Origin of the sequence: Prochlorococcus sp. MIT 1306 (assembly GCF_047304515.1) — a bacterium.
GTDB lineage: Bacteria > Cyanobacteriota > Cyanobacteriia > PCC-6307 > Cyanobiaceae > Prochlorococcus > Prochlorococcus marinus_D.
Genome location: NZ_CP138959.1, coordinates 115343 through 343012, shown reverse-complemented (window position 1 = coordinate 343012; position 227670 = coordinate 115343). Strand labels below are relative to the sequence as shown.

Sequence of the window (227670 nt, the reverse complement as noted above, 5' to 3'; positions counted from 1 at the left end):
GTCCTTCTCTCCCTTGCTCTTATCCCAAACCACATAGGGTCCGAAGCGACCCAAACCCGCCTGAATTCGTCCACCATCAGGATGATCTCCCAGTAAGCGCGGCAGACGCAGTAAGCCCAGTGCCTCATCAAGGCTGAGCTCATCAGGCTTCTTGCCTTTGGGCAAGGATGCCCGCTTCGGCTTGGGGTTGTCCTCACCCACCTGACCTCGTTGCACATAAGGCCCGTACTGACCAAAAAGGAGGTAAACCTGATCACCGGTTTCCGGGTCTTCCCCAATCGATTCCGGGCCATCAGCTTTCTGCTTGAGAATCAGCTCAGCTTTCTCTGCATCAAGATCAGCAGGGGTGATCTCTTGAGGGAGGGTGGCCTTAAGCGATTCCTCCTCGCCGTCATCACCCACTCGTTTGGCTTCCAGATAGGCCCCAAAACGACCGATGCGCACCACACAGGGCAATCCCTCCAGATCAACAGTGCGAGACACACTGGAGTCGATGTCACCTTCACGCTGCTGAACCTGACTCTCAAGGCCCTTTTCGCCCTTGTAGAACCCTTCGAGATAAGGCAACCACTGCACCTTACCCGTGGAAATCTCATCAAGCGTGAATTCCATCCGAGCCGTAAAGCTGGTATCGACAAGATCTGGGAAATGCTCCTCTAGAAGAGCGGTTACAGCAAAAGCAGTGAAACTGGGAGTAAGGGAGTTGTTTTGCAATGCTGCATAACCTCGATCAACGATGGTGCCGATGATGCTGGCGTAGGTGGAAGGCCTGCCAATGCCCTCCTTCTCGAGCATCTTCACCAGTGAAGCCTCGCTATAGCGAGCCGGCGGCTGAGTCTGGTGACCGAGGGCATCCACATCCTGCAGCGTGGGCGAATCGTCAACCGCTAAATCAGGCAGCAAAACTTCCTGGCCTTCCAAGGCAGCGTCTGGATCATCACTGCCCTCCACGTAAGCGCGAAAGAAACCTGGGAAATCAATGCGCTTTCCCGTGGCCCGAAATTTGGCATCAGCCACACGAAGATCAACAGCCAGCATGGTGAGTCGAGCCTCGGCCATCTGGCTGGCCACTGTTCGCTTCCAAATCAACTCATATAGGGCCATGTCGCGCCCTTCAAGTCCAGATTCACTTGGGGAACGGAAGCTTTCACCCGCTGGTCGTATCGCTTCGTGAGCCTCCTGGGCATTGCGTGACTTAGTACTGAACTGACGTGGAGTTTTGCTCAGATAATCATCGCCATAGCGTGACCCCACGCAGCTCCGAGCAGCCTGAATAGCCTGCTCGGATAGATGAACAGAGTCAGTTCGCATATAGGTGATGAAGCCACGCTCATAAAGCCCCTGGGCACACCGCATCGTTTCCCTGGCCGAAAACCGCAACTTGCGATTTGCCTCCTGCTGCAAAGTGCTTGTCGTGAAAGGAGGCACCGGTTTACGTACCGTTGGCTTCTCTTCCACCGCCTCAACCCGCCACTGACTGCTGCGCACGGCCTCGGAAAGAGTGAGCGCATCTGATTCGCCAAGCAGTCGAACATTTCTGCCAGCCTTTAAAGCGCCTGTCGCTTCATCGAAATCACTGCCGGTAGCAATCTTCTGGCCGTCCAGGCTGGTGAGCTTTGCCTCAAATTGACCACCACCCTTTTCAAGTTTGGCCTTTAGGTCCCAATAGCTGCCGCTACGGAAAGCCCTACGGGCACGTTCACGCTGCACAAGCAACCGCACAGAAACTGACTGCACCCGACCGGCGGAGAGTCCCCATGCAACCTTCTTCCACAACAGAGGCGAAAGCGTGTATCCCACCAAACGGTCAAGAATCCGTCGCGTTTCCTGGGCATGGACCAGCTCCATGTCGAGATCTCTGGGCTGCTCAAGAGCCTTAGCAATGGCTTCTTTGGTGATCTCGTGAAACACCATCCGCTTGACAGGCACTTTGGGAGCCAACAGCTGCAGCAAATGCCAGCTGATGCTTTCGCCCTCTCGATCTTCGTCAGTTGCCAACAACAGCTGATCAGCCTCCTTCAAAGCTGCCTTCAGCTCCTTGACCACCTTCTTTTTGTCCTTCGGAACCACATAAAGAGGTTCGAAATCCGCGGTGGTGTTTACGCCGAGGTTGGCCCATTTCTGCCCCTTCTGGGCCGCAGGGATCTCACTGGCGTTGTTGGGCAGGTCGCGCACATGGCCCATGGAGGCCTCCACACGGAAGTCCTTGGGCAGAAACCCTCGAATGGTTCTCGCCTTGGTAGGGCTTTCGACAATGACCAGAGTGTTCGCCACAGACGATATGTAACCGTTCCAATCTTTATCGCACCGGCAAGCAAGCTGCATGATGCGATGTTCTCAATAAGGTATAGCAAGGCAGCACAGCTACAGTCACGCAAATTGGTCTGATCGTGCACGCGTCATGCCCGAAATGGGTGTATTTCTTCTCGCCACCCAGGCCATGGCAGCTCCAGGGGAGCTGCTCAACCTTGCACTGAATGCTGGTGCGATTGCCCCTGAAGGGGCTGTTCTCGTCGCAATGCTGGCGACCCTACTTGTGGACTTGGCCGGTGAGCAGGCTGCAGCCCGCTGGGTCCCCCCCATTTGTTATGCCGGCCTTGGCACAGCACTCGTGCTCCTCGCCCAGCAATGGAATGCCCCTCTGGAACCCTCGTTCCTTGGAGCTTTTCTGGCTGACAACCTGGCCATTGCCTTTCGGGCCGTGGTGGCGCTCTCTACCTTGCTGTCACTACTGATCAGCTGGCGCTACGCGGAACAGAGCGGCGCGCCAATTGGTGAATATGCTGCCATCCTTCTGGCCGCAACCCTCGGGGCAATGCTCCTTTGCGGCTCAACTGATCTTGTGAGCGTGTTCGTCTCCCTCGAGACCCTCTCCGTGGCGAGCTACCTACTGGCTGGCTACATGAAACGAGATGCCCGTAGTTCCGAAGCAGCACTCAAATATCTGCTGGTGGGCTCCGCCGCGGCAGCAGTATTTCTCTACGGCGCCTCTCTTCTCTACGGGCTCAGCGGCACCACCAGCTTGCAGGCTATTGGCATTGCTTTACTCACCAGCCCGACTCCACTGGCCGCACTATCACTGGTCTTCGTACTTGCCACGGTGGCCTTCAAAATTGCTGCGGTGCCTTTCCACCAATGGACCCCGGATGTCTATGAAGGATCGCCAACTCCAGTGGTCGCATTCCTCTCAGTGGGGTCTAAAGCTGCTGGCTTTGCTCTTGCACTGAGGTTGTTGGTTGGTTGCTTCGGTGCCTTCGACAACCAATGGAAATTGCTTTTCACCGTGCTGGCTGTATTGAGCATGACCCTGGGCAACGTCGTCGCGCTGGCGCAGACATCAATGAAGCGAATGCTGGCCTACAGCTCCATCGGCCAGGCAGGATTCGTGATGATTGGCCTGGTGTGCGGAACCGAAGACGGCTTCGCTGCAATGGTTCTCTATATGGCGGCCTATCTATTCATGAACCTGGGAGCCTTTGCCTGCATCATCCTCTTCTCGATCCGCACGGGAAGTGATCGAATTTCTGACTATGCAGGTCTCTATCAGAAGGATCCGTTGATAACGCTGGGACTCAGCCTCTGCCTTCTTTCCTTGGGTGGCATACCTCCGATGCTCGGATTTTTTGGCAAGATCTATCTTTTCTTTGCTGGCTGGGCCGACCATCAATACCTCCTCGTCGTTGTTGGCCTAGTGACCTCCGTAGTGTCGATTTATTACTACATCTCTGTCATCAAAATGATGGTGGTCAAAGAACCAAAAGAAGCTTCCGATGTCGTGAAGTCCTATCCATCGATCCAGTGGTCAACGATTGGCATGCCTCCACTTCGAATAGCACTAGTGGGTTGCGTTGTTGTAACAGCCGTTGGGGGGATCCTTTCAAATCCTCTCTTTCAATGGGCGAATAATGCCGTAGCCGGCACGCCGCTTCTCCAGGAAGCCATTGCTCTAGGCAGCCAACGATCCATTGGCTAATCCAACGGCAAGCAGCACACCCGTCGCCGTGCTAAGCGATGTCAGCAAGCTCTACGGACAAGGAGCTGGAACAGTAAAAGCTCTAGATCATCTCAATCTGATCGTGTATCAAGGGGATTATTTAGCCGTGATGGGTGCCAGCGGCTCGGGCAAGAGCACAGCCATGAACATTCTCGGTTGCCTGGATCGTCCCACCAGCGGCAGCTATCGGCTCAACGGGGTAGCCGTCGAAGATCTCGATGATGACGCTCTGGCGAATCTGCGTAATCAAGAACTGGGCTTTGTTTTTCAGCAGTTTCACCTACTCCCTCAGGCCACAGCCCTGGAGAATGTAATGCTGCCAATGATCTATGCCGGGGTGCCTGCTGTCCAGCGAAGAGAACAAGCTGAACAAGCTCTCGAGCGAGTAGGTCTCAGCAAACAAATGGGAAACCGCCCCAATCAACTCTCGGGAGGTCAGCAGCAGCGTGTTGCAATTGCCCGAGCAATTATCAACCAACCAGCTCTACTGCTGGCTGATGAACCCACGGGTGCTCTCGACTCAAGAACCACAGAAGATGTTCTCAACCTTTTCGATGAGTTGCATCATCAGGGGATCACTCTGGTCTTGGTCACCCACGAAAACGATGTTTCCGAAAGGGCCGACCGAATGGCGCGCTTCCACGATGGTCAAGTCGTTCGGGACTGGAGCGCTGAGCTCGCTGCTACTGATATCAGATCAATCAAAGAATGAACCAAACCGATTCCCCTAATCGCATCGAAAAATCTGGTGAGACCCAGCCTCTTACCGTGGCGATAGTGGATGACGATCCCAGAGTTCGTGAATTGCTCAAGGAGGAAATTCAAGACGAAGGTCATCACGTCTTGAGCTTTGAATCGGCCGAAACCTTTCTTGACAAAAGCTCTTTGGAGAGCATTGATTTAGTTCTGCTGGACCTGATGATGCCAGGAATGAATGGGCTGGAATGCCTGCAGCAACTACATCGACAAGCTTGTCATGACAAATTGCCGAGGATTGTTGTTGTATCCGCCCTCAGTGACCCAAGCAAGCAGCGCCAGGTACTCGAGGCCGGTGCTGAAAGCTATGTCATCAAACCAGACCTCTTCGAGAGACTTCCCACCCTCCTAAATGGATCCACACCCTGAAGGAGGGGCCCACGCATAACCATTGATTGCACAAGGTCTCGATCCAGACAAACTGCTTAAGTATTCACCAGGTTTATTGCATGAATGACTAACGCATCATCACCTAGAACCAGAGTCCTATTGGTGGATGATGAACCGAGGCTGACAGAACTTCTACGCCTAGAGCTTGATGTTGAGGGTTATGAGGTCAGCGTGGCGGAGGATGGCGCCTCAGGGTTGATCAAAGCTCGAAGTGATCCATCACCAAACCTAATCATTCTTGATTGGAACCTTCCTGATTTCACAGGTGTCGATATCTGTCAACGTATTCGTTCTAGTGGCATTAAGACACCGATCTTGATGCTCACAGGTCATGACGATGTCACCGATCGCGTCAAGGCACTGGATGCTGGAGTTGATGACTATCTAACCAAACCCTTCTCCATTGAAGAGCTCATGGCCAGATTACGAGCCATGCAACGCAGAGCAGAGCAATTCTCAGAAGACTCTGGCATCGAGCATCAACCAGAGACCATACAAGTGGCGGACTTAAAGATGAACACCAGCACAAGGGATGTAACGCGCGACAATCGCACGATTCAACTTTCCGTAAAAGAATATGAGTTACTACATTTCCTAATGGTTGGCGCAGGAAAAGTTCACGAGCGTGACGCCATTATGAAAGCTGTATGGGGAGAGGACTTCTTCGGAGATGACAATCTTCTAGACGTTTACATCCGCTATCTGCGCCAAAAGATTGAACAAAAAGGTGTTGCTACTTTGATTCACACAATTCGCGGGGTTGGCTTCATCCTTCGAGCAGAGTAATACATACAAATTACCTTTGGCTTTTATAATGAAAATGCCTGAAGCTATATTCACATGAAGAAGGACTTCTTCCCCCAGCGCATTTCCACAAAGGCATTTTTCTTTATAGACGACTTAGAAACTGTATCCGCAGAATAAATCTTCCCGCTTCCAGACAGTATTCCCTGAGGCTGATTGGCATGAACAGCTTTCAATCGTTTACATTAAAATGCACATCTTAAGAGGTGCATAAAGCTCAATCTTATTCTTTATTAAAACGTCTTGAATATCAAATTCTCGAGCTTGATTTAGAGACGGAAGCAAAGGCCAGCCTCAGCTCCAAACGGACCCGAAGCATCAGTATTAACATTATCAATTGTTTGGAGAGGAGCCCAACCGTAACTAACTTGCCCAAGCACATCAACTTCTTCAGAAGCTGCGTAAGTAACACCAATACCTCCACCGTAAACCCACGCTGCGTCGTTAGTCTTATCTCCCCAAATTGGACCTCCACCAGCGTGAAGGCAAGGCGTACAATTCGAATTAGTGGGAATATCTAGAGCCAAGCCTAAGCCGACTCTCCAAAATAAATTATTCATATTAGGGTCATATTTATAGCCGCCTCCGCTGAAGCTGCCTATATCATGCCATCTATGCGCAGACATGTCAGCCCGGATAGACCCAAAATCGTATCCAATGCCTATACCACCAACCAAGACATTACGTTCATCAGCAGATACACTTTGACCGTGAAGATCTCCATCCACTGTTTCACCTCATCCTATTCCAATCCCTATTTAGATGTAAGGAGCTAATTGAGATTCACTTGCCTATTTCTCCTATGCACTAACCGGCTGAACCGAGCCTATTAGAAGAGAGAGTCCAATTGCCGATGATGGCACTGAAGCTTTGATTATGTTTTTCAATTTAGAATGAATGAATTTTCAATTATAAGCGCTCATCTTGCACTCTTCTCATGCCTCCAATTTATTATATAAAAGTGTAGCCTATGTGGGCTCTTGAATGGTATTTGACTGTTGAGTTTTGCGCAAATTGTATTCTCAATACTCAGAGTTCTTCCATTGGGAGAGATCAAAAGATTTCTTTATCCTTCGCGAAGAAAGGTATTCATTGATTAAGGCCGTTCGAGGCTCTCGATCAACTGACCGACCAACAGCGAAACCGGGTCGACACCTGAAGCCATGAGTGGATTGAGATCCAACTCACCGGGATCCATCGGAACCCAACCGCCACCCTGAGGGCGTCTCAATTCGAAATGGAGATGTGGACCAGTGCTTAAGCCGGTACTACCAACCCTACCAATCACCTCCCCTTGACGAACCCGCTGACCCGGCCGCAGATAAATCTCTGAAAGATGCCCATAAAGCGTGCGCCTGCGAGGAGCATCATGTTCCAGTTCAACAGCAATGCCATAGCCCCCAGCTAGGCCGCTACTGACAACAGTTCCCGTTAATGCAGCCACCACCGGAGCACCTTCTGGTGCGGCTAGGTCTTTACCCGCATGCATCAACCAACTGCCAATCACAGGATGCAAACGCATGCCGAATTCACTACTGGTAAAAGCCCCACCAATGATCGGGAAAAGAAGCTGACGATCTCCATTCCCTCGCAGGGGCTTGGGCCTCGGAGTCACCGCAAACACTGAAGCCAAGCTGAAGCCACTCCCAGAGCCTGCCAACAATGCCGAAACCGGAACCGTAAGCGGCGGCAATAGCCGACCGCCAGGGCCACGGCGCAGCAAGCTGAACTGGGAACGACCTCGACGCCCCCTGGAGCGAAGAGCAACGCCACTGGCACATTCCTTGGCTGAAAGAGCACCACTACGACAGGCCTGCTGCATCCGAGGCACATCGATCGTCAAACCCACCGCATGCCCCTCCAACTGTCGGCGTTCCGCTGAAGTGATCACCTTGTTGCGCTCCAGCTCTTCAAGAGATTGATCAAACCTTTGCGGCCGCTCAAGCTGACTAGCCTCACGCGCAGGCAATAACGGTGCTTGCCGAACCGCTGGAGTAACAGGATCCATTGGCTTGGCAAGGACAGGCACTGAAAGCAGCCATGCAGCAGCGAACCAGCGAAACGGCACCCGATCGGATCCTCAGACGAGAAAAACTATAGAAAAAGTCCAACTCAGTTATCACCAACGTGTCCAGCGCATGGTCCGAGAACCCTGGCTCAGCAAAAGCGACCCATCCAGTCCAAGTCCGATCACGTCCCAGAGTTCACCACCCTTCGGATCACGAACCTGCTTTGTCCAGAGGCGTCGCTCAGCTTCGGCGCAAACCCAATCCGCTCGACCAGCCAAATCCATGGTTCGATCAAGAGCGCATAGCACTTCTGCCATCCAGACCAAAGGCTGACACTGGCCTGATCGAAGCAACTCATCTAAGGCAATCCCTTCTCTGGGCACACGGTTGCAAACATTCAGGCCAAGTCCAATGCGTGCCAGCCTGACGCGACTGCCACGGTGCACCAATCTCGGCAAGAGACCAGCCAATTTACGGTTCCCCACCATCAAATCGTTAGGCCACTTGATACTCACGGGCACTCCCCGCCGCTCGAGCCTTTCAGCCAGCGCCACAGCCACTGCTACTCCAAAAATACCGGCAGAGCACTGAGCATCAAACCAGGGCAAAGCGGCACTGATCCAAACCCCACCGATCGGTGACTGCCAGACCCGACCACGCTGTCCCCTCCCATGGGTCTGGCGATCAGCAAACAAGGCCCGAGGCTGCTGAGCTGAACAAGGCTGCTGCTTCAGCCAATCAGACAACATCAACTCAGTACTCGCACAGACCGGCTGCCATCGCAACTGCCATGGCCTAGCCCCGCAAGACTGCCTACGCCACAAACGGGCAACCGCAGCAGCACCAGTCCATGACTCAGATGTGCGCATGCCACCAAGCCCACATCCGGGCAACTGCCGCCTCCAAATCTTCCACCGGATGGACCAGGGCCAGGCGCAGCCAACCATCCCCGCCGGAACCAAAACCTGATCCAGGCGTCAAGGCAACTCCAGTCTGATCCAAAAGATCTGCCGCCAAAGTCTCATCGTTGTAGTTCTGCTGTTTTGCCCAGGCTGGAATCGGCAACCAAAGATAAAGCGCCATTGATGGACAAGGAGCATGCCAACCCAATGCTTGTAGAGCTGCCAGGGTCCTGTCTCTGCGCTCCCGGTAAACCCCAAGAATCTCTTGAGGCCAATCTTGGGCATCGGTAAGGGCGGCTATGGCGCCTCTCTGTAACGCCAAGGATTGGTTGAAATCCACGACACCCTTGAGCTCACGTAGGGCTGTAATCAAATGTTCAGCACCAATCGCAAAGGCCAATCGGAACCCCCCCAAGCACCAGGCCTTGGAGAAGGAGAAAAACTCAATCCCGCATTCCCTCCAACCAGGACAACGCAACAGAGCTGGCGCCTCACCGTCCAGTGCCAAATCCACATAAGGATTGTCGTGAGCAACCACCACTTGATGACGGATGCCCAGATCCATGGCTTCCGCCAACCAGCTCTGTTCTCCTACCTGGGCTGTGGGGTTATGAGGAAACCCAAAAACCATCATCCGCAACTGGTCCCACTGGCTGTTGCTTAAAGCCTGGAAGTCAGGTCGCCATTCCTGCTCCGGTCGTAGCAGCAGTCGTTCAATACGGGCATCGGCCAAAATCAACCCACCCCGGTGTGAAGGATAAGCAGGATCCAGAATCAAGGCAGAATCCCCAGGATCCAAAACTGCCAAAGGCAGGTGGGCCGTTCCCTCCTGTGAACCGACCAACAACAACACTTCCCGATCTGGATCAACGCTGACACCGAAGCGCCTCTGACTCCACGCAGCGACCGCCTCCCGAAAGGGCCTCGTCGAAGCATGCAAGCAATAGGAAGAGCTCTCAGGTGCCCGTAGAGCAACTTCAATAGCCTCAAGTGCCACCGCTGGCGGTGATAAGTCTGTGGACCCCAGTGACAAATCCAGCAGAGGCAAACTTTGAGGGCCTGCGTTAGCCAGGCGATAAGCCTGCTTACGGCGGTCATTGCGGTCAAAAACGCCACGACCCAATCTGCCTAGACGCCTTGAAGTCGCCATCAACGGAAAGCTAAAACTGTGTTTTGGTGATCGGTTACTACATCCAATAAGCAGCCGTTAAGAACTCCGCAAAGGAGGCAAGACATCTTGCAGCACAATGATCTGCCGATGAAATCCATCCCCTTTCAGAGCTTGTCGATGGCGCGCTTCAGTTCGTCCAACTCAGCATCCACCTCAGCCACCTTGACAGCCTCTACCTCTGGGCCATTGGCATCCTTACTCTCCTCAAGTGAAGACGTCTCCGCGGCGGGCAAAGCCACTGCCTCAGCCCCCCCCTCAAGACGCTGACGAAGAGCAGATAGTTCATCCTCGACATCATTTCCACCTTCCAAAGCAGCAAACTGACTCTCAAGATCAGCACCGGCGAGCTCAGCGGCAGCCTGACTACTGGCTTCCAAGGCCTGGACCTTGTCTTCCATACGATCAAAGGCCGCCATTGCAGAGTTAGTGCCAAGATTGCCCACAGCGCTCTGTAATTGCTGCTGGGCCTTTGCCGCCTGTGCTCTGGCCTTGAGCATGTCCTTCTTGGTTCTGGCCTCGGCGATCTTGCCCTCAAGAGCCACTAGGCTCCGCTTGAGAGTCTCCACCTGCCCTTCCTGCCCTTTGAGCTGGTTGGTGAGCGCCGTAGAAGATTCCTGGAAACCCTTACGACGAGTAAGGGCTTCCTTCGCGAGATCCTCCTCACCCTTCTTAAGAGCCAGCTCAGCACGTTCGTACCAGGTTCTAACTTGACCCTCAGCCTGATCAGCCTGATTGCGAAGCCGCTTCTGACTGGCGATGGCCATAGCAACAGCCTGTCGCAACTTGACCAAATCGGCTTGCATGTCCGCAACCGATTGATCAAGGATCTTGACGGGATCCTCGGCCTTACTCACGAGATCGTTGAGATTGGCACGTAATAAGCGACTTAACCGGTCAAAGAAGCCCATCGAGGCATTGAAAAGACCTCTCGGAGGCTAGCGAGCTGGAGCCAAGACTCCACTTAGGCTTTTGAGATGGCCATAGCTCCCGATCAGCAACGCAAACGGCTTGGTCGAGGAGAAGTGCTGCAAGAAGCGCCTCCCGCCCCAGTCACAGCCCTCTGCAACTGCCTTGAATCCATTAAGCGTGACTGGAAGCGACAAGGCTCCATGTCTGGTCTCTGGCAAGAATGGCCCCGACTGGCAGGTCCCCTGCTTGCCCCTCACTGCCGCCCACTCAACGTTCGCCAAGGGGTTTTGATCATCGGTGCCAGCCATCCTCAGTGGAGGCAGGCCCTGCTCTATAACCGCCCCCAACTCTTGGCAGCCCTGCGTGCCGCGGGCCATGACATCAAAGATCTCCGCATTCAACAACACCACCCCGGGAGCACCCCAAAGCTGGAAAGTGAAGCCAGCATCTGGGCACGACATCCAAGCAGAATTGATGTTCATGGAATGGCCGCCTGTCAGGCCTGCGGTAGTCCTGCCCCAGCTGGAGAAATGGCCCTCTGGGGACGATGTGGTTTCTGTAGAAGACTTCAACTTGCTGACCCGCCCCAATCGGAGACCAACGCTTAAATCCTGCTCACGCACCATGCAAGACGTCTTGCTCGCATGGTGGTCCAAAAACAAATGACAAGAGCAGGCCGAAGCACCCACTTCATCAAGCAATTAAAACAACCAAAACATCAGAAACGCTCAGGTCGTGGTTGCCGCCAATCAGTTTGGAAACCTTCAGCTTTGAGCTGATTCGCTCGCTTCTCAAGAGTCCGACGATCCAACCGCCAAACCCTATAGATCCCGAACTTGCCAAGCAGCTCAGGTGGAAGGTCCTGCCAATGCCTCCGCTGCGTTGTGCCCTGATCAATCACCACGAGAGCGGTTGAAGATCCCTCAAAGCAAGTCATTTAAGGGAAAGCAAGAGTAAAAGGTATTACTTGAGGATTTTTGATGTAGACAAAAAGAAAGATTTTTTCAAGGTACTTTGCACTGCAGAAAGAGTGAAGGCATTAGAGAATGCTAGGACTATCTATCAGCAGGTCAAAGGCAAAAGCCAAGGAGGAGAAAGGATAAAATCCATTGCCAAATTAGAGCCAATGAAATTCTATTTTGGCCACGAAAAACATCCTAAAACAGACATGCTTGGAGGAAGGATTACGTCAAGTAAATTTAGGAATAAAGTCTATTATTCAAGGTGTTGATTTGGTGCATATTATGTCAATAATAGCATTGCGAAAATAGAATCAAGGAGTGGCTAGATAGCGAGTGAGCAGGATCACAGGATGACTTGATCTAGATCAATACCTAGGCGATTGAATTCGGCGATGGTGTGTTCAACAGGGGCAAACAAGCCACTGCTTCGTTTTTCACAACAAACCAATTTCAGAGGTATTCACCATGGTTCTCTTCAGTCAAGAATCCCACCAATATTTGGTTGGTGATGATCAAAAAGCCTATTTCTCAGAAAGTGACGATTGGGTTGATGCTAATGCTGGTTATGAGCTGATTCGCGGCAAAGAAACCTTTCTGCACAGCGGTAATGACTTTTACCAGGGCACCAATTTTGATTCCCTTGGTTGGGACAATATGGTGAGGGGTAACCGTGGTAGCGATTCCCTATGGGGTAGCTGGGACAGTCGTGATCACTTACGCGGCGGAAAGGATTCAGACAGCTTGGATGGTGGTATTGGAGGCAATGATTTCTTGCATGCCGCCTGGGGTGATGACTGGATCTGGGGGTCCGATGACAGCTCGATTTTACGGGGGGGCAAAGGCTCAGATCACATCTTTGGCGGCAACAGCCGCGATGTGCTGCTCGGTGCCGTTGGTAAGGATTTTCTTGAAGGGGGCGGTGGCAGCGACCTGTTCATGCTGCGCACCAATTTGACGCATGATGGTTATATGAGTGCCTCCACCAACATTGCTGAAGCAGATCGGATCACTGATTTCAATGTTGCCGATGATTATGTGATTTTGCCGGGTGTAGTTTCACACAATGATGTGTGGGTAACAGTGGACGGAGCTGATGCGGTGATAAATGTTTGGGACGGGGAAAAGCAACTGATCGCAGGCGTGATCGAAGGCATTGCTGTCGGCTTCGATCCTGGTATCAGTGACGCCAGGATCATTGCGGGAGGTCTTGCTGATCAGATCAATGTCGAGACCGAAAGCAGTGATGCTTTCTTAGCCAACCCTTTTCTACTGGATAGTTTCGGCATCTGAGGTTTGAGCTCAAGCGCATGATCGACCCCCGGTCAATTCGGCCGGGGGGTTTCTTTGCGCTTGCCGTAGCTTTGCTCCTCGACCGAGAAGAGCCGGAGCAGAAGTTGCTCTTCTCTTTGCTCGCATGGTGGTCCAAAAGCAAATGACAAGAGCAGGCCGAAGCACCCACTTCATCAAGCAATTAAAACAACCAAAACATCAGAAACGCTCAGGTCGTGGTTGCCGCCAATCAGTTTGGAAACCTTCAGCTTTGAGCTGATTCGCTCGCTTCTCAAGAGTCCGACGATCCAACCGCCAAACCCTATAGATCCCGAACTTGCCAAGCAGCTCAGGTTGAAGGTCCTGCCAATGCCTCCGCTGCGTTGTGCCCTGATCAATCACCACGAGAGCGGTTGAAGATCCCATGAATCCCTCAATAGGCAGACCTGACCATCCCCTGCGCTCTTCTTCTCGTAATCGATCATCCAGGTTCACTAACGCCCCCGCAGAGCGCCCCTCATAAACCACCACCTGATCGGTATAGAAGTGAAGTGAAGGTTTGATTGCCCCAACCATCACCAAGGGTTCGCGAGACTTCTGAGAAGCGACCAACAGATGAGCAACTTGCCTTACAGGCAACTGGCGCACCTTGTCACCCAACGCCCACATCGGTAAGAACGAAAACAATTGGAAAGCAACCAATGGCCCTTGAAGGGCCAGCAATCGCCCAGGCCGTGGCCGCCAAGCCAACCAGATCCCAAGTAGCACCGAAAGACTGAAAAAAACTGCTGCCCTAAGTACAAGACGACTAGCCAGCAGTTCTGCCGCAAGGGTGGGCATCTCCGGGTCATAAATCCATTTAACCCAGAACGGTGAAGCCCACAGCCCTGCCGCTAAAAATCCCGCCAAAACAACTGATCCGCCCCATGCCCAAACAAGACCTAGTCGCTGTTGAGGGGAAACACTTGCGGCCAATCCAATCAACAACGCGGCCGCCGGTGTCGCAGGCAACCAATAACTTGGCAACTTTGTGGCAGCGCAAGTGAATAGCAGCAACACAGCTAGCAGCCAACAGGCCGCAAAACTCTGCAGAGATCCCTCAGGCTCTGTCTGGCAAAGCGCGCCGCCCTTCCTGACTGGAACGAAGGCCTGCAACAGCCCAAGGATCAGCAAGGGAGTAAATGGCAGGGACGCAACCACCAAGACAGGCCCGAAAAACCACCAAGGCTGCAGGTGACTATTGACTACTGATGTGAAGCGTTGAAGGTTGTGATAGCCGAAGAAGCTATCCCAAAAAGGTTGTCCCTCCACAAGCAATTCCGCCACATACCAAGGCAGGCTGATCAGGGCAGTAATCAACAAACCAGGCAGAGGGCGCAACCGCTGCCAAAGGCTGGTCAGATTCCACTGCAGCAAAGCAAATAGAACAAGCACCAAGCCAGTCAGCACGACGGCCGCTGGTCCTTTGGTCAGCACTGCTAAACCCAAAACAAGCCAGGCCAACCACCATGGCTGGGTACTCGGGGCAGCAAAGCGGCGCCACTGCAGAAGCAAACTCACCCCCAAGGTGCTGCAAAACAAGGCATCGCTAACAGCAACCCGACTCCAGACCATGACCAGTGGCGAAAGAGCAAAGGCCAAGGCCACCGCAACACCTGTTCGGCGTGGACAAGCGTCATCCTTCTGGGGCCAACACATCACAGTGTCACCAAGGGCCAGCATCATCACGACAGATGCAAGCGCAGAAGGAAGACGTGCCGCCCATGTCCCTAATGGGTCCCAAACCTCATGGCCGGGCAAGGCATAAACCAACCCCATTAGCCAATACACCAGAGGAGGCTTGTCGAAGCGAGGCAGACCATTAACCCTCGGCGTCAGCCAATCTCCTGTAGTACTCATGGCACGACCTGCCGCGGCAAAGAGAGGCGGGGTTTCATCAACCAAACCAGATTCTCCTAACTGCCAAAGGCAGAGCGCTACCCCAAACGCCAGGATCAGCAGCAGGCCTCGACGCCGTTGAAGAGGAGACAGCAACACCGTCGCAGCAAACGTCAGCACCATCTAGTGATGGTGGCATCCCTGGCTATGTTCCTGAGCAGACCCAATATCTTCTGAAGTGCCATAGGGGCAGGCCAGCAGAGTGGACCATCTCCATCCAAGCGCAAGGAACGAAATAAAATCAACCGATTTCCCCCGGCAACACATCCGAGTCAACTTCAACCGGTTCCCATAGTCGACGACGCTGACTCACAACAAGCACAGAAAACAGGACCAAAGCCACCCCGAACCATTGCAGAGGCTGAAGCCGTTCTCCTAGCCAAACGCCACCAGCAGCAAGGGCAAACACCGGTGTAAGGAATGCCAGGGTGCTAAAGCTTGTGAGCTCCTCCCGATTGACGAGCCAAAAGAACAATCCATAGGCCAGGGCACTGCCAAACAAGCTGGCGTAAGCCATCAATCCCCAATCAAAGCCAGTCCAATCAGGCCACAAAGGCCATGTGCGATCAAAACTGTGCCAGAGCAGTAACGGCAAGCTGCCCAACACCATGTGCCAACCAGTGACCGCAACGGGATCACTGCTCCGGCAGGCATACCTGCTCAGCACTGTGCCTAAGGCCATGGCGATGGCTGCTGCGAGCATCCAGCCTTCACCTTGCTCCAACAAACTGGAACCAGACGCCTGTTCGCCTAGCAACCACCAATGGCGCAACAAATCCGGCGGGGCACCAAGGCAGATAATCCCGACCAAACCGAACATCAAACCCATCCAGCCAACTGGGTTAATGGACTCTCCAAAGAGGCTGCGTGCCAGCAGAGCTACCAGCAATGGCTGGGAGTCAATCAGCACCGATCCCATCCCTGCTCCGGTATAGGCCAAGCCCTTGACCAGGAACATTTGGAAAAGACATGCATCAACAACCGTAAAGACCAGGAACCAAATCCTGTCAGTTGAGGCGATAGCCCAGTGACGTCCCAACGACGGCAAGGCCAGCAGGATGACAACTCCTGCTGGCAAAAGGCGCAGACAAGCAACCAGAAGCGGTCCGCCCGAAATCACCAGAGGTGTCATCGCAGCCATGGCCGTACCCCAAAGGGCAAAGGGCAGGACCATCAACAGCCAGTGCCGTATTGACAACATGAAGGCAACAAGCAGGTTCCTTTTTAAGATCCAATCCTCTACGAAGAAATTGAATGGGCTGGCTCTGGCGACGCAAATCTCGCCGAAGGATCGCACACATCACCATTGACGGAGCAATCAGCGGTGCAACGCGCGAGCGGATGCTGAAAGCGATCAAGGAAGTTGAAGAGAGAGAGTTTCCCGCTCTTCTGCTGCGCATCGACAGCCCAGGAGGAACTGTCGGTGACAGTCAGGAAATCCATGCGGCCCTGCTCAGGCTTAGAGAAAAGGGTTGTCATGTCGTAGCGAGCTTCGGCAATGTATCCGCCTCCGGCGGTGTGTATGTCGGGGTAGCTGCAGAAAAAATTGTTGCCAATCCGGGCACAATCACTGGCTCAATCGGGGTCATCTTGCGGGGCAACAACCTCTCCAAATTGCTGGAGCGAATCGGCATCCGCTTTGAGACAGTAAAAAGCGGCACCTACAAGGACATTCTCTCGCCTGATCGCGCACTCACAGCAGAGGAGCGTCAGCTACTGCAATCACTGATCGATAGCAGCTATGAGCAATTTGTGAACGCGGTAGCAGAAGGCCGCCATCTCAGTGCCGAAGAGGTGCGCAACTTCGCCGACGGCCGCGTGTTCAGCGGAGCTCAGGCCCATGAACTCGGACTCGTCGATGAGCTGGGAGATGAAGAACATGCCCGAAAACTTGCGGCCAAGCTGGCGGACCTTGATGAAGCCAACACCCAAACGCTCAAACTGGGACGCCCCAAAAAACGGCTAGCGGGATTTCTACCAGGCAGCAAACTCCTATCCAAACTTGCAGAGCTTCTCAACCTTGAGCTTGGCAACAGTGGTCAGGTGCTCTGGCTCTTTCTGCCATGACCACTGCCATCCCTTATGGAGGTCTCCACTTACACGGGCTCAGAGGTGCCACAACAAGCTCTGCCAACACGACCAAAGCCATCGAGGCAGCAGTCAGCGAGCTCGTGAAAGCGCTAATGCAACGCAATCAACTCAACCCTGCAGAAATCGTGTCCATCACGTTCTCTGTAACGGCAGACCTAAACGCCTGTTTCCCTGCAGCGATCGCGCGCCGACAAGCAGGATGGGAGTCGATAGCACTGCTGGACTGCCAGCAAATGTATGTCGAGGGAGATCTGAAACGCTGCATCCGCATGCTTGCCCATGCCTGGCTGCCCTCAGATCAGCCCCCTCAACATCCCTACCTTGGCGAAACCTCGCTACTGCGTCCAGATCGATGCTGAATCACTTGCCGCACCAAAAGCTGCCAACTACTAGGCCGTCCTAGTCGTTGTGATTCATCGAGGAGAGCAAAGGAGAATCCATGTACTTTTTAGTGCTGGTGGTTACCAACACACCCGCTTTGATCTCATGGTTAAGCAGCTCTTCAGGTTTTGTATTCCAGGCACCCTTGCGTTAGGAGGCCTCACTGCAGGTTTGATCGGTTCCAGTGTGATGCTTGAAAGCATCACACCACCAAAGGCTCGAGCCCAGGCAACACCAGCGCTACTTGAATTTCGCTGGGAGAACTCTAAAGACTATAAAAAGCTCTATTACTGGCAAAGCTCAACCATCAGGCGTGACAGAGCAACCTATTACCTGATGCTGAAACCCAAGGACCGCAAAACTGCGATCCTCAAGCTAAGCATCTCTGTCCCTGATTATTTCGATGCAAAGATCAAAACGAACAAGCTGAACCTTTGCCTTGTCCATCTAGGGGGCATGCTGTCACGCACCCGCTGCAAAGAAGAGGTTCCTGCGATTTTCGAAGTCTCTGAAGACCAAACAAGCATTGAAGTCTTCCCGGACACCCCCATCCCTACAGAAGGCACCTATGCGGTGGTCATGAAAATCTTTAACCCCGACCAACGTGGGATGTTCCAGTTCAATGCCCTTGCCCAAGCTCCTGGAGATGTGCCAATGGGCGGCTACCTTGGCAGCTGGCTAATTGACATCAACTGAACTGATAAGTTGGTCGACTGACAAAAGGCTGTACGCCGTTCTCCTTCGATGACAAAAAGAACCTTTGGTGGAACCAGCCGCAAGCGAAAGCGCGTCTCGGGATTTCGTGTCCGCATGCGTACTCACACTGGTCGAAGAGTGATCCGCAGTCGCCGAAAACGTGGCCGCACACGTCTCGCTGTCTAATCGATAACACTGCGGGGCAATCACTCAAATCACGCCACTTCCTCAGGAAGCCAGCCTCCAATGGTGCTGCCAGCATCAATGCGATTAAGGGGAAGTCGATGTTTTGAGCGCCTTCAGAAGTGGGGCTATCGCTTTTATGGAACTTCAATGGTGCTCCGTGTCATCGAAGCAGATCCCCAACTGCTCAAAGCACCCCATCGGCATCACAACTCCACGGCATGCCGTTGTGCCGTTGTGATCAGCAGCAAAGTGAGCAAAAGGGCCGTCATTCGCAACCGTCTGCGTCGACGTCTGCACGATCACCTAAGGAGCAGGCTTGAGGTTGCACCCGAGCATTGCAATCACTGGGTGCTGATCAGCCTCAAGCCAGTCGCATCCGCAATAGAGGCGTCTCCATTGCTAGAAGAATGCGACAGATTGCTCCATCAAGCAGGTTTGTTGTCATGATCACAACCTCAGAAGAGGTCTTCTATGAGGGAGGCCCCGCTCAAAGCGATCTCATCATCAACCTATTGATGGGGCTAACACTGATTGGCCTTCCTTTTACCATTGGAGCTGTGATTCGAGCGTTGTGGCTGCGCTTTCGCATTACCAATCGACGCGTTTCGGTCACTGGGGGATGGCTGGGACGCGATAAGACCCAAGTTGTGTATAGCCAAATCAAGGAGGTGCGCTCAGTGCCCCGTGGCCTGGGATCCTGGGGCGACATGGTACTGGTACTCAACGATGGTTCAAGACTTGAGATGCGCTCTTTGCCTAGCTTCAGAGAAACCGAGAAATACATCAATGCGCGGATTAGCGCCCGCAGGGCCAAAGGTTCACCCCAGGATCTAAAAGGCTTTGCGGCTTAAATAGACCCCAGCCTGTAACTCAGCCATATAGGTGCTGATGCACACTGGCATCACAGTTCCATCCACCCTCAGCAATCGATCGTGATCGGGTACATCTCCGACAACATTCTGCTCCCGATCCTGGATTTCTTCTACGGATTAGTGCCGAGCTATGGCCTCGCCATCGTCGCCCTCACAGTGGTCATCCGATTGGCACTGTTCCCCTTAAGTGCTGGATCCATTCGTAGCGCTCGTCGCATGCGGATCGCCCAGCCGGCCATGAAGAAGCGCCAGGATGAAATCAAGAGCCGTTATGCCAAAGACCCTCAGAAGCAACAGGAGGAACTAGGGAAAGTCATGAAGGAGTTCGGCAACCCTCTCTCAGGGTGCCTACCCCTATTGGTACAGATGCCAATTCTCTTCGCCCTGTTTGCAACTCTTAGAGGATCACCTTTTGCTGATGTGCCTTACTTGGTGAACCTCAAGGTGCTGCCTAGCGACCAAATTGCAGCCATTGAGCCCAAGCCATTTACCAGTAGCAAGCATTCAATTTTTATCAGTGAAACCAAACATTTCCCAGTCATTGCGTCTCTGCCAAGCGGCACAAAATTAGGAGTTGGAGACAAGGCCCAAATCAAGCTGCAAACGCTCACTGGCGAAAGCTTCACAAGCAGGCTTTCTGGCGTAGAAGGTGGAACCAAGTTCACGCCAACCTGGAGCGTCACCAAGGGAGATGATCTTGTCAAGGTGTCTGCCGATGGCACTGTCCAGGCTTTGGCTGAAGGCGATGCCACCGTTCAAGGCAAAATTCCTGGCCTTGCTGCCCAAAGTGGCTTTCTATTCATTAAGGCCCTTGGTCAAGTTGGTTTCTACGTCGATGGGGAAATCAACTGGGATATTGCAATTCTGGTTGGTGGTTTCGGCTTGACGCTTTTGGTCTCGCAGATCCTGTCCGGCAGAGGGCTACCTGCGAACCCTCAACAATCAACAGCCAACAAGATCACGCCAGTGATGATCACTGGCATGTTTTTGTTCTTTCCACTACCAGCAGGTGTATTGCTGTATATGGTGATCGCAAACATCTTTCAAGCAGGTCAAACTTTTCTGCTTAGTCGTGAAGCCCTACCTGAGAACCTGCAGAAAATCCTCAATGACCAGCTATCCAAACCTGCTTTAGCAACAGAAGCCATCGGTGGATCAGATCGTCTTCCCTTTGAACCTAAAAAACGTAGTAAATGATCCCAGGGCTCCAACCCATTTCATTGCAAGACCTAAAAGCCTTGGCTGCTCCTCGGCACTGGTCTATCGAGGGACATCTGGACGAGATGGCCTCTCTCACCCCATTGAGAGGCAGCATCAGTGCCGAGCATCAAGGCAGCATTCTTGAAGTGAAAGGACAATTCCAAACCATCGTCACCCTCTGCTGTGATCGATGCCTAAGCGAATTCAATCAAACTCTCGCCTGTAATACCGAAGAACTGATCTGGCTGAAGGGCAATGGTCCAAAACCAAACGAACTCAATGGCTCGAGCCATTCCGAGGATATGGATGCACTGATGGAGTGCCTTGACCCTCTTGGCAGCTTTGACCCAGAACGTTGGGTTTTCGAACAACTGAGTCTGCAGATGCCTTTAGTCAAGCGTTGTGGGGCCGATTGTCCCGGTCCAGCTCAACTGCAGCCCTCAGCCCAAACCACTGACGTAAAACCTGAGGGAACTGATCTCGATCCACGCTGGGCAGCATTACACAAACTCACCTCGCCATGACGAGCTGGGATAACCACCTGGATCTGCTAATCAGAGCCAGAACACCTCTCCTTTGGATTCGCAGCAGCGAAGAGGAGCGTGTTGAAGTGCTGCTTGAGCAAGCCGCAAAACGACTACAGCCCCGTCGCCTTGCCAGCTGGGATTTTATTGGCGGCCTTAAAGGCGTACTTAACGAAGAAGGGCTTGGGGCACGTCAACCGATGGCCGTCCTGCAATGGCTGCAACAACTTGATGCCAGTAGTCCAACCCTATTGCTAGTCAAAGATTTTTATCACTTCTGCGAAGACGCTGGTATCGCACGCATGTTGCGCAACTTATCGGTTCACTTGCGCCATCAACCCCACACTGTGGTTCTCTGCTCAGGGCCATGGACTCCGCCCAGCGATCTTGATGATTCCCTGACCATTCTCGATCTCCCGCTACCTCAGGAACCAGAACTGCGAACACTGCTGGAGAACATTGCCCAAGCAAGCGGCTCCCCCCTTTCAGCAGACGTTTTAGAAGAGCTCACCCACGCTTGCAGCGGCCTCAGCGAAATGAGGGTGCGTCAAGTAGCAGCCCGTGCCCTAGCCCAGCGGGGCAAACTAGGTTGGGCAGATCTCGCCGAAGTTCTTGAGGAAAAGCGCCAGACCGTAGCCCGCAGCGAGGTTCTTGAGTACTGCGTTACAGAGGCCTCGCTTGCCGACATAGGCGGCCTCGATAGCCTTAAAGGCTGGCTGGAGCAACGCCATCAGGCATTCTCCGACGAAGCTCGTCACTTTGGCTTGCCACTGCCCCGCGGCGTTCTACTGATCGGCCCCCAAGGCACAGGCAAATCGCTCACCGCCAAGGCCATCGCCCACAACTGGTCGATGCCACTGCTTCGCCTCGATGTAGGCCGCCTATTTGCCGGGCTAGTTGGTGCTAGCGAGGCACGTACCAGAGAGACGATCCAGCGGGCAGAAGCCATGTCTCCATGCGTTCTCTGGATCGATGAGATCGACAAAGGTTTTGGTGGTGATGCCCGAAGTGATGGCGGCACCAGTCAACGTGTCCTTGCCAACGTGCTCACCTGGATGGCGGAGAAAACCTCCGCGGTGTTTGTCGTCGCTACGGCTAATGGCGTAGAACGCCTACCTGGAGAGCTCCTGCGCAAAGGTCGTTTCGACGAAATCTTTTTGCTGGACCTGCCATTCAGCGAGGAACGCCGCAACATCCTTGAGCTCCATATTCAGCGACGAAGACCGAACTTAAACCTGCCCCTGGCTGCGGTTATCGATCGCAGCGAAGGCTTCTCAGGTGCCGAACTCGAACAAACTGTGATTGAGGCCATGCACTTGGCCTTCGCCGAACGCCGAGAACTTGGAGAGACCGACCTGATTCTTGCTGCCAGCCAACTGGTGCCGCTCTCCCGCACAGCCCGAGAACAACTCAACGCCCTTAAGGAATGGGCCGCTAGCGGAAGAGCCCGAGCAGCATCTTCTGTTGCTTCCAATCTCGCAAGCTGAATAGGAGTAACCAAACAGGATTCATTTGCAGGGCCAACAACACTTAGGCTGCCCGCGCTTACTTCAAAACCCTCGTGCTTGACCAGCGCCTGGTGCGGGACAACCCCGACCTGATTGCCAACGAACTGGGCCGAAGGGGCATGACGTTAGATCTAACGGGCCTACAACTGATCGCCCAGCAACAAAGAAATCTCGAGGAACAGCGCAGCAGCCTCCAAGCAGAAGGAAATCGGATCGGCAAGGAAGTCGGTCAACGGATCCAGCAGGGAAGCGACCCAAAAGCCAGCGACGTGGCAGAACTACGACATCAAGGCAACCTAATCAAGCAAAAGGTGGCCGTTTTAGAAGACGAGGAGAAACAACTATCAGCGCGATTGCGAGAGCAACTGCTGAGCTTGCCAAACCTGCCCTCCCCTGATTGTCCTGAAGGACGCGACGAGAACGACAACCAGGAAAGACACTCTTGGGGCAAGCCACGTGAAGGGAAAGACCTTCTGGAGCACTGGTCAATTGCCGAGCGGCTCAAACTTTTCGAAACAGAACGCTCTGTACGGATTGCCCAAAGTCGCTTCGTCACCCTGATGGGTCAGGGTGCGCGGCTGGAACGAGCACTCATCAACTTCATGCTCGACCTCCACACCTCAAAGGGATATCGAGAAGTGATGCCTCCCGTACTGGTGAATACCGCCAGCCTTACGGGCTCTGGTCAGCTGCCAAAATTCGCCGAAGAAAGCTTCCGCTGCGCGGAAGACGACCTCTGGCTAACACCAACTGCAGAGGTGCCGGTGACATCTCTGCACCGCGATGAAATCATCCCCGCTGACCAACTGCCACTGCGATACGCCGCTTACAGTCCATGCTTTCGCCGCGAAGCTGGCAGCTATGGACGAGACACCCGTGGCCTGATCCGGCTGCATCAATTCAACAAGGTGGAGCTCTATTGGTTCGTCCATCCAGACCATTCGCAGGCTGCCCACGCTCAGATCACAGCCGATGCCGAAGCCGTGCTGCAGGCCTTGGAATTGCCCTACCGCGTCATTGAACTTTGCACAGGTGATCTAGGGTTTTCTTCCTCACGCACCTACGACCTCGAAGTCTGGCTACCAGGAGCAGGCGCCTTCAGAGAAATTTCAAGTTGCAGTATCTGTGGAGACTTCCAAGCACGGCGATCTGCTATTCGCACCAAAGACCAAAAAGGTACCCGACTCATCCACACCCTCAATGGCAGTGGCCTGGCGGTAGGACGCACCATGGCTGCCCTTCTCGAAACAGGCCAACAATCTGATGGGAGTGTCCTCCTCCCCAAGGCACTTGTGCCTTATTTCGGCAAAGATCGACTAGAGCCAGAATGAACCAATTACTAGAAGCTGAATGAACGTTTTTGCGGCGCTGACGGTTCTAGCCCTGCTGATCATCATTCATGAAGCTGGGCACTTTCTGGCTGCCACTGCTCAGGGAATCCGTGTGAATGGATTTTCGATCGGGTTTGGACCGGCGCTGATCAAACGGCAACGAAGGGGTGTCACATATGCGCTGCGAGTTCTGCCTTTAGGGGGCTTCGTTTCATTTCCGGATGACGATGAAAACAGCGAAATCCCCCCTGATGATCCCGACCTGCTACGCAACCGGCCGATCAGACAAAGAGCCCTGGTGATCTGTGCAGGGGTCATGGCCAATCTTCTGCTGGCATGGCTGGTGCTGATGGGCCAAGCGGTCATGATCGGGCTTCCAAGCCAACCCGATCCAGGTGTCATCGTTGTAGCCGTTCAACCCGGAGAAGCCGCTGCTGCTGCAGGGCTAGCCGCTGGCGATCGAATTCTCAGCGTGGATGGCAACGAGCTAGGGCGAGGTCAAGAAGCGATCCAGGCCCTGGTGAGTCAAATCAAAGGCTCACCAGGCAGCAAACTCCACCTGGACAGAGTCCGTTCGGGTCAACGCAGCAAGATTGTGCTCACCCCCACTGAGCAACAAGGCAATGGCAGGGTGGGCGCCCAATTGCAGGCCAACGTCACAGGCAAAACCCGCCGGGCCCACGGCCCCGGAGAGGTTCTGAACCATGTTGACAGCCAATTCATTTCCCTACTCAGTCGAACCGTTAAGGGCTATTCAGGACTCATCACCGATTTCGCAACCACAGCCCAACAAGTCAGTGGCCCTGTGAAGATTGTAGAAATGGGCTCCCAGCTAGCCAGCCAGGGTAGTTCTGGCCTAGCGCTCTTCGCGGCATTGCTTTCGATCAATCTCGCCGTACTCAATGCCATTCCGCTACCCCTACTTGATGGCGGCCAACTGTTGCTACTCCTATTAGAAGGCGTGCGTGGGCGACCAATTCCGGAGCGCATCCAGATGGCTTTCATGCAATCAGGCTTTTTTTTATTGGTAGGTCTCAGTGTGGTGCTGATCGTTCGCGACACCACTCAACTATCGGTGGTGCAACAGCTTATCGGTCATTGATCTGCCCTATTTGCAAGAGCCTGAGCAGCTGAAAACTGGGCAAGCAAAACAATTGCAGCAGTTGGAAGGTAAAGTTCGTTATCGACCCTCGCGCTTCAAAACTGCCGCATGGCTAAAAAGTCAATGATCGCCCGTGATGTAAAGCGCAAGAAGATTGTTGAGCGCTACGCAGCCAAGAGAGCGGCTCTAATGGCAGCATTCGATGCAGCCAAGGATCCAATGCAACGTCTTGAGATCCACCGCAAGATTCAAGCTCTCCCGCGCAACAGTGCTCCAACACGCATCCGCAATCGTTGCTGGGCCACAGGAAAGCCAAGAGGGGTCTATCGCGACTTCGGGCTATGCCGCAACCAGCTCAGAGAACGAGCTCACAAAGGCGAACTTCCTGGAGTCGTCAAGTCCAGCTGGTAACTCTCAACCCATTTCTGCATCTATAGGAGTTGAGAGCTCTTACTAATTCACAAGATGGATTGAAGTCATCCATCCCTCTTTTTTATTGCTTAGCAACTGAACCAACAGGAATCAATTCCAAAATTCCACGAAAGTTGACTCGGCAAAGTGCCAGTATGGTGCTTGACAAAAAAAACATAAGAGAACGTGCAAGGTCAGACACAGTCGATCTCCTTTGATGGTCGGGAGATTCGGCTGACCACAGGGCGATATGCCCCCCAGGCCGGTGGTTCCGTGATGATGGAATGTGGCGACACCTCCGTCCTGGTAACCGCCACCAGATCGACAGGCCGCGAAGGCATCGATTTTCTTCCCCTGATTTGCGACTACGAGGAGCGGCTCTATGCAGCTGGCCGCATTCCTGGCAGTTTCATGCGACGTGAAGGACGCCCGCCAGAGAGAGCCACACTGATCGCTCGTCTAATCGACCGCCCCATGAGGCCCTTATTCCCTAGCTGGATGAGGGACGACCTTCAGATCGTGGCAACATGCCTCTCTCTCGATGAACGGGTTCCAGCAGATGTGCTGGCCGTTACGGGAGCTTCCATGGCCACCTTGCTAGCAGGCATCCCCTTCCAGGGGCCAATGGCTGCAGTAAGGGTAGGGCTTCTCGGTGATGATTTCGTTCTAAATCCCAGCTATCGAGAAATCGAACGTGGCGATCTCGATCTCGTGGTAGCTGGCACCCCAGATGGGGTTGTCATGGTTGAAGCCGGTGCAAACCAGCTGCCAGAAGGGGACGTCATCGAAGCCATCGACTTTGGCTATGAAGCCGTCTGCGAATTAATCAAGGCACAGCAATCCATCCTCAAGGATGCAGGGATTAAGCAGGTACAGCCGGAACCCCCCACTCAAGACATCAAGCTTTCGACTTATCTGGAAAAAAATTGCAGCAAGAGCATCGGGGAAGTGCTGAAGCAATTTGAGCAGACCAAAGCTGAACGCGATAGCAAGTTGGATGCCATCAAAGCGAAAACAGCTGAAGCCATTGACAGCCTCAAAGAAGACGATGCCGTTCGCAAGTCAGTGAATGCCAACAGCAAAGTCTTGAGCAACAACTTCAAGGCGCTCACCAAAAAATTGATGCGTGAGCAGATCATCAAACAAGGCAAACGCGTCGATGGTCGCAAGCTTGATGAGGTCCGCACCATCACTTCCGCCGCAGGTGTTCTGCCAAAACGCGTGCACGGATCCGGACTCTTCCAACGCGGACTCACCCAGGTGCTGTCCACCGCCACCCTGGGCACACCCAGCGATGCCCAGGAGATGGATGACCTCAACCCTGGACCTGAGAAGACCTATCTACACCACTACAACTTCCCCCCCTATTCCGTTGGCGAGACACGTCCAATGCGATCACCCGGGCGCCGTGAGGTAGGCCATGGTTCCCTCGCTGAACGCGCCATCATTCCAGTACTGCCTCCCAAGGACACCTTCCCTTACGTGCTCAGGGTGGTGAGCGAAGTCCTCAGCTCCAATGGGTCCACCTCGATGGGCTCGGTCTGCGGCAGCACCCTGGCCCTCATGGATGCAGGTGTTCCACTGAAGGCTCCAGTCAGCGGAGCCGCCATGGGCTTGATCAAGGAAGATGCTGAGATTCGCATCCTCACTGACATCCAGGGAATCGAGGACTTCCTCGGTGATATGGACTTCAAGGTGGCTGGAACAAAAGATGGCATCACAGCCCTGCAGATGGACATGAAGATCACCGGCCTTCCTGTAAAAACCATTGCAGAAGCTGTCAATCAGGCCCGCCCTGCCAGGATCCATATCCTCGAGAAGATGCTGGAAGCCATTGACGCTCCTAGGACTAGCCTCTCTCCCCATGCCCCGCGCCTGCTGAGCTTCAGAATCGATCCAGAACTGATCGGCACAGTGATTGGACCGGGTGGTCGCACAATCAAGGGCATCACAGAACGCACGAACACCAAGATCGACATTGAAGACGGTGGCATCGTCACGATTGCTTCTCATGACGGGGCTGCTGCAGAGGCAGCCCAACGCATCATCGAAGGACTCACCCGCAAAGTAAACGAGGGGGAAGTGTTCAGCGGAACCATCACAAGGATCATTCCGATCGGGGCTTTCGTAGAGATCCTGCCCGGCAAAGAGGGCATGATCCACATCTCCCAGCTGTCAGAGGCTCGCGTGGAGAAGGTCGACGACGTCGTGAAAGTAGGTGATGAGGTGACAGTACGGATAAGAGAGATTGACAATCGTGGCCGTATCAACCTCACACTCAGAGGCGTCCCTCAGAACGGCGAAGAGACTCAATCAGAGCCAGCTCCAACTCCTGTAGCCCCTCTCAACTGAGGGGCTACAGGTCAATTCAAACCTGAAAGCCTGGGTCGATCTCTTGCATAGCCCGCGCCGCTGCTTCACAAAGCTGGGCGTGGGCGAGGCCATGGCTGGCGATCAAACATCCGGCCTGACGCACATCACCACTGTTGTAAGCAAGCTGGCGTCCATCAGCATGAGTGAAACATCCCCCTGCAGCCATCAGCACCGCCTCTGGAGCAGCCATATCCCAGTCTTTTGGAGCACTACGGCCTGAAAGAGAGACATACAGATCTGTTTCTCCACGCAGAATCGTGGTTACCTTGCAACCAACACTGCCCACAGCCTTGCTACCACCAAGAGCAAGACTCGCTAGCAGCTGTTCAAGCCTGTTGTCGCGGTGGTTGCGACTCGCTACCAGCATCAACTCACCAAAAGCCTTGCGCTGACTAAAACGCACCGGCGAACGTTGTCCCTGCCGGTCTTCGCACCAGGCACCAGAACCGATCACACCGAACCAAAGCTCCTCGGCTTCTGGCAGGAGTACCACGCCAAGCACTGGTCGTTGACCATGCACCAAGGCAAGATGCACGGCGTATTCACCTGTGCCCTGCAAGAAGTCCTTTGTGCCATCCAAGGGGTCAAGGATCCACAACCATTCCGCCGCTAAGGGTTCGCCTGCAGTGAGTTGCTCCTTTGCCGACTCCTCACTCAATAGAGTCCAATCTGCCAAGGGGAAATTCGCTTCTAAGCCATCCAGAAGCCAACGGTTCACCGCAAGGTCAGCGGCAGAGACAGGCCCCTCACCACCATCGTCAACACTCAGAGCCTTAGAAAATCCATGCGGTGGCTGTTCTCCCCGGGCATAGGCCAGCAGGATGTCTGCAGCACCCCAGCTCAATCGCCTCAATTGCTGCAACAAAACCTCCAGGTCCACACCAACAGGGAGAAGAGGTGCGTTCGGCATCATGAATAGACACGTGCAAGCCTCATTTTGAGCCAGCGAGAGGAACCAGCACCAGGGGTGCTCTATGTGGTTGGGACGCCCATTGGTCACCTCGGAGATCTCTCCCCCAGAGCACGCTCTGTGCTCACGAATGTCTCAACCATCGCCTGTGAAGACACACGCCATAGCGGCCATCTACTCAACAGCCTGGGCGCGCAGAGTCAACGTTTCAGCTTCCACCAACACAACACCAAAGCTCGCCTCCCCCAACTGCTTCAACTGCTCAACGAAGGGCAAAGCCTGGCTTTAATCAGTGATGCCGGACTGCCGGGCATCAGCGATCCCGGCGAACAACTCGTCGCAGCCGCTAGGGCAGCTGGGCACCAGGTGATCTGTATTCCCGGCCCCTGTGCAGCAACAACAGCCTTAGTGAGCAGCGGACTTCCATCTGGCCGCTTTTGTTTTGAAGGCTTTCTAGCCTCCAGAGGCAAAGAAAGGCGGCAGCAGCTGGCAGCGGTCGCCAGCGAGACCCGAACAACCATTCTTTACGAAGCGCCACACCGGCTGGTACAACTGCTGAAAGAATTGGAGCAACTATGCGGGGATGAGCGGCCCTTACAGGTGGCCAGGGAACTCACCAAACGCCATGAACAACAAATAGGGCCAACGATCGCAGCAGCCCTACAGCATTTTCTTGAACACAAGCCTCTAGGGGAATGCACTCTTGTCCTAGGAGGTGCTCCAATTTCCGGACCAGATCAGCAAAGTGACGCGCATTGGCGAGCGGAATTGGCAGCGTTGATGGCCAGTGGAGCAAGTGCAAGCGATGCCGCTCGACAACTCGCTCAACAATCAGGGCAATCCAGAAGGGCTCTTTATGCCCTGGTACACCAAATGGTAGAAAACGAGAGCGAGTGAACTCCTAGGAAGGGCAAACTAAGGGAACCATCGAAAACACATCATGCTGCTGCGGCTGCGGCTGCTAACAACCAGTCTTGTCAGCGGCGGATTACTCCTGGTCGTGCTCTGCCTGGGAGCCCAAAATCTCAGTGATCGCCACAGTCTCAGGCTGGGTGATGCCAAAAGCGCAGAGCTCCCCACAGGTTTTCTGGTAGGGATGTCAATCGTCGCAGGTGTCATTAGTGGCGGCAGTACAGCCGCTCTGCTGCTGCCCAAGCCAAGAACATGAACGACTACGACTGTGCAGCGAATCAAGAACCGTTCAGATCGATGGGACTTGAGCATCAAGAGCAATCAGTGAACCCTCCAGCACCAAACGGGTGATACCGCGAGCCAACAGATGGGAGGTGGTGAGCTCAAAAACACTTGTATCAGGCACCTTGATCACCCTTTGACTTCGTCCACATTGACGTTTGGCAGAACGGGGATTCGCGAATAAGCAAAGAGCCCGTCTGTCTTGATCATCATCGGCTAGCAAACCCAACTCTGAGAACTCCTTCAGCGGGCGTGCATCAAGTTCAACTGTCTTGTCGACAAGCATATAAACGCTACTAGGTAACAAACCAGGCAAGAGAGGCTCACATTGAACCGTTGGACGATCACTGAAAACAACAGAATCTGCGACTAAAGGAACCAGCTCGCGAAACACCTCGGACTCAGGGAGATCCCCCATGTCCGCCTCGAGGTGATCATCTTCGCTGGAGTCCTCTTCCGGATCATGACCAAAGTCATCGGCATCATCGAGAGCAAGAACACCTGCAGCTTCGTCGTCCAACGCGAGCTCATCCACCTTCCCCTCTTCAAGCTTCACCTCATCAAGCGAATTCAGGGTCGATGAGCTCGACTCTGATGGATCCTGATCCTTAACGGTTGCTTCTCCAACAGCAGAGAGAGTCTTAGAGATGGCACCACGCTGGGCACGAGAGGCCTTAACCGCGACGTAGTCCTTCTCTGAAAGCAGTGTTTTAACGGTGCGATTGACAGTATTAGGACTGCAGCCGTAAGCCTTAGCAAGACTTGCTGTGGCATCACCTGCCCTGTAACGCTCCACAAGCTCAGATTTCTGGCTGTCGCTGAGCCGGCTGGCCGCCATCGCATGCAAGTTCGCAGCCTCTAACCATAGGAGGCCAACTCAATGTTGACTGCCACAATGCTGTAGTGCTCCCTTAGCTCAGCTGGATAGAGCAACTGCCTTCTAAGCAGTCGGTCGATGGTTCGAATCCATCAGGGGGCGTGCATTTACTGCAAGGCTTCTCAGTCAAAGTTCACCCGCCACTCGGCGGGTTTTTTATTTGCGGGACCACTACGGGACCACTTTCTGTAGCAGCATGTGGGGAATGGTCCCGCTAAGCAGTAAGTCATGGCACTCGATTTCCGCCCCGTCCTCAAGGAATCCATCAAAAATTCCGGTGTTCCTCGTGGATGGTCCGTCAGTGAGCACCGCGGGAAGGTGAAGCTGCGCGTTCGTGCCGGTGCTGGTGGTGCTGTCGCGTCATGGACCAAAACCCTGCCCATCCAATGGGAGGTGGGCTGCATCGGGCCCGTCACCGAAACCCTGTCGGCTCTGTACGAAGCAACCAAGGGTGATCAGCCCAAGCCATTGGCTGAAGCATGGGCTGAGCTGCACCCAGAAGAAGAAGACAGCGACCCTGCCCCAGGTGTCCCCTCCGTAATAGGTGGCATCAACTGGAAGGCCATCGCCGCGGCCCACTATCGGGACAGGCAACAGAACGGCAAGCAGGTCAGCGACAAGACGATGGCTCTTGAGCGCACCTACTGCGACAAGGCGATGGAGCTACTGACCGGCCCTAAGCCACCGGTCACCCCGTACAAGCTGATTGATGCAGCGATCACCCTGGGCGGCTGGACGGACAAACCCCGCGCCAGACAGCAATGCGTTGGAGCGCTCACCAGGCTGCTCACCTATGGCGTCGCCCACGAAGGTCTGAGCGCTGAATGGATCATTCCGCAGCATCAGAAGGTGATGCTGGCTGGCAATGGCAAGGCAAAGGAAGAGCGGGAAATCGCGATCCTGAGTGACGTTCAAATCCTGGAGCTGCTGGCTTCAGTTCCCACGGCGGAATGGCGCAACGTGCTGCTGGTGATGGCCGTTTATGGGCTGAGGCCAGAGGAGCTGATGCACCTAACGCCAAAGGCGAACCCCACCACCAGGAAGCTGCAGCTGTGGTGTTCGTATCGCAAGGCAGCAGGGGGCCGCACGACCAAGACCGAAACCAAGCCGCGTTGGTTGCAGGCGATCCCGTTGCGTGGACCTGATGGTGAGAACTACCCCGCAGGTGACCTTGCGGCACAGATCAATGCAGGGCTGATGCCATTCCCACCGTTGAAGGACCGTGGCGCTGCAGTGGCGCAGTACGTCAAACGCTTGCGGCTGTGGAAGGAAATAGCCGCGACATTCGACCAGCAGGGCAAATGGCTGCGGCCCTATTCATTCCGGAACACCTATTCAGTGCGTGGGCACCTCCGGGGGATCCCTGGGGCATCAATGGCGCTGGCAATGGGGCACAGCGACAAAACACATTCGGCGCACTATGTGACGGCGTCAGAGGAGAGCACTGCAGAGCTGTTTGAGCGCCTGCTGGGTCAATGACACCGGCACCATTGGTGGTGTCCGGTGTAGTGAATACCGCCCCAGATAGTGGCAGGGCGGTCAAGGGCGGTTACTATTCATGTCATCAGTTGTCGGTGCCACTCCATGGGAGCGTCCCGGCCTCGCCTGAACCCTTGGGATGGCTTCCAGCGGGCATCGGAACTGTGACCAGCCGCTTTCTCTGTTTCCCCGAGACAGCCTTGTCACGTCGTCGTCAGGCCAAACAACTACTGCTGCCCAAGGGTGCTGCTTATTCGTCATCCCTTGTCAGGGAGATGATCGAAGCGGATGCCTCTGTTGGCTTCGATGTTCCTATTCCTGATGGCGCCAACTTCGTCGAGGTCTCCATGCCTCCCGCAGTGATGCACGTCTACAAGCAAGCCCGACAGGATCACCCGAATGCCATCAACCTTCCGCCCATGCGGATCGTTGAACGCAACTCGGCTGATCACACCATTGCCCTTCTCCAGGGCGGCGTGATCTACATCAAGGAAGATCCTCAACAGAGCTAGCGACTGATCGGCCACATCCCATTGATGTGACCTTCACATGCCTTTCACCGCATCAACGCGGGACATGATGCAGACCCTTGGCGTCCTGGATGCCAAGACGCTTCATCGTCGCCGCGAGGATTACAACGACAAGAGCGTTCACCCTGACTCTCAGTTCTTCAAGGTGGGTGTTCACTATCTCCGCAAGTCTCCAACCAGCAAGCAGCTGGTGTGGGATCCAGAGACCACCGTCCGCGCATGGATTGAAGCCACCAAGGCTCAACCCCAGCCCGTTGCGGAGGTGCCGCAATGACAGTTGCACCGTCCCCCGCCAACCCAGAACTGCTGCGGAAAGTCTCTGAGGTGATCTACGAGGAAATTTTCAACGAGTTCAACCCGCCTGAGCAGTCCACAACCCTGGAAGGACTTAAGGAACACCGCGTTTGGGAAAACCGACAGCACCTGCCGGAGGGTCTGACCGCTCGTGATTTCCAAGTGCTGGTGGATAAATGCCTGGATGTGGAAACCGCTGCACTGTTCCACGCCTATGGGCGCATCCAAGAACTGCTGGCCGCTGCTCACCCCAGGAAAAAGGAGGCCAGCTGATGGCCTTCCTCTCCCAATCCGGCAGGGGGCCGGTGCGGCAACTCGCTGAACACCTGAACGACAACCAATCCGGCAGAGAAGATATGGCCTGGGATGACGACATCGAACTTCGTCCAGAACACCTTCGCGAATGGGTTGAAGGGTCTGGCATTGATCAAGAAATCGCCGCACGCAACATCGTCTCCCTCGACGGTGAAGCCGCGATTGAAACCCTCTGTGGTGATCGGCTCGAAGCAGCCGGCGGTCACGGCCAGCAATACGCCACCAGACCTGTTGCCAACCTGCTCAATCGATATGAACACGCCGCTGATGGTGGCTGGTGGTGCTCACCGCTAATCCCCAATGACAGTTGGGTAACTCAATCCAACTGGGGTTGCTTCAAACCTGATCACCCTCGCCTCAACGACAAAGGCAAACTCATCAAATACGAGCACCCGCTCGATCAGCAGTGTGGTGTCTTCTGGCTGCAGAACAAGCAAGACAGCTTCTGGCCCTGGGTGCTCAGCAACCCCGGCAGCCTCATCATCGTCATCACTGAAGGCGCCAAGAAAGCTGGGGCACTCCTGACCGCAGGCATCCCCGCAGTAGCCCTCTCCGGCATTTGGAACGGCACCCCGTTGGTTGAGCCGAAGGGCGACCCCAAAGGAGCCCGCCGGCTCCATCCAGACCTTCTCCCACTGGTCAAACATCGCATTGTTATTGCCTTCGATTTCAGCAGCAACAAAGGCAAATCAGCCGTTAAATCTGCTGCGCATCGCCTCGCGCAATACCTCTACGCCAGCGGTTGCCCTTGGGTTGGTTCAGCTACTTGCCCCGGTCCCACTCACAAAGGCGTTGACGACATCCTCGTAAATGAGGGTTCAGAAGCCCTCCATCAGCTCATCGCTAGAGCTGTTCACATCGACATCCCCAAAGAACAAGACAACGCCACGCGCATCAAATCCTTAGAACGGGCCGCGGCCTCATTTATCGACAGCGACAGCGCAGCAGAGCAAGCCGTTATTCGATCCAGCACCTACTCGCAGATGCACATCAGCCGCACCGACTTCATGGAGCTTGTTGCCGGTGAGATGGAACGCCGCAACCCACTGCGCAGCCTTGAATCCAAAAGCCTTTCCCTTGATGAAATTGAGGCCGAGAAGGTCGATAAACCTCGGCCCTTCATCCACGAGCTACTCATTGAGCGTCAATCAACCCTGATCGGTGGAAACCGTGGGGCCACCAAATCCCTCCTGGCCCTCACCATGCTCGTCAACCTCTGCGGTGAACAAAAGGGTTCAGTCATTGGCTTGCCCTGCGAAGAAAGCAACCTCAGGGCGCTTTACGTCTGCTCTGACATGCCGTCAGAACGAATCAGCAACTACCTCCACGAAATGGGCCGCGGCAACGATCCAACCCTCAAACGCAACCTAAGGGTCTGGGGCATGTCGAAAACCACCCGCGGTTGGGACATTCGCGACCTTGATGGACTTCAACGCGAAATCGACGCCCATCACCCGCACATCATTGTGTTCGATTCCCTCAAGGCAGCCATGGGCCATTTGCTTGAAGACATCAGTAAGCCCATCGTTCGCCATTACATAAACGCAGTTCATGAAGTCGTCCTTCGGTCGTCCGCATGTCTCTGGATTCATCACGCCAATAAGACGGGAACCATCGCTGATAACGAGGCCCTTCAAGAGGCGCCCGACATGGTGTACCTGCTCAGCAAGGACGACAACGAAGTGTGCAACCTCAAGCCCATCAAATGCCGCAACGGCAAGGGCATAAGAGCCCAATACGTTTTCGATGGTGATTTTCTCGACCTATCCCCAGTCGAACAAAAACCACAGGTGGACATGGGCCAGGTGCTCACCGATGTCCTCTCCTATATCCGCACGCAAAACAAAGCGGGCCTCAAGCCCGCGATTAGCACCGTTTGTGCCGGCCTTGCTCATAAAGGTCATGCCGCAGAAAACATCAAGTCCTGCATCAGGCGAAATTCTGGAAGGGGTGGCTGCATTCAGAAGGATCGAGATCCACAAGATCTCCGCAAAGCGTTGCTCACCGCAGAGCCAGAAACCTTCCCGCTCTAGGTCGTCGTACATACCCCCCCTAGTAAAAGACCAAAACCGTGACCCATATCTCCTGATTTAGGTGAAACGGGTCAAAAAAACGGGTCAGCCATAAAGTCAGTGCTCAACTGGATAAATGGCATTTATGGGTCTCTATAGGGAGAAGAGAGGAGGGGGGTGGGGGCTGGGTATAGGAGAGAAGGGGAAACAGACTATTTCGAGCCCCTGAACTAATTCTTGCCAGAATCAACAGCATGGGTAAGAAATGCACCAAGTACGAAAAAGAAAAGCGCATCCTGCAATTTGTACAGATGCTCTCTAAAGGTGCAGTCAACTCAGAGTTGATTCGATATGCCGCGGATGAATGGGGTATCGGAAAACGACAAGCTGAGGACTATCTCGCAGAAGCACGTCAGGTTGTCATTGATGACGTCAACCATGACCGCAAGGTTGTTGTCGCTGAGATGGTTCACATGATGAAGGCCGTCATGAAGGAAGGCTTTCGTACAGGTCAGCTGAATTCAGTCATCGGAGCAGCCAATACGTTGTCGCGTGTGGCCAAGCTCTAAGAACGATCAGACGGCTCAGATGAAATGAGCCGCAGCGTCCCGCAGTTGGTATTTGCGTGTGTGCAAAGAAAAGCATTAAGGCCAAAAAGAGCGTTTTGATAAGGGAGCTTCAGAAATTTATGGCGAGCACTTTTTATTCCGTGTCATGGATAAGTTCTGTGTGGCAATGGGTGACTTTGAAGAGGAGTATGTCTCAGTCAAAGTGATTCAAGGAATGCTCATTGAGCAAATGCTTGTGATCGCTTGACTTCAGTTAGGTCGTGATTTAATTCTCTTCTGGACCGATTCTCAGGGCCTCCCCAAAATGGGGGAAATTGAGCGGGCCTCAATGGCAGTTGCCTGAGCCAAAGTTTTTGGCGCTGGTTAGTTAAGCGAGGCCGTCTCCGCGATTGTTTTATGCCACGCTTTGCATCTCAGCTCTTTCTGGTAGACCTGCGCCCTCTCGTTCTGAAACGCTCTGCCTGTACTGCTCAGCTTCTGCGAATAATGTCCACCTGACTTCTGCTGTCACACCTATCTCTCTGGCTGCAGCCTCTGCTTCTTCTTGAAGCTCAGCGAGCGTGATGGAGAAAAACTCTCGTCGGAGGTTTACCAGATTCAGACGGTGTTCATCAATGCGCTTGTGTATGGCTTTCTCGAGTCCAGGGGCATCTTCTGTGAAGATCATTGCGTGCACATCGAATGGGAAGGGCACAGATGCATCACCTAGTTCTCTGACGCGATCTATGGGTTCAAGGCGTCTAGTCATTCCGACTTTGTAGATGTTTTGCCCGAAGGATCCAATGTTGCTGATCACATAGACGTGACCACTTCGGGTCAACTGAGCCCGGCTCATTGCACGCTGATGATTTTCCTCTGCTTCGGTGAGTCGTCTCTCGAGTTCGGCGATCTTGTCGAGATGGGCACCCTCCTCAGATTCCGAATACGCCTCTTTGCGAGCTTTCTCTAAGAGGTCTGCATATTTAGCCGCTTCCCGCTCTGCCTCTTCTTGTACTTTCTCCATCTCGCGTTGTGCTCTTTCCTCTTCACGCATCTGGCGTCTGATCTCTGCCTGCTCTTGCTTCTCGGCATGTTTTGCAAGTTCGTTGTCATGAACGATGTGGGCCTCGTCCTCTTTCAATTGCCAGAGGTGAGATGACCAAGGAATATGCTGCTGCTCGGCTTTTTTCTCATAGAAGTTGTAAACCTTCTCTAGCTTCCCAAGCACCGTGGAATCGTTTGAGTGTTTGAGCGTGGAAATGGCGGCATCACATTCGCCGTTGAAGCCACGGAGTAAAGCCGTCATTGTTTGCTTCACGTGCGCTTTGCCTTTAACTACTGAACCATCAACTGTCCAAGTCGTGCGCTTGCATTCCTCAAGCAATTCCTTCCCGAGATCTTTTTGTTGCTCGCGATTTGATTTGAGCTTGATGGTTAATGCTGTTGAGTCCATGCCGATGTATCTGCGAGCAGCGAATCCTGCTTCATTGAGACTGTTCTCCAGCTTTATCAACTGAGTGAGTTCGTCCAGCGTGTCCTGCGCCTCTTGTATCTGGAACTGCACGGCTTCACGCTCTTGCTCAAGTGCCGCAGCCTTGGAAGTCCGCTCTTTGAATTTTCGGTTTGCATTGTCGAGTGATCTTTCGATATGAGCCAGCTGCCTGTGAAGACCATCGACCCTGCTTTGCGCTTCTTTTACAAGTCGCTTGGCCTCGGCTTCAGCATCGATGATTTTGCTGTATTTGCGATCCGTTGCTGTGCTGGCCACTAGAGCTGAAACAGCTGAACCAAAACCGCTGATACCGCCAAGAACTCCAAGGTTTTTGTTCACACGCCCATCTACAACCGCAGCAGAAATGGTGAGAGCTGCGGATGCAGTCAGACCGGCTATGGAGATTGCCTTCAACATAAATACGACTGCGATTCAAATAATCATCCATTCCGCATTGGGCTTGGCGGAACCCCCATTTGGGGGAATTAAGAAGATCATGAAACCCCTTCATCAGATGAAAATGGTCAAGACCAGAAAGAACGACGATGCGGAGCATGACCTCCGAGATTGCGCCGCCTGTTGTGGTTGACGTCATCTAGCTCAGGCTCGGCCCGCTTCAGTAGATGTTCCATCCCTTGGTCAACAAGGGATCCACCTCTGAAGCGTTTTCGCGCTGCCCATTTTTGGACATAAAGAGGTGCGCGGCAATCACGACGTGCTGGAAGGACAAGAGCAACAATCTCTGCAGGAGGTGATTGTTGGAAAAAATCAGCGACCTTCGAGAATAATGTGGAAAGAAAAGTCATTGGTTTAATTAAGTGTTGACTAGGGGTCTCCCTTGATCTTTTCAGTCTCTAGTCATTGCTTAAAAAACTCATCACCCAATCCAGTGATTTATCTGCTTCTGCTAGCCCCCCAATAGGGGGAATGGAATGCATCCTCGTATCACGAAGACTTCGGCTTCATCTGCAGGATCGTGTGTAAATGTCATTGGTTTTGATGTAAGTCAGTTAGGAACCCGCGAAGGGTCAGACGGTCAGCAGACGGACGGCCAATCAATCAGTCATTCGAGAGACTGTTCAAGGTATGCAGAGCCTCGTCGATTTGACGTTGCTCTAATTGGAAGTATTCACTTTGAGGAAGCCGATAATCGGCGTATTGCGCATGAAGTGCTTTCACTACCCCTGCAGGATCAGAGACCTTCTGCAGTCCTAACACTTGAGGGTTGTCCAATTCCTCCATCCGGATGGATGGATTGCCCCGTTTAGTAAGCCCAATCTTGACGTGAGAGCGAAGATGAGTTGAACGAATGATGTAAACCCATCCCTCGTTAGAAGGAGAGCGAGCCTTATTGAAGGCTTCTTTGTTTACGAAAGTGCTCCCTTCCCGAGAAATCCTCTCCTGTTCTTTACTCAAGGCGAGCTTTTCCTTCAACTCTTCCAGTTCACTATCAACATCTCTGATTGGCAACAACTCCTTAGACTTAGTATCTGGATCCTCGACGTTGAGTTGCGTTCTCAGGCTTTCGAGAGCTATTTTATCTTCCAGCTCATCTTTCAGGCGTTCGAGTTCTGCCTCTTCGCGTTCTTCTGCCTCTTTGAAGACGGGCCGATACTCGTCTATGAAATGACGCCTATCGCGTTTTGCCGGAAGTTCTAATCTGTTCACGAGTTCATCTATAAGTGGTTGGACTCCACGAGCCGGGTGCGCAAAAACGCTGGCTCGTCCAATTCAACTGAAGCCAAATGGCTCTGGGATGTGATAAGAGGGTAGTCATTGCAGATATTCTCTACAAGGCGCATAGTGAAAGGTGGTCCTACCAAAAAGCGTGTTAACTTCGGTGGGCACGAAGTCACAAATCAGAACCCAAATAGCAGTAGCAAGAAAATAATTTCTCATTGTGTAAGTGGTGCTCAGGGAAAGGTTGGGTTAAATGAGTCATCAGCTGCTGATCATTCTCCGTCGCAAGGCAGTACTGCATCTAGGCGAGTAAACTTTGGCTCTGTTTTGCTCGAGGAAGTCAATAGCTTGATTGCCCAAGGGCTGGTGAATAATGACGAAATGTTTATCGTATCTCGCTAGTGTGAATAAGCTGCAATGCTACAAATCCATACACTTAAAGAATATTTTGTTTGCAGAAACCCTATTGTTTTAGCTCACTAATTGACATAATAGATGTGTGGTCTTGTAGGAAGCCAGCCAACTGAAGGAAATCTGTTCTGGGATAATTTCTTCCTGCCACTTCCCTGAAGGCTAAAGCAGGTGGTGAACCATCGATAATATGCATACCCCAATACTGCAACAACTTGCTCTGTCTTATTTTTGCGTATGATGGATGTATTAGTTGGCATTTTGGATCTGTCTGACTGTATTGACTGATTGATTTTTCTAGCATTGAAAGCAAGGTGCTATTTTGTCTTTCATAGGATTGCGCAGAGTTGTAGGAATTCACAACAGCGAACATCTCCGCTTTCTTGTTTTTCTTTCTGATATGAGCAAAAGTTCTTGTTATAACATCTCCTCCTTTGGCTATTCCCAGCGGATTCAACGTTGTCGGCAATACACAATAATCAAACTTTTCAACAAGGTGATCTGGATTTTGATTTAACACTGGCGAGCAGTCACATATAACAACTTTCACTTCAGGGTAGGCTCGTTCATTCCATTGATCAGCATTAAGCACAGTTATTGTTGATCCCATTTTGTCTCTTTTATGAGGCGGCACGTAAAGAGAAGCAGGACCCTCGTTATCATCTGAACTTGGATCTTCTAGAAAAAGCTTTCTAAGGTTTTTGTCTGGGTCCAGGTCCAGAAGAATCACATCAAAACCCATAAGAGCAAATGCGCCGGCTAAATGTGCTGCAACAGTGGTTTTCCCTACTCCTCCCTTACATGTGAAAACACCAAAATACTTGGTACCACCATCTTCTTCCTTTGCGTGAGATGGTTCCTCATCAGATTCATTATTGTGTGACAACTTGCCTTCTGGATCGTACTTCCAATTAATAGTTTTCCCTGTCGATACACCAAGCATCAGATTGCTCGGACGCTCTGTCTCTACAAGAGTCATGGAAGGTTTGCCAAAACCACTCTGAGTAATTAACCATCCGCTCGTAAATGATGCTGCAATTGGCAGTTCAAGAAAGTCCATAAACCTATTCAAAACGGCGATTGGACTTTTTGCCTTGTAACACTTTACTTGAACAGCTATTCTTTCTTTGCCTTTAATGATTTCAATATCATATCCTGGCTGGTTTTTTGGAGGCATTACTACTTCATAGCCAAGTTCCTCGCATTGACGAGCTACATGTTTTTCGAATTCATATGAATCTTCAAATTCAAGATGAGCCATTTTTAACAGAATCAACTAAATCCATCATGGAAGATTTCGCCGTCTTTTAAAATCACCCATTTGGGTGGTCTTTTGTTTTGTGTTCCCCCATTTAGGGGATGGATGAAAAGCGACAAATCCGTAATCTGCTAGTAAGCTTTTCTAGACAAAAATGAGTAAGGAACGAACAATAATCAACTACTTTGATAAATTCAGGTATGAAATTCTTGCAAAACTAAACTGCTCTCCGACAGATGAGGTTTTCTCTGAGCAGGAGAAGATACGTCTTGCTAAAGCCTATCTAGATATTGTCTCTGAGGGTTGATCAATTGGATATAGGAGGCAAATCCTTAAGTTTGCTCATTCGACGATGCAATGTCTGATCGCAAAGACTGCCGCTTGAGTTCGATCACGCACCCCCAGCTTGCTGATGATCGTGCTCACATGGCTTTTGACGGTTTCAGTCGAGACAAAAAGGGATTCTGAGATTTCCTTATTGGAAAGCCCTCCGACAATTGCATTGAGGACCTCTATCTCCCTTTCGGTGAGTTGACAGTCGATAACAGGGGCATCGTTGAGCTGTTGGGTATCTCGCGCCAGATCACGAATATCAGCTGGGTAGTAGATCCCGCCTTTGAGGGTCGTCAGTAGTGAATTAATGAAGTCGCCATTGCCAGTGCCGACAGAAGAGACAAACATCACGCCATCAGCACCAGCATCTAAGGCTTCATTGACGACTTCCTTTGTTTCACGTCTAAGAAAGATCAGTGCCTTGATCTCAGCGCAGACAAGCTTTGCTTCTTTAACAAGGTCGATCCCATATCCCTGCTCTAGGTCATCAGAGGTGAAAAGGATGTCAGGGCGATGCTTGCTAATGGCTTTTATGCCTTCTGCTTGTGTTGTCGATGCAGCGGCAATGGAGTCATAGATCGGCTTGACGAGGCAAAAGCTATTGAGAGCTAAGCGATCCCCCATGCAGGCAACAGAAGTTTTGCCGGCTAAGGCTTCGCGGCACTTCCTGCGAGCAGTCTCTAAAGCTTCTGAGTGGTGGTCGAACTCCATAGACCAAACGCTACAGGGCTAGAGACATACCCCCCAAATGGGGGATAGCAGAAGCAGATAAATCACTGGATTGGGGGATGAGCTTATTAGGCAATTCGAAGAGAGTGAAGAGATCAAGGCTGGTTGAGCGTGTCTTTCGAGGACCTCGCTGTATTCCCCACGACTCGCCCCAATAACAACCACGCACAAACCAATGAACATCACTATCCATCCACCTGCAGAAGAGGTCGACTTGGCCGAATTAGCGGCTGAGCAACGAGCACGTATTACTCGAAACACAGACACGACCAACGACATCTATCACAACCGTCAAACCGGCCATAAACACCGAGTCAATCGTGCTGGTGTCTTCTGGGGATGCCTTTTAGCTGGTCCCTTCTTCTTCGGAATCATCGGCGAATGGGACCATGCCCTTTCCTCCGTTGGCTTTGCCGTCATAACTATTGGCGCCTTACGGCTGCAGGCTGAACTGAAGCGGTTGCTTGATAGGGGATCTCGATAAGTGAGTCTGAAGCCATCAAACAGCCCCCGCCGAAGCAGGGGCTGTTGCAAAACAATTAAAAATTGATCAATAGTTTGTTTGCAAATTTTTTTTCAACTCACATAAATGGAATGTCTCCACCAGTACTTGTTCCGCCCATGCTGTCTGATAACGTCCCATACATATCAGCGATAAATTCTGTGATTCCACCACCTGAATCACCCCATGTGCCAGTGCTTCTTCCTCCTGAGCTGCCAATGTAGTTCCCCATGGATGGTCCGGTATATGGACCACCTGCATGGTTGTCTTCTGCAGGTATAATCCGAATCATGCCCAAATTATCGATAATTGTATCCATTTTGATATCATCATAATTAGTCACTGCATCCACTATACGTTCATCTAATTCAACAGGAATATATCCATTCTCAGGGTCTTCAATCTTCGTTATCTTATCCACTACATAAGCAATTGCATCTCCCACTCTGCAGATTGATTCCGAAGCTACATAGCCTAAGGCTCCCCCTACAGCGGCTCCTGGAAGGTCGGCAACGGTACCACCAGCTGTAGAAGTCACTGAAACCACTGCCGTTTGAAACATTAACTCTCCTTTAGAATCGCAACCATCAATCTCCGTATAAATTTCCTGAATGATGCTTTGAGCATCATCATTACTATCCTGAGTTTGTCCCTCGGTCGCCAGGAATGCGTCTTCTTCTGAGTGTGGCACAGCATAACCTTCGTCATCCACATACCAACTTTCATATTCTCCATTTTCATCCAACTGGAATACATAATCATCCCCATAGAATGGACCATTATGTTTTGTTGATGTATGACTACCTACTTTATTTGACGAAGATGCAGAGTCTGCCATTTCCTTTATACTGGAGCCTTCCATGTTCCAATCATCTCGGTTCCCGCGGCCAGATGCTTCAAATCCTAATTGTTCGAAAATAGATTCATTAGTGTTCATCCCCAGTTGACGCTCCATATTCTCAATATTGATCAACTCTTTCTCTATTTGTAAATTCTCTATCGTATTGATTAGTTCTGAGCCAATAGAATCGGTTGAGATCTGATTAAGTTCTTTTGCTTGAGAGGCTAGTTCGACTTCGAATTGATTTGCCTTCAAAGCATCTTTTGATGTTTCCTTCTCTAGTGAAAGCTTTTGCTGAATGTTCTGCGTTAGTGCTTTGGCTGAGTAGTTAGTGAACATTGGTTTGCAGTGGTTGGTTGATTGCCTCTTCAGGGCTTCCCCCTCAGAGGCACACACCATCTGCGGAATCAACGGTCCAAGCGCTGACCCGCCTCACCAGCAGCTGTGAGGTTGCTCACAGGGATTAAAAAGCACTGGCAGCACTGGCTTTAACGGCGCTGCAGGTCAGCTAGCAGAAGGCTTGCCCGTGTCGCTGCGCTTTTGTCCCATGGGTTCGTAGCGCTGCCTCTGCCAGACGAACTGCTTGAGGACGCGATCAGAGATGCGCCCACCAAAGCGGAGATATGAAGCCACTCCCTCCGCGGTAGTCCTGTCAGCAGGAATGCCAACCCGACCCACGTCAGATAGTCATCCTCTGGCGGGTTCCTTTCGCCCTCGTATTGGGCCTCGGCGAACTGCTTGCTCATGGCGCCACCTGGGCCTCAAGCTTCCGCCTCTGCGTTGCTGCCTTCGCCTTGTCCAACGCTCTGGCGGCTGCGCATCCAGCGGGCCGTGGACCTGCGCTCCGGCAAAAGCGCTCCGGTTGACGAGAATCCAGTCCATCACTCAAAAATGCCCATCACCACTGGGCTTAATTACTGCCTCACAGGCAGTCGGTCGATTCAAAAGTGGTCCCACCCCCTAAAACGGGACCACTATCGGCCTTTTTGGGGGATACCAAGGGCGCCCCTGACATCCAAGAGTCCATTCATAGCTTCAAAAACCCTTGGTATAACTGTGAATTTTTCTGCCTTCTAAGCAGTCGGTCGATGGTTCGAGTCCATCAGGGGGCGTGCAGCCAGAGAAAACGAGTTGAAGAATTCTCCAGCCGTACCTCGGCTTTTTTGCAATGAACACGCTTAATTTTCCCTTTAGGTAAAAGCCATGCATCATTGAGCGGATAACTTTTGCTATATCGGTTCAGCACTAGTTAGCCCCCCGCAGCAGTGCAATGTGAAGATGTTCTGTACTTCAGCGGAAAATAGCTAAAGGAGCTGTTCTTTTAAGTCAGGGAAAGTCTTGCGTGCATGTTCCTTGACTCTGTTCGCAACACTTACAATTACTTGGCCAAACAAATTCATTCATCCACTTACGCTCGCCAAGGATGTTAGCCATCAATCCAAAATCAAAGAATCAATAGTAAGTCAAATAAAAGTATTCCAGCAAGTGATTTCAAAGACAGAAGGTATCTCAAAAAACCACAAAGATCCACCAATAAAAGGCCAAGACATTTTCGCAGAGATCAATATGAAATTGTTGCTGATTCGATTAAGGAGTAGCTGATTGAGTATGAGCATGGATTGCAATCTATATACGAATAGCGATCTATTCTTAAACCCATTGACTTGCCTGTCCAGGCCTAAGAGTGATCATTATTGACTTTCTCTTCAACAATAATTTCATTAACTGCGGATTCATCCATGTTGCTGACTACCTCAACAGAAGTGAGTTCTTCAGCTTTTACAACTTCATCAATTCCCTCTGATTCACGCTGAATGAGCTCTTTAACAAATGCCTCAAGAAGATTATATAATTTTACAAATCTAACGAAAAGATCTTTAAGGTCAATCCACATGCCCTCAAGGAGGGCTTTTATCTCCTCAGCCTTTGCACCTTTATTAAGCAGCAGGATTAAAGCCCCAACTCCTAAAACAATGCCCCCAAAAGAAAGAAGAGTAAGCACAAAAACAACTAGAGCAGCCATGGACCTCCTTTTGACGCACTTAGACGATCACGCACACATCCATTAACGACAAGCAGCCTTCAATAAACTTCAGGAATCAAAAGCACCCATCATTAATGGAGAAAAGACTGTGCCATTCGATTGACTCGGCTTGGGCACGTAATGATGGCTCATTGAAGAGTCCTCAAAGCTGTGTCCATAGTTCACAAGCCAGCGGTGATCGCAAAGACTGACTGGCATATGAACCAATATTCAGCGACAAAATAGCTATACAACTAATTTCATCACTTACGAGGTTTGGCCCCATGCCTACTGATGAGATCAACACTCTCAAGCTGAATAAGGGTCTGATCACGGTGATGACCGAAGGACCATTGGCCTTTCATCGCATCAGCGAGCCCCTGCAGCAACTTATCGAGAAACACGGTTACAGAGAGGGTGCTCTGGTAATGGCCGGTCTGCACACCACCACAGCCCTGATCGTGAATGAATGGGAAGAACGCCTGCTTGAAGACATCAAGCATTGGCTCAATCAATTGGCCCCAGCAAATCTGACCTAGAAACACAACGACCTTCATCTTCGCCCCAATATCCCTGAGGATGAACCACGAAATGCCCATGCACACTTACAGGCGTTACTGCTCGGGAATCACCTCACGGTTTCTGTCCAGGATGCCCAACTCGTGCTAGGTCGATATCAAGATGTCATCCTGGTGGAGTTAGACGGTCCACGACGACGACAGGTTGGCGTGAGCTTTCTGGGTGCTTAAAAACTTAAAACGATCCCTCAAAATCAACCAATTCCCCAAAGTTTTTACACCATCCTGATCAACACCAACGTGATGAGCTAATCGCCATGAGTTGCTCCCGACCAGTGCCTAACGAATGCAAGGCAAAGCATGTCAACAGGCCAATCACCTAGCCAAGACAAAAATCAGATAGGTGCTCCAATGAAAGCGCTGCTGGAATACCACCACAGTTTTTTATCGAGGCCAATCACACTCATCACTCGGGCTAATTCTGAACACCCCTGATATCCAGAAGCTGAACAACTTGGCACACTTGATTTAGCAGATTTACTGTCAGCATGAATTGGTTAGTACTTAAAGCCAAACACTACGGCATACAGACCTATCGACGATGGGTTATTTCTAAAAACAAGTCGCTACTGGTGACTACTGCTCAACCAAAACTACTAGAAGATGGCCATTAACATGTTGAGCAGTTAAATCAACATTGTAGAAATAGACTCGCCATCGTAAATCCCCTATCTACTATCACGAATCAACTTAATCGGGCGATAGTGAAGCTCAACAACTCCCTAACTATTGAAGAAGAAAGCCCTAACAGGCAGGGTTAAGAATTTGCATCCCTCTTACGGATCGTGTTGACGCGAATATTCCATCACTGGCAATGGAGTTTGACACCCCTATTAAGAATAGGTGCCTAGGAAGTATTCCCCCCTGCGCAAGGTGCCACCTGTATTCCTATAGCATATGGGTTTAAATTGTTTCACGACTACCATGAAGAGTTTCATGTCTACGTAATATTGATTATCTAGGTCGCCATCTGATTGGGAGCAGCCTTGCTAACTCAACCCAGGAAAATAAACACAACTGAACTGTATCCAAGAGGATATTTGCTCTAATGTCTTTTTACTGTCAACACTCATTATGAACTTGCTCGCCACTGCAGGGCCTTTCGGCATCTCGCCTTCAGCTGATCAACTCATGGTGATCAACCTTTCCGCAATCCTGGTGGGCACCACATTCAATGCTCCCCAGAAGGTCATCAAATGGGGCGGGCTGGTCATCGCTGTCGTGACTGCAACCTGTGCACTCTGGTGCGGACACTAAGAAATTGGCAGCTGTTCAGCTTGAGGTCAGCATTGACTTCTCTGCAAAACTCAGTTATCAGGCAAGGCCCCAAGCTCATGAAGGCGCCTCAAGGTGCACATCGATCTCTTCTGACCCATCGCAGCAGCGACGATGGCAAGAAGAAAAACTGCTTTGTGTGAGCATCTGAATACCACCCTGCTTAACCAGAACGGCCAAGACTGTGAATGCTCGTGGTGATCCCTAAAGGTTGGTTTGATCTGGTGCTGATAGCACACCTGCTATTAAAGCCCCAGGTGTAACTGACATCAGCCTGAAGACAGTGAAAGCACTATAAGCATGCCGAGCAATCTAGCCATGTGATCAAACTAACGACTGGCATGAAGCCAGTCCACTGCCTCTCAGATGAAGATGCAAGAAACTGCCAAAAGCGGTGGATCACGAAAACAAAAAGTAGACACCGCTATAGGGAAAAAACAATAAAAAAAGCCCCACTTTAAAAGCGGGGCTTTTTAGTGATATCAACGCTAACTAAATCAACTGATGATACTTCTGAAAGATTGGTTGAGCCAATAAGCACAAATGAAAACTGCCAATCAATTAGATCTAACTGCTCATGCGAGCAGCCAAAAGGAATAATGGCTAGCAATCAACCACCAGACCTAGAGAGTTGCCGACCCAACTGGTCTAGGACGAGCAATCCAAGGATGAGCATAAATAGGCCAACAGCCAACGAGGGACCAACCAGGCCGCGAGCCACCTCTACCACCGTCACAACGCTAGCCAGTAGCACAATGCCCACCAGCCATGGAGTCCCTGTGCCCCAGCCTCTCAGAGAGCCATACACCCCGGAAGAGGGCAAGATATAACCAGTGAGGATAAGGCCAACGATCACGATGACACATACCAAATAGAACTGCCAACCGAGAGTCCCGGTAAGGACGATGACAGGGGAGCCGAAACTGCCAAGAACTGGAGGCATAATTTTTTAGCAGCCTTTACTTGAAGACGCCGAACCTTACCACATTTAGAAAGAATGAAGCTGGGCTCCGCTAAAAATTACAACAGGCGCCATTCCTGACGGAATTCGCGATCGGACAATCTGATCAGTTTGATGTGATAGCAATAGATCTACCCAGATTTTCGTTCGCCATCTCTACATCAAAGCAAAAGCCTGCAAATGCTTGACTTCGAATTTAGCATGCATTGTATATCATCATTTCACAAGATTTGCAGATCAAAAGATTTCTCTAAATAACCAAGAGAATGAAGCTGGATCTGCGGCATCCTAGGGAGGATAGATGAATTTAGCAAGAGCAATAAATCAAACAATCATCACAATTTCAAGCCAATCTCTACTAGCTTATTAATACTTTTTTTATTTTCCAGCCACCTTGAAAAGGCTCTTAATGAGTCGCCTAAATATTCGACTTCCGAAGAAGATGTCTCGCCAATCGATTAAGTTGGGATGGTCGTCTTTAGTTGTGAGGGCAGGCGTTATCAATGGATGAAAGTTCATTGAGAAAGAGACCTGCACCAAAATTTGATTGTTCTAAGGCAGAGCTCGCATGCCTAGCTCTATCAATGACAGATCACGACTCAACAGCATGCGACTTGAACCTGATCGCCATGCAGAGCATGATCTCTTTAAAAGGAGATGGCAGCTGCCAGTTAAAAGAATTCCTACCTGCAAGACGGGTGCATCCAGCAATCGATACCAGATCCCCGATAGGGTCAGATCTCAGAGCCTGAGCAGATCATGAACCTGGCAGCGACCTATTTTGGTGCCAACGGTTGGTTGCTGGAGTTTGGTGCGTGCAGGGTATTAGTAGATCCCTGGCTCACCGGCCAACTCTCCTTCCCACCAGGCCCCTGGTTGCTGAATGGCCGGCTGCCCCGCGACTGGGCTGTGCCTGACAACCTTGATCTGCTGCTTTTAAGCCAGGGTTTACCAGATCATGCCCACCCAGAAACACTGCAACTTCTTCCCAGGGATCTCAAGATCGTTGGCTCCCCCTCGGCCGCAAAACTAGTTGGGCGCTTGGGGTTTACACAAGTAACGCCATTGCATCCTGGAGAGAGCACCGACATCGCTGGACTCACCATCCGCGCGACCGCTGGAGCCATGGTGCCCTCGATCGAAAACGGTTATTTCATCAGCCATGCTGATGGCAAGATCTACCTTGAACCTCATGGTTTTCTCGACAGCAAAATCGAATCACAATCCGTTGATGCGGTGATCACCCCGGTGGTTGATCTTGGTCTGCCTCTTGCAGGGGCTTTTGTGAAAGGCCGTCAAGTCCTGCCTGAATTGCTCAAAAGATTTGAGCCAAGCACCGTCCTTGCTAGCACTGCTGGAGGGAATGTTCGCTTCGAGGGGCTGCTGAGCAGCTTTATGCAGATGGAGGGATCAGCAAAAGACGTTGCAGAAATGATGCCTGCTCAGGTCAAGTTCATTGACCCAGAACCCGGCAAACGCTACGCCCTTACCTCCAAACAATCTCTGGTTTAACCATCTAGCTCATGAGCCCCGTCAGCAAGCTCAAGAGAATCTCAAACTGACGAGATTGAGGCCATGACAAAGACAAAAGAAGGTGATGTTGGCAATCAATCGTTCTTTCAGGCCAAAGGCTTCTGAAAGCTGTCTCGACTCCAGCTAAGCAAAGCAGGAATCTCTTGAGCGTGTCCTGAAAACGAAGGGGTTATTTTGATCTGAGCTTTAACGCTGCGAAAACTGGCTGAAGCTGAGATTGAGCCTCTTCACAGGGATAGACATGATTCATCTCATGCAAATTTCCTTGATCTGAAGAGCACAATCCACATCAGGATTATGGTGTTAATAGCAAACTATTTTCTAAAAGGATCATCTGCTGTTCCTTGAACGTCAACGCAATTTTGATAGCCCATTTTGATTTTTTTTGCCCGCAAAAAAAAAGACCCGGATCAAAAATCCGGGTCTTTGAATACAAATTGACTATTCAAACTAGAGACTCAGCCACCGTGGCAGGAGAAGGCACCCATCAAGAAGTTGTGAACGCCTGGTAATGTGCGATCCAAGCCATAAATGAAGAGAGTCGACGCAAACAGAGTGGCCAATGTCTTCTGAGCCCAGTTGAGGCCTGAACTTCTTGAGAGTGCAGAATTCATTGATCGCAAAAGCACGCGTGTATCAAGAATAGCGCCTTTTCATGCTTTCGCTGTTGCAAACATGAATTGAAGTAAAAGCCTCATTGATGAGCCCAGCCCAACAAAGCGCCCAGAAACCGCAAGGGAACAGCTCGACTCAAGCCAGGCAAAGCATGGTTGGCGCGATTAGCAAGCAGCGAAGGCTCACAAGGCTTGAACGGAAACAAACTCAGAACTTATCTACAAGTGCATCGCCTGTGGCTTGTTCAAGCGGATTGAAAGACCAATGTGTTCTCCTCAAGCCTCTATCTATAAGGAGAATTGAGCTGCTTGCCATTCCGAAAAATTCCAGCTAATCAGCCCAATCGCTGTCAAGAACCAAAGCGCTACTACAAATGCACCAAAAGCCCAACTTCCTCCCCTGCCAACGGCCCACAGCCAAACAAATAGGCCGACGAACGCCAACACAATTTGAATCAAAATGTCTTGCTCAACAGGCAACGTAAGTAGCAGGTCTCTGAACATGAATCAGCAAGTAAATCACTGCTTCCAGCATCAACAAGTGTAGACAATGGAAGGAGGCAGGAGAAGAGTTTTTAGCCCTTATAAACAATTATAGCATCAGCTAGCCAAGCTTGAAAGGTCAGAACATTAAGGGGGCTAATGATTATCAGCGCCCCCGTATGCAAATACCTTGGGGTTTGCACGCATACTTTAAGTCATTAATCAACAAAATTATAGTTTTTCATAGAGCCAATCGCGAGCAAGAGGCTCAATACTGAAAGTCAATAGACAAGCAGGAAAGGTTCTTTAGAGCCACTGGCAAACTAGATTAAATGCTGTGAACCATTGCATTGTCTCAATACAGGTCGATTAAAGTTAACAAACTTAGACATTGGTCAAGCAGCAGCAAAAGATGTGATTACTCCAAAAGCTGTGTATGAACTGCTTCCTATCTGCAACGAAATAAAAAACAAAGACTCCTGAATTATAGCTCCAAGAATAGGAATCCCAATATTTCTCTGGCCAGCTTTGCCAAGCCCTTCTGCAAGGATCAGTGAGCAAGGCTTGTGCTGCATCCTCCCTGGGCTATCAAGAAGCGCACGAGGGTCAAGACAATATTTACTCTGAAGGTCAGGGTTGACGGGGCAACAATAAAGAAGATTAAAAGCAATTCAAGAGATCACTAGTTCTGCTCTCTTAGATCACAAACCTCGACAACTGTTGCTGACTTCCTCCAGCATGATCAAAGCATCATCACCACGTCCAGCTCGAAGTTGACTCATGATCACATCGGCTTGCAAGCCAAGCAGCAAGGTCTGACAGGGATAGTTGCTCTGAGCTCCTGCACGTCTCTGCAGGGCTTCCGCCCGCAATAAAGCGGCTTGGCATGCGTTGAGCTGACCAGACTGAAAGCATGCGAGTGCTAGCGGCGTGAGGCCTTGAAGCTGAGTCGCTCTTACAGGAATTATCCCTAGTAGTGGAAGAAAACCACAGAGCAGGAGCTGCAGCAACAGGCACCATCTCTGCGACTCCTGCCCTGAAAGCATCATGATTCCTTCGCAAGAACGGTGCTTATTTCAACGCAAATGAATGGGTCTATCGCAAATGCTCAAAAGTAATTTGCATGCCGCTAATCAAGAAAGTGCCTTTTTCTTCAGTTGATGTAACCAAAGCACAGCCTGATGCAAAGGCGGTGTCTGCATCGTAGAGATGAGGGCCAGCAGTGCCAACCAAAAGACTGCCTCAAGCTCTGCTCTGCAAGCCAGTCTTCAAATCACTATGGCCTGAAATTTTAAGCGTTCAATCCCAGTGCAGCGTTCCATTCGCCTTCCTTTATCCGTCGCTGGTGCTGCTGCTCTTGCTTTGGCTGGTTCTCCCATCCAACCAGTAGCTGCTCAAGACGATGGCAGTGCAGCAGATCTTGGGGGGGGATGGAGATCAACCTTAAGGATGCGGTTAAATTCAACTGGGGTTTTCAAGGCGCACTCCAGGGTGCAGGTACACCCAATCAGGCAGGTATTGGTGGGTTCTTGCCACTGTCTGTTGGTGAGAACAGCGTTTGGTTCCTTGATGCACTGGTCAACGCAAACTTTGCTGATCGCGAGAACTACAGCAGCATCATCAATACAGAGGTTGCTGGCACCACGATCAACACTTCAACAAGGCTTGGTTACCGCTGGCTCAATGGTGATCGCTCTTGGATGTATGGAGTGAATGCTGGCTATGACAGCCGGCCGATGAATACAGGAGATGCGGATACAGGCGTGACTGTCTGGAACAAAGACGATGTCTTCTTCCAGCAGATAGCAGCAGGTCTAGAAGCCGTCTCTGATAGCTGGAACTTCAATGCCTATGGCCTCTTCCCTATTGGTGATACAGAACAACGCCTGAATAGCCAATACCGCGGTGGTGCTCTAAACACCTACGGCTTAGATGTTGGCTATTCCATTACCCCGCAGTGGAATGCCTCAGTTGGTTATTACTACCAACATGGTGATGATCTGACAGAAGACGATGGCTCTGGCATTAAAGGAAGGCTTGCCTACAACATCAGCAATGGCTTAACTCTTGGTGCGAATCTTTCTTATGATGAAGCCTTTGATACTCGCTTTACAGCAGACATTAAATATCGCTTTGGAAGCAATGGCTATGGAGCACCAAGTAGTAAGAAAAAATGGAAGACTCCTGCTATAGAAGCGTTATCTGCAACACCAGCTAATCGGGATGTGAGGGTGCACGATTCAACTACGACACTACACCAGCTACATATGGATGCGATGCATTCTCTGAGGGTACAAACAAATATCTTCTGAATGTTGACGCCGAGCTAAGTACATTGCCTTTGACGATACGAGAGCTGCCTATATAATAATAATTAAGCCATCAAGAGCTGCCATGCTCAATGCCCGTGCATGAGCATTCCTGTAATTACCGCACTAAGCCATATTTATGCCGCATCCGATACCTGGCACCATTGGCATGCAAAAAGTTGCTGTGATGCCTTATTTGGCAGGCACTGATCAGAAATAGTTTTTCGTATTCACAACAAATCTACCCTTCACTTAATCTGCTCTAAAGCTATTTATATCCATAACTTAATCACCACAACCTGAGAGTTTGATCACCATCTCTGATTCCATTGGCTTTTCTAAATCTCACAGCAACTTGATGCCAATCCTCAGGGATTTGATTGAGGCGAACATCCCAATCCCATGGCAATCGTTGTTGGCCTGGTGAGAACTTTTTTTCTTGCTTCTAGATCTTCTTGCACTGCTCACCAGTCGCTTGAGCATGCGGCTACCCCAATGGCACTTTGGAGCAGCTTTACTGTGATGGCGATAGCGCTGGCAGAAACGCTCATAGCGCTTGGAACATCAATCCAATATTGACGAAAGATTTAAGAAGACTGAGCAACATTAACTGATTCTATCTGTTTTCAGCCTGACGCATCAGCTTTATTTAATTCAGTCGATTCTTAAACTCATCAGCTTTAGATTGAACTATAGAAGATTTACGAGTCAAAATATGATAACAAAAAATGAACATGCTTCATACAATCTATTTCTCATTGATTAAGGCCCCAATAGAGGAGTAGCATCGAGACACGACACTCCTCACACAAGTTTGTCGTTATAGGGCGCTGCTCGATGAGGGCGCCTTTTTCATGGTTTTGACGTGCCTAGCCATGTGCCTTAGACGAGGGAGTGGCGTCAGCTGTGTGTTTAGTCTTGCTCTTCCTCTACAGCATCAAGTACACGCGATGCCCATATCGCATCAATGATCGCTAGCAGGGAACCGGATGCATAGAACACACGCCAGAACTGTTCATCAGACATGACCGAGAGGGTGAGCATGAGCACGCACAGCACGACATCGATCACAACCGCACGCCAGATCATCCTTGGTTCCCAAAAGGGCTTTTTGTCCACTTAGTTCCTGTATTTGTTATCTGGGCTTACGGGGTTAACCACCTTGGTGTCACAGGTGAAACCTCCATCTGCGTTGGCAGTGCAGTTCTCTGCATCAATGCTGGTCTGTTCATTCACCAGCGGCTGGTTGCTCTTGCGCCGGAAGTACACGTCACTCTCTTGAGACTGTGAAACCAATTGCTCAGACTGATTGCTGCATGCCATCGCAGGGGTGCACATCAGAACTGCTGCCGCTGCAGCGGTTGTCAACGAGCGAACCATGTCTTGGTGATTGCGTCAGGCGCAGCCTAGTGACGATTCAACGGAGACGGAAAGGGGTCACAGTGTCAATTTTGGTCAGACAAAAGAACCAAAATCCTGTTAAAGGTCGTGAACCAACAGGCTGGCCCCTTGTTAACGGTGGAGTGCACCCCCCTAATCGCTACGCATCTCAGGGAAACAGCTGGTAATTCGGATCAGTTCCCTTACTTGCTCTTGATCGTATGAAGACAAGGTTGTCCCAGGTACCCCACTGCCTTCTACTAGCCCTGCCGCTTTCATTTTTTTCCTGATCAGAGCTTTCCTCTCAGAACTCGTCATCGCTTTGAAGCGTGCTCTTCTCTCTTGTTTACCCATAGGGTGTAGACCTCAGCAGTAACGGGAGACAGGTCTTCTCTCTGTATACGGTGGCATTCAAATCAAAAGGCTTCTCCTTCAGGCATCCCACACCAAACCATTACCCCCGATAACGAATCGAGCGGGTAAGGGCTGGATTCAGCAGCCAGGATGGCATTGCATTGCTATATCTAGAAGTGCTGTTTAAGCATGGGTGAGCTGGATGATTCTCCACTACCTTCTTTTTGATATCCCTCCTTTCTTTTGGAACGTTCTTCTTGCAGGCTCAATAGTGTTATTTGGTGCAACGTGTTCCCGCATCCTTTATGTGAAGACAGCACACCTCTACCCACCAAAAAAGCAAAGGGCTTAAAGCCATTAGAAGAGTAATCGTTGAATACTAAGGTGGGTTGATGCCTAGATCAGGCTTAGCAGCCCACTGCAGCAAAACGAATTTCAAGAAAACACACTAGAGAAGTTCCTTAGACTCAACGTTTTTGCTTATACACTGGTGTTCAAAATACATAGAGGACCGTTGGCGAACCTCCTAAGTCACTTTTAACAAGAATGTCGCATCCATCTGAATCATCTGCTTCTCGCTGGGTAACGACAGTCGATGAGTTTGAGAAGCTGGCGGATTATTCTCTGATGGATAGCTTAAATACTGACCCTGATTCCACGGTAGATGGTGATGATCACCTTGCCCGACAAGTTTTTTCTGGTCATTTCGTACCTGTAACACCCACGCCGCTTAAAAACCCAGAATATGTAACTCATAGCAGCACATTTTTTAATGAACTTGGCTTGAGCAACGAGCTGGCATTTAATGAAAAATTTTGCAAGTTATTTTCAGGTGATCTCTCTGCTACGCGTGAGCCTATGCGACAGGTTGGCTGGGCAACTGGTTATGCACTATCGATTTATGGCAGAGAATACACCCAACAATGTCCATTTGGCACTGGTAATGGATATGGCGATGGCCGAGCGATATCTGTATTTGAAGGAATCATTAATGGCAAACGCTGGGAAATGCAATTAAAAGGTGGTGGTCCAACGCCTTACTGCCGTGGTGCCGACGGACGCGCAGTACTACGTTCAAGTGTGCGTGAATTTCTAGCGCAAGAATATATGCAGGCTTTAGGTGTTCCAACATCGCGTTCGTTAACACTCTATGTTTCTAAATCTGAGACAATCACCCGCCCTTGGTATTCTCAAAACTCTCAATCCACCGACCCTGATATTTTGGTGGAGAATCCTGTAGCAATTTCAACTCGCGTCGCACCATCCTTTTTGCGAGTTGGTCAACTAGAATTATTTGCGCGTCGCGCTCGCAGCAATACTCATCCAAGAGCATTAGAAGAGTTGCGCATGATTGTGTCGCATTTAATTGAACGAGAATACAAAAATAACATTAATCAAACCCTTTCTTTTACAGTTCAATTGGTGGAGTTGGCGCGGCTATTTCGTGATCGCCTTACTTTATTGGTAGCAAATTGGCTCCGCATTGGCTACTGCCAAGGCAATTTCAACAGTGACAATTGCGCCGCGGGTGGCTTCACCCTCGACTATGGGCCATTTGGATTTTGTGAAATCTTTGATCCTAAATTTCAGCCTTGGACTGGCGGCGGCAAACACTTTTCATACTTCAATCAACCAATCGCGGCGGAAGCAAATTATCATATGTTTTGGAAAGCTTTAAGGCCGCTACTTGAAGAAGATGCTAAAGCCCTAAAAGAGTTTGGCCAAGTTCGTGATGGCTTTGAACAAGCCATGGATAAACAAATCCAAAAAATGTGGGCAGCTAAACTTGGCTTGAAAGAATATAACTCCAAGCTCTTAGAGAAATTATCGCAGTTAATGCTCGAGTCACATGTTGATTACACGATCTTCTTTCGCGAGCTATCTCATATACCAAACGATTTATCAGCATTAAAAAATAGCTTCTACATCCAAACTTCACAACAAATCGATGAGCAATGGAAATCTTGGCTGCAAAGCTGGCGCGACCTCGTACTTAGCAGCGGCAATTCAACGGAGACATCAAAAATCATGAAACTGACCAATCCAAAATATACATGGCGAGAGTGGTTAATTGCCCCTGCCTATCAGCAGGCCGAAGAGGGCAACTATTCCTTAGTGAAAGAGCTACAAGAAGTGCTAAGCCATCCATATGATGAGCAATCAAAAGAGATAGAAGATAAATACTATCGCCTAAAACCTAAGGCATTCTTTAATGCTGGTGGCATATCGCACTATAGCTGTTCATCTTGAGGCCGAAAAAAGCTGAACCATTGGAATAATAAATATTAGCCAAAAAGCTTTAGTCGTTGACTCACAAAAAAGCAGTGACTTCATTATCAGTGCGCTGATGGATCTCGACCCAGAATTGAAAGTCTATTCAAGTCATTGATAGGTAGCCGCCCACAAGCAGAAAATGAAATCACCTGATCAGCTGAATCATCTAGCAGTAATCGGGCCAATCACGTTGCTATTAGTTCGCTTCACATTTCCATCACTTGTAGAAACAGTCAGGACGGCCATCAGAGAACGTCCTAGATCGTCGCTTCCAAGCTGATAGGTGGTTTCAGAAGCGTTCGCTACAAGCTGCCAATGTCCGTTACCTTTGCGGCGATACCAGTGAATTTGAACCGATTCAATGGCGTCACCATCCAGCATCAGGTCCGCCTTCAGCAGTTGCCCTTCAAAAGCATCTCCTTCCAAAACAAAACGACTTAAACCTTCGATGTTTTGCTCGACCTGCTCTTCAGACTTTTGATCCTCTGAAATGCGGCCTTCTAAAACATGAATCTGTTCCTGAGGGGAAGCAGTTAGCCCAGGAACGCACTGAAGATTGCCATTCTCAAGTCGGCATCCGGGCAGCATGCCTTGTGCCTGAGCTCCCTGCCATCCCAGGCTTAAAGCCACCGCAGACATAAGGGAAACGCACTTTATCCGAGAGGTGGGGCTCATTGATTCCAACTGAATGTCACTTCACGTTGGCAACCCCAAGCCGATGGTCAATGCCTTCTCATCAACTGATGCCAGATGATTGCCCCGCAACCACATCACACCAACCAGCGCCCTCTGATTGAGCGAAGATCGAGAATCCAATGCCATCGCGACTCACCTGGCGAGGCACTCTTCTTCTTGCTTCTAGTTCTTTCTTGCAGTTGCTCACAAGCGTTTTGAAAATCCGGCCAACCTAGTGGCAATTAGAAACACCCTTGGCGTGCATAGAGATACCACTGGCGAAAGCGTTTAAAGCGCTTGATCACGCCACTGAGCGTTGTCAATAGCATCAAGGAACTAGAGCTCAATTGACCGAAGCTCTCAACTCATACTTGTCTTAATGCACAACATTGATGTATTGATCAACCTTCCCCTTTCTTAAGGGAGCTGCATAGTCTTAATCGCTTGCAAAAACTTAAATAATCTCAATCAGCTCACCACAGAAGCAGCCATAGGAGTCTTGATCGTCTGTTCTGCTTGAAGATCTCCACCTGGAGACTGCAGCGCGTAACCAGTGTTCAGCTCTTCTATGACGCTCCCCTGGCCAAGACAGTCCAAGCAGGTACGAAACCTCAGGTGACTGATGCGTTGAATGCCACTACCTCCGCAGTTAGGGCAGATCGACATTGATTGTGTGCATTAAGTGGCTATTTATTTTCATACATTTTTGCGCTTGTGATCCCGAAGGCTTCGTTAAGAATTGGAGCCGTTTCGCCTTTAAGGTTTCAGCACGCTTTTCAATCCCCCCTTCTTCTTCTTCAACTCACTCAATAACTCCCCTACCGTGAGTTCAGCACCAAAAGGGACAAGGCTCTGGCTAGCAGCAAGCCAGCCCACCACATGAGAAGGCCCTAGTCCCTCGGAACGCAGGCTGTCCAAACCAGCATGTCCCTCTCGCTTGGCCAACTTTCGGCCTTGGTCATCACACAACAACGGCACGTGGCGATAGATCACAGGCCGCTCTGAAATCGCATTGATCAAAGCGAGCTGTGCATTCATGGCCTCAAGCAAGTCTTCACCGCGTACCACCTCGCTAATCCCGAGAGTCAGTTCATCAACAACCGTCGCCAAGTGATAAGCGATAAAACCATCAGCGCGCCGCAAAATCACGTCCCCACTGGTATGGGAGAACTCTTTGCACACCCTTAAACGCCAACTGGGCAGCCTGCCCTCATGCCACCCCCAAAACAGCTCCAGATCTCGACACGTGCCTGGGTAAACCAAGTGCCGCCCAGCTGGTGCTGAGATATCAGCCAACATTCGCCGGCTACATCGACAGGCATACAACTTCCCCTGGCGCCGCAGAGCCGAGAGGAAAGAGTTGTAAAGCCCACGGCGGCGGCTCTGAAACACCACGGGGCCATCCCAATCAAGGCCTAGCCAGTGCAAATCCTGCTGCAGGCTCTCAACCGCTCCCTCACGATTGCGAGGCTGATCCAGGTCATCCACCCGCAACAGCCAAGCCCCATTAGCCAAGCGCGCTTGCAACCAAGAGACCAGAGCAGTGCACAGATTGCCCAGGTGTAATGGTCCCGTCGGAGATGGGGCAAACCGGCCCCGATAGCCCTGATTCCGAAGGCGCTGCCCCGCTTCCATCTGCTCATACAGATGATCAGGCAGTTCAGAGGACGTGACCATTGAATCAATGGAAGGAGCCTGACTCAGTAGGCCCACAAATAAAAGACGGCCGTGACGACCGCCCGTCTGCAAACAAGGGCTAAAAAATCAGCCCTGAACGCGATCTTTGAACATCTTTCCTGCAGTAAAGGCAGGAACACGCTTGGCAGGGATCTTGATCTTCTGCCCTGTCTTGGGGTTCAGACCCTGACGAGCGGAACGATCACGAGGCTCGAAGGATCCGAAGCCAAGGATGGAGACCTTCTTCCCCTCCACTACGGAATCGATGATGGTATCGATGGCAGCATCCACCACCAAGGAGACATCTGTTTTCGTTAGCTCAGTGCGGGCTGCGACGAGGTTGACCAGGTCAGCTTTGTTCATAGGAAAGGGGTGATGGTACGGAAACTGTTCAGTGACAGAGCAGAAGACGAAATCCGTCCCTGCTATCCCGATTCGCGCTAATCGTATGGACTCAAGCCGCTGCCGGCAACCGAAAGGGACCGTGGCGCAACGCTTTATACGAAAATTGAACAATTTGATTCACTGATTTGCCTGCAATTTCCAGCCATCCCATGGGGCCAATTCCCCTCCTCGGAGGGCCCAAAGGGGAGCACTAGAAGCCAGTGCAGGCCTTGAATCTGAAGGAATCCATAGGCGCAATTTTTGCAAGCTTCTGAGCTGGCGAGGCCAATGAAAAGTCCGCCGATGTGCCAATAGAGCCAATTGAACAAACGCGACAGGAATCAACAAACGTCCACAGAAAAGTACGTTCCAAGGGTCAGGAGCAAAAACCACACAGCGCCCTGGTGTTGGCCCAGGCGTCCAAAGCAGCCGCAGCCCCGCAGCGGCTGCTTTGTTGATCAACAAAGCTGTCCAGCGAAGTCAGCCCGGGCAGGAGATAAGCCTCCTGTTCCTGCACCAACACAGGCCATCCGAGGGCATCCTGAAGTGCACGCACCCTGCAATGCCCCTCTCGACTGGTCAGCAAGATCAGGGCCGTGCGCCTCGAGGAGAGCTGTTTTAGGGCTTCAATTAGGGCCTCAAGAGTGGTTGTCGTTAAAGGCGGACAGTCGATTAAGACGGGTTCGGGGTCGCATCCCAGCCACCAGCTGTCCCCCCGTCACAGTCTCGATTGGGTGGGAAAACCCAGAGGGGCCCGCTCAGCTGCTCTGGAGAATTGCCCGACTCCAAGGCTTGGGACAACGTCATGACATTGTGAAACGGGCTGAACTTCTTCGCTTTTGCCCAATGCTTTCTGCCTCGCCGCAGACACAGCTGTAAGCAAGATGCATCTCGGCACTCCTTGGCCCCTGGGCAGCACGATCACAACAAGAGGCGTCAATTTCTCTGTGGCCGCCCCAACTGCAAAGCGCGTGGAGCTGCTGCTTTTTGCCGATGCAAATGCCACTCAGCCAGAGCACATCCTCGAGCTCCAGCCTTGCCATCGATCCGGCGACTACTGGCATGTTGAGGTGGAAGGATTGCAACCTGGCTGCTGTTATGGCTATCGGATCTTCGGCCCCCACAACCCTGGCAGCGATAGCTTTCCAGCCTCCAAGGTGCTGCTTGATCCCTGCACAAGAGCCATCAGTGGCTGGGATATCTATCAAAGAGAACAGGCCAAGGGATCGTCGCCAAATATCCAAGCCTGCCTAAAGGGAGTGGTGTGCGAACGAGAACATTTTGACTTCGCATCCCATCCACGCCCCAGGACCCCATGGAACCGCAGCGTGATCTACGAACTGCATGTAGGGGGGTTCAGCAGCGGCCAGAAGTCAGAGGTAACACCTCAGCGCCAAGGCACCTTCCTGGGACTCATTGACAAACTTCCCTATCTGCGAAAACTGGGCATCACGGCCATAGAACTGCTACCTATTTTTGCTTTCGATCCCTCTGATGCGCCAACGGGGCGGGACAACTACTGGGGCTACAGCCCTCTGAACTGGTTCACTCCCCATCCCAAATATGTTCATGGTGACGATCCATTGCAGGCTCGCCAACAAGTCCGCGAGCTGGTTGCGGCCTGTCATGACGAGGGTATTGAAGTCATCCTTGACGTGGTCTACAACCACACCACAGAAGGCAGCCTTTATGGCCCCACACTCAGCTGGCGAGGCTTCAGCGATGCTCTCTATTACCACCAAAACGACAGTGGCGAATACCTGGATGTAAGTGGTTGCGGCAACAGCATCACCGCCAATCGTCCAATCGTGAGGCAGCTGATTCTCGAATCGATGCGTTGCTGGGCCATCGAACTAGGAGTCGATGGCTTCCGCTTCGATCTAGGGATCGCCCTGAGCCGAGGCGAAGGCCTAAAGCCGCTCGAACACCCTCCCCTATTTGAAGAGATTGAAGCTGATCCAGAGCTCAGCGATTTAAAACTGTTTAGCGAACCATGGGATTGCGGTGGCCTCTATCGACTCAGCGATTTCCCAGCACAACGAATCGGAACATGGAATGGCCATTACCGAGATGATCTACGTGCCTTCTGGAAAGGAGACGAAGACAGCGCCTGGAGGATGGGACAACGCCTAAGCGGAAGTGCTGATCTCTACAAAGGTGAACCAGCTCCGCTGGGACGTTCCCTGAACTTCATCACTGCACACGATGGATTCACCCTCAATGACCTGGTGAGTTTCAACCGCAAACACAACCTCGCCAATGGAGAGAGCAACCGCGACGGTGAAAATCACAACAACAGCTGGAACAACGGCATTGAAGGCCCCTGCAGTGACCATGCCGTGCAGGCCCTACGCCATCGCCAGATGCGCAATCTGATCGCCACCCTGCTGCTTTCAAGAGGAGTGCCAATGCTGTTGATGGGAGATGAAGTGGGCCGCAGCCAGGGGGGTAACAACAACAGCTGGTGTCAGGACAACCCTCTCGGCTGGATGCTCTGGAACCCTGAACAATGCGATATGGATTTGCACCTCTTCGTCAGCAGGCTGCTCATGATTCGCCAGCAACTTTCGGAACTCTTCTGTCCCATCAATCCCCCCCCTGAAGAGATACCCGTAAGTCTTCAGCAGAGTCCAGACGATCTCTGGCTGCAATGGCATGGAGTTGAGATCGACAAGCCCGACTGGGGCAGCTGGTCCCATACCATCTGCTACAGCCTGAATCGAGGCTCCAGCGGTGCCGTGATGTGGATGGGCTTCAACGCCTACAGCAAAGCCATGCACTTTGATCTGCCTGAACCGACTTCTGCGTGGCATCTCCTCCTGGACACAGCATGTCCCAGCCCAGATGATCTACCCGCAAGACCTAATGCATGGACTTCAGGGGACATTGATCTGCAGAACCGCAGCATGTTGATCTTGCTGGCAGAGGAATACGCCTCAAAAGTCAAGCTCTAAAAGGCAAAATCAAAAAAGCGGGCGGCGGGAATCGAACCCGCGTCATCAGCTTGGAAGGCTGAGGTCTTACCACTACACAACGCCCGCACTAGCACAGCAGAACCATCGCGATAGACGAAGTGGGTCTGCGGTTCAGTGCCCCTTCATTATGACCTTGCGCATCCCCCTTTTTGCAGCTTGACGACATCCACAGCGCTTCAGGGGGGATCACGCCGCCGGCTGATGATCTCCTATGGCCTTGGCGATGCAGGAACCGGGCTGGCAGCAACTCTGCTCGGGTTCTACCTCTTCGTGTTCTTCACCGGGACCGCCGGGCTGCCTGCAATTGTTGCTGGCTCACTGCTGATGGTGATCAAGCTCTGGGATGGGATCAATGACCCAATGATCGGTTGGCTGAGCGATCACACCCAAACTCGTTGGGGCCCAAGGATTCCCTGGATGCTTGGCGCAGCACTCCCCCTAGGCATCAGCTTGGCTGCCATGTGGTGGGTTCCTCCCGGAGACGTTGCCCAGAAAACGACGTACTACATCGTGATGGCGATTCTGCTGATGACCGCCTACACCAGCGTCAATCTGCCTTACTCCGCCCTCTCCACAGAGCTCACAGAAGACACATCTGTGCGCAACCGTCTCAACGCCGCCAGATTCACTGGATCAATCATCGCTGGTGCAGGCGGCTTGATTGTGACTCCCCTACTGCTGATCAACGGTGCCAATGGTTACTTGGCCATGGGCCGCATCACCGGCACAATCGCAGCATTAGCCACCCTCGCCTGCTGCTGGGGGCTTGCCCCTTTCGCAAAAACCGCCCGGCACCCCCGCTGCAACAACGAACCTCTAAGTCGACAGCTTGTGAGGATCATCAGCAATAGACGCTTCCTCAAAGTTCTGGGGCTTTACCTGTTGCTCTGGTGCGCTTTGCAGTTGATGCAGCCAGTTGCTCTGATCTACCTGGTCCAGTTGATGCGCGTACCCGCAGAACTGGCCACCTGGATGTTGCTGCCCTTCCAGCTCTGCGCCCTGATCGGCCTCCAGGTCTGGAGCATGTATGCCAATCGCCATGGGCGTATCCGGGCACTTCTCTGGGGTGGGTGTCTATGGATCGCTGCTTGTGTTGTTTCGATGCTGCTCCCCCCCCTCTCTGCTGATGCATCCCTCGCCAACCTCTGGCCTACAGCAGGCACTGATGGTCTGAGACTGATGGCTTTGTTGGCGACCATTGGCACGGTGGGGTTTGGAGCCGCAACTGCTTATCTGATCCCTTGGTGTCTGCTACCAGATGCAATTGATGCTGACCCTGACAAGCCAGCAGGCCTCTACACCGCCTGGATGGTGCTGGTTCAGAAAATCGGTATTGGTGTGAGCATCCAACTGCTCGGCATCCTGCTTTCAATGTCTGGCTATCGCTCAGTAGCAGAAGCAGGCGGAGCACTGAGCTACACGCTTCAACCAGAATCCGCTCTGATCGCCATTCGCATGTGCATGGGATTCATTCCCGCCGTGCTTGTGGCGCTGGGTCTTGTGGTGATGCGAGGCTGGCCCGAAAGGAACTCTCACAACCAGGCAGCCACGTCATGACGACTCCTCGCTGGCTGAAGCGACTGGGCAGCAGCCTCATCATCGGAGGCCAGGCAGTGGCAGCCACCGCCAGAGGTCGTATCAACAAGGTCGACCTGTTCGATCAGCTGATGGAGGCCGGTCCAGGCAGCTTCCTGATTGTGCTGATCACAGGCTTAGCCGCAGGAACGGTCTTCAACATCCAGGTCGCCGCGGAACTGAGCAGACAAGGGGCTGGATCCACGGTGGGAGGGATTCTCGCCATTGGTATGGCAAGAGAAATCGCCCCTCTCCTCACCGCCACGCTGCTGACCGGCAAGGTAGCCACGGCCTATGCAGCTCAGCTGGGCACCATGAAGGTCACCGAACAGATCGATGCCATCACCATGCTGCGAACCGAACCGGTTGAGTACTTGGTGGTGCCAAGAGTGATCGCCATGGTTGTCATGGCACCGGTGCAATGCCTTCTGTTCTTCGGCATAGCCCTCTGGAGCGGCCAGGTCAGCAGCACCAATCTTTATCAAATTCCACCAGAGGTCTTCTGGACTTCCGTGCGCACCTGGCTGACTCCGGATGACATGCCATTCATGCTGGTCAAATCATTGGTGTTCGGCCTCCAGATTGCTGTTCTCTCCTGCGGATGGGGTCTCACAACGCGTGGTGGCCCAAAAGAAGTTGGCACCAGCACCACTGGCGCCGTTGTGATGACCCTGGTCACAGTGTCTTTGATGGATGTGTTGCTCACCCAGATTCTTTTCAGCTGATGTCATCAAGGCCCACAAACAAACGCGCAGCTATTGACAAATCCTGCTTGCCCACATATCGGTCCTAAATCAGTGATGGGTCCAGATCGGCCCTCTCTCATCAACTCCCAAAACAGACCCAACATCTCTCCTGAGAGCAATACCACCACTGCCTGCCTGGTTCATGCCTGAAGCCGACCTCCCCCTCCGCAAACAGCCTCCCCCTGGGCAGACTTCGCCTGAAGAGCTATCGCCTCAACAGCCCTCAAATAACTCAGCGGACTCTCAATCCGATCTCCTAGCTGCTCCTCAAGACAAACCAGATCTTGATCCACTCCTGCAAGTGGCCTTGACGGAGCTGCATCAACGTCGCGATCAACTCGAAACAGAAATCAAAGACCTCTCCAACCGCAAATCCCAACTAGAGAAGGAGCTCAGCAGTTCCTTCGCTGGCCAGTCCGATGCTATTGCCAGACGGGTCAAAGGCTTCCAGGACTACCTCACAGGCGCTCTGCAAGACCTGGCCCAATCAGTGGAGCAACTTGAACTGGTTGTGCAGCCTGTTGTGGTCCAACCTTCTCCCCTAGACCAACCCAATTCAACGCCCGAGGCCGCCGCTCAGGACAACGCCCTAGCTGTTGCTGACACCTTTAAACCAGACGAAAGCCTGATCCGTGAATGTCTGGAGCAATTTCTAAGTCAGCCAGACTTCTACGCCGATCCTTGGAAACTGCGACGCAGCCTTGATCCCAGGGACAAAGAACTTCTAGAAGACTGGTTTTTCAATCAAGGTGGACGAGGAGCACAGCCAAGCCGGAACAGCCGAACACGCAACATCCTTGTGGCTGCAGCCCTGATTGCCATCCTCGGTGAACTCTATGGCGACCGATTCCAAAGCCTGGTGCTTGCCGGCGAACCAGAGCGGCTTGGCGAATGGCGACGTGGCCTTCAAGATGCCCTAGGCCTCGCTCGAGAAGACTTCGGCCCAAGCAGCGGCATTGTTCTTTTTGAACGCGGCGAAGCTCTTGTAGAACGCGCCGACCGACTTGAGGAACGAGGGGAAGTCCCCCTCATCCTGATTGATGCAGCCCAACGCAGCGTAGAGATCCCCGTGCTTCAGTTCCCGCTCTGGCTAGCCTTTGCAGCTGGGCCGCAAGAACGGTTCGAAGACGAAGAACTGCTCTGATGATGTTCAACTCTCTATTTGGAAGTCTTCTCTCCCTAGTGATGGGATATCTGCTGGGTTCACTGCCCAGCGGATATCTTGCAGCCCAATGGTTGGCAGGAATCGACCTGCGTGAGAAGGGTTCTGGATCAACCGGGGCCACCAATGTGCTGCGCCAGGTGGGTAAAGGTCCTGCCCTGGCCGTTTTCCTTATCGATGTTGGCAAAGGCACAACCGCCGTACTGGTTGCCAGGGCACTTGAGCTTGATGATGGCTGGCAAGTTGCGGCAGGTCTAGCAGCCTTGGCAGGTCACATCTGGCCTGTGTGGCTGGGATGGAAAGGTGGCAAAGCTGTCGCCACAGGTCTAGGGATGCTGCTAGGCATCTCCTGGCCTGTAGGGCTGGCCTGTTTCGGCATCTTCCTCACTGTGCTGAGCTTCAGCAGGATCGTGTCGTTATCGAGCATCATCGCCGCCCTCAGCTTGCCATTGCTGATGATCTTGCGCTTTCAAGGCAACTCACCGCCGGCTTACCTGGCGGTGGCCTTTGCAGCCATGGCCATGGTGGTGTGGCGACACCGCTCCAATCTGCAACGCTTACTGGCAGGCACCGAACCTCGCCTCGGTCAGTCCAGCTGACGCTGTTCAATCTCAAAGCAGCAGCGTGCAAACGCCTCTGCCGGATCAACAGCACGGGTAATCGGCCTGCCAATCACCAAACGCGAAGCCCCTGCATTCAGCGCCGCTGCAGGACTCATGACCCTGACCTGATCTGCCAATTCAGCCCCCGAGGGGCGAATACCAGGAGTCACCAACTCAAATGGCGAGGGATGAAGTCGGCGTAAGCCGCTGACTTCCCAGGGAGAACAGACGCAGCCGCCCAAGCCTGACTCCGCTGCCAACTCAGCCAACCACTCCACCCTAGCGTGAAGAGACTGAGGAATGCACAGCTCATTCGCTAGACGCTTCTCATCCCAACTGGTGAGCACAGTGACGGCCAACAGCCTGGGTGCTGACAAGCCAACCTCCGCAGCCCCGTCGCAAGCAGCAGCCTGAGCTTCAGCGAGGGCAGCACGGCCAGCACAGGCATGCACCGTGATCAACTCTGCGCCAAAGCTCGCCGCTCGGCGACAAGCTCCTGCCATGGTGGCAGGGATATCGTGAAACTTGAGATCAAGAAAAATCCGCAACCCTTGCTCCCTTAGATCAGCCAAAACCTCTGGCCCCGCACTAACAAACAGTTCCAGGCCCACCTTGACCCAACTGACCTCTGGCAACTTTGAGCTGAATGCAAGGGCCTCAGCTCGCTCCATGCCATCAAGAGCAATGATTAGTTGATCGGCAGGAGTCAATGGCGAGGTCATCACAGCAGGGGTTGGTCCTTCACTCAACGCGTCAAACGACGAAAGGTTTTCTTGCCCACTTGCAGCACCTTGCCCATCAGCAGGCTGGAGTCAGTGAATTCCAAATTGGGATCGGTAATTTTTTTGCCATCCAGGCGTACCGCACCACCCTTGATTTGACGCCGAGCCTCGCTACTGCTCGCACAAAGGCCAATCGCACTGAGCAAATAAAAGGCCTTGGCCGGAAAATTCACATCCGAAAGCAACGCTTCTGGCACAGATGCCGCGTCATCTTGAGAGCCGAAAACCAATCTGGCTGCATCATTCTGGGCTGCTTCAGCCGCCGCGATGCCATGACGGCTGGCCGTGACCGCAAGGGCCATGGCCTGCTGCCGTTCACGCGGATTGACAGGTAAAGCTTCAGGGTCGAGATCGGTAAGCAAAACCACGTAACTGCTTACAAGGGCATCAGGAACCTTCTCCAACTTGGAATACATGGAAAGGGGGTCCTCATTCAGTCCCACAGTGTTAGAGAGACTCTTGCTCATCTTTTGAACCCCATCCAAGCCAGCCAGAATTGGGAGTAGGAGCCCAAACTGAGGGCGCTGATCGAAATGACGCTGAAGATCCCGCCCCATGGCGACATTGAATTTCTGATCAGTCCCCCCAAGTTCAACATCTGCCTGCACCGCTACCGAGTCGTAACCCTGCAAGAGGGGATAAAGAAACTCATGCAGAGCTATCGGAACACCTGAGCCATAACGATTGCCAAAGTCTTCTTTAGCCAGCATTTGCCCAACCGTGGCAGTGCCCAACAAACCAATCACCTCGGGCAAATCCAAGTCAGCCAACCACTCAGTATTACGTCGCACTTCCAGGCGCCCAGGGGTTGTGAAATCGAGCAGCGCTTTTTCCGCTGACTGCCCCTGACCCAGTTGGGCAAGATAGGTCTTTGCATTGGCCTCAATCTGCTCAGAGGTGAGCTGCACTCTGGTGCTGCTCTTGCCGGTTGGGTCACCGATTCGTGCAGTGAAATCGCCAATAATCAACACTGCTGTATGCCCCGCATCCTGAAAAGCTCTGAGTTTGCGAAACAGGATGCTGTGTCCCAGATGGATATCACGACCAGTGGGATCAATACCAAGCTTGACCCTCAGGGGTCGGTTTTGTTCTCGAGCCTCATCAAGACGAGTCGCCAGTTGCTGATCAGCATCCCCCCATTGGCCTGAAGGGAACAAGTCAACCATGCCCCGCTCTAACCAGGCCGGCATGGTGATAGGCGTCTCCGGCATCGTTAGAGGATCTCTAGCTGAGCGGATCGTACGGGTAGCGAGTCAGCCAGTCATCACTTTCAGCCAGAGTCCTGCTCAAGCTCTGTCTTCATCCGGGTCAAGGTTTGATTCATCTGCTCAAACATCTGTTCAGGCGTAATCCCGAACTGGCCCAACTGAGTGCGTAGCTGTTCAACAGTCATCTTTGCTTGAAAATCCTCGGAGAGCTCAAAACGCTTCATAAACACGCGATAGCGCTGCATCAACTCCTCCATGGTGTCGATGAACTTTTTTTTACCCTCCCGATCAAACTTTCCATATTCAGAACCGAGTTGCATCAGCTGTTGATAGTCGGTGAACAGCCGCTTGGCCTCCTCCTGAACAATCTCCGATTCAAAGAAGGCCATGAACGCCCTGGGCTTGTTGGTTGGAATTGTGCAAAATTCTCGCCGTCAGAAACAGTGCGGATCAACGTAATCTCCACAATGAGGCTCTAACCGCTCCTGTTACCTGGTTGCAACCAGTGGACATCACTCCCCGGATCTCTTCTCTCCAGGAAACAAGTCAACAAAGCCATCCCCTACTACGTCGCAGTCGCACTGTTGTCGCCACAGCCGATCGCGTCTTAATCACAAGTTGGGTGGGCTGGTTTGATTGTCTTGGTCCCCTAGTGGGCGCTGCAACCGGTGAGGACGAGACCCTCAGTTGCCTGAAAAGCTCTAATGCAGATCTCCTGATCTGCACCGATCTACTGGAGAGCGGGAATGGCCCAAGCCTGGTCCGTAAAGCAAAACAGCTCAAGCCTGATCTCAAGGCCCTGATGCTGATTCAACGACCTGTATTACGCACCCTGCTGGATGCAATCGAAGCCCATTGCGATGGCCTCTGTGCCCATGAGCTCGTCGGCAGTGGCACCCTTCTGGCGGCTCTAAGCGCAATCGAAAGCGATGGAACCTACTTAGACAGTGTGGTTGCAGGAGTTTTACGTCACGGTCGTCTCGGCAATGGCAAGACCAGCAGCCAAATCGACAACCTCAGCTTGCGAGAGGGAGATGTGCTTCGAGGAATCTGTAAAGGGATGAGCAATCAGAACATTGCCGATGAGCTCTATCTCTCGATCGATACGGTCAAGAGCCATGTGCACAACCTGCTGCAAAAATTGCCAGCACGAGATCGCACCCATGCTGTGGTGGTGGCTTTTCGTGATGGGCTGGTGGAGTTACCTCAAAGACTGCCACGTTGGCAATAACGCTGCCTTCACTGACTCGGTAACGTCCGCCTGAATGAGCGATCCCCAAAGGGTGATTGGCATCTTGCACTTTGAGCCAACAAGCACAGCTCCAAAGCTTCCGCAAAGGTGATCAATCGATGGAAACCGCGCGTGGTCAGGGCCACCTATTCCCAAACCAAGTTCTATCCGCAGGGCTCGCCCCCCGCCAAGAGCTCATTCTTAGCCGCGACCTTTTACAAAGCTGGCAGAGGCGCATTCAAGGCCATCAAACCGATCTATTCCAAGGAGAGCCAGACATCGCTCGGCAGAGCTCGCTGTTTGGTAGCGATCACGAAACAGTCACCGACCAATTGAAGCCCCTGCAGCTCACCCCTCTCCCCCTGAGCTTCTGGCGCTGGCCCAACAGCCCTCACCATGGCCCAGCCGTTTATCTGGTGATGGACCGCCCAGCAGACCTCAACACTCCTTTATTGCTTTATGTGGGCGAAACGATTGCTGCAGATCGCCGCTGGAAGGGTGAGCATGATTGCAAGGCCTACCTGGCGGCCTATGCCGAAGCCCTTGCCAAGGCAGGACTACCAAGCCAGCTCAGCATCCGTTTTTGGAGCGATGTTCCCGAGAGCACCAAAGCCCGTCGACAGCTCGAGCAACAACTGATCCAGCGCTGGCTGCCACCGTTCAACAAAGAAACAAGAGCTCGCTGGAGCACCCCGTTCACAGCTGAATGCAGCTAAACGGCACGGCTAACATCGCGCCACCTCATCAACATCCCATGGAGATTTGCCTTTTTCCAGCAACCTTGCAGAGCTGGACTGGCGATGTGCTCATGGTGGGCATGTTTGAGGGAAAGATGGAGGAACGTTTAAACGAGCTGGAAACAGTCTGCAAAGGCTCTCTGATGCAGAGCCTCGAGAAGCAGATGTTCAAAGGCAAATCCGGAGAAATCGCCACCGTTCAACTGCTCCAAAACAAGCCAAGCCTGATGGTGCTCGTAGGGCTCGGAGAACCCCAGAAGATGAGGCTTGACGACCTTCGCAAGGCCGCTGCCCTGGGAGCGAAAGCAAGCCTCGGATGCAGTGGAACCCTGGGGATGATGCTCCCCTGGGAGCCCTTGGATGCGGCCTCTGCCGCAAGGGCCGTCGCAGAAGCCGTTCGCCTTTCCCTCTATAAAGACCTCCGTTTTCGCAGTGCTCCTGAGCCCCGCTCTACGCCAACAAAACTGGAGCTCATTGGTCTGCCCGACTCAGCCGGCAAAGATCTTCAAGCCGTTCACCCCACCTGTGCGGGAGTGGAGCTAGCAAGGCAGCTGGTTGCGGCGCCTGCCAACAGTCTTACCCCTGCGGCCCTCGCCCAAACAGCGATTCAACTTGCCCACGAACACGGCCTCGAGTGCACTGTGATGGAGCGGTCTGACTGCGCCGAACGGGAAATGGGTGCCTACCTAGCAGTCTCTCAAGGTTCTGATCTGGAGCCAAAATTCATTCACCTCACCTATCGCCCTCAAGGACCAGTTCAACGACGACTGGCCCTTGTAGGCAAGGGACTGACCTTCGATTCCGGGGGATACAACCTCAAGGTTGGAGCTGCCCAGATCGATCTGATGAAGTTCGACATGGGCGGCAGCGCAGCTGTACTTGGGGCCGCCCGAGCGATTGCAGAACTGCGACCCAAGGGAGTGGAAGTGCATGTGATCGTGGCAGCCTGCGAAAACATGGTGAATGGATCCGCTGTCCATCCAGGAGACATCGTGCGGGCCTCAAACGGCACGACCATCGAGATCAACAACACCGATGCCGAAGGGCGTCTGACCCTTGCCGATGCACTGGTATACACCTGCGGACTCGAACCAGACGCAATCGTGGATTTAGCAACCCTTACAGGGGCTTGCGTTATCGCACTTGGCGACGAGATCGCTGGCCTTTGGACAGGTCATGATCCCCTGGCTGAGGGCCTAACCGCTGCCGCCGAGGCGGCCGGCGAAGGCCTTTGGCGCATGCCATTGCAAAGCTCCTATCGAGAGGGTCTCAAATCCAACCTCGCTGACCTCAAGAACACAGGGCCTCGTCCTGGCGGATCCATTACCGCGGCCCTTTTCCTCAAAGAGTTTGTTGAGGCCTCCATCCCATGGGCCCACATCGACATCGCCGGAACGGTCTGGTCTGAAAAGGGCCGTGGCCTCAATCCATCTGGTGCCACCGGCTACGGAGTTCGCACTTTGGTGAATTGGATTTGTAGTCAGTCTTGAGTCACGAGGCTTTGCATTCAACTCAGCAACAAATGAGCTGAAGAAGGAATCACAACACGAGTACAACGTTGATCGCTAAAGGTCGCGCAGGGTTGGCAATGCTCATGCCTGTAGCTAGCAACCTATGCAAAAAATTGATCAGCAAAGATTTTTCGCTTGCTTGATCAGAATCGGGACCCTGAATTTTGATGCGGGATATTGAACTGGCTTGAATGACAACAGACCTTGACCTGGTATTCGATAGCGATCTCATCAAAGAAGCTTTAAGCATCAAAGCCAGAGGGAGAGGGAAAGACCGCCTAACTCATGAGGCTGCAACATTCATCGCTCCATTCCTGGCATGAATCCGCTCTGAAAGCGAAAGGGTCTTGGGGCATTCCAAGGCATGAATCTGCCAACGTGCTCGTTCAGAAAAAGACTCCAAAACCCTTTCCAAGTCATCAGAAGCCTGCTTCGGAGAAGGATACGGGCCTACATGCCGAGTCACTAGTCCATCCTTAACGGTCAGCAGATACATACATCTCCTACTTAAATCTCCAGTAGATGTTAAGCAGCTTTTTCAGCAGGAGGGATGGGTGGAAACCCGCATCTTCACTGCGAACTACCCGATTTCAAAGGTCATCCTGATTTTATGTTTTCCTTAGATTTGCTTGATCTGGGCGCTGCCAGGGCAAGCCAGTTCGTGCTTTGTCACCCCATAGCTGATCTAGCCGACGGTCGCGGCCACAGCTGTATCGATAGAAGTTGTATTTGATGCTATTGAGCTCAGCGTAATTCTGGTGGTAATCCTCAGCCAGCCAGAATTCGCTTAAAGGTTTGATCTCAACCCTCAGATTGCTCATGGGCTCGGCCAGCTCCAAAGCCGCAGCATCAGCACTCTCACGAGCCTCGCTGGCCTGCTGATCATCTCGGGTGAAGATCACAGGTCGATAGGAGTCGCCTTGATCACAAAATTGGCCATCACCATCAAGAGGGTCAACATTGCGCCAATAGCTGCGTAGTAGCTCTGCATAGCTGATTTGAGCAGCATCAAATCGCACCCGTACAGCCTCTTGATGACCTGTGGTCTTAGAGCTCACCTGGCGATAGGTGGGGCGAGGCAAATCACCACCTGTATAACCACTCTCAGCAGAAGTCACACCGGTTAATCCCTCCAGATCATGCTCAAGACACCAAAAGCAGCCCCCGGCAAAAACGGCTTCCTCGACTGACGCCAAAACTTGAAGCGGCAAGCCAAGTAAGGCAACACAGAGAAAGATGGCAATCCACCCTCTCCGCAAAGGTCGAAACGTTGTCTTCATATCTTGGTTAAATCAAGGATTTCCTTGGCTGCCCTATCGGTAACACCTGGAACGCCAAGCGTCTGCCGCAATCGCCGATAGCCCTCGAGCATCTCATGACGCTGGGCAGGATCCTCCAATAAAGGGATAGCTGCCTGCAAAAGTGCTTCTGCAGTGAACTCATCCTGTAGTAATTCCGGCACAAGCCGTTCCTTCAGCAACAGATTCACCGGCGAGATATGGTCCACCCGAAAGCGCAAAAAGTGTCGAGCCACAAATGCTGTGATCCGACTCACCTTGTAGCCCACCACCTGGGGAACGCCACGCAAGGCCAGCTCCATATTGACGGTGCCTGATTTGCCGAGGGCAAGATCAGCCGCCGCATAAAGCATTGGTTTGAGTTCATCGGCCTGCTGAGCCGAAAGGACTCGCCCTCGAACTGCCGCTGCCTCAAGAGCCTCCTGCAAAGACGTCTCAAAACTTGCTAATCCTGCAGGAACAATTACCTCAAGGGATGGGTCACGCTGCTGAAGCAAAGCTGCTGCCTTGGCGAGAGTGGGCATCAAGTAACGAAGTTCCTGTTGCCGGGAAGCCGGTAAAAGCAACAACAATCTTTGGCCAGACTTCAAGCCAAGCCGCTCACGCGCCAGCTGACGATCAGGCAGCACACTCACCGTATCAAGCAATGGATGACCGACCCAAGTCACCTTGGCCCCCCGCTGGGCATAGAACTCAGCTTCAACGGGAAAGATTGCCAAAATTCTGTCGGTGAAACTCAGCAGCTGAGTGGTGCCGCCATCGCCAAAACGCCAAGCCCATTCCTGAGGAGCGATGTAGTAAATGATCGGCACCTTGGGAAACCAGCGCCGTAACTTGTGCCCCAAACGCACGTTGGCCCCCATGTAATCGATCAGTACCACGGCATCGGGTGGTCGCTGCTTGAGCACGTGATCCACCCGAGACTGAAGTCGCAAAGTGGGAAGCACCAGAGGCAGGGCCTCCCAAAGTCCAATCGCACCCATCGGAGCCGTATCAGCAAGCAGTTCTGCACCAGAAGCCTGCATGCGGGGACCTCCAAGGGCCATCAACTCAAGCGGTAAGTCTCTTGATTCAACCTCCCTTTGGAGAGCTTGAATCAAGAGACTTCCCTGCAAATCACCAGAGACCTCGCCAGTGCTGATCAGCAGGCGCACCATCAGTGACTCAAAGACGTCGCAGGCATAGGACCGCGACGTCCCTTCTCAATCGAGGCCTCCAGAAAGGCACAGAGGTGTGCAGCCGCTGGCATCAACTGCTCTTGTCGAGCAAGCCGCAACCCCTCAACAAAGACATGGTCAGATCGAAACAGCAGATTCCAAATCTCCTGCAACTGGCCAAGCTCTCCTCCCTCTTGAGTCTTCAGACCACTGCGCCGCAGGCCAACACGATTAAGCCCCCTCAATCGACCTGGATGCCCTTCGGCGAGGCAGTACGGGGGTACATCGCGATCAACCCTTGTCATGCCTCCAACCATGGCAAGACTGCCAATGTGAACGAATTGGTGAATTCCTAAGCAGCCGCCGATCACGGCCCGGTCTTCAACCACGACATGACCAGCCACTTGAATTCCATTCGACATCACAATCCCATTGCCCAGCTCACAGTTGTGACCAAGGTGGCAATAGGCCATCAACAAGTTGTGATCACCGATCTTGGTCTGTTCACCTTCCTCCGTGGCCCGGTTGATGGTGACGGATTCTCTAATTGTGTTGGCATCGCCAATCACGACCTCTGTGGGTGCGCCGCGATACTTGAGGTCCTGTGGCTCAAGACCAAGGCAGGCACCGGGGAAGATCCGGTTCTTGGCGCCAAGGGTCAAACGGCCATCGAGCACCACATGGGGACCAATCCAGGTATCAGGACCAATCTTCACGTCAGGTCCAATCACTGCTCCCGGCCCAACAATGACACCGGAAGCGAGCTCAGCACGAGGATCCACCACTGCCGCAGGGTGAACCTGAGCCTTTTTTTCGGCAGTGATCGCTGAGAGTTTGCTCACCTCGCTCATGATCCTCAGTCCACCAAGGAAAACATCAACTCACCAGAGCAAACCAGCTGGCCCTCCACCCTGGCTTCCCCCCTGACCTTGCCAAAGCGCTGCCGCTTCAAGCTAAGCAGCTCGCAGCTAATTATGAGCTGATCTCCTGGCACCACCGGACGGCGAAAACGAACTGCATCGATCCCTGCAAACACGAATAACCCCTTGGGCAGATCTGGCATCTGGGCCACGATCAAACCACCCACCTGGGCCATCGCCTCAACAATCAAGACCCCAGGCATCAAAGGCCGATCAGGGAAATGACCCTGGAACTGAGGTTCATTGAGGGTCACATTTTTGATCGCAACAGCCCGCTGGCCAGGTTCATGGAGCACAACACGATCAACCAGTGCAAACGGATATCGATGAGGCAGCAGCCCCATGATCTGCTCACTTGTCAACACAGCAGTATTAGGAGAGGTATCGGTCAAGAGACAGTCACAGGACAGACGGCAAGGAGAGCATTCGCCAGATCGTTATGGAGTCCATGGGAGCCCCGATAGACGAGAACCTGAGCCTGAGGGAATCCCACAAGTGCAAGATCTCCGATCAAGTCCAAGAGCTTATGGCGCACTGGTTCATCAGCAAATCGCAGTGGCGGGTTCAACCAGTGATCACCATCACAAACCAAGGCATTGTCGAGGGCACCCCCCTGGATAAGGCCCGCCGCCAAGAGCTGATCCACCTGTTCGCGAAACCCAAATGTTCTCGCCGGAGCAATCTGTTCAGTAAACCCCTCTGGAGTGAGCTCAATCGCCAGCATCTGATGACCAATAGCAGCTTGTGGGAAATCAATCACACCAACAACATTGAAGCGCTCGGCAGGTGTCGCTGTGATCACACTGCTACCGCGATGACAAACCAAAGCACGCTCAAGCACGAGCGGATCGGCACGAGGGGTTGCAGCAGGAGTCAGTCCCACCTCGGCTATCGCCTCCACCCAGCCCAGAGCTGAACCATCAAGAAGCGGTATTTCCTCACCACCAACCTGGATCTCCACATGGGTCAAGCCACAGCCAGCCAAGGCCGCAAGTAGATGTTCCACCGTGCCTAAATGGCGGTCGCCCAGTTCCAAAGTGGTGCAAAGCTGACTATCGCGAACCTGATGTGGCCCCAAAGTGACTGGTGGGTCGCTGTTGTCCAGCCAGGAGACATGGAAGCCAACTTGCGCCGAAGGCTGTAAGCGCACTTCGGCGACCTCCCCACCATGAAGCCCAATCCCTCGTCTTGAGACAGCTCCGCCTAGGGTCCAAGCACGGTCATAACTGGTGGGCCAAAAAGCCACTAGAACTTCCAGCCAACCCCGAGATTAAAGCGCCACTCATCGGTGAAATCCTGGGTTGCCACCTCAAGGCGCAATGGCCCTACTGGAGTGGTAACAATCAGACCAGAACCGATCGAGAATCCAGAACCAGGCTTGTCGAGAAGTTTGCCTGGCTTACCAGGAACATTCTCTTGAGAACCTAAATCAGTACCGCCATCAACGAAAACCTCACCAGAAACGATATTCCAAATCGGGAATCGATATTCAATCGTCGCTTCAACAAAGCTTCGTCCCACAGATAAATCACAATCACTCCAACCTCTTACGGAATTAGATCCACCAAGACAGAAGGCTTCATAAGGAGGCAAATCGCCTAAAACTGTGCCTGCCTTAACCTGAAAAGCAAGGGCCTGAGGACAATTTTCCGGTTCCCCTGGCTTAGGACGGCAGCCCTTGGCAAGTTTCAACCAATTAACTGGAATGAAATGTGTATAGCTAGTCCGAAGACGGTTAAAGGTCGGTGAATGCTCCCCAACAGATACAAATTGCTCAGTGCCGAAACTAAAGAAGTTGCCAGAAGTTGGATTGCGAGGATCATTCAAATTATTATAAGTAGCCGCAACTCTTACACCAAGTAGATTGTTTTCATCTGCACAATCAAAGGCGATACAAATCACATCATCATCAGGCACTTGGCCATGCTTAATGTCATCACTTGCGACACCATAAGGACGGCTATCACCGGAGAAGTTGATCGGGCGAACCTTTTGAATATTCAAACCAGCCAAGACATTCCATGGCGCCTTCTTATAAGGGTCACCTCCATTTAGAGGCCTTGCAAAAACTATATTGCCGCCAATTCTTTGCAACGCGACAGAGTTACCCTCATAGTCAAACCAGCTGTACTGTGGATATTCACTCTCAGCCTTTGAAACGGAATCAAATTTGCGACCAGCAGGGTTATCAGTCTTATTAATTTGATAAGCGTAGCTTGAATTGCCATCATAGTAATCTTTAACGGTGCGAATATTGCCATTACTTTGGCTCTGAAAAACTTGCGGAACCTCACGACTGAGGAATAAAGAGGTACGGAATGAGGTGCGGTGAGCATCACCCTTAATCCATGGATCGGTAAATGTAATGCTTCCCAAGCCTCCATACTGACCATAAGTAATGTTCAATGCCATATTCCAGGCACGACCAAAAAGATTGCTGTCCTGGAGTTGTATCTGGCCAAAAACACCCTGACTCTGGCTATAACCCAGACCACCTGACAACGAACCGGTGGACTGCTCAACAATGCCAAGAATGATTGTCACATTGCCAGGTTCACCAGCAACCGGTTTCAAGGTGACTTTGACATCACTGAAAAGAGATGTGCCATAGAGACGCTTAATATCAGCCTCAAGCTGATTTCGATTAAACACTTCGCCAGGCTTGATTGATATCTCTCGTGTAATCACCCAGGGCTTGGTCTTGCCATTAATCGGCTCACCCTTCTCATCGGTGGAATCACCTTCCTTATTGAGGAACTGCACTTCCACCCCTGCCACCGTGCCCTGGATCACCTTGAGCTGCACCACTCCCTGTGGAGAAACGCGCGTAGGGCCGGTGACCCGAGCCAGGGAATATCCCTCGTTTGCGTACCACTGCTGCAACTCCTTCATACGAGCCTGCAGTTCATTGAGATTGAGAGTCCTGCCGTAGTCGGGGCTGAATGTTTCCTCAATCACAGATTCAGAAAGCTCAACATCAGGTGGATCAAGTTCCACTTTGGTGAGCAATGGATTGGGCTGCACCTGCACCACGAGCTGAACCCCTAAAGGGCCGTCACTCGGGTCAATGCGCACATCAGAAAACCAGCCCGTGGAGTAAATCGCATCGAGATCACGTTTGAGCTCATCTCGAGTCACACGACTACCGGGACGCACAACCATGGCGTCATAAGCGGCGAGTTCAACACGCTCTTGCTCCGGATGGCCTGAAATCCCTTCGATGATCACCTCGGTGATCAAGACACGAGGCTCCTCAGGCAGCTGTTCAGATGCGTTGAGAGGCAGCTCTTGCTGCTCAGCAGGGGTGACCTGAATCTGCTCGGCCTCCAGGCCTTCCTCGACGACGCCTTCAGGAGTGGCCACCTCCTCCACCTGCACATCATCGTTAACCAAGATCTCCGTGGCTGGGGGCTGAGTGTCCTGCTCGGGTGTCTGAGCGCGCGCAGGAGCAGCAAGAAGCGGCAAGGCCAGAACCAGGCCAAATGCACCTCGCCGCAAGGCATCAGAGGGTCCGCTAGATAGGAAGCTGGCCATGGGCGATAGGAATCCGGCTACAAAGCCGCCAAATGTGCGCTGACATTACCTGCAGTTGAAGGGATTAGCTCATACCCCTTGGACCCGTTTGAGGATCTCCCCGTAGGCTTCAATCACTCCACCAAGGTCCTGGCGGAAGCGATCCTTATCGAGAATGCGGGCCTGGGGATCGCTATTTCGATGGTCCCAAAGCCTGCAGGTATCAGGACTGATTTCATCCGCCACCAGCAGAGTGCCTGCTCTGTTGAGTCCAAGTTCGAGCTTGAAGTCCACCAACAACAGGTCCAAGCTCTCAAAAAATGACAGCAACAGCTGATTCACCCGACGGGCCAACTGTTCGATCTCTAAACGCTGCTGCGAACTGATCAATCCAAGCAGCTGCAGCCTTGATTCGCTCAGCAGGGGATCTCCCAAATTGTCGTCCTTGTAGTAGAGGTCCAACAAAGCGGGCGAAAGCTCAGTACCAGCCGCAATCGGCGTTTGTTGACAAAGCGATCCAGTCGCCACGTTGCGAATCACAACCTCCAGGGGAATCACATCAACATGCTGAACAAGCATCCAGGTTTCGGCGGCCAGGCCGAGGTAGTGGGTGGGCACACCCTCACGCTCAAGCATCTCGAACAGTCGTGCCGAGATCTGACAGTTCAGTCGCCCCTTGCCCTCGAGTTCAGCCCGTTTGAGCGCATTAAACGCCGTGGCGTCATTCTTGAACTCCACCAACACACGATCGGGCTGATCCGCAGAGAAGACCCTTTTGGCCTTGCCCTCATAGAGCAGAGAGCCGTGATCTGGCGTCATTTGAATTCTGATGGAACTGAAACAGGAGGCGCACTTTGATGCGCTTCAACAGCAGCATGGCCGCCAGGCTGACGCGGCGAGCGCAGCTCCTGCTCTAGCAGAGTTGCAGCATCCTGTTGATCTAGATCCCCCCGAACCAACTCCCACAGGGTGTAGCGGTCATCGAGGCGATTCGCGAGACGCTCTAGACGCTGTCGAGGCCTTAAGCCGTCACCACCCGCTGCTAAATCGAACTTCAATTGCAATCGCAGCAAGTCTTCTGCCAGCCCCCAAGCTTGATCTGCAGCCGCCTGGTCAAGGGCTGATTCCAACAGTGTTGAGTGCTGATCGTTGCCTAGACCTTGAAGCAACTCAGCGGCCTGAGCAAGACGGCGGGCCCCCAATGCGCCACGCTCACGGCCAGCCAACAGCACCATGACCGCCTCAGCCGAACGATCCATGGAAAGCTCATGTTCCACCAAGAGATCAAGAGCAGCGCGGGTCAGCGGCAGGCCATCATCTCCATAGCCAACGGTGAGCTGCTCAAAATTCAAGGCCGTGAGATCGCCATTTGCCAGGCGTCGCAGAGCAAGGGCCGCCTGGGCATGATCCAAAGATGCGTTGGCCGCCTGCCAGGAGAGCAGCAACCAAGCGCGACGCTGACTGCCTGGCGCTGGGCTGATGCGACTGAGCACCTTCTGCGTGCTAGCTGGAGCCTTGCAGACCATCAGCGCTTCAGCATTGGCGATCACAACCTCAAAGGGTTGAGGTGCAGGAGCAATGTCGATCAGGCGATTACGAAGTTCCTGCAGACGCAAGTTGAAGCCAAACAGGGCTGCGTCAGCACAAGCTGTGTTGAGCTCTGGTATCGCCCCATCGAGCAACACTTGCCGATAGACCAGTTCAGCCATGGGCTCCCTAGCAGGAGCACGGGGGCCAGGCGCAGAATTAAGAGGCGCAGCCTGATTAACGGCAGCCAGCAGCAGCACAGTCAGCGGCAGCGAATGAATCCCCATGGAGTTGAGTCGTTCAACAAAGATGGAAGAGGGCAACGGATTCCTCTGACGAGATCCGACCTGCTCAAACCTAGGGGTCTTCCCCGTCCCTGCTTGTTCCTATGGCCATGTCCAGCACCCGTCCCCATCCTCTCCCCCCTTTAGAGCGGCTGCTTGTGGTTGGTAGTGGTGGGCGTGAAAACGCGCTTGCATGGGCACTACGACGCTGTTCCGGCATAGAAGACGTCTGGGTCACACCAGGGAATGGGGGCACAAAAGAGCACCAGGGCTGTGGGTGCCTGGCGATCGCAGAAACCGACATCAATGGCCTGATTGATGCCTGCCAATCGCTTCAGATCGATCTAGTGGTAATAGGGCCGGAAGCTCCACTGGCCGCTGGCGTGGCTGACGAACTGCGCAAGGCCGGGCTAGCTGTATTTGGGCCAGGGGCCGAGGGTGCCCAGCTGGAAGCCAGCAAAGCCTGGTCCAAAACCCTGATGGCTCAAGCCGGCGTGCCAACAGCAAAACACTGGACAGTGAGCACAGCAGCAGACGCTCTGAGCGTGCTGAATCAAGTGCAACAACCCTTGGTTGTTAAGGCCGATGGTTTAGCAGCAGGCAAAGGGGTCTGCGTAGCCGACAGCATCGAAGCAACAGCTGAAGCGATCCAGGAGGTCTTCAGCGGCCGATTCGGAGCTGCCGGTTGCCAATTGGTGCTTGAAGAGCGACTAGAGGGGCCAGAAGTATCCGTCTTCGCACTCTGCGATGGCGAGCAATTGTTATTGCTGCCCCCTGCTCAGGATCACAAACGTCTAGAAGACGGCGACAGGGGCCCTAACACCGGGGGCATGGGGGCTTATGCCCCGGCTCCCCTGCTCGATGCAGCAGGACTCGACCTTGTGCGCAGGGTTGTCCTTGAGCCAACCCTTGCGACCCTGAAGCAGCGAGGCATCGACTATCGAGGTGTCATCTATGCCGGATTGATGCTCACCCCCTCTGGGCCGCAGGTGATTGAATTCAACTGTCGCTTCGGCGATCCCGAATGCCAGACCCTCATGCCACTGATGGGTCCAGAGCTGGCAAAAGTTCTGCAGGCTTGTGCACTTGGTTGCCTCGATCAAGCACCAGAGCTATTGATCGAGGACTGCTGCAGTGCATGTGTCGTGGCAGCAGCAGCGGGCTACCCCAATGCACCCCGCAAGGGTGACCGCATCAACATTCAGCTGCAGCAAGGCCCATCCCTACAGCTTTTCCATGCTGGCACCCGCTGCACTGAAGAGGGAGATCAACTGACCAATGGCGGCAGAGTGTTGGCGGTTGTGGCTCAAGCAAACGATTTTGATCAGGCCTTCTCAAACGCCTACCAAGGTCTTGATCAGGTGTATTTCGAAGGGATCACTTACCGCCGGGACATCGGTCACCAAGTGCGCCAGTCCTAGGGTGAAGAGACGCTGAATGGGTTGATGGCCAGCAGTACTTCGCAAGCCATCGCCGAGTGGGCTCCCCCAGGAGATGGCCAACCCCCACCAGAGCCACCCGGCTGGGGGGAACGCATCTATCTCTGGTGGGCAGAATTCAGCCTGCAAACCAAGTTGTTGGCAATCGCCACACTGGTGGTAAGCCTGCTGATGACAGGCGTCACCTTCTTCGTCCTCAACGGCATCCAAAGGGATGCAGGGATGAATGACACGCGTTACGCCAGGGACCTAGGACTCCTCCTTTCCGGAAACGTCACTGAACTTGTCGCCCAAGGACGTGACAGGGAACTGGCAACTGTTGCCGAACAATTCTGGCGCTCGCGCAGCCTTCGTTACATCTTCTTCGCCGACCCAGATGGCTTGATCTATCTGGGAATCCCCATTAGCGCTTCCCCTGTCAGCGGTGATAACGATCTGCAACTCAACCATCGCTTGGAACTGCCAGCAGAGCTGCCATCACGACCAGAAAACGCACTGATTCGCCAGCACCTCACCCCTCAAGGTCAACTCACCGATGTCTTCGTTCCACTGGTGTGGAAAGGTGATTATCTAGGGACACTGGCTCTGGGGGTCAACCCCAACGACACAGCTCTTGCCAGCGCGGCTCTCACGCGACAGGTGACGATTGCCGTCTTCATCTCCATCTGGGTGCTTGTAATTCTCGGCGCCGTTTTCAATGCTCTAACGATCACGCAGCCTGTGAAGGAGCTGCTGCGCGGTGTAAGGGCCATTGCTTCCGGCAATTTCGAAGCTCGAATCGCTCTACCGATGGGAGGAGAACTGGGAGAACTCCTGAATGGCTTCAACGCCATGGCCTCCCAACTGGAGGCCTATGACGCCGCCAATATTGAAGAGCTCACTGCCGCCCAAGTGAAGCAGCAATCGCTGATTGCCACGATGGCCGATGGCGCTTTACTGCTCGATGAAGTTGGACAAATCGTGCTGGCCAACCCAACAGCACGGCGGCTATTTCGCTGGGAAGGTCGAAATCTTGAGGGCCAGGAACTGCTCAATGAGTTACCAGAGATCATCGCAAACGAACTGCATGATCCACTTCAATCTCTGCTGCGCAATATCGGTGAAAGTAACGATCTGCGTTGCAGTCTTGAAGAACCATCACGCACACTTCGCATCGTGTTGCAGTCAGTACGTGATCAAAGTGGTGAAACCCTTAAAGGCATCGCAATCACAGTGCAGGACCTCACAAGAGAAGTGGAGCTCAATGCAGCCCAAAGCCGCTTCATTAGCAACGTTTCACATGAACTTAGAACACCACTGTTCAATATCAAAAGCTATGTAGAAACACTGCATGATCTCGGTGATCAACTCAGCGAAGAAGAAAAGAAAGAATTCTTAGGTGTTGCTAATTCCGAAACCGATAGGCTGGCTCGACTCGTCAATGATGTACTCGACCTTTCGCGATTGGAATCCGGACGGACCGTGCAGTTCGAGCCCATGGATCTTCGCCCTGCCATCGAGCAAACCCTACGCAACTATCGGCTTAATGCAGATGACAAGCAGATTCATATTGAGTTCAATACAGATGATGAGCTACCAACAATCCTGGGAAATTGGGATCTATTACTCCAAGTGCTCGACAATTTAGTCGGCAATGGGCTCAAGTTTAGTCGTGCTGGTGGAAGCCTGATGGTGCGAGCCTACACATGGCCTGATAGCTGCAAAATGTCTCCAATCGAGAGCAGCAAATCAGCACCACATTGCGAATTTTTCTCTCCACTCCCCAAGCTCCGCGTAGAAGTTTCGGACACAGGCCATGGCATCAATCAGGATGACCAACAACATATTTTTGACCGCTTCTATCGTGTGGAAAATGCCGTGCATACAGAAGCCGGCACCGGTCTTGGACTATCAATCGTGCGCGGCATCATCGAAAAGCATGGCGGCCAAATACGAATGGCCAGTGAGGTTGAGCTGGGCACAACCTTTTGGTTTGATCTACCTCTTGAGCAAACAGATGCCGACGAGCTTATCGTGCAATCAGTACGAACAACTCGGCAACAAGAACAAGGTTTAGAACTCTAATTCAGCCAATAAACTGAATCAACTAGTGGCTTTAAGGCCCTTACATCGAAGCAACATTAAGCGCGTTCGTCGTCAGCAATACGATGAGGAGCACCACTGAAGATCCGTTCGAAGTTAGAGAATGAGTCTTTAATCTGTGGGCCATTATCAGTAATAACATACTCACGAATTCTCTTGTCGTGCCAGGAGCCACGCATCTTGAATACATTCACAGCTCTGGCCATCTCGCCGCGGATCTCCACATACTGAAGCAGCAGAATAGTATCTGTGATTGTGGAGATATGGGAGTCAGTAATCGAATGACTTCCCATAAACTCTTCAGCGGTATTGGTAAAGAATCCCGCTATTTCCTCCTGCTTTGCATAGCCTGTTACTCCAATCACAAACTGTCTAAAGGCGTTGAGGCTCACGCCACGTGCAAGGGCAGAAAGTGAATCAATCGCCATCCTCGATGGCTTGAATTGTCCAATCTCCGTTTTAATAATCTCCAGATGATCTTCCAGACCAGTCGACTCTGGATAAGCACAAATAATCTTCAACAGGCCTTCACTTTCCATCTCTTCAAAATCAATCCCCCAACTGGTGGCATTACGCAGCAGTTGGGCTCGCGACTCCTCATAGGCAAACAAAACCGCGCGTTCCTTATTTCGGAAAGCATCCTCAATAAACTTCGACACCAAAAGGGTTTTACCAGTGCCCGTTGCACCAGTAACAAGAATGATCGAATCCTTGAAGAAACCTCCACCACACATCTCATCAAGATGAGGAACACCAGAACTAATCCGCACGTTGGAGGAACGCTGCGTAAGCCGCATTGCGCCTAAAGGGAAGACGCTGACGCCGTGGGTGCCCATGGTGAATGGAAACTCACCCTTCATGTGAGTTGTGCCACGTAACTTGAGAATCTCAACGGTGCGTCGACGCTTCTCAGTCTCAAGAACATTGCGTAGTATGACGACGTTGTCGGAGACAAACTCCTCTACCCCATAGCGTGCAATTGGGCCATATTCATCAATCCGTTCTGTGGTCATTACGGTGGTAACGCCAATCACCTTAAGACGTGCAATCAAGCGAAAGATTTCCCTACGCACCACAGAAATTGCGTCGTACTGTTGGAAAACGGCTGTCATTGAATCGATTGCCACCCGTTTCGCTTTATATTTAACAATGGCATAATTAATCCTTTCAATTAACCCTGAAAGGTCAAAGCTGCCTGCAACATCCTGACCATCAGGATCCGGTGAAGCATCGAGTATGAATAATTTATCCTGCTCCACCATCTCTTGAAGATTCCAACCAAAGCTGACGGAATTTCGCAAAATATCTGATGGAGACTCTTCAAAGGTCACAAAGATTCCAGGCTCATCGAACTGGGTAATGCCGTTGTGTAAAAAATGAAGTGAAAAAACTGTCTTGCCTGTACCCGACGTGCCACTGATCAGCGTGCTACGCCCCGTCGGCAAGCCGCCATGACAGATGTCATCAAAACCTTCGATCCCAGTAGGCAGCTTCTGCACCTGCATCTGGGAGGAGCCACCGGCACTAAAAGACTGCATAGCTAGGACGTTCTACTCAAACGCTAGAGAGAATTAGCCCTGGAACAAAGCGCTGCACCGCGAGCCTTAAGAATCTGGCGACGCAATGTCATCGTCTGCCAACGTATCGAGCTCCGCTGAGCCGAGCATCTCCTCAGGAATCTCGTCATAGATCTCGTCATAGAGGAGGTCAAGACCAATCAAAACCCGTTCGCGATCTGAGAGGTCACCAATGATCCTGCGCACCGGTGGCGGCAGGATCTTGGCCAAGGTTGGTGTCGCCAGAATTTTGTCTTCCTCTGCAAGCTGAGGATTCTTGAGCACATCGATCACCTTGAGCGCATACACGCCACGGAACTCGTTCTCGAGAATGTCGCGCAGAGTTTTAAGCGCCCGCATCGAATTAGGGGTATTCCCTGCTACGTACAACTTGAGGATGTAGGTTTTTCTTGGGCTCATAATTGCATCTCAGAAGCATCTTCTAAATCGGAACTGATTGATATCAACAAAAGGGGTACTTCTGCGGAAAGCGAGTGTTGAAGCATCACTCAAAGGTGTTTTGCTAGATCGAGCAATGCGAACAGAACGCCCGGCGATGACTCTCTCTCATGCAACTCAAGTCTGAACTGTTGCCAGAAAGCGTCAATGAGATCCATATGGATCTCCACAACCTAGGTGATCGATCAAACAGCAAACAATGCCGATCAACTCGCGATCTAGGGCCAGGGGAACAGCGCAAGAATCTCGAAAATCACTCATGCATCGATCTCTGCATCAACGAAAACCTCTCCTCAAGACAACTGAGGCTGCAACAAGCTGATCAGAGACTCTCTAGGCCTGCGAGCACAACATCCTCAGGCAGAGCAGGGCTGGCAAAACACCAATCACAGCAAACATCAAAGAATGCTGGTGTGTTGCGCCGCAATAGAAGCAATGATCAAAGTCGGCTTCGCTCCGAGGTTTTGACGCTCAGGGATCAGCGTTCAATCTTGACTAAAGGCGCCTAAACGCGGGAAGATCTTTCTTTGACTCTCGATTGCGAGTCAGGCCAAATCGGTCAAAGTGGTGCGGCGCTTATCAGCCCAGCTCTGCAGATTCCGAGCCTGAACGCGTCTTAAAGCACCCATGGCCGAGAAACCCGCTGCAAAGCCAAAAGCCGCTGCAGCCAAAGCTGAAGCTAAAGACCAAAGTGATTCATACGCCATCGTTGAGGCCTCTGGCCAGCAGTTTTGGTTGCAACCCAACCGTTACTACGACCTAGACCGTCTGCAAGCGGCTGTTGATGACACCGTCACCCTTGAGAACGTACTGCTGATCAAGGATGGCAAGAATGACACCACAGTTGGCCAGCCTTACGTGAAGGGTGCCAGCGTGGAACTGAAGGTGATGGACCACCGCCGAGGGCCCAAGATCATCGTCTACAAAATGCGCCCCAAGAAGAAGACAAGACGCAAAAATGGACACCGCCAAGAACTCACGCGAGTGATGGTTCAATCCATTTCAATAGACGGCAAAGCACTCAGCTAACCACCCCCTCCATACACTGCTCTCAATACCGCTTAAATCACCATGGCTCATAAGAAAGGCACAGGCTCCACACGCAACGGCCGCGATTCAAATTCCAAGCGTCTTGGCGTGAAGGCCTATGGCGGCGAAACCGTTACAGCAGGGTCGATCCTGATTCGCCAACGCGGCACCTCAGTGTTGCCAGGGGTGAACGTTGGCCAGGGCAAAGACGACACCCTCTTCGCTCTAACCGATGGTGTGGTGACCTTCGAAAGCATTCGCCGCAGCCTGCGCAACCGCAAGCGCATCAGTGTGGTTGCCTCCAGCTGAGCAATCTCAGCCTTTGCAGACAATGCGGGCAGCAGCAGTCACAAACTGAACGCTGCTGATCAGGTGACTGTGCCCTTCGGCTTTGTGGTGATCGACAAGCCTGCTGGCCTCACCTCCCACGACTGTGTGAGCCGAATGCGGCGCGTGTTTGGCATCAAGCGCGTGGGCCACGGCGGCACGCTTGATCCTGCCGTAACAGGAGTTTTGCCCATCGCCCTAGGGCATGCCACCAGGCTGCTGCCCTATCTACCCGGCGCCAAGAGCTATCGCGGCAGCATCCAACTGGGCCAACGCACCAGTAGCGACGATCAACAAGGGGATCTGATCTCCAAGCAAGCCTGGCCCGAATTGAACACAGCAGAGATCGAGGCCTATCTCGAGCCGTTTCGCGGCAGGATTCAGCAACGGCCACCGCAAGTTTCAGCCGTGCATGTGCAAGGGGAACGCGCCCATGCACGTGCCCGCAGGGGAGAAACGATGGAGATTCCAGCGCGAACGATCACGATTGATCGCTTGCAGCTACTCAACTGGAACCAACAACTGGGCCAAATCGACTTCAACGTGCATTGCTCATCAGGCACATACATTCGCTCTCTCGCACGAGATCTAGGCGAATTAATTGGCTGCGGCGCTTGCCTGGGGTGGTTAAAGCGAACCCAGGCACTGGGGTTTCACGAGCAACAAGCCGTACCACTACCCGATCGAGACAATCCAGCCCTAACGACTCCGCCTGCTGTGTTACCGCCACTCACGGCCCTTGCACACCTACCAAGACTGCAACTCAACGAAGAGGAACAGGAGAGCTGGAGCTGCGGGCGCCGCATTACCGCCCATCAAGATCAATGCCAACCAGCACCCAAACCTCTGGCCTCTGATCAGCAAGAATCTGCTCCAAACCAAACTGATCCAAGCGCAAAAAAGTCCATGCTCGTGGTGATCGACTGCAGAGGCGAAGTCGCCGGAATGGCCTACTGGGAAGACAACGCAACAGTGAAGCCAAAAGTTGTGTTCAACGCACAGGGATGATCGCAACACTGTCGTTCAACCCGAACGCCCCTAGCGTTGATGGTCAAGCAACAACCTAATCAGCCTCCGCCATGGCCGGCCATAGCAAATGGTCTCAAATCAAACGCAGCAAAGCTGTGGTGGATGCCAAGCGAGGTGCTGTGTTCACCCGCCTGGCACGCGAGATCAGTGTGGCAGCAAGAAGCGGCGGCGACCCCAACGGTAATTTTCAACTGCGCACCGCAATCAACAAAGCCAAAGACGCAAGAATGCCTGCGGCCAATATTGAGCGCGCAATTGCAAAAGGCTCCGGCCAAGACCAAAACGGCGCATGCCAATTGGAAGCCATCCGCTATGAAGGCTATGGCCCTGGTGGCGTCGCGGTTCTGATCGAAGCGCTCACCGACAACCGCAATCGCACAGCTGCAGACCTACGCCTAACCTTCAATAAACACGGCGGCAAGCTCGGCGAAAGCGGCTGCGTGGCCTACTTGTTTGAGCAACGCAGCGAAGTGTATTTGAGTGCGCAGTCTGCACAAGATGGGGGCAAGGTTTCAGAAGATGCACTGCTGGAAAACCTGCTGGAGCTTGAAGCTGATGGCTATCAATTGATCGACGATGGCGCTGTGGTCTATGGCCCGTTTCAAGCTTTAGAAGGCCTGCAGGCTGGGCTCAGAGATCAAGGCTGGATTGTTGAGGGATGGGAACACTGCTGGAGACCACTCACCACGATCAGCCAAGCAGATCAAAAAAGCGAAGACCAATGCCTGCAATTGCTGGAGGCACTTGATGAGCTCGATGACGTGCATCACATCAGCTCAAACCTGGAGAGCTAACAAGACAGAATGGCGAGATGACCGAGGCAGCAGCAGCACAACGACGGCTATGGCGACAAGCGAAGGGGATGAGACGGCCAAAAAAACCGCTGAGGTCGTGATTACGACCCCAGCGGTTTCCGTTGAACGCTTAAGCGTGATGCTTAGAACTGGAAGGTGACACCACCGGAGGCACGCCAATCAGTGCCGCGGTTTGAATCCCAGAACTCAAGACCGCCACGGCCATACAGCTTGAATGAGGTGGTTCCGAAATTGTTAATCGTGTAATCAACCCCAGCGTAGACATTCAAGACCTAACATCTCTTGATCCTATTCCCATGCCTTTGACAAGGTAAAATGCTATACGAATATCGCACTACTATGCCACAATGAACATCCTGCTATCACCAATGATTTTCTTGCTTACAAGCAACCAAGGCCTAAAACTCAAATCAACTTTGAACTGTCATTCGCTTCAGGAACTTTCTCTCCAGTAACAGCTAATTGGTCTAGCCAAAGTGAAACCCGAGCATGATTGCGCAACCAACTTGCCGGCAACTGATCCGTGCATGGCGAATCAAACAACACCTTGAGAATTTCTGCTTTGGCTGTACCCGTCACGATCAAATGAATTTCATCTGCCGCGAGAATTTCTTTTAATCCAAGCGTGAGTGCTTGAGATGGCACCTGGCTGGGATCACCACCAAAAGCAGCAGCATTCTGTTGCCGAGTGGACTGCGATAACGCCACCACCCGGCAAGCCGCCTCTGGGCCACAAGGCGGCTCATTGAAGCCCACATGGCCATTGCTGCCTAAGCCCAACAACTGCACGCCAACACCACCAAAACTCTGCAACTGAGCGGCATAACTGCCAGCCTGCTGCTCTGGATCAGTCGCCTCGCCATCGGGAAGATGCAACTGCTGCGGGCTCAATTGCAACGGCTTGCCTAAATGACGAGCCATATAGGCCGCAAAGCTGCGCCGATCAGCTGCCCCCAAGCCCACATACTCATCAAGATTGAAACTGCACCAGCTGCGCCGCAGATGCTCGAGCTCATCAGCTGGCCAACGCTGTAAACGGGCCACCAATTCGCCATAGATCGGCACCATCGTGCGGCCAGTGGCCAAGCCAAGCGGTTTCGGCCTCTGCTCCCCCAGCCGCTGCCTTAGATGCCCCTCCAGCGCATCAACAACCGCTTCCACAAGGCTTGGCAGGTTCTCTCGCACCGTGATCGTGCTCGCGAACCCTTGCTCAGAGGCCACAGAAGGCCGCAAGAGGTTCAATTAGGCGTCTCCCATGCTCTCAACTCCTCCAGGCTGGCGAGAACGCCACAGGAAGGCCAAAGAGGAATTCTGCAGCTGCCGATAGGGAACAATCTCTGCGCCTCGGTAGTAGTGATTGAGGATTTGGCGGAAATCTGCACCCCGTTGCGCCAGGCCATGGGCACCCCACTGACTCATGCCCACGCCATGGCCAAAACCTTGCCCCATCGCAAGCAACATCAGCGGCTGATGGCGCGAGCGGCGTGTTGAGCGAACCGGCAGAGGTGGCAAAGGCGGCGGCGGGGTCAGGCCCATGAAACTGGCATTGGCATCAACGCTGGGTGCAAACAAACTCTTGCCTGTTGCGCCATCACGCCAAGACCCCATCAACACCGTGCCAGCTCCAGCAGAGTTGCGTTTTCCAAAGCTGTGCTCAAAGCGCTTAAAGCCAACCCCGGCGCCAGGCTTTGCAGACTTCGAGGCAAGCATTTCAAAGCGCACCAAGGTGCTCTTCAAGCCCAAACGCTGGCGCAGCTGCTTGCCGCTCAGCAGCAAATCACCACGAGGACCCTGCACACGAGCCTGGCGAATTCTGCCCGTGCCCGTGGTGCCCAACACATCAATGCTGCTTACACCACCGGTTTCTCGGAACGCTCTTCGCAACTGATGCGGCTCAAACCACACGTCCCACTGATGCACAGGGCTGTGTTGATCGTGGTCCGGCACGCTGACCAGATAAGGCAGCTGCTTGCTCCATACCGCCCCGCTGGCTTCTGTTGCCCCGCCAGAGCTGCTGTGAAAAACAGCATCGATCAACTTACCGCCATGCACTAAAACCAGCGAATGGGTGCTTTCCACCGCCTTCAGAGTGTTGGCGGTTTCAGATTCCACACCGCGATACACCTGACTGGCAACGGTGGCCTTGAGATCAAAACCACCTGCTTTGCCGTGTTGAGCGAGGGCATAGGTGCGAGCGGCCACCGCCTGGGCCTGCAGTGCAGCCAATGGCCAGGATTCCGGCATCTCACTGCCTACCACACTGGCTAGATAGTCCTCCACGCGCAGGTGGTTCACCACCTGCAAGCCTGCACCAACTGATCGAACCCTCAACTCACCGCGATAGCGACGCTTGCCCAGCCATATCCCGCGTGGGTCTGCACTGCGAACCCTGAGCTCACGCTGCAAAGCAAGCGATAGCGATCGCCGCGACCGCCCCTCAAGGGTCAGCCGCAGCTGACCGCGCTGCTTGCGAACCGAAAGCGCCCTCAGCCTCTGCTCGCTCGAACCCAGGCCTGCCACAAGCAAAGGCTGCTCAGCATCAGCCCGCAGACGAAGAGCTGATGCTTCCAGCACCAGCACCCGCATCACTGGCTCCTGCACAGCAATCACCTGGGCAGAAGGGCTTACGGCCGTGAGTGTGACCCCGCCGACCAATCCCATAGCCCATAGCGGCGCTGGCAAAGCCAATCAACATGTTCAACAAGGACATTCAGTGTGCCCCGATCACAACAACCAGGCCAGGCCCCAAGCCATGGCAGCATGGTCTTTGGGGTGTGCAAGGCCTTGCAGGTCACCTTTCTCGGCACCAGCTCGGGCGTACCGACACGAGCCCGCAATGTTTCTGCCGTGGCTCTGCGGCTGCCCCAACGTGCTGAGTTGTGGCTGTTTGATTGCGGAGAAGGTACTCAGCATCAATTCCTGCGCAGCGATCTGCGTCTTTCTCAACTCAGACGAGTGTTTGTTAGCCACATGCATGGCGACCATGTGTTTGGCCTGCCGGGTCTGTTGGCCAGCCTCGGCCTATCCGGCAACAGCAACGGAGTGGATCTCTACGGCCCCGATCCACTGGAAAGCTATCTGCAAGGCGTTCTGCGCAATAGCTCCACCAGGATCGGATACCCCCTCAAGGTTCATCGCGTGCGAGACGCAGCAGAGCAGAACCTGATTGTGTTTGAAGACAAAGACATCCTGGTGCGCTGCACCCCGCTCACTCATCGCGTGCCGGCCTACGCCTATCGCGTGGAGCAAAAACCCAAGCCAGGCCATTTCAACCTTGAACGAGCCCAAAGCCTCGGCATCCCGCCAGGCCCCGTCTATGCCGCCTTAAAGCGTGGTGAACAGGTCAGCCTCGATGATGGTCGCGTGGTGGATGGCCGGGACTTCTGCGGACCAGATCGCCCAGGCGCCAGCATCGTGTTCTGCACCGATACGGTGTTTTCAGAAGCTGCTGTCTCGCTAGCCGCAGGAGCAGACCTGCTGATCCACGAAGCAACCTTCGCCCATAGCGAAGCAGAAATGGCTTATCAGAAGCAGCACTCCACCAGCACCATGGCGGCCCAAACAGCTGCCGAAGCCGGCGTCGGGAAACTCGTATTGACCCACCTCAGTCCCCGCTATGCGCCAGGCAATCCGGTCACCCCAAATGACCTGCTACGAGAAGCTCAAGCGATCTTTTCGAACACCATCCTCGCCAAGGATTTCCTCAGTTTTGAAGTCGCTCCGCGCTGCAACAGTTCTTGATTACGGCCCTTAGAGCTCCCGCCCCGTGATACAAGGTGTTGTCGCTTCTGTCAGTAACTGGCGTATTCCATGGCCTCTCTCTTTGCATCCCTGGGACGGTCCCTGATCAAACTATTGATCGTGTTGCCCGTAATAATTGGCTTGAGCATTAGCTCTCCGGCCATGGCTGCCCAATGGGATGCCGAGACCCTCACCGTTCCCGCAGGCTCAGGCGGACAGCAGGTGACCTTCAGCGAGTCAGAAATCAAGAGCGCTAGCAAGCTCTTCAAAAGCAACTGCGCCACCTGCCATAACCAAGGCGTCACCAAGACCAATCAAAACGTTGGCCTCGACCTTGAGGCTCTCTCACTGGCATCACCTGCTCGTGACAACGTGGACGGCCTGGTCGAATTCCTGAAAAATCCCATGTCATATGACGGGGAATACAGCATTGCCGACACCCACCCAGGCATCAGCAGCAGCGATGTCTACGTTCAGATGCGCACGCTCAACGATGAAGACCTGCGCCTAATCGCCGGTTACATCCTCACGGCTGAGAAAGTACAGGGCGACCAATGGGGTGGTGGCAAGATCTACTTCTGATCGCTTAAGAAGCAAAAACAATCATGGGATCTCAGCTAAAGCTGGGGTCCTTTTTTTTGCCTAAAAAATTGGCAGTGATCTCCCTCGCCAGAGTCTTATCTTCAATCGCGATTTAAAATCAATAGCGATCTAAAACTCCAGTGTTTGTTGCTGTCGTGATCACTGATTGAACAAGCTGATTGAGAGATATCTCTTCTAGGAGAAAAGGCTTGTCGATTGCTCACTCTCAACCCCCCAGGGGAACTAGCCACTCGCACTAGACCAAATAACGAGGTCGCAGGAGAAAGTGCTGCGACAAGGCGGATGCAGCCTGCCCTGTGGCTCTCGAGCGGGGTGGAATGATTGGCTTGAAGGCTTGGCCTAAATAAAGCGCCGATCTTCAGGACAATCGCCTCTGAAAGGCTTCGCCTGCGCTCTAAATCAAAGATCTGCTGCTCATAGCTCAAGGATTGCCGCAACAGACAAGCCTTACATCAATCAAGCCTTCTCAACAGCTTGCTCAACAACACCTTGCTTAAGCATTTGGATTGCAAAACTGAAAGCAAAGATGAGCCATTCAAGAGGGCTCTCTTTAACCTCTAATTGAAGCGACTAATCAGCTAGCCAGCATCACTTCTAGCAGAAATATGGCCTGCAGTTATCAACAATATCCTTTGTCATCTATGGCCAGGCAAAACAAAAATGAGCCATCAATCGCAAAGCAAAGTATGGCGCAATAATACCTTCACCCGCCAACTAATTTTGCATCAATGGATGAACTCACTTCGGCATTTCTGACTGTACTTGCAACCGCTAGGGTTGAGAGATGGAGACAAGTAAAATCATCCCACTCCCATTCAATCCAAGCAAACGAAAGCTATGAGGCAAGTGATCTCATTTCTTCTTGTGTTTAACAGGCAAGCTTCTCATGATCCAAGCTTTAACTTTTAGAAGAGAATCGAAGTTTGGCGTCGCTCATAACCTAATCATATTTCAACAAGGCTTTTACGCAACCTGGTCAACACAATCAATAGCAATTTCCAGGCTTATAATTTTATTAATACTTTCCTTCACAGCAAATCATTTCCTGCTTCTATCCGCAAAGCCTCGTTCAAAGAAAGCTGCTTTGGCTTCTGGTTGATGTGATCCGAAGCTAGCAAATGCTCTATCAATAACTTCGATTAGCTATCGAAGCGAATCGCACTCATGACAAGTTGGCCGTTGATCAAAATGCCAAGCCAGTAGCCAATCAGCCCTTAGCCGATCAACACTATGGGGCCTCTTCGCTTGCATTCAGCATCGAAGCTGGCAGCAGATTTGCTGGGTCCTTGGAGAGCTGCCCACGGCTATACCACCACTCCTGCAAACCCGGCGTCAAGCGCTGAGAAAACAACGTCAGCACTGTGACTGTGGGCTTTGAACCAGGCTGCAATAACTCGACGACATAAGACGGACAACGACGAGCCGCTAGATCAGCAACAAAGCGCCGGCCCACACGTCGCCAACTGGGCTCCTTGCTCCGCCAGGCAAGGCGACAGCAAGGCCATGGCAGTTCCTCGCGATCAAACAGCCGGCAACAAGAACCGATCACACGAAAACTGTATTGCCCACCAGGACTGGTGTGAATGCTGCCGTGCGCCAACACAACATCGACATCCGCTCTGGCAGGGGCAACAGACGTCACATCTAAAACAGAGTCATCAGCACCACCTTGAAGCAAAAAGCCACCCGCTGAGGGTGGCTGATGGGATCCCGATTCGCAAGCACTGATCGGGAACAGAGACAACTGCCCTGAGCTCAATAGAGCTCTTCCTCAGCATGGGTCTTGATGGTGCAATCAGAGGTTGGATAAGCAACGCAGGTCAACACGAAACCAGCTTCAAGCTGATCGTCATCGAGGAAGCTCTGATCAGACTGGTCCACAGAACCACCTGTGAGCTTGCCTGCACATGTGGAGCAGGCCCCAGCTCGACAGGAATAGGGCAGGTCGATGCCCTGCTCTTCAGCAGCATCAAGGATGTACTGATCATCGGGAACCTCAATGGTCTTGTTCAGGCCCTCGCTCTCGCTGATCAAGGTGACTTTGTAGGAAGCCATGGAATGGATGGAAACGCATAGAAATCCAGAAGTAAAACGCCCCTGGACCGCTCCTTCTAACACCCTCCCGGCAAAAATTCAGTCTGATCGTGCAATCTGCCCGACTAAGGCCAATCAAAGAACGAGTACTGATAACTCTGGCTTATGTAAAAATTTGCGCAGAATTACCGCTTAGACACATCTAAAAGCCCCCAGCAGCCCTGCTCAGTCAGGCTATTCACCCGCCATCCCAGCGCCTCCACAACCATCTGAAGCCTTGGCGCTTGCTTCACCAGCAAACCACTGAGCAAACCTCGACCATTAGCACTCAACAACTGATCAAAACTTGGAGCCAAAACCTCAATCACAGGCGCCAGGATGTTGCAGAGCAGCAGGTCGACGGCCTCTCCCTCTAGCTGCGCTGACAAAGCCTCCACAGAACCATGCACAACCCTTACACGATCTAAATCGAGCTGATTGAGCTCTGTATTAGCTCTAGAGGCGCAGACAGCCTGGCAATCCGTATCAGCGGCCAGCACCTGTCTGGCCCCAAAAGCAAGTGCGGCGAAACCCAACACCCCACTGCCACAGCCGAGATCTGCAACCCTCAAGCCCAGCGGTGGGTTCCTCTCCAGCGCCTCCAGGCAAAGGCGAGTGCTTGGGTGGCTGCCAGTACCAAAAGCACTACCAGGGTCTAGTCGCACAACAAGCCGATCGGCATACTCCTGCGGCAGATCCAACCAAGCCGGCAAGATCAACAGACGCTGCCCCACCGGATCGGGTTGCCAATCTTGCTTCCAGTTCAAACTCCAGTCTTCATCAGCCACCTCGCACCAAGTGGGGTTGGCTAATTTCAAGCCAAACGGTTCGGCCAGAGGACGCAGGTTGGCCATCAGCTGATCTCTGTCCGACTCGGACCACTCAGACGATGGCAACCATGCCAACAGAGTGCGCTCAGAGTTCTCAGGCGCATGTTGAACAGCAAGTCGGCAAAGACCCAGATCTGTCAGCTTCCAAATGAGCGACTCTTCCAGCTCATCTGCAATGGGCAGAGAAAGACGCCACCAGCGAAGAGCAGCAGCAGAGTTCATCTCATCAGCCCTGATCAGAGGGTGACCGGATGGGCTTCCTTAATGCCATTGATCGCATGGATGGTGACCAGCAAGCTGGGCGGAATTGGATCATCAATGCTCAGCACCATCACCGCATCACCGCGCACAATGCGACGCCCCACCTGCATCGATGCAATGTTGACGTTGTGTTCACCAAGCACGGAGCCCAACTGACCGATAATCCCAGGCATATCGCGGTGCCTGGTCAGCAGCATGTGTCGACTAGGTGACACGTTGACCGGGAATTCATCAATGGTGGTGATGCGCAGATCGCCATTAGCAAACACCGCACCCGTCACGCTGTGACCGCCCTGGTCACCACGAGTGGTCAGTTGCAAGGACCCCCCGGCAAAATCCTTACTTGTCTCGTCCTTGACCTCCAAGACACGAATGCCACGGCCCTTGGCTTCTAAGGACGCATTCACGTAATTGATCCGATCGCCAAGGGCACTGGTCAGCACCCCCTTGAGAGCAGCAATCACCAGAGGCTGAGAGGGATGCTGAGCGAACTCCCCCTGAAGACGAACTTCAAGCTCCTGCAACTGTCCTCCGGAGAGCTGGCTCACCAACAACCCCAGGGTCTCGGCTAATTGCAAATGAGGCTTGAGCCGCTCCATGATCTCTGCACTGAGGCCAGGGATGTTCACGGCACTGCGGGCAGGAAGACCAAGCAGGACGTCTCGGATCTGTTCCGCCACATCCACAGCCACGTTCTCCTGCGCCTCCGTCGTCGAGGCACCGAGATGGGGCGTAAGGATCAAGCGCTCCTGCACAGAGCGCAGCGGCGAATCGGTAGCCAATGGCTCCTGGGCATAAACATCCAACGCAGCCCCGCCAATCACTCCAGCCGTCAAGGCATCAGCCAGAGCTGACTCATCGATGATGCCACCGCGAGCACAGTTCACGAGCCTTGCTGTGGACTTCATCTTGCCCAGCAATTCCTCATTGACCAAATTCTCGGTATCGGGAGTACGAGGGAGATGCAAGGTGATGTAGTCGGCTTGCTCAAAAAGATTCTCCAAGCTTGAGAGTCGCACCTGCATCTGTTGAGCACGGTCCGCAGAGATGAAGGGGTCGTAAGCGATGACCTCCATACCCATGGCATTGCAGACCCGGGCCACATGGGAGCCGATCTTGCCGAGCCCAACCACGCCAAGAACTTTCTTATAGAGCTCGTTCCCTACATATTTCTTGCGATCCCAACCCCCAGCCATCGTGCTGGCATGGGCCTGAGGCACATGCCGAGAGAGCGAAAGCATTAAAGCCAACGCCTGTTCAGCAGCAGCAATAGTGTTGCCTTCCGGCGAATTCACCACCAGAACACCCTGTTGGGTGGCCGTCGGCACATCAACATTATCGACGCCAACACCCGCCCGACCAATGATGCGCAAACGTCCGCCGGCTTTGATCACATCCGCCGTGACCTGCGTGCCAGAACGGATCATCAGCGCGTCGTAGTCGCCGATCATCGCCTTGAGGTCATCCTCTGACAGGCCCACACGCTGATCCACCTGTGCAACCTGAGCGAGGATGTCAATTCCCGCTTGGTCGATAGGGTCTGAAACCAGAACTTTCGTCATCAACCGGCGCAAGACTGCAGCAGGGCACTGTAGAGATCTACAGGCTCCAAGCCCTGCAGACCACAAAACAGGGTTCAGAATTCAAACGATTGAGGTGTGTTGTATGGCTATTTGCGTTCTTGTTCTCGCCGAAAGAGACCACGCAGATCAATTGAATGAACAACTCAGGGCAGCAGAGACCCCGCTAACCCGCTGTGAGCTGATTCAGCCGGCAACCAACTCAGAAACACAACCTGAGAGAACGGCCTCAGAGGCCAATGGGAATGGCAAGCCACTCCAATCGATCGACATTGATTCAATCGAGAGGCTGAGCCCCAAGCTGACCCGCAGCCGTCGTCAAAAACTGATGGCCTTCTGGTTGCTGCCGTTTGGCTTCATCTTCGGCATCGTCATCACGCTCAGTACAGATATGGATACCTTTGCCAGTTACGGCACCCTGGGTGCATCAATCATCGGAGGACTGCTGGGCCTCGTCTCAGGTTGGATGGGTAGTTATGCAGCCGCAATCAGCGTCAAAATTCCAAACGCTGAAGACGTTCGCATCCTGCGCAATCGCCATGACCAAGGCCAATGGCTGCTGCTGCTAGAGACTCCGATGGGCATCGATTTGCCCTGGAAAGTGCTACGAGAAGCAAATCCCCTCGCCTTGACGAGCCTCAGCGAACTGTGATCTTGTCGCGGCAAGAGCTGCTCAAAGGTTGCCTGGATCCACAAGGCATGGAAGCCCTGCTGGTCCAGGCAGACTCAGTGTTACGGACCTGGCAGCCCAGCTGGAGTGCGTTTGTTTCTGCTCCCTTACGGGAGCAAGCCCTGCATCGGTTTGCCACCCTCACTGATCTGCACTGGCACGCCGACGGTGGTCACCCTGGCGCTGAACGCCAGCGGCTGTGCTGCAGCCGCAGCGAGGATCACCATCACCCCACTCCCTCACAAGCAGCCCCGATTCATGGTCTGCTGCTGCATGGCAACTTTTTATTTGATTCCCCCAGCCCAACAGATCTCCGCCAAGCCCTAGAGGCAATCGACGCTCGACCAGAACAACTTGGAGATCTTTGGATTCGCGGTGATCGCGGTGCACAAGCCCTTTGCACTCCTGAGTTAGCCGTCAATCTCGATGGCCGCAGCAGCAAAGTACGAGAGGTAGAGATCACCTGTGAAGCCGTGGCAGTGGCTCAACTGCAGCCACCAGCCCACCGCCTGACTCGCCGATTGAACAGTGTTGAGGCCTCTTGCAGGATCGATGCAATCGCCTCGGCCGGCTTTGGTCTATCGCGAGCCAAGGTGGTCAATCAAATCAAGCAAGGTCACCTGCGCCTGAACTGGGAACCAGTCCGACAAACAAGTCGAGAACTTGTAGTGGGCGATCGCCTGCAACTTCAGGGTCGAGGCACGCTCAAGGTGCTAGCACTGGAAATGACCAAGCGTCAGCGCTGGCGGGTGGAAATGCTGCGGCACTGAAGATTCGTATCGCCAGGCTGCTAGCTTCTCTGCTTGAAAAGCCACCGGTCACCACTCACTCTGATCGAAGGGCCCCGCGGGCGATTAGCTCAGAGGTAGAGCACTACCTTGACACGGTAGGAGTCACTGGTTCGATTCCAGTATCGCCCACTCCCCTTACAAACACAGGACTCATCGATGGCACGCACTGTGGTCGTGGGGCTTGGACGCTCCGGCATCGGTGCGGCACGACTTCTGCAAGCAGAGGGACATCAGGTCACAGTGCTTGAGCGCAGCATCGAGTCCCATCTCCAAAGCTTGGCAGCTGATCTACGTCTGCAGGGAATTGCTGTCGAGCTAGGCAAACCTCTAGAGCTGACCAGCTTTATCCCTTGGCTGGATCAACTTGATTCCGTCGTCATCAGCCCTGGCATCGCCTGGGACCACCCAACACTGACTGCACTGCGTCAACGCGGCATCGCCATCGATGGAGAGATGGCAGTGGCCTGGCGAAGCCTGAGCCATCTGCCATGGATCGCCATTACCGGCACGAATGGCAAAACAACAGTGACCCACCTGCTCAATCATGTGCTTGAAAGCAATGGCCTCAAAGCACCAATGGGCGGCAATGTTGGCCATGCCGCGGCTGAAATCGCACTCAAATGGCGGCAACCAAAAGCACAGCGCCCCGACTGGCTGGTCATGGAGCTCAGCAGTTACCAGATCGAAGCCGCCCCTGAGATTGCCCCACGCATTGGCATTTGGACCAACCTCACCCCCGACCACCTCGAACGCCACGGCACCCTTGATGCTTACCGAAAGATCAAGCGGGGCCTACTGGAGCGCTCCGAGATCCGCATCTTCAATGGCGATGATCCAGATCTGCGCAGCCAAAGATCCAGCTGGGATAAGGGGCTGTGGGTAAGCAGCGAAGGGCCTGGTACTGCAAACCATCGCGCCGACTTTTGGATTGATGCGGAGGGGCTGGTCAGGGACCCGCAAGGAGCGCTTTTTGCCGCTTCGGCTTTGGCCATGCCTGGACAACACAATCTTCAAAACCTGCTGATGGTGACAGCCGCAGCCCGGAAAACGGGATTGCCAGCTAAGGCCATCGAAGCCAGCCTGCGCTCGTTCCCAGGAGTGCCTCACAGACTCGAAGAGCTTGGGCATATCCAGCAAATGAGCGTCTACAACGACAGCAAGGCCACGAACTATGACGCCGCATGTGTGGGCCTCAAGGCCGTTGCTGCTCCTGCCGTTGTGCTGGCAGGAGGGCAAACCAAACAGGGCGAGGCTTCTGGATGGCTCAAGCAACTACAAAGCAAAGCCTGCGCTGTAATCCTGTTTGGGGCTGGTGCTGCAGAACTAAATGACCTCATCGAAACGTCTGGCTTCCGTGGTGAGTTGCATTGCTGTACCAACCTCAACGCTGCTGTGACTTTGGCCATTCCACTGGGCCTAGAGCGACAAGCCGCCTGCCTGTTGCTTTCACCAGCCTGCGCAAGTTTTGATCAATACCAAGACTTCGAAGCCCGCGGCGAACATTTCCGTAGCCTAATTGCACCACATTTGACGGCCTAGTCTACAGCTAAATAATAACTAACCATGACTTTATGACTCAGTTCTCTGTTCAATAATGAAGCGATTATTGCTCTATTATCAACAGCAAGCAAACTTGCGAATCGCTTATTAATAGCCAGTGCAACATTAAAACTTGACGAGCTGCTTGTTTAACCCTTGAGCCAAAGCGCAAGGCCGCCCCCACGGCCTCTAGCCGCAAGCCACTCTTCATTCGGGGCCATTGAGATCAGAGCAAAGAAAGGCCTTTCTTTCTCTTCGGGCATATCAAGCGGGCGGCTCCATAAAACCCTTGAAGCAAAACTAACTGTGATTCGATCAAAAAAGAAAGGCAGTAAAGGTTGCGATCCCTTGAGCCCTCCTCGACCTGTGAATTCAAGCTTTAGCAAGCCAATGCCAACAGAGTTAGCAATCACCAAAGGCGTGCATTCATGACTCCCATTCTCTTGCCTGAGCTCTAGGCTCGCAGAAAAAAATCGAAGCATCAAAGAAGAGAAGAAGTCTTCCTTCTCTTTGCCTTGCTTCCAAACAGATACAAACTTCCAAAGTCCATTGAGTGAATTAATCTCAATCCCACTGCCTTGTTTTCTCGCCAAGGCTTCAAGTTTTAAAAGCTCCTGCGAAGCGGGAAAACTTTTCATTCTGCTGTCATGCTTGGCTTCGCGGCTAGACAAAGAACAATCACCCTCATGACGATCAATTTAATCACACCAACGCCTAGGGGAATAGTCAAATCAAAACCTATTGACGAACATAAGTGTCTATTTGATAACAAAACTTGGCATAGAGGTGGCCAGCAAAAGGTTAACGACCGACAAATCGTTTACCAATAAAATCGCACTTATACAGTCTGAATCAGCCGAAGAAAAACTCAATCTCCTTTGGCTTCAAGCCTTCCCATCCAGCAGCGATAAGACGTTGATTGAGGCTCTCTTGATCGAAATGCTTGGCGCCTGAACGGACAATTCGATTACGCATCGACTTCTTAACGCCACTTCTCTTTCTCGCACCTTCTTGATCCATGACTTCCTTGTAGAGTTTGAGCATCTCCACAGGAATGGGGCTGCCATCAAGATCTATCCCTGCCTCAATCGCTTGATCAATTGCATCCGGACCAGAAAAATCCATCGGTAAGATTTGAAGACTGCTCGGCTCATCATAGTGCGTTTACAGTTCACAAGAGCTAAGAAGGCAGCAAGGAGAAGCCCAGGGAGAGAGGCCTCGTTCACGCTCTACTGAAACACTGCAATTGCTGAGATCAATTGATTGATTGAAGAGCCAAATACCAAATAGGTACCGTAAACAAGGAAATCAAAGTGCTCCAAGCCACTAATGAAACAGCAACTTGTTGCTCCTGACCGCTTGCTTCCGCTAACAACAAAACAGATATAGCTGTGGGTGTAGCCGCCTGCAAGACAAGGGCGTTAGACATCAAAGTCGACACGCCAAAAACCTTGGCAAGAGCAAACATGAAGGCTGGAAGAAACATCAGCTTTATCAGCAAGCTGGGCCCAACTAATGAGAATAAGGTTCTGTTCGTTAACTGATTGACAGAACCAAAAGAGCCCAAACGGATGCCAACAACCATTAGAGCTAGAACAATCACAATTCTGGATGGGATCCAAAGAGCAGAGGTGATTTGATCATTCCATGGAGTCAACTGAACAAAAAATGCCCCAACCAATCCCTTCGTCGCAGGACTACTAGTCAGAACACGTAAAAGATTAGTCCAAGCAGCTCTTCCTTTCAATTCGGATGAGGAGTTTGCGAAAAGTATGGGTCCTAAACTCCATACCAGTAATGTGGAAGCAAGGTCATAACCAATACTAAAGCTGAGTGCCTGACTTGGCAGAAGAGCCAATGAAACAGGAATCCCGAAATGGCCTGAATTCCCAAAAACACTGCCCAAAAGCAAACTTCGACTGCCAATAAGACTTCTGATTTTTGGGAAAGCTCTAATGACGACTATCAGCAATCCAATCGCAAGTAAGCACATCGCAAGGGCCTCAAAAAGGCGCCAATCCATCCCACACTTGAGCAGAAGACCCATCAGGCTTACTGGTATACCAAAGTTGATAAGAGGTGGCGCTATTTGAGATGAAAGTCTTGCGTTAAAGCGACCAATCAAATAGCCGAGTGCCAGCAAAGGCAACAATTCACTAAAGAGTCGCAGAATCAACATTTAACGAACTCAGTGTAAAAAATTTATGAATCTTGGGCTGAGAATTTGCTTTTGAACCAAAGCTTCAAGAGACTGCCAAACGAGAGAGATAGGAGTCTTTACTGCCTGCATTAATCCAGCCTGTAGCAATCGTTTTCGTGCTTTTATGATTCACTCGGCCACGATGAATATGAGATGGGCCTGCAGGGAAAATGACTAGCTTTCCTCGCTCTGCAGGTTCATGATGTTGCTGCCAATAAAACTCAGTACCAGCTGAATCAAGATCATTGCAATAAAGGATCCAAGCAAGCATTCTATGCACAGGCTCTGTCGCCTCATCGCTGATAGTCCAATCACAATGCCAGCGCTTAAAGCCTTCACCAGGGCCATAACGTTGGATATTAAAAATCGGAATTACAAACAGAGACTGCTCTGGGGAGCAGTCTCTAAATAATGGACGGTCCTGAAGATATTGATCGAGAGCAGCAGTAACACCCCGAACAATCACATCTGAAAGAGCAAATGCCTCTGGATCTGAACGATCAATTGCAACAAGGCTTATATCGGTTGACACTTTGGCTGCTTCTACCTCGGATGAAGATGAGTTATTGCCGAATGCGACTCCACTATGTTGAAGATCAAGGCGCCGATCAAAGAATGACATCACCCCATCAGCAACAGCCTCGAAACCAGGGTTGCGATAGCAAGCAATCAGATCCAAAGACACAGATTTTCAATAGGGATTGATATCAAGTTAATTACCTTTTCAAAGGAATGCCTCTATAGCTCGATTAGCTAGAAAGGTTCATAACGAATAAGACCCCGAGGAAGGGGGGCTAGTAAAACTTTATCCAAACCACCACTTTCTTTTGAGATCCCATGGCAAAACAAGACCCTAACTACTGGTTGATGAAAAGCGAGCCCGATGCCTACGGCATCGACCACCTCAAAAAAGAAGGCAACACCCTATGGGATGGGATTCGCAACTACCAAGCACGCAATTTTATGCGTTCGATGCTCATAGGAGACAAGGCATTCTTTTATCACTCAAACTGCAAGCCTCCTGGAATCGTAGGGCTCATGGAGGTCATTGAAACCGGGCTGGTGGACCCCACACAATTTGATCCAAAAGCCAAGTACTACGACCCGAAGTCATCACCAGACAAGCCGCGTTGGGATTGCGTTCGACTGCATTATCTCGGACGCTTTAGAGAACTCCTAAGTCTAGAAAGTCTCCGGGATAAATACAGCTCTGAGCAACTACCGGTGCTTCGCAAGGGCAATCGCCTCTCAATCTTGCCGATTCCCAAAAGCACTGCTAATGATCTGCTGCAATGGCTTGGACCACTTCACTAAGCCTTCCTCAAAACCAATCACTGAAGAGCTGCTCTTGTCAGAACATATGCCAAGAACGTTGTTGGGGCTCGAACCACAAGCCAACTAACGACGCTTTAGCCAAGCAAGGCACACCCTTCTGCCACTAACGAATAAGCCAGCAGCAGCATTCAAAATCCCTGCATCAGAGAGTCGCTGCGAAACATGTTGGCCACATAAAGCCGGGTGATCTCTCTTGAATCCACCCCGTTCTGCACAAGGAAGCCAGCCAGAGCTGCTTTGATCAACCGATACTGATCCCAATTGGGACATGTCTCGATAAAGCCTGCCATGGCCTCTTGCAGAGGCTGAGGCAACTCGGCCTGGAAGCTGACAACACCATCGAGCCTCACATCCTCTACAACCTCCTGGGCTTGCACCTTTTGAGCTTGCACCATCGGTTGTCTCACAGTTTCTTCTGCGATCTCTTGGACATCCCTCAAGTGCATCTTGACTCCAGAACACGACACCAGTTCTCCACACCTGAACCGCTCCCGTCAAGGCCCCACCCGCGAACCCCTCTCAAGCAGTCTCATGGCAAGAACAACGCTCTGACAGCCTTCCGCCGCAAGGCTGTCAGCATGCAGTCTCGATGGAAAGCAAGAACGATCCACGTCAAGGGGGCAAGCACCTAAGCAGCCCTTTTTCCACATCCTTGAGCCCAGGGGGCAATTCAAGCCTGCAAGCTGTGGAGAAACTGTGAATTACCTTGCGCAAGCTCGGGGAAAGATCAATGATCCCGTTATCGATCAGCCTCTCTAATCATTGGTCAAAGTCCCAGGCGGTTCTCATCGCAGTGGCCATCGCTTGCGCAGCAGGTACTGACCAACATCCTTCAGCGCCACGGGCCTTCTCGCCATCGCCCTGCAAAATCACCTGCAGGCTCCAGCTGTGACGATCACCATCCAGACAAGCCCACCACGGCTGACGTTCCATCTCCAGGCAGATCGATTCCTCTGCCAGCAGCTGATCAACAAGCTGCTGATGTTGGTCAGTGAGCTCAACAACCAGAGACTGCAAACACTGCCACTCATCTTGAGTGAGCTCGAGAGCCCAGCCCTCCCCTCCAATCAGCACCGGGAAGGCTGTCCTGGCAGGGTCCCTGGCAAGTCGCCAGCCAGGCCCCTCCTGTTGAATCAACACCTCAGCCAGGCAACAGATCCGGTTGGTCCTGCTCGTCGCTTAGTTCAACGATGGCACGTGCAACCGGCTTCACACTCGATTCCTCCAAAAGGCCATCAAAATCATCGAAACGGCGCTGCTTCGCCCGAAACGCAACTCGAACCGTAGTGAGGTAGCGGTTGCTCGACTGGCGGATGAGACTCTCCCCACGCTTGGCAAGGTCTTTGGGATCCACTCCCGATGTAATCACAGAAACTTCTTATATATCCAACTCACTGTAGGCGAGCGCTGCTCAGCATTAGGCCAATAGATCACTGTGAAAGGGCACATGCATGGGATAGGTCCGTTGTAAAGAACCCGGCACCCGCAAAACAATCTGTCGGCCAAGTCCCAAGGCCGCCAAGGGAAGCCTCAGATGGGTCAGCAAAGCGCTGACTTCCTCCAAGTGCTCTTCATCCACACACTCAATCCGGATGCTCCCCCAACTACGGGTCATGCGGCAATCGAGCAACGGTTCGAGCTCAGCCTCAATGCAAGGGTCCTCTCGATAAAAAGAGAGCACCAGGCGCTGTAACCGATCCATCGTCATTGTCTCTTAACCTTGTGATGACTACAACCTGGCCATGGCCATGGACATGCCCCCAGAGGGCGAAGAAAAGCTTCAGGTTTTCCAACAAGTTGGCACCCTTGCCATTGACCTTGGGAACACCACCACGGTTGTGGCCTTCCAAGCTGAACGTGCTGCCAGCCCTCAACTCCTCGATCTCCCACCAATCAGCCGTCGCCCGGGAGAAGTCCCAAGTTTGATCTGGGCCGGCCAAAGCAATGACCCCAACCCTCTAGTGGGGCAGCAAGTGGACGAAGCAGGCCTAGTGGGGCAGGGTCACCCAAGCTTGAGCAGAGACTTCAAGCGCTGGATCGGTGCACCTCATCCAACCAAAAGCGATGGCTCTTGCCTCTCGCCAGAACAGGCCGGAGAAATCTTGCTGCAGCAGATCTGGCGCCGACTCCCTCCCCATATCGAGGTGCGACGTCTTGTGCTCACTGCGCCAGTGGAGAGCTATCGCGCCTACAGAACCTGGCTGAATCAGGTCTGCACAACACTGCCGGTCGAAGAGATCGCTCTGGTTGATGAACCCACCGCCGCTGCCATGGGTGCCGGCCTACCCCCAGGCTCCAAGCTGTTGGTGATGGACATCGGTGGCAGCACCATTGATCTCTCCCTCGTGGCCCTCGAAGGTGGTGAAGGACGGGCGGCTCCAATCGCCCAATTACTTCGATTTGCTGGCCAAGATCTCCAGGACAGCAGCAAACAAGCCCTGCGCTGCGCACGCGTGCTTGGCAAGGCTGGACTGAAGCTGGGGGGGCGGGACCTGGATCATTGGATTGCCAATCATCTTTATCCCGACGTTCCGCTCTCAGAAACACTCCTCAATGCTGCAGAGAGGCTCAAATGCCGCCTTAGCCAGGTGGATCTTCGCGCTGAGGCCACCCAGCTGGAGATTGCCGCCGATTCAGAAGGCAATGAAGTCCTGCCTCTACGTCTCTGCCGCAGGGAGCTGGAAGAGCTGCTCATCGCCAGAGGCTTTCTTAACAGCCTGGCCAGCCTGCTCAATGAAACCCTGGCAAGGGGGCGTGGCAATGGTTGCGAACTCAAAGACCTACAGGGGGTCGTAGCCGTGGGCGGCGGCGCACAAATCCCCCTCGTTCGCAGTTGGTTGCAGCAGCAAACGCAACCAGCCCCGCTCCTCACGCCTCCCCCCATAGAGGCCGTTGCTGTTGGAGCCCTGCAACTCACACCGGGGGTCAAAGTTCAGGATGTACTGCACCGCGGAGTATCTCTGCGCTGCTGGGATCAGCGCGGTGGACAACATCATTGGCATCCGCTTTTTCTGGCTGGTCAACCCTGGCCAACAACCGCCCCCCTTGAGCTTGTGCTGGCCGCCAGCCGGATCGATCAACTGGAGCTGGAGGTGGTGCTTGCTGAGCCAGACATCAACGAGAGCCATGAGGTCATCTACATCGATGGCATGCCAACCCTGCAATCAAAGCCAGCAGAGCGCAAACTGCATCCCTGGCCAGGAACCTGCCCTACAGCTTCGCTTGTACTACAACCACCCGGTCAGCCGGGGCAAGACTGCCTGAGGTTGCAATTCTCCATCGACGACGATGCCCAGCTGCAGATGGAGGGGCTAGATCTACGCAGTGGTGAGCGGCTAGACAAGCAAAAGCTTGGCACCGTGCAGTAACTGATTGATCCACACCAACCTCAACGCAATCCAAAGGCAAGACGACCATGGGCTGAACTGACCTCTGTCATCAAGACGAACAGCGCCGATGCATGAACACAAAGTTCACCAGCTCAGCGTGTAGTCCTCATCAAGGCAACTGGCGCAAGTAAACCCCCTCTTCTCCATCCACATCAGAGAGGCGCAATTCGATGCTTTCCGTGCGACGAGTCGGCACTTTGCGACCACAGAAATCTGGTTGAATCGGCACTTCCCGGTGCCCGCGATCCACCATCACCAACAACATCACCCGCTGAGGCCTGCCCCAGGCCTGAAGAGCTTCAAGGGCAGCGCGCACTGTGCGGCCGGTAAAAATCACATCATCCACCAACACAACCTCTCGCCCCTCAACGCTGTTGGGGAGATCGGTGGGTTGCACCATCCGAGTACCGACTCGACCCAGATCATCACGATGAAAGGTGGGGTCCAAACTTCCCTGATCAATGCTATGGCCAGCAATGGGTTCCAACTCTTTGGCCAAGACACGAGACAGATGAACCCCTCGCGTAGGAATTCCCAGGAACAAAAGCTCCCGACTATCAGAAACAGACTCGATTACTTGAGAAGCAAGGCGCGAAAGGGTGCGACCGAGCTCCTGCTCAGAGAGGATCTCAACCCGTTCATCACTACCTTTGTCGATCATGGTCGTGACGATGAAGACGTGAGTTTATGCCGATCTTCTCCTGCCTCCAACAACAATCAATGCGTAAAAGCTGACGGAAGTCAGCACAAATGCAGACCAAGACCAAAGGAGGAAGTAACTTCAATCCGGAGAAGTCCTTAATAAGCAATAGCCGAGTGTGAACATGTCCAGCAGCAGTTCCGGAAATTCAAGGCATTTCGGCCGGGTTGCACCTGTAGTGCTGGCGATCCTTGATGGCTGGGGACATCGTGAGGAACTTGAGCACAACTCCATCCGTAGTGCTGAGACTCCAATCATGGATGCCCTATGGCATGCCTACCCCCACACCCTGATCGAAGCCAGTGGTGCCGCTGTCGGGCTGCCAGACAACCAGATGGGCAACTCTGAGGTCGGTCATCTCACCATCGGTGCTGGCCGGGTGATCCGTCAGGAACTCGTTCGCATTAGTGAAACCGTACAAGCCGGAAGACTGGGGCAAACTCCTGCCCTGATTGCCTTAGCCGAACGGTTGCGCAAGTCTGACAGCACACTTCACCTGTTGGGACTCTGCTCCGATGGCGGTGTCCATAGCCATATCAACCATCTCTGCGGTCTTTTGCACTGGGCTGCCGCCGCTGGGCTCAACAAAGTGGCATTGCATCTCATCACCGATGGACGAGACACCCCGACTCAAAGCGCGAGCAACTACCTACACCAAATCGAAGACGCCATCAACGCCAGTGGAGTAGGTGAGTTGGCCAGCCTCTGCGGCCGCTATTGGGCCATGGACCGTGACCACCGCTGGGAGCGCACGATCAGGGCCTATGAGGTACTCACGGACCCAAATCAATCGATCAGCAGAGTCACTGCCGAAGACGTTCTCAGCGCAAGTTATGCCAACGGCACCACCGACGAATTCCTAGAACCCACACGTCTTAGCAATAACTACTTCAAAGACGGGGATGGCCTCGTGATGTTCAACTTCCGTCCTGACCGCGCCAGGCAATTGGTGCAAGCCCTCACTCTTCCAGACTTCGATGGTTTCCCTCGAACCAATCAGCCCAGCCTCGATGTCGTTACCTTCACCCAGTACGAACACGATCTCCCTGTAGCAGTTGCCTTCCCAGCCGAATCACTCGACGATCTGCTCGGTCAGGTGGTCTCTGAACACGGCCTACGCCAATACCGCACCGCCGAAACAGAGAAGTATCCCCACGTCACATATTTCATGAATGGTGGCATCGAACAGCCACTAGCAGGCGAGGAGCGTCATCTTGTGCCATCCCCCCGCGTGGCCACCTACGACCTGGCTCCAGCGATGGCTGCGGACACGCTGACCGAGAGTTGTGTGAAAGCGATTGAGAGTGGCGTGTATTCACTGGTCATCATCAACTACGCCAATCCAGACATGGTCGGGCACACCGGTGTGATGGGAGCCGCTCAGGAAGCCATCAGCACCGTGGACCGCTGCATCGGCCGATTGCTGGATTCGACCGGACGAATGGGCGGCACTCTGTTGATCACGGCAGACCATGGCAATGCTGAACTGATGCAAGGTTCAGATGGTCAGGCTTGGACGGCTCACACCACGAACCCCGTGCCTGTGATCTTGGTCGAAGGAGAGAAACGCAAGCTGTCTGGCTACGGCAATGACGTCCAGCTGCGTGCAGGCGGTGGCCTGGCTGACATCGCACCCACGCTGCTGCAACTGCTGGATTTACCTAAGCCCGATGCCATGTCAGGCTTAACGTTGATTCAAGCCATTGAGTCACCAACACCCTCTGCAAGACTCCCTCAACCCGTTTGAGGCGAACGATCACGAGCTGAGGTCAGAGCATGATCAACACATCCCTAGACTGAGGCCATGATTACCTCTGTTCTCTCCTGGGTCTGGGTCGCTTCTGGCGTGCTCTTGATGCTGTTGGTCCTGTTGCATAGCCCCAAGGGTGGTGGCATGGGAGGGATATCCGCTAGCGGCAGCTCCAGTTTCACAAGCACCAGCAGTGCCGAGGCAACCTTGGACAGGATCACCTGGACATGCCTAGCCATATTCTTGACTCTTGCAGTGATCCTTAGCGCTGGCTGGCTCACTTGAGCTGAGCTTTGATTCCTCCGTAGGCAAGCAAGATCATTGCCAAAAGGATTGAACAAACATGTGATGAACCTCGCCAATCGAGATCGAACTCATCACCATGTTTTTGCATGCCAAACTGAAACTTAACCCCTCCCTGCATAACTCAGAAGCAAGGCAGCTAGTGGAATACACCTCAAAGCAAAAAAGAAAGTTGAGCATGGCAACAGGAAGGAAAGCAGGCCCATCCAAACTCACCGCGATTTAGCATAGACATAGCTTATTCAAAAGATTGCCTGCCTTAAGTTATTATTTAAATAGGTAATTGCATTCGATCAGCAACATGCGCTGGCCTAAAGCAGCAGCAGGAACGCAAAGACCATCTTGGGCACAAGAAGAATCTCATCACTGAGCCAAAAAGCAATTTTAGTGATGCTTAATTAAGCACAGATGGCTCAAATTACATATCAAGCTATGTTGTATACGATAAGCAGCAAAGACAATGAAGAGAGAATCTCTGATGCATAGTCGAAGAATTACAATCTGCTTCTGCGGCTTATAATGAAAACAACAACAAAACGAAGGGATGAGAAGTCAAGCATCAAAGTGTCTTGCTCCCAAAAGCAAGTCAAAGCTCCTTTGCTAAAATCAAGAGGCTAAACACTATGCTCCAAATGGGATTCAAGCTATAATCAAAGTGTAGGTGATGGCGACTTGCTCTATTGATTTCTTATCGACAAGACATTTATCGGAAACCCAAAATGGCAAAGGCACCAGAGGAGAAGACGTCAAAAGCGCCAGAAGAAAAGATCACGACCGATACAATCATCTTACTTCTTATCAGGATTACTTTTATTGTTTTTGACTCATTTAAAAGGCTTGTCTCTCTGCTTAATGCTGGGGTAACGAAAGACACACAAACGAATGAAAAGCAAATAGTTCCCGCCAAGGACTCAAATGATAAGCTAAAAGGATTACTCAAGAAAGAATTAGTTGACCTGGTCATTGCCTATGAGAAAGAAACAGGTATTGACCATCAAAGCGTCAAATAATTAGCCGGTCCGCAGCTCAGCGAGAGGCTGCCAGCCCATTCAGTGGCATTCTTGCCAGCAAATCAGTGTCCCATAAAAAATCATTTGCCCTGAAAATCAAATGCCTCCCAAAGGAAAAGAACTTGCAACAATCATAGAGAAGGCCTCTCCTTTATATGATTACTGGAAATCACAACAAAATGAAGAAGACGAAAAGGCGAGATTGTCAAAGGCAAGCTCAAGTAGTCCGGCATCATATCTATTCAAAGAAGAGCCATACAAATGGGAGAACCTCTATCAAAGTATTACCAGGGAGGTTGCAAGAGGTGACCGAGACTCAATCAGAGGCCTAAGGGTAATCCTCGATACGATCAACAGTTCAGAGAAAGAAAAGATGCTGAAAGCATTTGGCGACAACAAAATCATTGAAGGGGAGATGCTATTACTGGTCAAACAGGAAGGCGCAAACAAAACATCAACAAAGAAGAATTTATTTAGATTTGCGCGCATACTATTTGCGATCTTCACTAATCCATATGGCATCGAAATGAAGCGTACAAAAGCACACATTTATGAACGCACTGGTGCCGCTATCTATGCATTAAGGAAAGCGATATCATAAAAATTTCTACAGTAAGTTCGGCTTCAAATTGATCTGTCAATGCAAGCATCAAGACAGCAATGATCATGACTCTTGATCAGCACAACTCTCTAATAGTTACTACCAGCGATCGTCCTTGATATCGGCCAAAAAAAAGCACCCAGGAGGGTGCTTTTGATCTGTTCTTGATGACATGTAACTTGTGACTTGTGGGACTCCGAAGAGTCCCGGCTTTGATCAGTAGTCGAAGTCACCACCCATGCCGCCACCGCCTGCAGGAGCTGCCTCCTTTTTCTCTGGTAAATCAGCAACGATGCACTCAGTGGTCAGCACCATGCCAGCAATCGAGGCCGCATTCTGCAAACCAGAACGGGTGACTTTGGCAGGGTCAACAATGCCTGCAGCAAGCATGTCGATGTAATCCCCAGTAGCAGCGTTATAGCCGTCACTGATGGGCCTGCTCTTGACGTTCTCGGCCACGACAGCACCATTGGCGCCGGCATTCTCAGCAATGCGCATCAAGGGAGCAGCCAGGGAAGCCTCCACGATGTTGGCACCGATCAGCTCCTCACCGCTGAGGTTGCTATTGGCCCACTTCTGCAGATCAGAAGCGAGGTGAGTCAGTGTGGTGCCACCACCTGGGACGATGCCTTCCTCAACTGCTGCCTTGGTGGCGTTGATGGCGTCTTCAAGACGGAGCTTCTTGTCCTTCATCTCGGTTTCGGTGGCAGCACCCACCTTCACAACAGCAACGCCACCGGCCAACTTGGCTAGTCGTTCCTGCAGCTTCTCCTTGTCGTAGGTCGAGTCAGTCTCGTCCATCTGCTTTTTGATCTGCTCGCAACGCCCTTTCACCGCCGTCTCATTGCCCTCGGCAACGATGGTTGTGGTGTCCTTATTGATGGTCACACGGCGCGCTGTACCAAGCATTTCCAGCTTGGCATTGTCCAATTTAAGACCGGCGTCTTCGGTGATCAACTGACCATTGGTCAGCACTGCCATGTCTTCGAGCATGGCCTTACGGCGATCACCAAACCCAGGCGCCTTCACGGCAGCCACATTCAGCACACCACGAAGACGATTGACCACCAAGGTTGCGAGAGCTTCCTTCTCAATGTCCTCAGCAATGATCAGCAGGGGCTTGCCAGTGCGGGCAATCTGTTCAAGCACAGGCACCAGATCCTGTACCAAGCCAATCTTCTTATCAGTGAGGAGAATGTAGGGCTCATCCAGCACAGCCTCCATCCGCTCAGTGTCAGTGGCGAAGTAAGGGGAGATGTAGCCCTTATCGAAACGCATCCCCTCGGTGACCTCCAGTTCAGTGGTCATCGACTTGCCCTCTTCAAGAGAGATCACACCTTCCTTGCCAACTTTGTCCATGGCGTCAGCAATCATCTGACCCACTTCCTCGTCGTTGCCGGCAGCAATGGTTCCACACTGAGCAATGGCGTTGCTGTCACTGATCGGCTTGGCCAGCTCCTCAATCTTGCTCACGAGGAAGTCGGAAGCCTTGTCGATCCCCTTCTTCAAGGAGATTGCATTGGCACCAGCAGCCACATTGCGCAAGCCGGCCTTCACCATGGCATGAGCCAAAACAGTGGCTGTGGTCGTGCCATCACCTGCAGCGTCATTGGTCTTCGAAGCTGCCTGCCGGATCAGAGCAACACCGGTGTTCTCAATGTGATCTTCAAGCTCAATCTCTTTAGCGATGGTGACGCCATCGTTGATGATTTGGGGTGCACCAAACTTTTTCTCAAGCACCACATTGCGGCCTTTGGGCCCCAGTGTGACGGCCACGGATTCGGCCAGGATGTCAATGCCGCGCTCGAGGGCACGTCGAGCTTGCTCGTTGTAAATAATGCGCTTAGCCATGGGAGGCGTTGTCCTTTAAAAATGATGGATTTGGTCAGTTGAAAGCCGGTGTCAGCCGCAAAGATCAGTTGACGACAGCCAGGATGTCCTTCTCGGACAACAGCACGTACTCATCTGTGCTGAGCTTGATGTCTGTACCTGCGTACTTGCTGTAAAGAACCTTGTCTCCAACTCCCACTTCGGGAGCCTGGCGGGAACCATCGTCATTGCGCTTTCCAGGGCCAACTTGAACCACCTCGCCCACCTGGGGCTTTTCCTTGGCGGTGTCAGGCAAAAGGATGCCGCCCGCAGTTTTCTCCTCTGATTCAGAGACTTTCACAAAAACGCGATCTCCGAGAGGCTTAACGGTGGAGACGCTGAGAGAAACAGCTGCCATGGGTGTATTGAAAGAGCAAGAACAGGGCGCCTAAGCACCACATAACGACCTGGAGTAGCACTCGTGGCCATTGAGTGCCAACCCTATGTGTGTTGATGCTGTGCCGACTAGTCGATCCCTGTGCGGGTCACCGAACCCTGAGAAGTTCTCACCATGCAGTGGTAATGTTGCGCCGCTCTGTAAGGGCATGCGTTAGACACGCAACCCCTGCAAAACTCTATTTTCTTATGGCCGCTGCAGCTACCGCCACCGCCGGCACCAAGGGCGTCATTCGCCAGGTGATTGGCCCGGTTCTGGATGTGGAATTCCCTGCCGGCAAGCTGCCCAAGATCCTCAATGCCCTTCGTATTGAGGGCAAGAACCCATCCGGTCAGGATGTTGCCATCACTGCCGAAGTGCAGCAACTCCTCGGCGATCATCGAGTGCGTGCGGTCTCCATGAGCAGCACAGATGGTCTTGTTCGTGGCATGGAAGCCCTCGACACCGGCTCTGCAATTTCCGTGCCAGTTGGTGAAGCCACTCTGGGCAGGATCTTCAACGTGCTCGGCGAACCAGTTGATGAGCAGGGTCCTGTTACAACCGATGCAACTGCCCCGATTCACCGGCCAGCGCCAAAACTCACTGAGCTAGAGACCAAACCAACAGTTTTTGAAACTGGCATCAAGGTGATTGATCTCTTGGCTCCTTACCGTCAAGGCGGCAAGGTTGGCCTCTTCGGTGGTGCCGGTGTGGGCAAGACCGTGCTGATTCAGGAGCTGATCAATAACATCGCCAAAGAGCACGGTGGCGTGTCTGTCTTTGGTGGGGTGGGCGAGCGCACTCGTGAAGGCAACGACCTCTACGAGGAATTCAAAGAATCCGGAGTGATCAACTCCGACGACCTGTCGAAGTCGAAGGTAGCTCTTTGCTTCGGGCAGATGAATGAGCCCCCTGGCGCCCGGATGCGCGTGGGTCTTTCAGCTCTCACCATGGCTGAGCACTTCCGCGACGTGAACAAGCAAGACGTGCTGCTGTTCATCGACAACATCTTCCGTTTTGTGCAGGCCGGATCAGAAGTCTCTGCTCTATTGGGTCGCATGCCTTCCGCCGTGGGCTACCAGCCCACCCTTGGCACCGACGTTGGTGCACTTCAAGAGCGCATCACATCAACCCTAGAGGGATCGATTACATCGATTCAGGCCGTCTACGTTCCAGCAGATGACCTCACCGACCCCGCACCAGCCACAACTTTTGCCCACTTAGACGCCACAACTGTGCTGGCTCGTGCATTGGCCGCCAAGGGCATTTACCCAGCTGTGGATCCTTTGGATTCCACCAGCACCATGCTTCAGCCATCAGTTGTTGGCGATGAGCATTACCGCACAGCACGAAGCGTGCAGGCCACACTGCAGCGCTACAAGGAACTGCAAGACATCATTGCCATCCTTGGTCTCGACGAACTCTCAGAAGATGATCGCCGCACAGTAGATCGAGCCCGCAAGATTGAGAAGTTCCTTTCCCAGCCCTTCTTTGTCGCCGAGATTTTTACCGGCATGTCCGGCAAGTACGTCAAGCTGGAAGAAACCATCGCCGGCTTCAATATGATCATGGCCGGTGAACTAGACCATCTACCTGAGCAAGCCTTTTACCTGGTTGGCAATATCGACGAGGTGAAAGCGAAGGCCGAGAAGATGGCTTCAGAAGCAAAGGGTTAAAGCCCAGCTGGGAGTGAGACATCTCTCCGCTGATCACTTTCATCCCCATTCAGTTTCTCCACGTCAAACCCAAGCCTCCGAACCATGTCTCTCACCCTCCGCGTTCTGGCACCTGACCAGAGTGTGTTCGACGGCACTGCCGAAGAGGTGATTCTTCCCAGCACCACAGGCCTAATTGGCATCCTGCCAGGCCACATATCGCTTGTCACAGCCCTGGATATCGGTGTGATGAGGGTTCGAACCAATGGGGCCTGGAACTCCATTGCCCTGATGGGTGGATTCGCCGAAGTTGAGGCAGACGATGTCACCGTGTTGGTGAATGGTGCCGAACTCGGCGATAGCATTGATGCAACAAAGGCTGAAGCAGAGCTGGAACAAGCCAAAGCCAAAGTGAGCCAAATGGAAGGTCAGGAACCCTCAACCGAAAAAATAAAAGCACAGCAGACCTTCAATCGCGCCCGCGCGCGAGTTCAAGCCACTAAATAAGCAAATCAATAGGCAGCTGCTGAGGAGACATTGAGTTGACTCTGCAGCTCTTACTCGACAGCGCAGACCCAAGCGAATGGGAAGCATGGCTTCCCACAGGCCTTTTTACTGGCATCACAACCAACCCAACACTGCTCAGGCGAGCCCAACAACCCTGCCAACTTGATCATCTCAAGAGCTTGGCTGGTGCAGCCGAACGACTTGGTTGTTTAGAGCTACATCTTCAAGCATGGGGAAAGCATGCCATTGAGCTAGCAGAATGCGGCGCTGCCTTGGCTCAATTGACGACTCCAGCTCTCACTGTTCACGTCAAACTGCCGATTACCCAAGCAGGCAGCCAAGCAGCAAGCACCCTGATCGGCACAGAAATCCCCATCACATTCACGGCCTGTTTTGAAGCCCCCCAGGTCTTAATCGCTGCGGCCTTGGGCGCTCAACACATCGCCCCCTACCTCGGACGGATTAACGATCAAGGCCGTGATGGCTACACCGAATTGATAGCAATGCAACGAGCCCTAGAAGGAGTTGGCAGCAGCTGCAAACTCCTGGTGGCTAGTTTGCGCAATCGTCGTGATCTCAGCCATTTAGCGGCAGAAGGAATCGACACCTTCACGATCAGTGCTGAGCTGGCTGAGGAGCTGTTTGAGGTCAAGGCCACCTTGGAAGCTGCTGCTGCGTTTGAGCAAGACGCTTTCCCTGCAGCCTGAACTGCAAGCTCGCCCATGAAGCCTCCGCTTCAGTCTCCCGATTAAAAAACTCCGCCTTAAAGGCGGAGCGGGTCTGCAGGCTTCATTCGATCGGCTGGCTTGATTAAGCCGTACCGCAAAAGGTGACGTCTGGAAACTTTAGCTTGGCTTCTTCGAGATTCTTACCCTTGCCCTCTTCCTGCCAGTAGTTGATCACTTCCGTGGCCTTATTGAGCACCTCAACGCGCTCGTTATCGGTGATCCAGCTCTTGCCTTCTAGCTCACCTTTAAGTGTTTCCCAGGCATCTTCGCGAGGCCAGAAAAAGTAAGCCGTAAGAGGGCTGGGACCACCGCCAACGATTTGATCAACAGCCAAAGCCACGTTGTCTGGCAGCCACAGAATCTTCAGCAAGAAGCGACCTTCATCGGCCTTTGGGGTATATCCAGAAGGAACACCATCAGCATCGATCGTTGCAGTCGCTAGAGCAGCACTGCCACCACGCATCACAGGACGGCCTTCCTGAGGCTCCTCCTTGGCCTGCTCCTCCTTGGGTTGCGCCTGATCTTCAACGACGTCCGTCGTGGCCTGTGGATGTGCCTCAGCCACTGCAGCGTCCGTGCTCGCGACCTCTTGATCAGCGGCAGCGCCTTCGGAAACCGTCATGCTCTCTGCGCTCAAGGAATCTGAACAAACAACTAACCTAACAGTCGCTCAACACTCTCTATCCACTGAACCTGCAAGGCCTGCTGCTGTTTGACATCGACGGCGTGATCCGCGATGTAGCAGCCAGCTACCGCCGCGCCATCCAGGAAACAGTGCACCATTACAGCGGCTGGTGTCCCAGCGTCGCTGAGATCGACACACTCAAAACAGAAGGCATCTGGAATAACGACTGGGACGCCAGCCTGGAGCTCCTAAGACGAGATCAGGGAAGCCGTAACCAAGCCCTAGAGCTACCGAGCCGCGAGCAGCTCATAGAGGTGTTTAGTCGTTTTTATTTTGGCGGTGATCCCAATAGCAACCCAAGCAATTGGCAGGGCTTTATCCGCAATGAGCCACTGCTGGTCAATCAAAGATTCTTTGAGGAGCTGAGTTCGCTCGGCTTCGCCTGGGGGTTTGTTAGCGGTGCTGAGCCTCCTTCTGCCAGATTTGTATTGGAACAACGCTTGGGGCTCAAGCATCCAGCCTTGATCGCCATGGGCGAAGCACCTGACAAACCAGATCCCACTGGCCTGCTTCAACTAGCCAGCCAACTTGCTGGTAGGAGATTGGGTCAAGGCGTTCCAACAGTCGCCTACCTAGGCGACACGGTGGCCGATGTGCGCACAGTGATCAATGCCCGCCAGCAACAACCCGAGCAGCAATGGATAAGCCTGGCCGTAGCGCCACCCCATTTGCATGGGATCGAGCAACAAGAAGCACGCAACGCCTATGAAGATCGACTGAAGCAGGCCGGCGCCGATCACATTCTGAGCTGCACAACCGATGCGATCGAGACCCTCAAAAACTGGTGAAGATGTCGTCTGGCCAGGTTCGGCCATCCCCTTAATCTCGCGCAGAGCTGCTAAGGAATTTGGTTGGAAGCATGGCTAATGCTTGAGCGCTGATGCCGCCAGCCCATGGCTCGAGCAAAACGCTTACTGCCATCTGGCTGCAGTTTCCACATCACGCTGCGCTGCAATAGCCGGCAGTTCTTAAGTGACTCCCTTATCAATTATCGCTGCATTGCTTCAGCACTTTTCTCCGCTAACGATGTGAGCACCTCATGGCCCTGCTCACTTACCAACACATCATCTTCAATACGAATGCCGATCCCCTTCCAACGATCAGCAATCGCAGGTTGCCCGTCTGGCACTGGCAAGCGGTCACTGACATACAAACCCGGTTCAACTGTTAACACCATGCCGGGCTCAAGATCCACCGGATGCTCACCAAGGCGATAGGCGCCTACATCGTGAACATCAAGACCAAGCCAATGGCCAGTGCGATGCATATAAAGGTGTCGGTAGGCCCCTTGCTCAATTAGTCCATCAACACTGCCAAGCAATAAACCCAATTCCACAAGCCCTTCAACGAGCACCCGCACCGCAAGATCATGCACGCGATCAGCAGTGCCACCCGGTCTTACCTCAGCGATCGCTGCCTGCTGCGCTGCTAAAACCAGCTCATACAGAGCGCGTTGCTCTGCGCTAAAGCGTCCGTTAACAGGGAAGGACCTAGTGATATCTCCGTTGTAGTAATCAACGAGCGAACAGCCTGCATCGATCAGCACCAGCTCGCCATCAACAAGCGGAGCATTGTTAGCGGTGTAATGCAACACGCAGGCGTTATCGCCGCCGGCCACGATCGATCCATAGGCAGGGCCGCGCGCGCCTTGCTCAAGAAAATGCTGCTCGATAACAGCCTGCAGCTGTCGCTCATTCATGCCCGGACGCGCCGTATTCCTAGCCAGCTGATGAGCTTGCGCAGAAATCCGAGCCGTCTCACGCATGCGCTCGATTTCATCTGCTCCCTTGCGCAACCTCAACTGATGGATGAAAGGGCAAGGGGCCACAAGACCAAGCGCTGATAAGCCGCTGCGTGGGGCCTGATCGAGTTGCTTAGCCCAGGCTTGCAGAACCAGCGGCTCCACCTTTGGGTGCTTCCCCACCCTGAAGCCAATCGCTTCGGCGCCTTTGAGGTAATCGCCCAACAGCTGAGGTAATTCAGCTATTGGATGAGCACGATCAGCACCGAACTGCGCCACTGCTCCCTCGACACCCCAACGGAAGCCATTCCATACCTCGGTCGTTGGCTCTTTGGGTTGCACAAACAGCACAAAACGCTCACCTTCGGGCCGGTAGGGCAAAAGCAAAGCCACCGCATCAGGCTCATCCAGACCCGTGAGATACCAGAAGTCACTGTTTTGACGAAACGGATACTCGCAATCGGCGTGATGCGTCACGAACGAAGCCGCTGGAATTACCGCTGCAACACCCCCCAATTGCGCCATCAAGCAAGCGCGACGCTGATGGAAGATACACAGATCGATCACGGCAAGAGACACAACAGCATTTGGACGTCAGGATGGCAGCAGAACACCATGCAGGGGGAACCCTCCATGCCATCGTCCGCCATTAGCGGATCACCACTAATCCTGATGCCCAAGACGGTCACACTGCGTGGCCATGATCAGGAGTCGCAAAAGCATTTACGACTTGTCGTGATCAACCACGACATCCTTACTCCCCCCCGCCAGGCATGAGCAACGACCTGCTGGTCTTAACGCTATTGGTCGTTATCGTTATCACCGGTTCTGCCTTGTGCTCAGGTGTGGAGGCAGCACTACTCACAGTGAATCCTGTGCAAGTGCATGAGCTGGCAGCACGGCCCCAACCAATCGCTGGCGCCAGACGCTTAGCCCAACTACGTCAACGGCTGGGACGCACTCTGTCTGTACTGGTGATCGCCAACAACGGCTTCAACATTTTCGGCAGCCTGATGCTTGGCGCCTTTGCGGCTTATGTCTTTGAGAAGCACAACATCAATGATGTGGCCTTGCCGTTGTTTTCGGTAGGTCTCACATTGCTCGTGATCGTGCTGGGCGAGATCCTGCCGAAATCCCTCGGCAGCCGCCTGGCCCTCTCGGTTTCCCTCTCCAGTGCCCCAGTGCTGCACCTGCTGGGCCTGCTGATGCGCCCTGTAGTGGTGTTGCTCGAGCGGTTATTGCCAGCAATTACCGCCGAGAACGAACTGAGCACGAATGAGAATGAAATCAGGCTGCTGGCAAGGCTGGGGTCGCAAAAAGGGCAGATCGAGGCCGATGAAGCTGCCATGATCGCCAAGGTGTTCCAACTCAACGACCTCACAGCCCGCGACCTGATGATCCCCCGGGTGGCAGCTCCCACCCTCGATGCTGCTGCCAACCTTGAAACACTTCGCCCTGAACTGCTCACCCACAACGCCGAGTGGTGGGTCGTGCTTGGCAAAGAAGTCGATAAAGTTCTTGGCGTGGCCAGCCGCGAAAGGCTGCTCACCGCCCTTCTGCAGGGTCAGGGTCACCTCACCCCTGCAGACCTCAGTGAAACGGTGGAATTTGTACCTGAAATGATTCGCGCCGATCGACTCCTCACTGGCTTCCGTCGTGACAACAGCGGCGTGAGAGTGGTGGTTGATGAGTTCGGCGGTTTCGTGGGCGTGATCGGTGCCGAAGCGGTCTTGGCCGTACTGGCCGGCTGGTGGAGGAAGTCAAGCTGATGACGCAACCCCCCTCCACACCCGAACGCTGTCAGCTTCTACTCAGCCAGTGGGTCAAACAACTATCGCTGAGTAACCGCGAATACAACCAATTCGCTGGGGAGCTGATCGCACTGAATCGCCAACTCAAGCGATTGGAGCAGCGTCGCTTGCGCATCGCAGTGTTTGGTCGAGTAGGAGTCGGCAAATCAAGCCTGCTCAATGCACTATTGGGCCAGAACGTCTTTGCCACCGATGTAGCCCATGGCTGCACCCGTCACCAACAAGCAGTGGATTGGTGCCAACCGATTAATAATCTTGATTCTGTAGAGCTGGTCGATACTCCCGGCATCGATGAGATCGCTGCTGCCGGCAGGGCACGGCTAGCGGCGAGGGTAGCTCTGCAGGCAGATCTGGTGCTGCTGGTTCTTGACAGCGACCTCACCAGCGTCGAAGCAGCTGCACTCAAGACCCTGCTCAAAAGTGGCAGGCCAATCGTGCTTGTGCTCAACCGCTGCGATTGCTGGTCGCCAGAGCAGCGCAATGCACTTTTGGCAAGTATTCGCAGCCGCCTGCCCGCTGCAGCTCTCCAACTACAACTCCATGCTGTGGCCGCCGCGCCACGTGAGGCCAAGCTTCGTGCTGATGGCCTTGTGCGTAGCAAGATCTGCCCCCCTCAAGTGGAGCTGCTGCGCAAAGCCCTGATTCACCTGCTGATGGAGCAGGGTGAGTTGCTTTTGGCTCTCAATGCCTTACGCCAGGCCGACCGTTTTTACCAGGTCCTCAAGCGAGGAAGGTTGCAGCGAAGCAAGGCTGCAGCCCAAGGCTTAATCGGCCGTTTTGCCGCCATCAAAGCTTCCGGTGTGGCGGCCAATCCTCTAGTGCTACTGGATCTAGCCGGAGGTATGGCTTGTGACACTGCTCTGGTCGTCAAGCTTTGCCAGCTCTATGGCCTGCAGATCGGCGGCCCTGCAGCCCGGCAACTACTCGGCCGACTCTCAAGCCACAATGTCCTTCTAGGAGGTGCTCAGCTGGGCATTCAACTGGCGCTCAGCGCAGTGCGTCAGCTGCTGCTGCTGGCAGTTCCCTTCACCGGCGGTTTAAGCCTGGCGCCAGCAGCACCAGTTGCCCTCGCTCAAGCAGCCCTCGCCGTGCATACAACACGACGCACCGGCCGCCTAGCAGCACGAGAACTACTGCTTGGTAGCCAACGACGCGAGGCCCAACCAGCTGCACTGCTAAGGCGCCTGGCTGCCAACGACCCTCAAGTCAGGCGCTGGCTGATCGATTGGCCAGAGCTGGCGGCCAACGAACCGTGCCAACTTCAGACCCTGCTTCCATGAGCAAGCATCAGGGCACCATCGCCCTGTTTGGCACCAGCGCCGACCCCCCAACCTGCGGCCACCAAGCACTGTTGGAAGGCTTGTTGGCGATGTTCCCAAAGGTCGTCACCTGGGCTAGCGACAACCCGATGAAACGCCACTGCGCCCCATTGGAGAATCGAAAAGCTCTGTTAGCTACTTTGGTGAAGGCGATCGCTAATCCGCAGCTAGAGCTGGTGCAAGAACTCAGCAGTCCATGGGCGATCACTACTCTGAAACTTGCAAACACTCGCTGGCCTAGCAACGAATTGGTGTTTGTGGTTGGCAGTGATCTGGCCGGCCAAATCCCCCACTGGAAAGATGCTCGGGCTGTCTTGCAACTCGCCCGCCTCGCCATTGCTCCTCGGCAAGGTTGGCCACTACAGCTACAGCAACTCGAAGCCCTGGAATGCTTAGGTGGTCGTATCGAGCTACTACCAATGCAAATCCCCGCCACCTCAAGTTCTGAGGTGCGTAGTCAACCCAAGCCGGCCCAGATCCCTGCAGCATTGTGGCCATTGGTTCTGAAACACAACCTCTACGGCCTCGCCACCAGTCCCTGATGCGCCTTGCTCTAGCCCAGCTCAATCCACTTGTAGGCGACCTGGCTGGCAACGGCGAAAAGATTCTGACTGCCTGCCGTGAGGCTGCTGATCTCGGCGCAGATCTGGTACTCACACCTGAGCTTTCTCTGTGGGGATATCCACCCCGAGATCTGTTGCTTAGCCACAACCACCTCGTTCAACAGAGCGATGTGCTCAACAAGATGGCGAGCATCCTTGCCCGCGAAGCCCCTGATCTGGCAGTGCTCGTGGGCCTAGCTGAGCAAGCCCATGACCCTCAACTGCCCCAGCTCTTCAATGCTCTAGCTCTGATCAAAAGCTCCCAATGGCAGGTGGTAGCTCGCAAGCAACTGCTACCCACCTATGACGTCTTCGATGAAAAACGCTATTTCCGCCCGGCAGGAACTCCGGCTGTGTTGGAGTTTGAACGCGATGGGCGTCGCTGGCGTCTTGGGCTCACAATCTGCGAAGACCTCTGGGTGGAAGAAGCACTGCAGGGCAAGCGCATTGCCGGCCCTGACCCCATCGCAGCGCTCCTGCCACAAAACATCGACCTACTGCTTAATCTCTCGGCTTCGCCATTCAGCCAATCCAAAGAACTTCTACGCCAGCGCCTGGCCGCTAGGGCTGCGCAGAGACTGACTGCTCCGGTGATCTATGTGAATCAAGTGGGCGGCAACGACGAGCTGGTCTTTGATGGCGCCAGTTTCGTCGTCGATGAGCATGCTGAACTTGCCCTGCAATTGCCAAGTTGTCGCGAATCAGTAGCCATCTGGGATGCAACCTCTACAGCGACCCATCTCGACATCCCTACGATCGAACCACTGGAGAAACTATTCCGGGCATTGGTTCTAGGTGTGCGTGACTACGCTGACAAATGCGGCTTTAAGCGTGCACTGCTTGGCCTCAGCGGTGGTATCGATTCGGCTCTCGTGGCCGTGATCGCTGCAGCGGCAATAGGTGCCGATCAGGTGACATCCCTACTGATGCCCTCACCCTGGAGTTCAGCCGGTTCAATTGATGATGCCCTAGCCCTAGCCAAACGGCTAGGGATGGCTACCCACACTGTGTCGATTGCGACCTTGATGACGAATTTTGAGACTGCCCTCATCCCTACTCTCGGCAAGCCACCCGAGGGCGTTACTGCAGAGAACCTCCAATCCCGCATCCGCGGCACCTTACTGATGGCATTGGCCAACCAACAAGACCAGCTGCTGCTATCCACTGGCAACAAATCTGAACTAGCAGTGGGCTACTGCACCCTCTATGGCGATATGAACGGCGGCCTAGCCGTGATTGGAGATGTCTACAAAACCAACGTCTTTAACCTCTGTGATTGGCTCGACAGCCCTGCCGCCGAAACATGCCGCCAAGAGGTAGGACTACCAACTAAAGGCGAGCTGATCGGTACGACAATCCGCCAAAAGCCTCCCAGCGCCGAATTGCGCCCGAACCAACGCGATAGCGATTCACTACCCGACTACGCCCTCCTCGACCCTCTGCTTAAAGCTCTGATTGAAGAACGCCTCAGTACGGAGCAACTTGTCAGCAGAGGACATAACCCTGCCCTGATTGGGCGGGTGCAGCAATTATTGCGAAGGGCCGAATTCAAACGGCGACAGGCCCCACCCCTGCTGAAGGTGAGTTCACAGGCCTTTGGCAGCGGCTGGCGGCTACCGATCGCCGCCGAATAATCACCACAAAACCTGGTCAGGCTGCCCTGATGTCGCCAACCTAAAAGAAGTCATTGGCGTCCATGGACTCCTCTATTCTTTCGGCCCCAATAGCCAGCATCGGGGTACCGACCGAAATTAAAGCCGATGAGCTGAGAGTGGCTCTTACTCCTGACGGGGTGAAAGAACTGGTCAACAAGGGGCTAGAAGTAAGGGTTCAGGCTGGTGCCGGGGCTGGAGCGGGCATTGGCGATGAGGCCTTCGCTGATGCCGGTGCCAAGCTTGTCAACCACGAGGAGGCCTGGGCAGCCCATCTCGTCGTGAAGGTGAAGGAGCCTCAGGAAGAGGAGTTCGGTCTACTCAGGCAAGACATGGTGCTCTTCACTTACCTACACCTAGCCGCCTACCCGAAGGTGGGTGAAGCCCTACTCAATGCTGGCACCACCGGCGTGGGTTACGAAACGGTGCAACTAGAAAACGGCAGCCTGCCGCTACTGGCACCAATGAGCGAAATCGCCGGCCGTCTAGCCGCACAAGTGGGCGCCCATTTGCTCGAACGACCTCATGGCGGACGCGGCGTGCTGATCGGAGGCTGCACCGGCGTGCAACCGGCCCGGGTGGTCGTGTTGGGCGCTGGCACCGTGGGCTGGAATGCAGCCAGGCTGGCCGCAGCCATGGACGCCGAAGTGATGCTGCTAGACCGCTCACCTGAACGGTTGCGTAGCCTTGAGACAAGCCGTCGCGGCAGGCTGATTAGCGTTGTCAATAGCCGTGGCCTGCTGGAGCGACTCATCCCCACTGCAGACCTTTTGATCGGCGCCGTCCTGACGCCCGGAGGTCGAGCACCCACCCTCGTCGATGAAGAGATGGTGAAACAAATGAAGCCCAATTCAGTGATCGTGGATGTAGCGATCGATCAGGGAGGTTGTGTGGCCACCAGCCAAGAAACCACCCATACCCATCCCACCGTGACCATCCACGGCGTCCAGCACTACGCCGTCGGCAACATGCCAGGTGCGGTGCCTTTTACCTCCACTGAAGCTCTGGTGAGTGTGACGCTGCCCTACATCCTTGGCATTGCCGGGCGGGGCCTTGAGGAGGCCGTCACCGAACGTCCCGAACTTCTTTCTGGGCTCAACACAATTCAAGGCTCCGTTTGTCATCCGGGTGTCGCCAAGGCCCTAGGGCTACCACCAAGGCACCCAATGGCATGCTTACGCTAAACACCCTGCACCACAAAACCAGCTCTCAAAAACACCGCTTCGCAACGCTTTTAATCAGCATCACGACATTGGCGTATCAGAGCTGGGGGGAGATCTCACTCAACCGATCCAAAGGCCTCTGCAGGGAGTCCTTCGCAATCCCCTCCCTGAGAGCCAATAGCAATCCTGCCGCTTCCGCATAACTACAAGCTCTCTGCACTCCGGATGTGATTCCCAGCGCCTCTGGCGTCACCTTCAGCACGCTCGGGTTGGACACGGTGATCAAAGGGACACCCCGCTCCAAGCAAGCCAACACCGCTTCACCTCCAAGAGCACCCTCCGGGGCCACCACGGCACCAAGCTGTTCAGCATGCAACTGCTCTGCTCCTGCCGGCAATGCATCTTCAGTTTTGAGTGGCACAAGATCCGGAGCGCGACTTAATCCCACCAATACACAGGCCAAAAATGTATAGCCCAACTCCTCCCCAGCAGCACGTGGATCCAAAAGTGGATCGCATGGCAGTGGAGACAAAGCCGGCGCATGAGCGCAAGGCAAGCCGAGCTCACGCACCAGCAAATGGCTAATCACCGCCTCGGCACCGGCAAGCGCATCAACACCACTGCCCTGGCGATAGGCCCTCAGAGCCTCGCTTTGAGGATCCTCCGGGAAACGGGCAACCACAGCGATTGCGCTCGCACCGGCATCGCGAAGCTGCTCTCCAGCCCGCAGCAGCGCATCGGGCTGGCCTAATTCACCCCAGCTAGCCCCACTACTCCCCTCACGTAAGCGCACCTCCAAGGGAACCTCTGTGGTGACCACTGGCCCGAGATTCAAGCCAAGACTGGCGCGACAACCCTCAGCAACCTGCCATTGCCTCTGCCGCAACTCCGGTTCGATGCCAGCATCCAACAACAGACCAATCCGTTGCTGACGCACAGGTCGCAAGCCAAGCTCACCAGCCGCAAAACGATCCAAGCTGTATCCCTCGACGTATTGAATGCGCGGGTCGCTCCAATAAAGCGCCGCTCCATTGATCACATTCGGATGGGTGATCAAGCAACCGCTAGCTGCTGCTAACAGCCGAGCACTAGGCAAAGCATCACCGGCATAGCCACCAATCTCACAGCCAATCCCCGTAGGCACCACCAGCAAAGTAGGCAATGGAGGCGGGATCGATACGCTTGCAGAGAGAAGAAAAGAAGGGATCAAAACGTCATCCCCTTACGTGTCAGAACTAACCACAACCGCCTCAATCTTCAACTTACGAGACTGGTCACCATTGGATTCCACTGCTGTGATCGCCCAGCGCAAGGGCTCGCCATGAGCAGCGAGCTGTTCTCGTAACCAGGGCCTCAACTGATGCAAAGGCAACTGCGCAGACCAGACCAGCTCAAGCTGCATCACACACAAATTCAAGCTCACTTCAGATGCTCACCAAACTGGGCTTCATTGAAGACATCCTGCCACCACAAAACTGGCAAAAAACGCTGTGCTCCGAGCCATCAATCTCAATGGTGTAAGCAAAGCTACGCCAAAAGCTGTGGCAGTGATCCAGATCAAAATGCATCATGCTGATCAAACCTCTCAGGAGAAAGGCTCAACACTCAGGCCACCATTGAAGTCACTCTCGAAAAAACACCGCCAAGATCACCGCTCACCCGTTCTGCATCGCAAAAAATCAAACCATCAAAAAGCCGGTCTCAAAAGACCGGCTAACTGAAGTCAAATCAAGCGCAAGGCTAGGAACAAGACCCACCTACAACTTCCAGAATCTCCTGGGTAATTGCTGCCTGACGTGCTTTGTTGTAGTCAAGCGTGAGTGTCTTAGCTAAGGCCTTAGCGTTGTCGCTGGCATTGTTCATCGCCGTCATCCGACTGGCCAACTCGGAAGCCGCAGATTCCTGAAGGGCACGCAGCATCTGATTTTGCAGATAGAGAGGCAACAAAGCATTGAGCAGTTGCTCAGGACTCTGTTCAAAAATGATGTCCGAAGGCAGCGGAGGCTGCTCATTAGCAGGCCCAACACCTTTCTCAACCGTGAGACGACTATCCTTCGTCGTCAACCGGAAGATCTCATCATCGGCTTCGGCGATGCCCTGGGGATCAAGCGGCAAGAGGGTTTGCACCACAGGGTTGCAGCTCACAAGGTTAATGAACTTGGTGTAAATCACCTCGATTCGATCTGTGCTTTGAGAAAGGAATTCGGCTAAAACCTCAGTGGTGATCGACTCTGCGTCGTCAGAGGTTGGAACTTGCTCAAGGCCTGTGAAGGTAGCCCGAATCGTGTACTGGCTTGATCGATTGCTGAAATAGGTGATTGCCTTGCGACCAATTAAGACAAGATCAACCTTGTATCCCTGACCATTCAACTCGGCATAGCGCTGCTCAGTGCGTTTGATGATGTTGGAGTTGTAGCCTCCGCAAAGGCCACGATCACCTGTAACCGCAAGCAGGGTAATGATTTTGAGATCGCTGGTCTTCAAGAGAGGCGCATCTGCCATCTCAAAACTCATTCGCGATTGAATGTTCTCCAACACGCGAGCCAACCGGTCGGCGAAAGGGCGACTTCGCAACACCTGTTCCTGTGCTCGACGCACTTTCGCAGCGGCTACGAGACGCATCGCCTCAGTAATCTTTCTGGTGTTCTTAACGGAAACGATCCGGTCGCGGATGTCCTTGAGGTTCGCCATGGATAGGGTTCTCCGGGTTTACCTTCAGGGTCAGGCCGAGGCCAGCATCGACGACTTCACCTCGTTGATGGCGGCCTTGAGAATGGTCTCAGCATCCTCGTTGAGCACTTTCTCAGTCTGAACTTTGGTGATGTACTCGGGCTTGTTGGTCTTGAGGTAATCACGCAATTCACGTGAAAACTGAGTGACCTGATCCTCTGGCACCTCATCAATCAAGCCTTTCACTCCTGCATAAACGATCGCAACCTGCTCAGCCAAATTCAGCGGTGCAAACTGAGGCTGCTTAAGCAGCTCGCGCAGTCGCTTACCCCGCCCCAACTGCTTCTGAGTTGCTTCATCTAAATCAGAGGCGAACTGAGAGAAAGCAGCCAGTTCATCAAACTGAGCCAACTCAAGCTTCAACGTGCCGGCAATCTTTTTGATCGCTTTGGTTTGAGCAGCACCACCAACCCGGCTCACTGAAATGCCAACGTTGATGGCAGGACGCAATCCTGAGTTGAAAAGATCTGAACTCAAGAAAATCTGACCATCCGTGATCGAAATCACATTGGTAGGGATATAAGCAGACACGTCTCCTGCTTGGGTTTCAATGATCGGCAGTGCCGTCATCGAACCGCTACCCATCGCATCAGAAAGCTTTGCTGCCCTCTCAAGAAGGCGGCTGTGAAGATAGAAGACATCTCCTGGATAGGCTTCACGACCGGGAGGACGACGCAGCAGCAGTGACATCTGACGATAGGCCTGGGCCTGCTTGGTTAGATCGTCGTAGATGACCAAAGTCGCCTTGCCCTTGTACATGAACGACTCAGCGATAGCTGCGCCCGTGTAAGGAGCCAGGTACTGCAAAGCAGCAGGGTCGGAAGCGCTAGCTGCCACAATCACGGTGTAATCGAGAGCGCCCTTCTCGCGTAGCACCTCAACCACGTTGGCCACAGAGGCAGCCTTCTGGCCGACAGCTACATAAACACAGACAACATCCTCTCCCTTCTGGTTGATGATCGTGTCGATGGCGATCGCGGTCTTACCTGTCTGACGGTCACCAATGATCAACTCACGCTGACCCCTACCGATAGGAATCATCGAATCGATTGATGTAATTCCTGTCTGCAGCGGCTCATGCACCGACTTACGTTTGATGATGCCTGGAGCTATCGACTCAATCAAGCGACTCTCAGTGCTGGGGATGTCGCCTTTGCCATCCATCGGTTGACCCAAAGGAGTCACCACTCTGCCCAGCATCTCATCGCTGACGGGCACTGAGGCAATCTTGCCAGTGGCTTTGACGGTACTGCCTTCCTGAATACCAACACCCTCACCCATCAACACCGCACCAACGTTGTCGTCCTCCAAATTGAGGGCGATCCCTTCAGTGCCATCCTCAAATTCCACCAGTTCGCCAGCCATGACCTGCTCAAGGCCATAGACACGAGCGATACCGTCACCAATCTGCAGAACAGTGCCGACGTTGCTGACGGAAACCGACTTGTCATAGTCGGAGATCTGCTGCTTGAGAATCGCGCTGATCTCGTCGGGGCGGATGGAAACCATGGGAGGCGTTGGTGTTGAGGAAGAGGGTGAGAAAGAGAAAAAGGTAGGGAGCTAGCTCACCTTGGCCAGTGCCAGGCCAAGACGTCGAACCTGTCCAGCAACGCTGGCGTCGATCACCTTGGAGCCGACGTTGACAACGAAACCACCGATTAAATCTGGATCAATTTTGAGGTTGATCTCCAACTTGTCGGTATTGGCCACAGCCTGCACTTTCTTTTGCAGCGCAGCCTGTTGCTGCTCACTGAGTTCAGCAGCAGAGGTCACTGTGGCGAGAGCGATGTTGCGTTGCTCGCGATAGAGCTCAATCAAGCGCTCAAGCACCGCATCCAAAACGCCGATTCGTTGACGATCAGCGAGCAGCTTCAGCAGGTTGAGGAAAGAAGGTGTGACCTGATTAGCAAACAGCTTTTGCAAGGCAGCCTTCTTGGCCTCCACTTCCAAAACGGGTGAGGCCATTGCCCCACTTAGCTCAGGGCAGTCGTTCCACAAGGCCAGAACTGCCTTTGCCTGATCAACCACCTGATCGACTTCCTTGCGGCTTTCAGCCACTTGAAGAAAGGCCTCGGCATAGGGGGTGGTGATGGTGTTAAGCAGTGGCATCAGGCTTCCCCAAGGTTTTTGATGGACTGACTCACCAACTTGGATTGAGCCTCGGCATTGAGTTTCCCAGGTAAAGCAGATAGTGCATTCTCGATCGCCATACGGGCAGCTTCTCGACGCAATTGAGCGCTAGCACGACTGGCTTCAGCATTGAGATCTGCTGTAGCACCCTGCTTAACACGTGCCATCTCCTCAACCGTGCGTTTTTCACTGTCAAGACGAATGGCTTCTGCACGAAGCTTGCAATCCTCGCGGATCTGTTCGGCTTTCTGATGGGCAGCTGCCAAATCCTTTTTGGCAGCTGCCAAAGCCTCAGTGGCCTTAAGCAGACGATCTTCAGCATCCTGAAGATCAGCCATAATGGAGACACGGCGGCGCTCAAGGATCCCCCCTATAAAAGGAGGAAGGAATTTGTAGAGGCCGAAAATAACAATCGCCAGATTGACAATGTTGGCGTCAAACAAGTCGAGGTTCAGGCCGAAACCACCCTCACTGGCAAAGAACAAAGGACTAATCATTTGGCTGCCAGCAGGCGGTTAACGATGAGATCACCAAGCTTTTCTGCATCTCCCTTAAGTTGACTCAGGGCCGAATCCCTCTGAGCATCAATCTCACGGCGAGCCTTCTCCCGAGCTGCATTCGCATCAGCATTTGCAATAGCGAGGGCTTCTCGGTAGAGCTGTTCAGAATCCTTTTCAGCTTCTTGAATTAACTGCTGGGCAGCGATACGGGCTGACTTGAGCTGTTCCTTAAGCTCTAACTCCAGCTTCTCCGCCTCCGCAAGCTTTTGCTTCGCCTCAGCGCGACTGGTTGTGACATAGACCTCTCGTTCCTCAACGACCCGACCAACGGGTCTGAAGAAGAGAGCATTGAGGATGAAGGTGAGGAGCACCACCTGCAACGCCATGAGCGGCAGAGTGGCATCGAAGTCAAATAGACCTCCAGCACCGAACAGAAGCAAGCTGGTCATGAGGCGAGAGTGACAGCAGTTGAAGCAGGACTCAGAACGGAGTGAAGGCTGGAGGGCGATGAATGCCCCTGGGAAGAGTTCCGATCAACTCACAACCATGGCCGTGAGGTGATGAGAGCAGCCAGCGACCGACTCCGGTCTGGATCAACCAGCGAAGGGATTGGCGAACAGCAACACCAAGGCGACCACAAGGCCATAGATGGTGAGAGATTCCATAAAGGCAAAAGAGAGCAGCAGGGTGCCGCGAATCTTGCCTTCAGCTTCAGGCTGGCGGGCAATGCCCTCAACAGCGCCGCCTGCAGCGGTGCCCTGACCGATACCTGGGCCGATGGCCCCGAGGCCTACAGCTAGACCAGCGGCAACAACAGACGCGGCGGTGGTAATGGAATCCATGGTTGAACTAAAGGTGTGGGGCGCTAAAACAGCGCGTATGGGGACCGAGAGGTTGATACCAGCGCCAGGGACATCTCGGAGATTGTGAGATGGGCCCGAACAAGCCGGACCTGCGCGCATGGAGTTTGCCAGACCGAGGGGTTAGGCCTTGCTAGATCAGAGTTTGATCAATGGTGCTCTTCTACCGCTTCACCGATGTAATAGGCGGCGAGGGTGGCGAAGATTAGAGCCTGAATGGCACTGGTGAACAGGCCAAGGAACATGACCGGGACTGGCAGGAAGAGGGGAACAAGGAAAACCAAAACCGCAACAACCAATTCATCAGCAAGGATGTTTCCAAACAGACGAAAGGAGAGTGATAAAGGCTTGGTGAAATCCTCCACGATCTTGAAGGGGATCATGATCGGGGTTGGATGGACGTAGTACTCGAAGTACCGCAATCCCTTGCGACTCAAACCGGCATAGAAGTAAGAGAGCGACACAAGTAGAGCAAGTGCCACGGTGGTATTGATATCAGCCGTAGGAGCACCCAACTCCCCACTGGGGAGGTGGATTAATTTCCATGGGACCAAAGACCCGCCCCAATTGCTTACAAAGATGAACAAGAACAACGTGCCAATGAACGGCATCCAATCGCGATAAGCCTTCTCACCAATCTGGGTGCGAGCTAAATCACGGATGTAATCCCAGAGGAACTCGAGAAGATTTTGAACACCGTGTGGATCACGCTCCATCTTGCGTGTGCCCACAACAACAAGGGCAAGAATGGCGCCAATCACAATCCAGGATGTCAAGAACACCTGGCCATGGAGCTGAAGATTGCCAATCTGCCAGTAAAGGTGTTGACCCACCTCCAGTTCGGCAAAGGGAAGAGCAATTGGCAAGAAACCCATCAGGCTGGAAATTCGGTGTCGAGAAAACGACGGTTTGAGGAGAAGCCGGCAAACCGGCAATTCAGTTGATCCAGGTTTGGTTCAAGTTCATGACTCAAGCAAAACCTGCAGGATCATGGCGGGCTTATAGAGCAGAAAACCGAGCAGGGCCGGCAGAAGCTCAAGCTGAGGCAAACGAGAAACCGCAAGTACAAGCAAAACGGGAACGAGAAGCTGAAACTTGCTCACACTCTTCGATCCGTTGCCGAGCTTGCCAACGCTGCGAGCTAAAAGCCGCAGGTAGAGAACTCCAGACAAAGCACCGACTAGCACACTGCTAGCGATGTGAAGATCGAAGAAAAGTGCGGTGACTGCCACCGTAAAAGCGGAGACGGTCAACGTTGCCAGGATGTAGCGCCGCTGTAGCTGCGCATAGTCGTCAGATGAAGCCGTAGAAACCACAGCTGACAACTCAGGATCCATAGAGAGCTCAGTGTTAGGGCTAGCCTCCACAGCTGTTTCCAGTCCACCCTGTCCCTCCTTTGGAGGGTCAATTTCAGGCTGGAGCAGCGGGGTTGCCAGCAAGGGCGCCGAGGCTCTTGGATAAAGGCCCGCGGAATCTATCATGTAGATGCAACATTTCCAGGCGAAAGCAAGAGCACCTGCCGCCGTTGCAAATCCCTGGCCAAAGAGCTGATCCGCTTCGAATCCCAGCCAAGCGGCAAACATCCGAGAGCTGTATCAGGCGCCGCCTCGATTGCCTTAAGCAACTCAACTTGCTCAACACTTAGCTCTAGAGGAGCCATCTCGAAATCCAGCAAAGACTGGCCAGGCCAGCCCCAGAGACAGATTGAAAGCTTTCCCGTAGCAGCAAGCAACTCCTTATCATCTGTCCAACCCAGGGAGGCCTGTGGCCCCTTGGAGAGGAAGAACTCGAAATGACTGATGTCTGGATCTAGCTGTTCCATCAGTTGCCATTGCTGACGCTGCGGTAACGCCAAAGCCATCTCAAGCAATTCACCCTGCAACAGCCTTAATGGATCCCAAACCTTGGGATTAGAAAAACCCACAAACTCCAAATCAGCTGAAGCGACAAAAGCAAAAAGTCGTTCAAGGTTGTAACTCGTCTCCTGGGGATGGAGATACATATCTGCAAAGTTCACGTCTGCTACGCAGTCGATAGCCCAGCGCTGTTCATGATTAAGCCTGAGGCGGTTGTCCTCAGGCAAGATTGCAAACAGCTGCCGGGCCAATCTCAGGCCCTGCTCATCAGTGCCCACTCCCAGGGACGAAAGAAACCGCTGAATGCGATGAATTTCCCATCGACCAGCTTCGGCATAAAGGAAAAGGTGCAGCAAAGCCCCTGGCTTTAAACGGGATGCCAGAGCTTTGAGTCCAGCTTCCGGCTGTCGCAAATGATGAAGCGCACCAACGGAATTGATGTAGTCAAATTGACCCTCATCTTCAAGCTCGAGCAAGCTTTGGTTCTCGATACGAACATGAGCCTGATCGTTGCCTCCGGAACGCTGCAAACGCTCTCGAGCCACCTCCAGCGCGCCTCGGGAAATGTCCACAGCCAGGATCTCCGCGCCAGGATTGAGATGGGCTAGGTAATCGGTGCTAACACCCGTACCGCATCCGGCATCAAGGATTTTTAGAGGCTCACTACCAGCACATTTTCGGACAACAGAGCCGGTACAGACCGCATAGGCCATCTCCACACACCAACGCCAGTTGTATCCAGGCGGCGGCCCGTCCTGCAACGGATCTCCTGGGTAAGGGAAGCGGTCATAAAAAGCACTGACAACAGGTGTGGCCTCATCGCACGGCTGAGCAGCAGAGGACATCGAAAGGGACCTGGCAACAAAGCGAGCATTTCATGGCCTCCCCCGAGGGGAGTGAGGACATCCCCTGCAGCACATATCCCAAAGCGAAGAAAGCTGAATCGACAAAATCAAACTTTTTTCTAGAAAGAAGATTGTGAAGATCAAAAATCGAACCTATGACATCTCCTGAATGCCCTTGAACTTCTCTTGTCCAATAATGTTTAAGCAGTTTTTTGTTGTCAATTAAGACTTGGCAAAGTGCTATTAACACGTCTCAATAGGTCAACTTGACTAAGACCTCCCCCCTTGAGCAGCTCCTCCGTACTATCCCGCCGGAGTCAAAAACAACGGCAAGGGGCATTACGGCTGAGCCGTAGTGATGGAAGCGATCAGTTGTCTTTCTGGCAAAAACGTCTCCCCCTCCCCTGGGCACTCTGGCCCGCAGAAGGCCGTTTACTACTTACCCTTTTTGCCTTCTGGAGCCTGGCAGGGCTGATGGTGCTTGGCTCGGCTAGCTGGTGGGTAGCCACTCGAGAAATGGGAGAAGGTGCTTATTACGTCAAACGACAACTGATATGGATGGCTGCCAGCTGGAGCCTGCTTGGCCTGGCTGTATCGACCAGTCTGCGCCGTTGGCTAAAACTTGCAGGACCAGCCCTCTGGCTCAGTTGCTTACTCGTCGCAGCGACCCTAGTCATCGGTAGCACCGTCAATGGGGCCAGTCGCTGGTTAGTGATCGGCCCTCTCCAGATCCAGCCATCAGAACTAGTCAAACCCTTTGTGGTGCTGCAAGCGGCCAACCTGTTTGCCCACTGGCAGCGCATCAGATCAGATGAGAAATTGCTCTGGCTTGGCATCTTCGGGGCCCTACTTCTACTGATTCTCAAACAGCCCAACCTCAGCACTGCCGCACTGACGGGCATGTTGCTATGGCTGATGGCACTGGCCGCTGGTCTGAGGTTGCGCACTTTGCTGGCAACCGCCATGGCAGGCGGCCTGCTTGGCACAATCAGCATTCTGATCAATGAGTATCAGCGCATACGAGTGATCTCCTTCCTCGACCCATGGCAAGACCCACAAGGGAGTGGTTACCAGCTCGTACAAAGCCTGCTTGCCATCGGCTCCGGGGGGTGGTTTGGCGAGGGCTTCGGCCTCTCCACCCAAAAACTGCAATACCTGCCCATACAAAGCACTGATTTCATCTATGCCGTTTTTGCCGAGGAATTTGGTTTCGTGGGCTCGGTGATGATGTTGCTCTTCCTGATGCTGGTGGCTTTCCTCGGCCTACGGGTAGCTCTGAGTTGCAGAACCAACCAGTCGCGATTGGTTGCTATCGGCTGCACAACGATCCTGGTGGGTCAAGCCGTGATCAATGTGGCCGTGGCCTCCGGCGTGATGCCCACAACCGGCTTGCCCTTGCCAATGGTGAGTTATGGAGGCAATTCACTGCTCTCAAGCGTCATGATTGCCGGTCTGCTGATCCGTTGTTCCCTTGAATCAACAGGGCTCCTTGGAGGCAGATCCCCTCGACAGCGACGTCAGTCGATAGGGTAAATACCGTAATTTGATCCGGCTGAGCCGGCTCTACCCATCCCTGCTCTGGACCTGGTTCTCTCAGATCTAGCCCGCAACGGTGAGCAAATGCTCAGCCACGGGCTAAGCAATCAAGGTCCGCTCACCCTGGCCCTCGTTTTTGCTGCTGGCTTTCTAACCAGCCTAGGCCCCTGCTCCCTTTCCCTACTACCCGTCACCCTGGCCTATCTGGCAGGTTTTGATAGCAATCAGGCCCCCTGGCGCCGCAGCATCGCATTCTGTGGCGGCATTGTGGGTTCACTTGTACTGCTTGGCAGCCTTAGTGGTCTGATCGGACGGATTTACGGCCAGGTGCCTGGAGTGGTGCCCACCCTGGTAGCACTGCTGGCGGTAGTCATGGGACTGAATCTGCTGGGCCTCCTAAAACTGCCCCTGCCTGCAGGACCAGATCCAGATCTTTGGCGGCAACGCGTTCCAGCTCCACTTGCCCCAGTGGCTGCCGGGTTGGCCTTCGGCCTAGCCGCATCCCCCTGCACAACACCTGTGCTGGCTGTTCTACTGGGATGGATCGCCCAGAGTGGTCAACCTTTGGTAGGAATCGTGCTGCTCACCTGCTTTGGCATTGGGCAGGTCCTACCACTGCTGCTAGCAGGAAGCGCAGCTGCCATCCTGCCGAAATTACTGGCACTGCGACCATTAGGCCGCTGGATCCCCCCCATGAGCGGAGCCGTTCTACTCACGACGGGCTTTCTCACTCTGTTGGCCCGCTGGAGCTGAACCTATGGCCACCTTTAAACGCCTTCTTGCCTGGATCTCCGACCTGCGAATAGCCATAGGTTTGCTCTTCGTTATCGCACTCGCAAGTGCCCTAGGTACTGCGATACCCCAGGGAGAACTCCGCGATAGCTACCTGGAAGGCTATAGCGACAAACCCTGGCTGGGCTTTGTCAACGGTTCGATGATTCTGCGCCTGCAGTTGGATCACGTTTACACCAGCAGCTGGTTTTTAGCGCTGTTGGCCTGGCTTGGGCTTGCACTGATCCTCTGCAGCTGGCGAAGACAATGGCCTGCTCTGCAAGCAGCTCTGCAATGGATCGACTATCAGGAGCCGCGTCAATTAAGCAAGCTGGCCATCGCCGAAACAATCTCAAGCCCACCAAAAAACGAAAGTATCGACAAACTGGCAGCCCATCTCCATCAACAGGGATGGCAAGTCCAACAACAGCCTGGCAGGCTTGCCGCGCGTCGGGGGATTATCGGCCGAGCAGGGCCAATGCTTGTACATCTGGGCCTAGTGCTGCTGATGCTAGGGGCCGTCTGGGGTTCCTTGGGTGGAAATCGTTTGGAACAATTCCTCGCCCCGGGCCGTTCCCTCGACTTGTTAAACCGTGATGGGAACAGCCATCTCAAGCTCACCCTGACAAACTTCGGAATTGAAAGAGACCCAGCCGGTCGACCTGAACAGTTCCGCTCACAACTAGAGCTGCTTGAGCCTGGTCAAGACACTGCCAAGTTGCACGAAGTCAGTGTCAACCATCCGCTGCGCTTCCATGGCTTAACTGTCTATCAAGCAGACTGGTCTCTAGCTGCCATCACACTGCAACTTGGCCGCAGCCCTCTGCTGCAGCTGCCTCTGCGCACTTTCCCAGAGCTTGGTGAACAGGTCTGGGGGCTCGTACTACCGACCAACCCTGATGGCAGCGAGCCAGTCCTTCTGAGCCTCACCAGCGAAGCAGGGCCAGTACAAGTCTTCGATGCCACCGGTGAGCGATTGGCCAGCCTGCGACCAGCAGGCCCAACGGCAGAAGTGAAGGGAATACCAATCCGCGTCGTCGAGGTTCTACCCGCCAGCGGCCTGCTTCTCAAGCGCGATCCAGGCGTGCCTCTGGTCTACATCGGTTTCTTGATCACCCTGGTGGGTGGAGGGCTGAGCATGATTGCCACTCGCCAACTCTGGGCGGTAGGCGACCCTGAGAATGAATGCCTACACGTTGGCGGTCTTTGCAACCGCAATCTGACCGGCTTCGCTAATGAGCTGCCCAGCCTGCTTGCAGCAGCAGTACCACAGCAATAAGAATCTATATTTACAATATTACCCATACTTTTTAATTCTCTGGCCTTAGATCAACCAGCAGAAGGAAAGTCAAATAAGCCTTGATTGCTATAAGCAGTTTTCATTTAAATGGTTATTCCAAAACCATTTAAATCTTGGCTTAACCCTTTCTTCAAGCATGCGCTACAGGAGCATGCTGCTTGGTTGATGGTTTTCAAATCACACTCTTGCATTCCAAAAGTCCTCCGCGCCGATATTATTTTCTATCAATCCATTATTACCTATCGTACCATCGCATAGTTATTCAGGGTGCAAATATTATGAAGTTCTGCATTGCAGTCGTTATTGATTGCTCCGTCATTGATCAAAAAGGATTGATAATGCTTGAGAACAGTTATTGTGCTGCCTGAATTTTCTATTGTGCCATGATTTACATAGCAATCTTCAATGTAATAAGCATTTTCACCTGAGACGCTTGGATCAGTATTAATCGTACTGCCAGCATCATTTGGATTAGGTGTAAGTGGCTTGCTGGCCATCATCAAGACATAAGACTCTTTAGCAACATTACGCTATCAATCTGACTGGGCACAAAACCAGCTATCTCTATTGCTTAAGTGATTAACAGGGCTGACGACTGCCATGGCTAACCCGCACCACCGTATGCACATTGCCGCGCGGATTGAAATCTGCTTCTAATTGCATCCAGACCGGATCACAGGCGACGACCAAATCATCGAGGATCTTGTTTGCGGCCTCCTCATGTGAAATCGAGCAATTCCGATAGCTATTCACATAGAGCTTGATCGCTTTGAGCTCAATCACCCTCGGGCCTGGCTGATAGAGCAGACGTAACACAGCAAAATCGGGATAACCAGAGAAAGGACATTGACAGGTGAACTCAGGCAACTCAATTGAGATCTCATAGGGCCGCTCAGGCCTCGGATTGTCAAAGCAGATCAGCTCACCCTCAGCGATCACCCGTTCGCCATAGAGGGGTTTAGATGCCTGCGCCTCAGTACTGCTCACGGGGATGGAACGATGCCTAAAACGGACCCTAGATCTCGGCTCATGGCTCGGCCTTAGAGGAGAAAGAATCCGCCTTGGAGTCAACGCAAACCGCAAAAACGCTCATCAAGACCCAATTTAAGAAACTCTTCAGATAACAAAGTCGAAAATGTTCACCATGAACAGCGTGATCGCTGTAAAAAGGAATTGAAGGACAAAACGTTGAGCTAGGTCATCGCATCGTCGTTGATCCATCAGCAGGAAGTAGCCCTCCGCAAGGCGAAGCAACGCTCCTTTCCACGAAGCGGCACCTCTGCCATCAAGGCAAAAACCCCATCCCTTCGAGGCTCATCCCATGACCACTCAAGAACGCACCTATCGCGGCGTCGCCTACAAGACTGCTGACCACGAGCAACCCAGCAACAGCACCGTCAAGCATGTCTACCGCGGCCAGCGCTATGAGGCTCCCCTCAAGCATGACGCAGTACCTGCTGACACCGAGGTTGAACTCAATTATCGCGGCAAGGTCTACCATCACCGCCAAAATGACGCCGCCACAAGCTGCAACAGCTAAATCGGTAACAACAGCCACAACCAAGGCCCGTTGAAAAAGCCCTAATGGGTTGAGAAAACGGGCCTCCTTCATGGACATCTGGTTAATTGGCACTGGTGACAGCATCCAGATCCGTCCTGCCAGCATCCATGGAATGCTCTGGTTACAAACCCATTTTGAGGATGCTCACTGGGATGCGCTTGCTACAAGCCAAGTCAGGCTTCCTCAATTGGACGCTGAAGTACTTTCCCAGGATGCAAAGAACGCAGGAATGAGCCTCGGTCATCTATCTGCCCTATCAGTTCCAGGCCGTTTCTGACAAAATTCCTTTATCTCTGAACGAGCAACATCAAGCCGTCATGAAGAAAGTCGAGGCGATTGTCCGTCCCTTCAAGCTTGAGGACGTCAAGCTTGCATTAGTCAATGCCGAGATCATCGGCATGACTGTGAGTGAAGTGAGAGGCTTCGGACGCCAGAAAGGCCAAGTTGAGCGCTATAGGGGCTCGGAATTCACCGTTGAATTCCTGCAGAAGTTAAAGGTCGAAGTGGTCGTCGACGACGACAAGGTGGAAGCTGTCGTGAACGCCATTGCAGAAGCTGCCAAAACAGGCGAAATCGGTGACGGCAAGATTTTCATCTCTCCAGTGGATTCCGTAGTACGTATCCGTACTGGTGATCGTGACAGCAAAGCCCTCTAGGCCAACGTCTTAGCCACAAGTCTCTCAAGAACTGGAAAATCTGCGAGGGTCTCGTCACCCAGCCAGAGCAGGTATTCATGATTACCAGCCGGTCCAGTGATCGGAGAAGCGATAAGTCCCTTGGGCCACCAACCCAAAGACCTTGATGTATCGATCACGCTCTTCAAGGCATCCACATGGGCCAAGGCATCCCTGACCACTCCACCTTTACCCACCCGCTCACGCCCAACCTCAAACTGGGGCTTCACCAACAGCACTGCCTCTGATTGGTCTGGCTTAAGTAGTTTCTTGATGGCAGGCAGCACAAGCCGCAAGGAGATGAAGGCAAGATCAGCAACAGCAAGGCTCGGCAAAGGCTCCTCAGCCCCGTAGAGCTGATCAGGGCTGAGGGTGCGCAGATTGGTGCGCTCCCTCAGCACCACGCGAGGGTCGTTGCGCAAATCCCAGGCCGTCTGGCCATAGCCCACATCGATTCCATAAACCCGAGCGGCACCATGCTGCAACAGGCAATCGGTGAAACCTCCTGTCGAGATGCCGCCATCCAGGCATACTCGTCCCTCAACATTGAGAGGAAACTCCAGCAGAGCGCCCAGCAACTTTTCCCCGCCACGAGACACGAATCTCGGTGGCTGCTCAACCTGAAGCTCAAGCTCCTGAGACACCTCATGACCAGGCTTATCAAGCAGCTGGCCATTACCATCTCGCACCTTGCCGGCGCGGATCAGCTGCTGAGCCTGATGGCGAGAACTCGCCAAGCCCTTCATCAGCAGCTGCAGATCAAGACGCTGTTTGTGGGACATTTCGTCATAAAAGCAGACTTGAAAACGAAACAAAAACCTCTTAACCACCGCAAAAAGCGAAAGCTTCCGAGAAGATCACCGCAACTCGCCCGCCAGGACGTGTCTCAAGGCCAACCTCCACAACCCATAGCTATCCATCGGTACACAAGCCGCAGCAATCTCCATGTTGTTCCTCAAAAGCAACTCGCCACAGTGCTGGAGCTACTGCCGCCGGGCAGCTTTGTGACCCTGGAAAATCAACCCAACGATCTACCGCCATTCCAATTGATCCAATGCAAAGGTGGCCGTTGCTGGGTACGGCAACAGGCCTGGGGGCAACATGTTCATTGGGAAGTTGAACACCGTCGACTCAAGTCAGCCTGAATCCAAAGACTTAAGTTCAAGAATCAACCGCCCTTCTGTGAGCCCTTGATCGAGCGCTACACACTGCCCGAAATGGGCGAGATTTGGACCGACAGGGCCAAGTATCAAAGCTGGCTAGATGTAGAGATCGCTGCTTGTGAGGCCAACTGTCAACTGGGGAAGATCCCAGAGGCTGAAATGCAGCAAATTCGTGAACGCGCAACCTTCGAACCACAGCGCATCTTGGAGATTGAGGCAGAGGTTCGCCACGACGTCATCGCCTTCCTGACCAACGTGAATGAACACGTAGGGGGTGCCGGCCGCTACATCCACGTCGGCATGACCAGCAGCGATGTGCTGGATACGGGTCTGGCCCTTCAGTTAAAAAACTCTGTGGCATTGCTACAACAAGAACTAGGCAGCCTTCAAGAGGCGATCCGCAGCTTGGCAGTGGAGCACAAGGGCACAGTCATGATCGGCCGCTCCCATGCCATCCATGGCGAACCAATCACCTTCGGTTTCAAACTGGCCGGTTGGCTAGCAGAAACAATGCGCAATGCCGAGCGACTGGAGAGGCTGGAGAGGGATGTGGCTGTAGGCCAGATCAGTGGCGCCATGGGCACCTACGCCAACACGGATCCAAAGGTTGAGCAGCTCACATGCGAGCGCCTTTGCCTCATCCCAGACACCGCTAGTACCCAGGTCATCTCTCGCGATCGTCATGCGGACTATGTACAGACCCTGGCATTAGTGGGGGCGTCTCTAGATCGATTCGCGACAGAGATCCGCAACTTGCAGCGAACCGATGTGCTGGAAGTGGAGGAGAGCTTTGCTAAGGGACAAAAGGGAAGTTCGGCGATGCCACACAAACGCAACCCGATTCGGGCTGAGCGGATTAGTGGTCTTGCAAGGGTCCTACGCAGCTATGTCGTCGCAGCACTCGAGAACGTGGCCCTCTGGCATGAGCGTGATATCAGTCACAGCTCCACTGAGCGAATGATGCTGCCGGATTGCTCCGTCACACTCCACTTCATGTTGCGAGAAATGACCCAAGTCGTGCAGGGCCTTGGCATCTACCCAGCAAACATGCGCCGCAACATGAATATCTATGGCGGCGTGGTGTTCAGTCAGCGGGTGCTATTGGCGCTTGTTGAGAACGGCATGAGCAGAGAAGATGCCTACAGTGTTGTCCAGCGCAACGCCCATGCTGCGTGGAATACCGAAGGGGGTAACTTCCGCGCCAATCTTGAGGCCGATCCTGAAGTATCGACCCTTCTCAATGCCAAGGCGCTAGCCGAATGCTTCAGCACAGAGCTACACCAAGCCAACCTAGACGTGATCTGGCAACGGCTCGGACTCTGAATCCGATGCCCTGGACGTCTAAACCGATTGGAATGATTTGAGTCGTTTAAGTCTGGCCAGACTTTTTACCATCATTGAATGGGTTCTAACGCGCTCTCAAACCCCATAAAACAAGTGAAGATCAATGTGATCTGCTTCTGCCCCTTGCCGAAAACTTGATGGCTGACCTGATGCGTATCGAACACGACAGCATGGGCACTGTTGAGGTGCCCGCTGGGGTTCTCTGGGGTGCACAAACCCAGCGATCGCTCCTTAACTTCGCCATCAGCACAGACCGCATGCCAGTCGAACTGATCCATGCCTTGGCATTGATCAAACAGGCTGCCGCCAGCGTGAACTGTCGCCTGGGTGTTCTCGATGAAATCCAGCGGGATCAAATCATCAAGGCCGCCTCTGCTGTTGCATCCGGTCTCCATGACGATCAGTTTCCACTGAGGGTCTGGCAGACCGGTAGCGGTACCCACACAAACATGAATGTCAACGAGGTGATTAGCAACCTGGCGTCTCAGGCAAACGACGAACCCCTAGGTAGCCATAGGCCGGTGCATCCAAACGATCATGTCAATCGATCCCAGTCCACCAATGACGCCTTCCCTACAGCTATACATATCGCCGCAGTCCAGGGGATCACTAAAAACTTGCTGCCTGAACTGGAGCGATTGATCGCAGCCTTTGCCCGAAAAAGCAATGCCTGGAGTGACATCATCAAAATCGGTCGCACTCATCTACAGGACGCCGTACCTCTCACCCTTGGTCAGGAGGCCTCTGCGTGGCGGGATCAAATTGCCTCAGCCCATAGTCGTATTCAGTCAAGCCTGATAGAGCTCTACCCCCTGCCGCTTGGAGGCACCGCCGTGGGGACTGGCCTCAACGCCCCAGCTCGCTTCGGGCAAGAAACAGCTGCGCAACTTGCCAGCATCACAGGCCTGCCATTCAGCTCAGCGAAAAACAAGTTCGCCGTGATGGCCAGCCATGACGGGTTAGTGAATGCAATGGCTCAGTTGCGCATGTTGGCGGTTGCCCTATTCAAGATCTCCAATGATCTGCGCCTACTGGCCTGTGGCCCAAGGGCCGGCCTGGCAGAGCTGCATCTACCTGAGAATGAGCCAGGAAGCTCGATCATGCCTGGGAAAGTCAACCCCTCTCAATGCGAGGCCATGGCCATGGTCTGTTTACAGGTCATCGGGCTTGATTCAGCCGTGACCATGGCAGGTGGTAGTGGTCATCTCCAAATGAACGTCTACAAACCCCTGATTGGCTTCAACCTGCTTCACAGCATTGAATTGCTACATGACGCCTGCCGCAATTACCGACTGGCAATGGTGCAAGGGATTGAACCAAACCGAATCAAGATCCAGCATGATCTAGAGCAATCGCTGATGCTAGTGACAGCTTTAGCCCCAGAAATCGGTTACGACAAAGCCAGTGAGATTGCCCACCTCGCCCATGAGAAAGGATTCAGCCTGCGTGAAGCAGCACTAAAACTCGGCTATGTGAGCAAAGAAGACTTCGATCGCATTGTTAATCCGGCATTGATGACATCTGCTCGGCTGTGACCCCCCGATGACATCAAATTCTGGCGAATCAAGAAGCATCCAGAGCCAGAGTTCCGCACAGCAACGAATCAGCAATCTTCATGGTCAAGCCCAGCGCGCCCGCCGGGGTTGGCGACCCTGGATGCTCTTTCTAGTTTGCTCCCTTTTCTATTTCTACGAGTTCTTCGCACGAGTCGCACCGGGCGTCCTACAACCCGAATTGATGCGGGTCACCGGCTCGAGCCAAGGAGAGTTTGGTCTCGCCATGGGAATGTATTTTCTCGCATACGCTCCCTCACAGCTTCTTGTAGGCCGCCTTCTCGATCGCTTCGGAGTCCGTGCCGTCGTTGCCCCAGCGGCACTTGTCGTAGCCCTGGGTTGTCTGCTCTTTGCCAGCACCAACAATGTGGTGGTGCTGGGACTAGGGCGCTTGATGCAGGGATTGGGCAGTTCAGTTGCTTATCTCGGCGTCATCTATCTCGCCATGATCTGGTTGCCGCCAAAACGCCATGGGATGGTCCCGGGTTTAACCGTAGCGATGGGCACTCTGGGCGCATCTTTCGCTCAATACCCACTTCTCATTCTGACGAAGTCATGGGGTTGGCGCGTCCCTTTGCTGGTTTGTACAGGGGCGGGTCTGGTCATCGCTCTCATGCTGTGGAAACTCCTACCCAAACGCCCCAATTGGTTCGTGGAGTTGATGCGAGAAGACGGGTTTGATCCAAAGAGTCCCCAACCACTCGCGAGTCTGATCAAGGAAATCATGCGCGACCGGAATATCTGGTGTCTTTCTCTCGCAGCAGCAGGTTTATATCTCCCGATCTCAGTGATTGGCGATCTTTGGGGAGTGACCTTCCTGCACATCCACTCAGGTTTGTCGACAGGGCTGTCGAGTTTGCTCACCACTCTCATCTTCATTGGTTTTGCCGCCGGAGGAATTGCAACTGGGCACTTATCCGATCGCTTGAAGCGCCGCAAGATTCTTTTTGTCACTGGAGCAATCTTGTCGTCCGTGATCGCCGTTGCGATTGCCTTGACGAACTCAGCCCCGCTTTGGTGGAACGCGATGTTGATGATCGCGCTCGGATTGACAACAGGTTCCCAGCTGCTGGCTTTCGTGATGACGGCCGACGTGGCAAAACGTCATAACCGTGCAGTCAAACTAGCTTTCGTGAACTTCGTTGTCATGGTGCTGCCAGTATTCATTCAGCCCGCTGTTGGCTTCCTTGCTCAAATAGGGGTTGCTAAGGGCTTGGTCCCATCTCCGGGCCAGGAACTCCAAGGCTATGGTCTCGTTGTCGTCCTGATGTTCATATCAACAGGGCTCTCCCTCTGCGTGAAAGATACGAAACCGCGCAAGGAGAAATTTGTCATCGCCCACTAACCAACCAGAACTCGCCTGATCAAGCCACCCGCTCTGTAGCAGGATTGAGTTCTTCGTCAACTGCAGCCGCATCTAACAGATCCTCTGCCTCACACACAGGGAAGCGATTGATCGCTTTCAGTGCCAAACGTGCATTACGACGCAACTGCTCACTGATCGCCTCGCAGTAAGGCACCTGTGCGAGCAGGTCCACCGTGCGGCGGAGGATCCGCACGACATCGCCCTCATCCAGTGACGTATTGGCAATCAGATCACTCCAGGCAGTACCACGGGCCCAGGCATCGACCAAACCCATCAGCTCAGGCTCCCACCAAGCGGGGACAGCCACTTGGCAGCGCTCCTGTGCCCGCAAGAGCTCTCGGCGAATACCTGCTAGATCATGGAGGGCCTCCTCCGCACTCGCCGGTGGTGGGTAGCCACTCCAAAGATCAGGACGATTGACCTCCGTGCTGATCGCCTCGAACACCGCCGCCAGATTGGCAGGGTGCAAGTCATCCAAATGGCCACTCATCAATGCAAGACCCAGCCAAAGTTCGTTGTCGCCCCGCATCGCCGCCACAGTGCGTCCAATCTCCGTGGGATCCAAATCATCAAGACAACCAAAGTGCTGCAAGATCTCGATCAAACTCAAAAAGGTCTCCCAATGACGGTTGGCCCTCTGGTGCAGAGACTGTTGACGTTCGCAGATCTCAAGCTCAAGCTCCTCCATACGACGGCGATGTTTCTTGAGCTGTTTGCGATCCCCCCAACGATGAGCCGGTTGCTGCTCTAACTCGTCCTCAAGACCACGAACCCGCTGCGCCTGGGCCAACACCTCACCGGCCAGGTCGTACTGGGGAGTCGTCATGTCGTGACGCTTGGCCATATGGGCGACAGCAAGAGCAAGGCTTCCACTGTGCTGATCCCCATGGCGAAGTTCGCCAGAGCGCTGCAGATCCGGCTCAATCATTTCAGTCACTTGCAAGCAGCTCAATTCCGCATGCAGGCTGACAACCGCCGGACAGGGCAGCAGTAGCCAAACGTTCTCATCGGTTAGGCAAAGCAGAAGCGGAAACTGACCTGGGCCCTCAAGCTTGTCGACGATCACAGCTGGAGTGACACGTCCCCGCAACTGGGGGGCCTTCAGGCTCACCAACGTGCCAACACTGGCAAACTGCAAAGCCAGGGTGAGCTCATTGGCCAAGGTCTCCTCAGCCTGTTGCTGCAAAATCCGCAACAAACGCCGCTCCTCACGCAATCGACTGCGTCGCTTTTCATAATCCTCAAAGTCTTGCCAGGGAACATCACCAGCAACTCCCTGCAGTTGCCCCAGCTGTAGCCGCAGTTGTTCCAGCGATTCCTCCTCGTACACCAAATCCAGGCTGGCTAAATAGCGACCAAAACTGCGTTCTACAAGTTCCCTTGCCTTCTTGAGGTCATGGCGCTGCAACAAGTTCAGCACCATGCCGTAGCTAGGGGTGAACTGACTCACAAGAGGATCTGCTGGGCTGGTGGCCAGCTGGCCTGCCTCACGCACGCCCTCGAAACGACTTTGCACTGTGACCACATAACCCTGAGAATCCAACCCGCGCCGCCCGGCACGACCCGCCATCTGTAAAAATTCGCTGCCCATCAGTGGTCGGTGGCCACGCTCAGTGCGCTTCGACAACGCTGAAATCACAGTGCTACGTGCCGGCATGTTGATCCCTGCCGCAAGCGTTTCAGTGGCAAACACCACCTTCACAAGCCCCTGCTGAAACAACTCCTCGATCAGTTCCTTCCACGCAGGCAGCACACCAGCATGGTGAGCAGCAATGCCCCGCTGCAGGGCATCAGCATGGATGCCATCACGAACAGCCTCTGGATTGGTCTCGCTATAGGTTCGAAGACGCTGGCGAATCTGCTCTTGCTGGGTCGGTGAGACCAGACACTGAGAGCCAAGATCCTTAACGGATTTATCGCAGCCACGACGGCTGAAGATGAAATAAATCGCCGGCAACATTTCGCGCTCCGCCATCTGCGCAATCACAAATCTGATGGGCGGTGGTTCTGGCTGAGGGGGCTTAGGGGAACGACCCTTGCGCTTGTGCCCCTTAGGAGCACGCCACACCTTGCTGTTGGGATGAAGTCCTGTGCCCGCATCGTTGAGCAAAGGATGCAATCCCTTAGCACTGCAGAAGCTGAACTGCAGTGGTACCGGCCGATAATCGCTGAACACCAACTGTGTAGGGCCATGCACCCGCTCGATCCAGTCGGTGAGCTGTCCAGCATTGGCCACCGTTGCAGAAAGCGCCACCAATTGCACAGACGCTGGACAGTGAATGATCGACTCTTCCCACACCGTGCCCCGTTGAGAATCATTCATGTAATGGCACTCATCGAGCACCACCGCTTCCACGTCAGCCAACGGATCGTCAGCCTGGTCTGCTTCCGCATAAAGCATGTTGCGGAAGATCTCGGTGGTCATCACCACAATCGAAGCCTCACGATTGACGCTCAGATCACCGGTCATCAGCCCCACGTTCTGCGAACCAAACTGTTCACGGAAATCGCGCAACTTCTGATTTGAAAGAGCCTTCAGGGGCGTGGTGTAAAAAACCTTCTGCCCATGGGCAATCGCCCTATGGATGGCATATTCGCCCACCAATGTCTTACCGGATCCCGTAGGAGCACTAATAACCACAGAATGCCCATGGTTAAGTGCGGCAATGGCCTCAAGCTGGAATTCATCCAGCGGAAAAGAAAAGATCGCTAATGGATCCAGTTCAAGCTTGGCGACGTCGGAAGCAGTCGTGACGTGCGCCACTGAACTCATGGTTTCAATCCTAAAGAGCCCTGCAATCCACTTCTGGCAATCGTTGGCATTGGCACCAGCCAGCATGCCAACAAGGCAAAATCAAGCCAAAGAAGCCATCCTGAACTGCGCAGGGCTTGCAGACTGGACCCATGCAAAGCCAGCCCACAGCACGTCGCCGCCAGCTGCGCACCTGGCGGCCAGGGCCAGGGCCAGCTGAGTTCAAACCAGTGTCAGCTCAGGGGGAATCAAAACCTCTAGTAGATCTGGCCAGCAACGATTACCTAGGTCTATGTCGGCATCCTGATCTGATCGAAGCCGCCAGAGCGGCCTTGCATTCAGAAGGTGTTGGAGCAGGTGGATCCAGGCTAGTAACTGGCAGCCGGCCAGTGCATGTTGCACTGGAAGAAGCCCTCGCCGACTGGCTAGGTCGCGAGCGGGTCTTACTTTTCCCAAGCGGGTTCCAAGCAAACCTGGCAGCAGTGATCGCACTGGCCAACCGCAATACCCCAGTACTGGCTGATCGCCTAGCTCACCATTCTCTATTGATGGGTGTCAAAGCAAGTGGCGCCAGGCTGCAGCGTTATGCCCACAATGACCTGGCAGACCTTGAGCGGCGCCTCAAGCTCTGCCGGCATCATCAACCGCATCAACCGCCGCTTGTACTCACCGAAAGCCTATTCAGCATGGAGGGCACCAGTCCACCGCTCTCAACAATGGCCGAGCTCTGCGAAGTGCATGGTGCCAGGCTGCTCGTGGATGAAGCGCATGCCCTGGGTGTGATCGGTCCTCAAGGGCGAGGTCTTTGCCATGGGCTCTCTGCACCAGTGTCAATCATCAGCGGCACCTTCGGCAAAGCATTCGGTAGCGGTGGTGCCTTCCTGGCAGGTGATTGCGCCATGGGCGATCACCTTCTGCAAAACAGTGGCGCCTTTCGTTACACCACAGCACTGGCACCGCCTTTAGCGGCGGCAGCTCTCACTGCCCTAAACCTGATCCAATCTCACCCTCAATGGGGCAAGCAACTGCAAGAGCGTGCCGAGCAATGGCGTGGTCAATTGGCCGCTAGAGGATGGGCTCGCCCGCCTGGGTATGGACCCATCCTCTCTCTGCTGATCGGTTCCGACCAACAAGCTCTGAATCGCCAAAGTCAACTCGAGGAAGCCGGCCTACTTAGCGTGGCCATCCGTCCTCCCACTGTTCCAGAAGGCACGGCGCGCCTTCGGCTTGTGCTGCGCAGGGGGCTACCCGATGAGACATTGGAACGGCTGATGAGCGCCCTTGAAACTGGATGAAAGAGGTAATCGCCATGCACGGATGGTGTGGCGATAGCAACACCTGGCAGCTCTGGGCCCGCCATTTTCAAGCCCATGGCTGGTTGTGGCAAAGCCAAGAACAGGGCTACGCAACACTGCCACCGCTTCAACCCCAATGGCATAACGCCCCTGAACCACAAGCAGAGCAAAGGCGGGTGGTGGTTGGCCATTCTTTAGGCCCACACCTGCTCGCCAGCGAAGTGCTTGCACAGGCCACCGATCTGGTGCTGCTGGCAAGCTTCGGGGGTTTCTTGCCCAAAGGACCAGCAAACCGTGCCCTACGCACTGGCCTAAAGGGCATGCAAGAACGCCTCGGCACAGCAGCTGAAAGCGCCATGCTCCACACTTTCTTAGCTCGGGCCGCCTATCCAATGCCCGCTAGTGCATTGCCAGCGGGACCCATCCAACAAGGCCTCTCAGCAAACGGCCGCAAGCAACTGCAGGCTGATCTCGAATTACTCATCAAAACTGATGGTTTACCAGCAGGACTTCCTGCCAAGGCCAGGGTGCTGGTGGTCGAAGCTGCACAAGACGCAATCGTGGCCCCCGCTGCACGAATCGCCTTGGTAGAAGCCCTGCTTAAGCATTTGCAAAGCCCCCCTTGCCATTGGATCTTGCCTGAAGCGGGGCATGCCTTGCTGATACCCGAACTCATTGAGCGAGTGCACAAATGGCTGGAGTCAGCCCCTTGAGCAATCGCTGGTCAAAACAAGTGTTGAGCAACTTTGAGCAAGCTGCAACCACTTACAACAGCCAGGCGCAATTACAGCGTGCCATTGCCTGGAGGCTCGCCAGACAGTGTGCTCGGCAGCCGATTCCAGCAGGGTTCTGGGTAGACCTCGGTTCAGGTACAGGCCTAATGGCAGATGCTCTGGAGGCCTGCAATCCCGATCAAGCCGTCCTCCGCGTGGATGGCTGTCCCGAGATGCTGAAACATCAGCACATCACCAGCTCCTCACAGTTGTGGGATCTCAATGTAGGCCTGCCGTCTTGGCCCACATCACCCAGCTTGCTGGCCTCGAGTTTTGCCCTTCACTGGCTGATTAATCCTTTAGAACGACTACATGAATGGATGGCCGCTCTCACTCCTGAAGGCTGGCTGGCGTTGGCCTTACCGGTACAAGGAAGTTTCCCCCAGTGGCACCAAGCAGCAGCAACGGCAGGCGTGAGCTGCACAGCTCTGCCATTCCCCTCCCAAGCGTCATTGCTTGATGTGCTGTCCAGCAATAGCATCCGCCATCAACAACTACACCAGTTCACCCAACAGAGTCCTGAAGTCTTTCAGCTCTTGAAACCAATGCGCCAAATTGGTGCCCAGGCCAGCCCTTGCCCAAGCATGGGGGTTGGCAACTGGCGCCATCTCAAACAAGCCTGGCCACGTTGCCAGAACAGTGGAGAGGCACAACTCACATGGCTGATCCAACTGCTTTTAATCCAGCGATGACTGAGGCAAAGACTCCTCTAATCGTCTGCGGCACAGACACCAACGTCGGCAAGACCGTGGTGAGTGCATTGCTAGTTCAAGGATTAGTTGCCACCTACTGGAAGCCAATACAGAGCGGCCTAGAGGAAGACGGTGGAGACCGCAATAGGGTTTGTCAGCTCCTTAATCTTCCCGCCGAACGTTGGCACCCAGAGGTCTATAACCTCCAGGCCGCAGTATCACCCCACTGGGCCGCAGAACAAGAGAACTGCTGCATCAACCCCGATCAACTTGTATTGCCTGATGTATCTGGTCCCCTAGTGATAGAAACTGCTGGCGGCCTAATGGTGCCACTCAACCGTCAATGGCTACAACTCGATCAACTCGTGCGTTGGCAACTACCGCTCATCCTCGTTGCACGCAGTGGCCTGGGTACCCTCAACCACACCCTGCTCAGCCTTGAAGCACTGCGCTTGCGCAATCTGAAGGTCTTAGGCTTGGTGCTCAATGGTCCACCCCACCCCGACAATCCAAAAACCCTGGAACAATTTGGTGGTGTTCCAGTCATAGCTCAGTTGCCTCACTTACCCAATCTCACGGCAGCAACACTCGCAGAGCAGTGGCATCTGCAAGACCTGAGCCTTACCTTCAAACGGCTACTGAAATCCTGGAGTCAAGTTCAATGAACAAGCGTCAGTCATGGGCCACCGTTGGAGTTGTTCTTCTCTGTGGAGGAATCCTTGTGCTATTCACCGACATTGAAGTCGGCATGGTGCGCTGGGTCAACTGCGGCCCCCTCGCTACAGAAGGGGAACAACAAAGCGAGGTCTGCCGCTGAATCAGTCCTATCTCATCAATGCAACAACCTGAAGCAAGCCAAAAGGATGGATGAATTGAATTCAAACGCAAAACTCTCTGCAACGACAACGACAAGCCTTGGCGAATTCAGCATTCCTTCTTGATGAGTCAGCACATCTCCAAACGTGTCCTAAAAGCAATAAAACCAAATCAGCAGAATAGATCAACAACAAAGTAAATCATAATTATCTACAGCAGAACTGCTCAAATACCTTTCAAGACATCATCAAAAAGAAGCTTGAGAAAAGCCTTGCGATAGCTTAAGACAACTCAAAGCACCACTTTGATAACAAGGATTTCATCACTTAATTAAAAGCACTAGCAAGCCATATCAAAATCCTCAAAGTGCAAATGGTGGTGCAATCGCCAAGCAATGGTTCTAGCCAAAGGATTGCAAAGAGCCATCGTGATCGGTTCAGGCCGCAACATCACAATCCAAGATGGCAACACAATCCCATCGGATCATGGATTGCTTCGATCCACTCGCCGCCCCAAACGCCAACAACTGGCATCCCCATCTCTGGCCTCCCTTCACTCAGATCGCATCGGCATCACCACCGCAACGTGTGATCGCGGCGGATGGAGCGCTGTTGATGCTAGATGGTGCACCTCCCCTGATTGATGCAATCAGCAGCTGGTGGGTCACCCTTCATGGCCATGCCAATCCCAGCATCGCCGCCGCCATCGCAACCCAGGCACAGCAACTGGAGCAGGTGATCTTTGCTGACTTCATTCATCCCCAAGCAGAACAACTGGCAGCGCGCCTCAGTGCCGTAACAGGCCTTCAACGCCTGTTTTTCTCCGATAACGGCTCTACCGCCGTGGAGGTTGCGCTCAAGATCGCTTGTCAGTGCTGGCACAACCGCGGCGAACCTCGGCAACAACTCATCGCCTTCAACGGGGCTTACCACGGCGACACGTTCGGAGCGATGGCAGTGGGAGAGCGCAACCTATTCAGTGCCCCCTTTGAGGAGATGTTGTTTCCAGTAGCACGGGTGCCCTGGCCCGCTACCTGGTGGGGCGATGAAGAGGTTGAAACACGTGAACGGATTGCTCTAACTGAACTGGAACGCTGCCTTCAAACCCCAACAGCAGCAGTCATCTTGGAGCCATTAGTCCAAGGGGCAGGCGGCATGTCCATGGTGCGAGCGGAATTCCTACAAGGAGTCGAACAACGTGTACGTGCTGCGGGAGCCTTGCTGATTGCTGATGAGGTTCTAACTGGTTTCGGACGCTGTGGAGCCCTATTCGCCTTCAAGCGTGCAGGGCTTGCTCCCGATTTGATCGCTTTATCGAAAGGACTCACCGGGGGATTTTTGCCCATGGGCGTCACCATGGCCCGCGAAGAGGTGTTTGAGGCCTTCTTAGGAGATGATCCATCTCTCACCCTCTGGCACGGTCATAGCTTCACTGCTAATCCCCTAGGTTGCGCAGCCGCAAACGCAAGCCTCGATCTACTGGAGGCCAACCCAGAAAGCTACGAAAACTTTGAGGCTAGGCATCGACCTCATCTCGAAGCCCTAGCTGAACATCCAAAAGTGCAGCAACCAAGACTGACCGGCACCATCGCAGCCTTCGACCTCGCGATAGACGGAACCCATGGCTACCTCAATCCAGCAGGACGAATCGTCAAACAACAAGCCATCAACAATGGTGTCTTCCTGCGACCTCTAGGTCAGGTCGTTTATCTGCTGCCTCCGCTCTGCCTCAATGACGCTCAGCTTGAGCAATGCTATGCAGCCATCCATTTAGGCTTGGAAGCCCTCTGAGTTCAAGCGCTCAACAGAAGCAACACCATCGTTCTTAAGGGCCTTCCGAAAGAGCAGCCTCCACATCGGAGCGGGGCAGACCATAAGGGAAACAGCACTGACTGCGCTGACCACCTTGCTCCCATGCAACCCTCAATTCTTCCTGCTCCAGAACGATTTCAGCTGACCATTCAGGCATGAGCCAAATCCATCGACAGGGATCCTCACAACTGCGCTCAGCACCTAGCCGCTGCAGCCAACTCTCAAGAGAAACGAGGGAATGGCGATCCAAAGGCGTCTGTTCGGGAGGCAACGACGACATTGATGACACCTGTTATTGAAATCCTGCCAGCAGTCTGTTCATTATTGAGCCAACTAGGCCAAACTTGCAGCTCACGTCCATGAGCCCAAGCCACTCCAAATCCAATCAGCAGGCTGAACATTAAAGTCAGCCCCAGAAGAAGCAGAGAAAACCACTCCCCCCCGGAAAGAGGACGGCGCACGCCAACCCCCTTCGTAGCACTAGAAGACATTGAAGGCCGCGCATCAGTGCCAACACTGGAGCTCGCAGCCAACAACCCTTCTGCCATCAGGCTGGCGTCATACGCCTGGCGTCGCACCGGGTCGGTGAGAAGCTCATAGGCCTCGCACAACAACTGAAACTGCTTGGCAGCCTGTTCAGCAGGAAGCGGAGCCGTATCCGGATGCAGAACCTTACTGCGACGGCGGAAGGCTAGATGAATGGTTTCAACATCTGCAGAGCGCGCAACTCCCAGACGCTCGTAATGGCTCTTCGCAAGAGTCAAAACCAGAAGTTGATCGGCAACTCGCAGAAAATCATCTCCTTTCCCCTTGAACAATTCCATCCTAGAGAGCACTATGTTCTGATTGCCCATGTCAAATCAGGCCTGCTTTAGCAACCCAGGCCCGGGGCTCTGGAATGCCCTTGGATGGCATCCCTCCAGTGAACAACTGGAGCAAATGATCGCCCTACAAGCCCTCCTGCGCAAATGGAATGCCCGGGTCAACCTGACCCGCCTGGTCGAAGGTGGTGACTACTGGATTTTGCAGGTGTTCGACAGCCTCTGGCCTCTGCAGAGCGAATTGCAGAACGCCCAACAACCACGTCGTTGCATCGATATCGGCAGCGGCGGTGGCTTTCCCGGTCTGGTGCTAGCCATCGCACTACCAGGCGCAAGTATCACCTTGGTGGATTCGGTAGGCCGCAAGACAGCTGCCCTAAATGCAATGGCGGCAAAGCTAGGGCTAACATCCCGCGTCACGGTACGTAGCGAACGGGCAGAACTCACTGGGCAGGATCCCTGCTGCCGCGGCTTGTTTGATCTCGCGATGGCTCGCGCAGTGAGCACAGCACCGGTTGTGGCCGAATACCTCGTCCCCCTTCTCAAGCCAAGCGGTGAAGCCCTGCTATTTCGTGGCCATTGGAGCCCCAACGATGCAAAGGATCTCGCTAAAGCTCTCAGATTGCTACAAGCCGATCTAATCAAGATCGAACGTCGCGAACTTCCTGACAATCGCGGGGTGCGTCACCAATTACGCCTGCGCGCAACGCTCCCCTGCCCAGCGACCTTTCCACGTCCAATCGGTGTACCTGCCAAGAACCCGCTCGGGTCTTAAACACTGGTCAGTCGCTGCTGAGGATGACCACCAAGACGGTTGCGCAACCTACGCAGCAAGCCTGGGATCTGATCACACCAGGGGCTGTTCACCAACACCTCCCTGAGGGCCGCCTCACTCACATCTGCATCCAGTGCTTCAGCATTCGCTCCAGGGAACCAGTGGCTGCCACTGCCAAGTAAGCCGTAGCGGGCTTTTGCATAACCCTCCATTCCCCAAGCCTCTACAAGATTATGAAGCCAAAGCAAGATCGGAAGATTGATCTCGCCTGGAGACTCCTGCCAGGGCGGCAAGCCCCTCTGCCAACTGGTCAACCAAGCCTCACCTAAAGCCAACTGTGCCGCATCAACGAGTCGCTGCTGAACTGGTGGCAGCAACTCAGCGGCACTCTGCAAGAGATCCACTGCCTCGAGATGCCGATCGAGATCACTGGGTCGCGCTGCGCCAACGCTGATCGTATGAACCCTTGGGTCTTGCAAGCAGAACAGATCGTTGAACACAATTGGATGAAGTGGAGCGCAGAGTTCAAGAAGTTGAGACGAGGGACTATGCAGATGGCCACCCTTATCGGTCGGACTAATGATGAAAACGCCTAGGTCATGACGAGCTGCTGCATCCAGTGCAGGATCATTGTCTTGATAAATGAAATACCAGTGCAGGTTCACATAATCAAAAGCATCCGTCTCGATCGCCTGCACGATTAGGTCTGTGGGGCCATGGGTGGAAAAACCCACATGGCCGATGCGTCCATCATCCTGCCAACGACGCAACACATCCATGCAACCTCCTGGTCGCAAGGTCTGCTCCAGATGCTCCGAAAGGTTGAGGCCATGGATGGCAACTAGATCCAATCGTTCACATCCCAATCGTTCAAAGCTGAGTGCCAACTCAGCCTCAAAGACTTTGGGATCCTCACGAGGAGGAACTTTGCTCTGCAACAGCCGCTGTGGATCCAAGACATCACGCAGCGCCCATCCCAACTGCCGCTCAGAGCTGCCGTAATGGCGTGCCGTCTCCACATGATGGAAGCCACAGGCCACCGCTCGCTCCAAAATGTCCTGCAGCAGTTGCTGCGACTCAGAGGTAATGACCTCCGCCTCCAAATCTGTCCAGCTCTGCTGAAAGCGCATCCCCCCTAAAGACAACACAGGCATTGATAAACCGGTGCGGCCAAAGCGGCGGCAAGGCAGAGAGCTCTGCTCCAAAGACGCCTTCATTAACTCTTAGGAGCCATGATTACGTCGCTTACGAGAAGTCCTTTGAAAGCCGAGAGGAAGCAATTCCAGAGCTTCTAATTGAGCTCTCAATTCATCTAGCTGCTCAAACTGCACCCATTTGATGCAGTTCACCGGGCAGGTAGCAATGGCTTCCTGAATGCGTTCCGTACTATCGCCGTCCTGCCGGATGGCCCGCGAGCGACCCATTGTTGGCTCGATAACAAAGGTGTTAGTCGCCACATGAGCGCAGTACCGACAACCAATGCAGACAGCCTCATCAACCCAGACAGCCTTCTCACGCAATTGGCCACCAAGCAGCGGCTCCGATCCATTCGCCCGCTCATCAAGCTGGGCGGAAACCTGAAAAGCTGCCGATGGATCAATCAATGGTCAAGGTTGGATATCAGGAATCCCAGCGAGTTACCACCAGTTCGATAGCGCCGTCATCAGTATTGCGCTGCTCTGCCACCTCAAAGCCTTCCTGCGCTGTTGATGCCAACACCGTATTAAGGGCGTAGCGCTGGGTGAGCTGAGCAAGAAAACGTTCCACCGGAACAGATTGCCGCCAGAGGTCGAGGTCGGTCACCAATTCATAGGCCCCGGTAGTCGAATTCAAACGGAAGCCAATATCACCACCTTCGGGCATGATCACAGCCAATTCTGCTGTGACTGTTTGTCCGCGATAGCCGCGAACAGAACGCTCCCCTTCTTGGGGGACATAACCAAGATCCTTGAGCGCCTGTAACAGGGGCTCTCGTTTGCGCAGGTGTGTCTTAACAGTGCTGAAGTGCGACATCAAAGAAGCTCGGCTGGAATGGACTGGGATTGATCCTGTGGACGGAGAAACGCCTCGGCTGTCGGTGTGCTTTGTTCCACGACACCGATGGATTCTTCAATCCGCTCGGTGAGAAGACGGCAGGCTTCACCAACCACTCCCTCAACACTCTCTTCAACACGTCCGTCTTGACGGATCCGGAATCGCACAGTCTGTTGAGGCATCCACTTCATCAGAAGGGTTCCAAATAATATCCTCCATCTTCAAGAGCTGACGTGTTGATTGTCACAAGACCCAAGTAAATCAAGGATCCAATCTGAGCCTTCAGGTCAAGCGTCCTTCATCTACAAGAGTTTGAAGCCGCTGAATCACCTCAGAGTTCTCCAACTGCTCAAGAGCGATGCGAGCCTCATCACGTACCGAGAGCTCTGCATCGTTGAGCAGAGAATCAACAAAAGCCTCCACCAACTCCTGCCGACGAGGTTCAGCCAACGTGTTGTAAAGACGTCCGAGGGCCCAGATACAGTTACTTCGCACAACAGGCTCACCATCGATCTGCAAACTCATCAGTAATTGAATTGCAGCGATATCAGCATTATCAGGAGAGGTGCCACCGGCTTCCGCCAATGAGCCGGTGGCCCATAGCCGTACCGCAGCCACATCGTTTTGAAGAACATGAATGAGGGGGTTGAGGACGCGTGCATCGGCGTAATTCCCCAGGCTCCAGGCGGTTGCCTTACGCACATAGGCATTGCAATCAGCCTGTAGCAACTGCAAAAGGGGGTCTAACGCTGGCGGGGAAGGATTTCGACCTAACGCATAAACAGCACTCATCCGTTCAACTGGACAAGGCTCCTTCAACAAGGGCAACAGCAAAGCCACTGCCCTGGGATCTCTATGTTCACAAAACACCCTTAGTCCCTGCAGACGCTCCTCATGGCCCTGCTTCAGCCAGTTAAGACCTGCGTCACACAAATGCGCCACGTCTGAATTATCAGGATTGATCTCGTCAAGCGGATCAACGAACTGTTCAGCCGCCAACTCCTTGGCCAAGACATCAGGATCAATGGCCAGGCTGGCCAGACCTTCCTCTAGCTGTCTAGAAGCTTCACTCATGACCTTGATCGTAGAGGCATTAGGCCGACTGATCTCACCCGATTGGAGCCGGCGCGAGCATGTCCCCAGGCAACCAGATACGAGCAGTCACTGCCACCAGAGCCACCCCAAATAAAGCCACAATCAGAGCAGGCAACACGGTGGAACGTATGAAATTCAATGCTTGCGAAGACTTTCGCTCATTCTGCCTCCCAAGCCAAGACCTTGTTGTAGATCATGCGACGCCCATCCGACTTCGCAGCCAACCACGGGTTAAAGGCAGCACACAGACCACGGTGACCACCAGACCGATCCAACCACCTAGCTGCTGATGTAACAGAAACGCGCCAGTGCCGAGCAGACCGCCAAACAGAACACCGACACTAAGAATGAAGCGCAAACACAAACTCACCAGGGAATCCACCGGTGTTATATCCAGGCGTTGACGCAAGCGACTCCAGCCTGGGCCTGGTGGCTGCACCTGGTTCACAAAGCGCTCGAGCACTTGCGGCGATTCAGGCGGAGTCACCAGCATCACTACAACCCAGACCACAGCAGTAATCGCCGTGGTGATCATCAACCTGGTGCCGTAATCAGGAATTGTCACCAAGGGCACAACGGATGTACAAAGGCCCACCACAAAACCACAAACCATCGCCGCCAATTCGGCAGCAGCATTGATCCGCCACCAGAACCAACGCAGCACAAGCACCACTCCGGGCCCGGTCCCAATAGCAATCACCAGACGAAACACTGTGCCGATGCTGTCGCTAATTAATGCGGTGATCACCCCGAGAACTAGCAGCAAAACACTGGTGAATTGACCGACCAGCAACAGCTCTCTCTGATCAGCATCCGGCCTTATAAAACGCTGGTAAAGATCGTGGGTGAGATAGCTAGCACCCCAGTTCACTGCGGTACTGACCGTACTCATGAAAGCCGCCACCAGAGAGACCACGACAAGACCAAGCACCACCGGTGGCAGGTAGGTCACAGCCAAGGTTGGGTAACTGAGTTCCCAGTCGGCCTGAGCTGGCAACAGCACTAAAGCGGCAAGAGCAACCACAACCCACAACCAACTGCGCACCAGATAGTTGACCACCAGAAACACCCAGCCAGCCAGTTGAGCCTGATGCTCGTCCCGCGTGGCCAACATTCTCTGAATGAACTCACCACCACCGTCGCTGCGACGGAAACTCCACCATTGGACAGTGAGATAAGAAAGGAATGTGGCCACACTGATCTCGGCGCCACCAATCCAATCAAAGCCATCACCATTCCATTGCCAGGGCACGATCGCCAGCAGTTCAGGTCGCTCTAACCCCCTCAGTTGATCGAGCATGGCGTCCATCCCTCCGGCTGCATGAACGGCTGCCCACGCCACCGCCACCGCTCCCAAAAGAGCCAACAGCAACTGCACGAAATCGGTGATCACGACAGCCCAGAGGCCGCCAGCAACTGTGTAAACAAGCACCATCACAGCCACGACTGCCAACAGCACAACAGTGTCAGGGGTACCGCCAAGCACTGCCACAGGGTTGCCAGACACTATGCCCAGGGCTTCTACGACCTTGCGCATGGCCAGGAAGGCATAGCCGATACCGATGCAATTCACCGGCAGTGCGAGCAAAAATGCTTTAATCCCACGCAGCCAGGCGGCAGGCGCTCCGCCATAACGCAGCTCGGTGAATGCAGCATCGGTCAGCACCCCACTCCGTCGCCAGAGCGGAGCAAAGACAACTGCCATGGCAACATGCGCCAGGCCGAAGCTCCACCATTCCCAATTGCCGGCCAATCCTCGTGTGCCAACCAGACCGGCTACATAAAGAGGGGTATCAATCGAAAATGTCGTTGCGGCCATCGAAGCCCCAGCCAACCAACCACTGAGTCGACGTCCCGCAACAAAGTAATCATCCTCACTTCGATTGCGACGAGACAACCAAAGCCCAATCACGAGAGTGATGGCGAGATAACCAACGAGGATCATCCAATCAATGGCAGCCATATCCCTAGGCGGTTGATCGCAGTGTGACTCAGTTAGTCCATCTCAGCCGATGGCTGCGTGCTGGCGGCGGAGCTGGCCACAGGCGGCATTCTGATCCAGCCCTCGACTTGCACGCAAACTCACTGCCACCCCACGCTGCTCCAATACACGCCGAAAGGCCTCAATCGTCTCTGGATTAGGACGTTGAAAACCCTCATCGTCGATGGGGTTGTAGGCAATCAGATTCACATGACTCTGGAAGCCCCTAACCCGTTCCGCTAGTTCTTCTGCATGCTGAGGCTGATCATTAAGTGCTCCAAGCAGGATGTACTCAAAAGTCACCCGTCGACCAGTCACTGCCAAATAATGGCGACAGTCTTGAAGAAGAGTCTCGAAGGGATAAGCGCAAGCGGTAGGAATCAAACGTTCGCGCAACTCTTGATTGGGAGCATGCAGACTCACGGCCAGGGTGAACTGGGCGCGGCCTAGACGTTTCATAGCAAGTTCTGCCAGCTGGGGCAGCGTATGGGGGACACCCACGGTGCTCACAGTGATACGGCGCTGAGCAATGCCTAGATCAATATTCAGGCAACGAATCGACGCCAAGACCGCTTCAATGTTGAGCAAAGGCTCACCCATACCCATAAAGACAACGTGGGAAGGACGGCGATCCATCGCCTCGCGCAAGCTCAACACCTGATCAACAATCTCGTGTGTGGCCAGCGATCGTTGCAGCCCTCCCTTACCGCTAGCGCAGAAGCGACAAGCCATTGGACATCCCACCTGACTGGATAGGCAAACTGTGAGACGTTGCTGGGTTGGGATACCTACACTCTCAATGGTTTCGCCATCAACCGTTGCCAGCAGCAACTTGGTCGTGTCATCCACCGCAACAGCCCGGTTCACCTCCAACAACCGCCCAATCGTGAGGCCTCGCTGTTGCAAAGAGATGCGCCATGACTTTGGCAACACTGTGATCGCATCAAAACTTCTGGCCCCCTTGGTATAGAGCCAGTCATGCAACTGACGGCCCCGGAAGGCTGGCTGGCCTTCTGCAACAGCCCAGCTCTCTAGTTCAGTAGCACTACAACCCAGTAACGCCTGATTGCCGCCAGGCAGATGGGTAGAACTCACCAGATCAACAAGCCATGCCCGAGTGTTGCCTCCACCACCATTAAGGCAATAAAGCCAAGCATCGCCATACGTCCATTGAGCTTCTCGGTATGGCTGTGAAAACCATAACGAGGCTTTCGCCGTTGCGGAATGATGGTGGGCTCAAGCATGGATGAAGGCCTCAATCAAGCGTTTGCAAAGCAGATAACGAACGTTCAGGAGAGGTTTGCTCACTCCTCAGTGAGCAGCCCCTCCTGCTGAAGACCCTCGAGAGCGGATGGATCTGGCAGCTGTTCCTCCTCGAGTTCATTCTCACCAGTAGGACGAACAAAAGCAGCGAAGTTGCTAGCTGCTGGATCAATCCCATGACGACTGCGTGTGGCCTCCAAATCAGCGTCACTGGGGTCAGCCAACACAGCAGTCGAACTGGCCGCAGGAGCTGCAGGCATGTCCACGGTGTAATCCGGACGCAAGTTCTGCATTCGGCGATAGCCAGCAGGGTCCTCGGCAAGGATGTCTGGATGAGGCCCAGCTTCGGCTCGCAACTCTTCCTGGAAGCCACTGAAGCCAGTGCCGGCGGGAATCAACCGTCCGATGATCACATTCTCTTTGAGACCACGTAGCCAATCGCTCTTACCCTCGATTGCGGCTTCAGTGAGCACTCGTGTGGTCTCTTGGAAAGAAGCCGCCGAGATGAAGCTGTCGGTGTTCAGAGACGCCTTCGTAATTCCCAGCAGAACAGGTGTGAATTCAGAAGGGGCTCCACCAGTGATCGCCATAGCCTGATTGGTGTCCTCCACCTGACGCAATTCGATCAACTCACCTGGCAGCAACGTGGTATCACCAGCATCCTCAATCCGCACCTTGCTAGTCATCTGGCGCACAATCACCTCAATGTGTTTGTCGTCAATCGAGACACCCTGTGACTTGTAGACATTCTGAACCTCTGTGACCAAACGGTGCTGGAGTTTGGCAATCGCCTCTTGTGCAGCATCCATCAACGGCTTACGCCCACGTAAATCCTCGAAAAAGCAATCGAGTAGCTCGTGAGGGTTAATCGGACCATCAGTGAGCAGTTCTCCAGCATGGACCTGCTGCCCATTGCTGACCATGACGTTACGACCTAGAAGAATCGGGTATTCGCCAATAGCATCATCTGCCTCAATCACAGTCACCGTGATTGATTCATCGTCTTCTCCTTGCTTGATCTCCACAGTGCCTGGCTTCTTACAGAGCACAGCAGATTCCCTTGGGCGACGAGCTTCGAGCAACTCCTCAATCCGCGGCAAACCCTGAACAATGTCTCCTGTCTTCTGACGTTCAAACACCAACAACGCCAACCCATCACCCCGCTGCACCAAATCGCCATCGCGAACATGCAATACAGAATCTGGAGACACCATGTAAGGGCGTCCAAGGCGCAAGGTGATTGCTTTTCCTTCAACCTCCTCTACCTCTCCGCAACAACTAGACGGCTCATCTTTTGCTAGCGAGTCGCCATCGACCAATCGCTGGCCTACCCCCACGAGGGGACTGCCCTTGGTCGTCACCGTAATGGTGTCTTCATCACGCTCAACAATCAAACGTCTAACAGGGTCACCCTCCTGGGGAACAGGCAACTGGGCGATCCCCTCTTGCTTACAAAGGATCTGAGTTGTCGCGACCACATCACTGGCCTTAACCGACTGGCCGTCCTCAATCTGCAACTCGGTGTGAGTGGAGCCATGGCTTGAATCGGAGATTGTGTCGCGACGCACAAGGATGCTCTCGAGAATCACCAAACGCAATCTTTCGATGGTCTTAGCTCGCTTATCACGCACAGCCTCTACATCCACAGTCATCTGAGGAGTGGTGTCAAACGTCTCAAGAATGAGTTGAGTTTTGAGTAGCTCTACGCCCTCAACCGATTTGATCAGCTCTCCATCCTTAAAGGCGAGTCGCTGAGTGGCCTTAATCCCCAGATGAGGGCCCTTTGGCTGCTTGACATGAGTCAACTCAGGGAGATGTGCCTCATTTGGGATGGTGTATTCCTCCACAGGTCTTAACAACAGACCAGTCCCCTCAGGTGTGTCCACGGTCTGCACAAAGACCATGGCTTCTGAATTGATTCCCTTGGCAATCGTCTCGCCTGGGTTCACGATCTGGCCATCACCCGTGAAACGCTCTAAGGCCTTGGTTTCAGTACAAAGGTGGAAGCTGCCACTGCGAACGATGATTTCGCGCAGGATGTCGTTCTTCTGAGTCACCGTTACGATCCCGGCGGTCTGGCTAAAGATGTCCTTGACAACCTCAGTCCCGGCCTCAATCCACTGACCGTCCTCGATCATCAACAAGGAAATGTCCTTGTTGATCTCATGTGTCTCCTGAGGGATCCAAAGCAAGGTGCCACCCTTATTCACCTCAAAGCCATTCTTGGCTGAGCGAGCCTTCTTGATCGCCAGACCAGGGGCAAAGCGCACCAGACCACCGGTCTGAGTGCGGAAGCGATCATCAGCCAACTCAGCCACCACTTCACCATTGCCAATCTTGCTTCCGGGAATGGTGTTGAGGCGATAACGGGTACCTTCTTTTGCCTCCAGATGCCACAGTTCCCCTGAATGAGTGGACTCTCCGAGCAGCTTGAAGTCCTTCATCGTCATCGAGGTGGTCACGATCTGCACCTCGCGAGAATCCCCGATCGAATCGCGCAGACGCACCTCACCTCCAAACTCGCTGGCCTGGCTGGCCTCCGCCAACACCTGACCACGTTCGACTTTGACATTGCCCTGGACTACCGGCTCGGCATTGGGGGGAAGGTTGTAGACATCCCCAGCAAGCACCCAAAGTCGCCCTAAACGCTGCGCCTTCAGAGTGATATTTCCCTGACGGTCTTTAACTTCCCTGGGCTGAATAACCTGCTCATAACGAACCTGACCAGCCAGGTCACAAATCACGTCTTTAGTGGCCTTCTCCACGCTCTTTTTCACCGCAACAGACGCGATCTGAACAACAGTCACGTCCGCCTCGATCTCCTGACCATCACTAACGAACAGCAAAGATCCGGTGGTGATGTCGATCCTCTGTGCACGACCCTTGCCTGAAGGCTTCACCGTGAGAGTGAAGTCCACTTCAGACTGCTGAGCCTCTAGACCATGGGGTGTGCGATAACCACGCACACGGGCCTTGGGACCAAACTCAACTGTGCCAGCAACAGTGGAGCGAACCACACCAGTCTCAGCGGTAGACACACCACCGGTATGGAAAGTTCGCATGGTGAGCTGCGTACCCGGTTCACCAATGGACTGAGCAGCAATAATGCCGACGGCTTCGCCGAGATCGGCTAATTCGTTATGAGCCAATGCCCACCCATAACACTTCCTACATACGGAACGATTGGCCTCACAAGTAAGAGGTGAGCGCACCATGACCTCAGTGATGGCTGCCTTTTCGAAACGCTTAGAAAGCGGTGGATCGATTTCCGTATTACGTTCAGCAAGAATTTCGCCGTCAACATTGACGACTTGCTCTGCAGTGAGGCGACCAACAAGACGGCTACCGAAACCACCGTCTTCCACCTTCACAATGATGCCCCTAGTGGTGCCGCAATCATCCTCACGAACGATCACATCCTGAGCAACATCCACCAGACGCCGGGTGAGATAACCGGAATCGGCTGTTCGCAACGCTGTATCGACCAGACCCTTACGTGCGCCGTAAGAGGAGATCACGTACTCAGTAACCGTTAGACCCTCACGGAAATTGGTGCGAATCGGCAAATCAATAATCTCCCCCTGCGGATTGGCCATCAGGCCACGCATACCAACAAGCTGGCGTACCTGAGACATGTTTCCACGCGCCCCAGAGTTGGCCATCATCCAGACCGAGTTCAGCGGGTCGTTCTGATTGAAATTCTTCTTGACCGCATCAACCAAACGCTCATTGGTTTCTGTCCAGGTATCAATCACCTTGGTATGACGCTCAACCTCTGTGATTTCACCAAGGCGATAACACTCCTCGGTGGCCGTGATCTGAGCCTCCGCCTGGCAAAGCAAGTCTTGCTTGGCCTCAGGCACCTTGAGGTCTTCCACGGAAATCGACACGGCAGCCTGAGTGGCGTAGCGAAAGCCAAGGTCCTTGAGATTATCCGCCATGGAAGCGGTTACAGCGGTGCCGTGTGTCTTGTAAGCCCATGCCACCAGTTGCTTGAGGGCCTTCTTATCGACAACCCGGTTGCGAAACTGCGGTGGGGTCCTCGCCAGTGCTGGCGAAGCGCTTGCCGCAGCAGCCTTCGCGGCCTTGGACTTCGACTTGGACTTGGACTTGGACTTGGTGGTCTTGGTCGAAGGCTTGCGGGATTTCGGGGAGGTTGAGGTCATGGCTACACGCGAATCAGGTCAGGGAAGAAAGCTGGTATTGGAGTGACTCAGGCGGCGGCCACCGCATCGATAATTGTGTAATTCATCACCACGCGGCCCACTGTTGTAAGGATGTAGCGACTGATCAATGCTCCGTCTTCGTCGAAACGATCTCGGCGATAAGTCCACTGCTCAATGCGAGTGCCATCACTAAGTGATTCAGCCTTGAGAGGTTTGTCAATTTCATCTTCATCCTCTACCTCACCGTTGAAGCGAACCCAAACCCAGTCATGCAGTAGGAGCCTTTTATCTTCAAACGCATGGATGACGTCCTCTAAACCAGCATAGGTTCTGGATTGATCGCCAAACTTAGGAACAGAAGCTCCAGGCTTAATCGCCGTTAGGTAATAGGAACCAAGCACCATGTCCTGGGAAGGCGTGATGATCGGATCGCCAGTGGCAGGTGAAAGGATGTTGTTGCTGGCCAACATCAACATTCGCGCTTCCGTCTGAGCCTCAATCGCCAAAGGCACATGAACAGCCATTTGGTCGCCATCAAAGTCGGCGTTAAAGGCAGGGCAAACCAACGGGTGCAGCTGAATGGCACGGCCAGCAACCAGCTTCGGTTCAAAAGCCTGTATACCCAGACGGTGCAGAGTTGGAGCGCGGTTTAACAGGATCGGGTGCCCCTCAATGACCTCCTGCAGCACCTGCATGACCTCATCATCAGCTCGCTGGATCAACTTCTTAGCGGCTTTGATGTTGTTGACAATGTTTTGACGAATCAGGCGATGGATCACAAAAGGCTGGAATAGCTCGATTGCCATCTCTTTAGGCAAGCCGCACTGATGCATCTTCAGCTTGGGGCCCACGACGATCACGGAACGACCAGAATAGTCGACCCGCTTACCTAACAAGTTCTGGCGGAAGCGACCCTGTTTGCCCTCAATGATGTCACTAAGTGACTTCAACGGGCGATTATTAGCACCAACAACAGTTCGACCACGACGACCATTATCGATCAGAGCATCAACTGCCTCTTGAAGCATCCGCTTCTCATTGCGAACGATAATCTCAGGAGCCAAGATTTCCTGAAGCCGCGCAAGACGGTTGTTGCGGTTAATCACCCGACGGTAGAGATCATTTAGATCGGATGTGGCGAAACGTCCACCATCTAGTTGCACCATGGGGCGCAAATCTGGAGGAATAACTGGAATTGCATCCAGCACCATCCACTCAGGCCTTGCGTTAGTGGCAATAAAGTTATCAATCACTCTCAAACGCTTAATCAACTTGGCCCGTTTCTGACCCTTGCTAGAGGAAATATCCTCTCTCAACTGTTCAGCAACCTCAGCCAAATTCAAATCTTCTAGCAATTGCTTTAGGGCTTCAGCACCGATGCCAACTATCGGCTCATTCTCAATCGTGGAATCTTCCGCATAGATCTCATCTTCGATCTCTAGCCACTCATCCTCAGTCAGTAACTGCTTATACTTGAGTTCCTTATGATCGCCAGGATCGAGCACGACATAACAGTTGAAGTAAACAATCTGTTCAACATCGCGTAGAGGCATATCTAACAAGATCGCCACATAACTAGGTATCCCTTTCAAATACCAAACGTGGGAGACAGGAGCAGCCAACTTGATGAAGCCCATGCGATGACGCCGGACCCTACTTTCAGTGACCTCCACGCCACAGCGCTCACAGACAATGCCACGGTGTCGAACCCGCTTATATTTCCCGCAATGACACTCCCAATCCTTTGAAGGGCCGAAGATCTTCTCGCAAAAGAGCCCGTCCATCTCAGGCTTAAGGGTGCGGTAATTGATCGTCTCCGGCTTCGTCACTTCACCCACTACCTGCCCATTAGGAAGTGTCCGCTGACCCCACTCCATCACCCGGTCTGGTGAAGCAAGTGTGATCTTGACGTAATCGAAGTGGTTCTCTGTACGGAGGTTGCTGTTAGTCATGAACGAATCGCAAACAGTTTGGGAAACGAAAAGCAGTTAGATAAGGCCGTTAATCTTCGTCGTAATCCGCTACTCCAAGGGATTCGTAAGTGGGTCGACTAGGAGTACTACGGCGAGGATTCACATCCTGCATCAGATCCACTTCTTTGCCTTCATCGGTATAAACAGCGATATCGAGCCCTAGAGACTGAAGCTCACGCATCAATACCTTGAAAGACTCGGGTGTCCCCGGCCTGGGGATAGGCTTGCCCTTGACGATTGCGTTGAGGGCTTCATTCCGACCCTGCATATCGTCTGATTTAACAGTAAGCAGCTCCTGCAGGGTGTAAGCGGCGCCATAGGCCTCAAGAGCCCACACCTCCATCTCACCTAAACGTTGGCCACCTTGTTGAGCCTTACCGCCAAGAGGTTGCTGGGTTACCAGTGAATAGGGACCTGTTGAGCGAGCATGGATCTTGTCATCAACCAAATGAACAAGCTTCAGAATCTGTGCATAACCAACGGTCACCGGCTGGTCGAAAGGTTCACCCGAGCGTCCATCAATCAATTGAAGCTTGCCAGGATTTTCAGGGTTGTAGACCCACTCCTTACCTGGCTGTTTGGCAGCTTCCTTGAGATAAGCCTCCACTGTCTGCTGGGACTTTTCAGCTCCATACATTTCATCAAAAGGCACCACCTTGACCCGACAGTCGAGATTGGCTGCTGCCCATCCCATTAAGCACTCAAACACCTGACCCACATTCATCCGGCTGGGCACGCCCAAAGGATTCAAAACGATGTCAACTGGAGTGCCATCGGGCAGAAAAGGCATATCTTCGCGGGGAAGAATGCGACTGATGATGCCTTTATTGCCGTGGCGACCGGCCATCTTGTCGCCAACCTGGATCTTGCGACGCTGAGCCACATACACTCGAGCGACCATATTGGCGCCAGGGGGAAGCTCATCACCCTGTTCACGAGTGTAAATACGAACGTCCACAACTCGTCCTCGTTCAGTACTGGGAACGCGTAGAGAGTTATCACGCACATCGCGCGCTTTTTCACCAAAAATGGCACGCAAAAGCTTCTCTTCTGGAGGCTGATCTGACTCACCTTTAGGTGTCACTTTGCCCACCAGAATGTCGCCGCTCTCGACAAAAGCACCGATGCGAATGATGCCCATTTCATCAAGATTACCAAGGCTTTCCTCGGCAACATTGGGTATCTCCCTGGTGATCTCCTCGGGACCAAGCTTTGTCTGTCGTGCCTCGATCTCATACTTCTCGATATGCACCGAGGTGTAGAGGTCGTCCTTAACTAGGCGTTCGCTGACAAGAATAGCGTCCTCGTAGTTGTAACCCTCCCAAGGCATATAAGCGACCAAAACGTTCTGACCTAGAGCAATTTCACCGCCTTCACAAGCAGAACCATCCGCGAGAACCTGACCCACGATCACCGGATCACCCTGGCAGACAATCGGACGCTGATTGAGACAGGTGTCCTGATTTGAACGCTGATACTTCTGCAGGTAGTGGGTGTGATCAACCCCATCCTCATCCCGGACGATGATCGCAGTGGCATCCACGAATGTGACCATGCCATTGACACGGGAGATGGGCACCATCCCGGAATCACGAGCCACCTGAGTTTCGAGGCCCGTCCCCACCAAAGGCCGCTCAGGCCGCAACAGTGGTACGGCCTGCCGTTGCATATTTGATCCCATCAGAGCCCTATTGGCGTCATCGTGCTCGAGGAAAGGAATCAAGGAGGTGGCGACAGAGATCACCTGCACCGGCGAGAGCTGCACATAATCCACCTGCTCAGGTGGAACTTTTTCGAAGTCCTGGCGATAACGCACCGGAATTAATTCAGCGAGAATCTGTCCATCGGCATCAGTGGCCACATCACCAGGAGCCACACGACACTCATCCTCAAGATCGGCTGATAAATAGATGGGGTCTCCCTCCTTGATCAGGCGACCGTTCTCAACCTTCCAGAAAGGAGTCTCAATGAAGCCATACTGATTGACCCGAGCGTGGGTAGCCAGTGAATTGATCAAACCTGCATTCGGGCCTTCCGGTGTCTCAATTGGGCAGAGACGGCCATAATGGGAGGGGTGAATATCACGCACCGCGAAGCCAGCACGCTCCCTAGTTAGCCCCCCTGGCCCCAGAGCTGAGATACGACGTTTGTGGGTGAGCTCAGCCAATGGATTCGTCTGATCCATGAACTGACTCAGCTGACTGGAACCGAAGAACTCCTTAACAGCTGCAACGAGAGGCTTGGGGTTCACCAACTGAGCTGGCGTGAGCGAATCGGTCTCACCCACAGTCATCCGTTCTTTGATGATCCTTTCCAGGCGATTGAGACCAACCCGGACCTGGTTCTGCAAAAGTTCACCCACTGAACGCACTCGACGATTGCCTAGGTGATCAATGTCATCCAGGCTGGCACCACCCACATCGAGTTCTAAATTGATCAGATAATCAAGGGTTGAGAGCACATCCTCATGGGTGAGGGTACGCACCGTATCCGGGATTGTTAGACGCAGCTTTTTATTAATCTTGTAACGACCAACTCGGCCAAGGTCGTAACGCTTGGGATCAAAAAATCGGGTCTGCAGAAGCTGTTGTCCACCGCTTACTGAAGGAGGCTCACCAGGACGAAGCTTTTTATAAAGCTCAAGCAAAGCCTGATCCTCTGAACTAATTCCTTCCTCATTTGCAGCCTCAATAGACTTCTTGTAATACTCAGGGTGACGAAGCTTATCGATTACATCGTTATCTGATAGCCCCATGGCCCGCATTAAAACATGGGCATTAATTTTGCGTGTTTTATCAACACGCACATGCAGAAGGTCGTTTTTATCTGTTTCGAACTTTAGCCAGGCACCACGATTAGGAATAACACTGGCATTGTATGTTCGTCGTCCATTCTTATCCTGTTCATCCTTAAAATATACCCCTGGGCTACGCACAATCTGATTAACAATAACCCTCTCTGCACCATTGATAATGAACGTACCTCGCTCAGTCATCAGAGGAAGCTCGCCAATAAATACCTCCTGCTCTTTAATCTCACCTGTTTCCTTATTCACTAAGCGACAGGTCACATACATCTGTGATGCAAAAGTCGCATCACGGCGCTTGGCCTCTTCAACATCGTGGCGAGGCCGCTTCAATCGGTATTCATTGCCAACGAAGTGGAGCTCAAGCTTGCCTGTGTAGTCAGTGATCGGAGAAAAGCTATCCAACTCCTCGATCAAGCCCTCATCAAGAAACCACTTGAAGCTCGCCCGCTGAACTTCAACGAGATCAGGCAGGTAGGTGGCGGTCTTGGCGACCTGAATCGCGCTGCTGCTCATGCGGAGACCTGCAGTTGAGAAGTGAAATTGGAAGACCTGAACAATCGACGGGCCTAGATCCGAGTCGGCAGCACAAAAGGAAGCGGCAGCAGCTCCTTGGTACAGGGAGCTGCTGCCGTACTTAGGGCTCAGAGATCTCGAGTCAAAAAGACTGACGTCAACAATGCACCAGAAGACAATGGGCGCTTCGGGCGGCAGGGAAGCAGAAAAACTGCATCATGGCCAGACCAGTCAACAATTTTACACTTGTAGGCCGCCAAACACCTGTCCAATGTCTTGAGATCAGGGCAAAGAGAACAATCGTCTTGCATTAGCCGTGCTACTGCTTGCGACTAAGGCCAAAGACTCCCCTCGAAGCTCAGCCACCCGAGAAGCCACCGCCTCGACGTAGGCAGGCTCATTGCGCTTACCCCTACGAGGCACTGGGGCCAGAAACGGGCAATCCGTCTCGACTAGAAAACGATTCTGCGGAACTTCGCGCGCGCAGGCGTGAATGGCCTCAGCCTTCGGGAAGGTGACTGTGCCACTGAAACTGATGTAAAGACCAAGATCCAAGCAGATCTCCATATCCTCAGTTGTGCCGCCCCAGCAATGCATCACCCCCCTAGGGCAACGACCCTCCTTCTGGCGCTGACGCAACTCCAACGTCATGGGATCAAATGCATCACGACAATGAATGATCACGGGTAGATCTAACTCCGTGGCCAAGTCCAACTGCGGTCTCAGCACAGCCAACTGCTGTTCAAGGTTTGAATCCCGGTAAAGATCAAGCCCCAGTTCACCAATAGCCACCACCCTTGGATCTTCAAGAGCTGCATCTCGCAAAAGCGACTGCGTCTGAGGATTCCAGTGCTGCGTGTCGAGGGGGTGAACCCCCACTGAATAACGCAGTTCAGGGAAACGATCCGCCAAAGCACGAATCGCAGGAATCTCTGCGGGTTCCACGCACGCATGCAGCAGACTCGCTACGCCGGCCTGTCGCCAGCGTGCAGCTACCTCATCGAGATCATCATCGAAATTGCGAAAGACGATGTGACAATGACTATCGATAAGAATCGGAGACGACACCAGAACCGAAAACGCATCTTTGGCCCCATTGTGCAGGCCTTTCCTCATCAAGGGAAAGAACAAGCCCTTTCACAATGGACCATGCCAAATCAGTCCTAAGTGCTTGGCGCCGGTTCAATCGCCTGCTTCACCGCTGCACTAAGACGAGACTTCTGATGGGCAGCGGTGTTGCGATGCAGAACTCCACGTTTCACCGCCTTATCAATTTTGCTGAAAGCCGAATCAATGCTGGCCTTTACATTCGCTTTAGCTGTCTCGCCAGGCTGCTGAGAATAATTACTACAAGCGCTGAAGCAACGCTTCATTAATGTGCGCAGGGCCGATTTATACGACTTGTTCTCAAGACGGTTGCGCTCGGCAATCTGAACACGCTTCTTGGAAGACTTGTTATTGGCCACAGATGCTTGCGCTGATTCAACAATCCATCACAGTAACCCAGCACCAATTTTTTAGATGCCATTACAAGCGCTTTAAGACAAGCCAGAAGAGCAAGCCCTAACTTGATTTCAGATATTCAGGTTGCAGACTTTGACACAAAGCGGCCAGGCCGAGTCAGAGACTCCCTCAACCCTGATTCATTGTGTTCGGGATCGCCAACAAGCCAAGCTAGAACTAGAGCGGCTGGCCAACCGCTCTACCGGCAATTCTCAAAAGCAAGCCATGGCGACGGTGGAGGACATCCTCGACACCGTTCGCAGCCAAGGGGACCAAGCCCTGATGACCTTGACCGAGCGCTTTGACGGTTTTCGTCCAGAGCCATTGACCGTAGCTCCAGAAGAGTTGGAAGACGCCTGGCGAAAAACTCCCAAAAAACTTCAATCTGCTCTGGAGCTGGCCTATCGCCGTATCCAGGATTTCCATCAGCATCAACGACCGAATGACCTGATGGTGCAAGGCATCCACGGCGAACAATTGGGCCGCCGCTGGCGCCCTGTACAAAAAGCCGGGATCTACATCCCAGGAGGCCGAGCTGCCTATCCGAGCACAGTGCTGATGAATGCAGTACCAGCCCAAGTAGCCGGCGTGGAGCAGCTGGTGATGACTTCACCCGCTGGAAGGGATGGTCAGATCAACAGAACCGTTCTAGCCGCCGCACACCTAGCAGGAATTCGTGAGGTCTTGCGTCTCGGTGGTGCCCAGGCCATCGCAGCCCTGGCCTTTGGCACTGAAACTGTGCCAAAGGTCGATGTGATCAGCGGACCCGGCAATCTCTACGTCACCCTTGCGAAAAAGGCCGTCTACGGGCAAGTGGGCATTGATTCGCTCGCCGGCCCAAGTGAGGTTTTAGTAATCGCCGACCAGAGTGCTCGTGCTGAGCAGGTGGCCGCCGACCTACTGGCCCAATCAGAACACGATCCACTTGCTGCTGCAGTACTACTCACCACCGAAGCAAGCCTCGCCGAACAGCTCCCATCCCATTTGGAGGCTCAGCTTAAGGGGCACCCTCGCGAGCAGATCTGCCGAGCCTCTTTAAGCAACTGGGGGCTGGTAGTGATCTGTGAAAACCTGGAAATATGCGTTGAACTCAGCGATCACTTCGCACCTGAGCACTTGGAGTTATTGGTCGAGCACCCGCACACCATTGCCGACTGCATCAAAAATGCCGGCGCCATCTTCATCGGCCCCTGGACCCCTGAAGCTGTAGGCGACTATCTAGCCGGACCAAACCACACACTACCGACATGCGGAACGGCCCGCTTTAGCGGCGCCCTAAGCGTGGAAACATTTCTGCGGCACACCTCTCTGATCGAATTCAATCGATCAGCCCTTGAGGCCACTGCTAACGCCGTAAGGGAATTGGCCAGCAGCGAAGGCTTGCACAGCCATGCTGAATCCGTGCGTATCCGCTTCGAATAACCCCTCTACTCACGGCGCTGTAGACGACGCACTCCCGCAACACCATCACTAATCTGGCCAACCAAAACTTCATCGGTGAGATTGACGAACAAACCGTTCTCCAAGACACCCGGAAGATTGTTAATTCGACACTCCAAATCCTCAGGGTCACCAATACCTCCGGCCATGCTCACATCCAAAACGAGATTGCCCTGATCGGTGACCACAGGACCAGCCTTGCACTGAGCCATACGCAAATCAGCAATACCGCCCAACTCAGCCAAGCGACCCTGCACCTGTCGCCAAGCACCAGGCAAGACCTCAACCGGAAGTAAAAAACCAAGATTGAGCCGATCAACAATCTTTGTGGAATCAACAACAACCACAAAGCGATCCGCTCTACTCGCGACAAGCTTCTCCTGCACATGGCAGGCCCCGCCACCTTTAATTAACTGAAAAGAGGGATCAACTTCATCAGCTCCATCGATCGCCAAGTCGATGCGATCCACGGCCGTGAGGTTAAGCAAGGGAATCCCCAACTCCGCAGCCATCACTTCGCCTTGGAAAGAGGTGGTAACACCAACAATTTCCCGAAGCTCACCACTGGCCAGCTTGGCACCAAGAGCCTGGATCATCAGAGCTGCCGTCGAGCCTGAACCCAAACCAAGAACCATGCCATCTTTGATCTGCTCCACAGCGGCTGCCGCCACCGCTTGCTTCATCTGAGTTTGAAGGTCCGCCATCGTTTCTGAATCATCGGCGCGACGGTAGCAAGGGCAAGGGTTTCAACTAAGGCCAGGTAATGCGGCTGGATTAACCGAAAGGCTCATCTCTTGACCATTGCGCATGATCCTTAATGAGAAGGGGACACCGATCTCAGCCTGATCAACCTGTTTAAGCAGCGTTTGTGGATCAGAGACTGATGTTTCAGCTGCCGCAATCACAAGATCACCACGCCGCAAACCAGCTCGTTCCGCCGGGCTATCCGGCAAAACACTCTGCACAAGCGCCCCAAAGCGTTCGGGTAATTCCACCAGCGAATTCGGATCACGATTGTGCTCCCTGGCAATACGAGCTGTCAGCGGCACCAATTGGACACCCAAATAAGGATGCACCACCTCCCCACTGGTCAAAAGCTGCTCAGAAACATGTCGAGCCAAATTGATCGGAATAGCAAATCCCAAACCAGCGCCTGGACCAGAACGAACCAGTGTGTTAATACCGATCACCTCACCACGACCATTCACGAGTGGACCACCTGAATTGCCAGGGTTAATCGCGGCATCGGTCTGAATCAAATCCAGACGTTTATCAGAGAAGCCAAGGCTGCTGATATTGCGATGCAGGCTGCTAACAATGCCAAGGGTGACGGTGCGTTCAAGGCCATAGGGGGTACCAAGAGCGATCGCCCAATCGCCTACCTCAAGCGCATCAGAATCTCCAAGAGGGGCGGCCTCAGGACGTGTGCCCCCATCCAGTCGAACAAGAGCCAGATCAGTAACAGGATCCGTCCCAACAACCGAACCATCGTGTTGATCTCCATCGGCAAGGGTGACGCTGACCGCATCCACCCGTTCAACCACGTGGGCATTGGTCAGCACCAACCCCTGGTCATCGATCACGACACCCGAACCCTGCCCCCGCTCACGCTCTGGCCCAATTCCTGGCTCGCCCAAGAGATCTCTGAGCAAGGGATCAATCAGCGTGGGATCAAAGGGCTGACGTTGCACAGTGCGTTCCGTATCGATGCGAACCACTGCGGGCGCCACCTGACTTACCGCATCAGCAACGAAGTTATGGCTAGTCGTCCCATCTAAACCAGACAAAGCCCAAACAGGCTGAACCCCGGCTGCAAGAGGGAACAGCACGGACATCAAAAACAATCCCCAAAAGCGCTTCAAAACAATGCAACCCTGTTGCAGCAACAGTCTGAAAGAGATCATGACCGCGAGGCTAAGCCTAAACAGAGGAGCACGACAAAGCTGCGCAACCGATCTGCCAGAAGAATGCTGAAATCAATACTTTGCGTGCCTATGTGGTTGCTAATGATTTGAGGCCAAAAACCATTAGACCGGCTCCAACAAGAAATGATCAGCAGGCAAACTCCAGCAATTCAATGCTATATCGATAAAACTACAGACAATCGTCAGCACAAAACCACCTAAAGACAAAAGCATTCGTTCTTCGATGGCAGAAGAAAAATGGCATCGAATCAGCCGAGCTATCTGCAGTTTAAGCAATAAAAGATCATACAAATCACTCCTGCCAAATAGGGCAAGTTGGATTTGGCCAAAAACGTAAGAGCTAGAAGGCCTGGCAAAACTTAAGAAGGGATAACACACAGCAACCGTGATGAATAAAGGAGCAAAACTCGCATTAGTTACCCACTAATATCAATCTCTATACATCAAGAGATATCGAAACAAACGACTGATAGAGACAAGATCTCCAAAGCAGAATAGGACCCCCTAAAGACCATTAAGGGAAAAACCATCTCAAGCCAAGGTTGACACCATTCTGATAATTACTATAGCTATTGTCAGAATCATAACCAGCATACTCAATACCAAAGTACTTCCAAGAAAGAGTTAATTGCGCTGAATTCCCAACTGTATAAGCAAGTCCTGCCTGAGCAGTTCCAGAGAGGTCCTTCTTGCCAGAAAGACCGAATCCTCCCGCATCCAACCTCATAAAAGCCTGCCATTCTGGGCTCATGGCATAGGTCGCCTGCATGCCAAGCAAAGGCTGAACCCAGGTGCGCTCAATAGATCCGCTTGCACTCTTCTCCAACTCTGGTATTTCCTTCTTTGTTAACGTCCTGCCATTAACTTTCACATTCGCTGACAAAGACATATCCATATCCATGCCTGCATCAATGACTCGTGCGCCAACAAAGCCTATAAAAGTTGAGTCGCCTGTTTTCATGACTGGCTGTTCAATGGCACCAAGGCGATAGCGCAGAGCAAGATCAACTACAGACTGATTGAAATCTGTAGTTGATTTACTATTAAGCCTCAGGCCATCAATTGGAGGATTAAGCTCTTCACCATCAAAGCTATTTGTACCGCTCTGGTCCTCAGAAGACGTGCCATAAATAATCCCAGCCATGAAACCTATTCGCCCATACTCCACAGAAGCTCTTCCTGTAAAAAGTCCTGTAACGGTAGCCAAAACATCGGCAAGGCTCGAGTCTATAGGCGCAGTGTTTCCATTGATTGTGATGTCTCCAGTGGTCGATAATGGCAGGAATCCATAAAGGTCTAAATACACTCTCCAATCATCCTCTTCCAATACATCCTCATTTTCTTCAACCACCTCATCATCATCAATCTGATCTGGTTCAATCGAAACCAAGACCTGCCCCTGATCAGGATTGCGCTCATACAGAGATTGCTCTGCAAAGGCCTCAGAAGACAATATTGAAAAAGTAGAAATTGCAATCAGTGTTATTAAGCGTCGTGAAGGCATCATGTTTTTGTATTAGTAGGGAGGGTAATCAAAAGAATACTTTTAGCTACCAGTTGGGAATAGGAACTGAACCTGAGTACGGATCGTAAATTCACCTTGAAGCTTTTCTACAAAGATTTCCGGCCTTACAGCATTCCAATAGGCACTTAGCGAAGCATTAACAGGTTGATCACCAATTTTAAAGACCCTACCTATCCCAGCTCCAATAGGAACCATCCAACCCTTACCATCATCAGCATTCCAATCATTCGTGATCACTGGTGAACTCGTGATGTACCAACCCTTCGGCATGTTGTAGTTAAGAAATGGCTGGATCAAAAGCTTATTCACATCTTTGCCTCCACGTCCTGAAAAGGACCAGACATTATTAGCAAGACCTCCTAGAACCCATGGGCCTTTGGTATAGACGACAACTGCTGAAGGCCCAGCACTCCAACGCTGAGAACTGATGCGAATATCGGTAGCCGATGGAATCATCAAAGTTGGACCAAGGCCGATCGTAAGATTCCCCTTAAGAGTTGGTACAAAGAAAACACTCGGATTGATATCTCCTATGGCTGTAAAGTCCACTCCGTCAGCCCATGGCTGATTGACAATTGGCACAATCGTTCGTGTGACCAAGGTGAGATCATCACTGATCTTGAATGGCACAACAGGCTGCACATTGACAACATTTTGCGTGCGATTATCACGTGCTGACGGGTCAATTAATGAAGGTGCCCATTGAGTTCCAGGCGTAGCATTCCACTGAATCGGGAAGCTGATCATGCTCGCAATCGGATTCTGGGCTTGCTTGGCCAAATCTTCCGTGTTGCCTTGATCTGCTCCAGCCTCTAGGTTCGCTTGTGAGCTCGATTCAGGGTCTACAGAATCTGCTTGAGCGATCTCCTCTTGAATGGTTAACGCCGAGAAATCAAATGGCTGCTCAGTATCAATATCATGATGCTCAGCAAAAGACGGTTGCATGACCATGGCACTGAGGGCAGCTCCTGCAGTCAGCACACAGCGTCTTAGTGGTAATGCTACTGGAGCAATTCTGACCATTGGTTAAAAAGATTTTGAGAATGTTATCCCCTCTTTTAAAAGAAAATTCCTATTAAGCGTTAAGAAAAAGTGATGAATCAAACCAGCAATCCAGAACCCATCACTGATCACCTCCCCAGAATACTCCCGTCAATAAATAGCGAAGAACAAATGACTCTTATGCTTCATTTTTGATAGCAAATAAGACGAAACCCATCAGCGCGTCAAGGCATCATGAGAAAGTGATATCATCCTAGCATTGTTCATGCATGGATGAGATCATTAAACAAGTTGCATACCCTAGTCTCTTCAATAACTTGAGAACGACTTCTTTCGATCAAAGCCTTGCATTTTTTTGAAATTTAGCAACAAGTCGACTTGGATGCACAAACAGCTATGGACTTATCCCTGTTAAATGGTGATCACCAATAAAAAATCTCCCACTTCAAAGCAAACATGAAATTCAGAATGCTTCTTTGGCTTGCATGTATCATAAGTTTCACAGCAACATCCGCCACCAACGCAGAAGAAATTAATCGCCGGCGACTTCCGATCGCAGATCCATATCCTCAGAAAGTTGTCGAGCGCTTACCAAGTCAAGTCAAAATGCCACGACAACATGTCGTCGAGGCACCCAAAGGAGCACCCAATGTTGTTGTCATCTTGTTGGATGATGTTGGCTTTGGTGCTCCTTCGCCCTTTGGCGGAGTGGTGCAAATGCCGGCCCTGCAGGAACTAGCAAACAATGGCCTGAGTTATAACCGATTTCATACTTCAGCCCTATGTGCACCTACACGAGCTGCTCTTAAAGCTGGCCGTAATCACCATGTGATGAACATGGGTTCCATCCCTGAAATTGCGACTGGATATGCGGGCAATACCACATTTGTGCCTAACTATGCCGAGCCTGTAGCCGAGATCCTAAGGCTCAATGGCTACAACACAGGCGCTTTTGGTAAATGGCATGAAACCCCTGGTCGTGAGACCACTGCTGCGGGCCCACAAACCCGATGGCCAACAAGGCAAGGATTTGAAAAATTTTATGGCTTCATCGGCGCAGAAGAAAATATGTATGAGCCTTCACTTCACGATGGGGTCACAATCATTGATTACCCAGATCGAGAGGATTACCACTTCCTTGAAGACATGACAGATCAGGCTATTGCCTGGATGCGCCAACAACAGGGACTGCGCCCAGACAAGCCTTTCTTTATCTATTATGCATCTGCTGGCTCACATGCACCACACCATGTAAGACCTGAATGGATTAAAAAGTACAAGGGAAAGTTTGATAAGGGCTGGGATATTATTCGAGAAGAAACGCTCGCAAATCAGATCGCAAAAGGTGTTGTACCCCCAAACACACAACTGGCAAAAAAACCAGCAAGTGTGCCGAACTGGGATGATCTTAGTGATGTACAAAAACGCATATTTGCGCGACAAGCAGAGGTGTTCGCAGCTTTTACAGAATACACAGACTATCAAGCTGGGCGACTGATCCAGGCCATTGATGAGCTTGGTGAACTTGACAACACGCTGGTTATTTATATCAGTGGTGATAACGGCACAAGCTCAGAAGGGAACCAAACCGGCAACTGGAATTGGGGGCACATGTTTAACGGCATCCCTGAAACACTTGAGGCTCAGTTAGCGCATTATGACAATTGGGGTGATAAAAACACCTATCCACATATGGCAGTCGGCTGGGCGATTGCCTTTGATACTCCATTTGCATTTACCAAACAAATTGCCGGGGATTTTGGCGGTACACGCAATGGCACTGTGATTCATTGGCCTGAGGCCATCAAATCAAAAGGAGAGATACGCGATCAATTCTCCCATGTGATTGATGTTGCGCCAACGATCCTTGAAGCTGCTGGCTTACCCATGCCTGAACAGATCAATGGGATTGCACAAATCCCGATGCAAGGAACCAGCCTTGTTTATTCTTTCGATAATGCTGATGCACCTGAGCGTCACAAGGTTCAATATTTTGAAGTTGTTGGTAATCGTGGAATCTATCAAGATGGCTGGATGGCAAGAGCCACCGTTGGCCTGCCATGGGAAGCACCCAAGAAGATGCATAGCGTCGCCAAAGATGATGGATGGGAGTTATACGACACGCGCAATGATTTCAGCCTAGCTAACAACCTAGCAACTCAGTATCCAGAACGGCTCGAGGCAATGAAACGACTCTTCTTGAAAGAAGCAATCGCCAATCAAGTGCTTCCCTTAGATGATCGGCTGTTGCAACGTTTAGTGCCTTCTGTTGCAGGCCGGCCAACGATAATGGGCTCGTCGAGGACAAAACTTGATCTCTACCCAGGCTCCTGGGATCTTGTTGAGGATGCCATCCTCAATGTCAAGAATGTTTCCAACAGCATTACAGCCAAGGTCGACATTGACTCAAGCCAAGATGCCAACGGCGTGATCATGGCCCAAGGGAGCCGCTTTGGCGGATGGTCACTTTATGTAGAAGATGGTTATCCGGCCTATGCCTATAACTACCTGGGCAATCTTCATACCTTCCGCAGCAACAAGAAAATCTCTTCTGGCAGCAACAAGATTCGCTTTGAGATGGATTACGACGGGGGAGGCGCTGGTAAGGGTGCGGATGTGCGCCTGCTAGTTGATGACAAAGTCACATCAACCGGCAGGGTTCATGCAACCGTTGGCACACGTTTTTCGATTGACGAAGGTGCTGATGTTGGCATGGATCGTGGGTCACCTGTTGCTCAACGAGTGATTGGGGATCAGCGCTTCAGTGCCTTCAATGGGACCATCAACAAGGTGACATTAGAGATCTATCCACAGTGACATTGGTTGGGCACTATGAATGTGCTCATACTTAGCCATCTTGGCTTTTAGGCAACAATAAAGATGGACACATTTCCACCTGCAGACTTTAATTGTGACCACATCTTTGCCAGTAGAGATGGTAACCATCCCCGCAGGGCTCTATCGAGTTGGCTGTGATCGCTGCTATCCGGATGGTTCAGTTCGCTGCTATCCGGAGGAAACACCCGCGCGAGAAGTGCAGCTTGACTCATTCCAGATCGACGTAGGGCCAGTCACCAATGCCCAGTTCCGAGCTTTCGTTAGCGCCACGCAGCATCTCACAGTCTCGGAGCTACCACCTGATCCAACGCTCTATCCCGATCTAGCGCCCGAGGAACGCATCCCTGAATCAGTTGTCTTTCAACCGCCTCCAGCAACGGTGGATCGCAGCAAACCCTTGAGCTGGTGGACCCTCATGGCTGGGGCTGATTGGCGTCATCCCCAAGGACCCGAAAGCACGATCGATGGCCTTGATGATCACCCTGTCGTGCATGTCGCCTATGCCGACGCCATCGCCTATGCCCATTGGGCTGGCAAGCGTCTCCCCTCTGCTGAAGAGTGGGAAGTCGCCGCCCGCGGAGGTCTTGTCGATGCCCAATACGCCTGGGGGAATGAACTCACTCCCAATAACCGCTGGATGGCGAACATCTGGCAAGGTCCTTTCCCTTGGCACAACGAGGAGCTAGACGGCTGGTTCTGGACCTCGCCCGTTGGCAGCTTTCCTGCCAACGGCTATGGACTCTTGGATGTTTGCGGCAATGTGTGGGAATGGACCAACTCTGTTTATCCCGTGGCGTCAGGCCACCAGGAACGGCGAACTATCAAAGGCGGATCGTTTCTCTGCGCAGATAATTACTGCGTCCGCTATCGCCCCTCTGCACTACAAGGCCAGACAGTAGACACTGCAACGTGTCATATGGGCTTTCGCTGTGCAAAAGGAGGTCCTTGATTGATGACTCACTTAGAGAGCATCAACCCCATCACTAGGTCAAATTTCAACTGCAATCGTAAGCAGTTCGCAACAAAAGATGAATCCATGTCAGTCAGTTTTCATAACAAAATTCCATAGGCTCACTCTTATTTGTGCATACAAAGTAAAATTGGATGATCTAATAATTGGCATTTTAATGAAGACACGAGGTATCGCGTTTGTGGGCTCTTTATTCGCATTAGCTGCCTTAACAGCCCAGCCACTCTCAGCAGAGACCTCCATGGAGTCGGTTGTACGCAGTGGCAAGCTGAACGCGGTAGTCATTGGTGACGAGCTGCCTTTTGCTAGCAAGAGCGACGCCGGCTTCAAGGGCCTAGCAATCGATGTTGTTGCAGCTGTCAAAAATGAACTTCAGGCATTTGCAGGCAAGCCGATCAGGCTTAATGCCTTACAGGTGAACTCAGTACAGGACGCAAAAGATGCCCTGCTGAGCGGCAAAGCAGACATCGCCTGTGGTGTTGCCTACTCCTGGGAAAGGGCAATGCTTGTTGACTACACCATCCCGTTTGCCTTGGGCGGGGTGAGGGTACTAGCTCCTACCGGCAATGATGGCACTCCCTCATCTCTTGCAGGCAAGACTGTTGGGGTCATTAAAGACACCGTTGCTGCACAAACTCTCGCGACAGCAGCCCCACAAGCGAATTACGTCTCCTACGACTCTCCAGCAGCAGCTCTTGCCGCCATGCGCTCTGGCTCTGTTGACATCCTCGGTGGAGACAGTCTCTGGCTCAAAGCCAATAAAGCCAGGGTTGCAGCAAACGCCGATATCGTGCCAATCGTTCCATACGGCCGCTCAGGTGTCGGCTGCATCATTCCAGAAAACAACTCCACAATGCTGAATTACAGCAACATCGCCATCGGCAAGATCCTGCAGGGCTATGTGAATGATGTTGCCCCTGTTCAAGCCATGGTCAATCGCTGGATTGGTCCAGGAAGTGCCGTTAACCTCAAGCAAGACTTGATCAAGGCCTACTACGCCACAGTCTTATCTACCGCTGCTCAACTATCTTTGCGTTGATCACTTGAAGCTGCTAATTCCAATCCTTCACATCCTCTTTTCTACAAACCCATGACACCTCGCTCTCTACTCGGCATATATGTGCTTCTGGCTTCATCAGCTGTTGTCATTCAGTCTGCTGAAGCTGCCGTTTACAATAAGCCTAACCTTTCAAATCCCATCGAAGCGAAAATTCAAACCGTTCGAACTGGCAGCTGGAAAGCATTACTTCAAGAGAATCAATCAAGCTCAAATGAAGGAAATGTTGCTCGAGCCTGGGGCAACGGTGGTGGCCGCGCATGGGGGAATGGTGGCGGTAGGGTTGTTCGCCGAGGATGGGGTAATGGCGGAGGATGGGGTAATGGCGGAGGCGGCTGGATGAATGGCGGCTACGGGGGCCGTGGCTTTGCTAATTGGTAACGATTAATACCACCCAGTCACGCGATATCGACCAAGTCAATGACCCTCATCAATGCTTTGGTCGATGCATTGATCACCATTAGTACTGAATGAAACTGCATCACTAATGTAGTCATTACAGCATGGCAACTCGCTCTCTCATCAGCCTATATGCGCTACTAGCAACTTCTGCTGTAATCACACAATCTGCAGAGGCTGCAGTTTACAGTCAAGCAAATGCTTGCAATCCAATTGAAGCGAATATCCAAGACATTCGCAACGGTAGTTGGAGCTTATTTCTAAGGCCTAATAATATAATATTTGGCGAAAATGATCAGGCACGCTCCTGGAAAAATGGTAGTGGCAAGTCATGGAAGAATGGTAGTAGTAGTGGCAAATGGAAAAATGGTAGTGGGGGTTTCTTGAACTGGTGAGCAGACAACATTCATCTCAATGACAACAGCAAGTCCTGACATCAGTCGCTTCGGTCCAATCGGGCTGGTAGTTGTTCAGTCCACCTCTCTATGCAATCTGGACTGCTCATACTGCTATCTACCAGATCGTAAGAGCCGCAAGATCTTTGATCTTGAGCTTTTGCCTTTACTGATGCAAAGGATATTCGAAAGCCCCTTCTTTGGTGAAGAGCTAAGCCTGGTTTGGCATGCAGGGGAGCCACTGACCCTACCCTGCAGCTACTACGACAGAGCCACACAATTAATCAACGAAGCTGTAGAAAAATGGACTAATGGAACAGTTCATGTTGAACAGCATGTACAAACTAATGCCACACTGATCAACGATGCATGGTGTGAATGCTTTCGCAGGAATCAGATCATTGTTGGCATCAGCGTGGATGGCCCCAAAGACATACACGATGCCAACCGTTGCTTCCGTAATGGGGAAGGCTCTCATGTCCACTCAATGCGAGGCATCGAAGCACTCAAGCGAAACAAAATCCCATTTCATGCGATTGCTGTTGTAACTGCAACAGCAATGGATCATCCAAATGAGATGTATCAATTTTTTCGTGACAATGAAATTCATTCTGTTGGCTTCAATGTTGAAGAGCAAGAAGGTGAGCATACAAGTTCATCCATGCAAGGTTACGAGCGTGAAGAACAATACCGTCAGTTCCTAGGAAGCTTTTGGCAGTTAAGTGAGCAGGATGGTTTCCCTGTTGTACTGAGGGAGTTTGATCAAGTGATCAGTCTGATTCGTGAGAATCGGCGGCTTAATCAAAATGAACTCAATCGACCTTATTCAATTCTGAGTGTCGATTGGCAGGGTAATTTTTCAACCTTTGATCCTGAACTTCTTTCAGTCTCGTCAAAGCTTTATGGCACATTTGATCTTGGTAGCATCCGCAAGATTTCGCTGATAGAAGCAGCTAAGACCGAGCGATTTCAAACATTATGGAAGGATATGCTGTCTGGCGTGCAACGCTGTGAGAAAGAATGCAACTACTTCGGCTTCTGCGGAGGCGGCATGGGAAGCAATAAGTTCTGGGAACACGGAAGTCTCAATTGTAGCGAAACAAATGCTTGTCGCTTCAACAATAAGATACCTGTAGATGTGCTATTAGATCGCTTTAAATCTAGCCCTCCAATAAACAACGAAACTCCTTTTTAACTCAAGCAATATTAGAGCAGCAAGAGTTGCAGTTTGTACTGATTAGAGCGACGCCCAAGCCATACTGAAAAATTTATCAGTACAATAAATAGATATGAAGAGCGCTTGAATCATGATTAATCCATTCACTCAGGCTATCTGTAATCGCAGAATCTCTACGATCATCGCTGGGATATTAATGAGCACATTGGCGAATGGATTGTCAAGCCCAATGGGATTTGCAGAGACAACTGCATCAAAAAAAGTATCCCAGAATTTCACGACTCCAATACCCTCAGGAATTCTCACGCCAGACACCGTAAAGACGAGCGCTGGAACATTCAGATTTTTCGACGGCATGCCTGATAAAGAGACGGTTCGGAAAAGTTTTGAAAATCTCAAGTTCATTCGTGGCTATGAGACATTTCTGACCTTGATGCCAGCAGCAAGCATTGAAATGCTTCGCCATGGTCATGCAGAAGTAGGAGTCGATAACCACACGAAGGTGGCATTGATGGCCCCCTTGAACTCGAATCCTCTGTTCCTGACAGGCAATACCGACACCGTCTACGGATCGACGTTCTTCAACCTGAAGCAGACAGGGCCTCTGGTGATCGAGATCCCTGCCGGGCTTGGTCCAGGAACCATTAATGATGCCTTTTTCCGCTTTGTTGCTGATACTGGAGCTCCTGGGCCCGATAAGGGAAAAGGAGGAAAGTATCTCATCCTGGGGCCAGATGATGCTGAGCCAAATAATGCTGACGGCTATTTTGTTTTTCGTTCTCCTACGTATTCAAATTGGTTAATTCTTAGGGCTTTTCTTGATTCCAAGGGTAAGCCTGATCAAGCAATCGCTAATTATGAAAATGGTTTGCGTCTTTATCCCTATTCACAAAGGGACAACCCGGCTCAGATGAGCTTTATTCAAGTTGGCGAAAATGTTTTCAATACAGTTCATGCCAATAATTTTGAGTTCTTTAATGAGCTCAATACCGTCATTCAGCGTGAGCCCGTTGCTTTCCTTGATCCTGAGCTAAGGGGATTGGCATCTGCTATCGGATTGGAAAAAGGCAAACCTTTTTCTCCGTCTCCAGAAGACAAAGAGATCCTAGAGGAAGCAATTCAAGTTGGTGTTGCCTACGTGCGCTCCGACATGGGTAAGCCCCGCAATCAGGATGTTTACTTCTATCAAGGCAAACAGTGGTTTACACCTTTTGGGGGTGGAAGTCATGAATGGCTTGTTGATAATGGTGCAGGTGGTCGAAATTTGGATGCGCGCAATAATTTCTTTTGGGGCTACACAGTGAATACACCAGCGATGGTGTTGCAGATGATTGGGGCTGGGTCGCAATATGGCGTTGTGGCCACTGATGCTAATAGTCGTTATCTCGATGGAAGCAAAACTTACAAGTTCACGATTGACAAGGATGTGCCTGCGAAAGACTTTTGGTCGATGGTCGCTTACGACCCGCAGACACGGTCTGAGCTTCAGACTGGCCAGCTCTTGCCAAGCAAAAACAGTGTCCGAAATCAGGATTTAGACGTGAACGCTGATGGCAGTATTGACCTCTATTTCGGCCCCAAATCCCCCACGGGAAAAGAAGCCAATTGGATTGAAACTGTTCCTGGTAAGGGCTGGTTTGCTGTGTTTCGTCTCTACGGACCGCTGCAGCCTTGGTTCGACAAAATTTGGCAGCTCAATGACATTCAAGCGATGGAATAATCCCAGCCTAATTTTACTAATTTCTTCTAATTAAATCTATGAAACTTTTTAAATCTTCTCTCGCCTCTGCTCTTCTTTTGGCCAATACTTGTCTGGCTGTTCAAGCCCAAGATCTTAAAGCGAGTGGATATAACACGCCAATCCCTGAGGATGTTCTGACTCCAGATCGTGTCAAAACAAGGCTTGGATTATTTAATTACTTCGATGGTTTTCCTGATGACGAAACCATGAGTCTTGCTCGCCGGCAGGTTGATTTAGGCCGTGGTGTGCAGACATTCCTCAATTTCATGCCAGCAGCGTCTCTAGAGATGCTCTACGTGGGGCATCGTGATGGCTATGGCATGAAGCCAAATCAGGACATCGGCATCTTTGATGAGCTGATGAGTTCCAAGTCTCTTTGGCTCACTGGTAATACCGATACGGTTTACGCCTCTACTTTTCTCGATCTCAGTGATGGTCCGATCGTGGTGGAAGTCCCACCCGGTACCGGACCGGGAACAGTGAATGATGCCTTCTTCCGCTTTGTGGTTGATATGGGAGGCCCCGGCCCCGACAAGGGCAAGGGCGGTAAATATCTGATTCTTGGGCCAGGTCAACAGGCTCCTGCGACGACCGATGGATTTTTTGTAGCAAAGACCCCCAGCTACATCAACTGGTTGATTCTTCGTGGTTTTCTCGATGAGGAAGGCAAGACTGATACAGCACGAGACAGCTTCAAAAATGGCTTGAAGGTTTACCCCTATGCCATGCGGGCAAACCCTCAAGCCAACAATTTCAAGAACCTTACCGACTGGACGGTGAATACCATTCATGCCAATAATTTCAGGTTTTACGAGGAACTCAATGAGGTGATCCAGCGTGAACCTTCAGAGATGTTCTCCCCAGAGCTGCTGGGTATGGCGTCAGCCATTGGCATTCAGAAAGGCAAACCTTTTGCCCCGGATGCTGAGCAGAAAGCGCTGCTCACTGAAGCTGTAGCCATCGGGAATGCCACTGCCCGTTCGATCCTGTTTTCTCCTCAGGATCCAAAGGCTTACATCTACCCAAGTAGGGATGGTTACTGGCAAACCGGCTTTCCCGGAGGTAGTCACGAGTACCTCGTGAACAAGGGAAATGGTGGGCGCGATATGGATGGACGCACCCTTTTCTTCTATCTCGCCACAGTGAATACCCCGGCGATGGCGCTTGAGCTGCCTGGCGTGGGATCTCAGTACGCCTTCTCCTCGCGTGACAGCAACGGTGCATACCTCGATGGAGCCAACACCTACAAACTCACAGTTCCGGCTAATGCTCCCGCCAATCGCTTCTGGTCGTTTGTGGTTTACGACCCCCAGACCCGTTCGATGCTGCAAAGCAAGGAGTCGCCTTATCCAAGCAAAAACAACAAACGCAACCAAGACATGCTGGTGAATGATGATGGTTCCGTAGATCTTTACTTCGGGCCCAAAGCACCCGAAGGGAAAAAGGCAAACTGGATCAAAACCATCCCCAGTAAAGGTTGGTTCGGGATCCTGCGGCTCTATGGTCCACTTGATCCCTGGTTCAATCAAACCTGGAAGCTAGGAGCCATCAAAAAGATGAACTGATTGCCAAGACGGATTGCCAAAACGTTGATCGTTCAGGCAACCGAGGTTGATTTGAATAGGGCATAGTAGTGGTTATCATTCTTAGCAAGTTACTGATCAAGCGAACTGAACTTTGGCCCCAATATCTTCATGCACCGTGAGCAAAGCTGCTCAGATCGCATCAGCATGCCACGAATGATAATCATCGGAGGGACTCGCGCAGCGGCTTAACCATCACCAGCGGTCAAAACAGGTTATGCACTGATTTATACGCTCAGTATTGCAAGCAAACTAATGGACTTGCCTAAACAACCCATTGACTCAAATCATGAGCCCCTTGCAGCAATCCCTAGGCTTCACAGATACCTACTGGTGTTTACCTACGTGCTCAGGGCTAACTAGAATTACAATTGCGCTGCAAAATTCCAATCCCGCCATCATTATGGATGTGAATAGTCCTTTCCTATGAATCAATCACGCTTTGTGGTCGTTGGCCTGGTGATTGCCTCAGTGCTTACCCCTCAGTCAGCCATCGCCAAATGTGAATTCCTCATGCCTATTGGCGGTGATGGCAACAAGATCGTCAAAAAGAGAGTAGAGCGTCCAAAGGGTTTGATCGGAAGTGCCTTTGGCCGCACAAACTGGAATACAGACTTTGCTGTTAATCAGCCCTATCGCAATTACAAACTATTCTTCACTGCAGATTCAACCGATTCTGCCAGCTACCCAATTCAGGCCTTCCTCAAGTTCAGCGATGGCAGCAACCTTCAAGTTGTCAACGAATCCATGCGGCCGCCAATGGGTACCGGGAAAATGTTTGGTCCTATCCAAGCAATTCCTGGTAAAGCGGTGAGTCAAGTGAATTTCAAGGTAGGAACAGCAAAGGATCCAGGTGCTACAGGGTTCAGCTACCGAATTTCTGTTCAAGGCTGCTGGTAATCCAGTTGAACCATTAGAAATTGACCAGAAAATCGGGGAGGGTCAAGTTGCACCTTCTCCCGATTCTTGATTGATTCCTATCAGAGGGTTCATCGTTTGCGTTTTTTGATTCGAGCCTGAATGAATCAAAGTGCGGGTGGGGAATGGCATGCCTGCACCATGCACTTCAACCACATCACCAATCTTGAGAAGCAACCTCTGCTGCAAGGCCCAAGCATCGCTTAGATTTCCACTAGAGGAATAACAGACCAAGCGTAGATTCAGACTCGAATCACCATAGCCGGTGAAATTCACGGCCATTTTCTTGCTCTGATCTACATCTGAATGATTAACTAAAACCTGCTGAAGATCACTCACAATCGACTCAATCTTTCTACGATCGCCATAATTAACACCAAATTCAATCCAAATCCTGCGGTTGTCTATATCAGCAATATTAACAACCGGCTTACTTGTAAAGATGTTGTTTGGTATGTACACTGGCTGGCGATCAGAGGAGCGCAATTTGGTATAAAACCAACCGATATGTTCTACATTCCCAGAAAGATTTTCGGAGGGAATATCGATGAAGTCACTTACAACAAAGGGACGGTTAATGTAAAGGCTAAGGCCGCTTAAGGAATTCGAAACAATCCCCTTGGCCCCGAAACCCAATGCAACGGCGCCAACCCCACCTGCGGTAACCAGTACAGCAGGTGAAATGCCCATCAGATGCATCACCTCCAGGCATAAAATGACCATGGCTGCAATACCGATGGTCTTCTGAACAACATCGAATAGGAACAGCCTGTCTTTTTCACCAAAGTCCTGCAGCATCTGAGTGGCATAACTGTCTTGGTTTTGCTTGAGCTCCTTCTTCCAAGACAGCAGCGTCCATGAAAGACCTATGACCACAAGAATTCCAAACGCCTTAACACCATCACGCGGGAATTGAATCAATGACGGATCCAACAAATCCAACAGCCAACAAATCACTCCTACAAGTGCGCAACTCAGAGAAATGCTTTGCCTGCTACTGAGCAGCAATCCACGCCGCAACGAACCTGAGCGGAACCGCCTGCCAAAAGTGTCTAGCAACAACCAACTGACAATGGCCAAAACAAGGCCGGCAATCGGCACCTGAAGGTTGAAGGGAAGGGGTGTCATCAGAGGCATAAGCAAGATGCATCCGCACAGGTTTGAATTGTCTGCGAAGCGTTAGTTCTGCGAAGCCAATCGCTGCCAAACGGCTGGCCGGCGCTGATTAGCGAATTCTCCAGATTCTCGATGGCTTGACGGCCTTCTTTGCATCAGTTGAACACAGCATGAAGAGGCCATCACCTAGATTGTCTTGATGCCTGGCGGGTACCTCCTTCGGGAGGCAGGTCACTTCTGAAGCCGGTCGGGCCAGAAGCCCAACCTTACCCCCTGCATTTGCCTCATCCTCTGCTCCCGGACCTGGAAACCCTCGCCTCGGCGACGGCTGCAGGAAAAGGCTACAAACTTTGCTGTGTACAGGTATTCACCCATCTGATTCCTATGACCATCCAGGTGCAGATCCGTCGCAAGGATGGCAGTGATGTCTCCCTCGACGACTGTGCTCATTTCAGCGCTTCTATGGATGAAGCCCTGGAGGCTTCCCAACTTTTTACTGAAGCGTATGTTCTGGAAATCAGCAGCCCAGGGATCGGAGATCAGCTCCACAGTGATCAGGACTTCCTAACTTTCAGAGGCTTCCCTGTGGAGATCAGCTTCCGCGACCACGATTCAGACCTTCATCAAGCCGGTCTCTTGCACAAACGATCCGAAGAACATGTGCACATCAACATCAAGGGACGCATTCAACGCATACCACGTAAGGCTGTGACCTGCGTTCGCCTTACAAACCCCACGGGATAAATCACCTTAACGATCAGCTCAGCTTCAGCACCTTTCCACTCTTTCCATCGTCGATGGCTCTCGTTCTACTCCCCGGCCTCAACAACCTGATCGAAGACATCAGCGAGGAGAAGAAACTCCCTGCCCAAGTGGTGGAAGCAGCCCTGCGTGAGGCCCTCCTCAAAGGATATGAACGCTACCGACGCACTCTTTATCTAGGTATCAGTGAGGACCCTTTCGAAGAAGAGTATTTCAGCAACTTCGATGTTGGACTAGAGCTGGACGATGAAGGTTATCGGGTCCTGGCCAGCAAAATTATCGTTGAAGAGGTGGAGAGCGAAGACCACCAGATTGCTCTTCAAGAAGTGATGCAAGTCGCTGAAGACGCCCAGATCGGTGACACCGTGGTGCTCGACGTTACCCCCGAGAAGGAAGACTTCGGCCGGATGGCTGCCGCCACAACCAAGCAGGTACTGGCGCAAAAGCTACGCGACCAGCAGCGCCGCATGATTCAAGAGGAATTTGCCGATCTAGAAGATCCCGTGCTCACAGCTCGTGTGATCCGTTTTGAACGTCATTCGGTGATCATGGCCGTGAGTTCTGGTCTTGGGCGCCCTGAAGTGGAGGCCGAGCTCCCACGCCGCGACCAGCTCCCCAACGACAATTATCGCGCCAACGCCACCTTCAAAGTCTTTCTGAAGGAAGTCAGCGAAGTGCCCCGACGAGGGCCTCAGTTGTTCGTTAGCCGCTCCAACGCCGGACTAGTGGTTTACCTGTTTGAGAACGAGGTGCCCGAAATCCAAGAAGGCTCAGTGCGCATTGTGGCCGTAGCCCGTGAAGCCAATCCTCCGTCTCGTTCCGTGGGCCCACGCACCAAGGTGGCAGTTGACAGCATTGAACGTGAAGTGGACCCTGTCGGCGCCTGCATCGGTGCCCGCGGCTCACGCATTCAGCAAGTGGTTAATGAACTACGCGGCGAAAAAATCGATGTGATCCGCTGGTCACCTGACCCGGGTCAATACATTGCCAATTCCCTTAGCCCTGCTCGCGTTGAGATGGTGCGACTGGTGGATCCAGAAGGGCAGCATGCCCACGTCCTAGTCCCACCAGATCAACTAAGCCTGGCCATCGGACGAGAAGGACAAAATGTACGCCTAGCAGCTCGTCTAACCGGATGGAAAATCGACATCAAAAACTCCCAGGAATATGACCAGGCCAGTGAGGACACCACCGTCGCCGAGCTGATTTCTCAGAGAGAGGAAGAAGAGGCTCTCCAACGCGATGCCGAAGCCCGTTTGGCTGCTGAACAAGCCACCCGAGCAGAAGAGGATGCACGCCTAAGAGAGCTTTACCCCCTACCGGAAGATGAAGAAGAGTACGACCAAGAAGAACCTGCTAAGACGATGGCTGAAGACGAAAATGCATCCGACGCCGACGGCCAACCTGACGACTTAAGCAGCCAACCTGACACCTCAAGCGAACAACTCTCAAATGAAGAATCTGTAGAGGAAGAGGACAGAGCCCGGTGAACCAACGCCCCGTCCTGCGTCGCTGCGTGACCTGTCGCCAACTGCTGGATCGCCAGCAGCTTTGGCGGGTGATACGCGACCATCAGGAGGGTGTAGTCCTCGATGAAGGGATGGGTCGATCGGCCTATCTCTGTCCAAACGAGGCCTGCCTAGAGGAGGCACTCCGCCGCAAACGTCTACAGAAAGCCCTGCGTTGCCAGGTGCCCAATAGCGTTGTGGAGGTGCTGCAAAAGCGGCTCAATCACTCCTTTGATTCCGCCGCTGAGGCAAAATAAACAATGGCCCCGACTTGCTTGGAGCCCCGAGGCACTTCGTGCCCGGACCGACAGGAGCTTTTAATGACCAGCAGCGGCAAAATCAGAATTTATGAGCTGTCCAAGGACCTAGGCCTTGAGAACAAGGATGTGCTCCATGCCGCTGAGAAACTCTCAATTGCGGCCAAGAGCCATAGCAGTTCCATCAGTGACGATGAAGCAAAGCGCATCCGTGGCCTGTTGCGCCAAGGCTCCGCTGCTAATTCAGCTCCACCAAGCAAGTCGGAACCTGGAAAGACAATTCTATCGGTGAAAAAAGCAGCGCCCACTGCCATTAAGGACGTTGCGCCACCAATGCGAAAAGCTACAAGCAGCTCAGAGATCAGCCAGGTCAAGCCATCTGCGCCTGCAAACCCCACACCAACAAGCCCTGCAAGACCCTCAACGGAATCGGTCGCTCATCCTGCTCCACCGACTCGCCCAGTAAACCCCACTCCAACCCCGACAAGCTCGCCACCAAAAACAGCAGCTCGTCCTGTCAACGCTCCTATCAGTCGTCCAGCAACCCCCAGCCGACCTACCGCTCCTACACCAAGATCAGCAAACAAACCCTCCTCCCCCGTACCTCCAAGCACTGGGAGCAAAGACCCACGTGCCGGTCAGACGTCTACTTCGAGTAAAGCAACCACCGGTAGTGGAGGAGCCCCTCGTCCCAAAATCATCTCTAGGCCACAATCGCCAGCAGCGCCAGGACGCAGCGCACCCCCGGCAAAGCCATCAATCCCATCTGATCGCAAAGCTCCAAAGCCAGAGCTGGTGGGACGCCCTAAACCAAAGCGTCCTGTCGTAGCCCCTTCGAGCCGACCAGAGCCAGAGGGACAACGCCCTGACAAAAAACGACCCGGAATTAGTCCACGACCGATCGGCGGACCAAATCAGCGCGCTAACACGCCCCAGCGCCCCGGCGCCCCCATAAGGCAAGGCAAAACCAGACCAGGACAGCCTCGTTCTGCTGGCAACACCCTCGAATTAGTGGGCAAGCCCATTCGGCGTGATCGATCCGACGCTGGCTCCGCAGGACGGGATAGCAACAACCGCCCAGGAGCCCCCACCCGCCCAGGAGCCCCCACCCGCCCAGGCATGCCTGCAGGCATGCGCAAACCGGTGGCACCTGGAGAGCTGATGCAGCTTCAAAAGCCCACCGGTCGACCTGGCACACCACCGCCACGACGACCGGACGGAACCAGCGTCGGAACCCGCGGAGGATCAGAGGGAGCCACTCCACCTGTGGAACGCCCTGCCTCACCCACAGCACCCAAAAGACCTGGTCACCGCCCCGCTCAAGCCCCTGCTGCCGGAGCCCCAAGGAGGCCAGGCAGACCGGAGTGGGACGACAGCGCCAAGCTTGAAGCCCTGCGCAACAAGTCTCCCCAGAAGCAGCGCCAGAAGGTGCACATCATTGGGGAAAATGATGATGCCCTCACCGCAGAAACAAGCGGCTACGCAGGAGAACAACAGGCCGTCGTACTGACGGCCAGCCTGGCCCGGCCCGCCAAACCAAAATCGCAGAAAAAGCCCGCCTCCAAACCCGTGGCGGCATTACGCAAGCGCAAAAAAGAAACCACCCGACAAAGGCAACGCCGACGGGCAATGGAGCTGCGTGCAGCCCGCGAAGCGAAGCAGGTCAGGCCAGAAATGCTGATTGTTCCGGAGGCCAACCTCACAGTGCAGGAACTGGCAGACATGCTCAGCATTGAAAGCTCTGAGATCATCAAATCCCTTTTCTTCAAAGGGATTACCGCCACAGTCACCCAGTCACTAGATCTTCCCACGATCGAAGCAGTGGCCGAGGAGTTCGGGGTACCTGTCCTTCAGGACGACATCGAGGAGGCAGCCAAAAAGACAACGGAGATGATTGAGGAGACTGATCTAGCCCACCTGATCCGCCGTCCACCTGTGGTGACCGTGATGGGTCATGTCGATCACGGCAAAACCAGCCTGCTGGATGCAATCCGCAAAGCCAGGGTTGCCGCAGTTGAAGCCGGAGGCATCACCCAGCACATCGGCGCCTATCAGGTGGAGATTGATCATGGCGGTCAGCCCCGCAAGATCACATTCCTTGACACACCAGGCCACCAGGCTTTCACTGCCATGCGCGCCCGCGGCACCAAGGTCACGGACATAGCAGTACTAGTGGTTGCTGCTGACGATGGTGTACGCCCTCAAACCCTGGAGGCCATCAGCCACGCACGCGCTGCCAAGGTTCCGATCATTGTGGCGATCAACAAAACGGACAAGGAGGGAGCCTCTCCAGAACGGGTCAAGCAGGAACTTTCTGATCAGAACCTGCTCTCCGAAGAGTGGGGAGGTGATGTGGTGATGGTTCCCGTAAGTGCCATCAAGGGCGAGAACATCGACAAGCTTCTCGAGATGATTCTGCTGGTCACCGAAGTTGAGGATTTACAGGCCAACCCTGACCGTCTGGCCAAAGGCACCGTTATCGAGGCTCACCTCGACAAGGCCAAAGGGCCTGTTGCCACATTGCTAATCCAGAACGGCACCCTCAAAACCGGAGATGTGCTCGCCGCCGGCCCAGTGCTTGGCAAGGTGCGAGCCATGGTCGACGACAGCGGAGCCCGACTCAAGCAAGCTGGTCCGTCTGGTGCCGTAGAGGCACTCGGCTTCAGCGAAGTGCCAACAGCCGGAGATGAATTTGAGGTCTACCCAGATGAGAAGTCAGCAAGAGCCGTTGTGGGAGAACGCGCCTCCGATGCCCGTGCCACCAGGCTGGCCCAACAGATGGCCTCAAGGAGGGTGTCCCTCGCAGCCATGTCTGGCCAAGCAAGCGATGGCGAACTCAAGGAACTCAACCTGATTCTCAAAGCCGACGTTCAGGGCAGTGTGGAAGCCATCCTGGGATCCTTGGAACAATTGCCGAAGGATGAGGTACAGGTTCGCGTGCTGCTCTCCGCGCCGGGTGAAATCACCGAAACTGATGTGGATCTTGCGGCTGCATCCGGGGCTGTGATTGTGGGCTTTAACACATCCATGGCCTCTGGAGCCAAGCGGGCCGCGGATGCCACGGGTGTAGACGTTCGTGATTACGACGTGATCTACAAGCTTTTGGAAGACATCCAGATGGCTATGGAAGGTCTACTAGAGCCAGAGCTGGTGGAAGAATCGCTTGGAGAAGCAGAAGTGCGTGCCGTCTTTACCATCGGCAAGAGCGCCGTGGCGGGCTGTTACATCACCACAGGCAAGCTGCAGCGCAACTGCAGAGTGCGCGTACGGCGTGCCAAACAGGTGGTATTCGAAGGCGATCTCGACTCCCTACGCCGTAATAAAGACGACGTCAAGGAGGTGGCCACAGGATTCGAGTGCGGCATCGGCTGTGATCGCTTTGCTAACTGGGAAGAACGCGACATCATTGAAGCTCACAAACTAGTGACCAAGCGACGCACGCTGAGTAGCTCATGAGGTTTCGCCCCGCCTACAACTTGTTGTGATTGCCCAACGCGAACCACTGCTCTGGCTTCAGCTCATCGCTATTGGGGCGATCCCGATAGAATTACTTTTACTGAGACTGGTTTTAGCAGGGGCAGATTTGGGGCCTGTTCCAGTCTTCGAACGTCTACTCACCTGGGCTGTAGCGGTGTTAACGCCAACCCTCGTCCTCTGGAAACGCCCTGCCGACTGGGGATCACTACTGCTACTGCGGCGCCCACTGAGTCAACGCTCAGAGGCCCAGCGTCAGCTCAGTGGTCTTCAGCAGAGCTTGATCCCTCGGTTGAGCCTCTTGGTTGGATCAACAGCCCTACTCGCGATGTTCTGGTGGATCGATCAATCGTCCATTTTGGTGATGGACCTCTCGCCATTACAAGGCAGCTCTCGACTTGTCACACTGCTTACAGCAGTCCCCCTACTTGCTCTCGTTCTTTGGCAGTGGCAACAGCTCACCCAAAGCCTCTGGCTTCTAACCCGCTCCGACCAGGAACTTGCCCAGGCCCCCTCTCTAAGCGAAGAACAACTTCAGCATGAACGACTTTGCCTGGGGTTGAGTCTGCTCACCATGCCGGCACTCCTAACAACATCTTCAAGTCCCGCGACGACGATCAATCCAAAGCAACCCACCAGTAAGGAGAAGCGCTCCGATCTGAATGGAGACATCGGAGAGGGGAACAATGCTCCCGGAGGAGGCACGCAAGCCCATCGTCAACAGACCGATACAGGCGGAAGCGAAGAAAGCGAACCAGAACACCCGCCGGAAACCCCGCCAAGGGCTGAGTGACTCTTTGATCAGTCGTTCTCTTAGCTCAGGATCCAACTTTGAGCCAGGACCAGAAGAATCACCCAACAGTTCAAAAGCGCAATGCTTGAATGTTAAGTTCCGCTCACTGCCGGTGTAGCTCAGGGGTAGAGCAACTGATTCGTAATCAGTAGGTCGCAGGTTCAATTCCCGTCACCGGCATCACTCTTTGCAATCTTTCTCAGAGAACTGGGAGCAACATGCCTTTTAAAACCCAAAGGTATATCCGATCCCTATAGACAAAAGCCAACAATGAGCAAAATACTAAAAAAGGCATGTTTAGGCCTGATTACTCCTCAATCAGCAGCCAGCTTTTAACGTATCTGAGCCTAAATTAGCTAAATCGTCGCTGATCTACTAGAGAGAATACCTTCAAATCCTTCATCTAGCCTAGAAAAGCTTTAAGCAAGTATGGCACTATTCCTAAAGAGTCAACCAAGATTTGCATCGCCTAAACCTTAGCAAGCTGATCACTAAAGGAGAGCGCAAAGGGTAAGCCTCATATGTTGCTGCACTTAACAATGGCCTAAAAGGTTAAATACGAGAAGAAATCTAGAATTATGCAAAGAGGTTCAGTAAACACTTTTCTAAAAGAAACCAAAAATAGCCGCATACGACTTCTGCTCGGCCCAGGCTATCGATCTAGAATGCACCACAAATCAAAGCAGATCAACAAAGGTCCCTATGAAGATTCAACAGATCTTCCAAAAGATCATTGCTGATCGAAGGAAGGAAATTAAATTAAAACCAGATTTCTGAACTGCTTAGCAGAGCTATTGAGCCTAGCTCTTGAGCAAAACTTTACTGACATGATTCTGCCTCAAAGCCATTAAAGCAGTTCCAGTTTATGTAATCACTGAATCCAACAAGATCGCTGTTGAAGCACCAATGACTGTCGCTACCAAAACAGCAGTCATTCCTTTGCAAAGCTCAGTGGATTGCTTCATCTTTTGCATGGTGTGACTCTAATCGCTGCAAACAATCTCTTCCATATCTGCCGACTAAGCATTTTTCTGAGTCAAACGCAATTGTGAGATTGATCACATATCAGGAGATCACCCCTGCTGGCAAAAGCAGGCATTGGCCTCACAATCCTCTGGAAATGCATTGTTTTTGCTGCTCATTAAGCAGGCCTGCCCTCCACTAGTGGCCTTTGCATGCCTAAACAAGCCCAGCGAGCAACAGCAAAGAGAGTTCAACTGCCCCAATAGCAATCTCTTGCATTAAGTCATAAATCTTCCGAAATTAGCCTAACAAGGCTAATAGCCTGTACTCATCTTTAATACTATCAAAAAGCGGCCATTTACATCATCGCATTCTCGCAAACCTAGGCCGACCATAGGCATAAGAAATTTCCAAGCTTCACTAAAAAATGCACCATTCTTTATTGAACATCATACGACTCAACACTTTCGAGAGGATGAACAGCCTCAAAGACAAGTTCTGAGCAAATTTTGTTAAGCTTGATTTGTTATAGCTGTCAATTCAAAGGCAATAATTAATCCTTGCCATAGAAGTTAATCCAATCCAGTATTCTGCATAAGTGTTACAAGATCTCCTCCAATTACAGCTATAAACATCTAGGACAATAGTCCAACAAACTAGAAGTTCACCTAGGCGAGGTCATTAGAGGCATGGAATCCACTCGCTTGAAGAGAATGCACGACAGTTACAAAAAGGACGCCCAGCTCGATGAAGTGTTTGTCGTCCTGACGATCGGCGCCAGCATGATTGCCACCTTGGGCCTGCAGGCCAACAGTGCTGCAGTGGTGATTGGAGCGATGGTTGTCGCCCCATGGATCGAGCCCCTACGAGCAAGTGCCTTCGCCGTTTTAATTGGCGACATAAGACTGTTGATGGATGCCCTCCTAAGCCTCTTCGTAGGAGTGTTCATTACCATCTTGCTCTCCGCCTTGCTGGGAGAAGTCGCGAACCTCCCCAAATTGGGTTCGGAAGTCATGGACCGCACGAGTCCAAACCTGCTCGATCTAGGCATCGCCTTAGTCGCAGGTGCAATGGCCATATACGCAAAGTTGCGCAGAGACGCCGTGAGTTCCCTCGCAGGCACAGCCATTGCCGTGGCTCTCGTTCCACCGGTCTGTGTGATGGGTCTATTAATTTCTGATCAAAACTGGGCCGATGCCTTTGGGGCCGGATTGCTATTCGCTACCAACCTGCTCGGCATTCTTAGCGGTGGGCTTGTGATGATGGCCTGGAAAGAGCCCTCCTTTCTTCAGCGACTGCGAGAAAACAATCTCAGCGCGGCCAAATTTTTAGTGACGTTTGGCCTAACAGCACTACTGCTGATCCCCCTAACCAAACAGTTTGTGAGCCTTGTTGGCGAAAAGGATAGGGAGGAGACGCGCGACGAGATTCAACGCACGATTAAGACCTTCCTGGAGCGAGAGACCCTGACCTTCGGTGGCAAGGAGGCGAAGGCAAAAGTGGCACAACTTGAGATCTCCTGGGACAAGAACCCACCAGAGATTCTTCTTTTGGTACTGGTCACCAATCCTGCACAGCCCAGCCTCAAGCAGGTCTCAGCTGTACAGAAAGAAATCAACAAACGCCAAGAGCTGGATTACCAACTCATTGTTCAACGCGTTGTTGTTGTAGAAGGTCCTCAAGAGGAACCCAATCTGATCACAGGGAAAGAAGGGAAACTGATCAAAGATCCCACTCCAGAAGTCACCACAAATACCATTAAAGACACAGAAGAACAGTTTCCAAGACAAGAACTAGGTATAGATCAGGAGCAAAAAAATATGCAACAAAGAACTCATGAAGCGACAACTCAACCAGCGGAAGCCAAGACTCCCTGAAGACTTAAGACCTAAGAATTTGACTTTGACTTTGACTTTAAACCTGATGCGAACATTGTTGTTTTGATTATTTCAGCAGCTCCCTGAGTTAACTGATCTGAGCTGATACAACAGAACAATCATAAAAAAAGCCCCCTCTAAGGAGGGGGCTTTCAGGTTCAGCTGCTGCCAAACCTTGTATTGGAGATGATCAGATCAGCCAATCGCAGGAGCAATCAGAGCCACAGGTGTGGACTCAGCAGCTGCCAGGTCGAGAGGGAAGTTATGAGCATTACGCTCGTGCATCACTTCCATACCGAGGTTGCTGCGGTTGAGCACATCAGCCCAGGTTGGTACAACTCTGCCTTGGGCATCGAGAACCGACTGGTTGAAGTTAAAGCCGTTCAAGTTGAAGGCCATGGTGCTAATACCCAGTGAGGTGATCCAGATGCAGATCACCGGCCAGGCGGCCAGGAAGAAGTGCAAACTGCGGCTGTTATTGAAGCTGGCGTACTGGAAGATCAGACGACCGAAATAACCGTGGGCAGCCACGATGTTGTAGGTCTCTTCCTCTTGGCCGAACTTATAGCCGTAGTTCTGAGACTCGGTTTCGGTGGTTTCACGAATCAACGATGAGGTCACCAGTGAACCGTGCATGGCGGAGAACAAACTGCCGCCAAACATGCCTGCCACACCAATCATGTGGAAGGGATGCATGAGGATGTTGTGCTCTGCCTGGAACACCAACATGAAGTTGAAGGTTCCAGAGATGCCTAAAGGCATGCCATCCGAGAAGGAACCCTGACCTACTGGATAGATCAGGAACACAGCAAAGGCTGCCGACAGCGGTGCGCTGTAGGCCACACAGATCCAAGGGCGCATGCCCAAGCGATAGGAGAGTTCCCATTGGCGACCCAACCAGCAACAGATGCCGATCAGGAAGTGGAACACAACAAGCTGGTATGGACCGCCGTTGTAAAGCCACTCATCAACAGAAGCAGCTTCCCAAATGGGATAAAAGTGCAGGCCGATGGCGTTGCTGGAAGGAACAACAGCACCAGAAATGATGTTATTGCCGTAGAGGAAAGAGCCAGCAACTGGCTCACGGATACCGTCGATATCAACCGGCGGTGCCGCAATAAAAGCAATGGTGAAGCAGATGGCAGCTGCCAACAGCGTGGGAACCATCAGGACACCGAACCAACCCACATAAATGCGGTTATTGGTGGAGGTGACCCAATTGCAGAAGGACTCCCAGCCACTGAGGCGACCACTGCGAATGGTGGTGGTCATTGAGTTAAGTAAGAAAAAGAGCCCCCGAAGGGACAGCTATAAAACGCAGGCAAAACCTGCCAGATCCCATTGTAAAGGAACATTGCGCAATCTGTAAATGGATTGCGCTGGAAAAGATGTAGTCCTTGGTATCCACCAGAAAAAATACCAGGAAAACTTAAGTTTTTTTGGCCATGGATCCCTGCAGCAGCTCTTGGCTCTGATCCGCTGCCAAGCAGGCAAAGCGTCGCCTTGAAGAGATTGTGCCAATCTCCATGGTGCATCCTCGACGCAACAGGCATGAGGCTCAAGGTGAGCTCATCAACTGGAGCCAAAGCCTGGCGCAGGCAAGCTGAACCCACTAGGAGTGGTTCACCACTCCTAATTGCATGCCGAGAATTGCGCCTGCTCTTTTTTCCACCCTCATGATGGTGGCTGGACTAATAGCCATCACAGGATGTCGAAAAAATCAGCCCTCATGGACGACAAACCAAGCTGAAACAATCAATCGTCTTGAACTGAGGCTCGATCAGCTCGAGCATCGAATAGGGCAAACGACCCCCTCCGCTACCGACACCAACAGCAAGACCCCCGCCGGGCCGGTCAAGTCACTCACCTTTCGCATGGAATCAACTGATGGCCGCCTCAGGGTTTACTGGGCCGACGGCAGTGACAGCGATCTCCTTTGCACAAAAGAACAATCGACGCGGATTCAATGGGCATGTGGCTGATTTCAGGCACAACCGATCACACCACTAAACCAACACTGACAAACCTTTGAATGGTTTAGGAAACAACATGCAGATGATGAGATGTTTTCCTCCCGATTAAGGGCTGCTGCCCCTCTTGCCGCTGCCGTGATCGTCGTCGGGTCATCTGGCCTATCCCATGCACAGAACAGCCTGCCGCTAGCCCAACCAAGAGCCGCAAACCTGGCGCGAATGCGCGCCGAATTGCTCAATGGCGGCCTGGGTGCCTATCGATCCGATCAGTGCATGTATGTCACCGGAGCCGAAGAATGTCTTGTCTCAACAACCAATGAAGGGTTCCGATTTCAATTCCGAGGGGGGGCTCCAGGATGGCAACAGCTCATCCCAGCAGAGCCAACCCTTGAAACCGAGGTGATCATCTCTCGTGATGGTGATCGCATCCTCTCTGTCCCCTACAACGGCCCATTGCGTCACCCTCGCCAACCATAAAAACCTTCGGTTTTTGCACAGACCAAGCGACGCATTCTTCCTATTAGATGGGTTGAGCCTTCGAGCAAAGCGATGTCTCTTCGCACAATCTCACTCGTCATAGCCCTTAGTGGAACTGCCTGCTTGACAGATCTAGCGACACCGACCCACGCCCAAGACCAGCTTCCTTCCTCCCAGATCCGCGCCCTCAACCTGGCCCGTGGCACCGCGGTCAAAGAAAACGGCGGTCTTTCGGTTTACCAACCGGCGCCTTGCATGTTTGCCACGAGCAATGGTGGTAACGATTGCCTGATCAGAAACACCATCAATGGCTACACCTATAGCTTCTTAGGTGGGGCCCCAGGCTGGTCGGAATATGGCAATGAACCGACCACAGAAACCGTCATTCAGATTGCCCCAGACGGAAGGTCTGTCAATCAGATCATTTACAACGGCCCCCCTCGTTAACAGTCGACTAACTGCTGCAGGGCCCCTTGCCATTGCTCAGGCAGGGGGCAGACCTCTCGACAGGTCAGGCTCATGGCGATGTGCTTTTCAACGTAGGCCGCCTCGTTGATAAAAACGGGGATAGGAGAATCTCGTCCTTCAAATCTGAACACCTCTCCATCTGGCCGGAGAAACAAGGGGGCACCCATCTGCAGAGGCTGCCAATCACGGCCCTGAAGATATGGATGCACACATGCAGCAGGCTGGCCCAAGGCATCACGAGGCAGGTCCAAACTGCCCAGATGAGAGTGCACCACAAACTGATCTGGGTAGGTCGGCGATCCAGATGAAATGCTGCTCAGAGCCTCGAGACAGGCCTGAACAGCAAGTCGTGTCTGTTCAATGATGCAGGCCTTCAACAGGCCCTGGGGAACAGGACCGATTTCAATCACTAAGCCACAGGGCCAGCGCTCCACCAAAAACCCCTGCTGGTCATCATCCCCATCATGCAAATAGATAGGCAAACCCAAGCGAGCCTGAATCAATGCGGCTAAAGCCAGGTCAGCCGGCCGTCGGCCATAAACCACAAGAGTGCTTCCCATTGCTGAAGTGGTGCTGTGCAAATCAATAACGATCTGGCAAGGGGTTGATCCCTCTGGACCAAAAAAACTAAGCAGCTGCTTTGCACGAACAACCTCTCGATCCAAGATGCTGGGGGATCTGAGCAAGTCGAGCCGAAAGCTGCGGTTGAGATCGCAATCCAAATAACGCCGGCCCAACGCAAAAGCCTCTGGATTGCCGATCACCGGCACCACACCAACACCATGGGTGTTGATCAGCTCAGGGGTCTGAGACCATTGATCGAGAAGCCAGGGAGCGTTGATTTCATTGCCATGAGTACCCGCCACCAGAAGCACCTGAAGGCCAGACATCAAGATTCGATCGCAATCCTCAGCCTGACCGAAAATGGCTGCAAAGGGAACAACCATGTCGATCCCCCCCGCAATCGTTGCCGCCGCCCGAATGGGCTGGCACTGGCAATGGATTCAATTAATGAACGGTCTTGCTCCAACAGATGCCAAGGGGAACTATCGGCGCCCCCCCAGCCAGCATCAGCAAGCAACATTGCCCGCAGAGCAAGAGCTGAGCAACAGATCAGCAGACCAATATCCACGCCTCATCATTGGGCGTAGCTGTCCTTGGGCACATCGCACCTGGCTGGTGCTTCAACTGCGCAACCTTCAGAGCAGCCTCACCCTGCACCTGGCACGCGCCGACCACAAGGCCGGCCGTTGGCAATTAGATCCAGCCTGGTTGGGCTGCAATTCTCTACTTGCCCTTTACCAACGCTGCGGCTCCCCACCCAGCCATCGCGCCACTGTTCCGGCCCTGGTCGATCCAGGCACCATGACATCCCAATCACCGCAGCTACTCGGTAACGAAAGTGCCCAACTCGTGGAAGTTTTGAACCTTTGGCCGGCGGCTAAAGATGCTCCCGACCTAGCCCCCTCCCATCTTCAAGGCGAGATCAATGGCTGGCAAAAGCTTCTTCAGCCCGCTGTTAACGATGGTGTCTATCGATGTGGTTTTGCACGCAACCAAGCGGCTTACGACAAGGCCTGTAACGAACTATTCGACACCCTTGCGCAAGTGGACCGCAGCCTCTCCAAGAAGGGTCCATGGCTTTGTGGAGACCAACTCACCCTGGCTGACGTGAGGCTGTTCCCGACCTTGATCCGCTGGGAGATGGTCTATGCACCACTGTTTGGCTGCAGTCAACAGCCCCTTTGGGCCTTCCCTCATCTCTGGCATTGGCGCCAAAGGCTTCTGGCCCTCCCAGGTGTAGCCAAAACCTGTGATTCGCAGGCCTGGCGTCAGGACTATTTCGGCGCACTCTTCCCCCTACATCCGAGCAATATTGTTCCGGCCGGTCCTGATCTGGCCAAACTGGTAAATGCATCAGCCCCTGATCAGCGATGACCGACAACACACAATCCTTGAATTCAAACATCGCCGCTATGGCAGAGAAAGAGTTTGAGGGTGTTTATGGCCGCTACAGGATCACCAGCACTGACGAATTGGAAGTGCAGCGCTACCGCCTTGCTTTACTGCTCTGCGGTGTGGCCTTCACAGCAGGACTAGGACAGTGGCTGATGCTTGGGCCAACATGGGCATGGCTATGGCTACTACCGATGTCAATCGGCCTGGGCTTAGCTCTGAATTGGATTCACATCTACCTCCGCCCACTACACCAGGCACTGAAGTTGTTATGGGCCTTGGGCTGCCTAGGTGCCGTCGTGATGGCATGGAGTATCGGTCCTGACACGATGCTCTCAACAGTGGCCGCACAGCCTGCTTGGACCTGGGCGATCGGCCCTTTGTTTGCAGCACTCACTGGGGTTGGATTCAAAGAATTCTTCTGCTTCGGCCGACCAGAGGCAATTGGTCTCACCCTGCTCATCCCAATAGCCCTATTGGGTCATCTCAGCGGGTTAATGAGTGGCTCAATCGTGATGGGATTACTGGGCTCTGCCGCTCTGCTGCTGCTGGTGTTAGCGCTGCGAAAGTTCGGCATGGATGCCGCTGCTGACGTCGGTGACAAGAGTGTGTTTGCTTACCTCAGTAATCAGCAAGCTAACGAAGCTCTGTGAGCCTGATCAGCCTGATAGAGGCCTCAAAAGACTTCGGCATCAACACCCTGTTTGCCGACCTCACCCTGCACATCAACGAAAGAGAACGTCTAGGGCTGATCGGACCGAATGGAGCCGGGAAATCGACGCTCCTGAAGGTGCTCGCCGGAGAAGAACCCCTCGGAGAGGGTGAAAGGAGGTGCTCAGCGCGATTACGCGTAGAGCTCGTGGGCCAAGAGAGCGCTGTAAACCCTGGCCATACGGTGCTGCAAGAAGTCTTGGCCGGGTGCGGTGAAAAGAGAGAGCTGCTGCTGCGTTTCAACGAGCTCAGCAATTCGATGGCCCGCAACCCCAACGATGCAACGCTTTTGGCTGAGTTAGGACAAGTCAGCCAGCGGATGGATGACGCTCAAGCCTGGAGCTTGGAACAGCAATGTCAAGAGGTCCTTCAACGTCTTGGTATCACCGATCTAGAGCGGCCGGTTGAAGAACTCTCTGGTGGGTATCGCAAGCGCGTCGGCCTTGCCTCCGCCTTGGTCGCCAGACCCGACGTTTTGCTGCTCGATGAGCCCACCAACCATCTCGATGCGGCAGCAGTGGAGTGGCTACAAAGTTGGCTCGATCGCTTTCCAGGTGCTTTGGTGCTTGTCACCCACGATCGCTACGTGCTCGATCGGGTGACACGCCGCATGGTGGAAGTAGACCGAGGCAAAGCCCACAACTATGCCGGCAACTACAGCACTTTTCTACAACAAAAGGCCGAACTTGAAGCTTCAGAAGCTTCCACTGCTCACAAGTTCAAAGGGGTTTTAAGACGAGAGCTGGCCTGGTTGCGACAGGGTCCCAAAGCACGCAGTACCAAGCAGAAGGCACGCCTGCAGCGAATTGAGGAGATGCGCGCCGAACCATTGCCGCAACTGCGGGGTTCCTTGAAGATGGCGAACGTAAGCAGGCGTATCGGCAAGCTAGTGATTGAGGCGGAAGCCCTGCAAGTCACCGCCAATGGCAAGCCCGACAGTCCTCTGCTTCTAGACAACTTCACCTACAGCTTTAGTCCAGAAGACCGCGTTGGCATCATCGGCCCCAATGGCAGTGGCAAATCCACATTGCTTGATTTAATTGCAGGCAGACGCCAACCCAATGGTGGAACACTGCGATTAGGTGAAACAGTGCACCTGGGATATCTCGACCAGCACACCGAAGACATCACCAAAGGCAAGGGCCTGGATCGCAAAGTGATCGATTTTGTCGAAGAAGCTGCCTCTCAAATCATTCTGGGAGAAGAACAAATTACGGCCTCTCAACTACTGGAACGCTTCCTATTTCCACCGGCTCAGCAGCACAGCCCACTGGGGAAGCTCTCTGGGGGAGAACGACGCCGACTCACACTCTGCCGGATGCTGATCCAAGCACCGAATGTGCTGCTGCTTGATGAACCCACCAACGACCTAGATATCCAGACACTAAGCGTGCTGGAAGATTTCCTTGAGGATTTCCGCGGCTGCGTTGTCGTGGTCTCTCATGACCGCTATTTCCTTGATCGCACAGTTGATCGTCTGTTCAACTTTGAGAATGGAAAATTGAAACGTTTTGAGGGCAATTACAGCGCCTTCCTTGAACAACAACGACGACAAGAGCGAGACTTCAACGAAGCAAATGAGCCCAAATCCAGCAGACTTTTGCAGGATTCTGGCCCATCTAGAATATCCACAAGATCCTCTCAAGAGGCAGAAAGCTCTTCACCCCAAGCCACAGAAACCAGCAAACCAAGACGCCGAAGCTTCAAGGAATCACGTGAACTAGAAGCTCTAAACATTGATATCCCACTGCTTGAAGCCAAGCGTTCTAACCTTGAAGCTGCTTTGTCCGGTGGCGACGAAGACTTAACTCTGCTTAGTCAACAATTGGCCGAGCTGGTCGAAACATTGCACAGAGCAGAGGAGCGCTGGCTCGAACTCAGCGAACTGGCAATATAAAAGTGCGCTGACATCTATATGTATGGAGCAATTCTACATCATCTAATGTCCTTGCGAACAAGACTGAGTTAGTCGGAGTATCACAACACTGCCAACTGGTTGCCTTCTATGGATCAGAGGGAGACATCTCTAAGGCACTGATCCAGGAAACAAGTTTTACCAGTAATCCCTCAACCTCAGCCAAATTCATGGCAGTTGGGCGGCAATCATCTACAGAACAATGCTGGGCCATCTGTTCCCCCATCCTTCTCAGATATAGATCTTGCGACCAATCCACAAGGTTTTGATTGGAAGCCTCGCAGGCTTCAAAATGGACCCAAAGCTTTAACTGACAAAGCCAGAAGAAGCGCATTGATTCCACTCCAATACATCCGCGAAGCTGAGGCCACTGCGCTATTGCCTCTTTGCAGAGAGCTCGCAAAACGTTTCTGGCCCGTTCATCCAGAACATCCTTTCCTGCTGATCGATGAAATAGCGATCCTGCCGGTCTCTGATCCGTACCATGCCATCAGCCTCAATCTGCCTAATCAACTGGGAGCCAATGATGAAAAACCTTGGCAATGGTGTTGTAACGGAAACCAAGTCAGGCCTCCCCCCATGGCGCAACCGACCAAAGTGCTTATGTTGTGATAGTGGACAGAGGCCGGCGCAGGCCAAGACCCTATGAACACCATCGACGAGCACATTCAGAAGGATCAATCAGAGATCCAAGACGCCAAAGCCCAAGGCAACGACGCCAAGGTGCGCCATCTCACCGACGAAATCCATTCCCTTGAGGAATACAAGGATCACCACCCAGAAGATAAACACGACCCCAATGCCCTGGAATTGTTCTGCGATGCCAATCCAGATGAGCCAGAGTGTCGCGTCTACGACGACTGAGTTGATCCCCAAAAGAAAACTTGACTCAGCATGATCTCAAGCGGGCATAAGCCCGCTTTTTTGCTATTGAACTGAGCGAAGATCAACATCTTGATCCAGTTCAAACATCCTCATTGAAGTCGGACGGACTACCGGTGAGAGAGCAGACGACCGCTTCTTCATTACTCATTTCTCGAACTTCAGCAATGGGACGTCCCATCCGCCGCAGAGCCTCAATCTCCTGATGGGTCTGGCAGCGGGCAATCTCCTTGCCCTGCTGATCAAAGCAGCTGTAAAAGGTCATGTCATCAATGGTTTCACTCCAGTTATGGCCAATGACACGCGAACAGACAAGTCTGGATGTGGTCTCGCAGACCTGAACACCTCAGACGCCAAGTTCCTTCCATACCTGCGCCAACAGCCCCTCAAGGCCTAGACCCATAGCCGCAGAAATCAAAATCAAGCGTCGACCACTCGCTGCATGAAGGGCATCAACCAGCTGATCTTGATGATGTTCATCCAATAATTCCTGTTTATTGAGCACCAACAGCCGTGGCCTTTCAACCAAGTCATGGCCATAAGCAACCAGCTCCTTTTCAACCACCAGCAAGTCTTCAACTGGATCTTCTGCGCCACCATCCAACACATGAATCAACAGCCTGGTGCGTTCGATGTGGCGAAGGAAATCATGCCCTAGGCCTGCTCCTTGTGCTGCACCGGCAATCAGACCAGGGATATCAGCGAAAACTGTGCCATCTCCACTGGGTCGACGTACCACACCGAGATTGGGCACCAATGTAGTGAAGGGATAATCAGCAATCTTGGGGCGGGCTGCCGAAAGCACAGAAATCAAAGTGCTCTTGCCTGCATTCGGCAAACCAATGATCCCCACCTCTGCTAATAGCTTGAGTTCCAATTGAAGGAACCATTCCTCCCCATCGCGCCCTTCCGTAAATTTTTCAGGAGCACGGTTGCGATTACTCAGGTAATGGGCATTACCCAGCCCTCCACGCCCTCCAAAAGCCACCACAAGTAGATCGTCAGATCGAGTGAGGTCACCAAGAAGGATGCCCGTGGAGAGATCACGCACTTCAGTGCCACATGGCACCTTGATGATCAAGTCTTTACCTGAGGCACCGGTACAGCGATTCGGACCGCCCCGCCGACCATCAGGCGCTGGAAAGAGTCTCTTGTACTTAAAATCGAGCAGGGTCTGAAGGTTGCCATCCGCTTCCAGAACGACGTTGCCGCCTTCACCACCATCCCCACCAGAGGGACCGCCAGCCGGCACATACTTCTCCCGCCTAAAAGCCATGATCCCATCGCCGCCGCGCCCTGCTCTAACGGTGATACGTGCCTGATCTATGAACTGCATCCTATTCCAGTAATACCAATGGATTTAAGGGGAATAAATTCATCAGGGGCGAATCGAGGATGGCATAACGAGAAGAATTTGCAATAAAAATTAGACAGTTATCCCATGGTAATTAGTGGCGAGACAAGCATTAACTATTGGCGAAAATAAGAATAAGTACTTACACCTAGCATCCCGGCGAACAGATGAGCGAATGAGCGTGCATAGTGTTTGGCAATAAAGCAGGCTGCCAAAGCCCTCTAACATTAATGACAGCTCTAGCTTCAATAACTGAAGAGGTAGAACAAAAGAAACGACAGACGCAACCAGAGTTATATCAATTGATACGAGCCATGTTCTCAAGCCCAAGGAATAGAGATGCAAGCGTTTACGATGGCCTGAACTATTTCAATCCCGCAGCTGACAACGGGCGCCCATGCCACAAGGGATGATGCAATCGTTTTTAGAAAATGATAGCTATACTAACTAAAAAGTAAAAAAACTCCTAATAACTGCCCCCAAAGAGAACAACGAAGAAATCAATGAGGAACTATCGGACGATGAATTGAAGGATGTAGATGGAGGCTTTGGGGATTGATGCACACTTCGCTTCAATCAGGGCATTCAAGCTGTTGAAGGGAAAGATTCAGCTTCTGGTTTAGGGATAACAAAAGAAGATCCGAGAAAGAGTAAGAATGGTATGGATTCTATAACTGGTGAGATACCACTCCCTTAGGCCCTATATCCCTAGATGAACCTTCCTTGTTCATCGTCTAATTTGTAAAACATAATTACCAAGTCAACAATCTCGCTATAGCCAAGCAAAGAAGAAGCCCTGCTTTAGGCTGAATAGTTGATCAAAGTGACTGTCCTGGACAACCCTTGCTACCATAATATCTCTTATTTGATACTTCATGGCCGGCATCGAGAGACTAAAATAGCAATACATGTTCCGATTGAGGTTACTATGGAAAAGCTCAACCTAATGGCAAAATATAAGGATAATATATATACAACAAGAATCCTTTTAGGGATTAGTGCATTACTCTCGCTAAGATTTCTTGGGGTGATCGTTGAGCCAAGCTAAGTATCACCAATGTCAGAAGAGCAACTCACGGCATTCATCGCCAAAGTTCAAGCAGGCGCCACTCTTCAAAAACAGCTAAACGCAGAAGGTCCTGATGTTGTATCGATTGCAAAGGCTGCTGGGTTCTCGATTACCACTTAAGATCTAAACACTAACTTCCGCGAAAACCTTTCTGGTAAGGAGCTGGAAGGCGTGGCTGGTGGCGGCGTCGGGTGTGGCTGCAATTCTCAAAGTATTGAGAGCTACCATAGTTTCAATACAGCAGCCTCATACGCGTGCTAATAGATACCAAACCAAAAGATGCAGCATTAGTCTCAATCATTTCAACTCAGACGATGCTTGAACTCTTCAGCCTTAGGCTGGGATATATATATAAAAAAGACACTCAACTAAAATGTCAGAAGAACAACTGAAGGCGTTCCCACAAAGGTTCAAGCAGACACCTCGTTACAGGAACAGCTCAAGGCAGAAGGTGCTGATGCTGTAGCTATTGCCAAAGCTGCTGGGTTCTTGATTGCGAAAGAAGATTTACAAGCCAATCAACAAAACCTCTCTGATCAAGAGCTCGAAGGTGCAGCTGGGGGTGGTGCCTGCAGGAGGGATCCATCAGTCGGCGACAGATTGCGATGCAACGACCTTTGGAGCAAGGTGGTGTAAATGTTCGACAATATTGACAATAACTAGTTTTGCAATTTTCAACATCTGCCATGTCTGAGCCTCACCGCCAACAACTACAACAGTAAGGGAATTTATTGAATAGCCGGGTACAATGACCCCAATCAATTGCTCCCGATAACTGATGCCTGTAAAGATAAAATAACAACCAATTTCGAAACCAATGTCAGAAGAATAACTCAAGGCATTCATCTCCAAGGCACAAGTAGATAGCTCACTACAGGATCAACTCAAAGCAGACGGTGTTGATGTTGTATCGATTGCAAAGACTGCTGGGTTCTTGATCACCACAGAAGATCTAAACACTCATCGCCAAAACCTATCTGATGAGGAGCTGGAAGGTGTTCCTGAGGGCGCCCCTTCTTTGAGTGCCTCCTCTTGCCGGGGAAGCTCTAGGGATTTTGATCCATGAATGAGTTGGTCAGAACTCATTCAGAGACGAATCAGGGATGTCTTCACGTCTTGGTTTAATTCTCAAGATGCACTGGTATGACTTTTATCAAGGCGAAAAGATCCTCTATTCCTTTATCCGTGACTGATCAATGAACTGCTCTGTAGGCGCCCAGCCTGGTCAAGCTCCAACCCTAGGATCAGCCTTATCGGGGAACTATGGGTGGCCGGCGTTCGCTTCAAGGCTCTCAACAAGACCTACCCAAGCAGGCGGAATGAACCCGCTGTTGAGGTCATTCGTCAACTGAATCTACAAATCAACGATGGTGAATTCCTTGTGCTGGTGGGCCCCTCCGGCTGCGGTAAAAGCACACTGCTGAGGCTGCTCGCGGGCCTCGAAGCCCCTACAAGCGGAGAGATCTACGTAGGCAAACAACCTGTCTCGCAGCTACGGCCTGCCCAAAGGGACGTGGCGATGGTGTTCCAGAGCTACGCGCTTTATCCCCACTTAAGTGTGCGCGACAACCTGGTCTTCGGCCTACGGCGCAGCCAGCAGCGATCTCTAGGCCAACTCCTGCAAGACCAACTCCATCGCAATACCCGCAACTTTCCTCCACTTCTGCAGGTTTCATCTATACGAGAGCAGCGAATCGAGGCCCGCACAAGAGAAGTTGCTGAAGCCCTGGAGCTTCAACCACTGCTCAATCGCCAACCCAAAGAACTCTCTGGAGGTCAAAAACAACGTGTTGCTCTAGGCCGGGCAATGGCGAGAGAGCCGTCTGTATTCCTGATGGACGAACCACTCAGCAACTTGGACGCAAAACTGCGCAATAGCACGCGCACTCAAATCGTTGACCTCCAGCGTCAACTTGGCACCACCACCATCTACGTCACCCACGACCAAGTCGAGGCGATGACGATGGGTCATCGGATTGCGGTACTGAATCAAGGGCAGCTACAGCAATTGGGCACGCCAATCGAGCTCTATCAATGGCCATCAAACCTTTTTGTTGCGCAGTTCATCGGCAGTCCGCCCATGAACGTACTGCCAGTAGTTGTTGGCCCAGCCAATACGCTCCTACTAGGTGATCGTCGCCTAGCGGTTGAAGGACCAATGGCCGAAGCGCTGCTGCATCTGGAAGAGGGGCAACCGCTCAGCGCTGGTCTTCGACCGGAGCATTTGCGCGTAGCTCCTTCCACCAATCGCAATCTCGCGGCAATCGTGAGTCATCTGGAAGTCTTAGGAAATGAACAACTGATCACCTGCAAACTTCTTGACGGGAACCATCTCGTTCAAGTGAGGGCCTCGCCCGAGCTCTCGCTCAGCGCTGGAAGCAACCTGCATCTAGAGCCAGATCCTCGAGGCTGGCGACTGTTTGGTGCCGACGGGGAAGCCATCGCAATGACAGATCAAGACAACACTGAACAAGACCCAAACGACCGCAAACTCCACTTGCCCATTCTGGGCTAATGCAGCCAAATCACACTGCAACCGGCTCCACCATCACCCTGATCGGCATCGTTTACGCGTTCCACATAAGGAACGGTCTCAAGCCACTGGCGGAGCCCTCGCTTGAGTTTGCCGCTGCCGATGCCATGAATGACCCATATCGGACCAGTGCTACTGCGCAAGTGCTCCTCAACAGCAACCTCGGCTTCATGCACCCGCAGTCCGCGAACATCCACGGTGTTGCGGGTCGTGCGTACCTCCGTGCCACGGCCCAGACCTGAACGGACCTTCACCTTCACCACCAACTCTGGAGGACTTGGCTTCAGGCCATCAAGGCTTTCCACCCCTGACAACTCCACAGTGCTGCGCATGACTCCACAACGCACTGTCAGTTGATTGCCATCTTCAGAGATAGCAATCACTTCTGCCGCCTTGCCAAGGGCCAACAGCCGAATGCGCTCTCCTACCTCAGGACGCCAGCCAATGTGCTGTTTGCGTTGAGGCTGAATCCGATGGTCAGCCTGAATGCGACGCAAGCGCTGACCTGCACGTCGTGCGGACTCACCATCGGCACGACCCTCGCGCAACCGGCGAATCAACTGACGGACTTCCTTCTGCCCCTCTCGAATGGAGCTCTCCAGCTTCTGGCGGCCTTGTTCCTGCAAATCTGCAGATTGCTTGCGCTGCTTCTGCCAGCGACTGAGAAGTTCCTCATGCAGCAATTCCGTACGTGCCAGCAGAGCCGCGGCATCTTCAGCAGCTGCCTGTTGAAGGCTGCGTTGCTCTTCAAGACCACGGATCACCTCATTCACCTCTCCATCACCACAAGGTCCCAGCAGCTCTTGCGCCTGAGCAATCACTGCGTCGTCTAGGCCAAGCCGCATCGCGATGCTGAGGGCATTACTGCGACCAGGGATTCCCCATTGCAGTCGATAGGTGGGCAACATCGTCTCGCTATCAAAGGCCACAGAAGCGTTTTCAAAGCGAGAATCGCCATATTTGAGGGCCTTGAGTTTGCCGAAATGAGTTGTCGCGATGGTCAGACGAGCCCGGTCGGCAAGCGTGCGCAGCAGGGCTGTGGCCAGGGCCGTCCCTTCACTGGGATCAGTCCCCGCCCCGACCTCATCAAGAAGCACCAAAGCTGGACCAGGCCCCTCGATCAAGGCTTCAAGAATGCGGCCAATGCGCTTCACATGGCCACTAAAGGTGGAGAGATTCTGTTGTAGTGACTGTTCATCACCGATATCAGCAAGCACCTGTGCACACCAGGGCATTGATGGACTCCCTGTGCAAGGCAACAAGAGACCCGCCCGAGCCATCAGCAAGGCCAGGCCAACACTCTTAAGCGTGACAGTCTTTCCACCGGTGTTGGGTCCTGTAATCGCGACCACTTTCAGGGTGGAGGAGACCTCAACGCTGATCGGCACCACAGCATCGCCATGCTCACGGCGATGCTGCCAAACCAGCAAGGGATGTCGCAGCTCCTGAAGACTGAAAGGAGCTGCAGCCTCTGCATGCAACGTAGGGGGGACCCCACCAAGCCATCGACCATAACGGCCACGAGCCAGAGCCAAGTCGAGTTGAAGCAGAACCTCTCCCAGGCGCCTAATCGATACGCCGGACTCAGCCACCGCCGCACTCAACTCTGCCAAGACGAGCTGCTGCTGCTCTCGGATATGACCATCCAATTCAGCAAGACGATTACTCAGGGTGATCACAACCTGAGGCTCAACAAAGACTGTGCTGCCAGATGCTGAGCTATCGTGGACCAGGCCGGGGAGTTGAGACACTGCAGCGGCCTTCACCGCTAGCACTGGCCGGCCATGGCGATCTGCGATCACAGTGTCCTGCAACATGGCCGCATGACGCCTGATCACCTCCTGTAGGCAATCGCGACGTTCCTGACGCAAACCTTGCCACTGTCGTCGCAAGCCAGCGAGCTTGGAGCTGACGCGATCAGCCACCCGACCACCCTCTTCCAATGCAAATTTGAGTCGCCGTTCCAGCTCCGGCATCGTTGCGACATCCAGCAACAACGCCGAGATCGTGGGACGAAGCTCTGGATCATTAATCTGGCGGCGCAAGCGGCGCGCTGCTGCAAGGGTGTCGGCAACAGCTAAAAGCTCTTCCCCAGAAGCCACACCACCTTTTGTACAGCGAGCCAGGATATTGCCAAGGTCATGGACACCCTGAAAGCTGAGGCCTCCATCAATCAGACCATCCAAAGCACCGATCTCAAGAGTTTCTGCCAAGCGCAAACGGCTGTCAGACAAATCGGCAGGCAGCGACAAAGTCTGGCAATGACGCCGGCCCTGCAAGGTGCTGGCAAATCCAGCGAGGTGTTCACATAAGCGTGGCCATTCAAGCTGTTTGAGTGTGTCCTGAAAGGCAAGCGAAGCAGTCGAGACCTCAGAGCTCATGACTACAGCGCTCATTTCAACGCTGTTGCGCCCCACTGAACTTGAAAGAAGCCAATCATCCTTGCCGTAACCAAGCGGCTGCATCACAAGCGTGGTAGGTGAGGATCAAATCGGCACCAGCTCGCTTGAAACTCAACAAGGTTTCTAAGACCACCGCCCGCTCATCAAGCCAACCCCTTTCAGCAGCAGCCTTCACCATCGAATACTCGCCACTCACGTTGTAAGCAGCGATGGGTAACTCCGATTCTTCGCTTAAACGATGAATGATGTCGAGATAGGCCAAGCCAGGCTTCACCATGAGAATGTCTGCACCCTCCTGCTCATCGAGTTGAGCCTCAGTAATCGCCTCACGAGCATTGGCTGGATCCATTTGATACGTGCTCTTGTCTTTAGGAATTGGCTTGCCACCAGCCACGCGCGGGGCTGAATCAAGCGCCTCGCGAAACGGGCCGTAGTACGCCGAAGAGTATTTCGCTGTATAGCTAATAATCCCCACATGCTCAAAACCCTCGTCGTCTAGAGCTTCACGGATGGCACCGACACGACCATCCATCATGTCGCTGGGTCCAATCAGGTCAGCACCAGCACGAGCCTGAACAACAGCCTGACGACAGAGTTGCTCAATCGTCTCGTCGTTCAGCACCACACCCTCGGCGCTCACGATGCCGTCATGACCATCACAGGAATAGGGATCCAATGCCACATCGGTCATCACTGTCATTTCCGGCAGCTCATGCTTGAGCTGCGTGATGGCCCGCGGAATCAACCCATGCTCACTGAAACATTCCGCCCCATCTTCAGTTTTGAGGCCCTCAGCGACTTTCGGGAAAAGCACCACACAACGAATGCCCAGACCCCAGGCCCGTTGAACTTCTCCCATTAAGCGATCCAGGCTCCAGCGATTGGTACCTGGCATGGCACCGATCGGCTCCACATCAGCTCCCTCATGGACAAACAAGGGATAGATAAAGTCAGCAGCAGTGAGGCTGTGCTCCCGCACCATGGAACGCAGGGCAGGAGTCCGACGCAGCCGACGAGGGCGATAAGTGAGATCCATCAAAACCGCATAACAATCTCGTGAGCGTAAGTCTCGCCTCAGAGTGGAGCCATCTGAAGCCACGCCTGACGGGGGTCAGTACTGCGGGACTGCTGCAACCGTTTCAACAACTCCAGCTCATCAGCAGACCATTCAGACGGTAACTTCAGGTTGAGGGTCAAGAGCAAATCACCGCGCCCCCCAGGCGAAGGCCAACCTTTGCCTTTAAGCCGCAGACTGCGGCCTGGCGAGGTTCCTGCAGGAATGGTCACCTGAGCTTCCCCATCAGGAGTCATCACAGTCGCCGTACCCCCCAGTGCAAACTCATCGAGAGCAACGGGCAAATCGGCCCGCAGCTGATCACCATCCAACCGCCATAAGGGATGGGTTTGTACATCAATATTGAGGAAAAGATCACCCCGCCGGCCAGTACCAGGTTGAAGATTGCCCTTTCCCTTGAGGCGTAAGCGCGAACCAGGTTTAATGCCCTGCGGAATGCGCACCTGCACTCGTTCTTCATTCACAGAAAGGGTGCGTTCGGTACCGCGAAACGCTTCAGCAAAACTCACCTTCAAGGTGGCTTCGGCATCAAGATTCACCGGAGCACGAGAGCTCCCTCTAGGGAAGCCTGCGCCACCAGGGAAACCAGCGCCAAAACCAGCAGCAGCTTGAGGCCCACCAAAACGGCCCAAAAGGTCATTAATGAAGTCGTCAAAATTCCCATAACGACCAAAGTCAACTTCAAAACCAGCCCCGGCAGGGCCTCCACCACCCATGCCACTGGCCTGATTCCAATAGCGGCCAAACTGCTCATATTTACTGCGTTTATCCGGATCGGAAAGCACCTCATATGCCTCACTCACCTCCTTGAACTTCGCCTCAGCAGTAGAATCTCCGGGATTCACATCAGGGTGGTACTGGCGCGCCAGCTTGCGGAATGCTCGCTTGATGTCATCGCTATCGGCGTTGCGCTCAACTCCGAGAACCTTGAAATAATCCCGGTAGCCGCTGCCGGCCATGGCGTTGATTTGGCCCGAGGCCCTACATCTGTTTAGTGTCCCAGTTTCGCCGTAACCCTGCGCCTTGCTACATGGAGGGAAGCCCGAACGATTTGAGAGTGATTAAGTTTGCCAAACCCCACTCTTCAGCTTCCATGGTTCGGCCACAAATCCTCCAAGGCAACCATGGCCTGAAGTTATGGCTGTCCCTACTCACAGCGATTGGTCTGAGTCTCTCACTGCAAGCTGCCAAAACCCGAGCAGGCGATGGCAGGGGCACCCTAGGGGAGCCTCTCAAAACATCAACCAGCGAACAACTGACCTTGGTTCGTCATCTCAACACCATCGGAGCCGTGTTCTACGGCTCCTGGAGCTGTCCGGCTTGTTTCTTCCAAAAAAACCTGTTCGGCCAGCAGGCGAGCACGATCCTGAACTATGTGGAATGTGGCAAACCAAAACAGCTGCCTGAACAATCAGCAGCCTGCGTAAAAGCCGAGATTCAGGCCTATCCCACCTGGATCCTTGAAGACGGACAGCGACGTGAAGGGGTGCAGTCGATCGAGGAGTTAGCAATCTGGACCAAGATGCCTGCCAGCCCTGAATAATGAACAGATTCTTGACACCAATGAACAAAGGACTAGCCTAAAGAAATCTCAATTAAGCGAGCACCAATCAATATTAAGCTTAAGCTTAATATTGGAATTCAATCGCAAATCATTAGAGAACTTCGTTTTGATTCCAGAGAATTATCTGCAAACAATCACCTGCATAAATCTAGGCAGCTGTGGCGTTGCAACAACGAGAGCTCAACAAAAGAGCAAGCCAACATATCTATAGCAATCGCCTATTCCTGAAGAAGATGCAACACTACCGCACATGAATTATTTTTTAGTCACTTGCTTCACTGACGAACACTTTTCTGTTGAGATATCAACTGGCTTTTGCTCCATTTCAAGGAATTTATTTCACAGCAAAGTTCTCTGCAACTACCAACAAAATTCAAGTTGAATGAATAAGGTAAACTCAGCAAGCTGTTAACACTTCCTCGATCAGGTCTCATCAACCCAGTAAATTTGCTAAATCTTTGTATGGCAGTGCAGGTCAAGACTCAGGGATCAATCCATTCAAGCCGCCTCAAGCATTCTCACGAATACCGAAGTCGTGAAAAGAATGATCCTGCTGGATGCACAACCATTTCGCTCTCAGTCGAAGGATAAAGCTCAACAATAAACATCATCCCAAAAAACAGCCAATCACATACCCAAACCATTCAATCTCCCAATCATCAGATTCATGAACACCGTATCCTTAATCTCCGTAACGCCCAAGGCAGAAGAAATCATTGCTTACTGTGCGAGAGTCTCTAATCCTCAAAATCAAGACAATCCTGATAGCGAAAGGCTTATCCGCTATCTAATTAAACATCGTCACTGGAGTCCCTTCGAGATGGCTCATATAGTTATGGAAATAGGAACGACCCGAGCAATAGCAGCACAAATCCTTAGACATCGAAGCTTCTCTTTTCAAGAATTTAGTCAGCGCTATGCTGATGTCTCAACAATGGCCTTTGCCAAGCCGCCCTCACTACGCAGGCAAGACATAAAAAATAGGCAAAGCAGCATCGATGATCTTGATGAAGAGACAGTATCAAAACTGAGTTCAAAAGCGAACTTATTGTTTGAACAAAGTCGCGACCTATACCAAGAGATGCTTGCAGCTGGCGTAGCAAAAGAATGCGCAAGGGAAGTTCTTCCACTAGCAACTCCCACGAAAATCTATATGGCAGGGAGCGTTAGATCTTGGCTTCATTATATCGATCTGCGCTCCGCACATGGAACCCAAAAAGAACACCAAGACGTTGCCATCAAGTGCCGAGAAATACTCACAAAAGAGATGCCTTGCGTATGCAATGCAATGTGGCCTTAAAAAGAAAATATTAAAACCCGGATTTATATCGCCAAAATTGCCAGGGTTATAATTTGCTATTTAGCTAGCATGTAAATCAATTAAATTAATCGCCTTAAGTATTACTGCTCATTCATCTTACTCTGCACAAAAACTCATTCTTCAACCTTTAAAGTCAATTTCCTGATCGAACAATTGATCAGCAATGGAGGAAAGATCGGCAAGACAAGGCCTGGTCGAAGGCGCGTCCTCACTAATGCACCCAATCAACACGAATCCCCTTGCGGCTATTAAGGAATCGATCGATCGCCATTGCGGCAATACATCCGTCTGATGCAGCCACCACCGCCTGCTTAAACGGGGTGTTACGAATATCACCAATAGCCCATACCCCGTCCACTGTTGTGGCCATAAAGTCATCTACCACGACGCCTCCATCCTCTTTAAAAGCCACCTGATCACCTAAGAAATCAGTGATTGGCTTAGAGCCACTCATGTAAACAAACACACCTTCAACGGCCAAGTCCTGCTCTGTCTCCTGAGCCCGATTTTTCAACTTGATGCCAGTCACGCCAGCATCATCTCCCTCGATCAACATCAATCTTGTGCGGCTCCAGTGTTGAACATTTGGCTGAGTCATCAACGCTTGCGCGTGCACGTCATCTTCCTTGGGGTCACTCGTGGTAAGCCAATGCACTGTCGAGGCGAACTTGGTCAGCACCTGTCCTTCCTCAACTGCCTCTTTGTTTGCCCCAACAACAGCCACCTCACGTCCTTTATAAAAGGCACCATCACAGGTAGCGCAATAGCTCACGCCGCGGCCAAGGTACTCTGCCTCTCCCTTAAATGATGCTGGGCGCCCCAAAGCTCCAGTCGCTACAACCAGCGCCCTTGCCTTAAAAGTCCCTTCAGGGGTATACACCGTCTTCCATTCACCATTCACGTCCACACCAAAAACCTGGGCACGACGATAATCACTGCCAAAGGAAACGGCCTGCTCGCGCATCAAAGCCAGTAGCGCTTCACCACTCATCTCGCTGGAAACGCCTGGATAGTTAGCGATCTGATGGGTAATCGCCAAGGCGCCTACATCAGGATTCTTATCAAGGATGACTGTCTTCAAATCGGCACGCGATGTGTAAAGCGCGCAGCTGCAACCAGCTGGGCCACCACCCACGATCACCACGTCGGCTTCGATTGTTTCCAAGAGGCAAAGGTCTCCAGCAGGGTGTCAAAGCTGCTCTCAACAGCTCATCAGCTTCAGATCAGGATGCGCCGTTCAGACAACAATCCCAAAAAGCCACCCCAACCCTACTGAGTTCACAAGGTGATCTGTCTTGAAAGAAATGCCTGTTCTTTGGGCAATGCCATAACCAATCCCTGGATTGGGAGCTTGCAAGTCGATAGACCCTCAAGCGCTTCGCGATACCCTCCCCTTACTCATTTCCCCAGCTTGGCCGATGAGAATCGGCACAAACACGCCGAGATGACAACTGATGAGCATTCCACCTAACGATCGTCACACAGCTACGCGCATTGAGATCTCACTTCAGGAGGAGGTCTTGGGTTGCCTCGATGACTATTGCGATGTTTACGCTATAGACAGGAGCATGGCCATCGGACATCTGCTGCAGGGCGCCCTGCATAGTGCTCTACCTGACCCTGATTGGTTAAAAGAAGACAAGCCACTCACTGCAAACGCCTCAGCCAACAGCGGGGATTCAGCATCGAAAACTAGCCCAGCAAAAAAAAGCACAGCAACACCAATGGCTCCCCGCAATGAAGCACTCGCCGCCAATCCACTCATACAAAAGCGCCACAACACTCAAGCCTGAGCAGACACAAGCTCTCGATTCCAGCCATGCAAGCCATCAAGGAGCTCTGAGAGTAAAAGCCTTTGCATACGACAGTCATGGCTTTCAAGATGGCGCAATACATATGGAAGTTCTCCAGCACAAAAAACATCATCTGAACCGCTGCTTTGATCTAAAGCCACTAGACGGCTCCCATGGTTAACGGCTTGCAAAGCCTTCTCCATGCCACCCAGCCAACCAATTTGTGGCTGGCCCTAAGTCTGCTGACTGTGCTGGCCTTGTTGCTGAGCTTGGGGCGAAGGCTCGAGCCTGCCCTGCGACTGGAGCGGCTAGGCCTGCCTATTGCCCTGTTGGCCGGCACAGCAGGCCTGCTGCTGGGGCCCTATGGCCCCCTACCCCTGCTGCCACTGAGCGTAACGGACATCTGGACTGAAGTTCCAACAGCGTTGCTTACCCTGGTCTTCGCCACCTTGATGCTCGGACGCCCCCTCCCGAAAGGTCAAGGCTTATGGGAGCCTGTGGCATCCCAGGCCATGCTGGGAATGATGCTCGGTTTTGGTCAATACCTAGTGGGGGGACTAGCAGTCCTACTGGTGTTGATTCCCTTGCTGGGGGTTGATCCGCTCATGGGCTGCCTGATTGAAGTGGGTTTTGAGGGCGGCCATGGGGCAGCGGCCGTTATGGGTGAAAGCTTTCGCGAACTCGGCTTTCCCGGTGGCCAAGATCTTGGCCTGGCAATGGCAACAGTGGGACTGCTCACATCAACCCTTCTGGGGAGTGTCCTGGTGATTTTCGGCCGTTGGCGTGGATGGGTTGCCCCCCATGGCCCCACAGAAATCGGAGACACAGGAGCTGTTGAAGAAGAAACGAGTTTTGGACAACAACTTCGCCTGCTGGCCGTAAATCTTGGCCTGGCTGGAGCCGCTGTTGCTTGCGGCGTGTTGATGCTCGAAGGCTTGAGATTATTGGGCCCTTGGCTGGGGGAGTTCTACCGGCAAGTCATTCACGTCTTCCCAGTCTTTCCTCTTGCACTAGGGGGTTCACTACTGATCCGACTAGCCCTGGAAGTCTCGGGCCAAACTCAATGGGTATCACAGTTATTGCAACGTGAAATCGGCATCCTGGCCACCGACCTGCTGATCACCACTGCAATGGCAAGCCTGAATCTGCCGCTGCTACAACACGACTGGCTTCCGCTAACTGTGTTGTCTGTAACAGGGCTGGCCTGGAATCTACTGATCATGCTCTTTGTGGCCAGGTTCACACTGCGCGAGGAATGGTTCGAGCGCTCGATCACCGAGTTCGGACAGGCCACTGGAGTCGCTGCGAGTGGCCTTTTGCTGCTTCGACTGGCCGATCCCCGCAACCTTACAAAAGCCTTACCTGTGTTTTCGATCAAACAATTGATCCTGCAACCCATTCTCTCTGGTGGGGTCATCACCGTTGTAGCCCCTCTAGCAGTGACTCGATTGGGACTGCTTGGCTGGACAGAACTTTGCGGCATTCTTACTGTTATATGCATTGGATTAGCGGTGATCATCAACATCACCTCATCATCAGAATCAACAGAAGCTGCGTGAATAATGACGAAAGACTAATGCACATTTGCTAGCAATATTTTGACGAAATCTGCTTATTTCTTTACATCGATAGAGTGGATATCCGCAATACAATGAATTAGAGATTCATCGTTGTCAAGAAAAACTGTCTCAACGATTCGCAAGGGCATCAGCATGAAGACATAGAATAACATCTATAATAGAGAACACGATCTGGACAATTTAGCAAATACCTCCAACACAGAGAATTTATATCTTCAGAACAAGAATTAACAACCGAGGGAGCATTAGTGCCCACTAGTAAAGATAGGGCTTGAGAGTAAAATAATCATGATTCTGGAATTGCCTAAAGCAATCAAATGCAAACTGAGTCAGTCTTGGAGAATTAACTTTCCAATGAAATAACTTTTCATAAAAATAAGGTAATCATAATTTCTGGCAATGCATAGAAAAGAACCAATGGCTATTCACTGGCCAGAAAACATATTTAAGCTTAAAGGAGAAAAGGAATGGTAATAAAAGAGACTTGTCAAATCAGACAATAAGCAGTAACTAGACCAGGCACGAGGAGTAGCAAGAGCTACCTTAAACCGTAGATATATTACGTCAAACTGGCAACTTGAATACAGCTATTATTTGCTTCCAATGAGATATTAATAGACGATAGATAGTTCTACGATGCAAGCCAATGCGGAAGATTCAGTCGTCAGTCCTGCGATCTCTAGTACTGGGGATACTCATCCCTATTGCCGCTTCTCTTTACCTGATCCTGCCGTTGGCTGCTGATGCCACTTATCCAAGCATGCTGGAAAACGATCAGGGTGGAGCTAATCCATCGATGTTAGAGACTAGGAAGAACCTAGACGCTCTCAGCAAAAAGTATCCATTTCTAGACACAGTTGAAGATGGCAAACCCTTGACAGCTGAATTTGTAAAGTATGATCTTGCCGGCTATGATTTAAGCGAGGCTGATCTACGAGGATCTACATTCAGTGTAACGACTCTGAAGAATGCCAATCTTCATGGTACAAACTTAGAGGATGTACTGGCATACGCCACTCGCTTTGACAATGCTGACCTCTCAGAAAGCATCCTACGAAACGCGAATCTAAGGAAGAGTGAATTCGCCGGTGCTTTGATTGATGGGGCTGACTTCACTAACGCCTTGCTGGACAGGCAAGAACAGAAAGCGCTCTGTGCAAGAGCTACAGGTAAGAATTCAAAAACTGGCGTGGATACATATACTAGCCTTGATTGCTCTGGAATCTCAGAACGGGTTATTCCCGCAGGCAGATAGCCATATCTTTAGCGTAATCATTAAGCAAACAAATAGCCTTATCATAAAGGTTAACGTGATGAGACTTAAAACAAAAATGGTAGCCTACATTGATCAAAATTAGGGGATCTCTAGCCAAGACATGTATCAAATGGAAGGCTAATGATGAGCTTGGTCAACTCTGAGTGGTAATACTAGCTTGATTTGCATCCCCCATTTGCATCAAAAGAATTTTCCTCTAAGGTTTTGCATTACTATCGCAAACCAAAGGCCACTAAAAGAAGAACGTATTCTTTAATAGATAACAGCCTTGATAGATAATTGGACAACATCTTCTATTGCATGAATCAATCTATAATTATGTCTACACGCTGCCAAATCAGAATCGGTTACATTCGCGCATCATATCAATAGATCACAGCCTTGATCTCTAAAGCAATAGCTTTATTGAGAGTTAAGAATTAATCGATGTCTTAGAAAGATATATTCGGACTCACAACATAAGGCCGTCGTATCTATTCTCGTTATCGAGTAACATCACCATGATAAGGATTTGACCATCGAAGAATCATTTCAAAAAGGGTTCCGCTTTCATCCAACTCAATCAAACGCCCTCCAGGTTCATCTTCTCGTCCAAAAGGGCATGGCTGGACAGCCTCAAAGCTGCAAAGAGTGGAAGGGCAACCAAGCAATAACACATCCTTACGCCCAGGCAATACCTCTTGCCAGTGCTGATGGATATGCCCAAATACCACAGCGCATAACTCTTCTACAGGAGTGAGTAGCTTGATCAACGCCTCACCATCCAGTAGACCAATGGGGTCCAACCAAGAAGAGCCAATCGGCAAAGGTGGATGATGCAATGCAACCACTAATGGCCTGCAAGATTGCTCAATATCTGACAAGCGCGAATCGAGCCATTGCAGCTGTGATTGACCAAGTTGACCCGCGATTTGACCTGAAACATGGCTACTAAGAAGAATGAAACGAACACCATCAATATTCAAGTCTGCGGGGGCAGTAAAGGCATGGCGTCCAAGAGCCGCCTTGATGAACAAAGGGTTGTCATGGTTACCAGGAAGAACAGCAACCTTTATTGATGGATTCAGACTCTGCAATTCATCACGCAATAAAACATACCCACACCAGCTTTCATCATGGCAAAGATCACCAGTAATCAAAAGCAGATCCGGAGAATGAGAGCATGCCTTTTGCAACGCACACTGTAAG

General features: G+C 52.7%; 232 protein-coding genes, 4 tRNA genes and 7 pseudogenes (2 of these 243 only partly in view). 125 read left to right on the top strand and 118 right to left on the bottom strand.

Going from position 1 to position 227670, the window contains the following annotated elements:
* A protein-coding gene (gene topA / locus SIB74_RS01765) for a type I DNA topoisomerase (RefSeq protein WP_197463299.1) crosses the window boundary here: on the bottom strand, positions 1 to 2274 show its 5' portion. 426 nt of this gene lie to the left of the window's left edge; 2274 of the gene's 2700 nt are visible here — the first part of the coding sequence; the start codon lies at positions 2272 to 2274; its stop codon lies beyond the left edge, outside the window.
* 127 nt (positions 2275 to 2401) lie between these two features.
* Here topA and SIB74_RS01760 point away from each other — a divergent pair, with 127 nt between their 5' ends.
* From SIB74_RS01760 to SIB74_RS01745, 4 genes are all read left to right on the top strand, one after another.
* Positions 2402 to 3973 carry an NAD(P)H-quinone oxidoreductase subunit N gene (locus SIB74_RS01760; RefSeq protein WP_063396226.1) on the top strand — a complete coding sequence of 524 codons (1572 nt, stop codon included), beginning with the start codon at positions 2402 to 2404 and terminating at the stop codon, positions 3971 to 3973.
* Positions 3966 to 4706 carry an ABC transporter ATP-binding protein gene (locus SIB74_RS01755; protein WP_011825299.1) on the top strand — a complete coding sequence of 247 codons (741 nt, stop codon included), beginning with the start codon at positions 3966 to 3968 and terminating at the stop codon, positions 4704 to 4706. Before SIB74_RS01760 ends, SIB74_RS01755 begins: the two co-directional genes overlap by 8 nt.
* A complete protein-coding gene (locus SIB74_RS01750) occupies positions 4703 to 5119 on the top strand; it encodes a response regulator (protein WP_063396227.1) in 417 nt (138 codons plus the stop codon). The genes SIB74_RS01755 and SIB74_RS01750 overlap by 4 nt, the downstream gene beginning before the upstream one ends.
* An 84-nt stretch (positions 5120 to 5203) precedes the next feature.
* Positions 5204 to 5926, top strand: a complete 723-nt coding sequence (locus SIB74_RS01745; protein WP_063396228.1) for a response regulator transcription factor — start codon at positions 5204 to 5206, stop codon at positions 5924 to 5926.
* A 287-nt stretch (positions 5927 to 6213) separates the two neighbouring features.
* Here the strand turns inward: SIB74_RS01745 and SIB74_RS01740 are convergent, their stop codons facing one another.
* From SIB74_RS01740 to SIB74_RS01720, 5 genes are all read right to left on the bottom strand, one after another.
* Positions 6214 to 6672, bottom strand: a complete 459-nt coding sequence (locus SIB74_RS01740; protein WP_063396229.1) for a hypothetical protein — start codon at positions 6670 to 6672, stop codon at positions 6214 to 6216.
* 368 nt (positions 6673 to 7040) lie between these two features.
* Positions 7041 to 8012, bottom strand: coding sequence for a M23 family metallopeptidase (locus SIB74_RS01735; protein ID WP_063396230.1), 972 nt, complete (start codon positions 8010 to 8012; stop codon positions 7041 to 7043).
* 51 nt (positions 8013 to 8063) lie between these two features.
* The gene (locus SIB74_RS01730) at positions 8064 to 8822 is read right to left on the bottom strand and encodes a biotin--[acetyl-CoA-carboxylase] ligase (RefSeq protein WP_063396231.1); all 759 of its coding nucleotides are present in this window, start codon (positions 8820 to 8822) and stop codon (positions 8064 to 8066) included.
* On the bottom strand, positions 8809 to 10005 hold the full coding sequence (locus tag SIB74_RS01725; RefSeq protein WP_063396232.1) for an aminotransferase class I/II-fold pyridoxal phosphate-dependent enzyme: 1197 nt from the start codon (positions 10003 to 10005) through the stop codon (positions 8809 to 8811). Before SIB74_RS01725 ends, SIB74_RS01730 begins: the two co-directional genes overlap by 14 nt.
* Positions 10006 to 10130: 125 nt before the next feature.
* Positions 10131 to 10934: a PspA/IM30 family protein gene (locus SIB74_RS01720; protein ID WP_063396233.1), complete on the bottom strand. Its 804-nt coding sequence runs from the start codon at positions 10932 to 10934 to the stop codon at positions 10131 to 10133.
* 66 nt (positions 10935 to 11000) lie between these two features.
* Between SIB74_RS01720 and SIB74_RS01715 the strand changes: the two genes are divergently transcribed.
* Positions 11001 to 11543 carry a DUF721 domain-containing protein gene (locus tag SIB74_RS01715; RefSeq protein ID WP_063396234.1) on the top strand — a complete coding sequence of 181 codons (543 nt, stop codon included), beginning with the start codon at positions 11001 to 11003 and terminating at the stop codon, positions 11541 to 11543.
* 110 nt (positions 11544 to 11653) lie between these two features.
* On the opposite strand, the gene SIB74_RS01710 is transcribed toward SIB74_RS01715, so the two are convergent.
* On the bottom strand, positions 11654 to 11872 hold the full coding sequence (locus SIB74_RS01710) for a hypothetical protein (RefSeq protein WP_063396235.1): 219 nt from the start codon (positions 11870 to 11872) through the stop codon (positions 11654 to 11656).
* A 490-nt stretch (positions 11873 to 12362) separates the two neighbouring features.
* Between SIB74_RS01710 and SIB74_RS01705 the strand changes: the two genes are divergently transcribed.
* Positions 12363 to 13187: a calcium-binding protein gene (locus SIB74_RS01705; RefSeq protein ID WP_063396237.1), complete on the top strand. Its 825-nt coding sequence runs from the start codon at positions 12363 to 12365 to the stop codon at positions 13185 to 13187.
* 198 nt (positions 13188 to 13385) lie between these two features.
* Here the strand turns inward: SIB74_RS01705 and SIB74_RS01700 are convergent, their stop codons facing one another.
* A complete protein-coding gene (locus SIB74_RS01700; RefSeq protein WP_063396238.1) occupies positions 13386 to 15227 on the bottom strand; it encodes an ArnT family glycosyltransferase in 1842 nt (613 codons plus the stop codon).
* 118 nt (positions 15228 to 15345) lie between these two features.
* Entirely contained in the window at positions 15346 to 16305 is a 960-nt protein-coding gene (locus SIB74_RS01695) for a DMT family transporter (RefSeq protein WP_063396239.1), read from the bottom strand.
* 53 nt (positions 16306 to 16358) lie between these two features.
* Between SIB74_RS01695 and sppA the strand changes: the two genes are divergently transcribed.
* The 13 genes from sppA (at position 16359) to SIB74_RS01630 (ending at position 27758) form a co-directional block, all read left to right on the top strand.
* Positions 16359 to 17171: a signal peptide peptidase SppA gene (gene sppA, locus SIB74_RS01690; protein ID WP_063396240.1), complete on the top strand. Its 813-nt coding sequence runs from the start codon at positions 16359 to 16361 to the stop codon at positions 17169 to 17171.
* The gene (gene aroH / locus SIB74_RS01685; RefSeq protein ID WP_011825285.1) at positions 17168 to 17554 is read left to right on the top strand and encodes a chorismate mutase; all 387 of its coding nucleotides are present in this window, start codon (positions 17168 to 17170) and stop codon (positions 17552 to 17554) included. The genes sppA and aroH overlap by 4 nt, the downstream gene beginning before the upstream one ends.
* Positions 17555 to 17681: 127 nt before the next feature.
* Positions 17682 to 18272: a DUF2808 domain-containing protein gene (locus tag SIB74_RS01680; RefSeq protein WP_011825284.1), complete on the top strand. Its 591-nt coding sequence runs from the start codon at positions 17682 to 17684 to the stop codon at positions 18270 to 18272.
* A gap of 48 nt (positions 18273 to 18320) precedes the next feature.
* Positions 18321 to 18458 (top strand): 50S ribosomal protein L34, encoded by a 138-nt coding sequence (gene rpmH, locus SIB74_RS01675; protein WP_011825283.1) that lies wholly within the window; start codon positions 18321 to 18323, stop codon positions 18456 to 18458.
* 60 nt (positions 18459 to 18518) lie between these two features.
* A complete protein-coding gene (locus SIB74_RS01670) occupies positions 18519 to 18905 on the top strand; it encodes a ribonuclease P protein component (RefSeq protein ID WP_063396241.1) in 387 nt (128 codons plus the stop codon).
* Positions 18902 to 19309 (top strand): PH domain-containing protein, encoded by a 408-nt coding sequence (locus tag SIB74_RS01665; protein ID WP_011130738.1) that lies wholly within the window; start codon positions 18902 to 18904, stop codon positions 19307 to 19309. Before SIB74_RS01670 ends, SIB74_RS01665 begins: the two co-directional genes overlap by 4 nt.
* An 81-nt stretch (positions 19310 to 19390) precedes the next feature.
* On the top strand, positions 19391 to 20527 hold the full coding sequence (gene yidC, locus SIB74_RS01660) for a membrane protein insertase YidC (RefSeq protein ID WP_011130739.1): 1137 nt from the start codon (positions 19391 to 19393) through the stop codon (positions 20525 to 20527).
* The gene (locus tag SIB74_RS01655) at positions 20524 to 21054 is read left to right on the top strand and encodes a YceD family protein (protein ID WP_063396242.1); all 531 of its coding nucleotides are present in this window, start codon (positions 20524 to 20526) and stop codon (positions 21052 to 21054) included. Before yidC ends, SIB74_RS01655 begins: the two co-directional genes overlap by 4 nt.
* Complete coding sequence (locus SIB74_RS01650) at positions 21051 to 22541, top strand: AAA family ATPase (RefSeq protein WP_063396243.1); 1491 nt, start codon at positions 21051 to 21053, stop codon at positions 22539 to 22541. Before SIB74_RS01655 ends, SIB74_RS01650 begins: the two co-directional genes overlap by 4 nt.
* A gap of 74 nt (positions 22542 to 22615) precedes the next feature.
* On the top strand, positions 22616 to 23893 hold the full coding sequence (gene serS, locus SIB74_RS01645) for a serine--tRNA ligase (RefSeq protein WP_063396244.1): 1278 nt from the start codon (positions 22616 to 22618) through the stop codon (positions 23891 to 23893).
* Between the two features lie 19 nt (positions 23894 to 23912).
* Positions 23913 to 24995: an RIP metalloprotease RseP gene (gene rseP, locus SIB74_RS01640; RefSeq protein WP_063396245.1), complete on the top strand. Its 1083-nt coding sequence runs from the start codon at positions 23913 to 23915 to the stop codon at positions 24993 to 24995.
* Between the two features lie 108 nt (positions 24996 to 25103).
* On the top strand, positions 25104 to 25406 hold the full coding sequence (rpsN, locus tag SIB74_RS01635; protein WP_011825275.1) for a 30S ribosomal protein S14: 303 nt from the start codon (positions 25104 to 25106) through the stop codon (positions 25404 to 25406).
* Between the two features lie 186 nt (positions 25407 to 25592).
* A complete protein-coding gene (locus SIB74_RS01630) occupies positions 25593 to 27758 on the top strand; it encodes a polyribonucleotide nucleotidyltransferase (protein WP_063396246.1) in 2166 nt (721 codons plus the stop codon).
* A gap of 16 nt (positions 27759 to 27774) precedes the next feature.
* Here SIB74_RS01630 and SIB74_RS01625 read toward each other — a convergent pair whose 3' ends face one another.
* Positions 27775 to 28692, bottom strand: coding sequence for a 3'(2'),5'-bisphosphate nucleotidase CysQ (locus SIB74_RS01625; protein ID WP_063396247.1), 918 nt, complete (start codon positions 28690 to 28692; stop codon positions 27775 to 27777).
* A gap of 24 nt (positions 28693 to 28716) precedes the next feature.
* Here SIB74_RS01625 and rsmI point away from each other — a divergent pair, with 24 nt between their 5' ends.
* Entirely contained in the window at positions 28717 to 29586 is an 870-nt protein-coding gene (gene rsmI / locus SIB74_RS01620) for a 16S rRNA (cytidine(1402)-2'-O)-methyltransferase (protein WP_063396248.1), read from the top strand.
* 43 nt (positions 29587 to 29629) lie between these two features.
* Positions 29630 to 29857: a hypothetical protein gene (locus tag SIB74_RS01615; RefSeq protein WP_063396249.1), complete on the top strand. Its 228-nt coding sequence runs from the start codon at positions 29630 to 29632 to the stop codon at positions 29855 to 29857.
* A gap of 33 nt (positions 29858 to 29890) precedes the next feature.
* Here SIB74_RS01615 and SIB74_RS01610 read toward each other — a convergent pair whose 3' ends face one another.
* Complete coding sequence (locus SIB74_RS01610) at positions 29891 to 30721, bottom strand: hypothetical protein (protein ID WP_063396416.1); 831 nt, start codon at positions 30719 to 30721, stop codon at positions 29891 to 29893.
* A 67-nt stretch (positions 30722 to 30788) separates the two neighbouring features.
* On the opposite strand from SIB74_RS01610, the gene SIB74_RS01605 reads away from it, so the two are divergent.
* The 7 genes from SIB74_RS01605 to SIB74_RS01575 all read left to right on the top strand — a co-directional run bounded on the left by SIB74_RS01605 (position 30789) and on the right by SIB74_RS01575 (position 35959).
* A tRNA-Arg gene (locus SIB74_RS01605) sits at positions 30789 to 30862 on the top strand.
* Positions 30863 to 31078: 216 nt separating this feature from the next.
* Positions 31079 to 32239: a hypothetical protein gene (locus SIB74_RS01600; protein WP_156486133.1), complete on the top strand. Its 1161-nt coding sequence runs from the start codon at positions 31079 to 31081 to the stop codon at positions 32237 to 32239.
* Positions 32236 to 32751: a hypothetical protein gene (locus tag SIB74_RS01595; RefSeq protein ID WP_063396251.1), complete on the top strand. Its 516-nt coding sequence runs from the start codon at positions 32236 to 32238 to the stop codon at positions 32749 to 32751. Before SIB74_RS01600 ends, SIB74_RS01595 begins: the two co-directional genes overlap by 4 nt.
* 37 nt (positions 32752 to 32788) lie before the next feature.
* Positions 32789 to 33043: a hypothetical protein gene (locus SIB74_RS01590; protein ID WP_156486134.1), complete on the top strand. Its 255-nt coding sequence runs from the start codon at positions 32789 to 32791 to the stop codon at positions 33041 to 33043.
* Positions 33040 to 33336: a hypothetical protein gene (locus SIB74_RS01585; RefSeq protein ID WP_063396253.1), complete on the top strand. Its 297-nt coding sequence runs from the start codon at positions 33040 to 33042 to the stop codon at positions 33334 to 33336. The genes SIB74_RS01590 and SIB74_RS01585 overlap by 4 nt, the downstream gene beginning before the upstream one ends.
* Positions 33336 to 35411, top strand: a complete 2076-nt coding sequence (locus SIB74_RS01580) for a DUF3854 domain-containing protein (RefSeq protein ID WP_063396254.1) — start codon at positions 33336 to 33338, stop codon at positions 35409 to 35411. The genes SIB74_RS01585 and SIB74_RS01580 overlap by 1 nt, the downstream gene beginning before the upstream one ends.
* Before the next feature lie 233 nt (positions 35412 to 35644).
* Positions 35645 to 35959: a hypothetical protein gene (locus tag SIB74_RS01575; RefSeq protein WP_063396255.1), complete on the top strand. Its 315-nt coding sequence runs from the start codon at positions 35645 to 35647 to the stop codon at positions 35957 to 35959.
* Between the two features lie 394 nt (positions 35960 to 36353).
* Here the strand turns inward: SIB74_RS01575 and SIB74_RS01570 are convergent, their stop codons facing one another.
* The 5 genes from SIB74_RS01570 to SIB74_RS01550 form a co-directional block, all read right to left on the bottom strand.
* Positions 36354 to 37847: a DUF4041 domain-containing protein gene (locus SIB74_RS01570; RefSeq protein ID WP_063396256.1), complete on the bottom strand. Its 1494-nt coding sequence runs from the start codon at positions 37845 to 37847 to the stop codon at positions 36354 to 36356.
* A gap of 107 nt (positions 37848 to 37954) precedes the next feature.
* Positions 37955 to 38236 carry a hypothetical protein gene (locus SIB74_RS01565; protein WP_063396257.1) on the bottom strand — a complete coding sequence of 94 codons (282 nt, stop codon included), beginning with the start codon at positions 38234 to 38236 and terminating at the stop codon, positions 37955 to 37957.
* Between the two features lie 253 nt (positions 38237 to 38489).
* On the bottom strand, positions 38490 to 39098 hold the full coding sequence (locus SIB74_RS01560) for a GIY-YIG nuclease family protein (RefSeq protein WP_063396258.1): 609 nt from the start codon (positions 39096 to 39098) through the stop codon (positions 38490 to 38492).
* 475 nt (positions 39099 to 39573) lie between these two features.
* Positions 39574 to 40797, bottom strand: coding sequence for an AAA family ATPase (locus SIB74_RS01555; RefSeq protein ID WP_413681765.1), 1224 nt, complete (start codon positions 40795 to 40797; stop codon positions 39574 to 39576).
* Positions 40798 to 41121: 324 nt separating this feature from the next.
* Positions 41122 to 41823 carry a response regulator transcription factor gene (locus tag SIB74_RS01550; protein ID WP_063396260.1) on the bottom strand — a complete coding sequence of 234 codons (702 nt, stop codon included), beginning with the start codon at positions 41821 to 41823 and terminating at the stop codon, positions 41122 to 41124.
* A 193-nt stretch (positions 41824 to 42016) separates the two neighbouring features.
* Between SIB74_RS01550 and SIB74_RS01545 the strand changes: the two genes are divergently transcribed.
* Entirely contained in the window at positions 42017 to 42325 is a 309-nt protein-coding gene (locus SIB74_RS01545; protein ID WP_063396261.1) for a hypothetical protein, read from the top strand.
* 97 nt (positions 42326 to 42422) lie between these two features.
* On the opposite strand, the gene SIB74_RS01540 is transcribed toward SIB74_RS01545, so the two are convergent.
* From SIB74_RS01540 to SIB74_RS01530, 3 genes are all read right to left on the bottom strand, one after another.
* A complete protein-coding gene (locus SIB74_RS01540; protein WP_156486135.1) occupies positions 42423 to 43523 on the bottom strand; it encodes a hypothetical protein in 1101 nt (366 codons plus the stop codon).
* Positions 43524 to 43688: 165 nt separating this feature from the next.
* Positions 43689 to 43862, bottom strand: coding sequence for a hypothetical protein (locus SIB74_RS01535; protein ID WP_197463300.1), 174 nt, complete (start codon positions 43860 to 43862; stop codon positions 43689 to 43691).
* A gap of 1000 nt (positions 43863 to 44862) precedes the next feature.
* Positions 44863 to 45207 (bottom strand): hypothetical protein, encoded by a 345-nt coding sequence (locus tag SIB74_RS01530; RefSeq protein WP_063396264.1) that lies wholly within the window; start codon positions 45205 to 45207, stop codon positions 44863 to 44865.
* Between the two features lie 284 nt (positions 45208 to 45491).
* Here SIB74_RS01530 and SIB74_RS01525 point away from each other — a divergent pair.
* Together SIB74_RS01525 and SIB74_RS01520 are read left to right on the top strand one after the other, a co-directional pair.
* Positions 45492 to 45956 (top strand): annotated as a pseudogene (locus SIB74_RS01525) (secondary thiamine-phosphate synthase enzyme YjbQ).
* 903 nt (positions 45957 to 46859) lie between these two features.
* Positions 46860 to 47042, top strand: a complete 183-nt coding sequence (locus tag SIB74_RS01520; RefSeq protein ID WP_041384528.1) for a hypothetical protein — start codon at positions 46860 to 46862, stop codon at positions 47040 to 47042.
* Positions 47043 to 47117: 75 nt separating this feature from the next.
* Here SIB74_RS01520 and SIB74_RS01515 read toward each other — a convergent pair whose 3' ends face one another.
* Positions 47118 to 47240 (bottom strand): hypothetical protein, encoded by a 123-nt coding sequence (locus SIB74_RS01515; protein ID WP_413681764.1) that lies wholly within the window; start codon positions 47238 to 47240, stop codon positions 47118 to 47120.
* A gap of 430 nt (positions 47241 to 47670) precedes the next feature.
* On the bottom strand, positions 47671 to 48003 hold the full coding sequence (locus SIB74_RS01510) for a hypothetical protein (RefSeq protein WP_036914204.1): 333 nt from the start codon (positions 48001 to 48003) through the stop codon (positions 47671 to 47673).
* A gap of 777 nt (positions 48004 to 48780) precedes the next feature.
* Here SIB74_RS01510 and SIB74_RS01505 point away from each other — a divergent pair.
* Complete coding sequence (locus SIB74_RS01505; protein ID WP_063396266.1) at positions 48781 to 49533, top strand: MBL fold metallo-hydrolase; 753 nt, start codon at positions 48781 to 48783, stop codon at positions 49531 to 49533.
* A 479-nt stretch (positions 49534 to 50012) separates the two neighbouring features.
* Here the strand turns inward: SIB74_RS01505 and SIB74_RS01500 are convergent, their stop codons facing one another.
* The 3 genes from SIB74_RS01500 to SIB74_RS01490 form a co-directional block, all read right to left on the bottom strand.
* Positions 50013 to 50168 carry a hypothetical protein gene (locus SIB74_RS01500; protein ID WP_197463301.1) on the bottom strand — a complete coding sequence of 52 codons (156 nt, stop codon included), beginning with the start codon at positions 50166 to 50168 and terminating at the stop codon, positions 50013 to 50015.
* Positions 50169 to 50456: 288 nt separating this feature from the next.
* Entirely contained in the window at positions 50457 to 50672 is a 216-nt protein-coding gene (locus SIB74_RS01495) for a hypothetical protein (protein WP_063396267.1), read from the bottom strand.
* 680 nt (positions 50673 to 51352) lie between these two features.
* On the bottom strand, positions 51353 to 51700 hold the full coding sequence (locus SIB74_RS01490) for a hypothetical protein (protein WP_063396269.1): 348 nt from the start codon (positions 51698 to 51700) through the stop codon (positions 51353 to 51355).
* Between the two features lie 259 nt (positions 51701 to 51959).
* On the opposite strand from SIB74_RS01490, the pseudogene SIB74_RS01485 reads away from it, so the two are divergent.
* A pseudogene (locus SIB74_RS01485) lies at positions 51960 to 52963 on the top strand (carbamoyl-phosphate synthase).
* 909 nt (positions 52964 to 53872) lie between these two features.
* On the opposite strand, the gene SIB74_RS01480 reads toward SIB74_RS01485, so the two are convergent.
* Both SIB74_RS01480 and SIB74_RS01475 read right to left on the bottom strand, forming a co-directional pair.
* Positions 53873 to 54079, bottom strand: a complete 207-nt coding sequence (locus tag SIB74_RS01480) for a hypothetical protein (protein ID WP_041384534.1) — start codon at positions 54077 to 54079, stop codon at positions 53873 to 53875.
* Positions 54080 to 54340, bottom strand: coding sequence for a hypothetical protein (locus tag SIB74_RS01475; protein WP_063396270.1), 261 nt, complete (start codon positions 54338 to 54340; stop codon positions 54080 to 54082).
* Between the two features lie 900 nt (positions 54341 to 55240).
* On the opposite strand from SIB74_RS01475, the gene SIB74_RS01470 reads away from it, so the two are divergent.
* Positions 55241 to 56944, top strand: a complete 1704-nt coding sequence (locus tag SIB74_RS01470) for a protein adenylyltransferase SelO (protein WP_063396271.1) — start codon at positions 55241 to 55243, stop codon at positions 56942 to 56944.
* 186 nt (positions 56945 to 57130) lie between these two features.
* Here SIB74_RS01470 and SIB74_RS01465 read toward each other — a convergent pair whose 3' ends face one another.
* From SIB74_RS01465 to SIB74_RS01440, 6 genes and pseudogenes are all read right to left on the bottom strand, one after another.
* The gene (locus tag SIB74_RS01465) at positions 57131 to 57607 is read right to left on the bottom strand and encodes a hypothetical protein (protein WP_231906093.1); all 477 of its coding nucleotides are present in this window, start codon (positions 57605 to 57607) and stop codon (positions 57131 to 57133) included.
* 97 nt (positions 57608 to 57704) lie between these two features.
* Positions 57705 to 57851, bottom strand: coding sequence for a hypothetical protein (locus tag SIB74_RS01460; RefSeq protein WP_156486137.1), 147 nt, complete (start codon positions 57849 to 57851; stop codon positions 57705 to 57707).
* Positions 57852 to 58111: 260 nt separating this feature from the next.
* Complete coding sequence (locus tag SIB74_RS01455) at positions 58112 to 58309, bottom strand: hypothetical protein (RefSeq protein WP_063396273.1); 198 nt, start codon at positions 58307 to 58309, stop codon at positions 58112 to 58114.
* Positions 58310 to 58399: 90 nt separating this feature from the next.
* On the bottom strand, positions 58400 to 59320 hold the full coding sequence (gene gluQRS / locus SIB74_RS01450; RefSeq protein ID WP_063396417.1) for a tRNA glutamyl-Q(34) synthetase GluQRS: 921 nt from the start codon (positions 59318 to 59320) through the stop codon (positions 58400 to 58402).
* An 87-nt stretch (positions 59321 to 59407) separates the two neighbouring features.
* Positions 59408 to 59683 carry an HU family DNA-binding protein gene (locus tag SIB74_RS01445; protein ID WP_011130763.1) on the bottom strand — a complete coding sequence of 92 codons (276 nt, stop codon included), beginning with the start codon at positions 59681 to 59683 and terminating at the stop codon, positions 59408 to 59410.
* Between the two features lie 159 nt (positions 59684 to 59842).
* A pseudogene (locus tag SIB74_RS01440) lies at positions 59843 to 60511 on the bottom strand (MBL fold metallo-hydrolase).
* Between the two features lie 77 nt (positions 60512 to 60588).
* Between SIB74_RS01440 and SIB74_RS01435 the strand changes: the two are divergent.
* Positions 60589 to 62658, top strand: a complete 2070-nt coding sequence (locus tag SIB74_RS01435; RefSeq protein ID WP_063396418.1) for a glycogen debranching protein — start codon at positions 60589 to 60591, stop codon at positions 62656 to 62658.
* A gap of 16 nt (positions 62659 to 62674) precedes the next feature.
* Here SIB74_RS01435 and SIB74_RS01430 read toward each other — a convergent pair.
* A tRNA-Gly gene (locus SIB74_RS01430) sits at positions 62675 to 62745 on the bottom strand.
* A 135-nt stretch (positions 62746 to 62880) separates the two neighbouring features.
* Between SIB74_RS01430 and SIB74_RS01425 the strand changes: the two genes are divergently transcribed.
* The 4 genes from SIB74_RS01425 (at position 62881) to plsY (ending at position 66761) form a co-directional block, all read left to right on the top strand.
* Positions 62881 to 64236: an MFS transporter gene (locus tag SIB74_RS01425; protein WP_063396274.1), complete on the top strand. Its 1356-nt coding sequence runs from the start codon at positions 62881 to 62883 to the stop codon at positions 64234 to 64236.
* Entirely contained in the window at positions 64233 to 64979 is a 747-nt protein-coding gene (locus SIB74_RS01420; protein ID WP_063396275.1) for an MlaE family ABC transporter permease, read from the top strand. Before SIB74_RS01425 ends, SIB74_RS01420 begins: the two co-directional genes overlap by 4 nt.
* Before the next feature lie 163 nt (positions 64980 to 65142).
* Positions 65143 to 66144, top strand: a complete 1002-nt coding sequence (locus SIB74_RS01415; protein ID WP_063396276.1) for a DUF3086 domain-containing protein — start codon at positions 65143 to 65145, stop codon at positions 66142 to 66144.
* Positions 66145 to 66146: 2 nt separating this feature from the next.
* Positions 66147 to 66761, top strand: coding sequence for a glycerol-3-phosphate 1-O-acyltransferase PlsY (plsY, locus tag SIB74_RS01410; protein ID WP_063396277.1), 615 nt, complete (start codon positions 66147 to 66149; stop codon positions 66759 to 66761).
* Here plsY and pyrF read toward each other — a convergent pair.
* The 3 genes from pyrF to SIB74_RS01395 are packed head-to-tail and all read right to left on the bottom strand — an operon-like array spanning position 66749 to position 69143.
* Positions 66749 to 67486 (bottom strand): orotidine-5'-phosphate decarboxylase, encoded by a 738-nt coding sequence (pyrF, locus tag SIB74_RS01405; RefSeq protein ID WP_063396419.1) that lies wholly within the window; start codon positions 67484 to 67486, stop codon positions 66749 to 66751. The two genes, plsY and pyrF, sit on opposite strands and share 13 nt — an antisense overlap.
* 23 nt (positions 67487 to 67509) lie before the next feature.
* The gene (tyrS, locus tag SIB74_RS01400) at positions 67510 to 68757 is read right to left on the bottom strand and encodes a tyrosine--tRNA ligase (RefSeq protein WP_063396278.1); all 1248 of its coding nucleotides are present in this window, start codon (positions 68755 to 68757) and stop codon (positions 67510 to 67512) included.
* 59 nt (positions 68758 to 68816) lie between these two features.
* On the bottom strand, positions 68817 to 69143 hold the full coding sequence (locus tag SIB74_RS01395) for a DUF1825 family protein (RefSeq protein WP_063396279.1): 327 nt from the start codon (positions 69141 to 69143) through the stop codon (positions 68817 to 68819).
* A gap of 116 nt (positions 69144 to 69259) precedes the next feature.
* Between SIB74_RS01395 and SIB74_RS01390 the strand changes: the two genes are divergently transcribed.
* The 3 genes from SIB74_RS01390 to SIB74_RS01380 all read left to right on the top strand — a co-directional run bounded on the left by SIB74_RS01390 (position 69260) and on the right by SIB74_RS01380 (position 72212).
* Entirely contained in the window at positions 69260 to 69985 is a 726-nt protein-coding gene (locus SIB74_RS01390) for a response regulator transcription factor (protein ID WP_063396420.1), read from the top strand.
* Between the two features lie 119 nt (positions 69986 to 70104).
* Positions 70105 to 70701 carry a GIY-YIG nuclease family protein gene (locus SIB74_RS01385; protein ID WP_156486148.1) on the top strand — a complete coding sequence of 199 codons (597 nt, stop codon included), beginning with the start codon at positions 70105 to 70107 and terminating at the stop codon, positions 70699 to 70701.
* Positions 70702 to 70739: 38 nt separating this feature from the next.
* A complete protein-coding gene (locus tag SIB74_RS01380) occupies positions 70740 to 72212 on the top strand; it encodes a leucyl aminopeptidase (RefSeq protein WP_063396421.1) in 1473 nt (490 codons plus the stop codon).
* A 304-nt stretch (positions 72213 to 72516) separates the two neighbouring features.
* Here SIB74_RS01380 and SIB74_RS01375 read toward each other — a convergent pair whose 3' ends face one another.
* The 9 genes from SIB74_RS01375 to SIB74_RS01335 form a co-directional block, all read right to left on the bottom strand.
* Positions 72517 to 72729 (bottom strand): hypothetical protein, encoded by a 213-nt coding sequence (locus SIB74_RS01375; RefSeq protein WP_011825229.1) that lies wholly within the window; start codon positions 72727 to 72729, stop codon positions 72517 to 72519.
* A 112-nt stretch (positions 72730 to 72841) separates the two neighbouring features.
* Positions 72842 to 73513 (bottom strand): peptide-methionine (S)-S-oxide reductase MsrA, encoded by a 672-nt coding sequence (gene msrA, locus SIB74_RS01370; protein ID WP_063396281.1) that lies wholly within the window; start codon positions 73511 to 73513, stop codon positions 72842 to 72844.
* Positions 73510 to 74688 carry a lipid-A-disaccharide synthase gene (gene lpxB / locus SIB74_RS01365; RefSeq protein WP_063396282.1) on the bottom strand — a complete coding sequence of 393 codons (1179 nt, stop codon included), beginning with the start codon at positions 74686 to 74688 and terminating at the stop codon, positions 73510 to 73512. Before lpxB ends, msrA begins: the two co-directional genes overlap by 4 nt.
* Positions 74688 to 75539 carry an acyl-ACP--UDP-N-acetylglucosamine O-acyltransferase gene (gene lpxA, locus SIB74_RS01360; RefSeq protein ID WP_063396283.1) on the bottom strand — a complete coding sequence of 284 codons (852 nt, stop codon included), beginning with the start codon at positions 75537 to 75539 and terminating at the stop codon, positions 74688 to 74690. Before lpxA ends, lpxB begins: the two co-directional genes overlap by 1 nt.
* A gap of 5 nt (positions 75540 to 75544) precedes the next feature.
* Positions 75545 to 75952, bottom strand: coding sequence for a 3-hydroxyacyl-ACP dehydratase FabZ (gene fabZ / locus SIB74_RS01355; protein ID WP_369818033.1), 408 nt, complete (start codon positions 75950 to 75952; stop codon positions 75545 to 75547).
* 44 nt (positions 75953 to 75996) lie between these two features.
* Entirely contained in the window at positions 75997 to 76854 is an 858-nt protein-coding gene (gene lpxC, locus SIB74_RS01350; RefSeq protein ID WP_063396285.1) for a UDP-3-O-acyl-N-acetylglucosamine deacetylase, read from the bottom strand.
* The gene (locus SIB74_RS01345) at positions 76854 to 79142 is read right to left on the bottom strand and encodes a BamA/TamA family outer membrane protein (RefSeq protein WP_063396286.1); all 2289 of its coding nucleotides are present in this window, start codon (positions 79140 to 79142) and stop codon (positions 76854 to 76856) included. Before SIB74_RS01345 ends, lpxC begins: the two co-directional genes overlap by 1 nt.
* Before the next feature lie 69 nt (positions 79143 to 79211).
* A complete protein-coding gene (gene purC / locus SIB74_RS01340; protein WP_063396287.1) occupies positions 79212 to 79940 on the bottom strand; it encodes a phosphoribosylaminoimidazolesuccinocarboxamide synthase in 729 nt (242 codons plus the stop codon).
* Positions 79937 to 80935, bottom strand: coding sequence for a hypothetical protein (locus SIB74_RS01335; RefSeq protein WP_063396423.1), 999 nt, complete (start codon positions 80933 to 80935; stop codon positions 79937 to 79939). Before SIB74_RS01335 ends, purC begins: the two co-directional genes overlap by 4 nt.
* A gap of 101 nt (positions 80936 to 81036) precedes the next feature.
* Here SIB74_RS01335 and purD point away from each other — a divergent pair, with 101 nt between their 5' ends.
* Positions 81037 to 82353 carry a phosphoribosylamine--glycine ligase gene (gene purD / locus SIB74_RS01330; RefSeq protein ID WP_063396288.1) on the top strand — a complete coding sequence of 439 codons (1317 nt, stop codon included), beginning with the start codon at positions 81037 to 81039 and terminating at the stop codon, positions 82351 to 82353.
* Positions 82354 to 82377: 24 nt separating this feature from the next.
* Positions 82378 to 84435: an ATP-binding protein gene (locus SIB74_RS01325; protein ID WP_063396289.1), complete on the top strand. Its 2058-nt coding sequence runs from the start codon at positions 82378 to 82380 to the stop codon at positions 84433 to 84435.
* A gap of 56 nt (positions 84436 to 84491) precedes the next feature.
* On the opposite strand, the gene kaiC is transcribed toward SIB74_RS01325, so the two are convergent.
* The 3 genes from kaiC to SIB74_RS01310 all read right to left on the bottom strand — a co-directional run bounded on the left by kaiC (position 84492) and on the right by SIB74_RS01310 (position 86626).
* A complete protein-coding gene (gene kaiC / locus SIB74_RS01320; RefSeq protein WP_063396290.1) occupies positions 84492 to 85991 on the bottom strand; it encodes a circadian clock protein KaiC in 1500 nt (499 codons plus the stop codon).
* A 66-nt stretch (positions 85992 to 86057) separates the two neighbouring features.
* Positions 86058 to 86429 (bottom strand): circadian clock protein KaiB, encoded by a 372-nt coding sequence (gene kaiB, locus SIB74_RS01315; protein ID WP_063396291.1) that lies wholly within the window; start codon positions 86427 to 86429, stop codon positions 86058 to 86060.
* 89 nt (positions 86430 to 86518) lie between these two features.
* Entirely contained in the window at positions 86519 to 86626 is a 108-nt protein-coding gene (locus SIB74_RS01310) for a hypothetical protein (protein WP_413681763.1), read from the bottom strand.
* Between SIB74_RS01310 and SIB74_RS01305 the strand changes: the two genes are divergently transcribed.
* The 6 genes from SIB74_RS01305 (at position 86579) to SIB74_RS01280 (ending at position 89807) form a co-directional block, all read left to right on the top strand.
* Positions 86579 to 86977 (top strand): hypothetical protein, encoded by a 399-nt coding sequence (locus tag SIB74_RS01305; RefSeq protein ID WP_063396292.1) that lies wholly within the window; start codon positions 86579 to 86581, stop codon positions 86975 to 86977. The genes SIB74_RS01310 and SIB74_RS01305 overlap by 48 nt on opposite strands.
* Positions 86978 to 87095: 118 nt before the next feature.
* Positions 87096 to 87497 carry a 50S ribosomal protein L21 gene (gene rplU, locus SIB74_RS01300; RefSeq protein WP_011825215.1) on the top strand — a complete coding sequence of 134 codons (402 nt, stop codon included), beginning with the start codon at positions 87096 to 87098 and terminating at the stop codon, positions 87495 to 87497.
* Between the two features lie 42 nt (positions 87498 to 87539).
* Positions 87540 to 87806, top strand: coding sequence for a 50S ribosomal protein L27 (rpmA, locus tag SIB74_RS01295; protein ID WP_011825214.1), 267 nt, complete (start codon positions 87540 to 87542; stop codon positions 87804 to 87806).
* Positions 87807 to 87869: 63 nt separating this feature from the next.
* Positions 87870 to 88832: a tRNA pseudouridine(55) synthase TruB gene (gene truB, locus SIB74_RS01290; protein ID WP_063396293.1), complete on the top strand. Its 963-nt coding sequence runs from the start codon at positions 87870 to 87872 to the stop codon at positions 88830 to 88832.
* 71 nt (positions 88833 to 88903) lie between these two features.
* Positions 88904 to 89647 carry a YebC/PmpR family DNA-binding transcriptional regulator gene (locus tag SIB74_RS01285; protein WP_063396294.1) on the top strand — a complete coding sequence of 248 codons (744 nt, stop codon included), beginning with the start codon at positions 88904 to 88906 and terminating at the stop codon, positions 89645 to 89647.
* Positions 89610 to 89807 carry a hypothetical protein gene (locus SIB74_RS01280; protein WP_156486138.1) on the top strand — a complete coding sequence of 66 codons (198 nt, stop codon included), beginning with the start codon at positions 89610 to 89612 and terminating at the stop codon, positions 89805 to 89807. Before SIB74_RS01285 ends, SIB74_RS01280 begins: the two co-directional genes overlap by 38 nt.
* Here SIB74_RS01280 and SIB74_RS01275 read toward each other — a convergent pair.
* The 3 genes from SIB74_RS01275 to SIB74_RS01265 all read right to left on the bottom strand — a co-directional run bounded on the left by SIB74_RS01275 (position 89791) and on the right by SIB74_RS01265 (position 92329).
* On the bottom strand, positions 89791 to 89937 hold the full coding sequence (locus SIB74_RS01275) for a hypothetical protein (RefSeq protein ID WP_156486139.1): 147 nt from the start codon (positions 89935 to 89937) through the stop codon (positions 89791 to 89793). The two genes, SIB74_RS01280 and SIB74_RS01275, sit on opposite strands and share 17 nt — an antisense overlap.
* Before the next feature lie 136 nt (positions 89938 to 90073).
* A complete protein-coding gene (locus SIB74_RS01270) occupies positions 90074 to 90910 on the bottom strand; it encodes a glucosamine-6-phosphate deaminase (RefSeq protein WP_063396295.1) in 837 nt (278 codons plus the stop codon).
* Complete coding sequence (locus tag SIB74_RS01265; protein ID WP_063396296.1) at positions 90911 to 92329, bottom strand: SpoIID/LytB domain-containing protein; 1419 nt, start codon at positions 92327 to 92329, stop codon at positions 90911 to 90913. It lies immediately after the preceding gene.
* A 123-nt stretch (positions 92330 to 92452) separates the two neighbouring features.
* Between SIB74_RS01265 and rnz the strand changes: the two genes are divergently transcribed.
* A complete protein-coding gene (rnz, locus tag SIB74_RS01260; protein WP_041385149.1) occupies positions 92453 to 93409 on the top strand; it encodes a ribonuclease Z in 957 nt (318 codons plus the stop codon).
* Positions 93410 to 93478: 69 nt separating this feature from the next.
* On the top strand, positions 93479 to 93991 hold the full coding sequence (gene psbV / locus SIB74_RS01255) for a photosystem II cytochrome c-550 (protein WP_011825205.1): 513 nt from the start codon (positions 93479 to 93481) through the stop codon (positions 93989 to 93991).
* A gap of 101 nt (positions 93992 to 94092) precedes the next feature.
* Here psbV and SIB74_RS01250 read toward each other — a convergent pair whose 3' ends face one another.
* The 5 genes from SIB74_RS01250 to serA form a co-directional block, all read right to left on the bottom strand.
* A complete protein-coding gene (locus SIB74_RS01250; RefSeq protein ID WP_063396297.1) occupies positions 94093 to 94449 on the bottom strand; it encodes a hypothetical protein in 357 nt (118 codons plus the stop codon).
* A 791-nt stretch (positions 94450 to 95240) separates the two neighbouring features.
* A complete protein-coding gene (locus SIB74_RS01245; protein WP_063396424.1) occupies positions 95241 to 95654 on the bottom strand; it encodes a hypothetical protein in 414 nt (137 codons plus the stop codon).
* Positions 95655 to 95767: 113 nt separating this feature from the next.
* Entirely contained in the window at positions 95768 to 96067 is a 300-nt protein-coding gene (locus SIB74_RS01240) for a ferredoxin (RefSeq protein WP_011130797.1), read from the bottom strand.
* A gap of 164 nt (positions 96068 to 96231) precedes the next feature.
* A complete protein-coding gene (gene prmA / locus SIB74_RS01235) occupies positions 96232 to 97137 on the bottom strand; it encodes a 50S ribosomal protein L11 methyltransferase (protein ID WP_063396298.1) in 906 nt (301 codons plus the stop codon).
* 14 nt (positions 97138 to 97151) lie between these two features.
* The gene (gene serA, locus SIB74_RS01230; protein WP_063396425.1) at positions 97152 to 98738 is read right to left on the bottom strand and encodes a phosphoglycerate dehydrogenase; all 1587 of its coding nucleotides are present in this window, start codon (positions 98736 to 98738) and stop codon (positions 97152 to 97154) included.
* A gap of 103 nt (positions 98739 to 98841) precedes the next feature.
* Here serA and SIB74_RS01225 point away from each other — a divergent pair, with 103 nt between their 5' ends.
* From SIB74_RS01225 to murD, 4 genes are all read left to right on the top strand, one after another.
* Positions 98842 to 99408: a hypothetical protein gene (locus SIB74_RS01225; RefSeq protein ID WP_063396299.1), complete on the top strand. Its 567-nt coding sequence runs from the start codon at positions 98842 to 98844 to the stop codon at positions 99406 to 99408.
* The gene (locus SIB74_RS01220; protein WP_063396300.1) at positions 99405 to 100196 is read left to right on the top strand and encodes a photosystem II S4 domain protein; all 792 of its coding nucleotides are present in this window, start codon (positions 99405 to 99407) and stop codon (positions 100194 to 100196) included. Before SIB74_RS01225 ends, SIB74_RS01220 begins: the two co-directional genes overlap by 4 nt.
* 78 nt (positions 100197 to 100274) lie before the next feature.
* Positions 100275 to 100346: transfer RNA gene (locus tag SIB74_RS01215), tRNA-Val, on the top strand.
* 27 nt (positions 100347 to 100373) lie between these two features.
* Complete coding sequence (murD, locus tag SIB74_RS01210) at positions 100374 to 101756, top strand: UDP-N-acetylmuramoyl-L-alanine--D-glutamate ligase (RefSeq protein ID WP_063396301.1); 1383 nt, start codon at positions 100374 to 100376, stop codon at positions 101754 to 101756.
* A 149-nt stretch (positions 101757 to 101905) separates the two neighbouring features.
* On the opposite strand, the gene SIB74_RS01205 is transcribed toward murD, so the two are convergent.
* From SIB74_RS01205 to SIB74_RS01190, 4 genes are all read right to left on the bottom strand, one after another.
* Entirely contained in the window at positions 101906 to 102394 is a 489-nt protein-coding gene (locus SIB74_RS01205) for a hypothetical protein (RefSeq protein ID WP_063396426.1), read from the bottom strand.
* 214 nt (positions 102395 to 102608) lie between these two features.
* A complete protein-coding gene (locus SIB74_RS01200; RefSeq protein WP_063396302.1) occupies positions 102609 to 102881 on the bottom strand; it encodes a DUF4090 family protein in 273 nt (90 codons plus the stop codon).
* 130 nt (positions 102882 to 103011) lie between these two features.
* Positions 103012 to 103935 (bottom strand): AEC family transporter, encoded by a 924-nt coding sequence (locus SIB74_RS01195; RefSeq protein WP_063396303.1) that lies wholly within the window; start codon positions 103933 to 103935, stop codon positions 103012 to 103014.
* 64 nt (positions 103936 to 103999) lie between these two features.
* Positions 104000 to 104635, bottom strand: coding sequence for a 2OG-Fe(II) oxygenase (locus SIB74_RS01190; RefSeq protein ID WP_063396427.1), 636 nt, complete (start codon positions 104633 to 104635; stop codon positions 104000 to 104002).
* Between the two features lie 158 nt (positions 104636 to 104793).
* On the opposite strand from SIB74_RS01190, the gene SIB74_RS01185 reads away from it, so the two are divergent.
* Complete coding sequence (locus tag SIB74_RS01185; protein WP_063396304.1) at positions 104794 to 105270, top strand: EVE domain-containing protein; 477 nt, start codon at positions 104794 to 104796, stop codon at positions 105268 to 105270.
* Positions 105271 to 105419: 149 nt separating this feature from the next.
* Here SIB74_RS01185 and SIB74_RS01180 read toward each other — a convergent pair whose 3' ends face one another.
* On the bottom strand, positions 105420 to 105686 hold the full coding sequence (locus SIB74_RS01180) for a DUF2811 domain-containing protein (protein WP_063396428.1): 267 nt from the start codon (positions 105684 to 105686) through the stop codon (positions 105420 to 105422).
* A 30-nt stretch (positions 105687 to 105716) separates the two neighbouring features.
* Here SIB74_RS01180 and SIB74_RS01175 point away from each other — a divergent pair, with 30 nt between their 5' ends.
* Positions 105717 to 105923, top strand: a complete 207-nt coding sequence (locus tag SIB74_RS01175; protein ID WP_413681762.1) for a hypothetical protein — start codon at positions 105717 to 105719, stop codon at positions 105921 to 105923.
* A gap of 127 nt (positions 105924 to 106050) precedes the next feature.
* Here SIB74_RS01175 and SIB74_RS01170 read toward each other — a convergent pair whose 3' ends face one another.
* The 3 genes from SIB74_RS01170 to SIB74_RS01160 are packed head-to-tail and all read right to left on the bottom strand — an operon-like array spanning position 106051 to position 106993.
* Entirely contained in the window at positions 106051 to 106428 is a 378-nt protein-coding gene (locus SIB74_RS01170) for a DUF1818 family protein (protein ID WP_063396429.1), read from the bottom strand.
* Between the two features lie 4 nt (positions 106429 to 106432).
* A complete protein-coding gene (locus SIB74_RS01165) occupies positions 106433 to 106660 on the bottom strand; it encodes a DNA-directed RNA polymerase subunit omega (RefSeq protein WP_063396305.1) in 228 nt (75 codons plus the stop codon).
* Between the two features lie 48 nt (positions 106661 to 106708).
* Positions 106709 to 106993 (bottom strand): hypothetical protein, encoded by a 285-nt coding sequence (locus SIB74_RS01160; RefSeq protein WP_063396306.1) that lies wholly within the window; start codon positions 106991 to 106993, stop codon positions 106709 to 106711.
* Positions 106994 to 107033: 40 nt separating this feature from the next.
* Here SIB74_RS01160 and SIB74_RS01155 point away from each other — a divergent pair, with 40 nt between their 5' ends.
* A complete protein-coding gene (locus SIB74_RS01155; RefSeq protein ID WP_063396307.1) occupies positions 107034 to 108659 on the top strand; it encodes an Hsp70 family protein in 1626 nt (541 codons plus the stop codon).
* Positions 108660 to 108789: 130 nt separating this feature from the next.
* On the opposite strand, the gene pyrR is transcribed toward SIB74_RS01155, so the two are convergent.
* The gene (pyrR, locus tag SIB74_RS01150; protein WP_063396308.1) at positions 108790 to 109341 is read right to left on the bottom strand and encodes a bifunctional pyr operon transcriptional regulator/uracil phosphoribosyltransferase PyrR; all 552 of its coding nucleotides are present in this window, start codon (positions 109339 to 109341) and stop codon (positions 108790 to 108792) included.
* Between the two features lie 163 nt (positions 109342 to 109504).
* Here pyrR and gpmI point away from each other — a divergent pair, with 163 nt between their 5' ends.
* From gpmI to SIB74_RS01130, 4 genes are all read left to right on the top strand, one after another.
* Positions 109505 to 111127, top strand: a complete 1623-nt coding sequence (gene gpmI, locus SIB74_RS01145; protein ID WP_063396309.1) for a 2,3-bisphosphoglycerate-independent phosphoglycerate mutase — start codon at positions 109505 to 109507, stop codon at positions 111125 to 111127.
* 57 nt (positions 111128 to 111184) lie between these two features.
* Positions 111185 to 111415, top strand: a complete 231-nt coding sequence (gene secG / locus SIB74_RS01140; protein ID WP_011825182.1) for a preprotein translocase subunit SecG — start codon at positions 111185 to 111187, stop codon at positions 111413 to 111415.
* 737 nt (positions 111416 to 112152) lie between these two features.
* The gene (locus SIB74_RS01135) at positions 112153 to 112443 is read left to right on the top strand and encodes a hypothetical protein (protein WP_156486141.1); all 291 of its coding nucleotides are present in this window, start codon (positions 112153 to 112155) and stop codon (positions 112441 to 112443) included.
* Between the two features lie 100 nt (positions 112444 to 112543).
* Positions 112544 to 113044 (top strand): hypothetical protein, encoded by a 501-nt coding sequence (locus tag SIB74_RS01130; protein ID WP_063396311.1) that lies wholly within the window; start codon positions 112544 to 112546, stop codon positions 113042 to 113044.
* Positions 113045 to 113260: 216 nt separating this feature from the next.
* Here the strand turns inward: SIB74_RS01130 and groL are convergent, their stop codons facing one another.
* Together groL and groES are read right to left on the bottom strand one after the other, a co-directional pair.
* The gene (groL, locus tag SIB74_RS01125) at positions 113261 to 114895 is read right to left on the bottom strand and encodes a chaperonin GroEL (RefSeq protein ID WP_063396312.1); all 1635 of its coding nucleotides are present in this window, start codon (positions 114893 to 114895) and stop codon (positions 113261 to 113263) included.
* Positions 114896 to 114959: 64 nt separating this feature from the next.
* Positions 114960 to 115271 carry a co-chaperone GroES gene (groES, locus tag SIB74_RS01120; protein ID WP_011130818.1) on the bottom strand — a complete coding sequence of 104 codons (312 nt, stop codon included), beginning with the start codon at positions 115269 to 115271 and terminating at the stop codon, positions 114960 to 114962.
* 227 nt (positions 115272 to 115498) lie between these two features.
* Here groES and atpD point away from each other — a divergent pair, with 227 nt between their 5' ends.
* The 3 genes from atpD (at position 115499) to SIB74_RS01105 (ending at position 118158) form a co-directional block, all read left to right on the top strand.
* Positions 115499 to 116965, top strand: a complete 1467-nt coding sequence (gene atpD, locus SIB74_RS01115) for a F0F1 ATP synthase subunit beta (RefSeq protein ID WP_063396313.1) — start codon at positions 115499 to 115501, stop codon at positions 116963 to 116965.
* Between the two features lie 84 nt (positions 116966 to 117049).
* Positions 117050 to 117451, top strand: a complete 402-nt coding sequence (gene atpC, locus SIB74_RS01110; protein ID WP_063396314.1) for an ATP synthase F1 subunit epsilon — start codon at positions 117050 to 117052, stop codon at positions 117449 to 117451.
* A 35-nt stretch (positions 117452 to 117486) separates the two neighbouring features.
* Complete coding sequence (locus SIB74_RS01105; protein WP_063396315.1) at positions 117487 to 118158, top strand: transaldolase family protein; 672 nt, start codon at positions 117487 to 117489, stop codon at positions 118156 to 118158.
* Between the two features lie 103 nt (positions 118159 to 118261).
* Here SIB74_RS01105 and SIB74_RS01100 read toward each other — a convergent pair whose 3' ends face one another.
* Positions 118262 to 118801: a 30S ribosomal protein PSRP-3 gene (locus SIB74_RS01100; protein ID WP_063396316.1), complete on the bottom strand. Its 540-nt coding sequence runs from the start codon at positions 118799 to 118801 to the stop codon at positions 118262 to 118264.
* Positions 118802 to 118866: 65 nt separating this feature from the next.
* Between SIB74_RS01100 and SIB74_RS01095 the strand changes: the two genes are divergently transcribed.
* Positions 118867 to 119652, top strand: coding sequence for a TIGR01548 family HAD-type hydrolase (locus SIB74_RS01095; protein ID WP_074159146.1), 786 nt, complete (start codon positions 118867 to 118869; stop codon positions 119650 to 119652).
* Positions 119653 to 119757: 105 nt separating this feature from the next.
* Positions 119758 to 119835 (top strand): annotated as a pseudogene (locus SIB74_RS01090) (transposase); the annotation flags it as partial.
* Between the two features lie 17 nt (positions 119836 to 119852).
* Here SIB74_RS01090 and SIB74_RS01085 read toward each other — a convergent pair.
* Complete coding sequence (locus SIB74_RS01085) at positions 119853 to 121130, bottom strand: aminopeptidase P N-terminal domain-containing protein (protein ID WP_063396318.1); 1278 nt, start codon at positions 121128 to 121130, stop codon at positions 119853 to 119855.
* Here SIB74_RS01085 and SIB74_RS01080 point away from each other — a divergent pair.
* From SIB74_RS01080 to ald, 6 genes are all read left to right on the top strand, one after another.
* Positions 121074 to 121382 carry a hypothetical protein gene (locus tag SIB74_RS01080; protein WP_063396319.1) on the top strand — a complete coding sequence of 103 codons (309 nt, stop codon included), beginning with the start codon at positions 121074 to 121076 and terminating at the stop codon, positions 121380 to 121382. The genes SIB74_RS01085 and SIB74_RS01080 overlap by 57 nt on opposite strands.
* Positions 121379 to 122374: a CNNM domain-containing protein gene (locus SIB74_RS01075; protein WP_063396320.1), complete on the top strand. Its 996-nt coding sequence runs from the start codon at positions 121379 to 121381 to the stop codon at positions 122372 to 122374. Before SIB74_RS01080 ends, SIB74_RS01075 begins: the two co-directional genes overlap by 4 nt.
* Positions 122374 to 123696, top strand: coding sequence for a GTP-binding protein (locus SIB74_RS01070; protein ID WP_063396321.1), 1323 nt, complete (start codon positions 122374 to 122376; stop codon positions 123694 to 123696). The genes SIB74_RS01075 and SIB74_RS01070 overlap by 1 nt, the downstream gene beginning before the upstream one ends.
* A complete protein-coding gene (locus tag SIB74_RS01065) occupies positions 123693 to 124277 on the top strand; it encodes a nicotinate-nucleotide adenylyltransferase (RefSeq protein ID WP_063396322.1) in 585 nt (194 codons plus the stop codon). The genes SIB74_RS01070 and SIB74_RS01065 overlap by 4 nt, the downstream gene beginning before the upstream one ends.
* Complete coding sequence (locus SIB74_RS01060) at positions 124277 to 125971, top strand: NAD+ synthase (RefSeq protein WP_063396323.1); 1695 nt, start codon at positions 124277 to 124279, stop codon at positions 125969 to 125971. The genes SIB74_RS01065 and SIB74_RS01060 overlap by 1 nt, the downstream gene beginning before the upstream one ends.
* Before the next feature lie 62 nt (positions 125972 to 126033).
* The gene (gene ald / locus SIB74_RS01055) at positions 126034 to 127173 is read left to right on the top strand and encodes an alanine dehydrogenase (protein WP_063396324.1); all 1140 of its coding nucleotides are present in this window, start codon (positions 126034 to 126036) and stop codon (positions 127171 to 127173) included.
* A gap of 76 nt (positions 127174 to 127249) precedes the next feature.
* Here the strand turns inward: ald and SIB74_RS01050 are convergent, their stop codons facing one another.
* The 11 genes from SIB74_RS01050 to SIB74_RS01000 form a co-directional block, all read right to left on the bottom strand.
* Entirely contained in the window at positions 127250 to 128362 is a 1113-nt protein-coding gene (locus tag SIB74_RS01050) for a DUF3326 domain-containing protein (RefSeq protein WP_063396325.1), read from the bottom strand.
* Between the two features lie 12 nt (positions 128363 to 128374).
* Positions 128375 to 128575: a hypothetical protein gene (locus tag SIB74_RS01045; protein WP_231906095.1), complete on the bottom strand. Its 201-nt coding sequence runs from the start codon at positions 128573 to 128575 to the stop codon at positions 128375 to 128377.
* A gap of 317 nt (positions 128576 to 128892) precedes the next feature.
* Positions 128893 to 129843 carry a F0F1 ATP synthase subunit gamma gene (locus SIB74_RS01040; RefSeq protein ID WP_063396328.1) on the bottom strand — a complete coding sequence of 317 codons (951 nt, stop codon included), beginning with the start codon at positions 129841 to 129843 and terminating at the stop codon, positions 128893 to 128895.
* 30 nt (positions 129844 to 129873) lie between these two features.
* On the bottom strand, positions 129874 to 131391 hold the full coding sequence (gene atpA / locus SIB74_RS01035; protein WP_011130835.1) for a F0F1 ATP synthase subunit alpha: 1518 nt from the start codon (positions 131389 to 131391) through the stop codon (positions 129874 to 129876).
* Between the two features lie 51 nt (positions 131392 to 131442).
* On the bottom strand, positions 131443 to 131991 hold the full coding sequence (gene atpH, locus SIB74_RS01030; RefSeq protein ID WP_011130836.1) for an ATP synthase F1 subunit delta: 549 nt from the start codon (positions 131989 to 131991) through the stop codon (positions 131443 to 131445).
* The gene (locus SIB74_RS01025; protein ID WP_063396329.1) at positions 131991 to 132509 is read right to left on the bottom strand and encodes a F0F1 ATP synthase subunit B; all 519 of its coding nucleotides are present in this window, start codon (positions 132507 to 132509) and stop codon (positions 131991 to 131993) included. The genes atpH and SIB74_RS01025 overlap by 1 nt, the downstream gene beginning before the upstream one ends.
* Positions 132506 to 132961: a F0F1 ATP synthase subunit B' gene (locus SIB74_RS01020; protein WP_011130838.1), complete on the bottom strand. Its 456-nt coding sequence runs from the start codon at positions 132959 to 132961 to the stop codon at positions 132506 to 132508. The genes SIB74_RS01025 and SIB74_RS01020 overlap by 4 nt, the downstream gene beginning before the upstream one ends.
* A gap of 144 nt (positions 132962 to 133105) precedes the next feature.
* Positions 133106 to 133354 carry an ATP synthase F0 subunit C gene (gene atpE / locus SIB74_RS01015; protein WP_011130839.1) on the bottom strand — a complete coding sequence of 83 codons (249 nt, stop codon included), beginning with the start codon at positions 133352 to 133354 and terminating at the stop codon, positions 133106 to 133108.
* A gap of 167 nt (positions 133355 to 133521) precedes the next feature.
* On the bottom strand, positions 133522 to 134247 hold the full coding sequence (gene atpB / locus SIB74_RS01010; protein WP_011825154.1) for a F0F1 ATP synthase subunit A: 726 nt from the start codon (positions 134245 to 134247) through the stop codon (positions 133522 to 133524).
* An 87-nt stretch (positions 134248 to 134334) separates the two neighbouring features.
* On the bottom strand, positions 134335 to 134853 hold the full coding sequence (locus tag SIB74_RS01005; RefSeq protein ID WP_197463302.1) for an ATP synthase: 519 nt from the start codon (positions 134851 to 134853) through the stop codon (positions 134335 to 134337).
* On the bottom strand, positions 134850 to 136073 hold the full coding sequence (locus tag SIB74_RS01000; protein WP_063396330.1) for a class I SAM-dependent methyltransferase: 1224 nt from the start codon (positions 136071 to 136073) through the stop codon (positions 134850 to 134852). The genes SIB74_RS01005 and SIB74_RS01000 overlap by 4 nt, the downstream gene beginning before the upstream one ends.
* A gap of 285 nt (positions 136074 to 136358) precedes the next feature.
* On the opposite strand from SIB74_RS01000, the gene SIB74_RS00995 reads away from it, so the two are divergent.
* The 3 genes from SIB74_RS00995 (at position 136359) to SIB74_RS00985 (ending at position 139659) form a co-directional block, all read left to right on the top strand.
* Complete coding sequence (locus tag SIB74_RS00995) at positions 136359 to 137606, top strand: FtsW/RodA/SpoVE family cell cycle protein (RefSeq protein WP_063396331.1); 1248 nt, start codon at positions 136359 to 136361, stop codon at positions 137604 to 137606.
* 87 nt (positions 137607 to 137693) lie between these two features.
* Positions 137694 to 138362 (top strand): cytochrome c biogenesis CcdA family protein, encoded by a 669-nt coding sequence (locus SIB74_RS00990; protein ID WP_197463303.1) that lies wholly within the window; start codon positions 137694 to 137696, stop codon positions 138360 to 138362.
* A 4-nt stretch (positions 138363 to 138366) separates the two neighbouring features.
* On the top strand, positions 138367 to 139659 hold the full coding sequence (locus SIB74_RS00985; protein ID WP_063396332.1) for a cytochrome c biogenesis protein ResB: 1293 nt from the start codon (positions 138367 to 138369) through the stop codon (positions 139657 to 139659).
* A gap of 260 nt (positions 139660 to 139919) precedes the next feature.
* Here the strand turns inward: SIB74_RS00985 and SIB74_RS00980 are convergent, their stop codons facing one another.
* The 3 genes from SIB74_RS00980 to SIB74_RS00970 all read right to left on the bottom strand — a co-directional run bounded on the left by SIB74_RS00980 (position 139920) and on the right by SIB74_RS00970 (position 140934).
* Positions 139920 to 140180, bottom strand: coding sequence for a hypothetical protein (locus SIB74_RS00980; protein ID WP_063396333.1), 261 nt, complete (start codon positions 140178 to 140180; stop codon positions 139920 to 139922).
* A 79-nt stretch (positions 140181 to 140259) separates the two neighbouring features.
* Positions 140260 to 140667, bottom strand: coding sequence for a preQ(1) synthase (queF, locus tag SIB74_RS00975; protein WP_011825146.1), 408 nt, complete (start codon positions 140665 to 140667; stop codon positions 140260 to 140262).
* Between the two features lie 129 nt (positions 140668 to 140796).
* The gene (locus SIB74_RS00970) at positions 140797 to 140934 is read right to left on the bottom strand and encodes a hypothetical protein (RefSeq protein ID WP_156486143.1); all 138 of its coding nucleotides are present in this window, start codon (positions 140932 to 140934) and stop codon (positions 140797 to 140799) included.
* Positions 140935 to 141001: 67 nt separating this feature from the next.
* Between SIB74_RS00970 and SIB74_RS00965 the strand changes: the two genes are divergently transcribed.
* The 3 genes from SIB74_RS00965 to SIB74_RS00955 all read left to right on the top strand — a co-directional run bounded on the left by SIB74_RS00965 (position 141002) and on the right by SIB74_RS00955 (position 141897).
* Positions 141002 to 141220 carry a DUF4278 domain-containing protein gene (locus SIB74_RS00965; RefSeq protein ID WP_063398436.1) on the top strand — a complete coding sequence of 73 codons (219 nt, stop codon included), beginning with the start codon at positions 141002 to 141004 and terminating at the stop codon, positions 141218 to 141220.
* Positions 141221 to 141290: 70 nt separating this feature from the next.
* A complete protein-coding gene (locus tag SIB74_RS00960; protein ID WP_041374692.1) occupies positions 141291 to 141518 on the top strand; it encodes a hypothetical protein in 228 nt (75 codons plus the stop codon).
* Between the two features lie 40 nt (positions 141519 to 141558).
* Complete coding sequence (locus SIB74_RS00955) at positions 141559 to 141897, top strand: P-II family nitrogen regulator (protein WP_011825143.1); 339 nt, start codon at positions 141559 to 141561, stop codon at positions 141895 to 141897.
* Here the strand turns inward: SIB74_RS00955 and SIB74_RS00950 are convergent.
* Entirely contained in the window at positions 141894 to 142697 is an 804-nt protein-coding gene (locus SIB74_RS00950) for a TlyA family RNA methyltransferase (RefSeq protein WP_063396335.1), read from the bottom strand. The two genes, SIB74_RS00955 and SIB74_RS00950, sit on opposite strands and share 4 nt — an antisense overlap.
* 99 nt (positions 142698 to 142796) lie before the next feature.
* On the opposite strand from SIB74_RS00950, the gene SIB74_RS00945 reads away from it, so the two are divergent.
* The 4 genes from SIB74_RS00945 to SIB74_RS00930 all read left to right on the top strand — a co-directional run bounded on the left by SIB74_RS00945 (position 142797) and on the right by SIB74_RS00930 (position 147320).
* Positions 142797 to 143060 carry a hypothetical protein gene (locus tag SIB74_RS00945; RefSeq protein ID WP_231906097.1) on the top strand — a complete coding sequence of 88 codons (264 nt, stop codon included), beginning with the start codon at positions 142797 to 142799 and terminating at the stop codon, positions 143058 to 143060.
* 45 nt (positions 143061 to 143105) lie between these two features.
* Entirely contained in the window at positions 143106 to 144401 is a 1296-nt protein-coding gene (purB, locus tag SIB74_RS00940) for an adenylosuccinate lyase (RefSeq protein ID WP_063396336.1), read from the top strand.
* Between the two features lie 158 nt (positions 144402 to 144559).
* Positions 144560 to 145957, top strand: coding sequence for a class II fumarate hydratase (gene fumC, locus SIB74_RS00935; RefSeq protein ID WP_063396337.1), 1398 nt, complete (start codon positions 144560 to 144562; stop codon positions 145955 to 145957).
* Positions 145958 to 145964: 7 nt separating this feature from the next.
* Positions 145965 to 147320: an MFS transporter gene (locus SIB74_RS00930; RefSeq protein ID WP_063396338.1), complete on the top strand. Its 1356-nt coding sequence runs from the start codon at positions 145965 to 145967 to the stop codon at positions 147318 to 147320.
* Between the two features lie 19 nt (positions 147321 to 147339).
* Here SIB74_RS00930 and SIB74_RS00925 read toward each other — a convergent pair whose 3' ends face one another.
* Positions 147340 to 150114 carry a DEAD/DEAH box helicase gene (locus SIB74_RS00925; protein ID WP_063396432.1) on the bottom strand — a complete coding sequence of 925 codons (2775 nt, stop codon included), beginning with the start codon at positions 150112 to 150114 and terminating at the stop codon, positions 147340 to 147342.
* 131 nt (positions 150115 to 150245) lie between these two features.
* On the opposite strand from SIB74_RS00925, the gene SIB74_RS00920 reads away from it, so the two are divergent.
* The 6 genes from SIB74_RS00920 (at position 150246) to bioA (ending at position 155459) form a co-directional block, all read left to right on the top strand.
* Positions 150246 to 151388, top strand: coding sequence for an aminotransferase class I/II-fold pyridoxal phosphate-dependent enzyme (locus SIB74_RS00920; RefSeq protein ID WP_063396433.1), 1143 nt, complete (start codon positions 150246 to 150248; stop codon positions 151386 to 151388).
* A gap of 14 nt (positions 151389 to 151402) precedes the next feature.
* The gene (locus tag SIB74_RS00915; RefSeq protein ID WP_082818505.1) at positions 151403 to 152101 is read left to right on the top strand and encodes an alpha/beta hydrolase; all 699 of its coding nucleotides are present in this window, start codon (positions 151403 to 151405) and stop codon (positions 152099 to 152101) included.
* Positions 152098 to 152853: a methyltransferase domain-containing protein gene (locus SIB74_RS00910; protein WP_413681761.1), complete on the top strand. Its 756-nt coding sequence runs from the start codon at positions 152098 to 152100 to the stop codon at positions 152851 to 152853. Before SIB74_RS00915 ends, SIB74_RS00910 begins: the two co-directional genes overlap by 4 nt.
* Positions 152820 to 153518 (top strand): dethiobiotin synthase, encoded by a 699-nt coding sequence (bioD, locus tag SIB74_RS00905; protein WP_231906098.1) that lies wholly within the window; start codon positions 152820 to 152822, stop codon positions 153516 to 153518. The genes SIB74_RS00910 and bioD overlap by 34 nt, the downstream gene beginning before the upstream one ends.
* Entirely contained in the window at positions 153515 to 153670 is a 156-nt protein-coding gene (locus SIB74_RS00900) for a hypothetical protein (protein ID WP_011825131.1), read from the top strand. The genes bioD and SIB74_RS00900 overlap by 4 nt, the downstream gene beginning before the upstream one ends.
* A gap of 460 nt (positions 153671 to 154130) precedes the next feature.
* A complete protein-coding gene (bioA, locus tag SIB74_RS00895; protein WP_063396342.1) occupies positions 154131 to 155459 on the top strand; it encodes an adenosylmethionine--8-amino-7-oxononanoate transaminase in 1329 nt (442 codons plus the stop codon).
* Between the two features lie 34 nt (positions 155460 to 155493).
* On the opposite strand, the gene SIB74_RS00890 is transcribed toward bioA, so the two are convergent.
* Both SIB74_RS00890 and SIB74_RS00885 read right to left on the bottom strand, forming a co-directional pair.
* Positions 155494 to 155730 (bottom strand): DUF3143 domain-containing protein, encoded by a 237-nt coding sequence (locus SIB74_RS00890; protein ID WP_041374690.1) that lies wholly within the window; start codon positions 155728 to 155730, stop codon positions 155494 to 155496.
* On the bottom strand, positions 155702 to 156334 hold the full coding sequence (locus tag SIB74_RS00885; protein WP_063396343.1) for a J domain-containing protein: 633 nt from the start codon (positions 156332 to 156334) through the stop codon (positions 155702 to 155704). Before SIB74_RS00885 ends, SIB74_RS00890 begins: the two co-directional genes overlap by 29 nt.
* On the opposite strand from SIB74_RS00885, the gene rsmG reads away from it, so the two are divergent.
* Positions 156333 to 157076 (top strand): 16S rRNA (guanine(527)-N(7))-methyltransferase RsmG, encoded by a 744-nt coding sequence (rsmG, locus tag SIB74_RS00880; protein ID WP_063396344.1) that lies wholly within the window; start codon positions 156333 to 156335, stop codon positions 157074 to 157076. The genes SIB74_RS00885 and rsmG overlap by 2 nt on opposite strands.
* On the opposite strand, the gene SIB74_RS00875 is transcribed toward rsmG, so the two are convergent.
* From SIB74_RS00875 to rpsT, 13 genes are all read right to left on the bottom strand, one after another.
* Positions 157073 to 158293: an aldo/keto reductase gene (locus tag SIB74_RS00875; RefSeq protein WP_063396345.1), complete on the bottom strand. Its 1221-nt coding sequence runs from the start codon at positions 158291 to 158293 to the stop codon at positions 157073 to 157075. The two genes, rsmG and SIB74_RS00875, sit on opposite strands and share 4 nt — an antisense overlap.
* A 6-nt stretch (positions 158294 to 158299) precedes the next feature.
* Positions 158300 to 158680, bottom strand: coding sequence for a ferredoxin (locus tag SIB74_RS00870; RefSeq protein ID WP_011825124.1), 381 nt, complete (start codon positions 158678 to 158680; stop codon positions 158300 to 158302).
* Positions 158681 to 158696: 16 nt separating this feature from the next.
* Positions 158697 to 159089 carry a DUF1257 domain-containing protein gene (locus SIB74_RS00865; protein WP_011130867.1) on the bottom strand — a complete coding sequence of 131 codons (393 nt, stop codon included), beginning with the start codon at positions 159087 to 159089 and terminating at the stop codon, positions 158697 to 158699.
* Positions 159089 to 159292, bottom strand: coding sequence for a DUF2997 domain-containing protein (locus tag SIB74_RS00860; protein ID WP_041375041.1), 204 nt, complete (start codon positions 159290 to 159292; stop codon positions 159089 to 159091). The genes SIB74_RS00865 and SIB74_RS00860 overlap by 1 nt, the downstream gene beginning before the upstream one ends.
* 100 nt (positions 159293 to 159392) lie before the next feature.
* The gene (locus SIB74_RS00855; protein WP_063396346.1) at positions 159393 to 160184 is read right to left on the bottom strand and encodes a HEAT repeat domain-containing protein; all 792 of its coding nucleotides are present in this window, start codon (positions 160182 to 160184) and stop codon (positions 159393 to 159395) included.
* Between the two features lie 214 nt (positions 160185 to 160398).
* Entirely contained in the window at positions 160399 to 162168 is a 1770-nt protein-coding gene (locus SIB74_RS00850; RefSeq protein WP_063396347.1) for a sodium:solute symporter family protein, read from the bottom strand.
* Between the two features lie 42 nt (positions 162169 to 162210).
* Positions 162211 to 163281: a 23S rRNA (adenine(2503)-C(2))-methyltransferase RlmN gene (gene rlmN / locus SIB74_RS00845; protein WP_063396348.1), complete on the bottom strand. Its 1071-nt coding sequence runs from the start codon at positions 163279 to 163281 to the stop codon at positions 162211 to 162213.
* Positions 163278 to 163430, bottom strand: coding sequence for a high light inducible protein (locus SIB74_RS00840; RefSeq protein ID WP_063396349.1), 153 nt, complete (start codon positions 163428 to 163430; stop codon positions 163278 to 163280). Before SIB74_RS00840 ends, rlmN begins: the two co-directional genes overlap by 4 nt.
* A gap of 60 nt (positions 163431 to 163490) precedes the next feature.
* Positions 163491 to 167615 carry a DNA-directed RNA polymerase subunit beta' gene (locus SIB74_RS00835; RefSeq protein ID WP_063396350.1) on the bottom strand — a complete coding sequence of 1375 codons (4125 nt, stop codon included), beginning with the start codon at positions 167613 to 167615 and terminating at the stop codon, positions 163491 to 163493.
* Between the two features lie 47 nt (positions 167616 to 167662).
* Complete coding sequence (locus SIB74_RS00830; protein WP_063396351.1) at positions 167663 to 169567, bottom strand: DNA-directed RNA polymerase subunit gamma; 1905 nt, start codon at positions 169565 to 169567, stop codon at positions 167663 to 167665.
* A gap of 49 nt (positions 169568 to 169616) precedes the next feature.
* Positions 169617 to 172910: a DNA-directed RNA polymerase subunit beta gene (rpoB, locus tag SIB74_RS00825; RefSeq protein ID WP_011825113.1), complete on the bottom strand. Its 3294-nt coding sequence runs from the start codon at positions 172908 to 172910 to the stop codon at positions 169617 to 169619.
* 282 nt (positions 172911 to 173192) lie between these two features.
* Positions 173193 to 174026 (bottom strand): TatD family hydrolase, encoded by an 834-nt coding sequence (locus tag SIB74_RS00820; RefSeq protein WP_063396352.1) that lies wholly within the window; start codon positions 174024 to 174026, stop codon positions 173193 to 173195.
* A 47-nt stretch (positions 174027 to 174073) separates the two neighbouring features.
* Positions 174074 to 174376, bottom strand: coding sequence for a 30S ribosomal protein S20 (gene rpsT / locus SIB74_RS00815; protein ID WP_063396353.1), 303 nt, complete (start codon positions 174374 to 174376; stop codon positions 174074 to 174076).
* A gap of 130 nt (positions 174377 to 174506) precedes the next feature.
* On the opposite strand from rpsT, the gene hisD reads away from it, so the two are divergent.
* Positions 174507 to 175835: a histidinol dehydrogenase gene (gene hisD / locus SIB74_RS00810; RefSeq protein ID WP_063396434.1), complete on the top strand. Its 1329-nt coding sequence runs from the start codon at positions 174507 to 174509 to the stop codon at positions 175833 to 175835.
* A 5-nt stretch (positions 175836 to 175840) separates the two neighbouring features.
* Here the strand turns inward: hisD and rpiA are convergent, their stop codons facing one another.
* The 4 genes from rpiA to SIB74_RS00790 all read right to left on the bottom strand — a co-directional run bounded on the left by rpiA (position 175841) and on the right by SIB74_RS00790 (position 180326).
* Entirely contained in the window at positions 175841 to 176557 is a 717-nt protein-coding gene (rpiA, locus tag SIB74_RS00805) for a ribose-5-phosphate isomerase RpiA (protein ID WP_063396354.1), read from the bottom strand.
* A 42-nt stretch (positions 176558 to 176599) separates the two neighbouring features.
* A complete protein-coding gene (locus SIB74_RS00800; protein WP_155724633.1) occupies positions 176600 to 177757 on the bottom strand; it encodes a trypsin-like peptidase domain-containing protein in 1158 nt (385 codons plus the stop codon).
* A gap of 535 nt (positions 177758 to 178292) precedes the next feature.
* Positions 178293 to 179285, bottom strand: coding sequence for a hypothetical protein (locus tag SIB74_RS00795; RefSeq protein ID WP_063396356.1), 993 nt, complete (start codon positions 179283 to 179285; stop codon positions 178293 to 178295).
* A gap of 39 nt (positions 179286 to 179324) precedes the next feature.
* Positions 179325 to 180326, bottom strand: coding sequence for a hypothetical protein (locus tag SIB74_RS00790; protein ID WP_063396357.1), 1002 nt, complete (start codon positions 180324 to 180326; stop codon positions 179325 to 179327).
* Between the two features lie 585 nt (positions 180327 to 180911).
* Here SIB74_RS00790 and SIB74_RS00785 point away from each other — a divergent pair.
* From SIB74_RS00785 to grrM, 6 genes are all read left to right on the top strand, one after another.
* Positions 180912 to 183122 carry an arylsulfatase gene (locus SIB74_RS00785; RefSeq protein ID WP_231906101.1) on the top strand — a complete coding sequence of 737 codons (2211 nt, stop codon included), beginning with the start codon at positions 180912 to 180914 and terminating at the stop codon, positions 183120 to 183122.
* Positions 183123 to 183216: 94 nt separating this feature from the next.
* Positions 183217 to 184092 (top strand): formylglycine-generating enzyme family protein, encoded by an 876-nt coding sequence (locus tag SIB74_RS00780; protein ID WP_011130884.1) that lies wholly within the window; start codon positions 183217 to 183219, stop codon positions 184090 to 184092.
* Between the two features lie 262 nt (positions 184093 to 184354).
* A complete protein-coding gene (gene grrP / locus SIB74_RS00775) occupies positions 184355 to 185152 on the top strand; it encodes an extracellular substrate binding-like orphan protein GrrP (protein WP_413681760.1) in 798 nt (265 codons plus the stop codon).
* A gap of 51 nt (positions 185153 to 185203) precedes the next feature.
* Positions 185204 to 185551: a GrrA/OscA1 family cyclophane-containing rSAM-modified RiPP gene (gene grrA / locus SIB74_RS00770; RefSeq protein WP_063396360.1), complete on the top strand. Its 348-nt coding sequence runs from the start codon at positions 185204 to 185206 to the stop codon at positions 185549 to 185551.
* A 122-nt stretch (positions 185552 to 185673) separates the two neighbouring features.
* A complete protein-coding gene (gene grrA / locus SIB74_RS00765; protein ID WP_063396361.1) occupies positions 185674 to 185964 on the top strand; it encodes a GrrA/OscA1 family cyclophane-containing rSAM-modified RiPP in 291 nt (96 codons plus the stop codon).
* A 19-nt stretch (positions 185965 to 185983) separates the two neighbouring features.
* Positions 185984 to 187159, top strand: a complete 1176-nt coding sequence (gene grrM, locus SIB74_RS00760) for a cyclophane-forming radical SAM/SPASM peptide maturase GrrM/OscB (RefSeq protein ID WP_063396362.1) — start codon at positions 185984 to 185986, stop codon at positions 187157 to 187159.
* Positions 187160 to 187288: 129 nt separating this feature from the next.
* Here grrM and SIB74_RS00755 read toward each other — a convergent pair whose 3' ends face one another.
* A complete protein-coding gene (locus SIB74_RS00755; RefSeq protein ID WP_231906113.1) occupies positions 187289 to 187498 on the bottom strand; it encodes a hypothetical protein in 210 nt (69 codons plus the stop codon).
* Between SIB74_RS00755 and SIB74_RS00750 the strand changes: the two genes are divergently transcribed.
* The 3 genes from SIB74_RS00750 (at position 187497) to SIB74_RS00740 (ending at position 191365) form a co-directional block, all read left to right on the top strand.
* Positions 187497 to 188861: a DUF1254 domain-containing protein gene (locus tag SIB74_RS00750; RefSeq protein ID WP_369818035.1), complete on the top strand. Its 1365-nt coding sequence runs from the start codon at positions 187497 to 187499 to the stop codon at positions 188859 to 188861. The two genes, SIB74_RS00755 and SIB74_RS00750, sit on opposite strands and share 2 nt — an antisense overlap.
* 38 nt (positions 188862 to 188899) lie before the next feature.
* Complete coding sequence (locus SIB74_RS00745) at positions 188900 to 190447, top strand: DUF1254 domain-containing protein (RefSeq protein WP_063396364.1); 1548 nt, start codon at positions 188900 to 188902, stop codon at positions 190445 to 190447.
* A 444-nt stretch (positions 190448 to 190891) separates the two neighbouring features.
* On the top strand, positions 190892 to 191365 hold the full coding sequence (locus tag SIB74_RS00740; RefSeq protein WP_063396365.1) for a hypothetical protein: 474 nt from the start codon (positions 190892 to 190894) through the stop codon (positions 191363 to 191365).
* Positions 191366 to 191407: 42 nt separating this feature from the next.
* Here the strand turns inward: SIB74_RS00740 and SIB74_RS00735 are convergent, their stop codons facing one another.
* Positions 191408 to 192511, bottom strand: a complete 1104-nt coding sequence (locus SIB74_RS00735; RefSeq protein WP_231906102.1) for a mechanosensitive ion channel family protein — start codon at positions 192509 to 192511, stop codon at positions 191408 to 191410.
* Positions 192512 to 192778: 267 nt separating this feature from the next.
* Between SIB74_RS00735 and rimP the strand changes: the two genes are divergently transcribed.
* The 5 genes and pseudogenes from rimP to SIB74_RS00710 all read left to right on the top strand — a co-directional run.
* Positions 192779 to 193243, top strand: coding sequence for a ribosome maturation factor RimP (rimP, locus tag SIB74_RS00730; protein ID WP_063396367.1), 465 nt, complete (start codon positions 192779 to 192781; stop codon positions 193241 to 193243).
* A 53-nt stretch (positions 193244 to 193296) separates the two neighbouring features.
* Positions 193297 to 194751 (top strand): transcription termination factor NusA, encoded by a 1455-nt coding sequence (gene nusA, locus SIB74_RS00725; RefSeq protein WP_063396368.1) that lies wholly within the window; start codon positions 193297 to 193299, stop codon positions 194749 to 194751.
* On the top strand, positions 194748 to 195026 hold the full coding sequence (locus tag SIB74_RS00720) for a YlxR family protein (RefSeq protein WP_011130895.1): 279 nt from the start codon (positions 194748 to 194750) through the stop codon (positions 195024 to 195026). The genes nusA and SIB74_RS00720 overlap by 4 nt, the downstream gene beginning before the upstream one ends.
* 63 nt (positions 195027 to 195089) lie before the next feature.
* Positions 195090 to 198482, top strand: coding sequence for a translation initiation factor IF-2 (infB, locus tag SIB74_RS00715; RefSeq protein ID WP_063396369.1), 3393 nt, complete (start codon positions 195090 to 195092; stop codon positions 198480 to 198482).
* A 25-nt stretch (positions 198483 to 198507) separates the two neighbouring features.
* Positions 198508 to 199065, top strand: a pseudogene (locus tag SIB74_RS00710) (low-complexity tail membrane protein); the annotation flags it as partial.
* Positions 199066 to 199098: 33 nt separating this feature from the next.
* On the opposite strand, the gene SIB74_RS00705 reads toward SIB74_RS00710, so the two are convergent.
* Positions 199099 to 199263 (bottom strand): photosystem II assembly family protein, encoded by a 165-nt coding sequence (locus SIB74_RS00705; RefSeq protein ID WP_369818040.1) that lies wholly within the window; start codon positions 199261 to 199263, stop codon positions 199099 to 199101.
* 138 nt (positions 199264 to 199401) lie between these two features.
* Between SIB74_RS00705 and SIB74_RS00700 the strand changes: the two genes are divergently transcribed.
* Positions 199402 to 199473 (top strand) — tRNA-Thr (locus SIB74_RS00700).
* 1472 nt (positions 199474 to 200945) lie between these two features.
* The gene (locus SIB74_RS00695) at positions 200946 to 202133 is read left to right on the top strand and encodes a DUF389 domain-containing protein (RefSeq protein ID WP_063396371.1); all 1188 of its coding nucleotides are present in this window, start codon (positions 200946 to 200948) and stop codon (positions 202131 to 202133) included.
* Positions 202134 to 202328: 195 nt separating this feature from the next.
* On the opposite strand, the gene psbA is transcribed toward SIB74_RS00695, so the two are convergent.
* Positions 202329 to 203405, bottom strand: a complete 1077-nt coding sequence (gene psbA, locus SIB74_RS00690; RefSeq protein WP_011129798.1) for a photosystem II q(b) protein — start codon at positions 203403 to 203405, stop codon at positions 202329 to 202331.
* A gap of 368 nt (positions 203406 to 203773) precedes the next feature.
* On the opposite strand from psbA, the gene SIB74_RS00685 reads away from it, so the two are divergent.
* From SIB74_RS00685 to SIB74_RS00675, 3 genes are all read left to right on the top strand, one after another.
* The gene (locus SIB74_RS00685) at positions 203774 to 204115 is read left to right on the top strand and encodes a hypothetical protein (RefSeq protein WP_063395210.1); all 342 of its coding nucleotides are present in this window, start codon (positions 203774 to 203776) and stop codon (positions 204113 to 204115) included.
* A gap of 81 nt (positions 204116 to 204196) precedes the next feature.
* On the top strand, positions 204197 to 204583 hold the full coding sequence (locus SIB74_RS00680; protein WP_063395211.1) for a hypothetical protein: 387 nt from the start codon (positions 204197 to 204199) through the stop codon (positions 204581 to 204583).
* Positions 204584 to 204655: 72 nt separating this feature from the next.
* The gene (locus SIB74_RS00675; protein ID WP_063395212.1) at positions 204656 to 205030 is read left to right on the top strand and encodes a hypothetical protein; all 375 of its coding nucleotides are present in this window, start codon (positions 204656 to 204658) and stop codon (positions 205028 to 205030) included.
* Here SIB74_RS00675 and SIB74_RS00670 read toward each other — a convergent pair.
* The gene (locus SIB74_RS00670; RefSeq protein ID WP_063395302.1) at positions 205027 to 205941 is read right to left on the bottom strand and encodes an aspartoacylase; all 915 of its coding nucleotides are present in this window, start codon (positions 205939 to 205941) and stop codon (positions 205027 to 205029) included. The two genes, SIB74_RS00675 and SIB74_RS00670, sit on opposite strands and share 4 nt — an antisense overlap.
* Positions 205942 to 205996: 55 nt before the next feature.
* On the opposite strand from SIB74_RS00670, the gene SIB74_RS00665 reads away from it, so the two are divergent.
* The 5 genes from SIB74_RS00665 to SIB74_RS00645 all read left to right on the top strand — a co-directional run bounded on the left by SIB74_RS00665 (position 205997) and on the right by SIB74_RS00645 (position 210497).
* Positions 205997 to 206989 (top strand): glutathione S-transferase C-terminal domain-containing protein, encoded by a 993-nt coding sequence (locus SIB74_RS00665; protein ID WP_063395301.1) that lies wholly within the window; start codon positions 205997 to 205999, stop codon positions 206987 to 206989.
* Positions 206986 to 207660: a DUF2301 domain-containing membrane protein gene (locus SIB74_RS00660; protein WP_063395213.1), complete on the top strand. Its 675-nt coding sequence runs from the start codon at positions 206986 to 206988 to the stop codon at positions 207658 to 207660. Before SIB74_RS00665 ends, SIB74_RS00660 begins: the two co-directional genes overlap by 4 nt.
* Positions 207657 to 209615, top strand: coding sequence for an ABC-F family ATP-binding cassette domain-containing protein (locus tag SIB74_RS00655; protein ID WP_063395214.1), 1959 nt, complete (start codon positions 207657 to 207659; stop codon positions 209613 to 209615). The genes SIB74_RS00660 and SIB74_RS00655 overlap by 4 nt, the downstream gene beginning before the upstream one ends.
* Before the next feature lie 351 nt (positions 209616 to 209966).
* The gene (locus tag SIB74_RS00650) at positions 209967 to 210245 is read left to right on the top strand and encodes a hypothetical protein (RefSeq protein WP_063395216.1); all 279 of its coding nucleotides are present in this window, start codon (positions 209967 to 209969) and stop codon (positions 210243 to 210245) included.
* Between the two features lie 33 nt (positions 210246 to 210278).
* Positions 210279 to 210497 (top strand): CP12 domain-containing protein, encoded by a 219-nt coding sequence (locus tag SIB74_RS00645; RefSeq protein ID WP_011825073.1) that lies wholly within the window; start codon positions 210279 to 210281, stop codon positions 210495 to 210497.
* Between the two features lie 100 nt (positions 210498 to 210597).
* On the opposite strand, the gene SIB74_RS00640 is transcribed toward SIB74_RS00645, so the two are convergent.
* The gene (locus SIB74_RS00640) at positions 210598 to 210780 is read right to left on the bottom strand and encodes a hypothetical protein (RefSeq protein ID WP_011825072.1); all 183 of its coding nucleotides are present in this window, start codon (positions 210778 to 210780) and stop codon (positions 210598 to 210600) included.
* Positions 210781 to 210861: 81 nt separating this feature from the next.
* Positions 210862 to 211851: an Obg family GTPase CgtA gene (cgtA, locus tag SIB74_RS00635; RefSeq protein ID WP_063395217.1), complete on the bottom strand. Its 990-nt coding sequence runs from the start codon at positions 211849 to 211851 to the stop codon at positions 210862 to 210864.
* A 1075-nt stretch (positions 211852 to 212926) separates the two neighbouring features.
* On the opposite strand from cgtA, the pseudogene SIB74_RS00630 reads away from it, so the two are divergent.
* Positions 212927 to 213199 (top strand): annotated as a pseudogene (locus SIB74_RS00630) (Nif11-like leader peptide family natural product precursor).
* Positions 213200 to 213311: 112 nt separating this feature from the next.
* Positions 213312 to 213574, top strand: a pseudogene (locus SIB74_RS00625) (Nif11-like leader peptide family RiPP precursor).
* Here SIB74_RS00625 and SIB74_RS00620 read toward each other — a convergent pair.
* A complete protein-coding gene (locus SIB74_RS00620; RefSeq protein ID WP_197463259.1) occupies positions 213524 to 213790 on the bottom strand; it encodes a hypothetical protein in 267 nt (88 codons plus the stop codon). The pseudogene SIB74_RS00625 and the gene SIB74_RS00620 sit on opposite strands and share 51 nt — an antisense overlap.
* On the opposite strand from SIB74_RS00620, the gene SIB74_RS00615 reads away from it, so the two are divergent.
* Together SIB74_RS00615 and SIB74_RS00610 are read left to right on the top strand one after the other, a co-directional pair.
* Positions 213783 to 214004: a Nif11-like leader peptide family natural product precursor gene (locus SIB74_RS00615; protein ID WP_231906002.1), complete on the top strand. Its 222-nt coding sequence runs from the start codon at positions 213783 to 213785 to the stop codon at positions 214002 to 214004. The two genes, SIB74_RS00620 and SIB74_RS00615, sit on opposite strands and share 8 nt — an antisense overlap.
* 201 nt (positions 214005 to 214205) lie before the next feature.
* Positions 214206 to 215453 (top strand): ABC transporter ATP-binding protein, encoded by a 1248-nt coding sequence (locus tag SIB74_RS00610; RefSeq protein ID WP_063395218.1) that lies wholly within the window; start codon positions 214206 to 214208, stop codon positions 215451 to 215453.
* Here the strand turns inward: SIB74_RS00610 and SIB74_RS00605 are convergent.
* Genes SIB74_RS00605 through SIB74_RS00595 form a run of 3 tightly spaced genes read right to left on the bottom strand, consistent with a single transcriptional unit; the run spans position 215450 to position 219907 of the window.
* Positions 215450 to 217867 (bottom strand): endonuclease MutS2, encoded by a 2418-nt coding sequence (locus SIB74_RS00605; protein WP_369818007.1) that lies wholly within the window; start codon positions 217865 to 217867, stop codon positions 215450 to 215452. The two genes, SIB74_RS00610 and SIB74_RS00605, sit on opposite strands and share 4 nt — an antisense overlap.
* Positions 217868 to 217907: 40 nt before the next feature.
* Positions 217908 to 218909 carry a porphobilinogen synthase gene (gene hemB / locus SIB74_RS00600; RefSeq protein WP_011825065.1) on the bottom strand — a complete coding sequence of 334 codons (1002 nt, stop codon included), beginning with the start codon at positions 218907 to 218909 and terminating at the stop codon, positions 217908 to 217910.
* Positions 218910 to 218947: 38 nt separating this feature from the next.
* The gene (locus SIB74_RS00595; RefSeq protein ID WP_011825064.1) at positions 218948 to 219907 is read right to left on the bottom strand and encodes a DnaJ C-terminal domain-containing protein; all 960 of its coding nucleotides are present in this window, start codon (positions 219905 to 219907) and stop codon (positions 218948 to 218950) included.
* 134 nt (positions 219908 to 220041) lie between these two features.
* Here SIB74_RS00595 and SIB74_RS00590 point away from each other — a divergent pair, with 134 nt between their 5' ends.
* Entirely contained in the window at positions 220042 to 220491 is a 450-nt protein-coding gene (locus tag SIB74_RS00590) for a hypothetical protein (protein ID WP_231905997.1), read from the top strand.
* 688 nt (positions 220492 to 221179) lie between these two features.
* Positions 221180 to 221812 (top strand): FAD-dependent thymidylate synthase, encoded by a 633-nt coding sequence (gene thyX / locus SIB74_RS00585; RefSeq protein ID WP_063395219.1) that lies wholly within the window; start codon positions 221180 to 221182, stop codon positions 221810 to 221812.
* A gap of 232 nt (positions 221813 to 222044) precedes the next feature.
* Here thyX and SIB74_RS00580 read toward each other — a convergent pair whose 3' ends face one another.
* Positions 222045 to 222998, bottom strand: coding sequence for an NAD(P)/FAD-dependent oxidoreductase (locus tag SIB74_RS00580; protein ID WP_011825061.1), 954 nt, complete (start codon positions 222996 to 222998; stop codon positions 222045 to 222047).
* Positions 222999 to 223287: 289 nt separating this feature from the next.
* Here SIB74_RS00580 and SIB74_RS00575 point away from each other — a divergent pair, with 289 nt between their 5' ends.
* Positions 223288 to 223626: a hypothetical protein gene (locus SIB74_RS00575; protein WP_063395220.1), complete on the top strand. Its 339-nt coding sequence runs from the start codon at positions 223288 to 223290 to the stop codon at positions 223624 to 223626.
* Here SIB74_RS00575 and SIB74_RS00570 read toward each other — a convergent pair.
* Positions 223617 to 223787, bottom strand: a complete 171-nt coding sequence (locus SIB74_RS00570) for a hypothetical protein (RefSeq protein ID WP_156486048.1) — start codon at positions 223785 to 223787, stop codon at positions 223617 to 223619. The genes SIB74_RS00575 and SIB74_RS00570 overlap by 10 nt on opposite strands.
* Positions 223788 to 223799: 12 nt before the next feature.
* Here SIB74_RS00570 and SIB74_RS00565 point away from each other — a divergent pair, with 12 nt between their 5' ends.
* Together SIB74_RS00565 and SIB74_RS00560 are read left to right on the top strand one after the other, a co-directional pair.
* Positions 223800 to 225185: a sodium/glutamate symporter gene (locus SIB74_RS00565; protein WP_011825057.1), complete on the top strand. Its 1386-nt coding sequence runs from the start codon at positions 223800 to 223802 to the stop codon at positions 225183 to 225185.
* A 667-nt stretch (positions 225186 to 225852) separates the two neighbouring features.
* Positions 225853 to 226461 (top strand): pentapeptide repeat-containing protein, encoded by a 609-nt coding sequence (locus SIB74_RS00560; protein WP_063395221.1) that lies wholly within the window; start codon positions 225853 to 225855, stop codon positions 226459 to 226461.
* Positions 226462 to 226964: 503 nt separating this feature from the next.
* On the opposite strand, the gene SIB74_RS00555 is transcribed toward SIB74_RS00560, so the two are convergent.
* Positions 226965 to 227670 carry the 3' portion of a metallophosphoesterase gene (locus tag SIB74_RS00555; protein WP_063395222.1) on the bottom strand. It continues 80 nt past the right edge of the window, so 706 of the gene's 786 nt are visible here — the last part of the coding sequence; the start codon falls outside the window, past its right edge; it ends in the stop codon at positions 226965 to 226967.

Bases quoted from the DNA above. Each gene is read 5' to 3' on its own strand.
- SIB74_RS01005 (WP_197463302.1), bottom strand. From the start codon at position 134,853: ATGATAGATTCCGCGGGCCTTTATCCAAGAGCCTCGGCGCCCTTGCTG.
- aroH (WP_011825285.1), top strand. From the start codon at position 17,168: ATGACCACTGCCATCCCTTATGGAGGTCTCCACTTACACGGGCTCAGA.
- kaiB (WP_063396291.1), bottom strand. From the start codon at position 86,429: ATGAGCCCAAGAAAAACCTACATCCTCAAGTTGTACGTAGCAGGGAAT.
- SIB74_RS01545 (WP_063396261.1), top strand. From the start codon at position 42,017: ATGAACATCACTATCCATCCACCTGCAGAAGAGGTCGACTTGGCCGAA.
- SIB74_RS01705 (WP_063396237.1), top strand. From the start codon at position 12,363: ATGGTTCTCTTCAGTCAAGAATCCCACCAATATTTGGTTGGTGATGAT.
- SIB74_RS00960 (WP_041374692.1), top strand. From the start codon at position 141,291: ATGGACATCTGGTTAATTGGCACTGGTGACAGCATCCAGATCCGTCCT.
- SIB74_RS01020 (WP_011130838.1), bottom strand. From the start codon at position 132,961: ATGACCAGCTTGCTTCTGTTCGGTGCTGGAGGTCTATTTGACTTCGAT.
- SIB74_RS01470 (WP_063396271.1), top strand. From the start codon at position 55,241: ATGTCGCATCCATCTGAATCATCTGCTTCTCGCTGGGTAACGACAGTC.
- SIB74_RS01065 (WP_063396322.1), top strand. From the start codon at position 123,693: ATGAGCAAGCATCAGGGCACCATCGCCCTGTTTGGCACCAGCGCCGAC.
- SIB74_RS01070 (WP_063396321.1), top strand. From the start codon at position 122,374: ATGACGCAACCCCCCTCCACACCCGAACGCTGTCAGCTTCTACTCAGC.
- SIB74_RS00835 (WP_063396350.1), bottom strand. From the start codon at position 167,615: ATGACCTCAACCTCCCCGAAATCCCGCAAGCCTTCGACCAAGACCACC.
- sppA (WP_063396240.1), top strand. From the start codon at position 16,359: ATGGGCTGGCTCTGGCGACGCAAATCTCGCCGAAGGATCGCACACATC.
- SIB74_RS01585 (WP_063396253.1), top strand. From the start codon at position 33,040: ATGACAGTTGCACCGTCCCCCGCCAACCCAGAACTGCTGCGGAAAGTC.
- SIB74_RS01565 (WP_063396257.1), bottom strand. From the start codon at position 38,236: ATGACTTTTCTTTCCACATTATTCTCGAAGGTCGCTGATTTTTTCCAA.
- atpH (WP_011130836.1), bottom strand. From the start codon at position 131,991: ATGCCACTGCTTAACACCATCACCACCCCCTATGCCGAGGCCTTTCTT.
- grrM (WP_063396362.1), top strand. From the start codon at position 185,984: ATGACAACAGCAAGTCCTGACATCAGTCGCTTCGGTCCAATCGGGCTG.
- SIB74_RS01415 (WP_063396276.1), top strand. From the start codon at position 65,143: ATGCCTGAAGCCGACCTCCCCCTCCGCAAACAGCCTCCCCCTGGGCAG.
- lpxA (WP_063396283.1), bottom strand. From the start codon at position 75,539: ATGAGCGAGGTGAGCAAACTCTCAGCGATCACTGCCGAAAAAAAGGCT.
- SIB74_RS00785 (WP_231906101.1), top strand. From the start codon at position 180,912: ATGCCACGACAACATGTCGTCGAGGCACCCAAAGGAGCACCCAATGTT.
- SIB74_RS01710 (WP_063396235.1), bottom strand. From the start codon at position 11,872: ATGACTTGCTTTGAGGGATCTTCAACCGCTCTCGTGGTGATTGATCAG.
- gluQRS (WP_063396417.1), bottom strand. From the start codon at position 59,320: ATGGTCACGTCCTCTGAACTGCCTGATCATCTGTATGAGCAGATGGAA.
- SIB74_RS01530 (WP_063396264.1), bottom strand. From the start codon at position 45,207: ATGGCTGCTCTAGTTGTTTTTGTGCTTACTCTTCTTTCTTTTGGGGGC.
- SIB74_RS01205 (WP_063396426.1), bottom strand. From the start codon at position 102,394: ATGAAAAGTTTTCCCGCTTCGCAGGAGCTTTTAAAACTTGAAGCCTTG.
- hemB (WP_011825065.1), bottom strand. From the start codon at position 218,909: ATGGATCTCACTTATCGCCCTCGTCGGCTGCGTCGGACTCCTGCCCTG.
- SIB74_RS00750 (WP_369818035.1), top strand. From the start codon at position 187,497: ATGCCTGATAAAGAGACGGTTCGGAAAAGTTTTGAAAATCTCAAGTTC.
- SIB74_RS01610 (WP_063396416.1), bottom strand. From the start codon at position 30,721: ATGGCGGCCAGCCGGCTCAGCGACAGCCAGAAATCTGAGCTTGTGGAG.
- psbV (WP_011825205.1), top strand. From the start codon at position 93,479: ATGGCCTCTCTCTTTGCATCCCTGGGACGGTCCCTGATCAAACTATTG.
- SIB74_RS01195 (WP_063396303.1), bottom strand. From the start codon at position 103,935: ATGTTGATTCTGCGACTCTTTAGTGAATTGTTGCCTTTGCTGGCACTC.
- fumC (WP_063396337.1), top strand. From the start codon at position 144,560: ATGGCTGACCTGATGCGTATCGAACACGACAGCATGGGCACTGTTGAG.
- SIB74_RS01155 (WP_063396307.1), top strand. From the start codon at position 107,034: ATGGCCATGGACATGCCCCCAGAGGGCGAAGAAAAGCTTCAGGTTTTC.
- SIB74_RS01695 (WP_063396239.1), bottom strand. From the start codon at position 16,305: ATGTTGTCAATACGGCACTGGCTGTTGATGGTCCTGCCCTTTGCCCTT.
- SIB74_RS00795 (WP_063396356.1), bottom strand. From the start codon at position 179,285: ATGATGCCTTCACGACGCTTAATAACACTGATTGCAATTTCTACTTTT.
- grrA (WP_063396360.1), top strand. From the start codon at position 185,204: ATGACACCTCGCTCTCTACTCGGCATATATGTGCTTCTGGCTTCATCA.
- ald (WP_063396324.1), top strand. From the start codon at position 126,034: ATGGACTCCTCTATTCTTTCGGCCCCAATAGCCAGCATCGGGGTACCG.
- SIB74_RS00735 (WP_231906102.1), bottom strand. From the start codon at position 192,511: ATGACACCCCTTCCCTTCAACCTTCAGGTGCCGATTGCCGGCCTTGTT.
- SIB74_RS00800 (WP_155724633.1), bottom strand. From the start codon at position 177,757: ATGATCTCTTTCAGACTGTTGCTGCAACAGGGTTGCATTGTTTTGAAG.
- SIB74_RS01000 (WP_063396330.1), bottom strand. From the start codon at position 136,073: ATGTCCTCTGCTGCTCAGCCGTGCGATGAGGCCACACCTGTTGTCAGT.
- SIB74_RS01310 (WP_413681763.1), bottom strand. From the start codon at position 86,626: ATGGATCTCATTGACGCTTTCTGGCAACAGTTCAGACTTGAGTTGCAT.
- SIB74_RS01650 (WP_063396243.1), top strand. From the start codon at position 21,051: ATGACGAGCTGGGATAACCACCTGGATCTGCTAATCAGAGCCAGAACA.
- SIB74_RS01490 (WP_063396269.1), bottom strand. From the start codon at position 51,700: ATGATGCTTTCAGGGCAGGAGTCGCAGAGATGGTGCCTGTTGCTGCAG.
- SIB74_RS01715 (WP_063396234.1), top strand. From the start codon at position 11,001: ATGGCCATAGCTCCCGATCAGCAACGCAAACGGCTTGGTCGAGGAGAA.
- SIB74_RS01590 (WP_156486134.1), top strand. From the start codon at position 32,789: ATGCCTTTCACCGCATCAACGCGGGACATGATGCAGACCCTTGGCGTC.
- SIB74_RS01200 (WP_063396302.1), bottom strand. From the start codon at position 102,881: ATGGATTTTTCTGGTCCGGATGCAATTGATCAAGCGATTGAGGCAGGG.
- plsY (WP_063396277.1), top strand. From the start codon at position 66,147: ATGTTCAACTCTCTATTTGGAAGTCTTCTCTCCCTAGTGATGGGATAT.
- SIB74_RS01625 (WP_063396247.1), bottom strand. From the start codon at position 28,692: ATGATGCCGAACGCACCTCTTCTCCCTGTTGGTGTGGACCTGGAGGTT.
- atpD (WP_063396313.1), top strand. From the start codon at position 115,499: ATGGCCGCTGCAGCTACCGCCACCGCCGGCACCAAGGGCGTCATTCGC.
- SIB74_RS01520 (WP_041384528.1), top strand. From the start codon at position 46,860: ATGAACTTGCTCGCCACTGCAGGGCCTTTCGGCATCTCGCCTTCAGCT.
- infB (WP_063396369.1), top strand. From the start codon at position 195,090: ATGACCAGCAGCGGCAAAATCAGAATTTATGAGCTGTCCAAGGACCTA.
- SIB74_RS01745 (WP_063396228.1), top strand. From the start codon at position 5,204: ATGACTAACGCATCATCACCTAGAACCAGAGTCCTATTGGTGGATGAT.
- rpmA (WP_011825214.1), top strand. From the start codon at position 87,540: ATGGCTCATAAGAAAGGCACAGGCTCCACACGCAACGGCCGCGATTCA.
- SIB74_RS01760 (WP_063396226.1), top strand. From the start codon at position 2,402: ATGCCCGAAATGGGTGTATTTCTTCTCGCCACCCAGGCCATGGCAGCT.
- atpA (WP_011130835.1), bottom strand. From the start codon at position 131,391: ATGGTTTCCATCCGCCCCGACGAGATCAGCGCGATTCTCAAGCAGCAG.
- SIB74_RS01475 (WP_063396270.1), bottom strand. From the start codon at position 54,340: ATGGTTCGCTCGTTGACAACCGCTGCAGCGGCAGCAGTTCTGATGTGC.
- grrA (WP_063396361.1), top strand. From the start codon at position 185,674: ATGGCAACTCGCTCTCTCATCAGCCTATATGCGCTACTAGCAACTTCT.
- SIB74_RS01550 (WP_063396260.1), bottom strand. From the start codon at position 41,823: ATGGAGTTCGACCACCACTCAGAAGCTTTAGAGACTGCTCGCAGGAAG.
- rsmG (WP_063396344.1), top strand. From the start codon at position 156,333: ATGTCAAATCAGGCCTGCTTTAGCAACCCAGGCCCGGGGCTCTGGAAT.
- SIB74_RS01730 (WP_063396231.1), bottom strand. From the start codon at position 8,822: ATGCGCACATCTGAGTCATGGACTGGTGCTGCTGCGGTTGCCCGTTTG.
- msrA (WP_063396281.1), bottom strand. From the start codon at position 73,513: ATGAAGACAACGTTTCGACCTTTGCGGAGAGGGTGGATTGCCATCTTT.
- purC (WP_063396287.1), bottom strand. From the start codon at position 79,940: ATGACGCCAGATCACGGCTCTCTGCTCTATGAGGGCAAGGCCAAAAGG.
- SIB74_RS01240 (WP_011130797.1), bottom strand. From the start codon at position 96,067: ATGGCTTCCTACAAAGTCACCTTGATCAGCGAGAGCGAGGGCCTGAAC.
- rplU (WP_011825215.1), top strand. From the start codon at position 87,096: ATGGCCGAGAAACCCGCTGCAAAGCCAAAAGCCGCTGCAGCCAAAGCT.
- SIB74_RS01080 (WP_063396319.1), top strand. From the start codon at position 121,074: ATGCGTCACGAACGAAGCCGCTGGAATTACCGCTGCAACACCCCCCAA.
- SIB74_RS00850 (WP_063396347.1), bottom strand. From the start codon at position 162,168: ATGGCTGCCATTGATTGGATGATCCTCGTTGGTTATCTCGCCATCACT.
- pyrF (WP_063396419.1), bottom strand. From the start codon at position 67,486: ATGACCTCGCCATTGACTCCTGCCGATCAACTAATCATTGCTCTTGAT.
- prmA (WP_063396298.1), bottom strand. From the start codon at position 97,137: ATGAACTCTGCTGCTGCTCTTCGCTGGTGGCGTCTTTCTCTGCCCATT.
- purD (WP_063396288.1), top strand. From the start codon at position 81,037: ATGGCCATGTCCAGCACCCGTCCCCATCCTCTCCCCCCTTTAGAGCGG.
- SIB74_RS00675 (WP_063395212.1), top strand. From the start codon at position 204,656: ATGTCTCTTCGCACAATCTCACTCGTCATAGCCCTTAGTGGAACTGCC.
- atpB (WP_011825154.1), bottom strand. From the start codon at position 134,247: ATGGGTTTCTTGCCAATTGCTCTTCCCTTTGCCGAACTGGAGGTGGGT.
- thyX (WP_063395219.1), top strand. From the start codon at position 221,180: ATGAACACCGTATCCTTAATCTCCGTAACGCCCAAGGCAGAAGAAATC.
- SIB74_RS01085 (WP_063396318.1), bottom strand. From the start codon at position 121,130: ATGGCGCAATTGGGGGGTGTTGCAGCGGTAATTCCAGCGGCTTCGTTC.
- grrP (WP_413681760.1), top strand. From the start codon at position 184,355: ATGGAGTCGGTTGTACGCAGTGGCAAGCTGAACGCGGTAGTCATTGGT.
- SIB74_RS01345 (WP_063396286.1), bottom strand. From the start codon at position 79,142: ATGGCCAGCTTCCTATCTAGCGGACCCTCTGATGCCTTGCGGCGAGGT.
- SIB74_RS00575 (WP_063395220.1), top strand. From the start codon at position 223,288: ATGAGCATTCCACCTAACGATCGTCACACAGCTACGCGCATTGAGATC.
- lpxB (WP_063396282.1), bottom strand. From the start codon at position 74,688: ATGGTGCGCCTGCTGATCAGCACTGGCGAGGTCTCTGGTGATTTGCAG.
- SIB74_RS01615 (WP_063396249.1), top strand. From the start codon at position 29,630: ATGCTGCTGCGGCTGCGGCTGCTAACAACCAGTCTTGTCAGCGGCGGA.
- SIB74_RS01570 (WP_063396256.1), bottom strand. From the start codon at position 37,847: ATGTTGAAGGCAATCTCCATAGCCGGTCTGACTGCATCCGCAGCTCTC.
- bioD (WP_231906098.1), top strand. From the start codon at position 152,820: ATGGCTGATCCAACTGCTTTTAATCCAGCGATGACTGAGGCAAAGACT.
- SIB74_RS00680 (WP_063395211.1), top strand. From the start codon at position 204,197: ATGTTTTCCTCCCGATTAAGGGCTGCTGCCCCTCTTGCCGCTGCCGTG.
- SIB74_RS01425 (WP_063396274.1), top strand. From the start codon at position 62,881: ATGATCTCCTATGGCCTTGGCGATGCAGGAACCGGGCTGGCAGCAACT.
- SIB74_RS01265 (WP_063396296.1), bottom strand. From the start codon at position 92,329: ATGGGATTGGTCGGCGGGGTCACACTCACGGCCGTAAGCCCTTCTGCC.
- SIB74_RS01395 (WP_063396279.1), bottom strand. From the start codon at position 69,143: ATGGCCTTCTTTGAATCGGAGATTGTTCAGGAGGAGGCCAAGCGGCTG.
- SIB74_RS01380 (WP_063396421.1), top strand. From the start codon at position 70,740: ATGGAGATTTGCCTTTTTCCAGCAACCTTGCAGAGCTGGACTGGCGAT.
- murD (WP_063396301.1), top strand. From the start codon at position 100,374: ATGGCACGCACTGTGGTCGTGGGGCTTGGACGCTCCGGCATCGGTGCG.
- SIB74_RS01510 (WP_036914204.1), bottom strand. From the start codon at position 48,003: ATGCCTCCAGTTCTTGGCAGTTTCGGCTCCCCTGTCATCGTCCTTACC.
- SIB74_RS00790 (WP_063396357.1), bottom strand. From the start codon at position 180,326: ATGGTCAGAATTGCTCCAGTAGCATTACCACTAAGACGCTGTGTGCTG.
- SIB74_RS01665 (WP_011130738.1), top strand. From the start codon at position 18,902: ATGATCACAACCTCAGAAGAGGTCTTCTATGAGGGAGGCCCCGCTCAA.
- SIB74_RS00955 (WP_011825143.1), top strand. From the start codon at position 141,559: ATGAAGAAAGTCGAGGCGATTGTCCGTCCCTTCAAGCTTGAGGACGTC.
- SIB74_RS00860 (WP_041375041.1), bottom strand. From the start codon at position 159,292: ATGCCTCAACAGACTGTGCGATTCCGGATCCGTCAAGACGGACGTGTT.
- SIB74_RS00865 (WP_011130867.1), bottom strand. From the start codon at position 159,089: ATGTCGCACTTCAGCACTGTTAAGACACACCTGCGCAAACGAGAGCCC.
- SIB74_RS00645 (WP_011825073.1), top strand. From the start codon at position 210,279: ATGAACACCATCGACGAGCACATTCAGAAGGATCAATCAGAGATCCAA.
- SIB74_RS00830 (WP_063396351.1), bottom strand. From the start codon at position 169,567: ATGACTAACAGCAACCTCCGTACAGAGAACCACTTCGATTACGTCAAG.
- SIB74_RS00665 (WP_063395301.1), top strand. From the start codon at position 205,997: ATGTCGATCCCCCCCGCAATCGTTGCCGCCGCCCGAATGGGCTGGCAC.
- psbA (WP_011129798.1), bottom strand. From the start codon at position 203,405: ATGACCACCACCATTCGCAGTGGTCGCCTCAGTGGCTGGGAGTCCTTC.
- SIB74_RS01135 (WP_156486141.1), top strand. From the start codon at position 112,153: ATGGCAAAGGCACCAGAGGAGAAGACGTCAAAAGCGCCAGAAGAAAAG.
- SIB74_RS00980 (WP_063396333.1), bottom strand. From the start codon at position 140,180: ATGATGGCCAGCAAGCCACTTACACCTAATCCAAATGATGCTGGCAGT.
- SIB74_RS01075 (WP_063396320.1), top strand. From the start codon at position 121,379: ATGAGCAACGACCTGCTGGTCTTAACGCTATTGGTCGTTATCGTTATC.
- kaiC (WP_063396290.1), bottom strand. From the start codon at position 85,991: ATGCAGTCTTTTAGTGCCGGTGGCTCCTCCCAGATGCAGGTGCAGAAG.
- SIB74_RS01040 (WP_063396328.1), bottom strand. From the start codon at position 129,843: ATGGCGAACCTCAAGGACATCCGCGACCGGATCGTTTCCGTTAAGAAC.
- SIB74_RS01285 (WP_063396294.1), top strand. From the start codon at position 88,904: ATGGCCGGCCATAGCAAATGGTCTCAAATCAAACGCAGCAAAGCTGTG.
- SIB74_RS00755 (WP_231906113.1), bottom strand. From the start codon at position 187,498: ATGCCGTCGAAAAATCTGAATGTTCCAGCGCTCGTCTTTACGGTGTCT.
- groL (WP_063396312.1), bottom strand. From the start codon at position 114,895: ATGGCTAAGCGCATTATTTACAACGAGCAAGCTCGACGTGCCCTCGAG.
- SIB74_RS00745 (WP_063396364.1), top strand. From the start codon at position 188,900: ATGAAACTTTTTAAATCTTCTCTCGCCTCTGCTCTTCTTTTGGCCAAT.
- SIB74_RS00990 (WP_197463303.1), top strand. From the start codon at position 137,694: ATGCTCAGCCACGGGCTAAGCAATCAAGGTCCGCTCACCCTGGCCCTC.
- SIB74_RS01505 (WP_063396266.1), top strand. From the start codon at position 48,781: ATGAACCTGGCAGCGACCTATTTTGGTGCCAACGGTTGGTTGCTGGAG.
- SIB74_RS00820 (WP_063396352.1), bottom strand. From the start codon at position 174,026: ATGAGGAAAGGCCTGCACAATGGGGCCAAAGATGCGTTTTCGGTTCTG.
- SIB74_RS01670 (WP_063396241.1), top strand. From the start codon at position 18,519: ATGGTGCTGCCAGCATCAATGCGATTAAGGGGAAGTCGATGTTTTGAG.
- SIB74_RS01595 (WP_063396251.1), top strand. From the start codon at position 32,236: ATGACACCGGCACCATTGGTGGTGTCCGGTGTAGTGAATACCGCCCCA.
- SIB74_RS01385 (WP_156486148.1), top strand. From the start codon at position 70,105: ATGGAAACCGCGCGTGGTCAGGGCCACCTATTCCCAAACCAAGTTCTA.
- SIB74_RS00840 (WP_063396349.1), bottom strand. From the start codon at position 163,430: ATGCTTGAGCCCACCATCATTCCGCAACGGCGAAAGCCTCGTTATGGT.
- SIB74_RS01280 (WP_156486138.1), top strand. From the start codon at position 89,610: ATGACGTGCATCACATCAGCTCAAACCTGGAGAGCTAACAAGACAGAA.
- SIB74_RS00590 (WP_231905997.1), top strand. From the start codon at position 220,042: ATGGTTCGGCCACAAATCCTCCAAGGCAACCATGGCCTGAAGTTATGG.
- SIB74_RS00950 (WP_063396335.1), bottom strand. From the start codon at position 142,697: ATGTCCCACAAACAGCGTCTTGATCTGCAGCTGCTGATGAAGGGCTTG.
- SIB74_RS01130 (WP_063396311.1), top strand. From the start codon at position 112,544: ATGCCTCCCAAAGGAAAAGAACTTGCAACAATCATAGAGAAGGCCTCT.
- SIB74_RS00925 (WP_063396432.1), bottom strand. From the start codon at position 150,114: ATGAGTTCAGTGGCGCACGTCACGACTGCTTCCGACGTCGCCAAGCTT.
- serA (WP_063396425.1), bottom strand. From the start codon at position 98,738: ATGACGAAAGTTCTGGTTTCAGACCCTATCGACCAAGCGGGAATTGAC.
- SIB74_RS01495 (WP_063396267.1), bottom strand. From the start codon at position 50,672: ATGTTCAGAGACCTGCTACTTACGTTGCCTGTTGAGCAAGACATTTTG.
- SIB74_RS01100 (WP_063396316.1), bottom strand. From the start codon at position 118,801: ATGACGGTTTCCGAAGGCGCTGCCGCTGATCAAGAGGTCGCGAGCACG.
- nusA (WP_063396368.1), top strand. From the start codon at position 193,297: ATGGCTCTCGTTCTACTCCCCGGCCTCAACAACCTGATCGAAGACATC.
- SIB74_RS00695 (WP_063396371.1), top strand. From the start codon at position 200,946: ATGGAATCCACTCGCTTGAAGAGAATGCACGACAGTTACAAAAAGGAC.
- SIB74_RS00985 (WP_063396332.1), top strand. From the start codon at position 138,367: ATGGCCACCTTTAAACGCCTTCTTGCCTGGATCTCCGACCTGCGAATA.
- SIB74_RS01025 (WP_063396329.1), bottom strand. From the start codon at position 132,509: ATGATTAGTCCTTTGTTCTTTGCCAGTGAGGGTGGTTTCGGCCTGAAC.
- SIB74_RS01455 (WP_063396273.1), bottom strand. From the start codon at position 58,309: ATGTCGATCTGCCCTAACTGCGGAGGTAGTGGCATTCAACGCATCAGT.
- SIB74_RS01655 (WP_063396242.1), top strand. From the start codon at position 20,524: ATGATCCCAGGGCTCCAACCCATTTCATTGCAAGACCTAAAAGCCTTG.
- SIB74_RS01225 (WP_063396299.1), top strand. From the start codon at position 98,842: ATGGCTATTTGCGTTCTTGTTCTCGCCGAAAGAGACCACGCAGATCAA.
- SIB74_RS00900 (WP_011825131.1), top strand. From the start codon at position 153,515: ATGAACAAGCGTCAGTCATGGGCCACCGTTGGAGTTGTTCTTCTCTGT.
- SIB74_RS00740 (WP_063396365.1), top strand. From the start codon at position 190,892: ATGAATCAATCACGCTTTGTGGTCGTTGGCCTGGTGATTGCCTCAGTG.
- SIB74_RS01720 (WP_063396233.1), bottom strand. From the start codon at position 10,934: ATGGGCTTCTTTGACCGGTTAAGTCGCTTATTACGTGCCAATCTCAAC.
- SIB74_RS00965 (WP_063398436.1), top strand. From the start codon at position 141,002: ATGACCACTCAAGAACGCACCTATCGCGGCGTCGCCTACAAGACTGCT.
- secG (WP_011825182.1), top strand. From the start codon at position 111,185: ATGATTACCTCTGTTCTCTCCTGGGTCTGGGTCGCTTCTGGCGTGCTC.
- atpE (WP_011130839.1), bottom strand. From the start codon at position 133,354: ATGGATTCCATTACCACCGCCGCGTCTGTTGTTGCCGCTGGTCTAGCT.
- SIB74_RS00660 (WP_063395213.1), top strand. From the start codon at position 206,986: ATGACCGACAACACACAATCCTTGAATTCAAACATCGCCGCTATGGCA.
- SIB74_RS01465 (WP_231906093.1), bottom strand. From the start codon at position 57,607: ATGTCTGCGGTGGCTTTAAGCCTGGGATGGCAGGGAGCTCAGGCACAA.
- SIB74_RS00920 (WP_063396433.1), top strand. From the start codon at position 150,246: ATGCAAAGCCAGCCCACAGCACGTCGCCGCCAGCTGCGCACCTGGCGG.
- SIB74_RS00640 (WP_011825072.1), bottom strand. From the start codon at position 210,780: ATGACCTTTTACAGCTGCTTTGATCAGCAGGGCAAGGAGATTGCCCGC.
- tyrS (WP_063396278.1), bottom strand. From the start codon at position 68,757: ATGCCGGAGACGCCTATCACCATGCCGGCCTGGTTAGAGCGGGGCATG.
- SIB74_RS01435 (WP_063396418.1), top strand. From the start codon at position 60,589: ATGCATCTCGGCACTCCTTGGCCCCTGGGCAGCACGATCACAACAAGA.
- SIB74_RS01575 (WP_063396255.1), top strand. From the start codon at position 35,645: ATGGGTAAGAAATGCACCAAGTACGAAAAAGAAAAGCGCATCCTGCAA.
- SIB74_RS00605 (WP_369818007.1), bottom strand. From the start codon at position 217,867: ATGAGCGCTGTAGTCATGAGCTCTGAGGTCTCGACTGCTTCGCTTGCC.
- SIB74_RS01680 (WP_011825284.1), top strand. From the start codon at position 17,682: ATGGTTAAGCAGCTCTTCAGGTTTTGTATTCCAGGCACCCTTGCGTTA.
- SIB74_RS00685 (WP_063395210.1), top strand. From the start codon at position 203,774: ATGCCGAGAATTGCGCCTGCTCTTTTTTCCACCCTCATGATGGTGGCT.
- SIB74_RS01580 (WP_063396254.1), top strand. From the start codon at position 33,336: ATGGCCTTCCTCTCCCAATCCGGCAGGGGGCCGGTGCGGCAACTCGCT.
- SIB74_RS00930 (WP_063396338.1), top strand. From the start codon at position 145,965: ATGACATCAAATTCTGGCGAATCAAGAAGCATCCAGAGCCAGAGTTCC.
- SIB74_RS01540 (WP_156486135.1), bottom strand. From the start codon at position 43,523: ATGTTCACTAACTACTCAGCCAAAGCACTAACGCAGAACATTCAGCAA.
- SIB74_RS00595 (WP_011825064.1), bottom strand. From the start codon at position 219,907: ATGGCCGGCAGCGGCTACCGGGATTATTTCAAGGTTCTCGGAGTTGAG.
- rpiA (WP_063396354.1), bottom strand. From the start codon at position 176,557: ATGGCGGACCTTCAAACTCAGATGAAGCAAGCGGTGGCGGCAGCCGCT.
- rpoB (WP_011825113.1), bottom strand. From the start codon at position 172,910: ATGAGCAGCAGCGCGATTCAGGTCGCCAAGACCGCCACCTACCTGCCT.
- SIB74_RS01750 (WP_063396227.1), top strand. From the start codon at position 4,703: ATGAACCAAACCGATTCCCCTAATCGCATCGAAAAATCTGGTGAGACC.
- pyrR (WP_063396308.1), bottom strand. From the start codon at position 109,341: ATGATCGACAAAGGTAGTGATGAACGGGTTGAGATCCTCTCTGAGCAG.
- SIB74_RS01060 (WP_063396323.1), top strand. From the start codon at position 124,277: ATGCGCCTTGCTCTAGCCCAGCTCAATCCACTTGTAGGCGACCTGGCT.
- SIB74_RS00565 (WP_011825057.1), top strand. From the start codon at position 223,800: ATGGTTAACGGCTTGCAAAGCCTTCTCCATGCCACCCAGCCAACCAAT.
- SIB74_RS00875 (WP_063396345.1), bottom strand. From the start codon at position 158,293: ATGAAGGCGTCTTTGGAGCAGAGCTCTCTGCCTTGCCGCCGCTTTGGC.
- SIB74_RS00885 (WP_063396343.1), bottom strand. From the start codon at position 156,334: ATGGGCAATCAGAACATAGTGCTCTCTAGGATGGAATTGTTCAAGGGG.
- SIB74_RS01500 (WP_197463301.1), bottom strand. From the start codon at position 50,168: ATGAATTCTGCACTCTCAAGAAGTTCAGGCCTCAACTGGGCTCAGAAG.
- SIB74_RS01325 (WP_063396289.1), top strand. From the start codon at position 82,378: ATGGCCAGCAGTACTTCGCAAGCCATCGCCGAGTGGGCTCCCCCAGGA.
- atpC (WP_063396314.1), top strand. From the start codon at position 117,050: ATGTCTCTCACCCTCCGCGTTCTGGCACCTGACCAGAGTGTGTTCGAC.
- SIB74_RS01700 (WP_063396238.1), bottom strand. From the start codon at position 15,227: ATGGTGCTGACGTTTGCTGCGACGGTGTTGCTGTCTCCTCTTCAACGG.
- rpmH (WP_011825283.1), top strand. From the start codon at position 18,321: ATGACAAAAAGAACCTTTGGTGGAACCAGCCGCAAGCGAAAGCGCGTC.
- SIB74_RS01335 (WP_063396423.1), bottom strand. From the start codon at position 80,935: ATGGGGATTCATTCGCTGCCGCTGACTGTGCTGCTGCTGGCTGCCGTT.
- gpmI (WP_063396309.1), top strand. From the start codon at position 109,505: ATGTCCAGCAGCAGTTCCGGAAATTCAAGGCATTTCGGCCGGGTTGCA.
- rpsN (WP_011825275.1), top strand. From the start codon at position 25,104: ATGGCTAAAAAGTCAATGATCGCCCGTGATGTAAAGCGCAAGAAGATT.
- SIB74_RS01445 (WP_011130763.1), bottom strand. From the start codon at position 59,683: ATGAACAAAGCTGACCTGGTCAACCTCGTCGCAGCCCGCACTGAGCTA.
- groES (WP_011130818.1), bottom strand. From the start codon at position 115,271: ATGGCAGCTGTTTCTCTCAGCGTCTCCACCGTTAAGCCTCTCGGAGAT.
- SIB74_RS00855 (WP_063396346.1), bottom strand. From the start codon at position 160,184: ATGAGTGAAGCTTCTAGACAGCTAGAGGAAGGTCTGGCCAGCCTGGCC.
- fabZ (WP_369818033.1), bottom strand. From the start codon at position 75,952: ATGGGGCTGCTGCCTCATCGATATCCGTTTGCACTGGTTGATCGTGTT.
- SIB74_RS00670 (WP_063395302.1), bottom strand. From the start codon at position 205,941: ATGTCTGGCCTTCAGGTGCTTCTGGTGGCGGGTACTCATGGCAATGAA.
- cgtA (WP_063395217.1), bottom strand. From the start codon at position 211,851: ATGCAGTTCATAGATCAGGCACGTATCACCGTTAGAGCAGGGCGCGGC.
- SIB74_RS01420 (WP_063396275.1), top strand. From the start codon at position 64,233: ATGACGACTCCTCGCTGGCTGAAGCGACTGGGCAGCAGCCTCATCATC.
- SIB74_RS01180 (WP_063396428.1), bottom strand. From the start codon at position 105,686: ATGGTGCAAGCTCAAAAGGTGCAAGCCCAGGAGGTTGTAGAGGATGTG.
- SIB74_RS01375 (WP_011825229.1), bottom strand. From the start codon at position 72,729: ATGTATCTGCTGACCGTTAAGGATGGACTAGTGACTCGGCATGTAGGC.
- SIB74_RS00560 (WP_063395221.1), top strand. From the start codon at position 225,853: ATGCGGAAGATTCAGTCGTCAGTCCTGCGATCTCTAGTACTGGGGATA.
- SIB74_RS01160 (WP_063396306.1), bottom strand. From the start codon at position 106,993: ATGGATCGGTTACAGCGCCTGGTGCTCTCTTTTTATCGAGAGGACCCT.
- SIB74_RS00915 (WP_082818505.1), top strand. From the start codon at position 151,403: ATGCACGGATGGTGTGGCGATAGCAACACCTGGCAGCTCTGGGCCCGC.
- rseP (WP_063396245.1), top strand. From the start codon at position 23,913: ATGAACGTTTTTGCGGCGCTGACGGTTCTAGCCCTGCTGATCATCATT.
- bioA (WP_063396342.1), top strand. From the start codon at position 154,131: ATGGCAACACAATCCCATCGGATCATGGATTGCTTCGATCCACTCGCC.
- SIB74_RS01305 (WP_063396292.1), top strand. From the start codon at position 86,579: ATGCAACTCAAGTCTGAACTGTTGCCAGAAAGCGTCAATGAGATCCAT.
- SIB74_RS01725 (WP_063396232.1), bottom strand. From the start codon at position 10,005: ATGGCGACTTCAAGGCGTCTAGGCAGATTGGGTCGTGGCGTTTTTGAC.
- SIB74_RS01185 (WP_063396304.1), top strand. From the start codon at position 104,794: ATGGCAAAACAAGACCCTAACTACTGGTTGATGAAAAGCGAGCCCGAT.